The following is a 230,686-nucleotide window of genomic DNA, read 5'->3' as shown; positions in this document are numbered from 1 at the left end:
GTTCAATTTGAAAAAGCTTAGATGCTCTGTAAGGATCACCCTCTTTAATAGACGAAAATAAAACTTCTGGAATATCTGAACGCAGCATGATCACCCCTCTATGAATGGAAAAAAATGGAAACTGTTACGTCTAAGAGCCTGTTCATAATCTTTTGAGGAGCAAGGCAGTAAAAGCTAGAACGACCATTTGTAGTCTAGTATTGAGTTTACGCTCGCAATTTTTCCATAACCGTCTACACTTTTCCAGCCAAGCAAAAGAACGCTCTACAACCCACCTTTTTGGCAATACAACAAAGGTATGTAATTCACTTCGTTTTATTACTTCAACGGTTGCACCAATAGTCGTTTTTATTTGAGTTGCAAAATTTTCTCCTGTATAACCTGCATCAACTAGTATATTTTGAACTTCGGAAAGATTTTTTCTTGCGTTACAAATCATCTCTACAGCAGCAGTACGATCTCCGATATTAGCTGTAGTAATATAAATTGCATGTGGCAAACCTTGCGTATCTACTGCAATATGACGCTTTATTCCTGAAATTTTCTTGCCGGCATCATAACCTTTTTCTTCAGCAATATCGGTGTTTTTTACACTTTGAGCATCAATGATGCAGAAGCTTGTTTTTGTATTCCGACCACTGTTGAAACGAACCTCTCCAACTAATTTTTTTTAAGACAATTTCTAGAACACTTTCTCTATCTTCATTCGGTTTTTTACTCCATCTCTTGAAGTAATCGTAACAATTGCGCCATTTTGGAAACTCTTTTGGTAGCATTCGCCACTGACAGCCACTTTTTAGCACATAAAGTACACCGCAAAATAACTCATATAAATCCAGTTTTCTTGGTTTTGTTTTTTTTCTACAGGATTCTAGATCTGGTAATATAATCTCAAATCTTTCCCGACTTATATCACTTGGGTATACACTCCTCATATATCCTAACTTATATACATTATCTCTTAGTTTATTCCTTTCTTGAGATCATGTACAGGTTCTAAGGAAGTATGGGTCATGAAAAATGAATTCTGGTGCTAATACCAATTCCCGCTATACAAGCAACGAATAGACAATAATGGAAAAAAAGCCATACTGGAGTAAGTAAAATAGCGAGGTTTAGATGGCATTAAGATCAAAATTATTGGATGAAAAAGTGGTGGAATCAGCAAAAGAGATGCTGAAGAAAGTAAGAAATAATGCGTATGTTGCAAAAAAACTAAATGCTGTAATTGCAGCAAAAAAGCACAGTATAACAGCTGTAGCAAAAATATGTTGCATTTCGAGAAAGGCAATTACTACATGGATAAAGCACATAAAATTTGGAAGAGAAGAAAAATTATTTTCTCCACCTCAACGCCGTAGAAAAACTATATTGAACCAAAGTCAACTTGAACAAATTGAGGTGTGGATAGAGGAAAACCCCAATATTACTATTAGAGAAATGAGAATAAGAATCCAAGAAAGATTTGGTTTGAATATCAGCAAATCCACAATACATCGTAATATGCAAAGAATGAAATTCTCATATATCACACCAAGACCAGTTCATAGTGGACAGGATAAAAATAAGCAAGAGGAGTTTAAAAAAAAACCTCAATGAAACTATTGTCATGCATTCTGAAAAAGAGCTATTTTTCTTCGATGAATCACGGTTTGGTAATATTGGGGTTTTCCTCTATCCACACCTCAATTTGTTCAAGTTGACTTTGGTTCAATATAGTTTTTCTACGGCGTTGAGGTGGAGAAAATAATTTTTCTTCTCTTCCAAATTTTATGTGCTTTATCCATGTAGTAATTGCCTTTCTCGAAATGCAACATATTTTTGCTACAGCTGTTATACTGTGCTTTTTTGCTGCAATTACAGCATTTAGTTTTTTTGCAACATACGCATTATTTCTTACTTTCTTCAGCATCTCTTTTGCTGATTCCACCACTTTTTCATCCAATAATTTTGATCTTAATGCCATCTAAACCTCGCTATTTTACTTACTCCAGTATGGCTTTTTTTCCATTATTGTCTATTCGTTGCTTGTATAGCGGGAATTGGTATAAGAAAGGAATGAATTTAGTTTTATTGGTGGTGCTCACAGCATTGTGAATAACTCAGCAAAATGCATAAAATACTAATATATATAATTGAGAACAAAAAAAACTGCGGATATTTTTGTTAGTATTGAAAATTACATAATGTATATTATGGAAAATATGAAAAACACAAGCTTTCAGCAAGAGAAAATGCAATTTTTGCTCTTCTGAAACAGCATAAAAAAGTGCCTGTTGAACCTCCAGATTAATATCTAAAAATACTCAAGTATTACTTTAAAAGTTTTACCTTGAAGTATCTAAAGCATTACTTTAAGAATGTTTAAAATTTTAATTTAAATACCATTCCTTACCTTCTTATACCAATTCCCGCTATACAAGCAACGAATAGACAATAATGGAAAAAAAGCCATACTGGAGTAAGTAAAATAGCGAGGTTTAGATGGCATTAAGATCAAAATTATTGGATGAAAAAGTGGTGGAATCAGCAAAAGAGATGCTGAAGAAAGTAAGAAATAATGCGTATGTTGCAAAAAAACTAAATGCTGTAATTGCAGCAAAAAAGCACAGTATAACAGCTGTAGCAAAAATATGTTGCATTTCGAGAAAGGCAATTACTACATGGATAAAGCACATAAAATTTGGAAGAAAAGAAAAATTATTTTCTCCACCTCAACGCCGTAGAAAAACTATATTGAACCAAAGTCAACTTGAACAAATTGAGGTGTGGATAGAGGAAAACCCCAATATTACTATTAGAGAAATGAGAATAAGAATCCAAGAAAGATTTGGTTTGAATATCAGCAAATCCACAATACATCGTAATATGCAAAGAATGAAATTCTCATATATCACACCAAGACCAGTTCATAGTGGACAGGATAAAAATAAGCAAGAGGAGTTTAAAAAAAAACCTCAATGAAACTATTGTCATGCATTCTGAAAAAGAGCTATTTTTCTTCGATGAATCACGGTTTGGTACACATTCAAAAGTTGGACATGGGTGGTTTAAAAAAGGCAGTAGGACACAGGTTAAGGTAAAATTAGGTAGGGAAAATTTTTATCTCTATAGTGCAGTTAATCCCAGAAATGGAGAGAATTTTAGCTTATTTGCACCAAACGTCAACACTGCTTGTATAAATATATTCCTTGAACAGATGTCGCAATATTTAGGAATACGAAAGGCTTTTCTCGTGATGGATTGCGCTAGTTGGCATAAGTCAAAAAGTTTAAAGATACCTAAAAATATCGAAATTATATACCTACCACCATACTCACCTGACCTCAATCCTGTTGAGAGGTTTTGGTTATATATAAAACAGAACATTTTGCGCAATAAAATCTACGATACAATTGTTCTGCTTGAGAGCGCTTTGTGTAAATTTATTACCTCTCTTTCCCCTTCCACGGTTAAACAACTCTGCAATGCTTCTTATTTGGTTCATTAATAATGAGAGTTGGTATAACAAGCGCGATTTGGCTGAACACAGAAAAAATTAAAAGAGCCGCCGCCAAACTGAGTTTTTTACTCTAAAAATAAGTATAACAGTGCTATAACTAAGGGAAAGCTAGCAGAACATGATCAGTTGGGTTTAAAGTCTAGATAAAAATCGTTTACAATCGACGCTCAATGTGATAGGTTGAAGACGGTTTATTCCTCGGTAGCTCAGTGGTAGAGCAGTTGGCTGTTAACCAATTGGTCGCTGGTTCGAATCCGGCCCGGGGAGCATTGTTTTATACAATCTGTAAATTTCACTTTTAGCCCAGAATTCACTACCTTTTCTCTGTCCCTTAAACAGACAAAACGTGTGGAGTTATATAGCTTTAAAACCTTTACTTTCAAAATGCAAAGATGCCTGTACCTCACTTAGCTTACTACCTTGCTCTTCCCCTATTTTTCTTTTATTACACCTACTTCGTAGTGAAGGCAGGACATTTTTAGGCAACGTGCTATCAATACTGCAATAATTGTAAATAAGCGAAGTAAGACGCACCAAATTTTCATTAGCTAAAGTCTTTGCACCTTTATAATTAATGCTGTTATCATATACTTTAAGTGTAATAAGGTTTATAAGATTTCCACTCGCTAAAGCCTCTGTACCTTCGTCACCGATTTCATTCCATCCTAAACTAAGTGAACCAAGATTCTTAAGATTTCCACTCGCTAAAGCTTTCGCACCTCTATCGCCAATTTTATTATCATATAATTTAAGCTCAGTAAGACTTGTAAGATTTCCACTTGCTAAAGCCTCTGCACCCTCATCATCGATTCCATTCCCACCTAAATCAAGTGAAGTAAGATTTATAAGATTCCCGCTTGCTAAAATCTTCGCACCTTCTGTACCAACATAACTGCAACTTAGATCAAGTAAAGTAATACCAACTCTCATTATTAATGAACCAAATAAGAAGCATTGCAGAGTTGTTTAACCGTGGAAGGGGAAAGAGAGGTAATAAATTTACACAAAGCGCTCTCAAGCAGAACAATTGTATCGTAGATTTTATTGCGCAAAATGTTCTGTTTTATATATAACCAAAACCTCTCAACAGGATTGAGGTCAGGTGAGTATGGTGGTAGGTATATAATTTCGATATTTTTAGGTATCTTTAAACTTTTTGACTTATGCCAACTAGCGCAATCCATCACGAGAAAAGCCTTTCGTATTCCTAAATATTGCGACATCTGTTCAAGGAATATATTTATACAAGCAGTGTTGACGTTTGGTGCAAATAAGCTAAAATTCTCTCCATTTCTGGGATTAACTGCACTATAGAGATAAAAATTTTCCCTACCTAATTTTACCTTAACCTGTGTCCTACTGCCTTTTTTAAACCACCCATGTCCAACTTTTGAATGTGTACCAAACCGTGATTCATCGAAGAAAAATAGCTCTTTTTCAGAATGCATGACAATAGTTTCATTGAGGTTTTTTTTTAAACTCCTCTTGCTTATTTTTATCCTGTCCACTATGAACTGGTCTTGGTGTGATATATGAGAATTTCATTCTTTGCATATTACGATGTATTGTGGATTTGCTGATATTCAAACCAAATCTTTCTTGGATTCTTATTCTCATTTCTCTAATAGTAATATTGGGGTTTTCCTCTATCCACACCTCAATTTGTTCAAGTTGACTTTGGTTCAATATAGTTTTTCTACGGCGTTGAGGTGGAGAAAATAATTTTTCTTCTCTTCCAAATTTTATGTGCTTTATCCATGTAGTAATTGCCTTTCTCGAAATGCAACATATTTTTGCTACAGCTGTTATACTGTGCTTTTTTGCTGCAATTACAGCATTTAGTTTTTTTGCAACATACGCATTATTTCTTACTTTCTTCAGCATCTCTTTTGCTGATTCCACCACTTTTTCATCCAATAATTTTGATCTTAATGCCATCTAAACCTCGCTATTTTACTTACTCCAGTATGGCTTTTTTTCCATTATTGTCTATTCGTTGCTTGTATAGCGGGAATTGGTATAAGATGTGAAAGCTTAGCTAATTCTTTTACAACTTCACAATTAATGCTTGAACATCGTAAAATAAGCTTTGTAATTTGTGTATTATTTTTAAAAAAATTTACGAACTTGTTTGTATTAACTATAGCGCCTGATGTTGCTAAAGTATCACCTTTTATATATTGGCTACAACTCACTTGACCTCACTATTAAAGCTATGCAAGTGTTTTAGTAAACACTTCAGCAACTGTCAATCACTTTAATAAAATATTTTATGAAAAATCTCATACCTCTAAGGAGCTTTTTCTATCTCTTAATTTTAACACAAAAGTTGTGAGAAGAGTTTGTTTTTGGTATCATCGGAGGTTTTCGATGATACCTTTTATATGAACTTTAAATCAGTCGTTTTATGTATATTAGATGGCTGGGGTAATGGAATAGAAAATAGTAAATACAATGCTATTAGCAACGCAAACCCACTCTGTTGGCAATATATTCGCTCTCATTATCCAAAATGCAGTTTATCCGCCTGTGGAACTGATGTTGGATTACCAGAAGGCCAAATAGGCAATTCAGAAGTTGGCCATATGAATATTGGCAGTGGTAGAGTGGTAATGCAAAGCCTTCAGCGTATTAATCAAGAAATCGAAACGATAGAAAATAATGCAAATCTACAGAATTTTATTAATGATCTAAAAAGTAAGAATGGCATATGCCATATAATGGGATTGATATCAGATGGCGGTGTTCATTCGCATCAAAAGCACATTTCAGCTTTAGCAAACAAGATATCACAGCGCGGAATTAAAGTTGTAATACACGCATTTTTAGATGGCAGAGACACACTGCCAAATTCAGGGAAAAGATGCATTCAAGAATTTACAGAAAGCATAAAGGAAAATGATATAAGAATCTCCACTATCTCTGGGCGTTATTATGCTATGGACCGTGATAATAGGTGGGAAAGAACAATTGAAGCTTATGAAGCCATCGCATTTGCAAAGGCGCCTCGTTATGATGATGCAGTATCGCTCATTGATGAAAATTATCAAAATAATATAACCGATGAATTTATCAGGCCCGCAGTAATAGGTGATTATCAAGGTATAAAACCAGAAGATGGACTACTACTGGCTAACTTTCGTGCTGATCGAATGATACAATTGGCAAGTATTTTGCTAGGCAAAACAGATTACGCTAAGGTAGCAAAATTTTCTTCAATTCTAAGTATGATGCAATACAAAGCGGATTTAAAAATCCCTTATCTCTTTCCTCCTGAATCTTTTGCCAACACTTTGGGACAGATAATAGAAGACAATAAATTACGGCAACTGCGCATTGCTGAAACTGAGAAATACGCGCATGTGACTTTCTTTTTTAATTGCGGAAGAGAAGAACCTTTTTCCGGTGAAGAAAGAATACTAATTCCTTCACCAAAAGTTAAAACTTATGATTTGCAGCCTGAAATGTCAGCCTTTGAGCTCACAGAAGAGCTTGTAAAAAAAATTCATTCTCAAGAATTTGCGCTGATAGTTGTAAACTATGCTAACCCTGATATGGTAGGACACACAGGTAATATAAAAGCGGCTGAGCAAGCAGTACTCGCTGTAGATGATTGCCTTGCAAGAGTGCTGAGTACTGCTGAACAAGTTGGTAACACCGCACTCATTATTACAGCAGACCATGGCAATGTAGAATGTATGTTCGATGAAGAAAATAACACGCCTCACACAGCACACACTCTAAATAAAGTTCCATTCATTGTATCTTGTAATAATCTAAAACTAAGAGATGGAAAATTATCTGATATTGCCCCCACTATTTTACAGCTACTTGGACTCAAAAAGCCAAATGAAATGACAGGTAGTTCGTTGATTGTATAATTTTTCGTATTACTCTCTATTCACAACTGTTGTAGTTTGAGACACCGGAAGGGTGCTATTCAAACAGCCCCTTGTCGTTTAGGTAGCCCATTCGGTGTCATCTCAGTGCTTGACACTGGCTTCTTGATTCCTGGACTCCAGCGTCACGCGCTGATCATCTTTGTTCATCTAAAAAGTAGCAGATTTATGACGGCAGTGCCCAGAGGTGTAATTCAGTAGCACCTTGTCGTTCCAGTAGCTCTTTCGGTATTATCCAAGTAGCCTATTCGGTGTCATCCCAGTGCTTGACACTGGGATCCAGGAATTTTATTAAATTTACGAGTATAAAAGTAGCTGCTTTATGTTAAATACAACGTTTTGATGATTATGAAAAACCAGTGTCAAGCACTGGAATGACATCTTCCTACAGATAATGTTCGTACAGTTGTGCGTCAGCTATTTGAATGACATCAAATAGACGTGCTTGAATTTAACCCAACTTTTAAATTTTTCGCTGTTAGTACTAATGATTCATCAAAGAAGCTATTAATATCACTAATACTAACTATGCTTTTTGTACTGATGGATTTATCAATTCTTTTAACTAAATTGGATAGAACTTTATTAGGCCCAATTTCAACGAATTTATTAGTGCCACGGCTTGTCATATGTAAAATCATTTCTCTCCACCTCACTCTGCTTATGACTTGCTTAGCGAGCAAAGCTCTTATGATCTCTGGATCACTTTCTTCCTTAGCTGTAACATTTGATACAAAAGGAATCGAAGGGCGAGTTATGTTGATGCTTTTTAAAAATTCCAGAAGTTTTTCATCAGCGGGTTTCATAAAAGATGAATGAAAAGGCCCACTAACTTGTAATTTTATCATTTTCTTGACACTTGAGTTTTTGAATAAATCAGGTAAGACCTCAAGAGCCTCTGCAGTACCACTCACCACTACCTGTCCACCACCATTATCGTTTGCAATTTCACAATCAATTTGAGCTGATTTTAATATACCTTCTACTTCACTTATTTCTGCTCCAAGTAGAGCAAACATTCCACCTTTGCATTTTAGTGAAGCTTCATGCATTGCTTCGCTACGAACTTTTAGCAACTTGACTGCAGACTCAAGCGTCAATGCTCCTGCAGCACATAGCGCTGTATACTCGCCAACTGAATGCCCACAAACATACTGAACGCTGTAAAGAGATTCACCAAATACGTGCTTCATAACACTTAGCGTTGCAATTGACACTGCCATTATAGCTGGCTGAGCGTTTTCCGTGATGGTTAATTTCTCAATAGGGCCATTGAAAATCAAATGAGACAGCTTTCTACCCAATATGTCATCTACTTCATCAAATACGTTCCTTGCAACTGAAAATTCATCATATAAGCTCTTTCCCATTCCTACAAATTGGGAGCCCTGACCAGGAAAAGCAAAAATCATAAAAAATTTTTCATTCTTCATTGAGAATACTACTTTATTTATTTTTTGTCAATATTTCACAATAATGATTGACCAAATGAACCAGATTCACTAAAATCTTAGCTGGTAAGAAATTTGTAAGAACAATGGCAGAAATCAATTATCACAAAGTTACTATAGTTATGACAGATGGTCAAGAGTTTGAAACTTATTCTACTTATGGAAAAGAAGGTCAAAGAATAAAGCTTGATAGAGATCCTCTTACTCATCCTGCATGGACTGGAAGTTTGACAAGCGGTTCAGGGGAGAAGGATAGTAAAATAGCTAAGTTTAATGATAAATACGGGAGTCTTTTTTAGTTCCTTCCCTCTTTAATTTAACATGTATAAATATAAAAATGTAGGCTATATTGCTTCTTTGCTACCCAAGTCTCAGGAAGTATCTAAACTACTACAGAAACTCAATTTTATCAATATAACAGAAGAAAGTAAGTCTGAAGTTGATCTGCTGATAGTTGTTGGTGGCGATGGTTTTATGCTACGCACCCTACACAACTACGTCATAGGAAATAAAGATACACATGTGTATGGAATAAATACCGGTAATGTCGGGTTTTTAATGAATAAATGCTTTGAAGATCTAATTGATCATATAGAACATGCAGTTCCTACTCAGCTAACTTTACTAAAAATGGAAGCCACAGACATAAGTGGCAAAAAACACCGTTACATCGCAGTAAATGAAGTGTATGTCTTTAGAAATGCAAATCAAATAGTGGAGATGAATATTACCATTAATGATAAGCTAAAAGTAGAAAAATTCAGAGGAGATGGAATTATATTGTCTACCCCAACAGGTAGCACTGCATATAACTTCTCTGCCGGCGGGCCAATCTTACCACTTAATTCAAATTTATTTGCACTGACTTCCATTAATAGCTACTACCCAAGGCGTTGGAATGGAGCGCTAATCTCAAATGATACAATAGTGCAAATTGATATCAACGACGTGGAAAATCGTCCAGCACTTGTAGTATCAGATTACAAGGAATTTCCTGATATATCGCAGATAAAAATGCAGAAAGATCACGAAAACACAGTCACTCTGCTTTTTGATAAAGATTGCTCATTAGACGAGAGGATTTTTGATAAGCAATTTTTATACTAAATTCTTCATATTTATCTTTAAATTAGTATTTACCATATCTTAGTAAATACAGAGTAATTAATGTAACATTGTAATTAATTTTGGAGCAAATATGCCTGGGAATGAACAAAACGTCACACTGCTTTCTCATACAGCAGTGAATGAAAATGGTGCAGCAACTTCACCAATACCAACTCCCAGAACAAGTACTCCAAAACAAAATGGCAAAAATACATTACCACCTGAAAAAGTAGAGAAAATTATCTCAAATATACCTGCAAGCAATAGCGCACTATTAATATTTGATTTTAATCAAACAATTGTCGAGAGTCCCATTTGCAATCAATTTGCATCCAAAAATTATAGTGATTATGGTTCTGGCAAAGCAAATGCAGTAACTGACGAAAAAATAAAAGAATTTTTACAAAACTCAGGAATTAAAAATAAAGAAAAGTTAAAGTCTGTATTAAAATCTGCACTTTCAAGCGGAGTAGAAGTTGCCGTTGTATCAACTACATACCCCAAAGCAGTAGAGTATGTAGTAAAAAATCATTTAGATTTAACAGAAGAGCAGACACAAATTATCAAAGTATTTAAAGGAATAACTAAGCGTCAAACTTCGCGAATTGGAGATCAAAAAACAATTGATAAGCCTCAAGATCCACAAATTGGAAAACATCTATGTGTTTTATATCTTTTAAAAGCATATAAAAAAGACAAAGATATGTTACCGCAAAAAGTAATGTTAGTTGATGGTAATATTCGGAACACTAATCCTGCTGATGACTTTTGTAGAAACATACAGGAATTACTAGAAAAAGATATGAATAGCCTCTTAGAAAATATAGATCAAAAAATAGCGGAAGTTGATGTCAGTGAAAAAGAATTAAAAAATATCACATTAAAGGGGATTAATGTATCTGGTGAACAAACAACAGACAAAGCAGCGGGTGGTGATTATTTAGATGAAGTAGGAGTTTGGATGACAGATGATTCAACTGATGTTATCATGTCAACAACACCATCTTTAGAAAGATCGTCTAGTAGCGGATCAGCTGACAGTAAACCAGAAAAACCTACTTATGCAGTTACAGGTAAAAGTAAAAAGAGTCCTGATAATAAAATAGATAGTCAACATCCAACTCTAAGCAGATCAGTTTCACAAGAAACGGAATTTGATAGACTTTTCGATAGGAATGAAAGTAAAAAAAACTCTTTTAAAAATCTCAGTCAGCATAGCGATACACCCCCAAGTCTTCCACCATCATATAAGACAGACGGCTCTGAAAAGTCTTTGTCTACAGATAGGGAGTTTAAACTGCAAAAAAACAGATTCTGGCCCAAAGCGCAGTATGCCATGCAGCAGAAAGGCGTTGTAATTTTTGGTGCGGCCGCTATAGTGCTTGGCACATCTACAGCTTTAGCGTATTTACAAGATAAAGCAAAATTTATTGCGTTCTTTGCAAACAATCCGCTCTATACCATCGTACCGATCATTGCAGTTGCTTCATTGCTTGCAATGAGTCCAATATTTCTTGGAATAAAACAGTTTGTAAATACCAAAGAATATCAAACTCAAAGAAAAAATGCAGATGAAGTTTTAGACAATGTTTTTAGACACCAGCCAGAAGGTAAAGTTATAAAGTCTGTAAGGCTGAAGTATAGCAACGGCACTCATTCAAATTTTGTACTCAATGCTTGGGAATCTAAAAAAGGCTTCGTCAATATTGATGAGAAAGTAATCAGTAAAACTAATAAAATAGAGTCTGTAATTAATAATAGGCCACTATTTACTGCATTATTAACTGGTATAGTTGCTGCAAATATAGCGCTCCCTTTATTGCTTTATGCAGAAGGTGGTGTTAATAATATACAAAAATTTTACCAGAATCCTTTGACCAATCACATAAAATTATTACCACTTACAGGCTTAGGTATAGTTGCATTATTAGCTGTGTGTGTTGGCGTGCATTACTATAGAAAAACAAATTGCACTAATCTTGTATATTCTGAAGAAACGATTGATCCTAAAAATGTTAATGGGAAATTCATTGAGGAAATAAAACAAGAAAGAACAAACGTTCTTGGAGAAAATCATAGCAAAGACGCTAAACGCAGCAGTTTAACGCTTGAGCAGGTTGTAGTTCAATCTCACAATTATAAGGATGCTATCTATAGTATAGGTGGATGAAATAAATCTCCTACAATGTCCATTGATTGGAATTTTTATACTTGCTCAGGCCTCGCTATTTGAGTACCTTAAGCTAAAGGGGTTTGTTTATGAAAAAAGGTTTAATATTTATATCTTTAGTAGCGGCTATATTGATAGTCGTTAATTTTTTATATAAAAATAGCGGAATTGATGATTCACAAGTAGTAAACGTTTATTCATCACGTAAAGAAGAATTAGTACATAGTTTATTTGATGATTTTACAAAAACCACTGGCATCAAGGTACGTTATATCATTGACGATTATTCTCAATTGCTTTCACGCATGGAAAATGGTGGTGAAGCTGATTTGTTTTTAACTGCAGATGCGGTGAATTTGATTTTAGCCAAAAAAAGAGGGCTCTTATCTCGAGTGGATTCAGAGACTCTAAAAAATGCCATACCTGCAAAATTTAGAGATAATGAAGATTATTGGTTTGGTCTCACAAAAAGAGCTAGAATATTGGTTTATAATAAAGAATCAGTAGATCCTAAGGAATTAAGTACCTATGAAGATTTAGCGGATGAAAAATGGAAAGGGAAAATATTAGTACGCTCTTCCACAAGTCCATATAACCGATCATTGATCGCTTTTATGATTGCAAAAAATGGTTTTGAAAAAACAAAAGAATGGGTTAGTGGAATTGTAAGCAACATGGCAAGAAAACCAAGCGGTGGTGACACAGATCAAATTTATGCTGTAGCCGCTGGTGAAGGCAATGTTGCAATAGTAAACAGCTACTACTTTGCAAGAATCCTTTCATCAGAAAATAAAAAGAATATCAAAGAAAAGTTAGGAGCTTTCTTCCCGAGTGATGGTGTAATGGTGAATCTTAGTGGTGCAGCAGTAACAAAAAACGCAAAACACAGAGAAAATGCTATAGCTTTATTGGAATTTTTTATAAGTAAAAAAGCTCAAGAATTATATGCTAAAAAAAATCAAGAATATCCCATTGTTGAAGGTATTGAAACTTCTGATACATTAAAATCTTGGGGAAATTATCCACAAAGTGATCTACCTATAAGTGAGCTTGAAAAGCACCTCTTTGAGGCTGTTATGATAGCAGATGAGTATAAGTGGAAATAAAATTTTATAGCTTCCTTCTACTTTACTTTACAGTTGTGTAATTGAAATTAGGAAAGTAGAATAAGCTCAAAAAAGGAGCTATGGACAAGAGAAGGAATTTATTAAATATCTCAGACCTCACAATCGGTGATGTAGAAAATATAACTAAATTAGCCAACCAATACCTTGAAGAAAAAGTTGAAAATAGTCATGTTCTGAAAAATAAAATAGTCATAAACCTATTCTTTGAAGATTCAACACGTACGCTCGCATCTTTTGAAATAGCAGCAAAAAGCCTTGGAGCAAATGTTATAACTTTACCAATAAAATCTTCTTCTATTAACAAAGGGGAAGATCTAAAAGATATGATAAAAACACTAAATACAATGAATCCTGACTATATGATAATCAGGCATAAAAGTAGTGGTATTATTAATACATTGGCAAAGCATGTCAACTGCTCGCTAATCAACGCAGGCGATGGAAGCAGTGAACATCCAACTCAAGCTCTTGCAGATTATCTTGTAATTATCAATCATAAAAAGCAAATAAAAAACCTCAAAATTGTTATATGTGGAGATATTTTGCACAGTAGAGTTGCAAGATCAAATATAAGATTGCTAAAAATGTTTGGAGCAAAAATAAGCTTAGTTGCACCACCAGCTTTGATGTGTAAGCATTTTTCTGAAGTAGATTCACTTCATTATTCATTAATCGAAGGTATAAAGGATGCTGATGTAATTATGCTCTTGAGGTTGCAGAAAGAGCGTATGAATAATAATTCTTCAGAAAAAGAATATTTTCATTTGTATGGACTTGATGCACAAAAACTATCGCATGCAAAACCAGATGCAATTGTTATGCACCCAGGACCAATAAATAGAGGTATCGAAACTAGCAATGATATAGCAGATTGTGTTATTTTACAGCAAGTAAAGTTTGGATTAGCAACGCGTAAGGCAGTACTGCACTATTTAATTAATGTTTAACTTTAATTAATTTTAAGGAATTTTAGACATAATGATCCTCCTATAAAAAACGATTTAGAAAAATATAACACACCTCATGACAGAAATTAAGTATGCACTGAAGTAGACTGTGCTATATTTTTTTATTGAGAGATTAATTGAAAAGTCTGCGGACTTGAATAAGGTAAATTTCGAGCTCTAAAATACCCTCGTTCTACTGATAATAATCAACTTACCAAATGTGTCAAGTATTTTTCTGCATTTAATTTACAACTATGAACGTTTATTTGCAAAAAATACTATAAACATAAAATGATAGATGTCATAAAAGTAGCCAGCACTGGCATCCAGTTAAATTTGTGAGTTAAAAGTTATGCTAAAATATAACGTTTCTAATGATGATGGAAAATGGATCCCAGTATCAAGTACTGGGATGACAAGAGAAATGGAATAACATTATGAAGGTGTCATTCCAGCGCGTGACGCTGGAATCAAGAAAAAAACAGTGTCAGCTACTCCAATGACAATTTAAGGTAAAACCTAAATAAATGGGAAAAACTTTGATATTCAATCTTTGCAAAATTCTACTCGTATAGAAAAGGTAATACAAATGTTTTTTATAAATAAAACCCTAAGGCATTTTTTACTGTAGATTAATCATTTGATTATAGTATCATTTTAGTTAATCATAATATTTATGAAGAATACTTTATATTTCATACTATTAGTTGCTATATTTTTATCATCTAACCTGTTTGCTATAGAGCAACCTGAAGAAAATATAAATCAAGAAGACGTATCGAAAAGCAACACTGATGCTGAAAAAACTTCTCCGCTTCTGGGCGAACTCAAAGAAAGCACAGACCCAACAAATGTAATCAATGAAGAAGTACCTTCAAGTAATCAAACAAACCTACAGTCTGAAGAGGAGACTAATATAAAAGATACCGAATTTTCAATAAGTCCTTTATTGGAAGAAAAAAAAGAAGAACCTGAAGAGAAGAAAATCAGTCACAATAATCAAACAAACCTACAGCCTGAAGAGGAGATTAGCAAAAAAGACACCGAACTACTTTCAACAAGCCAATTCACAGAGAAAAAGAAAGAAGAACAGCCTGACAATATAACACCTGTGAACAAAGAAAATGAAGAAAGCGAAAAATGGACAAAGCTAAACAAAGAAATAAAAAAAGAATGGAACCATAAAAGCAAGTCTATATATAAAAGACAATATGATAGCCTAAACGAGCACCTTCCTAAAACTATATTTACTGATGATTACAGTAAGCAATTTTTTTACTGCATCAAGAAGGGCAACTTAATTTGTCTAAGAGGAGTAATAAATAAGCTAGAAAAAATTGGATTAACAATTCAAGAAATACTAAGATTTAGAAATAAATTGGGTGATACTCCTCTAATTTATGCAGTGAGGCAAAGTCAAATAGACACAGTTCGCTTTCTCCTATTACAAGGTGCTGATCCTAGAGCAGTTGATAATAATTTTAAATCTCCTATTGAAATGGCAATCGAAAGGAAGCAGATCAACATAATAAACGCAATTGCCGAAATGATGCCATACCTTCTGGAGGATAAAGAAATAAACAATGAAGAAAACTCAGATATGTATAACTTTGCTATAAAAACAAAAGAAAATACATGCGATGCAAAAGATAATTAGACTTTTGATATTAATTTTAGCTGGTCATTTATGCTATGGAAATGAAATAGATGATGAAAAAAATCCAATCAATGATTTTTTAAGCGCTCTACATGATGTAAAATACGTATCTTACAATACAAAAGATTTCGCTAAATTTTTAGTACAGTGCAACAAAGCAGGCATACCACAAGACTTTAAGAAAGGTTTTGGCCCTAATTTAAATGGAGCTAATTTTAGTCAATTATATTTACATAAATCTATTTTTGACGGAGTGAGTTTGATTGGTGCCGATTTTTCTAACACTGATTTATCAGATGTGTCTTTTATCGATGTTGATTTGCGTGGTGCTAATTTTTCCAATGCTAATTTACATGGCGTTAAAATAAAAGGCACAAATTTAAGTTTTTCAAAATTTGCTTCTACAAATTTAACAGATATCATATTTGATCAGTCTAATATCAGTTATGCTGATTTTATCAATTCTAGTCTCAACAAAGTAAGTATGTGTAATATAATTGGTTTGCATACCAAATTCTTGAATGTAAAAATGAATTTCTCCAATTTATCAAACTCAAGTGCCAGCTACATCAATTTTAGTGATAGTAAAATAAACGACACTGTTATGCAGAAAAATAATTTCGACAACGCAAGTTTCTTTGGAGTGGATGCACACAAGCTCAAGATACAATTTTCTTCACTAAAAAATGCTAATATATACGGTGCTGAAATAAAAAAATCGGATTTTACAGGTAGCAACCTTTCGAACGCCTATTTTAATGCTTCTATTATAGTCAACAGTAATTTTGAAAAAGCCAATTTAAGCAATTCACAAATTTCCTATGTGAAGGGGAGTAATTCAAACTTCATTAAATCTATACTAAATGGTTCGAAGATAAAACATGCATATGTTTTCGAAGCAGACCTTCAGGATGCTGACTTGTCTAATATTGATTTTAGTTTTAGTGAATTATATAAAGTTAACGCCTATGATGCTAACATTTGTCACGGAAAGTTTCATAATACTAAAGTTGTGAATTCTGACATGAATGGTTCGTTCTTTGACCATTCATTGTTTACCTCTGCAAAAATAGAAGACTCAGATCTTTCCACAACTTCAATGTATAAGACGAAAATTAAAGACTCTCAAATTTATAATAGTACTCTTTCCCACCATAATATGGATTCGAGTGAGATAGAAAATTCAATATTCTTCAAATTATTAGCTGATAATTCGAGCTGGTCTAAGTCAAAAGTCACTAATTCAAACTTTATTGAAAGTGATTTCAAATCCTCCGTGTTTTATGATAATACCTTTAGAAAGACTAGTTTTTTTCTTAGCAATTTGAGTAATTCGACAATAAGTGATATGTCTTTTCTCTCTTCAAGCATATATAAAAGTTCAATTGCTGATATTCATTTAACAGATTGTAAATTTGATAATTCAATTGTGATTGACAATCAAGGACAGACAGATCTAGAGGATGCTATAACTTCGATTGAAGGTTTGCAAGAGAAAATATCACAGGGTAAAAAATTTGATGTAAACTATTCTTACTTTGAGTTCAAGAATATGAATTTAGAAAACGCTGATTTTTCTAATTCAATATTAAGTAGAGCAAAGTTTGTAAACGTTAATTTGAATAAGGCAAATCTTGAAAAAACTGATTTACGTTATACTGTTTTTGATAATTCCTCTCTTGTTGGTACCAATTTATCAAATGCTAATTTAGAAGGCTCTAGCCCTTTAAACTTTGACTCAAAAAATACAAAGTCTTAAAAAACTCTATAATGTACTTGTTAAATAAAGAAAAATGACCGTAAAAAATGAGGGCATACTACTGATTCTATCCTCTCCTTCTGGAGCTGGAAAAACTACTATATCAGAAAAATTACTTGAGCAATCAACTGATTTAGTTATGTCTGTTTCTATGACTACACGCAAACCTCGTCCCGGTGAAGTAAATGGAAAAGACTATTTTTTCGTTACTGAAGAAAAGTTTCATGAACTATGTAAGGCTGGTCAAATGCTTGAATATGCTAAAGTTTTTGAGAATTTTTACGGTATACCAAAAGATTTTATAGAACAAAACCTGAGCAGTGGCATAAGTGTTTTACTGAATATAGATTGGCAAGGAGCATTCCACTTATTTGAAATCTTAAGAGAAAAAGTTGTAAGTGTTTTTATACTTCCTCCCTCAATGGAAGAGCTTAGACTGCGTCTACAAAGGCGTAATAGTGATGATGAAATTGAAATAGAGCGTAGATTAGCCGAAGCGCAAAAAGAGATAAGTAAAAGTAATAAATATGATTACGTAATAATTAATGATGATCTTGATAAAAGCGTAGAAGAGATAAAATCAATACTAAGTAAAGGAATGCTTAAAAAATTAGAAGAAAAACCAAGTTTGAAAGATCTATAAAAACATTGGTTTGTCTCTTTCAGAGCACTCATGCTTCACAGTTTAGTCACATTTATTATTTTTTAAGATAAAACAGTTAAAATAGTAGACAAGTGCTAAAGTGGGGATTTGACTATGACAATAGATTTTCTAATAGAAACTAGTTTTCTGCCTTTTCACCTATATTTCGATAACATCTAGCTCAATTTAAAAGTCTCCCGTTGTTAGTTTGAGGGCTAACGCTAAATAGCTTTAATATTGAGGTTTGAGTATGAATATGGATCTAAGTGCATTAGTTACTAATGCAAATAAATTATCTGAATACATAAATAAAAATGAAAAGCAAGAGTGGAAAGAAAAAGACAAACAATTGTACTGCATTATAGAGAGAAAGGTAAAAAAAGCAGAGCATAAGCATGAAAAACCAAGAAGTCGAGATGGAACACTCAAGCAATGTAAAAGGTTATTTAAGGAAGGCGCTAGTCCTGAAGTGTTAACTAAATTAGAAGAATCGCTTAGAGAACAGGAAAAATATCACAGATATTATGTCCAATGTTTCCTTCCAGTGCTAGGTAAAGTAGTAGAACAGTCAAAAAAAATATCAAATGAAACAAAAAACCAAGTAATTTCTGAAATCACTAAAAGTTGTTTGAGTAGGTACAATGAACAAGACAGTGGCTACAGTAGCGATTTTGAAGATGGAATAAACGGAATATCAGATTCTAATAGCGATTTTGAAGATGGAATAAACGGAATATCGGATTCTGATAATGACGTTCAATTACTAAATGCAATCCAAAATAGAAACAACAGGAAATTTAGAAAATACCTAAAAGACTGCACAAATGTCAGTGGCATAACAGATGAAAAAGGAAATAATATTTTACACCTTATTGCATCGCTCAAAAAGAAACAAAAATGCAAATTTCTAGTTACCCTAATAAAAACGATCACGAAAGAAGATCTAGCACAACTTGTTGATAGTGAAAATCAAGAAGGAAAGACTCCTTTTCAGGTAGCGCTAATTAACAAGATAATAAAAGGGAAACATGATTCTCACACAATTCAAGATAACGATAACACACTTAAGTTTCTTACAAAATTGCTAGAGTATGGAGCCAGCTCTGACAATTTAGGATTATCTACAAAAGAATTACAATACTTAAAAGAAGAGCAAAAGACATACTATTGTGATTTCTTAGAAAAATCAGCAAAGCCAGTAAAGAAACCTGAATTAAAATCAGAAATAAGAACAAAAATTAAAGAAATTATACCACATACCATAAATACTCCAGATAGTAATGATAATTATCAATTACATTTAGCAATCAAAGATAAAGATGAGAAACTTTTTGAAGAGTTACTGCAAAAAGGAGCAGATATTAGACTTAAAGACACAGACGGTAATAATGCTTTACACCTGATAGTTACAAAATTGGAGAAGGGAGAAAAGCTTAAATTTTTAAATATAATATTAAATGCAAGTGAGAAAGAGCAGCTTAAAGCACAGTTTAAAGAAACTATAAATGCTGAAAATACAGCAAAACAAACACCTCTACATCAGTTATTTCAGCATATAAAAGAAAAGAATAAGGATAGATCATGCACAGATAGAAAATTTGGAAAAACAAATAGATATAAAGCCTTAGAGTTACTTCTACAAAATGGTGCTGATATTACTGCTCAGGATAAAGAGGGTAACAATATTCTGCATGACATTGCTTTACTAAAAGGAGAACAAAAGATTTCTTGTTTGAAGTTGATTTCAAGTTTAGTGAAAGAAAAAAAAATATCTGAAGATCAGTTGAGTAAGTCCATAAATACCATTAATGGAGAAGGACGAACCCCTCTACAAGTAGCACTAATAAAAAAGGCAGAAAAAGGCAACCATCTTTCGCAAATGAAAACAATTTTTGATCCAGAAAAAAAGCACGACAATATAACAAAGTTTTGCGCAAAGCTGCTAGAGGTTGGTGCTGACTCTCGTTCTCTGAAGCTAAAAGATCAAGAATTTCATACTGAAAAATATTATTGCACTTTACGTCATTTAGAAAATTACTCAAAAACTCCACAAGAAGGAAAGGTAAAAGCTAAAAAACTAAGGAAAAAACTTGAAGAAAAATATAACGTTAGAACTTTTTCAAAAAAATGTCAGAGCTCTCTTCACAAAATAAGAGATGGCTTCAAAGCTTTATGGAAATGCATTGACCCGGGCAGAAGAGCTAGCATACTGTTAGCAATCACAGTAGCAACTACTATTATTACAATGGTAACACTTTCCTGCTTCCAAGGACAGATTGCAATTGGAGCAGCATTACCCATCATAGCTATAACAGGAGTGGTCTGTCTGATAGTCACTTTGGGACTTAGCGGCATTAGGAAGTCTGTAAAAGAATTAACCACCGATAAGCAAACCAGTAAAGATAATTTCCCAACTGCAACACAACCGGAAAATGTTACTGAACAACAAAATTTAGCTAACAACTCAACAGAGCAAGAAGTACAAAGATCGTCAGATCAGCCAGAGCATAAAGAAAGCCCATCTACTAAAATGAACGATATATCAATACTACGTCAATTTATGAATAAACTGGGAGTGTTAAATAAACCATACGCGTCAAGTTAAGGAAAAAAAGGTATGAAAGAGATAGAATAATAAGGTATAAGTTCTCCCAGAAATACTTTTAGTGAGAGAACGAATGAATAAAATAACTAGCTTATCAAAAAAGCTCAAAGAATTTTTTAATGAAAAAGTAGACAAAATCTCAATTACAACAAGGTTTATAAAAAGAAAGAGAAAGCTAAAAGGTTCATCGTTCGTAAAAGCCATGGTCTTGGGTAATATAGGGGTTGATAATTGTAGCGTAGAAACAATGTGTCAATTACTAAACGAGGACTCGATAGATATAACAAAACAAGGTTTGGATTTTAGATTTACTGAAGAAGCAGTGGAATTTATGAAAAGGATGTATAATGAATCTGTGGTTCTTTTTAAAAATATCTTGCAAGTTGATTGCAAAATCTTACAGCTATTTAATAGTGTTAAATTATTGGACAGTAGCTATATTCTCCCAGAAATACTTTTAGTGAGAGAACGAATGAATAAAATAACTAGCTTATCAAAAAAGCTCAAAGAATTTTTTAATGAAAAAGTAGACAAAATCTCAATTACAACAAGGTTTATAAAAAGAAAGAGAAAGCTAAAAGGTTCATCGTTCGTAAAAGCCATGGTCTTGGGTAATATAGGGGTTGATAATTGTAGCGTAGAAACAATGTGTCAATTACTAAACGAGGACTCGATAGATATAACAAAACAAGGTTTGGATTTTAGATTTACTGAAGAAGCAGTGGAATTTATGAAAAGGATGTATAATGAATCTGTGGTTCTTTTTAAAAATATCTTGCAAGTTGATTGCAAAATCTTACAGCTATTTAATAGTGTTAAATTATTGGACAGTAGCTATATTACTCTACCTAACAATATGGAAGAGATGTATAAAGGTTATGGTACTAGCTACAGTGGCTATGAAAGCAATACTAAGTCTGGAATAAAGTTACAATTAGTTTTCGACTACATGAATCAGATAATAGACCAACTTAATCAATCGACGTTGAGCCAATTAAAAGAGCACGTTTTATGATCTCTCTAACATAAACAGGAGTTTGATCTATTGTACCAAAGTTTTGTAGATCTTCTGCTATTAGACGATATCTTTTATTCATATAGATAACGCGAAAATTTTCTTTATTAAGGCTGCCTATACTTACTTTTAAATAATCAAGCAATTTTTTCCAATTATTAATTATGGGTAGGTCCTTTATTTCTTCTCGTGCAGAACGAACAAAAGCCTGTTTCATACAAAAGATAGCAGATATGGCTGCATTATTAACTCCTTTAATATTCTGCAGTGCTTCTAAATCGGCATTAAAAACCTTATTTAAACTGCCGAAAATTTCTATCAAACTCTTTGCTACTGGCTTTACATCAATTCTACTATATGCTGAATATAAAACGTGTTCTAAAATCTCACAATCAAGTAATGATTGTCCGTTATCTAAAATAATTCTCTCTCTTAGGCGCTTTCTATGACCTTTTTTGTAATCTTTCATTATTCATGAATTGCTTATCTCTTATAATAAGAAATTGAATTTTTAAGTAAAACATTTAATAAAACACATGAAGCATAATTGTAAATTTTTGAAGAAAGCAAATGGTGTCATGAAAGTAGCTCCTTTCTTGTCATCCCCTGCTCCCTCCTTCTTGTCCCTCTATCCCAGTGCTTGACATTGGGATCCAGCCTTTCTGCAATCTCACCGAAAACGTTGCAACCATCAACTATGTTTTTTAAAATTTTTTGAATTTAGTCTCATTTGTTGATAATTTTGTATTTTTATTCAATTGAAAAATGTATTTTGGCAACAAAAACCCTAGTTTATACAGAAAGAAATTTATATCAAACAGCAAGCACTGCTTAGATTTTATGGTTAACGAATATGTGCTTTAAATGTGTGTAGACGCACATATTCGTTAACCTATTTTCTATACAGATTTTTTTATTTCATATTAATTGCTTCTTTAAGTCTTGCATTGGCAATTACTATGATTTTTCGCATTAGAGCTGTTATAGCTACCATCTTCTTTTTACCTCTACCAATAAGATCAGAATAAAAAGCACCAAGTGCAGATTTAGATCTTGCAGCAGCCATAGCAGCTGTGAAAAGCTTTGCACGAACATTGCTTCTACCACCTGTTATCCTTCGGTAACCAATAGTTTTACCGCTTTCTTTTGGATGTGGAGCAACTCCAGCAAGACTTGCAACTTCTTTTTTGTTTAGGTGGCCAAGTTCTGGCATTAGACACACAAAAACTTGTGATAACTTGAGACCTATTCCTGGCACTGTTCTCAAGATCTTTTGACGCTTTTGTAACTCTGGATTTTTATCAATAATTCTTTGTATGGCATCGTTGAACTCATTTATCTGACTGGTAAAAAAGTCTATTGTTTTTTGGCAACTTTCCTTTATATAGTCGTTTTCAGGTGCTGCAAGCCTACATTTCTCTTGAGTTCTCATTTGTGTAATGTCATCACGACGTTGACAGAGTGCAACTAAGGCGGTTTGTTCTTTTGACATAGGCACAAATAGAGATAGAGCACTATAGCGTTCAAAACCATATTGAGCAAGGGCTCTTGCATCTGATTGATCTGTCTTTGCTAAAGTTCCATGTGATATGATAAAACTTTTTACTTTACGAGTATTAGCTCGATGTACAGCAACATTCTTATCAACAAGAAAATGTGCTAAGCCAAGCTCATATTTTCCAGTGTTTTCTAAAGTTACTAGAGAATTAGGTAGGATATCTGAAAATTTTTGAAACAACTGTTGCCAACCAGTAGCATCATTGTCAAACTTGATAGCGCTCCTTTGGTTATAAGCTGCAGCAACATTTTTAAATTTTCCGATATCAATGCCAATGAAATTTTGATAAGATGTAATCATAATAAATAACCTCGATAGTTTAATTAATTTAAGATTGTAAACGGGTGCATACATATGTCCCATGCAACTATTCAAACGTATCGAGAGATGGGGCTAGTTTACCTTGATGGCTACGGTTGTAATACCAACTTTCATTCGGTCGCACACGCCCGTGATAGCCCTATTCCTATAGTGAGTAGGGTTATCTTTCCCTCTTATCTCTTTTATATCACATTTTTAACTTACAACTTTCTATGCTAGTTTGCTTGCTCACAAGCTAAACTTTCCTGGATTCCAGTGTCAAGCACTGGAATGACACCTTTCTGCCCAGTTCATTTAGCTATAAACGTTAAGAAATTTACCAAGCGAAAAAAAGGCAAAAGAATCCACATGGTGCTAATTTTATTACTGTAATTGATAATGTGCTAACGCTTAAAATAAGCGCGTTTTGGCTGAATGTAGAAAAAATAAAAAAGACATGCAGCCGCTATAATTTTTATGTAATTTGCCAATAAACATCTGAGTTTTTCACTGAATTTTTGTTGTTGAACCCGCGCGGATCAAAAACAAGGATAAATACTCTTATTGTCATAATAAGGGAGCTGGCGCAGTTTGTCAAGGAAGTTTTATGCAAGAGATATATTGAAATGCTCGTGCAAAATCATACTATTAATTAGTACACTATAAATTTAAAATTATAAATATGTTAAGCAAATTAGTAACTTTGCTATTAATTTTTATACTCCCTTTTAATTCGTACTCATATCAGTTTAGAACTAAAGCAAAGCAAGCAGTTGTTTTAGATTTAGCTTCAGACTCTTTCATTTTTGACCATAATTCCAGTGAAAAAATGGCCCCATCTTCAATGAGCAAGTTAATGACTTTATATGTAGCTTTTGACTATCTAAAAGCTGGAATAATAAAAATGGAAGATAAATTTCGAGTAAGTAGAAAAGCATGGGAAAGGAAAGGCTCTTCTATGTTTTTGAAAGAAGGTCAATTTATTATGGTAAAAGAATTACTTGAAGGAGTTACAATCGCCTCAGGTAATGATGCATGCATAGTGCTAGCCGAGGGTATCGCAGGATCAGAAGAGAATTTTGTTGCTGAAATGAATGAAGTTGCACAAGATTTAAATCTTAATGATAGTCATTTTGTTAACTCAAGTGGATGGCCAGATGAAGACCATTTTATGAGTGCAAAAGACTTGGTGACACTGGCAAAAAGGATTTTCACCGATTTTCCTGAGTATTATGATTTATTTTCTGAGCAATATTTGACACACAACGATATTGTACAAAAAAACAAAAATCTTCTGCTTTTTCATGATATTGGAGTTGATGGTCTAAAGACAGGTCATACGAGTGCTGGTGGTTATGGTATTATAGCATCTGCAAAACGGAACGATAGGAGAATTTTTGCTGTTGTGAATGGTTTGGACACCGAGAAAGAGCGAATAGAGGAAGCAAAAAGACTAATACAATATTCCTTAAATCATTTTAATACCAAGAAAATATTTGCTAAGGATAGCGTAGTTGAAGAAATAAATATTGTTTATGGAAAAGATAAAAAAGTGCCCGTTACAGTTGCAAACGATGTTACCATAACTTATAACCGCAGATTACATGATAAAATTAAAGTGCGTATTGAGTATAAAGATATGGTACCCGCACCAATTAAAAAAGGTCAAGAAGTGGGCAAAATTTTTATAGAAATACCTGGTACTGAGCAACAAACTATACCTGTTTATGCAGCAAATGATGTGCAGGAATTGAGCTATATAAAAAAAATTTTTAGAAAGTTGTTTTAATCAGCAAATGTAAGTTAAGGAGACCTGAAATACTAATCTACTTTCAACCCCTCAGCATGTAAACTGCGTGGTAAAGATTCCAACTCTTTTGCAGCAGTTAGTTCTTTATTTTTTGCATGTATACCAAGCTTATTGAATTCTCGGGCAGCAGGAAACACTCTTGCCTCAAGCGAACCAGCAGTTTTATTGTAATGATCAACAGCACTTTTTAAGCTTCTGCGTAAATTATCAAAATTTTCACCCATTGTGCAGATTCGCTCATATAAAATATGGCCTAGTTCACTTATTTTCTTTGCATTTTCAGCTATCATCTCTTGCTTCCATCCATAGGCTACTGCCCTAAGTAGCGCGATTAAAGTGATTGGTGTTGCAATAATTACTTTTTTTTCTATTCCAATTTCTATCAAAGCTGGTTCACATTCTAGTGCTGCGCTGAAAACCCCTTCTCCTGTTAAAAAAAGCACCACAAGCTCTGGCGTATTTTCAAATTGGTTCCAATATTCCTTTCTGCCTAGATCATTTATATGTTTTTTTATTGCCAGAGAATGATTCTTCAATTTTTCCTTTTGTATCTGTAAATCATTTTGTGACATAGCATCCATGTAAGAATCAAGTGGTACTTTAGCATCTATTATTATTTGCTTTCCTGATGGCATTTTTACTATTAAATCAGGACGTAACAAATTGTCCTCATTTTTATCAATCACTGAAGCTTGAGTAAAAAAATCGCAATATTCAATCATTCCCGCCATCTCTATCACTCTTTTGAGCTGCATTTCACCCCACTTACCTCTAATGTGAGGTTTCCTCAGGGCGTTAGCAAGGCTAGAAGTTTGGTTCATTAATGCTCCAATTTGCTCCCTTAAACCTTCGTAGGCCCCTACCCTCTCTTTTTCTAGCTCACGTATTTCACTGTCGAATTTTTCTAATTTTTCTTTTATTGGAGTGACAACTTCGTTGATCGTTGCTTGCCTTTTTTTGAAGTCACTTTCTGTTTCTTTTAGTTTATTATCGATTACTTCCTTCGCTAAATTCAGAAAATTATTATTGTTTACCTGCAAAGCATCAAGAGAAAGCGCTTTAAAAGTGTTCGTAAGCCTCTCCTCTGCTTTTGTCAGTAACTCCATCTCTTTTCTCTTTTCCTCACGTTCTTTTTGCAAAATTACTTCAAGCTCTGCGTTCCTCACTTTCAAATCAACTATTTCCTCATCCTTATTCAGTAAAGTTCGCCTTGTCTCTTGAAACTCATGCTCTACTTTAAGTAAATTCTTCTCAAGATTTGCTGACTTTATATTTTCCTCACTTAGCTTCCTGTTCTTTCTTGCAATGATATAGAGAAATAGTAGTAAAAAAAGGACATTCAATACAAAAGCTATAGAATTGAAAAGCATCAGAACACAGAAAAAACCGCACTCACAATACTATCTAATTTTTTTATATATAAAAAAGAAAAAAGAGCACCTGAAGAGATGCGCTTATTGAAGGGTTTGGTTTGCTAATTAATAACTGTTTTCTCCTACACTTAGATTAGTAACAGAATGTCTTTTTATTGAAAATCTTATGTAATAGTTATTTTTATAATATTAAATATATTAACAACTCAATTTTACTCCCATTATTACAATACTTACATACCAGTTACTTCACTAAAAACTTAGCTTCAATCCGGCCAAAAGCACATACCCGGAGTTATTATCTTCCACTGCAGGCTCCTTAGTACTAAATCTTACAATATCAAAGTAATATGAAGTACCAACAGCCAATGGATATTCAAGACTGAAAGCCTGTGATGTTAATTCGTTTGTACCTTTGTCTGCAATATCCCTAACACTATTAAAATATGTTAAGCTCACTTTACGAGAATCAGAATGATAAGCAATACCTGCATTTACATAATGCATATTATTTGTCTCATGAGTACGCTTCTCACCAGATTTACCACCATTACCGTACGACAAAATGCAATCAAGTTCAAAAAGTTTTAGCTTCAAGCCAAAATTCCAGTGCAGTAATTGATTATGACACTGAAGATCACTAGAATTTTCGTTTGTACAGTCAGTTAAATTCTCTCTTGCAAATTCGCCAGTCAAAGCAGTAGTAAAATTTATTTCATCTGATAGGCCATTTTTATAGGAAAGACCGGCAGCTATTAGGTTGTTATATTGTAAATTATTCTTTCCTGGAACATAACTGAACCCAAGTTGAAAGTTATGAATTTCAGGAGAAATATAGTTTATCGTTGGTTGTTTTAACTTCAGCTCTAGTCCATTATAGTCGCTGTAAATATTGGGTTTTACCCAAAATACCTTGTCCTTATCATACCCAGGGTCATCATCTTTTTTTCCATTACCGCGCAAATTTGCATAGTTTGTCCAATGACCATTTATTCCTCCAGCAGCTGTATAAATTTTTGAAGTGTTAATTAACATACTCTGACTAACCAAACTTCCTTTACCATATTCAAATGATCCAAACTCCTGATTCTTTATGATAAAATACCACTTTTCCATTTCTAACTTTTCTATGTCTAGTGCCTTTAAGTTTGCAATACCAGAAACTCCTGCCTTAACATCAAAACCCATTTGAGTATTTGGATAAACTTGCTGCAAATAAAGAAAGCGCAGGTCTGAATAACTTGAGGTCTTGTCTTTGGTAGAGCTAAAAGAATCTCTGTTGAAAGCGTAGCCGAATCTTAAATCTATTTTTCCATCTAGTTCTGCATAAAATATTTCTTTATCCAGAATTACCCTAGCATCAGCACTTCCTCCTATGAAGAATAATAAAAATAGCGCAATTAGTAACCTCATAGGTAAGCTTAAATTTTTAATATAAGCTTAACAGAAATAAAAAACAACCTATATAGGCAACTTCTATAAGAATGTGCTAAAACTTAAATAAAATAAACATCAAAATTAAATAGTTATACCAACTCTCATTATTAATGAACCAAATAAGAAGCATTGCAGAGTTGTTTAACCGTGGAAGGGGAAAGAGAGGTAATAAATTTACACAAAGCGCTCTCAAGCAGAACAATTGTATCGTAGATTTTATTGCGCAAAATGTTCTGTTTTATATATAACCAAAACCTCTCAACAGGATTGAGGTCAGGTGAGTATGGTGGTAGGTATATAATTTCGATATTTTTATACCAATTCCCGCTATACAAGCAACGAATAGACAATAATGGAAAAAAAGCCATACTGGAGTAAGTAAAATAGCGAGGTTTAGATGGCATTAAGATCAAAATTATTGGATGAAAAAGTGGTGGAATCAGCAAAAGAGATGCTGAAGAAAGTAAGAAATAATGCGTATGTTGCAAAAAAACTAAATGCTGTAATTGCAGCAAAAAAGCACAGTATAACAGCTGTAGCAAAAATATGTTGCATTTCGAGAAAGGCAATTACTACATGGATAAAGCACATAAAATTTGGAAGAGAAGAAAAATTATTTTCTCCACCTCAACGCCGTAGAAAAACTATATTGAACCAAAGTCAACTTGAACAAATTGAGGTGTGGATGGAGGAAAACCCCAATATTACTATTAGAGAAATGAGAATAAGAATCCAAGAAAGATTTGGTTTGAATATCAGCAAATCCACAATACATCGTAATATGCAAAGAATGAAATTCTCATATATCACACCAAGACCAGTTCATAGTGGACAGGATAAAAATAAGCAAGAGGAGTTTAAAAAAAAACCTCAATGAAACTATTGTCATGCATTCTGAAAAAGAGCTATTTTTCTTCGATGAATCACGGTTTGGTACACATTCAAAAGTTGGACATGGGTGGTTTAAAAAAGGCAGTAGGACACAGGTTAAGGTAAAATTAGGTAGGGAAAATTTTTATCTCTATAGTGCAGTTAATCCCAGAAATGGAGAGAATTTTAGCTTATTTGCACCAAACGTCAACACTGCTTGTATAAATATATTCCTTGAACAGATGTCGCAATATTTAGGAATACGAAAGGCTTTTCTCGTGATGGATTGCGCTAGTTGGCATAAGTCAAAAAGTTTAAAGATACCTAAAAATATCGAAATTATATACCTACCACCATACTCACCTGACCTCAATCCTGTTGAGAGGTTTTGGTTATATATAAAACAGAACATTTTGCGCAATAAAATCTACGATACAATTGTTCTGCTTGAGAGCGCTTTGTGTAATTTTATTACCTCTCTTTCCCCTTCCACGGTTAAACAACTCTGCAATGCTTCTTATTTGGTTCATTAATAATGAGAGTTGGTATAAGTTTTTTTGCTACTGTGTAGTAGCCAAACTTCTCAAGCAATTGAAATTTGGTTTATAACAGCTCTCTTTCCTTAAAACTGCAATATCCTTTGTCTGTCATAATAATGTGATCCTCTAGCTCAATTCCCACTCCTTGACATGCTGACACTAATTCTCTAGTCATTACTTTATCATCTTCTGATGGTTCTAAACTCCCTCCCGGATGGTTATGAGCTAATATTATTGACGCTGCTTCCATTGATAACGCCTTTTTTACCACTTTCCTTTCAGATAGGTGTACTTCATCTATTGTACCAAAATACACTTCATCTCTTATCAGACGGTTCTGTTTATCCAAATATATTATCTGAACAGCTTCTTTTGCTGAAAAGCCTATATTTACCCTTACATACTCTATCAGCTTTTCTTGGCTATCCATTACTGGGCCTCTCTTTAATCCTTCTCTGAGTGCTCTCTTGTGAGCTTCTTTAACACATTCAATTGCTGCGGCTGCATATTCGGTCATTCCTTCTATCATTTTCAAATCATCGATTTCTCGTCCTAAAATTTCTCCTATTCCTGGGCAATTATCCATTAGAGTTTTAGTAACATCTTGTGCTTGCTTTCTGTCGTGAACTGCTCCTAGAAGCACTGCCATTATTTCACGATCAAACAGAGCACTTCCTCCTCCACTCTGTAATACTCTCTCTATTTCTTCTGTAAGTTTTTTACCATTATTCATAAAATATACTCCTCGTTAATAACAAATTGTTTTTAATTATTTACTGCTGTTTTTTATCAGCATTGGCATAAAGCCATAGATTTCGAGTGGAGTCAAATCAATTTCTCAATCTTTTTTACTTATTTTTTCATCAAGAAGTGAAGATATTAATATATGATGATTTTTTATTTTAAACTTGTTGAATTTCGTCTAAAGAGAGGCCTATCGTTTGCAAAATAATGTTGATTGGAATTCCTCCTTTCACTAAATCCTTTGCAATTTTCATTTTTTCTGCTCTTTTCACTTTCTCTTCGCAAATTTGTATGCTTTCAAACAGAGATTTTATTAGCGCATAGCGTAATTCTTTACTCCCAATTTTTTTGTATTCTTTTATTAAATCAGGTAGCTCATCTTCTACTATCTCATCTTCCTCTATGAGCAGATCTGTAATGCTAATTGATAATGTTTCTGCTATTGCATATAATTTTTCCAGTGGAATGGCCACACGTCCTTGCTCATAGTTGCTTATTTCGTCACGTGTTGTATCCATTTTCTCAGCCAAATCCTTTTGAGTATACTCTCTCACTAGTCTCCATTCTTTTATCTTCTTTCCTATTTGGCAGTAAATAGAACCTCCTTTTTCTTCAACACATTCATCAGCAGAGAGACCAATTGTTTTTGCAACAATATCAACAGAAACTCCTCCTTTAACCAGACCCTTTGCAATTTTTATTTTCTCTGCTTTTTTACTACTTTTCTCACTAATTTGAACAAACTTGGTTAGTAAACAAAATATCTTACGTAACTCTTGATCATTAATCTTTTTATATTCTCTTACTAAATTTAATATTTCTTCCCCCTCATCTTCAAGACAGATTTTTTCATTTGATACAGGAATAAGATCCTTAATATTAATTGATAATATCTCTGCCATAGCGTATAACTTCTCAATCGAAATTTTACGTGTTCCTTTTTCATATTGTAGTACTATTTGATACGTTACGCCGATTTTTCCCGCTAAATCTTTTTGAGTATAGCCTCGCTTTAACCTCCAGCTCCTTACTTTTTGTGCTATCTGATACCTTATAGAGATATTTGCCATAAATATTATACAGTTTAATACTACCAAATAAAGATATACAAAAGGGATGCTTCTTTCTATGTTTGAATTTTAGTTGAATATTTCTTCACAATTGTGTATAATTATCAATGCTTTTTAGGTTAATTCGTCATGGCTCTTTCGAAGTTTCTCGATCCCAAGAATGATATATCATTTAAGCGCATCTTTGGTACTGAAAAAAATAAAGATATTCTTATTCACTTCCTTAATGATATTCTCGGCTTTTCCGGAAAAAATGCAATACAGGATATAGAGTTTTTAAGTACTATTCAAGACCCTGATATTGCTTCTAAAAAACAAAGCATTGTTGATGTTCTTTGTAGAGATGAAAATGGGCTGCAAGTGATAGTTGAAATGCAGGTCGCTAAAACTAAAGGCTTTGAAAAACGTGCCCAATACTATGCCGCTAAAGCTTATTCAAGACAAGTTGATAAAGGCGATCAATACCATGACCTTAAGGAAATTATTTTTATTGCTATAGCAGATTGTATACTGTTTCCTGATAAATCCGAGTACAAATCAAAGCATACTATTCGAGATGAAGATACTAATGAACATGATCTAAAAGATTTTTACTTTATATTTATTGAGTTGCCTAAATTTCCAAAAACCAAAGAAGATCAGCTTTCAAGTATAGTTGAAAAATGGGTCTACTTCTTTAGATATGCAGACGAAACTAGTGAAGAAGAGCTAGAGAGAATAATAGGAAGTGATCTAATAATTAAAAGAGCATATGAAGAACTAAATAGATTCAACTGGTCAGAAAAAGAATTTATAGCCTATGAACAAGAGATCAAGCGTATTCGTGATGAACAGGCTGTCCTTGCTCAAAAACTCGATGATGCTACTCACAAAGGTAGACAAGAAGGCATACAAATCGGCCATGAACAAGGTAAAATTGAAGGTAAAATTGAAGGTAAAATTGAAGTTGCCAAAAACTCACTCAAGGCCGGTGTCTCTATAGATGTTATAACTCAAATTACCGGTCTCTCTCATTGGGAACGTTCAAAAAAGTGTGTCAAACCGAAAAAAAAAGTAATAAATTGATATAAAAAATGGAGGTTTGATATGAGTCAAGCAAATAGAACTACTGGTTTGGTAGATTATAAAGAATTAGAAACAAATATCCTGTCATCTATACGAGAAGGAAGACCATTGACAGGAAGAGATGGAGCATTAACACCGTTTATAAAAAGGTTGCTAGAGGCAAGTCTGGAAGGTGAAATAGAAAGCTACATGTCAGCTGAAAGTGAAGAAAATAACCGAAGAAATGGGAGAAACGCAAAAACTTTACGCACGAGTGCAGGCTCATTTGAGCTGCTAACACCAAGAGATAGGGAGGGAAGCTTTGAACCACAAATAGTCAAAAAAAGGCAAACAAGCCTACATCCAGAACTTGAAGCAAAGGTCTTAAGCACATATGCCAGTGGCATGGGATACAGAGATATAGCTTCACATGTTGAGGAAATATATGACCACAAAATATCAGCAGCAGAGATATCTAGTATTACCGATAAACTGCTACCAGTAATCAATGAATGGCGCAGCCGCCCACTGCAATCAGTGTATCCAATAGTATTTATGGATGGCATGTTTTTTAAGGTCAAGGAGGACGGACATTGCATAAGTAAATGTATGTATAATATATTGGGCATAAATCAAAATGGCAGAAAAGAAGTATTAGGTTTTTATTTGGCTGAAAGTGAAGGAGCTAACTTCTGGTTGGGAGTACTAAATGACCTCAAAGAAAGAGGAGTAGAAGATATTCTAATTGCCTGTATTGATGGGCTAAAAAGCTTTCCTACCGCTATAAATAGTGTATTTCCTAAAGCAGAAGTACAGCTATGCATAGTGCATCAGATAAGGAATTCACTGAAGTATGTATCTAGCAAAGATGTAAAAGTTTTCATAAATGATTTGAAAAAAATATATCGTGCTTCAAGTAAAGAGATTGCTGAGAATTATTTGCTTGAGCTGGAAGAAAAATGGAGTGAAAAATATCCCTTGGTTACAAAATCATGGCAAAACAATTGGGAAAATTTGTCTGGTTATTTTAAGTATTCTGGACCAGTTAGGAAGCTGATTTACACCACCAATCCAATTGAGGGATTGCATAGACAAATTAGGAAATTTACTAAAACTAAGGGCTCATTTACTAATACAAATGCCTTGTACAAAAGGTATATTGTGCTATAAAAAAGGTAGAGCAAAAGTGGACTACAGCTTTGCCTAATTGGTCATTAACTATGTCTCAGCTTGACATTTTCTTTCCCAACAGACTGAAAATTGAGTTGAACTAAAAATGCGGCTTGACACAGTTTATTTAACACTCCCCTCTCATTCTGAAATTTTGCAACTTAAGAAAAAAACATAATCCCTACTTATTCACTTAAACATTTATGAAAACCTTCTCTAAGTTAGAAATATCCCCTAATTAAGAATCTAGTGAACTGTCTAAAATGGCTATAAAGATTGCACATAGAATTATATAAACTACTATCATAACGTTACCCAAACTTCTATACCAAAGCTACGTGCTGTAAATTCAATATGGAAGACACATTAACCACTTAGCATTTAATGTCTACTTCATCCATTTTAGTATTAGAACCATCAAACTTGATACTGGGACCTACCACCCCCACTTTAAATTCTATTGTAAACTTTCCACTATTTGGCATATTATATCTTTCATATTCTCATTTACCTACTCAAATTATTTTCAAGCTTGGTTACTCTCACACCAGAAAGACAAGTTGATACTTTATCCTTTTGTAGGACATTTGTACAAAAGCGCTTCTTGGACTTTTCTAAAACTTTATCTAACCCAACATTACCACTAAATTCAACTCCTCTTTCCAAGCTTGCTATTATTTCTGGATACGCATCTTTAAGTTCAACACGTATTCTAGCTTGTTCTTTTGATTCTAGGTTTCTTATTTTATCTTCTACAAATGAATTAAATTTTTTAAGAGCAAATTCAACTGCAACTCTGCTGCTTGGCACAACTTCTACTCCTTTACTCATTAAACCTTGATAGCGTCTACTTGGAGTATTATCTAACGCATCGGCAACACAACTCGCAAGAGCAATATTTTCATTATTTAGGAATTTATTCCAACCAACAGATGCTGTACTTTGTGGTATGTTTTTATTATCACTTTTTACATTATTCTTGTCTGCAACGTTGTATTGAGAGGGTAATGCAGGAATTATAGAGAAAGTGCTGGCTGCTAATTTTTTCGCCCAAGAAATACAATTATTTATCCATGAAGATGGTCTTGTACCACTACTTGCTGCTACCTCAGGTTGATTACTTGAATCTATAGCAAGAGGTTTTCTTGACATATGATGACGAGCATGATCTCCATGGTGATGACGGCGTTTTCGTTGTACAGGTTTTTCTCTCTCTTTATTGAGTTCTTCCTCTAAATAATTTACAATATTGTTATATCCTTTATCTCTAGCAATACCTAGTGGTGTTTTACCATCCTTATCTTTAGCATTGATATCGGCTCCTTTACCTATAAGATACTTTACCATATCCAAATGTCCACCCCAAGAAGCCCAGTACAATGGTGTATGACCTTGTTTATCAGCATCATCAACGCTTACCCCCTTGCTCAGGAGAAAATCTATAATATTCTTATGATTGTCTTCAGCAGCACGATGTATAGGTTTTCTGCCAAAAACATTCTCAGCATTAATATTAGCACCTTTTTCTACTAAAAACTTTGTAACCTCTAAATTACCTCTTGATGCAGCCCAGTGTAGAGGTGTCCAACCATCTTTGTCAGCATCATTAATATCCGCTCCCTTACTGATAAAAAATTCTACAATATTTTTGCGATTGTTTATAGCAGCAACATGTATAGGCGTTCTACCAAGAATACTCCTAGCATTGATATTAGCTCCCTTTTCTAATAAAAACTTTACAATCTCTAAATGTCCTCCCCGTGCAGCCCAGTGTAGTAGTGTGCAGCCATATTTATCAGTAACATTAACACCACCCTCGTTCTCAACAATAAACTTGACTGTACCTAAGTTACCGATCCAAGCAAAATAGTATGCACCATGCTCATCCTTGCTCACCCCCTGAGCAATAAGACTTTTTATCCTCTCAAGATCACTACTTTGTACAGTTATTAATAATTCTTTATCTAAGTGTGCCTGCCTCAAAATCTTGATTATACTTGAGTCTGCAACATCTAGAGGAGTTCTATCATTACTATCTTCAGCATCGATATCAGCGCCTTTACTTATCAGATACTTCACTGCATTCAAGCGACCAAATCTTGAAACATAATGTAGACAAGTAGCACCATCATTATCCCTAACATTAATATCAACTCCTTCTTTTATAAGATACCCTGCTATATCTAAACGATTATTAATAAAAGCAAAATGTAACAGCGTCAAACCATCCTCACTTTGAATATCTAAACTAGCACCTTGATTTACAAGGTCTTGAACTTTACTAAGATCACCACTTTGTACTACAACCAATAGCTCCTTACATAATTCCAATTGTTTTTTACTTAAATATCCTATAACACTGATATGGTTCCTATCAATAGCAACGTCTAGTGGTGTTTTTCCATACTTATCCTTGATGTTTATATTTGCCTTTTTATCACGTACAAAATATTCTACTAAACCTAAGTAACCGTTCCAAGAGGCAAAATATAGAGGTGTTCTACCATTTTTATCAGCATCATTGATACTTGCCCCTTTTCTGAGAAGAACTTCTATGATATCTTTATTGTTTCTCTTTGCAGCACAATGTATAGGTTTCTCACCAAAAATGTTCTCAGCACTAATATTTGCACCTTTTTCTATCAAGAACCTTACAACCTCTAAATGACCTTTCAATGCAGATCCATGCATAGGTGTCCAACCATCTTCATTAGAAGCATTGACATCAACACCTTTCTCAACAAGATACTGAGCTATAGTCAAATACCCTTTCAATGCAGCGTTATGAAAAGGGGTATTACCATCTTTATCTTCAGCATCAACGCTAGCCCCTTGATTAACAAGATTTTTCACTTCACTAAGATTTCCAATCTTTGTAGCACTCAACAATTCTTTATCTAGTTCTGCTTTTCTTGAAGATCTTGTCGTATCTGAGTTGAGATCAGTATGTGAACTAGAGATATCCCTTCTTTTCACAGCATGCCCACAATCTTCAATATTCCATTTAAATTGATCACTCTTTGAATTCTTTGGAATCCAAGTAAATACTCTCCTCCTCTCGTCATCATAATTAAAATGATCAACAGCAGCATATAAATATTCGTTAAGTTCAACATTCATTATATAACAGCTGCTACCAATAGGTTCTATCTTCCATGTATCTCGTCCAACTCTGCCCCCCGGAATCCAAGTAAACACTTTCCTCCTCTCGTTATCATAATTAAAATAATCAACAGCACCGTATAAATATTCATTAAATTCAACATTCATTATAGAATAATCATCACCATCAAGTTTAATTTCCCATCTAAATTTATCATCCTTTTCATCTTTTGGAATCCAAGTAAATACTCTCCTTCTATCATCATCATAACTCAAATAATTACTAGCAGCATATAAATATTCATTATGATCAATATTTTTAATGCATACTTTTGACGCAAATACTATATTCTTTACTGACTCTGGTAATTTACTTTTTAGCCTTTTAAGATCAGATCTTTTTTCTGAATCGAGACTAGAATATTTATCAAAACTCGTTGCCTCTTTAATAGAGTAAGCTAACTTAAATATTGCACTATTATTTAAATCACCATTCCTTTGCATTGCATCAAACACAGCTACATAACCTGATATACTCTGATCAACATTATTATGACTGCGTACATAACTTAATATTTCTTTCGTATCTACTCTCCCATACACCTCATTTATAACTCCTTTAATTATATCATCAAACAGCTTTCCATCTGATTTATAAATTTCATTAGCAAGTTCATTAACTGAACTATACCTATTACGCAACATGCCATCCTTTAGCTTCTCTTTTGTTACACTTCTTATTGAATATCTTAACTCCTCTACAAAAAACTCTGCCCATCTTCTTATACCAATTCCCGCTATACAAGCAACGAATAGACAATAATGGAAAAAAAGCCATACTGGAGTAAGTAAAATAGCGAGGTTTAGATGGCATTAAGATCAAAATTATTGGATGAAAAAGTGGTGGAATCAGCAAAAGAGATGCTGAAGAAAGTAAGAAATAATGCGTATGTTGCAAAAAAACTAAATGCTGTAATTGCAGCAAAAAAGCACAGTATAACAGCTGTAGCAAAAATATGTTGCATTTCGAGAAAGGCAATTACTACATGGATAAAGCACATAAAATTTGGAAGAAAAGAAAAATTATTTTCTCCACCTCAACGCCGTAGAAAAACTATATTGAACCAAAGTCAACTTGAACAAATTGAGGTGTGGATAGAGGAAAACCCCAATATTACTATTAGAGAAATGAGAATAAGAATCCAAGAAAGATTTGGTTTGAATATCAGCAAATCCACAATACATCGTAATATGCAAAGAATGAAATTCTCATATATCACACCAAGACCAGTTCATAGTGGACAGGATAAAAATAAGCAAGAGGAGTTTAAAAAAAAACCTCAATGAAACTATTGTCATGCATTCTGAAAAAGAGCTATTTTTCTTCGATGAATCACGGTTTGGTACACATTCAAAAGTTGGACATGGGTGGTTTAAAAAAGGCAGTAGGACACAGGTTAAGGTAAAATTAGGTAGGGAAAATTTTTATCTCTATAGTGCAGTTAATCCCAGAAATGGAGAGAATTTTAGCTTATTTGCACCAAACGTCAACACTGCTTGTATAAATATATTCCTTGAACAGATGTCGCAATATTTAGGAATACGAAAGGCTTTTCTCGTGATGGATTGCGCTAGTTGGCATAAGTCAAAAAGTTTAAAGATACCTAAAAATATCGAAATTATATACCTACCACCATACTCACCTGACCTCAATCCTGTTGAGAGGTTTTGGTTATATATAAAACAGAACATTTTGCGCAATAAAATCTACGATACAATTGTTCTGCTTGAGAGCGCTTTGTGTAAATTTATTACCTCTCTTTCCCCTTCCACGGTTAAACAACTCTGCAATGCTTCTTATTTGGTTCATTAATAATGAGAGTTGGTATTAGTTGTCTATTATCAAAAAAGTGTTAAAATAGCAATTAATTATATTAGTTTTTATATAACTATATCAGCTTGGTTGCTTCATTGTTTGTTTCTTTTCTTTCAAAATATATCTAAATTGATCTAACCTTTCAAAATTATCCACAGTTTTTTTGTTCTCAATTATATATATATTAGTATTTGGAGATCATATTTATTATAAATCTCCAAAGTACTCATAATGCGTAAAATATGTATTTCTCTGGGTTATCAACTTAGTTATTAACAATTCTGTGAATAACTCAAACAAGAGAAAGGTACCTTTGCACAACCCAAGCAACTCCAATGAGTTAGTAGATTATTAATTATCTTATTGTATAGTTTTCTTTTTTCAAATAGAGGTCTATATGAGTAACATAAGTTTTTTGAGAGACATTGACTCCATTAGAAATGAAGTAGAACTATTGAATTCAGAATGTCTTGAACGAGCAAAAACGCGCCACCCAAACCATGACGAAGAATTATTAGAGCTGATGTGTATGGAACAATCTACACTCATGTCGTCTAAACTTGAATGTCTTCAATAGGAAGAAACAGAACTACAAAAGCTTGATTGCCTTAAGAATTTGGAAGAAGAATTTCAAACAACCTTGTCCGCACAAAAAGAAACACTTGGTGGTTCTGATCTCTTGTAAGTAAATACACATGAAGTATCTATTCAGTAAAGCTAAATAGATACTTCTAATCACAAATACTCAAACAAGAAAAAGGGGCTTTTACTCAAATAGATATTTTATAACGTCTTAATGCTAACTCCACCGACATATAAATTTGCGTGGCTTTTTCCAGTATTAAGCAATGCAAGACCGATATTATCTACACTAGAGCGCAGCTCCCCTACTTCCTCATTATTTTCATCGATTACTTTAGTGCCAATATTTGGAAGTGCATTATCCCCCTCAATAAGGTAAAGTTTTCTTCTAAATACTTCTTGTCTACTCATTCGATTTACAACTTCCTGACCTATATAGCACCCCTTACTAAAGCTTATACCATTTATCTTATCGATTAAGTATTGCAGCGGAAATGATAAATTCTGCACCATATCTTTTGCTCCATCTGGGACAAGGTTTTTAATTCTAACTTTTTCATACTGAATAAAATCTCCAACCGGTTCTTTTATTTCATCTTTATGTATGATCCTAATTCCCAAAGATTTGTGCCTTGGATCTTGAAAAATAACTTGCGACTCATTACTACTCTCTATTGACTTAGTGTTAAACAAAACTCCAACCTTATATAACGCGCTAACGTCTTTGATTTTCACTCTTAAATAAGTTTTTAGCAGATTTAATCTTTCAATTATCTCCCGTACATATACATTTTCACATTCCAAGAAAATATACTTACCATACTCAATAAGAAAAAAATCATATAGATATTTTCCCTGAGGACTAAGTAATAAAGAGTAAATGGCCTGCTGGCTACTTAGTTTATTAATATCATTTGTTATAACACCCTGAAGAAAATCTCTCGTATCTGGTCCGTATAAAGATATTACACTACGGTTTGCTAGCGGTATGTAACCCATAAAACTTCTATTCAAACCTTAAATTATACACTTTTTCTTATATCTTACTAACTCCAGCCCTTGAAATGTAACCTTTAGATGACTAAATAGAATTGTAGGTTAATCATATTTAATGAGGAAGCATAAATGTCAAGTATAAAATTAAATGTATTAGATGATAGTGTGCTAATAAAGCCTATCACTGAAGAAAAACAAGGTGGAATTGTACTACCATCAAGCGCTGAAAAGAAGCCTACTAAAGGTGAAATTATAGCAATTGGTGGTGGTTCACGCAACTCGAGCGGAGAGCGCATAGCTTTAACTGTAAAAACTGGTGATAAGGTTTTCTACAGGCAGTGGGCTGGAACAGAAGTAGAGCATGATAATGAAAAGTATGTCGTGATGAAGGAGTCAGACATACTTGCTGTTATCAAGTAGGTATTTTTATTTTACTAAACTAATGCGTTATATAGTGCATTATGTATTTTAATATTCTAAATTTTTTATTAATTTAAGGAGTGATAAAAATGGCTAACATAGTAGTATCAGGCGAACAGTTGCAAGAAGCCTTTCGTGAAGTTGCGGCAATGGTTGACTCAACGGTGGGAGCAACTGCAGGGCCTAGGGGAAATACAATAGGAATTAGCAAGCCATATGGTGGACCAGAGGTCACAAAGGATGGCTATAAGGTAATGAAAGGCATAAAGCCTGAAAAACCATTACACTCTGCGATAGTAAGCACCATTGCTCAAAGTGCTTCTCAGTGTAATGACAAAGTTGGTGATGGTACCACAACATGCTCAATACTGACTAGCAATATGATAATGGAAGCTTCAAAATCAATTGCAGCTGGAAATGATCGTGTTTGTATCAAAAATGGAATACAGAAGGCAAAAGACGTAATATTAAAGGAAGTTGCGTCAATGTCTCGTACAATTTCTTTAGAGAAAATGGATGAAGTTGCACAAGTTGCAATAATTTCTGCAAACGGTGATAAAGATATTGGTAATAACATTGCTGATGCTGTTAAAAAAGTTGGAAAAGAAGGTGTAATCACTGTTGAAGAGAGTAAGGGTTCAAAAGAACTAGAAGTAGAACTTACCACGGGTATGCAGTTTGACCGCGGTTACCTCTCTCCATACTTTGTTACAAATAATGAAAAGATGAGCGTGGAGCTTGATGATCCATATTTGCTGATTACAGAAAAAAAACTTAATATTATTCAACCTTTACTTCCTGTTCTTGAGGCTATTTTTAAGTCTGGTAAACCTTTGTTTATCATTGCAGAAGATGTTGAAGGTGAAGCATTAAGCACTTTAGTGATCAACAAATTACGTGGTCTAAAAGTTGCTGCAGTAAAAGCTCCAGGCTTTGGTGATAGGAGAAAGGAAATGCTCGAAGACATAGCAGCTTTAACAGGTGCTAAGTATGTCATAAAAGATGAGCTTGGAATCAAGATGGAGGATTTAACTCTCGAAGATCTTGGTACTGCCAAAAATGTTAAAATCACTAAAGACAATACTACAATTGTTAGTGAAGACAGTAACTGTGACAAACAAAATAAAGTAAATGCTAGAATTAACCAGATTAAATCTCAGATTGAAACTTCAACCTCTGATTATGATAAAGAAAAGCTGAGAGAGCGTTTAGCGAAATTATCAGGCGGCGTTGCTGTGCTCAAAGTTGGTGGAGCAACCGAAGTAGAAGTAAAAGAACGTAGAGATAGAGTAGAAGATGCACTTCATGCAACAAGAGCTGCAATTGAAGAAGGGATAGTTCCAGGTGGAGGAGTTGCACTTCTTTACGCTGCATCTGCTCTTGATAAGCTAAAAGCTGCAAGCGATGAAGAGCAAATAGGTATCAACATTGTTAAAAAAGTTCTCAGTGCTCCGATCAAAAGATTGGTTAAAAATGCTGGTCTTGAATCTGCTGTGATCATTGATCACCTAATGAAGCAGAATGATAAAGAGCTTATATATAATGTTGAAGTTATGAACTATGCTAACGCATCAACAGCTGGTGTAATTGATCCGGCAAAAGTAGTTCGTATTGCTTTTGAAACAGCAGTATCTGTAGCAAGTGCACTCATTACTACAGAATCTATGATAGTTGATCTACCAAACAAAGAAGAAAATGCTTCATCACCTATGGGTGCAGGAGCAATGGGCGGAATGGGTGGATTCTAAGTAAACAAGAGCCTTGGAGCAAGTTGCTCCAAGGTATCTTTCTAGTTCTAAAAAGTCTTACATTTATAAAGGAAATAAATTTGTGATTTTCTATGCAAAGCCGCTACTATTTATATTTGTTACGTCTCTTTATATTATAACTGCTTAGCAATAAAAAAATAACATATGATTGCTAATATAGCTATATTGGCATAATATTATATTAATAAATGATTTATATAATATTATTTATTATAATAGATAGAATTGAAGTTATTTTCTTCATAAATAAAGTAAGATTATTCTTATGAAAATACATATACACTCAATCCTACTTTTACTTTTTTCTTGCACTCAATTGTACGCTGATGAAGAAGTTGCAAAATTTGATCTGCTCATTGGTAAGGTAAATGAAGCAAACCTCACAATTGAAGGCGCAATAAAGGTTACAATAAAACCAGGTTGGCATATATATTACAAAGATCCTGGAGATTTCGGCCTTCCTACTTCCTTTGACTGTAAGGGTAACATATCAAATATAGATATTCATTGGCCTACTCCCAAGGAGCATGAAGATAAAGTAGGACAAGTTATATTTGTTAGTAACATATATGAAAACATGGTATTACTTCCTTTCAAAACTAATATATTTCCAAATCAGGAATACGTTGATATTAACTTTCATATCAAGTATGCAATATGTAAAGATAGGTGTATCCCTAAAAATGCTGAGATAAAAACCAGTCAACCACTAAAGGATTTTATAGATCCTGATATCAATAAACTCATAAATGAGTGGTACAAGAAGTAAGGTTAAAAAGCAAAAGCTTAACAACTATAATTGAGCAAGAGATTTAAAAGTTTTGTGTGTAATTAAAGTTATTAATTATTTACTATATTATGTTAATATAGTAATATTAATTTTTTAGTATACAATCATGACTCATCAATATGAACACATAATAAATACAAAAGAAGAAGGAATAGAAGGTGTGATTATTACTACAGCATACGCTTCAGATGACATGCACAACTGCATAAAACGTGCAAATTATTCTACTCTTACTAAGCACATTTGTCAACCTGGTTGGTCTATAAAGGACCTATTGGAGGAATTTTTTCCTGAATTAATACACAATGAAAATATCATGCATTATACTAACCCAAACCCTGTTAAGGAATACTATGCAGCAAATTTTGCTATAACATTTGAATGTAAGGAAGATGCAAAGTGTGGGAATGCAATAGATTATACAAACTTTTTACCTAGCGGTATATGGTGTAGTGGAAAAGGTAAAACAAATACTAGCGGTAAGGGTTATCCTTACAATGAGCTCTCTGCTGATAATAATAATAAAAGTGCATGTTATCACAGTAAAGATTTTAATAAAAATGCACTTCATAACAAAAATTTCTTCTGGAATACAACGTGTCCTAATCTAGTATTAGATCGTAGCATAGAAGAGCTAAAAGAATGTGCAGGTAAAACTATAGTTGCAAAATTGGTATCACCTTTAATAATTGTTGATAAGAGTAATATGATAATAGATAAAGATGGCAACAATACTAAAATACCCTATCTTCACTTAGAGCACTTCTTAACTTTTGACGGCAAGCTTAAAGACGATCCTAAAAACAACTGTGTAATTTACAAGAACCTCACTAAGAAACCCACTGAATTAATTGAATTAAAAGATAAAGTTTTATGGACTTCCGACAAAGAAGTAAAGTTGATAATTCCTGACACTGGTAATATAAGATGTTTAGGTTCTCCTAGTGAAAGTGAGAGCGTAATTCAAAAGAGTGATGAGATAACTACTGATAACGAAGAGCTCCCTAGCTATAACTACAGTAGTGATTACATGCTATAATTTTCTTGAATGTACGCTCAAGAAAAGGTTTATTGCTACAATTTTCATGATACAAAAATAAGCTTAGGTATTTTAACTTTTGTATAAGTTTGATACCTATTCTCTTTCCTTCCAGCTATAAACATCCAAATAGATATCCATTGGCCTACTCCCAAGGAGCATGAAGATAAAGTAGGACAAGTTATACTTGTTATACCAATTCCCGCTATACAAGCAACGAATAGACAATAATGGAAAAAAAGCCATACTGGAGTAAGTAATACCAATTCCCGCTATACAAGCAACGAATAGACAATAATGGAAAAAAAGCCATACTGGAGTAAGTAAAATAGCGAGGTTTAGATGGCATTAAGATCAAAATTATTGGATGAAAAAGTGGTGGAATCAGCAAAAGAGATGCTGAAGAAAGTAAGAAATAATGCGTATGTTGCAAAAAAACTAAATGCTGTAATTGCAGCAAAAAAGCACAGTATAACAGCTGTAGCAAAAATATGTTGCATTTCGAGAAAGGCAATTACTACATGGATAAAGCACATAAAATTTGGAAGAGAAGAAAAATTATTTTCTCCACCTCAACGCCGTAGAAAAACTATATTGAACCAAAGTCAACTTGAACAAATTGAGGTGTGGATAGAGGAAAACCCCAATATTACTATTAGAGAAATGAGAATAAGAATCCAAGAAAGATTTGGTTTGAATATCAGCAAATCCACAATACATCGTAATATGCAAAGAATGAAATTCTCATATATCACACCAAGACCAGTTCATAGTGGACAGGATAAAAATAAGCAAGAGGAGTTTAAAAAAAAACCTCAATGAAACTATTGTCATGCATTCTGAAAAAGAGCTATTTTTCTTCGATGAATCACGGTTTGGTACATATTCAAAAGTTGGACATGGGTGGTTTAAAAAAGGCAGCAGGACACAGGTTAAGGTAAAATTAGGTAGGGAAAATTTTTATCTCTATAGTGCAGTTAATCCCAGAAATGGAGAGAATTTTAGCTTATTTGCACCAAACGTCAACACTGCTTGTATAAATATATTCCTTGAACAGATGTCGCAATATTTAGGAATACGAAAGGCTTTTCTCGTGATGGATTGCGCTAGTTGGCATAAGTCAAAAAGTTTAAAGATACCTAAAAATATCGAAATTATATACCTACCACCATACTCACCTGACCTCAATCCTGTTGAGAGGTTTTGGTTATATATAAAACAGAACATTTTGCGCAATAAAATCTACGATACAATTGTTCTGCTTGAGAGCGCTTTGTATAAATTTATTACCTCTCTTTCCCCTTCCACGGTTAAACAACTCTGCAATGCTTCTTATTTGGTTCATTAATAATGAGAGTTGGTATTAGTAATATATATGAAAACATCGTATTATTTCCTTTTAAAACTAATATAGTTCCAAGCCAGGAATACATCGATACTAATTTTCATATAAAGTATGCGATATGTAAAGATAGGTGTATCCCTAAAAATGCTGAGATAAAAACCAGTCAACCACTAAAGGATTTTATAGATCCTGATATCAATAAACTTATAAATGAGTGGTATGAAAAATAGGGTTCTCATGGGGTAGGTGTCATTCCAGTGCGTGACACTGGAATCCAGTTTTCTTTACCAAAAGTGCTTCATTCTATAACGCAACTCACCCAACCCACTTGCAATCTGGATCCCAGTGTCAAGCACTGGGATGACATCGTCTTAACATTGTACCATATTACAATCAGTTGTGATTGGGATGACAAGACAAGAGGTGCTAGAATAATGGAACCAAAGTCATACATAGAAAATAGGTTAGGTATTTTCAACTTTTGCTATATACTCAAGTAAAAATCTCTCTTTCACAAATGGATACAGTAAAGTTTGTTTTATTACTGCCAACAATACTACTCATACTAGTTGCTGGTGTTTACCTATCGGTTAAACTAAAATGGTTACAAGTGTTTAGACTACCGTATGCCGTTTCACTTATTGGAGCTAAAAGAGGAGAAAATAAATTTTCTTCTATAGCCGCCTTGTTTACAATCTTAGGAGGAAATTTAGGAGTAGGAAACGTTTCAGGCACTGCTGTTGCTCTAAAAACCGGAGGACCGGGATCCATTTTATGGATGGCAATAATTATTGTTGTTACTTCTGTGATAAAATATGTTACTTGTTACCTAAGTATAAAAACCAGAAAGGAAAAAAATGGACGGTTTATAGGTGGACCTGTAGCCTACATGGCTGATGCATTTAACTCTAGGAAAGCTACAATTCTGTTTCTAGCTGTTATAATAATGGTTTCAATAACAGTTGGTAACCTTGTTCAGGTAAATTCTCTATCAATACCACTCAGCATGGTGGATATACCTGTAGTCATTGGCGGCATTGTAATGGCCATAATATTTTTTGTTGTTGCAGCTCTCAGCTTAAAAAAAATTAAAATTTTTATATCGGCTATGATACCGATAATGACGTTAAGTTACCTAACACTTTGCGGTATAATATTATTTAAGTTTAGTGAAAATATTCTTCCTTCTCTAAAACTAATAACAAGCAATTTTTTTACAACTAGTAGCTTTAACTCTGGCTTATCTTTAGGTTTAATTTTAGAAATGTTGACTATTATTCAAGTAGGAACTCTGCGAGGTATTTTTGCAACAGATATAGGACTTGGCCTCGAAGGGATTGTGCACTCTTCAATTGTTCCTAAGAAAAACAATAATAAATTTATCATTGAACAGAGCCTAATCACAATAATATCTCCTTTTATAGTTGCACTTATAGTGTTCATTACAACAATGGTACTGCTTGTCACGGATTCTTGGATTACTGATTTAGAGAGCACCAACATGTGCATTTTTGCTTTTAGAAAAGCTATGAATTGGCCCTATACTGACTATTTAATTATGGCCATAATGTTTTGTTTTGCCTTTACTACTATCTTTACTTGGTTTTTTTGTTCAAAACAAACAATACGCTATGTATCTATGGATAATAAATACACTAAAATCTGGACTGTAGTTTTTACCTTAATCATTCCACTTGGTGCAATCGGTGGAGTTAAGTTACTCTGGGATATCGCTGATATCTCAATTGCTGCTTTGCTGCTCATAAACATACTTGCTATACTCAAGCTCACTTCTCAAGATCCAGAAGTATTTACTGTGAGTAACAGGTATTTGAAGTTGCAAAAGCAGCACTAAAGCAATTTAGGTTGACCAAAATATGTTTATAGTTAATTATAAGCGATATTTTAAGTTGTCATTCCAGCGCGTGACGCTGGAATCCAGCTTTTTTAGACTGGATCCTATGGTCAAGCCATAGGATGACAGAAGTGGAGCTATAGCTCGTGTCATCACGTTAGCAATACAACTTCTTTTAATAAAAACTAAATCAATTCCCGTAATAATTGTACTAGCTAAGGCTAAAAGGCAGAGGGTTATTAGTGAGGGAAAATATGAATACTCAAAGCACACAACAGTATCATGAATTCATTCGAGGATTTTTTACTTTATTCGATGAAATAAAAAAGGAGGACGACCCAATTTATAATTCTAGGATTGGTTTTAATGCAGTGAAATTTTTAATAAAACACGCTGATTGGGATTGGAACAAAGATAAAGTGTATGAAGTTGTTTTTCAGGAATGCGACAACGCAAAGAAAGCCGAACAAAAGTTTGAAAGTGAAGTTAAAGCAAGGTTAAAAGAGTATGTTGATGATGTTGCAGGAGTTTCAATATATGGCGATCATGCAAGTATTACACTGGGAGATGACAAAAAAGAGTTTAAAATCAGCGAGTTTTTAAATAGTGACTTTTGTCAGAAGAAAGGAATTTCGGGATTTTCAACGCTGCATAGTGATGGAAAGAGCGGAATGCACGGTTTTGTTGCCGAAGAAGGAGAGAAAAGAATAAGGCATTATGTTGTAACCGATGGTTCATATGAAATGACTTTGAATTGGCATGACAAAAATGGAAAAAAATGTACTATCAAAATTAAGATTGATAAATATGGTGTAGACCTTATTGAACGTAATGGTGTTACTGCAGAGCAATTAGAAGCAAACAAAGATGTAAAAATAGGTGGTTTATTCTTGCATCAAATACAATTTAGGGAAAAAGGACAAGGAAAATCGAATGAGATGAAAGAATCATCTGAAATCGCAATAAAAAGTAACAGTAGAGATATTGAGCAAGAGGTCAAAAAACCTGTTCAAAAACACCAAGCTACTCATATGAATCGAGAAATTGGGTCTCAGACCCCTCCGCTGCCACCACTTAGAACTAGTTCACTTCCACCTAAAGAAAATGTTGCCAATGAGCAAGGGAGGAATGCCTCTGCCAAGCCTGTGAGCCAAGATGGTGGGCAAAGAGATAAACAGAATAATCCAACACCTAATAATCAGCAAAAAGGTGCAACTTCTGATCCTCCGGACAGTTCTACTTTCACCAAGTCTGTAAGCCACAATCAAGATAATAGGCAAGAAGATAAACGGTATGACAATCCTACATTTGGACATGCTATACCTGGAAGCCAAAAACCAGATAGAAGTGAGCAAACACCTAATAATCAGCAACAACCTAAAACCCAGCAACAAGAAGGAAATAGCAAAGGCGATCTATTACAAGACATCAGAAATTTCAAGAGAAACAGCTTACGGCGCACTGGTGTTGTTGATGGTAGCGGAGCATCAATGGAAGGAGGCAGGAAAAATGAATCAACGTCTTCTATATTAGAAACATTGAAGGACAAAGTTCCTTACTTGCCTTATTCAAATATACATGAACATGACAGTGATAACCGTGGTGCTAGTGATGCTGAGTGGGAAGAAAGTAAACAGCAATTTCCTGTTCTAATACCTAAGAGTACAAATAGCTCTAGCTATTCATCTCCAGAAGCACCAGAAGAACACGGAAAAAATAGTAAGAGTGAAACTCATAAAGTGCCAATTACTAATCCAGCTGATCAAGTGTGGCTAAAGGATAAAATTGAAGGTAAAGAAAACAATCAAATAATTAGCACTGAGGAAAATATAGATGTAGCTGGATTGCTAAAAGACAATGCAGCGGAGACAAAAATAAACGACTCAGGTTACTCATCTCCAACTTACACTAGCCACTATAATTTTCAGGTCAATCCTGAGCAATTAGAGAAGAGATTAGAAACCATTGAACAAAAAGAGACATTGGAAAATTTGAATAAAGGATTGAGAGAACCTTCGCGCCAGGCTACTAAAGATTTATTCTCAGAAAATATGTTGGAAAAGATAAAAGAAGGTGAAAAATATGACCCTGTACGTAAGTTGTTAGAAAGAAAAGTGGCAGAACAAGAAAATGATAATACTAATCTGACTATAGATAAAAATAGCGAACTATATAAATTGCTAGAAAAAGATGCAGCACAACTGAAAGCTGGAATAGTAGAAGAGGAAAGAAAAGATACTTTAACAGAACGCAATGATAGTCCTGATCGCAATAGAATTGCATTAGCAAACAAAAATAGAAAATTACTTTGGACTAAACGTATTGCTGATAAACAGGAAAAGAATGATGGTATTAGTATAGGTTAAAGTAATTACTTAGCAAGCAATGGGTTTCATGTAATGGTAACCCTATTACAGAAGAGTAAGAACCACGTAGAAATAATACAAACATTCCAGCAAGACCTTGTATGTTGCACCCCCCTGCCCTGTTTTTCCACTCTTCTGATGCTAAATAATATTTAATTTCTTGTTCACTGAGACGCTTAAATTTCACTATTGTAACTACAGTCCTAATATGCTGTTTAGATTGATCAGGAGTTAATAGACACACACTGGTATATACTCTATGTCTTCTGCCTGATAACAAGCGGATGCATTTTTCTGCTTGTTCAACGTTTTCAGCTTTAAGCAATATCCTTCTACCACAAGCAACAACTGTATCAACACCAAGCACAAAGTAATTTGGATTTGAACTTTGTATTTTCTCAGCTTTACTTTTTGCCATACGGATTGAGTAGTCCTTCGGAAGTTCCTTTCTTAAAGGGGCTTCATCTATGTCTGCTGGCAAAACTAAGCCTGGCTTAATATTGATTTGTTTTAGTAAAGCTATACGCCTTTTCGATGATGAAGCAAGAATAAGATTATTTAGAGATTGTTCTGTCACTTGTACTTTTAAGTCTTCTAATGATCCGACCTTTTTTTGCATTCCTATCGTAAATGCTCATCTCAACTAACACCCTATCCCCTATAATGATGCGTATTTTACTTCTTCTCACTTTCCCTGATACATGACAGATAATCTCATGTTCATTGTCCAGCTTCACTCTAAATTCTGCTGCAGGTAGTAAAGCAGTTACTGCCCCTTCCACTTCAAAAAGTGTTTTTGATTTGTCTTCTTTTATCATTGTCGTATTATAATTTAATAATCTTTTTCAGTCTACTATAGATTTTAAATTATTATCAATACAGGAGATTTTTATACTCTACTTGAGTATTGCTCTTGCAACTTAACTCCAATCATCTCCTTAACAATGCAAGAGGAAAGCGAGCTACCTACGCTTCTACTCTCTACTACCTTCTCAATAGAAGTTATGTTAGAAGATAAATCATTATCACAATTTTCCTCATCGCTATCAAGTCCACTATCAAAACTTGAAGATCTGGATAACTCTGTCTTCTTTTGTGAGGCACTATCAGGCTCACTAAAAACGTTTCCTGCTAGAGTATAAAATTGATGATTGAAGCTTCTTTGTTCAATAGAACTCATGTTAGAAGATAAACCATTATCACTACCATATCCGCCATCAGAGCTTGAAGATCTGAGTAACGTCATCTTTTCTTCCAGTGGAACACAAGACTCATTATTAGTCTCATTGAAAATATTTCTTGTTGGAGTATAAAATTGATCATTGAGGCTTCTTTGTTCATCAGCATGAATTTTTTCTCCCAGTCCATCAGCTATTTCTACAACTTTATCATCCCATTCATTCTCACACTCTAGCTTGCTTCTTAACTCTTCAACTTCCCATGCTAGTTTGCATATCCCTTGTTCATAAGATTCCAGTTGTGCTTTATGCTCATCTTTCAACTCTTGCACTTGAAGTTTTAAATTGCTTATATACTGCTCCTTTTCCTTCATTATGTGTGCTGCTTCTTTTAATTTGTCTTCTAACTCCTTCTTTTCTGTATTAACACCTTTTAGCTTATCCTCTAGCTTTCCTTTTGCTCTACATACATTTTTAAGTTCTTGTGCTTTCTCTTGTAACTCTGCTAACACACTTGCTAACTTTTCATCTTTTTGTGCCAGTTCAGTTTGCAATTCCGTGTTTTTTCGCTCTTCTTTTCCAAAACTGTTTTGTAAATCAGTTATTTGTTGTGAAGCAATTTCTGGTTGAGTTCCAGTGTGCTGTAAATTGACTTCCAATGCATTGCTATTAATAGAAGGAGAAGAAGGAAGGCTATTATCAGCATCAACTTTATGATCTAACTTCCCCTCTGGTTCCTTACCTTGATAAGCCACCATAGATTCATTGTAAAAATTAATAGGAGTAGCCCTATCCTCTTCTAGTGATTCCATTACAGCATCATATAAGGAGAGACCTTGAATATATAATTCATCGTTTTGCTTTATTAATTCTAGAATCTCCTTCGATGAAACAAAATCTTCACCATTAAATTTTAGTATTTCAGTTATGCCATCGCTACTCACATTCATAATCATGGCACACATTCCTGATCCATCTTTTGCAGGCCAAGTGCTTGTCATTTCATAATATGCACCTTCTTTAAATTCATAATATCTTTTCTTATCTTTTTTATGAGCGTGTATTTCATGTTTTTTATTGCAATAGATATTAAGTTCTTTAGTATCTTTCTCTTGCTGTAAAACGTCACTAATCTTTGTTGGCTCATTTTTATCGTAATGAATAAGGTTAACATTCAAAACTCTATGAGCGTTACCGGTTTCTGTGTAATAAGCTTGAAGCTCTACGTCTTTCCTCTCAAAATATTTACTTGCAGCTTTTTTTCCCTGTTCTGCCAATTCTATGCATTTATTTATATCTTCCTTAAAGCTCTCATTAGCAGACTCTGTTACTGCTTTGTCTATGTACGTTTGTTTAAAATCTCTATCGTTTATTAGGTCATAAAAACTCCACTCATCCCAAAAAGCCCTCTGCACGCAAGTGAAATTCTTTTTCTCCTTTAGTTTTCTTAAGAACTGCACCTTCTCCTTCAGATTTTTCAGTTGAAAGCTTATCCCTGCCTTTACACTAGAGTTTTTAGCAGGAATACTCATTTCTTCTAATTCTTTAAATAATTTATTATCTTTTATGATTGAGTAACAAAACTTTACGATAGCAAAATTTGCAAACGAAGGATCTTTTTTTATATCTTCATCAATAATTTCTTTAAAACGTTCAAATTGAGGTAGAACATAAAAATCGATTATTTCTTTTTCTGATCTCGTTTTATTAGCATGAGAGATATTATCTAATTGTGAATATAACTCTTTGAATGTATGGTAGATAAGTGTAGAGTAATAAACTTCCCTATTCAGTAAAGTTGGTCCTATACAAAAATGCTTTTCAAATTGATCACCTATTTTTCCTGCATCTACTTCTTTATCTTCCTTAGTCAAACCTGCAATCATAATATACCCCTTATAACTATATTTATATTATAACAATCAACATGTATTTAAGAAAAATCACACTGCTCACTGTACGTTTACACTGCTACTTTGCATAATAGATTGCTTAAAGTCACACAAGTATCGTTTTTTATTAGATAAAAGTTAACAAGACGTTTTCATAGATTTTTAAGCTTAATAACATCCTCTCTATTGGGACTAGTTGAAATTAGATGAATTGATACGCCTATTAATTCTTCTATTTTTCTCACATATTTCATCAAATTTGCAGGTAATTCCTTAACTGACCTTTTGCCTTGAGTTTTCTCTTTCCAACCAGGAAATTCTTCGTATATTGGCTCTAATTCTTTTTGTATTGAATGTGATGCGGGTAAATAATCATACATTTTTCCGCCATACTTATAACCAGTGCCTATTTTAATAGTATCAAAAGAATCAAGAATATCTAATTTGGTTAATACAATGCTTGAAACTCCAGAGAGTTGTACGGCCTGGCGCACTAAAACTGCGTCAAACCATCCGCAGCGCCTTCTTCTATTGCTTACTGTTCCAAGTTCCTTACCTATAGAAAATAAGCTGTCTCCAATCTCGTTATTTTGTTCAGTAGGAAATGGACCATTACCCACTCTTGTTGTATACGCTTTTGCTACACCAATAATGTGAGCATTGTAGGATAATCCTGAGCCTGTTATCGCTTGCGATGCTACGGTATTACTTGAAGTAACAAAAGGGTAAGTTCCATGGTCGATATCTAAAAATGCGCCTTGAGCGCCTTCAAATATTATTTTCTTACCTTCTTTCATAAAATCATTTAGTATCTTCCACACAGGTTTTTTATATAAAAGAATTTTTTCTGAAATCTCTTGAATTTCCTTTAATATTTCTTCTTTTTTAACTACCTGGTAGTTAAGTCCTTTTCTGATAGCATTATGGTAACTCAGGAGAGCATCCACTCTTTGATTGAGCTCATCTGCGTTTTCTAAGTCACAAAGGCGTATAGCTCTCCTGCCAACTTTATCTTCATAACATGGCCCTATCCCTTTGTTTGTTGTACCAATTTTGTTATTTCCGTTTAAATCTTCAAATAGCTTTTCCTTGTCCTTATGTACGCTAAGTATTAATGGACAGCTCTCGGATACCATCAAGTTGTTATAGTTTACGTCCACTCCTTCAACTTTCAATGACTCTATTTCTGAAACTAGAGCATGTGAATCAAGAGCAACACCGTTTCCTATAATAGATATTTTGTCCGCTCTCAAAACAGCAGAGGGCAGTAAATTTAATTTATAAACCTCATCATCTATTACTATAGTGTGCCCTGCATTATTTCCTCCCTGAAATCTTACAACTACATCTGCATTCTCAGAAAGATAATCTACTATTTTACCCTTGCCTTCGTCACCCCATTGCAGACCAACAATTACAATGTTATTCATCATTATTTTCTAGATTAATACGTAAATATTAATGCAACATGCTACAAATGAAAAGAGAAATCTACGCCTTTCCTGCACTTCTTAAATAAAGAAATATACTGTCGATTTTCTTAATATATTACCAAATTATTCATCATTATATGGTACAACTTACAGCATATTTATAGTAAGGTGTTGATTATGAAAGAGGCAAAGGAAAGTCCATTAGTTAGATTAAAGGCCACAGCTAAAGAATTCAATTTTAGTAAATTAAGAGCAAATCAAGATAATAAATTAGCGAATTCCGGTGAAACAATGTTCTTATACCAACTCTCATTATTAATGAACCAAATAAGAAGCATTGCAGAGTTGTTTAACCGTGGAAGGGGAAAGAGAGGTAATAAAATTACACAAAGCGCTCTCAAGCAGAACAATTGTATCGTAGATTTTATTGCGCAAAATGTTCTGTTTTATATATAACCAAAACCTCTCAACAGGATTGAGGTCAGGTGAGTATGGTGGTAGGTATATAATTTCGATATTTTTAGGTATCTTTAAACTTTTTGACTTATGCCAACTAGCGCAATCCATCACGAGAAAAGCCTTTCGTATTCCTAAATATTGCGACATCTGTTCAAGGAATATATTTATACAAGCAGTGTTGACGTTTGGTGCAAATAAGCTAAAATTCTCTCCATTTCTGGGATTAACTGCACTATAGAGATAAAAATTTTCCCTACCTAATTTTACCTTAACCTGTGTCCTACTGCCTTTTTTAAACCACCCATGTCCAACTTTTGAATGTGTACCAAACCGTGATTCATCGAAGAAAAATAGCTCTTTTTCAGAATGCATGACAATAGTTTCATTGAGGTTTTTTTTTAAACTCCTCTTGCTTATTTTTATCCTGTCCACTATGAACTGGTCTTGGTGTGATATATGAGAATTTCATTCTTTGCATATTACGATGTATTGTGGATTTGCTGATATTCAAACCAAATCTTTCTTGGATTCTTATTCTCATTTCTCTAATAGTAATATTGGGGTTTTCCTCTATCCACACCTCAATTTGTTCAAGTTGACTTTGGTTCAATATAGTTTTTCTACGGCGTTGAGGTGGAGAAAATAATTTTTCTTCTCTTCCAAATTTTATGTGCTTTATCCATGTAGTAATTGCCTTTCTCGAAATGCAACATATTTTTGCTACAGCTGTTATACTGTGCTTTTTTGCTGCAATTACAGCATTTAGTTTTTTTGCAACATACGCATTATTTCTTATACCAACTCTCATTATTAATGAACCAAATAAGAAGCATTGCAGAGTTGTTTAACCGTGGAAGGGGAAAGAGAGGTAATAAATTTACACAAAGCGCTCTCAAGCAGAACAATTGTATCGTAGATTTTATTGCGCAAAATGTTCTGTTTTATATATAACCAAAACCTCTCAACAGGATTGAGGTCAGGTGAGTATGGTGGTAGGTATATAATTTCGATATTTTTAGGTATCTTTAAACTTTTTGACTTATGCCAACTAGCGCAATCCATCACGAGAAAAGCCTTTCGTATTCCTAAATATTGCGACATCTGTTCAAGGAATATATTTATACAAGCAGTGTTGACGTTTGGTGCAAATAAGCTAAAATTCTCTCCATTTCTGGGATTAACTGCACTATAGAGATAAAAATTTTCCCTACCTAATTTTACCTTAACCTGTGTCCTACTGCCTTTTTTAAACCACCCATGTCCAACTTTTGAATGTGTACCAAACCGTGATTCATCGAAGAAAAATAGCTCTTTTTCAGAATGCATGACAATAGTTTCATTGAGGTTTTTTTTTAAACTCCTCTTGCTTATTTTTATCCTGTCCACTATGAACTGGTCTTGGTGTGATATATGAGAATTTCATTCTTTGCATATTACGATGTATTGTGGATTTGCTGATATTCAAACCAAATCTTTCTTGGATTCTTATTCTCATTTCTCTAATAGTAATATTGGGGTTTTCCTCTATCCACACCTCAATTTGTTCAAGTTGACTTTGGTTCAATATAGTTTTTCTACGGCGTTGAGGTGGAGAAAATAATTTTTCTTCTCTTCCAAATTTTATGTGCTTTATCCATGTAGTAATTGCCTTTCTCGAAATGCAACATATTTTTGCTACAGCTGTTATACTGTGCTTTTTTGCTGCAATTACAGCATTTAGTTTTTTTGCAACATACGCATTATTTCTTACTTTCTTCAGCATCTCTTTTGCTGATTCCACCACTTTTTCATCCAATAATTTTGATCTTAATGCCATCTAAACCTCGCTATTTTACTTACTCCAGTATGGCTTTTTTTCCATTATTGTCTATTCGTTGCTTGTATAGCGGGAATTGGTATTACTTTCTTCAGCATCTCTTTTGCTGATTCCACCACTTTTTCATCCAATAATTTTGATCTTAATGCCATCTAAACCTCGCTATTTTACTTACTCCAGTATGGCTTTTTTTCCATTATTGTCTATTCGTTGCTTGTATAGCGGGAATTGGTATTACTACTAAAGAAGGGAGAAAAAAATTATCGTCCATTTGCAAAGGAAACTTTTAAAGAAATGTTTAAATATGCTGAAGCAGAAGTTCCAAGTGATGCTATTTTAGAAGAGCTGGTCACCAATTGTAATCAAGCAGGATATGGAGCTGGTATATTTAATGAATCTCATGCAGCACTCAGTAGTTGTAGCTTAACTCCACATAGTCCTAAAAAAGCGCTAAACATTTACTGCACTGACCACAATCGAATAAAAGTGAAATCTGATATGGCAATACCTATAACCACGTTTGACAATCCGGAAGAGAAAATATGTGACCTATCCAGCTCATTAGAATTCACACTCGAATCTCAAGATGACAAAGATGATATAATATATAAAGAAGGTAAATTATCACTCACTATTCCTGAAGTGTTAAAAAATTATAAAGATAATGGCAAGAGCTTATTTGACATTATTAAAGAATATTTTCAGAAATTCTGTGCAAAATTAGGATTTAAACCTGAGACAAAAATACAAATAGAGCGTAACTTCGGTGCTCAAAGTAATTATTTAGATGGTACAATATCTACTATAGGATCGGATGCAAATGAAAGGTTTATCAATCTTTTAAGCGAAAATCTCAGAAACAGATTGTTGAGATCAGGTTCTGCTATAGAAGATGTTGATGATTTTATTGCAACCAAGGTGCCTACCGTTATGGATCTATTGAGTGATTATGCTAAACTGGAAGATAATAAAGAAAACAGAGAGTTATTAATAAGTGAAGTAGCAGATAATTTAGGGCTTTCCTTTCAAGGTAAAATAGCATCAGAAGTATTAGGATCTTTACCTTCTTTGATAAGAGGCCATATTAATCATAATCAAGTGCAGTCTGTTGTAAATATTTTTAGCAATTTAATTATCGAAGGAAAAAGCGAAATATACGAAAAAAAAGGTGCGATTAATTCAATTGATGCAGTTCATCAGAAGATAGATAAGGCAATTGTTGAGCAAGAAGAAAAAGCAACCAACAAACAAGATATAGAAAATGATAAATGGACAGATAGAATAAAAAAACAGAGATTATCTGTGGAATCACATGAACACTTACATTAAAGATACTGTGTACAGAGACGTAGTATGCTCAATTTTTGCCTTTCATTTAAAGCACTCAAATTGACCAAACGCATGCAATCCAAGACGTTTGTAGATTCGATGTCTTGAGTAACTTGACGCAAAGAGAATTGTATACCTTAATCAACTTTTCTAGCGGTATCCATAAGGTAAATCATTATTTGAGTGTTACACCCAAGCCCTCTTTATTTTCCTCTGTTATCAAGCTAAAAATAACATTTGGTTTCATTATGTATACGAAACTATTATGCTTGCAAGAAAAAAAACCTAAAAAACCGGAAAATAGAATAGGAATTTGACATAAGTTATTCCCAAATTTTCAACGTTCATATGATTATAAGCAGTACAGCTATTAATCATCCATTATTGATATACCTGAATTATTCTCAGTAAATAAATCAAGTATAATGTTAGCTACTCTACCATCAACTATGTGAACAACCCCTGCACATTCTTCTACCATTTTAGTATATGACATAAGCCTTTCAACAAATTTTTCTCCTTTAATTTTGCCGCAATCAATCGATTCTTTTAAATTTTTAATCAAAACTCTTCTATTGCCAATTTTGTTTATTTCTTCATCTGTATCACTCAAGATTATCATTTTAGACGCGTAAACTGCAAGTGCAATTGCACTTGCAGTGCTATCAGCATCAATATGATATGTTTCTCCATTTTTTCCATAACCGATAGGTGCAATAACTGGTATAGAATCTGATTCTTCAATAAAGAATAATATATCAGGATTGATTTCAGTTGGTCTACCGATAAATCCCATGTCTAGTATTTTTTCAATATTATTTAATCTGTTTTCCCTAAGCGTAGTGCTTATCTTTTCAGCTTTTATGAGGTTGCCATCTTTTCCACATAATCCAATAGCTGAACCACCAGCAGAATTTATATGCTGAACAATTTTTTTATTAATTGAACCACACAGTGCCATTTCAATGATTTTCATAGTGCTTTTGTCTGTAAGTCTGACACCATTTATAAACTTATCATTCATACCTAGCATTTTTAACACTGAGTTAATTTCATATTCTCCGTCATGAACTACCACCGGATTTATACCAAGCTGTTTCAACAGGACAACATTATGCGCAAAAGCACTAAGCAGCGTTTCATCTGAGATTATTACGCTGCTGCATTTGATGATAAAAGTTTCGCCTACAAATTTAGGTATGTTAGACAGCACTTCAAATAATATTTCTGCTTTTTCCTTCAATGGCATCTTACCATTTAAAGATTCATCACTTTTCATTTTTTTATCTTGTAAATTTGAAAAACTCATCTCTTACCTTGGTTATTTTATGCTTAACACGAATGCTTATTTGATGAATTGACACATGCTCATTATTAACCCACTTTTGAGTATTTTCTAGGACAGCATCTAGGCTTTCCTGACTCACTTTATCTATTTTTGTTAGCACAATGTTAAAGTTAATATTATTACATATTAACCAATAAACAAAGTCTTTGTCTATTTCTTTTAATCCTACCTTGCTATCTATAAGCACAAACACTCTTTTTAGATTTCTCCTGTGAATTAGATAGTACTCAATTAGGTTTAAGTATTGTACTGCTTCTTCCTTGCTTGCACAAGAATAGCCATAACCCGGTAGGTCGACAATCCTAAACTTATCATTGTACATAGAGTAAAAATTTATTTGTCTAGTACATCCAGGTTTAGAAGAAGCTCTTGCAGCTTTTTTGCTGTTTATCAGCAAGTTGATTAAACTCGATTTTCCTACGTTTGATCTACCAGCAAATGCAATCTCTGGAGCTGACTCATCTGGTAATGATTTTTTGTCTGAAGCTCCAAATATGAAGCTGCAGATTGATGTTATCTGTTTTGCCATTATACTTAGGTAGAAATATTCGAGACAATTATAGTGTTATTGCTTGATATAAGAAATTTTTTATTTCAGTATATATTACTTACTTAAACAGCTGAAAACTAGACCTGTACTATATGGATATAGAGAATAATTTACAAGACTTAAAAAAAAAGTTCTCTGATGTAGAGAGAAATCTGGAAAACCCTACCAATTTGAGTCAAAAAGAATTCGTTAGTTTTTCAAAGGAATACTCTGAACTCAGACCAATTATCGAGATAATCGATGAATATAATATATTAAAAGAGGAAATTTCAGATTTAGAAGAAATCATGAAAGATGAGAACAGCGAGGGTGATATAAAAGAGTTAGCAAAAGAAGAACTTCTTGAGAAGCAAAAGATACTATTACCGAAAGTAAAAGCAAAACTAAAGTTGGCATTATTACCCAAAGATGAAGATGACTCAAGAAATGCAATATTAGAAATTAGGGCAGGCACAGGCGGAGAAGAAGCAGCATTATTTGCAGCGATGTTATTTCGTATGTATCAAAAATATGCAGAAAGAAGAAATTGGAAGTTTGAGCCAATAAGTATTTCTAATACAGGTATAGGTGGCTATAAGGAAGCTTCTGCACTCATTAATGGAACAGAAGTTTTTGCAAGACTGAAATTTGAGTCAGGGGTGCACAGAGTACAAAGAGTGCCAGAAACTGAATCCTCAGGAAGATTGCACACTTCCGCAGCTACTGTTGCAATATTACCTGAAGTAGAAGAGGTTGACTTTGAAATAGAAGAAAAAGACTTACGCATAGATGTTTATAGATCCAGTGGTCCTGGAGGGCAATCAGTGAATACAACTGACAGCGCAGTAAGGGTCACCCACTTGCCAACAGGGATAGTTGTAATACAGCAAGATGAAAAATCGCAGCACAAAAATAAAGCTAAAGCGCTCAAAGTATTGAGAGCAAGGCTATACGAAATTGAAAGACAAAAAAAAGAAATGGAAAGGTCAACAATGAGGAAAAGCCAAATTGGCTCTGGGGATCGCTCTGAACGTATAAGAACTTATAACTTTCCACAATCAAGAATAACAGATCATAGAATTAATCTAACTTCACATCAATTAGAACAGATTATAAAAGAAGGTGAACTAGATGAATTTATTGAGGCATTGATTTCACGAAATGAAGCAGAAAGATTGACTGGAGGGGGTAATGTTACTTTTTGATGGAAATTTGAAAGAAAGCATAGGTGTTAAGTTAAAAAGATAAGTTATATTTGTTTGTTGCTTATAGAACATCAAAATTCAACTATAGACCTGCTAAAGTGTAGGACATCTTACTGTTATTGCTGTTATTGTGAAAATTCCATCAGTTGATAACTTTGATCATGCTATTCTGTGTGAAAAATAAGAAAGGAGAGGAAAAAGGGATTAGTTCCTTTTATGATTATCCAAGAAGTCTAGTCTAAATTCAAGTTTTATGAATAGGCTAGCGCTTAAATTTTTGATCAAAAAGGGACAAGTTTAGTAAAAAATAATGATATTATAAGTGGAACATAAAATAGTCCCACTGCAGTACTAATTAGGAGCAATAAAGTAGCTTTATCTGGTTGATAATTTAAAATATTAGCAAGTATTATACTGGATCCAGAAATCGGAATAATAGCCAGTAACATCAGTGCTTTATAGATGCTTTCATCATATATACCTGTAACATGCTTGTCTAGTAAGACAATTCCCAAAACAAATAACGGCCAGAATATGTACTTTGCTACAATAGTGGTCAAAGCAAGCTTCCAATCTACTTTAAAATTTGTAATTTGTGCAATACTTACTCCAAGCAGCACCATTCCTAATGTGATAAATGTACTTCTAATATTTATCATAACATCTGTCAAAAAAGTGGGTATTTGTATATCATATATACTTAAAAAGAAACCTAGAATCATCGCATATAATGAAGGAAGTTTGAGTAACTTTAATACGCATTCTTTTGCAGTATAGATACCATTTGCAGCTATATAAAATCCCAAGCTATTTTCAAATAGTGCCATTCCTATGTAACAGACAACATACACAGACACTGAATCTTCATCAAATAAAGCCATGGCAATCGGTAGACCAAAATAACCCATGCTTGTGCTGCCCGAGCTAAACGCTAATATGTTTCTCGTGTTGTCCTTAAATAAAAAAGAAGAAAGATAATACACTGATAAGGACATAGTACTACCTATAAACCATATCAAAATCGGCAGAGAAATTACTTTTAAATTAACTTCTGTATGAGATACTCCGTATAAAATCACTATTGGATTAGCTATATAAAAGAGTATTTGAGATATAGTATTTCTATCAATTTTAAGATATCTTCCTGCTAAGTAACCAATAAGTATTGTAATGTAAATAGGTAATATTTTGAGGAAAAGAGTAAAGAACATACTAGCCTATTGTGATATCTTTGCTGATAAAGTGATATTAGATTTTAAGGTATTGTAAAAGTAAGTAAAATTTATTTTCCAATTAATCAAGTTCATAGTTAGTTAAAAAAGATTCACTGAGTGCCAAAATTTGTTCTTATATAGGACTTAATAATGATATTTTTATGATAAAATTATGTTAAGTTTGTATAAAGCCTCTTGTATGTTTTTATAAACCACTTGTAATAATTTAATCAGAAATTCTTGCCTTAATCATTAAAATCGCACCATTACTCTCCATAATTTTTTTAAAGCCAACTTTTTCGTAAACATGGATTGCACGAACATTCGCTGTATCTGGGTCGACAAAGGCATTCTCATAAACTTTAAAGACAAATTCATTAAAAAAATACATCAAAGTTTGTGTACCAATGCCTCTGCCCACGTAATCGTGCTCTCCTATATACCAGTCTATAGCAGCACAACTTTCTGGAAGCTCTGAAGTATCGTAGCCCTGTTCAGGTGGGAAATCATGTTTGTTATAATATTGAATATAACCAATATCAACTCCATCATAACTAATAATGAATGAATGCATTGATTTTTCAATAATTTGTGTTTCAAACTTCAAGCGTTTGAATCCTTTAACATAATTGATATATTTTTTCTCAATTAACTCTGGTGTCCAATTTACATCCGCATCCCACCACTTCTTTATATGGGGTGCCTCTAGCCATCTTGATAATAGTGAAAAATGTTCTTCTTTCAACGCTTTAAATGTGATATTTTTATTCATTAATTAAAGATTTAAAGTGTTACTACCGTTCCTATTAATCCTATCTCTAATTGCTAAGTTCATTGAAATTGATATTTCTGTACCTAGTTTTCCTGATATAGTACGCTATTTTAACGTACCGGAAGGCACAATTCAATTAACTATTGCTTATAATTTTTTAGGCTTTTGCATAGGAGGGTTGTTTTTTGGTCCATTATCTGAATGTTATGGCAGAAGGAGAATGATGATCATAGGTAATACTTTTCTATTAATTGGTGCTGTTGGTTGTGTTGTTGCACCATCAGTTTTTTATCTTCTAATTTCCCGCTTTATTCAAGGCATTGGTGCAAGCACATCTGTGGTTGTGTTTGCAATTATTGCAGACATCTATAAAGGTGAAGAAGCGGTGAAGTTTATCGGGATCATGAATTCTGTTCTAACAATTATCATGGCAATTGCACCAGTGTTAGGCAGTTTCATTAACGAAATTGTTGGGTGGCGTGGAAATTACGCAAGTGTTGCAATACTGTGTTTTATCTCTTGGGCTTTGCTGCTTTTTCTGTTACCAGAAACAAAAAAGGACCGTGATATTTTTAGTCTAAAAAAATGATGAAAGATTACAAAAAATTATTATCGAGTTCAAAATTTATGCTGCTGTCTTTGCAGCAGAGCCTCTTCTCTGCTACTTATATGTCATTCATTACTTGCGGACCTTTTTTGTATATGGAAACTTTTGGTTTATCCAGCACTATTTATGCACTACATCAAGGTGCAATAGTTGGATCCTTCTCACTAATTAGCCTATTTTCCATTAAGATCCTAAAAAAATTTGGAGCAGTATGGTGTGTAATTTCTGGTACGAGCGTGGGTGCTATCGGATCTCTATTGCTTGTAATACTCAGTGTAATCATGCCCCATTCTTTTTACTTGGTAACACTATCTATGATTGTTTTTTCTATTGGTTGTGCAATATGCCAGCCAGTGGTTTTTAACGCATCAATAAATGTTTTTCCTGAAATTAAAGGTACGGCTTCTTCTTCACTCTCGTTCATTAGAGCTTTTGTTATGGCTATTTTTATCGGCTTAACAAGCTACGTTTACAATGGTCAAGCAATTAGCACAGCTATTCTTGTTTTTTCTGCAGTAGCTCTAATTTGCTGTCTACTTATTGTTTTCAAGGTCTGGAGAGATTACTATATAGATTCTTCTTATTTCTAGTTATTGTGGTCTTAAACTTTACTGGTTGCTCTATATGTATTTCCTCCAGATCACTTAGAGCGTGGTCCCTGTGATTAAAGCTATATTCTTAATCATCTAATCTAATGTAACAGAGCTTAAAAAGAAAATTGAATGAAAAAATAACTATTTCTTACTGTTTTTGTACCCTAAAAAATTTAGCTTACTTTTGCGCTAGCTCGTTCAAATAGACGATTTACTTTTTTTTGAATGTAGAGATTTTCTAGGGATTGTCCTCTTTAATTCTATAGTATTTTTCTTAACATTGAAATGAGAATCCAGTTTCAAGCATTGAAATGACGAATCAAGAGCTACTTTTGCCCCATTACTCTTAATTATTTGAGTAGTTGACAATGGAATACGATTACTTTCGTTTATACTAATCAGCACGTCAAATTCTATGCTATTATTGTGTTGTTTGATGTTGCTAGCTCTAATCTTACCATTTCCAAACCCAAACGTTATAGAATTACTTGAATCATGATTGATGTCTGCAGAATCAGGCAAAACAGCAAAATTCGCGTTGTTTACAAATCGAGAAAACGCATTTTTGATGTCGTTAAATGTACCGTAATGGTCTATATGGTCGTCATTAATACTTGTTACAACAGCAATATCTGCAGGAATTTTTAACATAGTTCCATCAGACTCATCAGCCTCGATTAAAAAAATGTTACTCTTGCCAAGTTTTGAATTACTCTGATAGGAATTTAATATTCCTCCAATAATTACAGTGACGTCAACACCAGAATGATCAAAAATGGAAGCAATCATAGCTGTCGTCGTCGTCTTGCCACTTGAACCTGAAACCGCTATCACATATTTACCTTTCATAATTTTAGCCAGCATGTCTGACCTATGCAAAACGGTTTTATTGTTATTTCTTGCTGCAACTAGCTCCACATTATCAGGTTTTATTGCGGAAGAATGTACAACTATTTGAGCTCGTCTAATACTACTTGCATCGTGACCAATATAGACCTCTATACCTAATTTTTGTAACCTATCTATATTGTCGTTTGATCGCGTATCACTGCCTTGAACTTTATAACTGGAATTATGAAGAATTTCAGCAATTGCGCTCATTCCAATTCCACCTATACCGATTATATGTATTACTTCTTTTTTAGTGCTGTGCATATTTGGCAGTAGACGTTTACTTATTACTAAATTTATTATAGTATAATTTAAAATCCTCATGGTATCGAACCATTTCACTAAATACAATGATAAAAAACCTAGCCTTTCTATGTCTAATATTCGTTTTGATGAGTAGTTGTAGTTTTAGCAATAGGTGTAATCACACTGCAGGTCATTATAAAATTGGCAATAGCTATACAATAAATGGTATAACTTATCATCCAAAATACTGTAGCTGTTACGAAGAAGTGGGAATAGCATCGTGGTATGGAATAGAAGATCATGGCACAATTACAGCAAACGGTGAAGTATTTAACCGTCACTTGATTTCTGCAGCACATAAGACTCTGCCCCTACCCTGCTTCGTTCGTGTTACTAACTTAGAAAATGGAAGAAAGCTTATTATACGAGTTAATGATAGGGGGCCGTTTGTTGAAGGCAGAATAATAGACTTATCAGAAAAGGCAGCACAAGTTTTAGGACTTCATAAGTCTGGGCTTGCGAAGGTAAAAGTCGAGTACTTAAGAAAGAGGTCAGAACAATTGATACAAAATACTCCTCATTACAAAAAGCAATATGAAAAAGAAATGCAGAAACGTCACCCAAAACAAAACAGTGCAGAAAGCAAGGGATACGTAGCATTTTTTGTAAACGCTCAAGCGGCTAAATCAGCTGCATCAAAGCTTCGTAATCAAGGAATAAAAAATGTTAGATTGCTTTTCAAGAATGATCAATATTGCGCAAAAGTAAGTTAAAACCTGCAGTACAGATTGTATGGTATGCCAGAAACTATTTGACAAACGAGAATGTTCAAAAAAGCATGTGCGTCAAGTTAAGAAACTATCGTGAAATATAGCAATATTTAAGATTAGTATTTTATTTGTTACATTTCAGGTAGTGACAGCTACCTCAGCTGTAGCTGTAAAAAATAATCTACCACTTAAGAAATTTCATTAAAAAAATAGCATAATCTTATTTCTCTAAAAAATACTATCTTCAACTTGAATATGTTTAAAAATATTTTGCGTATTATCCAAAAAGTCATCCTTTATAGCAGCTAGCTCTGATTGTTTTTGAGATAGATTATCTTCTATTGTTCTATTAAAACAATCAAGATCATTGCACTTTAATTGAGAGCTCATGTCTCCATTTTTATATAAAGCTCGTATAACATCATAATATGCTCGAGTTTCATCAGTTTCTGGTTGTTGCTTTTCTCTGAATATTGCCTTTAATTTCGAATCTATGTCTAAGAGCCTGTTCATAATCTTTTGAGGAGCAAGGCAGTAAAAGCTAGAACGACCATTTGTAGGCTAGTATTGAGTTTACGCTCGCAATTTTTCCATAACCGTCTACACTTTTCCAGCCAAGCAAAAGAACGCTCTACAACCCACCTTTTTGGCAATACAACAAAGGTATGTAATTCACTTCGTTTTATTACTTCAACGGTTGCACCAATAGTCGTTTTTATTTGAGTTGCAAAATTTTCTCCTGTATAACCTGCATCAACTAGTATATTTTGAACTTCGGAAAGATTTTTTCTTGCGTTACAAATCATCTCTACAGCAGCAGTACGATCTCCGATATTAGCTGTAGTAATATAAATTGCATGTGGCAAACCTTGCGTATCTACTGCAATATGACGCTTTATTCCTGAAATTTTCTTGCCGGCATCATAACCTTTTTCTTCAGCAATATCGGTGTTTTTTACACTTTGAGCATCAATGATGCAGAAGCTTGTTTTTGTATTCCGACCACTGTTGAAACGAACCTCTCCAACTAATTTTTTTTAAGACAATTTCTAGAACACTTTCTCTATCTTCATTCGGTTTTTTACTCCATCTCTTGAAGTAATCGTAACAATTGCGCCATTTTGGAAACTCTTTTGGTAGCATTCGCCACTGACAGCCACTTTTTAGCACATAAAGTACACCGCAAAATAACTCATATAAATCCAGTTTTCTTGGTTTTGTTTTTTTTCTACAGGATTCTAGATCTGGTAATATAATCTCAAATCTTTCCCGACTTATATCACTTGGGTATACACTCCTCATATATCCTAACTTATATACATTATCTCTTAGTTTATTCCTTTCTTGAGATCATGTACAGGTTCTAATTCTCTTTTTATATCTTCAGTAGCATTTTCATGATACTTTTTATAATCCTCAAAATTCTTTAATATTTTATCTTTTACTTCCTTTTGTAACATTTGTAGTAAATCTTTAGCATGAGGTTTTTCAATTTTTTCCTTCCACTCATCATACGTATATTCTTGTCGACTACCATATTTTGTATCTTGACACTCACCTTCTATGTTAAACAGCTCTTTTTCGCAGATTTTATCACCCTGATAAAAGTAATCGCTTATATTATTAATTTTATCGTGAGTTATAGCTTGTTTAATCCCTGCTTTGTTTTCTGCGAGTTCTCCTCTGTACCTAGAAATGCAATTTAATAATTCTTCTTTACAATTTGTAGTCATAAATTGTTTCCTTTAATAAAATTAGATCTACCTTAGTACAAAATAATTAATACTTTATTACTATCTTAGTTATCTTAAGATAGTAATAAGAAATCCAGTATCTACAAAGTTTGTTTAAATTATCTTCAAAATAAATAAAATGTAATTTTAGGTGAATAAAATGAATTACGATGTAATCATTTCAGGTGGTGGGCTAATTGGTCTTATTACTGCTATTGGCGTGAGTAATGACTCTGTATCTGTAGCCGTAATTGAGAAAAATAGTTTACCACGTGCAGTTGATGATAATCGAGCATTTGCCATTTCTCAAGGGTCAAAAAAAATACTAGAAAAATTAGGGATTTGGCGGATCTTAGAAGGCGAAGCTGAACCAATATTTGATATATGCATATTAGATGGAGATAGTCCATTTACTGTGCATTATGATCATAAAATGGTTGGTGAAGAGCCAATGGGCTATGTAATCAAGAGCGCTATTATATGGAATGCAATCAATAACAATTTTTTGCATAAACTCAATATATATTCTCCACGTTCCTATAAAACAATCGCTTGTGACGAAGGATGCGTGGAAGTTACTCTTGATAATGATCAAAAATTGATATCATCACTATTTATCTGTGCTGAAGGTAAAAACTCTAAGTTGCCAGAGTTGTTTTCTATACCAATGATAAAATTTGATTATAAACAAAATAGCATGGTATTTAATGTAAAACATGAATTACATCACCAAAACTTAGCTGTAGAGAGGTTTTTTCCTGGTGGTCCATTTGCAATTTTGCCAATGAAAGGTGGCTATACTTCTTCAATAGTTTGGACAGAAAAATGCGAAATTTCAAAAATGCTGATGAGCTTATTCGAAGAGGAATTTGTCATAGAACTCAAAAAAAGATTTGGTTCTTATTTGGGAGAAATTGAATTAGAGGGTGAAAGGAGATTCTATCCTTTGAGTTTTTCTTTTGCAAGAAAGCTGCATAAAAGCAGAATTTTGCTGATTGGCGATGCAGCACATTCAATCCACCCGGTTGCAGGTCAAGGACTTAACCTTGGAATGAGAGATGTAGAGAGTGTTATTAGACAAATAACTGCTGCAAAATCCTCTGGTATTGATGTTGGCAGTAATTATCTGTTGAAGAAAATTTCACGTGATAGATACTTTGACAATTTCACCATGGCACTTGCAACTGATGGACTAAATAGAATATTTTCCAACAGAATATTTTGTGCTAGAGCGTTTGGCTTAATGGTAGTTGAAAATTCAGATTTTCTTAAAAAACGCTTCATTCGGCACGCTATGGGGTTTATATAAATCATTAGATTTCTTTCATAATCAGGTGTCATGCAAGTAGCTGACACTGGCTCCTTTATGATGGTGTCATTAGAGTAGTTGACACTGGAGCCCAAATTCCATAATGTCATGCCAGTGCCCAGACACTGGCATCCAGAAAAATTTACAAGTAAACTTGAGCTTATGCTAAATTTGATGAAATGAAAAACTGGATTCCGGCGTCACGCGCTGGAATGACAAGAAAAAGGGTGCTGGCATGACATTAAATGATTTTCCTTATTTTAGCATTAAACGCGATGAAGAAAATCATTTATAATCGCTATAGCAACTAGTGTTGAAACCTGACATGCCTTTTGGCTTGACAAACAAGAGTTTTTATCTGATTTGATAACAAGGGCTTCTGGATGACTTTGAAAGTAAATATTACCATGCTTATCCTCGATAGCTTCTATTACTCCGTCATTGGCAAATGCTGCAATTTTATATCCAAGCAGCTCTAGTCTTCTTCTATTTTCTGTAGTATTACTTACTGTACCTGAATGAGCATTCGGAAAATAAGTTGAAAACCAGCCATTTTGATTAGGTAGTAAAAACTTAGCTACTACTTCCTCCAAACGACTGCCTGGAACAATCTTTATCTGCTGAAGAGGTATATTCCCTTTTTGTGCTGATTTTAAATGATTCTTCTCATCACCAACAACACTTGTTATTTCAATTTCTTTTGCATGCATAATGTCTTGTAAACCACCACATATGGCAAGCAAATGAATTGTAGGATTGTCATCTACTATTTTTACAATTTCTTCATTCACAAGCTGGCGGTAAGGGTTAAGAGGTGAATGAAAGTTATCTGAAATAAATATTCTGTTTATCTTTTGCTCTTTGATAAATTTTGCAACTTCAACTTTTATTCGATCTAGTATCAGCTTTTTTGCCAATATTTCATCTTGTTTTGCGAACTCTTCTTGGATTTCTTTTAGATTAATTATTTTGTCGTAGTCAATGAGTATAGTTTTAACCCCAAAGTTATTGAATATCTCATAGATATCTTGAGATTCATCTGTTTTCAATAAACCAACAATTATATTATAATTTACTGCATTCTCCGCTGTCAAAGTAGATGATTTTTTGTTGGCTTTTTCACTACAAGCGATATTACTTAATAGTAGAAATGTAATTAATAGTATATTAAATATTCTATTGTAACATTTATACATTATTTCCTAAATAATCACATTAATATTATAATATATTATAGAACATTAAGAAAAAAAATGTGGCCTGAGCAGGAATCGAACCAGCGACACAAGGATTTTCAGTCCTTTGCTCTACCAACTGAGCTATCAGGCCAACTACGTACTTTCATTTTTAGACAAAAACCGTTATCATGTCCATCAAAAGTTTTTGAAGTATAGAAACAAAAAATGAACATTAATAACAAAATAGGAATTTATCCTGGTACGTTTGATCCTATAACTTTTGGGCATCTTGACATAATAAAAAGAGCATGTAAGCTAGTCGATAAGTTGATAGTAGGTGTTGCAGAAAATGTTAATAAACATACTAACTTTAATATAAGCCTACGCGCAAGTATGGCTAAAAATGAATTGAAAGGACTAGGAATTGATGCAGATGTCATATCTTTCAATGGATTATTAATGGAGTTTGCCAAAAAGCAGAATGCCTCTTTTATTATCAGAGGACTGAGAGCAGTGTCAGACTTTGATTATGAATTTCAAATGAGTTGGATAAATTATAAACTCCTTCCTGAAATCGGAACTATATTTCTTCCTGCATCTGAGGACACTCAATTTATCTCATCAAGTTTTGTAAAGGAAATAGCGAGATTAGGAGGAGATGTTAGCAATTTTGTATCAAAAAGTGTAGAAAGCGAATTGATTAACCTAAATAGGGTAAAAAATGGAGAATAAATATTTGTTGTTTTCTCCACTTCGAAGCGGGTATGCTCGATGTACAAAATACTATAAACTAAAGGAGCAGTATGTCAGAAGCGAGAGATAATAATCTAATAGTTTGCTGCCGTGGTGATGAGAATGATGATGATTCTGGTCATCCAGTAGTATATTTACATAAAGAAGGAGAAATGTATTGTCCTTATTGCAGTAAGCCCATGAGTGAAATAGTAAACTCCGAAGAATTTCAATCTGTTGAGGTGAAAGCAATGAATAAGAAGAAAAGAACCAAAGGTTAATAGCGCTTCATTTTTTAGCTTATGTAAATAGCAATAAAGGGTGCAGTAAAGATGAAACCGTCCATACGGTCAAGTACTCCTCCATGGCCAGGTATTATACCTCCACTATCTTTAACATTGTAAACCCTTTTGATGAGTGACTCAGTAAAATCGCCAATTTGGCCTAGAATAGCAATTGTAAAGCCAATTATTGGAGAATAAAAAATTGGAAATAAACCTAAAAATATTGAGCCAAAAATTGTACACACTACTCCAGCTAAAACTGCACCAAAAAGTCCTAACCAAGTTTTACCTGGGCTAATGATTGGACAAATCCTAGTTTTACCAAAATTTTTGCCGAAAAAATAGGCAGCAATGTCGATACTCCAGATGGTTAAGATGAGCCATATTAATGTATATTTTCCCTGTGGTAAGTTATAGAGGTATATTAGCGAGGCATTTGGTAGTGCAATTAATAGTAATGCGAAAATATATAAGATTTTATTGCCCTTAGTTAGGTTATACCATTCAAAAGAAGACAGAACTGCAATTGAGAAAATTAGTAGATAAAATGATAAATTACTGAAATATGTAGCAAAAGAAAATATGAGTAATATTACTATTGAGGACAATATTCTAACCATAAAATTATTATCTACCATATTTCTTCTCTCTTTTTGTATAATCTTCTAATGCTCTGTTCAAATCTTGACAAGAAAAATCAGGCCACAAAGTATCACAAAAATACAGTTCAGCATAAGCTGCTTGCCATAATAAAAAGTTGCTTAACCTTTTTTCACCACCAGTGCGAATTAATAAATCCAATTTTGGTAAATCTTTAGTATACAGAAATTTTTCAAATTCGTCTTCCAATACGCAATCAATATTTCCTTTTATGATGTTGTTGATAGCATGTATAATTTCCTGCTTTGCTCCATAACTAACTGCAACAGTGAGTAATAGACCATCGTTCTTATGTGTCACTTCTTCTGCTTTTTTGATTTGATCAAATAGTTTACTGGGCAATAGACTTAAATTGCCAATAAAATTTAACTTAATGTTACAATTGCAAATGAAATTGATTTTATCTTCATTAGTTAAAGCGGAGTAAAATAAATCAAATAGGTAGTCTGTTTCGTTTTCAGGTCTGAGCCAATTTTCCATGGAAAATGCATACAAAGTTAAGTAAGATATGGCTAAGGTTGTGCAATGTTTAGCAATATCAAATGCAACTTCGCTGCCTTTTCTATAACCATCAATTCTTACTCTTCCTTGATTGTTTGCCCACCTACCATTACCGTCCATAATAATTGCTAGATGTTTTGGCAGAGATTCTAGATTCAACATTTGAATTCAACCTGTTCTAATTAGCTTATGTCTATATCTCTGTATGAAACGTTCACTATATCCACTTAAAACTATATTATTACTGAAAAATCATTGATAGTCTATATTATAAAAATTTTCTGAACCTCGGTGTCAGCTACCAGTGATTTGACCAAGAAAATATAGTAAAAATAGTCTGATATAGATGGTTTTACGATATAGTAAAATTATTATAAATAAATGAATTTAGTGTTATTAGGAATACCTAGCTCTTTTATGTGGATTGATATTCTCAATAACCTTCTCTAGAGATAAATTATATAATTTTGACACAGGTTCTTGGCATGTGATATTTTCCTCGAATATAGGGAATGGTATAAGTGACTTTTTGTCTATGTCCAGCTCTAGGGGAAAATCTTCAATGCCTACGCCCACCCCTGGGAAAGGATATTCAATATCTATGTTCACCTCTGGAGGAAAATATTTAATTATATTGTCGTAAACACTATCTTTGTTATTCAAATAATCGATATTAATATCTCTGACTTCACCAGCTCTATGCAGAGCTATAGCAAACCTCAAAGTTTACTTTACGCTAGGTGTAAAATTTTTAAATATACTGACAAATACCTTACCAGTAACATTATCCGTTATTGCTTTTAGTTCTTTAGTGTTAACAGAATTGATGCCCTTAACAGCATTTTGATCTTCTAGTACTTCTATAATATCTTGAAAACTAAACTTCTCAAATATGGGTTCTGATTTCTCAGGAGCAATATTTTCTAGTACTTTTATAATATCTAGAAGACTAAACTTCTTATTATATATGAATTCTAATTCCCTAGAAGTAATAGAGCCGATTCCCTTAACAATTTTCTGATTTTCTAGTAGTGTCTTAATATTGCTAGAACTAAACTTATTACATATGAGCCTTAATTTTTCAGGAGTAATATTTTCTAGTACTTTTATAATATTTTGAGGATTAAGCTCATAACTATCAAATACGAGTTGCAATTCTTCAGTTTTATAATCAGAAATGTTATAAAAAATTTTCTGATTTTCTAGTAGTGTCTGAATACTGCTAGGACTAAACTTATTACATATGAGCCTTAATTTTTCAGGAGTAATATTTTCTAGTACTTTTATAATATTTTGAGGACTAAGCTCATAACTATCAAATACGAGTTGCAATTCTTCAGTTTTATAATCAGAAATGTTATAAAAAATTTTCTGATTTTCTAGTAGTGTCTTAATATCGCTAGAACTAAACTTCTTATTATTACATATGAGTTCTAATTTCCAAAGAGTAAGAGAATCAATATTCTTAACAGCTTTCTGATTTTCTAGTAGTGTCCTAACATCGATAAAACTAAACTTATTACGTATGAGCCTTAATTTTTTAGGAGTAATACTTAGTACTTTTATAGTATTTTGAATAGCAAAAGAGCCACAAATATTAAACACGTGTTCCAATTCTTTATTATTATAATCAGTTATATTAACAATAACTACCTGATTTTCTAGTAGTGCCTTAATATCGCTAGAACTAAACTTCTCAAATATGAGCCTTAAATTTTTATGATTAATACTTAGCAATTTAGTAACATCTTCAATAAGAAAGTTGCAAATATCAAGCACGTATTTCAATTTCTCAATCTCATGAGTAATTATGTTATTAACAACTTCCTGATTTTCTAGTAATTCTATTATATCTATGCAGTTAAGCTCATCTCTATAAAATATGAGTCGAAATTTTTCAATGTTAAAAGAAATGATATTCTCAACAACCTCCTGATTTTTTAGTAGTCTTATAATATCACTAAGAAGAAACTTATTATGACAAAGTATGAATTGAAGTTTTTCATAATCAATAAAATTGATGTGCTTAACAATCTTTTGATTTTCTAGCAACCTTATAATCTTGTGACTACTACTAGCATGCTTGCTACTATTAAACTTATCACTATTATGAATGAGTTCAAATTTTTTATAATCAATAAAATTGAGGTACTCAACAACTTTTTGATTTCCTAGTAACTCCATAATATCTTCACCACTAAACTTATTACATATAAGCCTTAATTTTCCAGGAGTAATACTTAGTACTTTTATAATATTTTGAATAGCAAGAGAGCCACAAATATTAAACACGTGTTCCAATTCTTTATTATTATAATCAGTTATATTAACAACAACTGCCTGATTTTCTAGTAGTGCCTTAATATCGCTAGAACTAAACTTCTTACAAATGACTTTAAGTGTTTGGTCATCAATAAAACTAAGGTTTTTAGCAATTTCTGGGTCTTCTTGTAATTTTAGAATATCTTCTTTAACTTTATCCTCCTCACTATCACTTTGACTTTTCGATGACATTGCCATCTCTTCATCACTTTCCTCGCAATCAAAAGAATCGCTTAAATCTTTATCCTCCTCACTATCACTACTTTCAAATTCATTATTGGTATTGCAAACCTCCCCACCTTTTAGTATTTCTAGAATATTGTGCTCCGAAGGTGCATCATTTAGCATGGACCTAAATATTTCATCATCGTAATCTTTGATGTTATTAACAATGCTCTCATCTGAGAGTAATTCTTCAATACCTTTGTAACTAAACTTATTGTTATACTTGCATAAGATTTTAAGTTTACTATAATCCATTGAATTAATGCCATCAACAACTCTTTGACTTGATAGTAATCTTCTGTTATAAGCATTACATATCAGTTGAAGTTTTTTGTTATCTAAATCTTCTGCATTACCTGCTTTATCAAAATCCATAATCTTATTTCAATTTACTTAGTATTTTAATTTTAAATATATAAAAAGAAATAATCAAGCATCATGATAAAAGGCCTAATGAATTTATTAGTTTATTTATGTTTCTTTTCATGTATAAATTTATAGAAAGTTTTATAAAGAAGTTGTTTTATGAGCAAAATTATAGAAGTCAAAGCACCAAAAACTCTTGGTGGTGAATCGGTTACGGAAGGTATAATAAAAATAAAGAAAAATATCGGTGAAGCAATAAAAGTAGATGACTTAATCTTTGAAATTGAAACTGATAAAACGGCGCTAGAACTAACTGCAGAAGCTTCAGGACAAATAATCGAATTTTTTGTGAAAGAAGATGATGTAATTAGCCCTGATCAATTACTAGCAAAATTTGCTGCAGGAGAAGTAAAAGAAGAGGTGAAAAAAGAAGATAGAGGAGAAAGCGCTGCTAAAAAAGATGCTCCGTCAGCTCGTAAAATCATGGAAGAAAATGCGATCAGTGCAGAAAGTGTAAAAGGAACTGGTATGGGAAGTAGAGTAACAAAAGCAGATGTAATAGACCATATGAGTAAAGCTGAACAACCTGCGGTCGAGCAGCCAAAAAATTTAGTAAGTAGGGAGAAAAGAGAAGAGCGAGTAAAGATGAGCAAAATAAGGCAAGTAATAGCTGCTCGTTTGAAAGCATCGCAAAATACTGCTGCAATACTGACCACGTTCAATGAAATTGACATGAAAAACGTCATGGATCTGAGGGCAAAGTATAAAGAAACTTTTGAAAAGAAATATGGAATAAAACTGGGTTTCATGTCGTTTTTTATAAAGGCAGCAGTGCAAGCACTAAAAGAAATTCGTGAGATTAACGCTGAGATTTCAGGTGATGAAATTGTATATAAAAATTACTATGACATAGGTGTTGCTGTTGGCACTGACAAAGGTCTTGTTGTACCAGTTATTCGTGATGCTGATCAAATGTCATTTGCCGAGATTGAATTGACTTTAGTTGCTCTTGGCAAAAAAGCACGAGAAGGTAAGCTGCAAGTATCGGAAATGGAAGGTGCAACATTTACTATCTCAAACGGTGGTGTATACGGTTCACTTCTTTCTACTCCAATAATCAACCCTCCCCAATCTGGAATACTTGGCATGCACTCAATACAAAACAGGCCAGTTGCTGTAGGCAGCTCAATTGAAATCAGACCGATGATGTACATTGTCCTCTCTTACGACCACAGAATAGTTGACGGTAAAGGAGCAGTTACTTTCCTTGTTAAAATAAAAAATTACATAGAAGATCCAAATAGATTGGTTTTGGAGATTTAAACAAGTTAAAAGCGACAAGTAAGTTTTCCTGAAGTTTTCAAGATGGGTGTTACAGCTGTACAAACATTTGCAAAGGTAACTTACACGAAAAATGGTCAGTGCTTACTGTACGGACATTGTGATCTATGCCTAAAAAATTCGACTAGCCCCTTTTGTGTTATCCAAGTAGCTGACACTGGAACCCCAGCTTCTATAATGTCATGCCAGTGTCCAGACACTGGCATCCAGAAAAATTTACAAGCAAATTGAGCTTATGCTAAATTTAATGAGATTAAATGAAAAACTGGATTCCAGACTCTTGCGTCAATGAACCTCTTTCGAAACTAGAATAAAGTTAAAAAGAGAGTAAAATGGTGGGTTTTGAGTGAGGGAAAAGGTGAAAATAGCAGAAGAGTTAGATGATGAAAAATTTCGCAGGTTAGCAGGAGTAAAAAAGGTATAAAATGGTAGAGATTTTACGAGAAGCAAATAAGAAAAAAAGGCTAAAGGAGGTAGGAAAAATAAGTTAAGTGAAGAAGGCATGCTATTTATGGCACTGGAATATTTAAGAGAATATCGTACATATTTTCATATAAGTCAAAGCTATGGAAAGTACGGCATATAGGACGATAAAATGGATTGAGGATACTCTATCCAGATTTTGCATTACCAGGACAAAAAGAGCTCTTAAGAAGTGAAATGGAATACAAAGTTTTGGTAATAGATGTAAGAGCCTGTTCATAATCTTTTGAGGAGCAAGGCAGTAAAAGCTAGAACGACCATTTGTAGTCTAGTATTGAGTTTACGCTCGCAATTTTTCCATAACCGTCTACACTTTTCCAGCCAAGCAAAAGAACGCTCTACAACCCACCTTTTTGGCAATACAACAAAGGTATGTAATTCACTTCGTTTTATTACTTCAACGGTTGCACCAATAGTCGTTTTTATTTGAGTTGCAAAATTTTCTCCTGTATAACCTGCATCAACTAGTATATTTTGAACTTCGGAAAGATTTTTTCTTGCGTTACAAATCATCTCTACAGCAGCAGTACGATCTCCGATATTAGCTGTAGTAATATAAATTGCATGTGGCAAACCTTGCGTATCTACTGCAATATGACGCTTTATTCCTGAAATTTTCTTGCCGGCATCATAACCTTTTTCTTCAGCAATATCGGTGTTTTTTACACTTTGAGCATCAATGATGCAGAAGCTTGTTTTTGTATTCCGACCACTGTTGAAACGAACCTCTCCAACTAATTTTTTTTAAGACAATTTCTAGAACACTTTCTCTATCTTCATTCGGTTTTTTACTCCATCTCTTGAAGTAATCGTAACAATTGCGCCATTTTGGAAACTCTTTTGGTAGCATTCGCCACTGACAGCCACTTTTTAGCACATAAAGTACACCGCAAAATAACTCATATAAATCCAGTTTTCTTGGTTTTGTTTTTTTTCTACAGGATTCTAGATCTGGTAATATAATCTCAAATCTTTCCCGACTTATATCACTTGGGTATACACTCCTCATATATCCTAACTTATATACATTATCTCTTAGTTTATTCCTTTCTTGAGATCATGTACAGGTTCTAACAGAAACGCCGATAGAAAGGCCAAAAAAAAAGCAACGGTATTGTCTACTCTGGGAAGAAGAGAAAACATACACTAAAAACGCAAATAATTATGGAAAAAAAGAATAAGAAGATAATTTGCACGTCTTTTTCGAATGGCAGAAAACACGATTTTCGGGTATTTAAGGAGTCAAAAATTTATATACATGATGAAGTGAAAGTGCTAGCAGATGCTGGGTATAGAGGAATGCAAAAGATACATAAAGATGTGGAATTACCAAATAGAAAGACGAGAAAAGAACCATTAACCAAAGAAAAAAAAGAGGAAAATCGAAAGTTTATGAGCAAAAGGGCAGTAGTTGAAAATGTGATAGGATTACTGAAAAGGTTTAAAATTATTGCAGATCGTTATAGAAATCGGCGAAAACGTTTTGGTCTGAGGTTTAATTTGATAGTTGGCATTTACAATTTAGAGCTGGCAAAATGAGTTTCGAAAGAAGTCTTTTGATAATGGATTGTCTGATTTTGTTATCAGTCAACAAGAAGAGAAGGAGCTGCCAATTTATTTGAGAGTTATAACTGGTGTTGGTGCATTTATCATATCGATATGCTTTATTTGGTTTTTAAGCTCTGCTGGTATTATTAGCTACAATCATGAGAAAGGGCTGATTGTTTGGGAGATGGTCTTCGTCGCTGGAGCTGTAGGTTTACAAAAGATTGCTGATCAAAATGATATGATCAAACACAGTTTTTATATGCAGCTTTCATTTGCATTGATGGCAACCGGCAAGACCATTTTTGTGTGCGGTTTTGGGAAAATGCTGAATTCTTGTTGGAGTGACCTTACCTAGAAAAAGTAGACAGAAAGTTAAGACGTTTTTGAAGTAAAATAAAACCTTTTTTCAAGGAGGTGTAGTATGACAAAAAGAAAAGAATATACAGCAGAATTCAAAATTGAAGCTATAAGACTAGTAAAAGAAACAGGTCAATCATCAAAAAATAGCAAGAGATTTGGGTATTAGCGGTAAGCAGATGGGTAAAAACATACAATGATAGAATGTCTGGAGTAGATGTGTTTCCAGGAAAAGGAAAAGTAGCTCATTGTGACAAAGAAAAGTTTGATTTAAAGAAAGAGCTGGCAAGAGTAACAAGGGAAAGAGACATTTTAAAAAAAGCCCTGGGATATTTTGCAAACCAAAAAGAGTAAAATATTCTTTTATAAAAGAACATGAAAACTGCTATAAGATACGGTAATTATGCAGATTTTGAGCGTATCTGCTTGTGGTTATTATAAATGGATTACTAAGGAAAAAAACAATAAAAAATCAATAAGAGAAGAGCTCATACAAGATATTCATACCAATTCCCGCTATACAAGCAACGAATAGACAATAATGGAAAAAAAGCCATACTGGAGTAAGTAAAATAGCGAGGTTTAGATGGCATTAAGATCAAAATTATTGGATGAAAAAGTGGTGGAATCAGCAAAAGAGATGCTGAAGAAAGTAAGAAATAATGCGTATGTTGCAAAAAAACTAAATGCTGTAATTGCAGCAAAAAAGCACAGTATAACAGCTGTAGCAAAAATATGTTGCATTTCGAGAAAGGCAATTACTACATGGATAAAGCACATAAAATTTGGAAGAGAAGAAAAATTATTTTCTCCACCTCAACGCCGTAGAAAAACTATATTGAACCAAAGTCAACTTGAACAAATTGAGGTGTGGATAGAGGAAAACCCCAATATTACTATTAGAGAAATGAGAATAAGAATCCAAGAAAGATTTGGTTTGAATATCAGCAAATCCACAATACATCGTAATATGCAAAGAATGAAATTCTCATATATCACACCAAGACCAGTTCATAGTGGACAGGATAAAAATAAGCAAGAGGAGTTTAAAAAAAAACCTCAATGAAACTATTGTCATGCATTCTGAAAAAGAGCTATTTTTCTTCGATGAATCACGGTTTGGTACACATTCAAAAGTTGGACATGGGTGGTTTAAAAAAGGCAGTAGGACACAGGTTAAGGTAAAATTAGGTAGGGAAAATTTTTATCTCTATAGTGCAGTTAATCCCAGAAATGGAGAGAATTTTAGCTTATTTGCACCAAACGTCAACACTGCTTGTATAAATATATTCCTTGAACAGATGTCGCAATATTTAGGAATACGAAAGGCTTTTCTCGTGATGGATTGCGCTAGTTGGCATAAGTCAAAAAGTTTAAAGATACCTAAAAATATCGAAATTATATACCTACCACCATACTCACCTGACCTCAATCCTGTTGAGAGGTTTTGGTTATATATAAAACAGAACATTTTGCGCAATAAAATCTACGATACAATTGTTCTGCTTGAGAGCGCTTTGTGTAAATTTATTACCTCTCTTTCCCCTTCCACGGTTAAACAACTCTGCAATGCTTCTTATTTGGTTCATTAATAATGAGAGTTGGTATCAGAAGGTATATCGAGCATCACAATGCAGATACGGAGCTCCTAAAATTGATGCTGAATTAAAGGCTTTAGGTAAAAATTAAAACAGTGCAAAATGTTATGCAGAAAAATGGCATTCAAGCTAAGCTTAGACGAAAGTTTAAGAGTAAAAAACCACAAATGGACAATAGAGTTATAACTCCTAACATATTAAATCAGAATTTCATCACTGATCAACCAACAAGATATGGGTAACTGGTATTACGTACATAAAAACTAATGAAGGATGGTTATATTTGCAGCAATAATAGATTTATATTCACGCATGGTGATTGGGTGGTCAATGAGTAATGCAGTAAATAGGCAATTAGTGGGAGTGTTAAATAAACCATACGCGTCAAGTTAAGAGATTGTAAGTAAATTCATTCAGGGAAGTTAAGGTAGATACTCTAGTTTTTCTGTACTTGTCTTTTAATGAAAATCGAGACCAAGTTATGGTAAGCTTTTTAAGAAAAACTTTCAAACTATTAACTTTATTCTTTAGTGCTAAAAATAACTCTCTAACCCGCCTTTTTAGCTCAATAAATGCCTTTGTTAAGCCAAGTTCTGTATTCTTTTTCACTTCTGTGCAACCAACTATGCTGTGAAATATAAGAATTGCGCACAATTTAGCATATAGTTCACATAATACTCTGCATGGCTTTCCTTTTAGCTTATCAAGTCTGATATGGCTTTTATACAATTTAAATAATTTGCCACCTTACTCTGTAAATCGTTAATACTTGCTCAGCACTAATTTTATTTTCTGGAACATTAGTTTTGACCAGTTCAACAATTTTTGATTTCTTTTAGAGGATGTATATCCCTGCGATCTTGCTAATCTATTAGCTTTCCTTCTTCTGGCCATATTCAGTTAGTTTCTGACATATAATTCTTACTCTAATTTTTGCTTCTTTTCCTAACAATACCTCGTTTTCTAAAAATAACTTATCCTCTAAACATTCTAATAACTCCATTTTTTGATTTGTTTCTACATCATATATGTTGGTATCGGATTTATAACGACTTATGAAATAAGCTCCTATTTCATTGATTTGTTTAAAAGAACTTGGCACAAAATAACCGAGATCAGATATTAGCAAATCATTGCTTAATATATTACTTAAATGTTTCCTATATCCCTGGTCTGATCTTACTCCCTCCGTTAAATTAAGTTGGTCTATTATCTGATTCATGTAGTCGAAAACTAATTGTAACTTTATTCCAGACTTAGTATTGCTTTCATAGCCACTGTAGCTAGTACCATAACCTTTATACATCTCTTCCATATTGTTAGGTAGAGTAATATAGCTACTGTCCAATAATTTAACACTATTAAATAGCTGTAAGATTTTGCAATCAACTTGCAAGATATTTTTAAAAAGAACCACAGATTCATTATACATCCTTTTCATAAATTCCACTGCTTCTTCAGTAAATCTAAAATCCAAACCTTGTTTTGTTATATCTATCGAGTCCTCGTTTAGTAATTGACACATTGTTTCTACGCTACAATTATCAACCCCTATATTACCCAAGACCATGGCTTTTACGAACGATGAACCTTTTAGCTTTCTCTTTCTTTTTATAAACCTTGTTGTAATTGAGATTTTGTCTACTTTTTCATTAAAAAATTCTTTGAGCTTTTTTGATAAGCTAGTTATTTTATTCATTCGTTCTCTCACTAAAAGTATTTCTGGGAGAACTTATACCTTATTATTCTATCTCTTTCATACCTTTTTTTCCTTAACTTGACGCGTATGGTTTATTTAACACTCCCTTAAAATGTTGTCATTCGAGTAGCTGACACTGGACTCCAATGTCAATTACTCGGATAACAACAAAACACAGATTTCACATGCATCTGCAGTACTGTATTAGTCTGCTATCTTCATTCCCACAACATTACACCCTGAATCAACATGTAAAATTTCTCCAGTTGTACCACTACTCAGGTCGCTTAATAAGTATAGTGCTGCCTTGCCAACATCTTCTATTGTAACATTGCGTCTAAGTGGAGAATTACTTCTATTCCATTCCGATATGGAGTGAAAGTCACTTATTCCAGAAGATGCCAAAGTTCTGATTGGACCAGCAGAAATTGCATTTACTCTGATGTTCTGTGGTCCGAGATCACATGCTATATATTTTACACTTGCTTCAAGTGCTGCTTTACATAAACCCATCACATTATAATTTGGCATAACCTTTTCAGCACCATAGTAAGATAAAGTAAGTAAACTACCGCCATTTAACATCATTTTTTCGGCTCTTTGCGCTAAAGCAGTAAAAGAATAGCACGATATATGCATTGCATGAAGAAAGTTGTTTAGTGAAGTATTGACATATTTACCATTTAGCTCATTTTTATCGGAGAATGCTATTGCATGTACCAAAAAATCAACAGCACCCCACTTCTCCTTTATTTCCTTAAAAGCACTCTCTATGGTTTCCTCACTTGAAACATCACAGTGCAATATTAACTCTACATTTAATTCACTTGCTATTGGTAATAATTTCTCTTTTATTGTTTCATTTTGATAAGTGATTGCAAGCTCAGCTCCATGTTCTGAGAGAGTCTTTGCTATACCATATGCTATTGACCTCTTATTTATTATTCCGGTTATTAACCCTTTTTTGCCCTGCAATATCATAGAATTATTTGCCTTTTTTATAATTTGAAATATTAACTAGGCAAAGTCAATTATCTTTTAACTGTAGCTAGCGTATAAAAATTACTTCCGCATATTTTCAATCTAATTATAATTACAATTAGAGATATTTTAAGAGCTCAAAAATTTATCTTCATCTGCAAACTTTTTAATCAAACTCAATAAAAAATGTATTCTTCGGTGTATATCTGTCGTATATGCACTGCATTTTTTTTCTAACTCTTTTTATACAGGAGGATTTTATGTCCAGAATTCCAGATACTTGACCTTTACTTTATAGCTAATAAAAACCAACTGGCGTCTATGGTTTTTATAAAGAAAGTGTAGAGAGTAGATGAGTAACTAAAAACTGTTTCATATTCGTTCAGACAAGGTATCACAAATTTGCCATGCATACCTAAAAAGTAAGTGTAATTTTAATTAAGGAGTATATTATGATGGAAAGAAATTTATGGAATTTAAAAAGTGAGGAAAAGGAATCAGGTTTACAACAAGGGCCGGGTGATCTTAGAGCCTGTTCATAATCTTTTGAGGAGCAAGGCAGTAAAAGCTAGAACGACCATTTGTAGTCTAGTATTGAGTTTACGCTCGCAATTTTTCCATAACCGTCTACACTTTTCCAGCCAAGCAAAAGAACGCTCTACAACCCACCTTTTTGGCAATACAACAAAGGTATGTAATTCACTTCGTTTTATTACTTCAACGGTTGCACCAATAGTCGTTTTTATTTGAGTTGCAAAATTTTCTCCTGTATAACCTGCATCAACTAGTATATTTTGAACTTCGGAAAGATTTTTTCTTGCGTTACAAATCATCTCTACAGCAGCAGTACGATCTCCGATATTAGCTGTAGTAATATAAATTGCATGTGGCAAACCTTGCGTATCTACTGCAATATGACGCTTTATTCCTGAAATTTTCTTGCCGGCATCATAACCTTTTTCTTCAGCAATATCGGTGTTTTTTACACTTTGAGCATCAATGATGCAGAAGCTTGTTTTTGTATTCCGACCACTGTTGAAACGAACCTCTCCAACTAATTTTTTTTAAGACAATTTCTAGAACACTTTCTCTATCTTCATTCGGTTTTTTACTCCATCTCTTGAAGTAATCGTAACAATTGCGCCATTTTGGAAACTCTTTTGGTAGCATTCGCCACTGACAGCCACTTTTTAGCACATAAAGTACACCGCAAAATAACTCATATAAATCCAGTTTTCTTGGTTTTGTTTTTTTTCTACAGGATTCTAGATCTGGTAATATAATCTCAAATCTTTCCCGACTTATATCACTTGGGTATACACTCCTCATATATCCTAACTTATATACATTATCTCTTAGTTTATTCCTTTCTTGAGATCATGTACAGGTTCTAAGGTATTCTAATACCAACTCTCATTATTAATGAACCAAATAAGAAGCATTGCAGAGTTGTTTAACCGTGGAAGGGGAAAGAGAGGTAATAAATTTACACAAAGCGCTCTCAAGCAGAACAATTGTATCGTAGATTTTATTGCGCAAAATGTTCTGTTTTATATATAACCAAAACCTCTCAACAGGATTGAGGTCAGGTGAGTATGGTGGTAGGTATATAATTTCGATATTTTTAGGTATCTTTAAACTTTTTGACTTATGCCAACTAGCGCAATCCATCACGAGAAAAGCCTTTCGTATTCCTAAATATTGCGACATCTGTTCAAGGAATATATTTATACAAGCAGTGTTGACGTTTGGTGCAAATAAGCTAAAATTCTCTCCATTTCTGGGATTAACTGCACTATAGAGATAAAAATTTTCCCTACCTAATTTTACCTTAACCTGTGTCCTACTGCCTTTTTTAAACCACCCATGTCCAACTTTTGAATGTGTACCAAACCGTGATTCATCGAAGAAAAATAGCTCTTTTTCAGAATGCATGACAATAGTTTCATTGAGGTTTTTTTTTAAACTCCTCTTGCTTATTTTTATCCTGTCCACTATGAACTGGTCTTGGTGTGATATATGAGAATTTCATTCTTTGCATATTACGATGTATTGTGGATTTGCTGATATTCAAACCAAATCTTTCTTGGATTCTTATTCTCATTTCTCTAATAGTAATATTGGGGTTTTCCTCTATCCACACCTCAATTTGTTCAAGTTGACTTTGGTTCAATATAGTTTTTCTACGGCGTTGAGGTGGAGAAAATAATTTTTCTTCTCTTCCAAATTTTATGTGCTTTATCCATGTAGTAATTGCCTTTCTCGAAATGCAACATATTTTTGCTACAGCTGTTATACTGTGCTTTTTTGCTGCAATTACAGCATTTAGTTTTTTTGCAACATACGCATTATTTCTTACTTTCTTCAGCATCTCTTTTGCTGATTCCACCACTTTTTCATCCAATAATTTTGATCTTAATGCCATCTAAACCTCGCTATTTTACTTACTCCAGTATGGCTTTTTTTCCATTATTGTCTATTCGTTGCTTGTATAGCGGGAATTGGTATAACTCGAGGAGATTTGGAAAAATAGGCTGGATCAAACCTTTGTTAAATGTGATGTTTGCCTCTGGATTGGACTGCGTAAATTATCAGATGAATCAAGTAATAGGCAATAGATACGCAAGAATACAATCGCAATTGAAGCTAGCGTCGGCTGACATGGATAACATTACATCAAAAAATATCAAATTTCTTCAACAGGAGGCAAAGGCAATGATAGAGGACAATCAGAAAGTGATAGAAAAATTCTGTATAGAAATATTAAATATATAACTATCTTTACTTATATCTTAATATATTGTTTAACACAATTCAATTTTCACACTCATCAGCAGTTAGGCCACTTGCTCGCACAATAATATCAATAGCAACACCTTCCTTAACTAGATCTTTTGCAAGCTTGATTTTCTCTGCTTTTTTTACCTTTTCTTTACCAGTTTGCATTCCTTCAGATAAAGATCTGGCTACCGTATCCAGTAATTCTTGATCCTCAATTTTTTCGCATTTACCTACAAACCTCAAAACTGGCTCATTTTCATATTCTGTTAGTCCAAGAGCTTTAATGTTAACTGATAATGTCTTTGCTATCTTATATAATGTTTCAATTGGAATGTCTGTATATCCTCGTTCATAGTCGTGTATTTCTTTAGGTGTTGAACCTATTTTATTTGCCAAGTCCTCCTGAGTGTATTCCCGTATTAATCTCTGCTCTTTTATCCTTTTCCCCACTTTGTAGAGTATAGAATCAGTACAAATTTCTTTCTCTATATCATCATATTCGTAAGTAGATAAGCGAGTCACTTTTTATGTAATAGTTTAGACTTAATCTGACAGATTAATAAAGTAAGATAAAAATATAAATAAATTTTAAAGGAGTGTCAGATATGAGTAAAACACAAGAAAAAATACTAAAACCAAAGTTGGGGTTGCTAGAACTTGCAAAGCAATTAGGAAATGTATCACAGGCGTGTAAAGTAATGGGATATTCAAGGGATACATTTTACCGCTTCAAAGAGCTGTATGAAACGGGAGGGGAAAAAGCATTATATGAGATAAACAAAAGCAAACCATTACTTGCCAATAGAGTACCAAAGGATACAGAAGAAGCAGTAGTTAAAATAGCAGTAGAGTTTCCAGCATATGGACAAGAAAGAGCAGCTAATGAGTTAAAGAAAAAAGGAATTCTAATATCTGCTAGCGGGATAAGGTCAATATGGCAAAGAAACGACCTCGAAAATTTTAAAAAGAGATTGAAAGCACTGGAAGCGAAGGTGGTACAAGATGGTATCATTTTGACAGAGGAGCAAGTTGCTGCTTTAGAAAAAACTAAGGAACAAAAAGAAGCCAATGGCGAAATTGAGACACAACACCCTGGATATTTAGGTAGTCAAGATACCTATTATGTAGGCAATATCAAAGGTATTGGAAGAATTTATCAACAAACTTTTATTGCTACCTACTCTAGAGTGGCCTTTGCTAAACTTTATACGGAGAAAACTGCTATCACAGCTGCAGATCTTCTCAATGATAGAGTTATACCATTTTTTGACGAACAGAAAGTTCCATTGCTACGCATTTTAACTGATCGTGGTACAGAGTATTGTGGCAAGCCAGGAAATCATGCTTATACCAATTCCCGCTATACAAGCAACGAATAGACAATAATGGAAAAAAAGCCATACTGGAGTAAGTAAAATAGCGAGGTTTAGATGGCATTAAGATCAAAATTATTGGATGAAAAAGTGGTGGAATCAGCAAAAGAGATGCTGAAGAAAGTAAGAAATAATGCGTATGTTGCAAAAAAACTAAATGCTGTAATTGCAGCAAAAAAGCACAGTATAACAGCTGTAGCAAAAATATGTTGCATTTCGAGAAAGGCAATTACTACATGGATAAAGCACATAAAATTTGGAAGAGAAGAAAAATTATTTTCTCCACCTCAATGCCGTAGAAAAACTATATTGAACCAAAGTCAACTTGAACAAATTGAGGTGTGGATGGAGGAAAACCCCAATATTACTATTAGAGAAATGAGAATAAGAATCCAAGAAAGATTTGGTTTGAATATCAGCAAATCCACAATACATCGTAATATGCAAAGAATGAAATTCTCATATATCACACCAAGACCAGTTCATAGTGGACAGGATAAAAATAAGCAAGAGGAGTTTAAAAAAAAACCTCAATGAAACTATTGTCATGCATTCTGAAAAAGAGCTATTTTTCTTCGATGAATCACGGTTTGGTACACATTCAAAAGTTGGACATGGGTGGTTTAAAAAAGGCAGTAGGACACAGGTTAAGGTAAAATTAGGTAGGGAAAATTTTTATCTCTATAGTGCAGTTAATCCCAGAAATGGAGAGAATTTTAGCTTATTTGCACCAAACGTCAACACTGCTTGTATAAATATATTCCTTGAACAGATGTCGCAATATTTAGGAATACGAAAGGCTTTTCTCGTGATGGATTGCGCTAGTTGGCATAAGTCAAAAAGTTTAAAGATACCTAAAAATATCGAAATTATATACCTACCACCATACTCACCTGACCTCAATCCTGTTGAGAGGTTTTGGTTATATATAAAACAGAACATTTTGCGCAATAAAATCTACGATACAATTGTTCTGCTTGAGAGCGCTTTGTGTAATTTTATTACCTCTCTTTCCCCTTCCACGGTTAAACAACTCTGCAATGCTTCTTATTTGGTTCATTAATAATGAGAGTTGGTATTACCAGTTATATTTGGGAGTAGAAAATATTGATCATTCTAGAACCAAAGCTTACTCTCCACAGACTAATGGTATATGTGAAAGGTTTCATAGAACTATGCAAGATGAATGTTACAATATTATCTTCAGGAAAAAGATTTATAGTACTTTGGAGGAGCTTCAGTTAGATGTCGATCATTGGTTGCATTCTTACAACAGAACTAGACCTCATTCCGGTAAGTATTGCTATGGTAAGACTCCTATGCAGACCTTTTTTGATAGTATGCATATTGCTTACCAAAAAAATATTGATAACATTAAAACAGATTCTGATATCGGTTTTGACTTCGTCGATTCTTCTGTCAGATAATTCATGACTGTCAGATCAAGTCTAAACTATTACACTATCTCTTTCATACCTTTATTTCCTTAACTTGACGCGTATGGTTAAATACACTGTGTCACACCACATTTTCAGCTCAAATCAATTTTCAATCTAGAAAGAAAATGTCAAGCTGAGAGATAGTTAATGCCCAATCACGTAAGGGCACCGTCCACTTTTCTTCCACCTTTTATATAGCACAATATATCAGTTTGTACAAGGCATTTATGCTGGTCTTTGGTCTTGGCTAATTTGCCTGTGTAACCCCTCTATGGGATTAGTGGTGTAAATTACTCTCCTCACTGGATCAGAATACTTGAAATAACTAGACAAATTTTCTCAGTTATTCTGCCACGATTTTATAACCATAGGGTACTTTGCACCCCATTTTTCATCTAGTTCTAGTAGATAATTCTCAGCAATTTCCTTGCTTGGTGCTTGATATACCTTCTTTAAATCACTTAAAAAGCTCTTTGTATCTTTGCTAGCCACATACTTCAATGAATTGCGTATCTGATGCACTCTATATTAAAAAACTTATTAATCAGTAACTAATTAAGTATAGCAAAAATTTTTAAATTATGCAATAATTACGGCTTTAAGATAGCGAATATGAGCTTTAACTGTGGCATAGTTGGACTGCCGAATATAGGAAAATCAACCTTATTTAATGCGCTCACAGAGTCAAGTGCAGCTGAAGCTGCAAACTATCCTTTCTGCACAATTGAGCCAAATGTTGGCAAAGTGCCAATACGAGATCAGCGTTTGAAACAAATTGCAGCAATTGCCAACTCAGAGAAAACAATTTACAACCAATTAGAAATTGTAGATATTGCAGGCCTGGTTAAGGGTGCAAGCAAAGGTGAAGGACTCGGAAACAAATTTTTAAGTCATATCAGAGAAGTTGATGCTATTGTTCATCTGCTCAGATGCTTTACAGATGATGATATCAGTCACGTACACAGTACTGTAGATCCAATATCAGATGCTGAAATAGTGGAAATGGAATTAATCCTAGCTGATATTGACAGCATAGAAAAAAGGCTACCGCAACTTGAAAAAAAAGCAAAGCAAGGTGGTAAAGAGCTAAAGAAGCAGCTTGAGTTGATGCAAGAAGTTTTAGCTACTTTAAAACTTGGCAAGCCTGCAAGAAGTTTAGAGCATATTGATGAAGATGAAATGAAGTCACTTCAATTGCTAACAACAAAGCCTGTTATGTACGTCTGCAATGTTGAAGATACGCATATCATAACTGGTAATGAACTATCTAAAAGGGTAAAAAAAATGGCGGAAGAAAATAAAAGTAAATTTTATTGCATTTCAGCAAAACTTGAAGCAGATATTGCAAATCTTGATAGTGAAGAGGAAAAACAGAATTTTTTATTAGAATTTGGCTTGCAAGAATCAGGACTTGATGGAGTAGCGCGTATTATGTATGAAGTGCTGAGTATGATAACTTTCTTTACTGTGGGCCCCAAAGAAGCACGGGCATGGCCAGTAAAAATAGGATCAACAGCTGATAAGGCAGCAGGTGTAATCCACACTGATTTTGAGAAAGGCTTCATAAAAGCAGAAACCATAAGCTTTGCAGACTACATAAAGTATGGAAGTGAACCGGCTTGTAAAGACGCAGGAAAAATTCGCTTCGAAGGCAGAAACTATATAGTGCAAGATGGTGATATAATGCACTTTAGGTTTAATGTCTAATTAGTCTAACACCTTCCTGATGCAGCCCATGAATTTTCATATTCTCTTCTCTCTTCTTCCTCTATCTCCTCTTCAGATAAAGGAGAGAAAGAGAACTGCTCTATCTCCAGATTATCAAGTTTAGTTCCAGGAGTTTCATCACATCTCTTTATTATCTCTTCCTGTGATTGTACATCTTGCTGCAGATATCCTTCTAAAAATTCATGTAAAGCTTTATCTTCCATAATCACATCCTTATTTTGCCTAGCTAATTCTAAAATTTCCTCTACTTGAACATTTTCACCATTAATAGTTACCTGATCAATCTCAATGTCACTAGGATTTACATTTAAACTAATAAAGCAGTTAACAGAATTACCTTTCTCATCTTCTGCACTCCACCTAATTTTCATATTGCATGTTGCATCTTTTGCAAAGCGGTAATTTCTTTGTTGCTTGTCATTCTTTTCAATCGTTACAATTAGTTTACCATCGCTGTATATTTTTGCTCTTTTTACCCCATTTTTATTTCTTTCCATCCTTTCAATTTTGTTAGTGAAAAGATGGCTTGTTTCTAAACTCTTTTCAGGTTTAATAATATTTACACTAAGATTATCATAATGATTAAATTCTTGATTTTCGCCTGACCAATAACGTCCATCAAAAAAGCCTACTAGACCATCTTCTTTTAGAAATTCTTTTGCATCATTCATCCCTTCTTCAATTCGAATAAGATATCTACCTAACCTATTTTCAAAATTCTTTTTCTGATCTTCATTAGTAAACTTCTTATCTAATATATTCATTATTTCTTTTTGCTGACTCAATATCGCACAGTTAAAAAGAAAAATATCCCTTTTTTTTCGATAATAATTTGCTATTTTATCAAATGGATCTGCCGGCCGGCCACTATTATAATTTACATAATCATTAGGGTCTTCACATTTATTATCCTTAAAATCGAATCTCAAATTTTTAAAATCTGATAATACTTCTTCTGCCCTACCTTTAAGAAACTGAAGTGTACTTTGGAGCTTTTCTCCATAACTCATTCCATCTTTAATCCTAGAATAAATATACTCACCCAATCTTTTTCTAAACTCTTCTTGTCTTTTGAGATCAGGAAGCTTATTATCTAATATATTGATTATCTCCCTTCGCTTGCTTAACACTACATAGTCAAAAAGGCCTCTCTCTTTTTTATACTTCTCTGCTATTTTGTTAAAACACTTACTATCATTATAATCCAATTTTTTGAAGTCTTGGAGCACGTTTTTTACATCATCCTCACTAAATTGAAGATTTGTTTGAAGAGATGGGTCAGTTCTACTTTGATCATCAAGTTGAGGATTTTTTTTAGTAGATTGGACTAATAAACTTTCTGTGCTGTTAGAGAAAGAATGATTATTTTCTTCAGGCAATGAGTTTTTCTCCTCATTACTGGAAATATTTAAGAAATTAGGAATCCAACCAAACATTTCACACCTCTTATATATAAGTAAGCTTAATTATAACTTAATGCCAAATGCTGTAAAGCTAAAATTAATATATAAACTCATTTTTTATAGGACAACTATAGATAGCTTCTGCAAAATTATATAATTAGTATATAATAAATGTTCAAGATATTGATTTCGTTTGTATTTTTACTACTTTACCAGGTAATATTATTAATGAATGGATTAAGCAGGTATCTTGATCAAATTTTATTCCATCCACAAGTTCTCCATTTGTTACTCCAGTTGCAATAAACACTGATTCACTTCTTGCCATGTCTTTCACGGTGTAGACTTTTTCTGGGTCAGTGATATTCAAATTTTTTGCTCTTTCTTTTAATTGATCCGTGTCAAATATTAACCTTCCTTCTATCTGCCCACCGATTGAGCGTAGCGCTGCTGCTGCAAGAACTCCTTCTGGAGCTCCACCTATTCCAATATACATATCGTGATTGCCATTTATTAGCGAAACTACGGCTGCAACATCGCCATCATCTATTAATTTAATCTTTGCACCCAATTTCCTAATTTTTGCTATTAACTCATCATGTCTTTCACGTTTAAGTACAGTTACTATAAGATCACTTACTTTACATCCTTTTGCCTTAGCTAAATTGCCCAAATTCCCTTCAACACTATTTTTCAGTGAAACTACACCTTCTGGGAGATTTTTTCCCACTGCTATCTTTTCCATATAAACATCAGGTGCATGTAAAAAATTACCTTTTTTCGTTGCAGCAAGAACGGACATTGCTCCTGATTTGTAATGAGCACAAATCGTAGTGCCCTCAAGTGGATCAACAGCGATGTCAATCTCAAGGCCACTTCCTGTGCCAACTTTTTCTCCGATATATAGCATTGGTGCTTCATCTCTCTCCCCCTCGCCAATTACAATAGTACCATTTATTTCCATGGAGTTTAGCACCATACGCATTGCGTCAACTGCAACCTGATCGGCCTTTTTTTCATCACCTAAACCTACCAATTTATGTGCAGCAAGTGCTGCAGCTTCGGTTACTTTCACTAACTTATAGGCTAAATCTTCCATCATTTACTCGAGAGTCATAAATAAAGCATACAATATATATCATGCCATTTGAGACTGCAAGATTACTTGATTGATAATGAAAAAGTTGATATAATAAGCGTATAGCAATGAGGGTAAGATTTGAATATGATAGGTAATTTAACTTATGAAGATGTAAAGGAATTTGTAATTAATAACCCTGATATAACTGCTCAGGGATTTGGTGAGAAGCTAAAACAAAGTGGGCCAACAGATGCAAAGATTTGTGATTTGTTTATGGATGTTCTACGCTCAGGGAAAAGCAGTGTTTTAAATGATTATGATACATTTCTAAAAATTGTTGAATTGCTTGCAAAGTCAAATATTAAAATTGATATTGGAGATACTACTTCTAAAACTGTATTGGATTACGCTGTGTTAGGTGGACAACCTAACGTTATAAAGATATTTATGGATAGCGGTGAGTTTGATCAAGAAAGAAAATCGAATGCTTTGTTGACCACCATTAATGCAGGCAAAGTTCAAGAGTTTGAGATATTGTTAGATTACATAGATCATACGAAAATACTAGATGTTCTCAACACAGCTCCTCACAATGAAAGCACTGAAATTATGAAGATACTCTTGAACAACAAGAGATTTACTGAAGAAGAGAAAGTTCAGGCTCTGAGTGATGCCTCTATAGATGGTGATCCACCAAAAGTTAGTTTACTTTTAAAGCATATGCAGGGTATACCGCAAGCTAGTATAAGAAATCTTTTGATAATAATTAAAGAAAGTCAGTCATCACTTGGAAAAGAACTTAAAATAGATTCTGAATTTAAAGGAGATCCCAACAACTCTGATCATCGTAAATACTACTCAAATATTGCAATAATTAAATTGCTTGAATCATCAATAGAAAAGAAACAAGAAAAACAGAAAACGTCTAATGTAAAGGAAATTAGAATAGAACCTAGCAAAAGTAATGGGAACATTGATAATAGACCTGTAGCAACAGTGCCTCCAGTTAGTACTAGTGGTAATAATAATAAAAATGAAACGCCTATATCAACAAGGGTTGGCCCAACTGTCACACCAAATAATGATAAGAAAGCTAACGGCTTTGTAGATGCTCAATTTTCTCCACAACATAAAAAAGAAACTAAATACAAAGAAAGTAAGGGAAGTTTCTACACCTCATTAAGCATTGATGTTGTTGGAGTTGTTATTACAGGATTATTTATTGCTGCTGCTGTGATAGTTCCATCCGTAGCTGGTGCGTTAGTTTGCAGTGTCTTAGCTATTTTAGTTGTAATGGCAACTGGATTACATGTAAAAAATTTTACACTTCCAAGTTACAGGGAAATGAGAGAAAATAAGGTTGAGCCTGTAAACCCAATCACGCAAATGTTGTAGATTAAAACTCTAGCTTCTAGAGCAACGTTACAAATCTGTAGTATTTTCTTTCACTTGACTAAGGTTAAATGGGACTAGTGCGATTCGAACGCACGGCCTTCGGATTAGGAATCCAACGCTCTATCCTACTGAGCTATAGTCCCGCGTCTTCTGCTGTTTATGCAAAATTATAGCAAAAAGTCTCGCATTTTTCTAGGCACCCTGTACAATTAATTCACAATAATAAAAAATATTTCTGTATTTCTTGACTGTAATACTGTTATATTTAATAACACGGTTCCAATTGAAAGGTTAATGCTAGTTAACAATATTAGTTATTTTTATAATAATCAAGATGGCTTTGCTTTAAACGATATAAACATTAAGGTAAAGAAAGGAAGTATTGCCTGTTTACTAGGACATTCTGGCTGTGGCAAGTCAACAATTTTAAAATTAATCGCAGGAATAGAAAATCCAAAATCTGGAACCATTGTTATAAATGATAAATTAGTTGCAAGTAACAAAGTGTCAATTGCTATAGAGCGTAGAAATATCGGATTGATTTTTCAGCATTCTGCATTATTTCCTCATAAAACAGTAATAGAAAATATAACTTTTGCTATTTGCAGTACTTCTAAGAAAGAAAAATACCTTACTGCATTGGAAATCTTGAAGCTATTTAATATAGAAAAATATGAAAACATGTACCCTCATGCTTTATCAGGAGGACAGCAACAATTAGTTGCAATAGCAAGAGTAATGGCGCAAAATCCTGATGTTGTTTTGCTCGATGAACCATTTTCTAATTTAGATATACTGCTCAAATACCGAATAAGGCACCATATATTGTCACTTTTTAGAAGTAAAAATATTCCTGTACTCATGGTAACTCATGACCCACAAGAAGCGTTGAAAGTTGCAGACTTTATTTACGTGATGAAAAATGGTAAAATTATTCAATCAGGAGTTCCTAGCTACATATACAACAAACCTAAAGATGATACGTTAGCAAATTTTTTCAATGAGCTTCCTCTTACTCTACAGCTAAACGAAACCTAGTAGCACATCCTTTTCAAGCTAATCTGAAACTGTTATAAAATAGATCGAAAATTTTGACCTATAATTAAATAAAGGTGATATAATTCATGTGTTACTTGGCTTCAGTCAGGTTTAATATTTAAAAGTTCAATGGAGGTACAAATGAGTTTAGGACCATGGCAACTGTTTCTAGTTTTAATAATAATCTTAGTTCTGTTTGGTGCAGGTAGGTTACCACAAGTTATGGGTGATTTAGGAAAAGGCATTAAAAACCTTAAACAAGAACTTAAGGATTCAGAAAAACTATCATCTAACGAACCAGATCGTTAGCGTCCTTATGTTTCATGACACGCACTTTAGTGCGTGTCATTTGTTTAAAAAACCTGATGAATTAAAAAATTAAGCATAATCTCCATTTCGCTTGGTATCATAGATAAAGCAAGCTTGTAATAGAAGCACTCTCCCCTAAAAACTTTACACGTGTTTACAACACCTTAACACAAGGTTAATCTTTAATGTGAATGAATAATGAACATTGAAATATAGCACTAACTATGTTAGTTAGAAGGTATAGTGTTATCAAAGAGCAATTATGCAAAAAAGTGAGAATTTGACTGAAGATAAAAAATTGGCCTCTGATATTCTAAAAGAGATTGCAGATACTAACAACAATGGTAGTGATAAGGTAACATTGTTCGATATTAAGACAGCTTTACATGAGCGTGGTTTTGGTATTCTAATAATAATATTCTCCTTGCCGCTGTCAGTACCGATACCTGTTCCACCTGGCTATACAACTATTCTTTCTATACCTTTAATCTTATTTGCACTGCAGCTTCTATTTGGGTTTGATTCTCCTTGGATGCCTAATTGGCTAGAAAGAAAATCTTTTCAACGTTCAACATTAGCTCTTGTGGTAGAAAAAACTTCACCTATATTAAAAAAAATAGAAAAGTTCATGAAACCGAGAATGTCTTTCATTTTTTACGGGCCTGGTGAAAAAATTTTAGCTTTTATAATGCTACTTTGTGCGTTATCAATAGCTCTTCCATTACCTCTTACTAATTTCATTCCTGCAATTGGCACAACTCTCATCTCACTTGGTCTTATGAGTAGGGATGGGCTTCTCTCTATACTGGGAGTCTTATTATCTTTGTGTGGAATATTACTTACCATTGTTGTAATAGTTAAAGGACCACAACTTATACTTGGAGCATTTTCTTTTCTAAAAAGTTTTGTATATGGTTAGGCTTTACAACACTTTAACAAAAAAAAAAGAGTCCTTTACACCAATCGATAAAGATCATATAAAAATGTACGTTTGCGGACCAACGGTATACGATACGGCACATATAGGTAATGCACGTTCTATTGTTGTTTACGATGTGTTATTTCGACTGCTTAAATTTTGTTATGGCAAAGTTACTTATGTGCGTAATATAACTGACATTGATGATAAAATAGTCAATGCAGCAAATGAGAAGAGTGGTAATATAGAAAGCATCAGCACATATTACACCAAGGCTTTTCATGAAGACATGAGAAGCATAAATTGTGCAGAACCAACATATGAACCAAAAGCAACGAAAAACATAGATAATATTATCAAGTTAATTGAGTCTTTGCTGCAATCTGGTCATGCCTATGAATCCAATAAGCATGTATATTTTAGTATAGAGTCTTATCCTGAATACGGTGCATTATCAGGAAAAAAAATTGATGAATTGGATCACGGAAGTAGAGTTGAAGTTGATGAAAGTAAAAGACATCCAGGAGATTTTGTACTGTGGAAACCTGCAAACGAAACTGATTACAAACTTTCAAGTTACTGGAATAGTCCATGGGGAGAGGGAAGGCCAGGATGGCATATAGAGTGTTCAGCAATGTCGTATGCTTACCTCGGCAAAGATTTTGACATTCACGGTGGAGGTATAGATTTGCAATTTCCTCATCATGAGAATGAAATTGCGCAGAGTAAATCTGCATTTGCTGGGTCAACGTTTGCAAAATATTGGGTACACAACGGTTTTCTTACGGTAAATGAAGAGAAAATGAGCAAATCCTTATTTAATATAGTCAAAGTAAGGGATTTGCTAGATAGTGGAGTCAGGGGTGAAGTAATACGTTATGCACTGCTCAAAACTCACTATAGAAAACCACTTGATTGGACAGAAAATGTTATCTCTGAGTCGCAAGAAACTTTAAACAAGTTTTATCGGTTATTACGTAGTACATGTATTAAGGAAAGTGATGCAGAAGTCTCTAAAGATTTTATAGAGGCTTTGAAAAACGATTTAAACATTCCTGAAGCTTTAGCCATATTGCATGAAATGGCTACAAAAATCAACAAAACTAATAATGAAAATGAGAAGTTAAAATTAACTGAGAGTTTTATCAAGAGTGCACGATTTATTGGTCTTCTTGAGTCAAGTTATCAAGAGTGGTTTGTAAGTGGTGTGAGTCATCAAGAAATAGAAAGGTTGATAGACTTAAGAAAAGTAGCAAAACAAAATAAAGATTACGATACTGCAGACAAAATAAGAGAGCAACTAAAACAAATGGGGGTTACAATTTCTGATAATGAAGATGGTACAACAATTTGGTAAATTCATATGGAAAATTATCTTCTGTTGTTCACAGATAGCCTAGTATCATCGCTTATCTTACCCATACATCAAGGTTTTGTACTTTATACTATGTTATGCTTTAGGTCAAACTACGATCAACTACTTATATTACTTTTTGGAGTATTAGGATCCAGTCTTGGTGGAATAGCTAACTGGTATTTAGGTAGAATAACAATTTTTATCAGAAGATCACATCACAAATTAGAGAATGAAGACAAAACACCAAAAATTGTAAGGCACCTACTGATTTGTGCAGTTGCATTGCTTTCGTGGGTACCAGCACTTGGAAGTGTAATTCAGATTTTATCCGGTTACTTCAAGTTAAACCTTTATATTCTTGTTTCCTTAATTATTTTATCTAACTTCCTCTGCTTGTTGTATCTAATATTTGCCATCTAACTAAATATTAACAAACAAATTTCCCTCCGGTCATGTCGAGCTAAATTTTTTCTTCACACTATCCTTTAAAATGCTTTTATTAGTTTTTTTTGTCATAATACGATCAAATACTCCTAATAACCTCTTAAATAAGCTTGGAGTGAGAGAAGAGATAGGATTAACAGATACGTTGTTGTTTTTATCATCACCATTTGCTTTGTAGTCTATTGAAATAATCCCCCTACTCTTTCCACCAGTCAGAAGTTTTCCGATTATAGGGATTTTCAACAAAGATTTGTTAATTGAGTATGCCGGTATTACTTGTCCTTCAACCTGGAATTTATAATCCTTAATATCGATCCTACCACTAGTGCTAATTCCCAATTCTGCTCCTTCAAGCCAAGTCTCTTCAATTTCAACAGTGCCATCTTTATATGAAAAAGGTGCATTACACTTATAGAAATGCACACCTTCGTTCTTGATGGCATTTACAATGCCAGGCAGTGAGGACATTGATAATAAAGTAGTAAGTAGTGGAGCATCTTTGATATAGAAATTGCTGATAGATAACATGCCATAACGTTCTCCATTTTCTCTCTTAGAAGACAGATAAAGAGATAATTTGCCATTTTTAACTGATTTACCAATACCTAAAGAACGCAAAAGCATACCTGAATTATCCGAATATATTTCAAGCCCTATTTCACTATGTTCTACTAGTATATTACTGTTATCTTCTAAAAACTGTCCTGTGAATTGACTTCCACTACAATCACCTTTAGCACAAGTTACATTTAGCTTAGCATCTTTTATGATAATTCCTTCTTTCATAATTATATTATCAACATTCATAGTAACTTCTATTTTGTTATTTAATCGATTACTATCTTTGCCAAGTAAACCTAACACATCACTTAAGTTGATTTTCTCACCGTGAATAGTTATGGCATTTTTCTCCTTACCTGATTCAATTTCTATACTAAAATTATTATCAGGTAATTTAAAGTTGCTAGAATTTAAATATAGATTTCCATTTTCTACTCTTCCGCTAAATTTTATGTCTAGATCATTTCCTACAACATCTAGTTTGTCTATTAGTAACTTACCTGCTCCTTTTAGCCTTGTAGAAAATAAAACTTTATTGTGATCTTCAAAATGATTTTTCCACCCTAAGTAGCTTGAACGCAACTCAAGCTCTGATAAATCTATATTACCATTAACATATCCAGTCTTATCTTGATTTATCGCTGATTCTATATTTGCATTGATGTAACCATCACCGAAATTAAGTATTTGAGCAGGCAAGTCTCCAGTCAAATTCCAGGTAAAATTTCTATTTTTATTGCTACTTTTTAGGTCAAATAGCAGCTGTGTATTATTCACCATACCATTGCCGCTTAAATTAATAAAGTCTCCGCCAAAATTAAGTTTAATGTCATACTTACCAAGACTTGCTTCACAAGCAACTAAGTTGTCAACCTCAGAATGAAAATTTGCTGAGAAATCTACTTTTTTATCATCAGCATTTAAATTAAAAATGCGAAAACTGAATACGGATTTTGCTATTCCACCCATACTGTCCCTTGTAATCTTAATCATATCATCCAGCTTAAATTTTATAGGTTCATATAACCCATAAGCATCACTTACAGCTCGACCGTTAATGATGAGAACTGAATCTTCCTTATTGAGAGATTGCATCTCAATTTCGCCACCATCAATAGTGAAATTCTGGAACTTGGCACTATTTACAATAATTTTGAGATTGTTATTCTTGATGATTAAATCACCCTTTAATTCCTTTACTTGCTCAAAATCTTCATCAAACTTTACGCTACCGTTTTCTATATCAGCAACAATTACAATGTCTGACAGATCGTCATTAACCAAATTGTTAATTTTGCCATTGAAACTTACAATAGTATTTAAAATATCCCCATTAATATTATCACAATACCAGCTTTTAAATTTACTATTTACTACACCATCTGGTACATAAGTACATAAATCCTTTGCAGCAAACTTACTAATATTAATTCTAAGCAAAGCATGACTTGTACTAAAGTTCATCTTGCCTATTAAAGAGAGATACGTGTCATTTAACTTAAAATGGAAGTTTTTTACACTAACAATTCCATCACTATATGTTAAATTTATATTTACATTAGTTAAGGCCAAATTTTTGTTCAAATAATTTTCTGTATTCAATACGTATATATTTCCATCTACAATTTCATCCTTTTTATTAATTTTCACTGAGAAGCTTCCTTTGAATCCTATGTTTTTGTCCAAATTGTAGCTTTTAACTAATGTAGAAAACTCGCTCAATAGTCCCAATTTTAGATCATAAAATGTCCCGTACGCATTTAGCAAATTGTTGCGATTTTTTATCGTAATTGATAAATCATCCAAAAATCCTTTTCCATCTTTTGTATTCACATGAATATCTAAAACATTAAAATCTTCCCCCTTTCTTATATATAATTTATCAATAAAAGATTCATCTTCTGTGCCTTTATGAATAGTGATGTTAGTAAATTCAATTTTTGAATCCGCATTTAAGCCAAAAAAAAATTCCCTTATTGTTTTTAATGGATTTTTTGCACTACTTTCTGTCATCTTGAAATTCTTCCCTGTCATCCCAGTGCTTGACACTGGGATCCAGGTTTCTTTTTTTCTAGATTCCAGCGTCACGCGCTGGAATGAAACCGAAGGAAGGCGGTTACTATTTAAATAATGATTATCCAGAAGGTCTAATGAGTTTTGCGGATTAACATGAGTTTCTTCTCTCTTGATACATACATGCACATTATCAGCTAAAATCTGAGAGAACTTTTTGGAACTTAACTTAAAGTGTACGAAAAGCTCAGGAACTTCTATGGTAAAGTCAGGATTTATTATTTTTAAATCTGTAATGACTAGCTTGCCATCTTTCTGCCAAATAACCGAGGTACTCTCCATGCTGACATCCGAATTGGTAAATATCTTTAATATTTTTTTCTTTATATAAAAATTAATATAACTAATATTGATTTCTAAAGGACCTTCCCCTTTAAAAGGGATAAAGAAGCAGAATATAAATAATAAAATTATAGAAAATGATAGAGCTATTTTTTTAAGCATCGATTATTGCTTTTCTTGCTAAGCTGTCGGCTTCTTCATTGTATTTATCACCATTATGCGCTTTCACCCACTTCCAGTTAATCTCATGTTGCAAAGCAACATCGTCTAATTCTTTCCATAATTCTATATTTTTTACTGACTTCTTATTACTTGTCTTCCAGCCGTTCATTTTCCACTTATTTATCCATTCTGTTATACCGCATTTAATATAGAGGCTATCCGTATACAAACTGATATTACAAGGAAATTTTAATACCTTCAGTCCATTGATCACTGCTGTTAACTCCATTTTATTATTTGTAGTATTTTCTTCTCTACCACAGATGTTCTTTCTATGATTTTGAAATAATATGATTGCTGCCCACCCTCCTGTCCCTGGGTTACCAGAGCATGCTCCATCTGTGTATATTGTCACTTCCTTTTTCTTCATCTTTAACTGTAGTGAATTAATAAAGTATATCGTTGCTTCTATAAAATCACAATTTTTATAGATATAGAGGCAATTTAAGCCGCACCTTTAAATTTTATTATGGAAATAAAAAAAAGTGCTACAACGAGCATTATTAGAAGAGAAAGTAAAAGATAGTTTTTATGTTCTTTCATGGTTAAAACAAATCAATAGAGCAGTAAATAACGCTGGCAAACAGAGAAAATAGATAAGAAATCGAATAAGAAAACATTTTTTTCTGCGAGCTATGACTCTTAAGCCTTATAACGGATGCAGCAAACCAAATAAAAACACACCCTTCAATAATTGCCATACTGAGGTAAAATAGAGCCTTTTTCAAAAATAGTGCTGGAAGTAAGCTAGTTAATACGAGTAACACGCTATAGATTAATATATATTTCCTCGTTTTTTCTGGACCATAAACGATATTGAACATTGGAATCGATGCTTTTGTATAATCTTCAGATCTATTTAAGGATAGAGCCCAAAAATGTGGTGGAGTCCACATAAAAATTATTAAAAATAGAATACAACTTTCCCAGCTTACAGAGTCAGTTACAACCGCCCAGCCAATCATTGGAGGAAAAGCACCTGCTGCACCACCAATAACAATATTCTGCGGAGTACGCCTTTTGAGCCAAATTGTATACACAAAAACATAAAATAATATGCTAATTGCAAGCAAAGCAGCAGAAACATAGTTCACTGCTATTGCCATGATAAATACTGACAATATTCCAAGAGTTATACCAAACTCAAGCGCGCTTTCTGCAGAAACTCTACCCGAAGGTATAGGGCGGTTTTTTGTTCTCTCCATAAGCAAGTCTATATCTCTGTCATACCACATATTTATTGCACCTGCAGATCCTGAACCAAGAGCAATGCACATAAGAGATATTAGTGCAAGGAAAGGATGAATGCTACCTGGTGCAGCAACCATTCCAGCAATTGCAGTAAACACTACAAGGTACATTATCCTTGGCTTCAGCAAATGCCAAAAATCCAGTATTGTTGATTCAACATTTAGCAAAACACTTGTGTACATTCTATTTTATCACTGGTGGTTTTTCAAAAGTATGAAAAGGCGGTGGTGAAGATACCGTCCATTCTAAAGTGTCACCTTCCCAAGGATTATCTCCAGTTTTTTTGCCCCACTTAAAGAGATGTATAACTATAAATACAAAAAACATAACTGAAAGAAAGGACATATATGAGCCAATTGAGGATATATAATTCCAAGGGATAAACGCGTCGGGATAATCAGGTATGCGCCTTGGCATACCTGCTAATCCCAGGAAATGCTGGGGTAAGAAAGTGACATTGGTACTAATAAAAGTGAGCCAAAAGTGTATCTTTCCTAAACACTCGTTATATTGCTTACCTGACATTTTACCTATCCAATAATAAAAACCGGCGAAAGCTCCAAATAATGCAGCAAGCGACATGACATAGTGAAAGTGAGCAACGACATAATAGGTGTCGTGCAAGAGCTTATCTATTCCACCATGAGAAAGAATTATTCCCGTTATTCCACCGCCAACAAACATGAAAATAAAACCCAACGCAAATAGCATAGGGGTTTTAAACTCAATTGCTCCGCCCCACATAGTTGCAATCCAGCTAAAGACTTTTACACCAGTTATAACACCGATAAAAATTGTGGTAGTGCTAAAAAATGCAGCAGCGTCAGCACTAAGCCCAACAGTGAACATATGGTGAGCCCAAACCATAAAGCCAAATACTGCTATACCTATCATTGCATAAACCATTCCTATGTAACCAAATACAGGTCTGTGAGAAAAAGTTGATACAACCTGACTTATGATGCCAAATGCAGGAAAAATAATTACGTAAACCTCCGGATGACCAAAAAACCAAAATAAATGTTGAAATAACACAGGGTCACCACCACCGGCAGGATCAAAAAAGGAAGTACCAATATTGCGATCAGTAAGAAGCATAGTTATAGCACCGGCAAGCACTGGTAAGGCAACAATCAACATAAATGCTGTTAACAAGACAGACCAAACAAACAGTGGCATCTTAGTTAATGACATTCCTTTTGCGCGCATGTTAAATATAGTAACTATAAAGTTGATCGCCCCAACAATTGACGACATACCAGCAACATGAAGTGCAAGTATAGCAAGGTCAACTCCTGCACTTGGATGGGATATTACCTGTGATAAAGGTGGATATAAAGTCCAACCTGTACCTGGACCTTCACCAATAAACACTGAGAGAATGAGCAAAATAAAAGATGACACTAATAACCAAAAACTTAAATTATTCATACGAGGAAATGCCATATCTGGTGCACCAATCATGAGAGGTACAAACCAGTTACCAAATCCTCCCATGAGGGCTGGCATTATCATAAAAAACACCATTATCAACGCATGCCCTGTAACCATTACGTTATATAATTGATAATTATTGTTAAGTATATTAATGTGCATTAGCTGAGTACGAATAATCACCGATAATAATCCACCAATAATTCCAGCTAATATGGAAAAAATAATGTACAGTGTCCCTATGTCTTTATGATTAGTGGAAAACAACCAACGCTTTATGCCCTTTGGTACATCACTCATATCTATACTCCAAATTTAACTCACTAATTTTCTATTTTCGATCCACTTATTAAAATCTTCTTTGCTTACTGCTTCAACAACAATTGGCATAAATCCATGGCCTTGACCACACAATTCGTAGCACTGCCCGTAATAAACACCTGGCTTTTTGACATTAAACCACGCCTCATTCAGCCTTCCTGGTATCGCATCAATTTTTACACCAAAAGCCGGCACTCCCCAACTGTGTATCACATCTCCTGCTGTAACTTGTAAACGAACGTTAGTATTAACGGGTAAAATGATGTTGTTATCAACAGAGAATAGCTTCAAATCCCCTTCAATAAAGTCATCTTTTCCCTTGATATAACTATCAAATGACACACCTTGATATTCTGGATATTGGTAGCTCCAATACCATTGATGGCCAATAACTTTTAGTGTTATGTCAGCTTTCGGTATTTCTTCCTGTAGCTTCAGTAATTTAGCGTTTTCAAAGGCTAATATTCCAACAATGATAGTTGGTATAACAAACCAAATAATTTCTAAAGGAACACTATGGGTAGTTTTACTTATGTTTGTTACTTTGCTTTTACGAAAGCGAAACGCTATATAAGCAAGCAGCGCCCACACAAAAAGCATTATTGTAACCATCACAAGCATCACAAACGAATGTGACCTAACTACAGCCTCCATTACTTCAGTTGCAGGAGCAGGAAATCCAAATTGCCAGGAAGTAGGAGCAGAGGCAACAGATATATTTGAGTAAAATATTATCAACAGTGCAAATAACTTCACCATATTTTTTGCTGTAAAACTAACTATATAATAGTATATATAAACTTACTATGCAAACAGAGATTATAGGATATACACAAGTGTTTTGCTAAATATTGAATCAAAAGTAAATGATGATTAATCTTTTTTTAGCATTTAATAAATATAATAATACGATACTAACTTGAGGAAAAAGCATTTACATGAATCTATTTTAACTTAAAATATTATAATATTTTAAGTTAAGTATTTACTTTAAGGAAATTCTATAATAAGTTTAATAGTGTCTGTTATTGCTAATAACCCTCTAGCCTCACACCTAAAAGCAGTAACAGACACTATTAAACTTTAGGTAAGTTTGTCTATTTATAATTCATTAAGGTAAAAATCTTACTAATTCCTTTAATTCTATTATACAGCTGAGTTTACTAATTAACCTTTAATGTTTACGTTAGCATTTGCATCTTAAATCAAAGATTTACATATTATAGAAAATAATTATAAAATAATACACTACTTGTGTGTAAATTTTTTTGCATATCAAACTCTGTAAACAAATTTTTTAGAAAAGCCAAATAAATTATCTCTCTATGAAAGACCTGTCGAATGTTGCAAGTATAGGCGTAAACAAGAACGATAAAAGAGTACGGGATTGAGTAACTATGTACACTTCTGCTGGCATACCAGGATATAGGTATACGTTTTTAAATTGAGCAAGTTCTGATTTTGGTATCACTACTCGCACTGAATAATAACGCCCCATTCTTGGATCATCAAGAGCATCAGGAGAAATATGATTTACTATACCGTTAATTAAACTTAAGCGACGTGCACTATAAGCGCTCAGCCTTACTTTAACTTTCAGCCCTTCTAGTCCGTCGATAGAGACTATATTGCTATCTTTCTTTTTTGCTGACAGTATCTCTTCTATGTTTCTGGTTAGAACTTTAGCATCTATTATTAAATCATCATCTGATGGTACTATACTCATGATTGGAACTCCAGATTGTATAACACCACCTTCAGTGTGGTACCTTATATCTGTAACTATACCATCTTGAGGTGATTTAATTATTGTACGTGCTAATGAATCTTCGGCAACCATCAGCCTCTCTTTTAAGTCTGCAATAGATGTATTAACTTCCTTAAGTTCGGCATTTGCTCTTTCTTGAGCATCATTCTTCACATTTATAATCTCTAACTCATTTTCTCCAATTTTTTGCTGCACTTGAGATATTGCAGAACGATAATGCCCAACTCTGCCCTCAATTTCAGCAAACTGTTTTTCTAAAGCTAAGATGTGTGGTTTGCTTATATGTCCACTATTAAGTAATTGTCTTTTTGTTTCCAGCTCCTCAGTTATCAAGTCATATTGCTTATGAGCTGCATTTAGTTGAAAGTTTAGCCCCGCTAATTCATCATTTAACTGCTTTATACGTTGTTGCAGTATGTCTGTTTTTCCCAATATGCTCTTTCTCTGAGAGTTGAATAACTTTACTTGATTCTTTATCGCTTTACTTACAAGTTCATCGTCCGACAATTTTTTAACCTCGTCAGAAAATTCTAGCGTATCTAAGTCTCCCCTAATTGCAATAAGTCTTGCTTCAGTTGCCAAAAACGATAAGAGTTTTTCTTTAATTATACTCAAATTTGCCTTTTCGTTAACATCACTTAATAAAACTAAAGGCTCATCTTTCTTAACTGCTTGACCTTCTTTTACTAAAATTTTGCTTATTATTCCCCCACCCAAGTGTTGCACTATTTTTCTATTTGAAGAGACAATAACTTCTCCACTTGCATGCACTGCTCCGTCAATTGGAGCTATAGCTGACCAAATACCACCTATTCCAAAAAAGATGAATATCACCACTAAACCAAAAAATAGTGGTCCCCATGTGACTTTTAGGACTTCATTTACGTTATTACTCTCACGTTTAAAAATAAAATTTATCATCGCATCAATCCATGCGAACGTCTTATCCAAAAATTGATATTTCTTCTTTCTATTTCCTGCCCTTTGCATATCTATATCATCACTACCAATCAGGCCTGTCAAAGAAAGTCCAGCACTAAGCTTTTTTAACTTACTCATTATGATACTACTGCGAATTCTTGTTAACCAGGATAACACACAAAAACAAAGAATCTATACCTTAAGTACTTTACTTAGACTATAGAACATCAGAATAAACTATTTAGTAACAATTCTTATACTCCATTCAATGGTTCAGCATTAGGCTAGAAAATCAAAAAGGTTTTACAATAACCATAATAACTATAATTATTATTAACACTGTTACTGCTTCGTTTAAAACACGAAAATAAACGTGAGTTTTCTTATTCAAGCCCACTGCAAAATTTTTCCTATGTTTTGCAAGTAGGACATGAATAGCAAACATTAAGAATAATGCTAGCGCTTTTACATGAAACCACCCTTCGCGATATGCTTCCCTAATAATCATTAGCATAATTCCAAAACTAAGGGAGAAAAGCATTGCAGGGTTTATGATATATCTAAGGAGTCTCTTCTCCATTATTTGAAGTAAGCTGTCATTTTCTGACCCTGGTTTTACAGATGCATGGTAAACATAAAGCCTTGGCAAATAGAGCATACCTGCCACCCACATAATTACAGAGATAACGTGAAAAGCTTCAAGCCAGTGATAGTAGTCCATATAGATAGTATTATAAAATGTTAAAAATTTCTGGTATGATCTCAATTTAATAAAAGAAAGTCAATATGAAAGAAGAAAATTTCACTAAAGAACAGGTGATTGGATTCTACAGAAAAATGCTTCTCATACGCAGATTTGAGGAAAAAGCAGGACAATTATACGGAATGGGATTAATAGGCGGATTCTGTCACTTATCAATAGGGCAAGAAGCAGTTGCAGTTGGGACTCAAGCTGCATCAAAATCTGGTGATGCTTTTATCACAAGCTATAGAGACCATGGCTTAATGCTTGCATGTAATTCTGATCCGAATGTTGTGATGGCAGAACTAAACGGCAAAGAAACAGGGTGTTCAAAAGGTAAAGGTGGCTCCATGCACATATTTGATGTTGAAAAAAATTTCTTTGGTGGACATGGAATAGTAGGTGCACAAGTCCCAATTGGTACAGGAATAGCATTTGCTAATAAATACAAGAAAAAAGATAACGTTGTATTCACATATTTTGGTGACGGTGCTGCAAATCAAGGACAAGTATATGAATCATTTAATATGGCATCTTTGTGGAAGTTACCTGTGGTTTATATAATAGAAAATAACGAATACGCAATGGGAACTTCTGTGCAAAGATCAACTTTAGTAACTGAACTATATAAAAGAGGAGAGAGTTTTGGTATTCCTGGAAAACAAGTTGATGGAATGGATTTTTTCTCTGTCTATGAGATAACAAGTGAAATAGCTGAGCACGTACGTGGGGGAAAAGGACCTCTCTTGCTTGAAATGAAGACATATAGATATCGTGGCCATTCGATGTCAGATCCTGCTACTTATCGCTCAAAAGAAGAAGTTGAAGATATGAAGCAAAATCATGATCCTATAAGCACCTTAAAGCAGTATATAACAGACAATAAAATCGCTTCTGATGAAGAATGCAAAGCTATTGATAAGGAAATACGAGATTTAGTAAAAAAGTCAGAAGATTTTGCTAAAAATAGTAAAGAGCCAGGCGTTGATGAACTATATACTGATGTTTATAAATTTGTTAGCTAATCAGTTGCCATCAAAATTATGTTTTGGCCTACTATAGATATTTTTTGGCAGCACTTAACTTTATTATATAACAGCCTAGTCAATAGAAACTGTAGTAACTCTTATATTATTGATATACACCGCTCTTGGATCATAGGTTAAATGAGTTTTATTTGACTTTTTGTGCTAGTTTGCAGAATATAAAGTTATTAATTGAATAAAATACATGACAAAAGAAAACTGGGAGACAGTAATTGGACTTGAGGTACACGCTCAGGTTTCTTCTAAGACAAAGCTATTTTCTAGTTCACTAACGGAATTTGGCACTGAGCACAATACTCAAGTTTCTTTAGTTGATGCAGCAATGCCAGGTACACTACCAGTATTAAATTATATCTGCATAGAGCAAGCAATACGCACCGGTCTTGCACTTTCTGCAGAAATTAATAAGTGTTCTTACTTTGATCGGAAAAATTATTTTTATCCCGATTTACCACAAGGTTATCAAATAACCCAGTTCTTTGAGCCAATAGTTAAAAATGGTAGAGTATTTATCAATGACAATGAAAAGGAAATAAGAATTGCGAGAATTCATTTAGAGCAAGACGCAGGAAAGAGCGTTCATGAGGAAAGCAAAACTTATGTGGATTTAAATCGTGCAGGTGTTGCTTTAATGGAAATTGTTTCAGAGCCAGATCTTCGTTCATCTGCAGAAGCTGCAGAATTCATGAAAAAATTGAGGCAGATTTTGCGTTACATCGGTTCATGTGATGGTGATATGGAAAAGGGGTCACTTCGCTGTGATGCAAATGTTTCTGTTCGCCCAAAGGGTAGTAGCACATTTGGCACTCGTTGTGAAATAAAAAACTTAAATTCAATACGTTATATTGTACAAGCTATAGATTATGAAGCACAAAGGCAGATCAAAATTTTGGAAAGCGGACGAGAAATAAGTCAAGATACCTTATTGTTTGATGTCACTTTAGGAAAAACAAAAGTGATGAGAAGCAAAGAAGATTCAAGTGACTATAGATATTTCCCTGAACCTGATTTGCTACCTGTTGAAATAAGCCAAGACAAAATTGATTCTATTAAATCATCTTTACCCGAGTTGCCAGATCAAAAAAAACTTCGATACATAGAGGAACTAGGTATCAATAAATATGATGCAGACGTTATCACTTCTGATAAAGAAATTGCCGATTATTTTGAAAAATTAGCAAAAAAGCATGATTCAAAGCTCGCGGTCACCTGGTTGACTGTAGAGCTTTTCGGTCGTTTAAATAAAGCAAATATTGATATTGTGAGCTCCCCAATCAAAGCAAATGCTTTGTCCGAACTCTTAGATTTTATCGTTGATGGAACGATCTCTGCTAAACTTGGTAAACAAGTTTTTGATATTATGTTTGAAACTGGAAAGCCTGCATCCCTTATTATAAAAGAGCAAGATCTCAAACAAATAACTGACAAATGTCAAATCTCAGAGGTAATAGATAAAATCATCAATAACAACCAAGATAAAGTTCAAGAATACAAGAGTGGTAAAACAAGATTGTATGGTTTCTTTATTGGTGAAGCAATGAAATTCACCAAGGGAAAAGCCAGCCCTGATGTCGTGAACTTGGTTTTGAGTGAAAAATTAAAATTGAGTGCCTAGGTGTATGGTCCCAGATCTTTTGCTATTTGCTTGACTTATTTCTTTACATAGCTTCTAATTTAAATTCTGCTGTCTATTCTCTTTCATTCATAACCTTTTGCAAAACGTTTTTGCTTTCTTCTCTGCTGGTCACTATTGCTTATATAAAGCAAGTACAGTACTGAATGATGTTGCAAGCACTCAGTTCGGCAATATTATCGATTTAAGACGAAGTTAAGATTTCGATTTTTTATTCAAACTCTTCTGAAAGTTTTTATACATATTGAAGACATCTTGATAATCTAGGTGAGTGTAAACTTGAGTAGTTTCAAGGCTTGAGTGGCCAAGCAGCTGTTGTATTGATCTTATGTCAATATCTTCCTTAAGCAAATGAGTAGCAAAACTATGGCGAAATGCATGTGGAGATAAAATTTCTGGTAAGTTTAAAAATCTTCTTATTTTTTGCAAACGATTAGCAACATAAGTTCTTCCCAATTTTTTTCCTCTTACCCCCACAAAAAGATGTCCCGCTTCGTCAAAGTGGGGACAAGCTTTTATATATTTTTGTATACACTTTTTTACTACTGGAAGAATAAATACCTGCCTTTGTTTATCTCCCTTACCTGTTACTATTAAACTTTCATTGCTAATATCACTAACCTTAAGATTCAATGCTTCAGTGATTCTTAAGCCCGTACCATATAGCAGAACGATAATTGCAATTTCTCTTTTTACCACCCAAGGCTCGCCCAGGTCAGATAATTCCGTTTCTTTCACTAAAGTTTTTGCGTTGCCTCCTGTCATCTCAGTGCTTGACACTGGGATCCATTCTTCTTTTTTTCTGGATCCCAGTGTCAAGCACTGAGATGACAAAGAAGAGTGAGCCCCGTGTAAATAGTGGTTATGTAAGAAAAAGTCTACTAAAGTTTTTATATCAGGTATTGAAAGTGCTTTAGGTAGAGTTCTTCTCTGAATTGGCCTTGATAAAGAAAATACCGCTTCATTATTTATTTCATAATTGTTTTTTATATATTTGAAAAAATTTCTGATTACTGATAATGCGCGAGTGTTAGATCTCGCATTTACACCTCTTGCATAACGAGAGGTAAACCAACTCCTCAGTTCAGGTATGCTTAATTTTTCCAGAGAGCCAACATTTACTTCTTCACCAATGTGAGTATTTAGGAAACTTATAAGATCCTTGAGGTCCCTCATGTATGACTCCAAAGTGTTTGGTGAGTAAGACCTGTTGTACTTTAGCCAATCATACCATTTTTCAATGATTGAACCGAGGTCCACAGTTACTTTTTAAAGAAAGCATCGATGCATGCATCTCGAAAGGCTTCATTTATATCAGGATGAGAGTGACAAATTCTGTATATATCCTCTGCTGCTGCGCCATATGCCATTGCAACCGCTGCTTCGTTGATTAGCGTATCAGCATATGCTCCTATGATATGCACACCGAGTATTGTATCTGCTTTGCTACAAGTCAGAACTTTCACGAATCCTTCAGCATCATCAGTGATTTTTGCTCTGCCGTTTGCAGCAAATTGACATTTACCAACTTTGTACTTATAGCCAGCATTTTTGAGTTCCTCTTCGGCTTTACCGATCGAAGAAACCGCAGGGTGAGTGTAAATGACAGATGGTATAATTTCATAATCAACGTGAGGTGACTGTCCTGCTATTATCTCTGCAACTGCCACTCCTTCTTCCTCTGCTTTATGAGCAAGCATTGCTCCACCAATCACATCACCAATAGCAAATATTCCTTTCACATTAGTTTCATATCTGTTGTTAACTTGAACGAAACCGCGATTATCTTTTTCTATTTTTTCAAGACCCTCAGTGCATGGCTTACGCCCTACTGCAACTAGTACCTTATCCGCCTCTATAGTATTTGTTTGGTTATCTTTTACAGAACAAGTTTTCACATTTAAAGAGTTACTACTTTGTTTTATTTCTTCAACTTTAGTACCAAGTAAAAACTTTATTCCCTGCTTTTGTAGACTAGAAAGCAGAGACTTGCTTAATTCTCCGTCCATTGCTGCAACGATTCTATCAAAAAACTCTACTATAGTGACTTCAGACCCTAACCTGCTCCATACAGAAGACATTTCAAGCCCTATTGCCCCAGCTCCAATCACAACAAGCTTTTTTGGCACTTCAGTAAGAGATAATGCGCCAGTCGATGAAATAATATTTTTCTCATCAATGTCAATTTCTGGAAGAGAAATAACATCAGAACCCGTTGCAATGACTATATTTTTTGCCTTGAGTACCTTACCTTCAACTGAAACTTCAAGATTACCTTCGTCAAAAGAAGTAATTTTTCCAAGTCCATTGATTTTAGTGATTTTATAAAGGTTAAACAGATATTCTATGCCTTTTCCAAGTTCCTGAACTCTAGCGTCTTTATAGCCTAGCATTTCTTTTAGATCGAAACTTACATCCTTAATTTTTATGCCAAGCTTTGACAGATCGTTTTTCGTATGAGCATACTGATAAGAGGAATGGAGTAGTGCTTTTGATGGTATACATCCAACTCGCAAACAGGTACCACCAAAAATGCTATTTTTGTCTATACAAGCAACTTTGAGTTCAAGTTTTGCAGCAGCAATAGCGCATTTGTAACCACCTGGGCCACCACCTATAACAATCAAATCATAATCAGTCATAAAGAACAAACCTATTTTCTAAAGAATAAACACCATTTCCTTCAGTTGTTACATATATTTTATCATGGGTAAACACTGGAGTATGAAACACATTACCAGGTATTTTAATTACCCTTCCTGTACTTTCAGATCCAGGAAAAGCAAATATTGAACCTTTATTACTTGTTACCCAAAGCGTATGGGCATAAATAATTGGAGCAAATAATTGCACATTCTCTATAAAATCAGATGTCCAAACTGTTTTTCCACTTTGTATATCGATGCCGATTATTTTATCATCTTTAGTCACTATAAAAATTCTTCCACCTTCTTTTTGTTTCTCTACAGGAATAAGAGGACTATAATATGACTCAATGTCTGATACACTTTTTACTTGTAGTGGCTTTGACCATAAAATATTTCCTGATTTTACATCAATACCGTAAATATAAGAGTTACTTGTAGCTATTAAAATTTTATCGTGCACTCTAGGTGTAGTAGTTACATCTGTAAGCTGTGTATCCAAAAGGTTGGTAGCCAATTTTTGGCTCCACAATTTTTTACCTTCTTCATTAAAAGCTATTAATTCACCATTTGAAAATGGTGCTATTATTTTATCATTAGAGATAGCTGGTGATATGGAATACAAACCTCGAACCTCATTGATACCATTTTGATAAGCCCAAATGGGGCTGCCATCTTTTATACCAAACATATGCAGATAGTTATCAATAGTCAATACTACCAATTTATTGTTTATTACTACTGTTTTCCCTCTTACCGGAGATCTTAATTCTTTTTCCCATTGAATCTCCCCTGTCTTTGCGTCTATTGTGTGTAGAATGTTATCCACTACAAAGAAAACATTTTCTTTGTAGCTCGATAGACTCATATTACCAATTTTTTTTCTACTTGAGAGGTATAATTTCCAATTTATAACTCTTGGGTTATCGACATCAAAGGAATATAAGGTACCGTGCTTGTCTGGTAAAATAACGCTATTTTCTGTAAGTATTGGAGCTACATATCCTTGAGATAATTTTTTATCTACCAGACTTATTCGTCCGTTTGCCATTGTATAGTTACTATACAATAACATTATCATGACAATTATTATTTTCATTATTTAGTGAAAACAAGATTTATTAATATACATACTAGAAACCTAAATCACAACGAAAATGTTCCCATTGTACGTTGAAACACTGGTTTATGAATATGTATGCTCCCAGAGTATGGTAGTATGGATTAATTATAAAGAATTCGGAAGCACTGTTTACATATAGCTTAATACACAAAGGTAGAAGAGAAGAGGTATGAAAAATAAAAAGTGAGGAGAAAGATGATATCCTTATCTTTGTGGGCCACACAATTAATTTTTATGAGCGTAATAAATACTACTAAACAAAAATTTCTTATTGTTGTTCTTCAACACACTGAATACATTCACTTTTCTTTTTATCCGGCAAAAACCCGCCAACTTGTGCATCCCATAGAGTTTTATACATTCCATTTTCATCAAGAAGCTCTTGGTGAGTACCATCTTCCACAACTTTACCTTGATCAAATACTAAAATACGATCCATGTGCAAAAGTGTAGATAGGCGATGGGCTATCACTATTGTAGTTTTACCTTGCATCAACTCCCACAGAGATTTTTGAATATCGCTTTCAGTCACAGAATCAAGTTGTGAAGTTGCTTCATCAAGAATTAATATAGGAGCATTTTTTAAAATAGCTCTGGCAATTGCAATACGTTGTCTCTGTCCTCCCGAAAGTTTGATACCTCTTTCGCCAACGAGTGACTCATAACCTTGGAACAATTTTGAAATGAATTCATGAGCATGTGCACGTTTGGCAGCTTCTATTACTTCATCATCACTAGCATCTACTTTACCGTAGCGAATATTTTCCATTAGAGTCCTATGAAAAAGCGATGGATCTTGTGGGATCATTCCAATACTTTTGTGCAGAGAATCCTGAGTTACATTTCGAATATCTTGTCCGTCAATTGAAACTTTTCCAGATTTTATATCATAAAGCCGGAGGATTAGGTTTACAAATGTTGATTTACCACCACCTGAATAACCAACAAGTCCTACTCTTTGACCAGACTCAATTATCATGGATTTGTTTTCAAATATTGGCTCTTCATCTTTATAACGAAAATGAACTTTATCAAAACTAATTTCCCCTTTTTTAATGACTAGATCTACAGCATTTGGCTGATCTTGGATTTTGGGAATTGAGGTAATCGTCCTCAAAGCCTGAGTAATCCTTCCCCACGATTTAGAAAATTGTGAGAAGTTTTTGGCTATCATCCAAAAAAAATTAGCTATTGCTATATTAATAGTCATAACAAAAGCAAAATCTCCAGTAGTAATTAACTCTTGTTCTCTTCCTTTAACCAAGAGATATAAATTAAGTATTTGCATGATCGCAAATGAGAAGCCATAGAAAATGAAAATCCACATGTATAACCACTGAAGTTTTTGCTCTGCTTTAACAGCTTCACTATGAGTGGATCGCAAGGATAATTTTTCTTGGTCTTTGCTGGCAAATAACCTTACAGACATGATATTTGAGAATACATCTACCATTTTACCAGTAATGCTTGAACCGAGCTCTGACCACGCATCTGCAAGATACGCTATCTTTCCTGCAAGTAAGAGAGAAGACAAAACAAATAATGCTGACCAAGTTAACATTAACAAGGCAAAGTAAATATTCACTTGCCACAAAAAATAAATTCCGATACCAAGTGCTAATGCGCGAGCTACAAGTCTATCAAGCGCAATTTGCACGACATCAGGAATATAGTTTGTTAAATTATTGACTTTGTTAGCAAGGCTGCCAGAGAAGTTATTTTGGTAGTAGCTACTATCTTGATCTAATAATGTGTCAATACTTGATTTAACAATGTTTTTACGAAGATTAGGAATCATCTTAATTTCAAAAAAATAACCGTATAATCTAGTAAAGCACTCAAGTGAAAATAATATTAGTACATAGAATACGATAGGAGTTGCTATATTACGAAAAAGATCATTTGCATCTGATGTTGAAACACGATCTATAATGACTTTTATTAAGTATGGATTAAAGGAAATATCGATAGCCCAGACTAACGCTGTCAGTAATACTACCCCAATATGAAATGGAAATGGACGCAGCATTTTCAGGATAAAAGATATTGTTGAGATGTTATTCATTTGAGCTACGCATATCACTTTAAAAAATGTACACTGTCTTGTATTATAGCAATCAAAAGCAAGAAAGACCATGCTCAACATACAAAATAATGCTCCTCTTTGCAGGCAATGGATGTTATTGGCAGTACTTGCCCTTGCTTGCTCTGGTTTACTATCAATAATTGTTATTTTTTTACGATTGCCTTTCATTTCCTCTCTAATTCCCTCTGCACAATATATTTTTGATAATGCACTGGTGATACACGTGAATTTATCAATTTTGGTGTGGATGTGCTCCATAATATCTCTGTTCTTTATCATAAATCTAGAAAACACCAGTAAATGGCTCAACTTTTTATGGGCTCTATCGACCCTTTCCATGTTGCTGATGTTTATATCCGCATTTGTTCCAAATACTGAAGTTATCAAAAGTAACTATATTCCCGTATTACAAAACAAATTGTTCTTGTTTGGACTCAGTCTGTTTGCTGCCAGCATATTGATAAATGCAGCTCTTACCTACATATCGAATAAACAAGCCTCCGTTGGGCAAATTGGACTAGTTATTATACTTGTATCATCATTTCTGTGCTTTGTTTTAGCACATAAAAACATGCCTCTAGCTCTATATCACTTGGATAAGAATTTATTTTATGAATATCTCTTCTGGGGAGGCGGACACTTGCTGCAATTTGCCTTTGCTCAAGGAATGTTTTTAGTTTATTTGATAATTAGTGATATTAGCCTAAATAAAATTACCATTTTACCACTATTTATGAACACAATTTTGGCTGTAGGTGCACCGTTTATATACTTTATCTATCCAGTTGATAGTACTGAGTTAATACAGTTTTTTACCTGGCATATGAGAATTGCTGGAGCAGTTCTGCCGTGCTTTTTAACAATATTAGTGTATCGCAATATAAAAACTCTGCTCAGTAATTATTTGCTTCATTCGTTTGTATTGTTCATTTATGGAGGTGTGCTTGGAGTGCTAATACCAATTCCCGCTATACAAGCAACGAATAGACAATAATGGAAAAAAAGCCATACTGGAGTAAGTAAAATAGCGAGGTTTAGATGGCATTAAGATCAAAATTATTGGATGAAAAAGTGGTGGAATCAGCAAAAGAGATGCTGAAGAAAGTAAGAAATAATGCGTATGTTGCAAAAAAACTAAATGCTGTAATTGCAGCAAAAAAGCACAGTATAACAGCTGTAGCAAAAATATGTTGCATTTCGAGAAAGGCAATTACTACATGGATAAAGCACATAAAATTTGGAAGAGAAGAAAAATTATTTTCTCCACCTCAATGCCGTAGAAAAACTATATTGAACCAAAGTCAACTTGAACAAATTGAGGTGTGGATGGAGGAAAACCCCAATATTACTATTAGAGAAATGAGAATAAGAATCCAAGAAAGATTTGGTTTGAATATCAGCAAATCCACAATACATCGTAATATGCAAAGAATGAAATTCTCATATATCACACCAAGACCAGTTCATAGTGGACAGGATAAAAATAAGCAAGAGGAGTTTAAAAAAAAACCTCAATGAAACTATTGTCATGCATTCTGAAAAAGAGCTATTTTTCTTCGATGAATCACGGTTTGGTACACATTCAAAAGTTGGACATGGGTGGTTTAAAAAAGGCAGTAGGACACAGGTTAAGGTAAAATTAGGTAGGGAAAATTTTTATCTCTATAGTGCAGTTAATCCCAGAAATGGAGAGAATTTTAGCTTATTTGCACCAAACGTCAACACTGCTTGTATAAATATATTCCTTGAACAGATGTCGCAATATTTAGGAATACGAAAGGCTTTTCTCGTGATGGATTGCGCTAGTTGGCATAAGTCAAAAAGTTTAAAGATACCTAAAAATATCGAAATTATATACCTACCACCATACTCACCTGACCTCAATCCTGTTGAGAGGTTTTGGTTATATATAAAACAGAACATTTTGCGCAATAAAATCTACGATACAATTGTTCTGCTTGAGAGCGCTTTGTGTAAATTTATTACCTCTCTTTCCCCTTCCACGGTTAAACAACTCTGCAATGCTTCTTATTTGGTTCATTAATAATGAGAGTTGGTATTACTATGGAGCTTTTTATTTCTTTACAGCCCAATTTTGGTAACAGCCAGTAGACAAAATTCATAAAAGCTATAGTAATACCAACTACAGAACCATGATAATGCGCAGGGATAGTGACATTTCCTTCAATAGTTATACCAACTCTCATTATTAATGAACCAAATAAGAAGCATTGCAGAGTTGTTTAACCGTGGAAGGGGAAAGAGAGGTAATAAATTTACACAAAGCGCTCTCAAGCAGAACAATTGTATCGTAGATTTTATTGCGCAAAATGTTCTGTTTTATATATAACCAAAACCTCTCAACAGGATTGAGGTCAGGTGAGTATGGTGGTAGGTATATAATTTCGATATTTTTAGGTATCTTTAAACTTTTTGACTTATGCCAACTAGCGCAATCCATCACGAGAAAAGCCTTTCGTATTCCTAAATATTGCGACATCTGTTCAAGGAATATATTTATACAAGCAGTGTTGACGTTTGGTGCAAATAAGCTAAAATTCTCTCCATTTCTGGGATTAACTGCACTATAGAGATAAAAATTTTCCCTACCTAATTTTACCTTAACCTGTGTCCTACTGCCTTTTTTAAACCACCCATGTCCAACTTTTGAATGTGTACCAAACCGTGATTCATCGAAGAAAAATAGCTCTTTTTCAGAATGCATGACAATAGTTTCATTGAGGTTTTTTTTTAAACTCCTCTTGCTTATTTTTATCCTGTCCACTATGAACTGGTCTTGGTGTGATATATGAGAATTTCATTCTTTGCATATTACGATGTATTGTGGATTTGCTGATATTCAAACCAAATCTTTCTTGGATTCTTATTCTCATTTCTCTAATAGTAATATTGGGGTTTTCCTCCATCCACACCTCAATTTGTTCAAGTTGACTTTGGTTCAATATAGTTTTTCTACGACGTTGAGGTGGAGAAAATAATTTTTCTTCTCTTCCAAATTTTATGTGCTTTATCCATGTAGTAATTGCCTTTCTCGAAATGCAACATATTTTTGCTACAGCTGTTATACTGTGCTTTTTTGCTGCAATTACAGCATTTAGTTTTTTTGCAACATACGCATTATTTCTTACTTTCTTCAGCATCTCTTTTGCTGATTCCACCACTTTTTCATCCAATAATTTTGATCTTAATGCCATCTAAACCTCGCTATTTTACTTACTCCAGTATGGCTTTTTTTCCATTATTGTCTATTCGTTGCTTGTATAGCGGGAATTGGTATAAGATTACAGATTTATGCATATAGCTCGGGACATTTTCTCCACATTACTGGACTTGTTTGGCTTGGTGGATATGGTGCCTTAAGAAAAGTTGCAGATCTGCCAAGTGTTTCATCAATGTTGGCACGTGCTTGTTTTATTACGGGTGGAGCTATATCAGTTATTGGTGGAATGTTATTCGTAATAATTGTGATTTTACATCTTCTTAAAGGCAAGGCTCGTACCAACTAACCCACAGAAATAAAACTAAAAATTTTAGTGTAAAATTACCATACTTACTTTGTATTATGGTTTAAATAACTTGCTTCAAGTATGAGAAGATAGATGTCAAGTTATTGAACTCTCATTTGCTACTCCTTGTGGTTCTTGTGTTCCATTTACTTGAAAGCTAGGTTTCATTATTAAACTACCAGCTAAGAATGCAGATACTGTTGCTATAACAACGATTAACCACATGTCCAATTTAGTTGTATGTTCAAGTGTAATATACACTACTAACCCAACAGCAAGACCAGTACTAGCAGTAGCGATGTATGTTGTTTTTTCTTTTAGTTGTTTATTTGCTTCATTTTTGACTTCTAATATTTTCTTTTCTTGCTGTGAATGCTGGATTTGAGTATTTAGTTTATTTTTTTCAGCTTTTAATTCTATATTTTCGTTCTGACCTGTCTTCCTTGCATATTCTAAGGATCTATTTAACCGTTCAGCCTTATCCTTTTTAGTTTGTAAGTCTTTATTTTCCGCCTCTAGCTGCTCAAGCTTACCTATCTTTTGTTTCATTTCATTTGATACTTTATTTTCTAGTTCATTTCTTATTTTGCTTTTTAATGTAGCTATTGCCTCTTCCGGGCTTTTTTTACCTTTTAGTTCCAACACGTCTTCAAGCAATTCTGCTAGTTTTATTTTTCCATTGGAGGGTAAATAGTATGAATCGTATAGAGCATTAACAAGATCTTGTAAATCAGAAAATTCAAAATCAGGCATAACAAACCTCAATACTAAAAATTTATTATGTAATACATTTAAAATTATAAAATCAAGAAAATTTTGTATCATAAACTAAAAGAGCAGACATTAAAATTGCTGCATTTACTCAATTGTGCTAACTTAGAGCTTAAAACTTAAGAAGTATTTATGTTAGAAGAAAAATATAGCTTTAGAGAAATTGAAAATAAATACAACATATTATGGGAAGGAAGTAAAATTTATAAATGGAATGGTGAAAAGGATAACATTTTCACTATAGATACGCCCCCACCAACAATATCAGGAAAGTTGCACATTGGTCATATATTCAGCTATTGCCACGCAGATTTTATTGCAAGGTTTCAGCGTATGCTGGGAAAAGATGTATTCTATCCAATTGGGTTTGATGATAATGGGCTTCCCACTGAAAGGTTAGTTGAGCAAATCTATAAAACCCGCGCAAAAGAAGTTGGCAGAGAAAAATTTATAGAGATGTGCCATGAAGTTATTGAAAAGTCAAAACAAGAATTCAAGGAATTGTTTAAATCGGTCGGCATTAGTTATGATTGGAGTTTGGAATACCACACGATCAGCAAGGAAGCTGTAGCACTTTCTCAAATGTCGTTTGTTGATCTATATAATAAAGGGTATGTATGCAGGAAAATGCAACCTATTCTTTGGGATCCAGTTGATAAAACCGCAATTGCGCAAGCGGAAATAGAAGATAAAGTCTTTGAGTCATCTTTGAACACGATAGTTTTTTCCACTGAAAAAAATGAGCAGATTCACATCGCAACTACACGACCTGAGTTGCTTCCAGCATGCGTTGCGGTTTTTTGTCATCCAAAGGATGAACGCTATACTCAGCTGATTGGGAAGACAGCCATAGTGGCAATCACAGGGGCAAACGTTCCAATAATAGCTGATGATAAGGTCAAAATAGATAAAGGCACTGGACTTGTTATGTGCTGTACATTTGGTGATGAGCTCGACGTATATTGGCAGCAAAAGCATAATCTGCCGGTGACAATTATCATTGATCAGGATGGGAGGATGAACCTCCGTGACGGTGTCATTCCAGTGCTTGACACTGGAATCCAGGAAAAAAAGCAAGCTTCAGCTACTTGGGTGACAGAAGAAGCTGGTAATAGTGCTATTCCAACATGTAACAAAAGGACAGAAGGATGGATCCCAGTGTCTGGGCACTGGGATGACACTATAGGGGCTAATGAGATGATAGAGGAGACACACCCCCCAGTGCTTGACACTGGGATCCATGGACTAAAGGTTAAAGAAGCAAGAAAGAAAATAATTGAAATCTTGAGTGAAAAGGGCCTTTTGATAGAAAGTACTAACATTTCTCATTCCGTAAAGTGTGCAGAAAGATCTGGTGCGCCACTCGAGATATTACCTACTTATCAGTGGTTTATCAAGATTTTAGAACAAAAAGCTCAAATGTTAGATAAAGTAAGAGAATGTAATTGGCATCCAGAATCTATGCGTAAGCGCATGGAAGTGTGGATAGAAGGGCTAAGTTGGGATTGGTGCATCTCAAGACAGCGTTATTTTGGTGTGCCATTTCCAGTGTGGTACTCAAAACGTAAGGGAGAAGAAGGCAAAATCATTCTAGCTGAAGCAAAGGATTTACCTATAGATCCACTAAAAGGCTTGCCAAAAGGCTATAGCAAAGAGGAAATTACTCCAGATCAAGATGTGATGGATACTTGGGCTACAAGCGCAATCACTCCTCAGCTAAATGCACTGGCAGTAACAAGCGAGCTCGGTTTACCAAGCCATCGGTATGATAAGATATTTCCTGCAGATCTGCGCAGCCAAAGCCATGAGATAATAAGAACTTGGGCTTTTTATACGATTTTGAAGGCACATTATCATGCAGATTCACTGCCGTGGAAAAATATCATGATTAGTGGTTGGTGTTTGGCTGATGATAAAAAAAAGATGAGTAAATCAAAAGGTAATATCATCACTCCTCATGTAATGCTTGAAACCTATGGAGCTGACGTAGTACGCTATTGGGCAGCAAACTCAAGACTTGGAGTTGACACAGTCTACTCTGAAAATATCTTCAAAATTGGCAAACGACTTGTTACGAAACTTTGGAATGCTAGCAAATTTGTTTCCATGTTTATGGAAAAACATCAAGCATTGAGCATAAATTCCATCAGTGAGACGATGGATAAGTGGATATTGTCTAAGTTATACAAAGTTATAGAAAGAGCAACAAATAACCTATTACAGTTTGAATACTGCGAAGCTTTGAGCGCAATAGAAGAATTTTTTTGGAAAGATTTTTGTGATAATTACTTAGAGTTAGTTAAAAAACGTGCATATGGAGATGCATTGGACAGCGAGGCAAACATGAGTGCGAAACAGAGTTTGGCATATGTACTCAATATTATTTTGCGGTTATTTGCACCCTTTTTGCCATACATTACAGAAGAAATATATCATCAGTTGTATAGTTATAACTCCGTTCACAATAAAAGTAATTGGCCAAGCAAAGAAGAGCTTATCTACGATAAATATTCAGAGGAAATGGGAGATAATTTCGTGCAGATATTAAACCTCGTAAGAAAAATAAAAGCAGATAATAACGTATCAGTTAAGCACTTGATAAAAAAATTGACGATAAAAGCAAATGCAGAAGAGAGTAAGTTAAATCAGTCTGCGCAGGATGATTTGCAGGCAGTTTGCAATGTGGAAACGATAGAGTGGATGCAGTCTAAAACTGAAGAAGGGAAATACGTAGTGGATATAGATTTACATTGATTGTATATGTTTTGAATACGAGTATCAATAGTACTAGTTTATCACCTTTAGAAAAATATTGCTATGCCTTATGGATATAGTAGATAAGCTATAGGTAAGACAATTTTAATCAATATATACAAGACTGCTGAAGCTTTGTATATGGGTGATGAGCAATTTACTTAATAAAGATAATAAATTTTATTTTATAGCTAGTTCTCTGGCTACTCTTATGCTACTTACATCTTTAGTACTTATACCAATTCCCGCTATACAAGCAACGAATAGACAATAATGGAAAAAAAGCCATACTGGAGTAAGTAAAATAGCGAGGTTTAGATGGCATTAAGATCAAAATTATTGGATGAAAAAGTGGTGGAATCAGCAAAAGAGATGCTGAAGAAAGTAAGAAATAATGCGTATGTTGCAAAAAAACTAAATGCTGTAATTGCAGCAAAAAAGCACAGTATAACAGCTGTAGCAAAAATATGTTGCATTTCGAGAAAGGCAATTACTACATGGATAAAGCACATAAAATTTGGAAGAGAAGAAAAATTATTTTCTCCACCTCAACGCCGTAGAAAAACTATATTGAACCAAAGTCAACTTGAACAAATTGAGGTGTGGATAGAGGAAAACCCCAATATTACTATTAGAGAAATGAGAATAAGAATCCAAGAAAGATTTGGTTTGAATATCAGCAAATCCACAATACATCGTAATATGCAAAGAATGAAATTCTCATATATCACACCAAGACCAGTTCATAGTGGACAGGATAAAAATAAGCAAGAGGAGTTTAAAAAAAAACCTCAATGAAACTATTGTCATGCATTCTGAAAAAGAGCTATTTTTCTTCGATGAATCACGGTTTGGTACACATTCAAAAGTTGGACATGGGTGGTTTAAAAAAGGCAGTAGGACACAGGTTAAGGTAAAATTAGGTAGGGAAAATTTTTATCTCTATAGTGCAGTTAATCCCAGAAATGGAGAGAATTTTAGCTTATTTGCACCAAACGTCAACACTGCTTGTATAAATATATTCCTTGAACAGATGTCGCAATATTTAGGAATACGAAAGGCTTTTCTCGTGATGGATTGCGCTAGTTGGCATAAGTCAAAAAGTTTAAAGATACCTAAAAATATCGAAATTATATACCTACCACCATACTCACCTGACCTCAATCCTGTTGAGAGGTTTTGGTTATATATAAAACAGAACATTTTGCGCAATAAAATCTACGATACAATTGTTCTGCTTGAGAGCGCTTTGTGTAAATTTATTACCTCTCTTTCCCCTTCCACGGTTAAACAACTCTGCAATGCTTCTTATTTGGTTCATTAATAATGAGAGTTGGTATTAGCAGCTCAAATGAGCCTGCACTCGTGCGTAAAGTTTTTGCGTTTCTCCCATTTCTTCGGTTATTTTCTTCACTTTCAGCTGACATGTAGCTTTCTATTTCACCTTCCAGACTTGCCTCTAGCAACCTTTTTATAAACGGTGTTAATGCTCCATCTCTTCCTGTCAATGGTCTTCCTTCTCGTATAGATGACAGGATATTTGTTTCTAATTCTTTATAATCTACCAAACCAGTAGTTCTATTTGCTTGACTCATATCAAACCTCCATTTTTTATATCAATTTATTACTTTTTTTTCGGTTTGACACACTTTTTTGAACGTTCCCCAAGCAGTGTTGACGTTTGGTGCAAATAAGCTAAAATTCTCTCCATTTCTGGGATTAACTGCACTATAGAGATAAAAATTTTCCCTACCTAATTTTACCTTAACCTGTGTCCTACTGCCTTTTTTAAACCACCCATGTCCAACTTTTGAATGTGTACCAAACCGTGATTCATCGAAGAAAAATAGCTCTTTTTCAGAATGCATGACAATAGTTTCATTGAGGTTTTTTTTTAAACTCCTCTTGCTTATTTTTATCCTGTCCACTATGAACTGGTCTTGGTGTGATATATGAGAATTTCATTCTTTGCATATTACGATGTATTGTGGATTTGCTGATATTCAAACCAAATCTTTCTTGGATTCTTATTCTCATTTCTCTAATAGTAATATTGGGGTTTTCCTCCATCCACACCTCAATTTGTTCAAGTTGACTTTGGTTCAATATAGTTTTTCTACGGCATTGAGGTGGAGAAAATAATTTTTCTTCTCTTCCAAATTTTATGTGCTTTATCCATGTAGTAATTGCCTTTCTCGAAATGCAACATATTTTTGCTACAGCTGTTATACTGTGCTTTTTTGCTGCAATTACAGCATTTAGTTTTTTTGCAACATACGCATTATTTCTTACTTTCTTCAGCATCTCTTTTGCTGATTCCACCACTTTTTCATCCAATAATTTTGATCTTAATGCCATCTAAACCTCGCTATTTTACTTACTCCAGTATGGCTTTTTTTCCATTATTGTCTATTCGTTGCTTGTATAGCGGGAATTGGTATTAGAAATACATCATAAGGACCAAAATAAGCAAAATAATACAATCACAAACTTATCTATGCTACATGGACATTGTCACGATAATTTACACAGAAGTATGCATGAAAAGCACCAAGCTAGAGAGAAGCCGTATGAAGCGAAAGTTTCACGTACGGTTTTGAAGTCGAGTGAGGAGGGGCAACCTTCTTCACTTAGATAACAGTAAATTAACTATAGAACGACCAGTTCATCCTGGTTTAGGAATGGTTTACTAAGGGTTATCAATCCTCAAAAAAATTGGCGTAGGTTTGGGCAGTGTAATGTCTAAGCCTACGCACGCATTACACAGAGATTTTAAATCACGTTGTTCTTTTGGAATTTGCAATTGATCAAGCATCATTTCTGCTGACTTTGGAACAATTGGCTGCAATAAAATACCAATTATCCTGATGTATTCGAGTAGTTTGTAAATTACTAAATTCATACGCTCTCTGTCAGTTTTGCTTAATGTCCAGGGTGCACTTTTATCTATGTAAGCATTGGCCTTGGAAGAAATATTGATAATCAGGAGTATAATCTGGTTAAATTCATACTTTGATAGATGATTCATCACTTGATCAATTACGGCTTTGCAATTTGGTAAACTCTCATCATCTTTAAGCAAGTTGCGATCAACTACTGGTACAACTCCAGAACATTGCTTGTGCAAAAATGAAATTGTTCTTTGTACTAAATTGCCTATATTGTTTGCCAGTTCTGAATTTATTCGGCTAATCATATTTTTCTTACTGAAATTACCATCTTGACCAAAATTTGCTTCCCGAAGGAGAAAATAGCGTAATTGATCAACGCCAAACTCTTCTGCAAGACCAATTGGATCTATAACGTTACCAAGGGATTTGGATATTTTTTCTCCCTCGTTTAGCCACCAACCATGAACTGCTATTTGCTTTGGCAGTGATAAATCTGCTGCAAGAAGGATCGCTGGCCAGTATATAGCGTGAAAACGCAATATGTCTTTACCGATCACATGGACGTTAAAAGAGTTTGTCCAAAACTTCTTATATTCCTCATCTTCTATATTAGGAAAGCCTATTGATGTGAGATAGTTAGTGAGCGCATCTATCCAAACATAAATTACGTGCTTGTCATTCCCTGGTACTTTTATTCCCCAATTAAAACTAGTACGAGAAATCGAAAGGTCAGTTAGTCCTGATTTTACAAACGATACCACTTCATTTTTTCTGCTCTCAGGGAAGATAAAATTTGGCTGATTTTCATATAACTCTAGTAATTTATTTTGCCAACTTGACAAACGAAAAAAGTAGCTCTCTTCTTTTATCCACTGAACTTCAGCACCTGTTGGTGCTCTGCCATCTATCAACTCCGATTCTTGGTAAAACGCTTCGTCACGAACTGAATACCAACCTGAGTAAGAATCCAGATATATTTGTCCTCTCTCTTCAAGCCTATTCCATAAAGCTATAACTGCTTTTTCATGACGTTCTTCTGTGGTGCGAATAAAATCATCATAATCAAAGTTCATTAGCTCAGCCAATTTTCTGAACGTAACACTTATTTCATCTGTAAATTCTTTTGGCTCTATTCTCTTCGCTTTAGCTGCCTTTTCAATTTTTTGCCCATGTTCGTCTGTACCAGTAGTAAATTTGACGTTCTCTCCAGCTAATTTCATAAATCTAGCTGTAACATCACAGATAAGAGAAGTATATGCGTGGCCGATGTGTGGCTTGTCGTTTACGTAATATATTGGCGTAGTGATGTAAAAGCTCTCAAATTGCTCCATCTTGTAGTGCTTAAAGCTTTATCGTATCTGCACTAGTAATAAAAATCAATACATATCCTATCAGACAAGCAATCTGAAAATCCATTATACCGCTGCGTGTTGCAGCGGTATCCTGTAAGTGATTTACGCTTTAGAGTAAGCAGTTTGCTGTCCATAACCTCCAAAATGTTGTTCTGGATAAGAATTATCAAATACACCTTGAGGAGGAGCAGTTGGAGCAGTATTAGGATCTTGAGAAGAGTAACGAGGTGGTGGTTCAAGATTAGAAGAATCTCTAGAGCTGTACCCAGGTTCTCGTTTACGATAATAATCTACCGCTTCTTCAGCTTTCTTAATATTTTCTGACTCTTTCTCATGCTTCATATGAAAAGCCACACCACCAGCAAGACATACAAGAGAATTAATGCCAAGAATGACTAAACCCCAAACTGGTAAGACTGGGTTAATAGCGCAACCTATCAAAGCTGCTAAAGAAATTGCACCAACTGCAAATTCTATATTTCTGAACATTTTAAGTTTATTATCCAAGTAATCTACCTTTTCTGATTTTCTAGCCATTTTTTCGCTGCTGTTGTACCAAACACACATTAAAGCATGGAAAGCAACACATGCAACTACAGCTACTATCCCTAAAGCTAATAATTTCCTGTTGTCTTCTGCGTCTTTTTTCTTATCTTCTCTGCTTGGCTGGTTACTGCTACCGGAACCAAGGTTATTACCACTAAACAGGCTACGAAGTAGAAAATAATCCCAAAAATCTAAACCTCTATTATTGTGTACATGTACGTGTGTAACCTGAGGGCTTGTAGGTTGTTGCCTACTATCACATCGATCACTTCCTATATTGTGTTCATTAGTTGGGTTATAGCTCTTATACGCATTTTCAAAATTTTTATCACTCCAGTTCTCAATATTTTGCATACCATGAGAACGTAAAAATTCTTGAACATTCTTGTCACTGCCATTTTCTCTTATATAGGCAAGTGCATACCTTTTTAAAACACTATCGCGCATAGATATTCTCCTCAAATTAAGATTAAATTAATAAACAGTTATTACCATAAATTATATAGAATAATGTCTTCTTGTCAAGTTAGTCATAAACCTGTCAATATTCTTTCCACCAGCTCCTTTACTGTTGGTACGTTGCCATTCTCATAAAATGGGTCTTGCTTAAATTTGTACACATTGTGTCCAGAAAACATAAGTTCATTTTCAATATCACCGTTATGTATAATGTTTTGCAGTGTCTTTTGTATACAGAAGCTTCGTGGATCTGGTTTTTGCCCTGTTGAATGGTCACCATGATCTTTCCAATTGCTAAATAAGCAGTGACTCAAACATCCCATGCAATTAATTTGATCTTGTCTTATCTCCGCAAATTTGCCTGGTGTCACAAAAATAACAGTTGTATCTGGAGTTTTCATTACCTCTGTATACCCTACTTTAATCCATGCATTTGCTAGCTCTTTGTCTTTTGCAGTGAGGTAAATCTTTCTACCTCTGCTACCCATTGCAAATTCATTATTAAACTCTCCACTCACACTTTCTGAAAATTTTATTTGACGTGAATTTCGTTCCTGTAGCTCACGTATGAAGCTGTTTCTTACTGCAGATGAGTAGAACCCTGTTGGACTAAATTTATTTAAAAATACATCACCTTCTTCTAAAGTAAGTAATTTCTTTTTCCACTCCGTAGAAATCGGACTTTCTTTTGTTAAAAGTGGACGAGTGCCAAACTGAAAAGCTATTGGTCCGATTTGTAAATTGTCAAACCAATGTTCCCAATCCTTCAAATGCCACACTCCCCCTGCCATAACAATTGGCGTTTCAGCAAGACCAACCTCGTTCATGAAAGATCTAAGCTCTGCAACTCTTTCAAATGGAGCCTGCGGTAATTCTGGGTCTTCACTATTACTCAAGCCATTGTGACCACCAGCAAGCCACGGATCCTCATATATTACTCCACCAAGTAAAAAAGAAGATATTTTTTGGTAAGCACGTTTCCATAACGCTTTAAAAGCGCGCGCCGATGAGATAATAGGGTAGTAATAAACTTGATATTTAGCTGCAATTTCTCCAAGCCTGTAAGGCATACCAGCACCGCAAGTGATGCCATGAACTAAGCCTTTTGCTTTTTCTAATATGCCATGAAGGACTTGTTCTGCTGCCCCCATTTCCCAAAGCACGTTCATATGTATTCTTCCACGGCCCTTTGATGTTTCATTCGCTATTTTTGCTTGACTAACTCCAGCCTCAATACTATACTTAATTAACTCTTCGTGCTTTTCATTTCTTGTTTTACCTTTATAAATTAGTGGTACCAGCTTGCCATTGTCATCGATAAGTTTAGCATTTGCACCAGAAAACGTACCAACAGCATCTGCTGCAGCGAATGCCCCACTTGATCTTCCATCACTGATTGCAATGCCTTTGCCGCCCTCGATGATCGGCCAGACTTTTTTCCCTGAAATCACTATCTTTTTTATCTTATTTTTCAACATTTCCTCTTAATCTTTCACTCTATTTTACTCAATTACTAAAAAAATAATAGCTTTTCTTTTTTATATATGCATTCAGTTTTAAATAGGCATAGGAGATGCTATAAATATAGTTTTATAAGAAATTTGCTATATGATCATAGGTTTAACAGGTGGAATTGCAGCTGGAAAGAGCTTTGTAGCCAATTGCTTTAAAGAATTTGGTGCCGTTGTGTTTGATGCCGACTCTGTCGTGCACCAGCTTTATAAAGTAAACAAAAACATAATAAGTTACGCAGAAGAAAAATTTCCTGGGGTGATAGTAAATGGAAAAATAGATAGAACAGTATTATCTAAATATTTTTTAGCTTATGATGAAAATTGGAAGCAATTTCAGTCTTTAGTGCATTCCGCTGTGCGAAATGAATTAGAAATTTTTATTGCTCAGGAGAAAGAAAACGACGGAAAGTTTCTAGTTCTAGACATTCCACTCCTGCTGGAAACTAGATTCCGTTTATATTGCGATTTTATTGTCTTTATCCATGCAGATAGGGCTGTACAAGCTCAAAGGATCAGTGAGCGTAATATGGATAAAAAAAAGCTGGATCTAATGTCTAGTATTCAGCTACCTATTGAAGAAAAAAAGCAAATGAGCGACTTTATCATCGATACCAGCGCAAATGTTTTTTCTCAAGTGAAAGATATAATAGACTCGTTAGACCTCAGCACGTGATACGGTTATTCTCTACTATATTACTCCGAATTTTAGCTATACTATCAGCAGATTTTACCATTAAAATTTCAAACCTTGAGCCTGCATTCAAAAACGATTCTACTGATCTGCCGAAAAAATCATATCTCCATCCCTTGAATAGTTTATCTATCTGCCCAGATATTGAGCCAGCCAACTCATCTTTTGATGAAATTAACTTTCTTGATATGTTATTTTCCTTACATTTGCTCTCCAAAATAATCGAGAGTATATCAAATACAGATTTATCATAATTATCTGACAGAGTATAATTTTGCTGCACAAATTCCTTCTCATTCTCATTGAAAATATCTATAAATTCTAATAAATCTTCCTCTTTTATATTTTTTGTATTTCTCTTAAGGTCATCTAAAATGTCATCAATATGTTCCACGTTTTTTTCAATTAAACCAGTTATTACGGCATTATTGACTACCTTATTACGATTTATATTGTAACGCTGTGCTAAGGTCTCTTGCCACTCACTAACTGCTTTAACAGTTAACATCAACCTTGGATTTGCTTCATAGTTAAATTTGATCCTCCTCCATGCATCTTTTGGACTATGTAAATACTTATTTATATCAGCTACTGACCCCATCTCTTCTTGAAACCAACCCATCCTATTGTTTTCTTCAAGCTTATTGCACAATATTTGGTATAGGTCATATAGGTATACCACGTCGTTTACTGCATAATCTAATTGATTCTCGGATAACGGCCTTCTTAACCAGTCTGAATTTTTAGCTTTAATTTTATCCAGTGCTATTCCTTGATATTGCTCTACTACTTTTGAATAACCAATAAAGTCATGATAATAATGGCAAAACATAGCAGCAACTTGGGTATCAAAAATGGGAGTAGGAACATATTTAAACACAGTGAGTAAGGATTCTATATCCTGCCGGCAGCTATGAAACACTTTGATTATCCCCTGATTTAGCATTATTTTCTTAATGAATGATAAATCAATTTCTGGCACTAATGCGTCTACAATAAAACTCTTCTCTCCGTAAGAAATTTGAATTAACGATAATTTTGGGTAGTAGGTTAAATTGTTTCTAATGAACTCCGTGTCAACTGATATAAATTTTAGATCTTTTTCCATCAGTCCTTCACATGCATTTTCCAGTTCCGACGTCGTACTAATTAGCATATATTTTTTATTCAGTGGCCATATTTTACTACTTATATTAAATCTTTGCAATTGATTGCAATTCAGAGCGCAACTGTATGATAACTAACTCTTCTGTAAATATACAATTTTGCCAGATACAACGGTACGTATTACGCGCCCTTTCACTTTGCGTCCATCGAAAGGGGAATTCTTTGATTTACTAGCAAAGTTGTCAATTTTAATTTCCCATTCATGATCCAAATCAACTAAAATTAAGTCGGCTGCAAGGTTTTTCTGTATGCGGCCACGTGGTACATGTATGATATCTGCAGGCTTATATGTCAATTTTGCAAGCACATCAAGTAGACCCATTTGTCCACTGTGATATAGTTCAAGTGAAATGGGCAGCATTGTTTCAAGGCCAATAATACCAAATAAAGCATTTTCAAGTGGCAAATCTTTAGAACTAAGATCATGCGGAGCATGATCGGTTGCAATACAATCAATCACACCTGTCTTTAAACCTTCAACCATAGCTAAACGATCTTCCTCAGTACGTAGTGGCGGATTCATTTTTGCGATTGCCCCATGTTGCTTTACTATATCTTCAGTAAAAGTAAAGTGATGAGGAGTTACTTCACATGTAACATTTAATCCCAAACCTTTTGCACGTTTAATAGCATCAAGTGAATCTTTTGAAGAAACATGTAAAATATGATAGTGTACATTTTCTATGTCCTTCATTAGCAGTATATCACGAGTTACCATAACCGACTCTGACGCACTCAAGATTCCCTTTACTCCCAATTCTTCAGAAATCTTACCCTCGTTAATCGCGCCACCAGCAGATAAATTTAAATCTTCTGCATGTTGAGCAATAGGAACACCAAGCATACTTGAATAAAGCAGTGCCTGTCTCATAATCATTGGATTCATAACTGGCATACCATCATCGGTGAACCCAACTGCACCTGCTTCCTTTAAAAGCGCCATTTCAGTTAATTTTTCTTCCGAAGTAGTAATTTTGGCGTAAAATTCAACATTCACATGCGAAGTTTCAAATGCTCTATATTTCAAATACTTAGCTAAGACAACACTATCAATTGCTGGAACAGTGTTTGGCTGGCAAACTACAGTTGTAACGCCCCCCGAAGCTGCAGATTTACTGCCTGTATGTATAGTTTCTTTATGCTCTTGACCTGGTTCACGAAAATGTACGTGAATGTCAATAAGGCCTGGCATTAGAACAAACCCTTTACAGTCTATTGTTTCATCAACCCCATTTGGAACTCCATTTGAAAATAATGATTCACCAAAGTCAACAATTTTATCCCCTTCAGTCAATAATGAACCTTTTATATCAAGCTTAGTTTCGGGATCGATAACACGAGCATTAATATATGCAATTTTATAGCCTTCCTTTTGGCCTTTCTGCAATAAATTCCAATATTGTGTCATTATATTTAAGTATCGATTACAAAATAAATCTAAAGTTTTTTTAGTAAAACACAACCAAATTAAAGTGATGGTATAATAACTAGCAATAAAGAATATTTAAATTAATACTCAAGCAGCTATTCTATAACTATCATTTTCGATTTTAACATTATTAAGTGCGGTATTTGCCTTATAAGAACAGTAGCATCCTACTGCAAGAAAGGTTAATGCAGTTACAGCAAGTGAAATACATATTGCTAAATGAAAAATTGTTAGACTTGCGCTAACAGCAAGTGCTGTAGATGATGCAAAAGAAACAGCGGGGGAACGTTCAAAAAAGTGTGTCAAACCGAAAAAAAAAGTAATAAATTGATATAAAAAATGGAGGTTTGATATGAGTCAAGCAAATAGAACTACTGGTTTGGTAGATTATAAAGAATTAGAAACAAATATCCTGTCATCTATACGAGAAGGAAGACCATTGACAGGAAGAGATGGAGCATTAACACCGTTTATAAAAAGGTTGCTAGAGGCAAGTCTGGAAGGTGAAATAGAAAGCTACATGTCAGCTGAAAGTGAAGAAAATAACCGAAGAAATGGGAGAAACGCAAAAACTTTACGCACGAGTGCAGGCTCATTTGAGCTGCTAACACCAAGAGATAGGGAGGGAAGCTTTGAACCACAAATAGTCAAAAAAAGGCAAACAAGCCTACATCCAGAACTTGAAGCAAAGGTCTTAAGCACATATGCCAGTGGCATGGGATACAGAGATATAGCTTCACATGTTGAGGAAATATATGACCACAAAATATCAGCAGCAGAGATATCTAGTATTACCGATAAACTGCTACCAGTAATCAATGAATGGCGCAGCCGCCCACTGCAATCAGTGTATCCAATAGTATTTATGGATGGCATGTTTTTTAAGGTCAAGGAGGACGGACATTGCATAAGTAAATGTATGTATAATATATTGGGCATAAATCAAAATGGCAGAAAAGAAGTATTAGGTTTTTATTTGGCTGAAAGTGAAGGAGCTAACTTCTGGTTGGGAGTACTAAATGACCTCAAAGAAAGAGGAGTAGAAGATATTCTAATTGCCTGTATTGATGGGCTAATACCAATTCCCGCTATACAAGCAACGAATAGACAATAATGGAAAAAAAGCCATACTGGAGTAAGTAAAATAGCGAGGTTTAGATGGCATTAAGATCAAAATTATTGGATGAAAAAGTGGTGGAATCAGCAAAAGAGATGCTGAAGAAAGTAAGAAATAATGCGTATGTTGCAAAAAAACTAAATGCTGTAATTGCAGCAAAAAAGCACAGTATAACAGCTGTAGCAAAAATATGTTGCATTTCGAGAAAGGCAATTACTACATGGATAAAGCACATAAAATTTGGAAGAAAAGAAAAATTATTTTCTCCACCTCAACGCCGTAGAAAAACTATATTGAACCAAAGTCAACTTGAACAAATTGAGGTGTGGATAGAGGAAAACCCCAATATTACTATCAGAGAAATGAGAATAAGAATCCAAGAAAGATTTGGTTTGAATATCAGCAAATCCACAATACATCGTAATATGCAAAGAATGAAATTCTCATATATCACACCAAGACCAGTTCATAGTGGACAGGATAAAAATAAGCAAGAGGAGTTTAAAAAAAAACCTCAATGAAACTATTGTCATGCATTCTGAAAAAGAGCTATTTTTCTTCGATGAATCACGGTTTGGTACACATTCAAAAGTTGGACATGGGTGGTTTAAAAAAGGCAGTAGGACACAGGTTAAGGTAAAATTAGGTAGGGAAAATTTTTATCTCTATAGTGCAGTTAATCCCAGAAATGGAGAGAATTTTAGCTTATTTGCACCAAACGTCAACACTGCTTGTATAAATATATTCCTTGAACAGATGTCGCAATATTTAGGAATACGAAAGGCTTTTCTCGTGATGGATTGCGCTAGTTGGCATAAGTCAAAAAGTTTAAAGATACCTAAAAATATCGAAATTATATACCTACCACCATACTCACCTGACCTCAATCCTGTTGAGAGGTTTTGGTTATATATAAAACAGAACATTTTGCGCAATAAAATCTACGATACAATTGTTCTGCTTGAGAGCGCTTTGTGTAAATTTATTACCTCTCTTTCCCCTTCCACGGTTAAACAACTCTGCAATGCTTCTTATTTGGTTCATTAATAATGAGAGTTGGTATTAGCTAAAGATGCACGAAGATCTTCCTTTACATCATTTAAATCACGAGTACCATGATAAGCTATAGTTACTTCATTACCTTTAATAAAAATATAACCAGCATCTCGATTGTATGAGTTGTTACCCTTCAAAGCATAGCCAACATCTTGTGATTTTAATTTATAACCATCATCTGAGCAATATTGATCTTGAATGAGGTCATTGTCATAAAATTTTATAATTTTATAACCTTCTTTTTCAAGCTGCCTTCTAGTTTTGTATCCATCTTTCTCTAGTTTTTCGTCCACATTACCATAGGAAATCTTGCTGAAGGTACACATTTCTCGTAATTTTTCTTCATCAAATCCTGCAATTTTTCCTGTTATCAGATCAGTAAAGTCAGAAGCATCCTTTAACTCATACCAACTCTCATTATTAATGAACCAAATAAGAAGCATTGCAGAGTTGTTTAACCGTGGAAGGGGAAAGAGAGGTAATAAATTTACACAAAGCGCTCTCAAGCAGAACAATTGTATCGTAGATTTTATTGCGCAAAATGTTCTGTTTTATATATAACCAAAACCTCTCAACAGGATTGAGGTCAGGTGAGTATGGTGGTAGGTATATAATTTCGATATTTTTAGGTATCTTTAAACTTTTTGACTTATGCCAACTAGCGCAATCCATCACGAGAAAAGCCTTTCGTATTCCTAAATATTGCGACATCTGTTCAAGGAATATATTTATACAAGCAGTGTTGACGTTTGGTGCAAATAAGCTAAAATTCTCTCCATTTCTGGGATTAACTGCACTATAGAGATAAAAATTTTCCCTACCTAATTTTACCTTAACCTGTGTCCTACTGCCTTTTTTAAACCACCCATGTCCAACTTTTGAATGTGTACCAAACCGTGATTCATCGAAGAAAAATAGCTCTTTTTCAGAATGCATGACAATAGTTTCATTGAGGTTTTTTTTTAAACTCCTCTTGCTTATTTTTATCCTGTCCACTATGAACTGGTCTTGGTGTGATATATGAGAATTTCATTCTTTGCATATTACGATGTATTGTGGATTTGCTGATATTCAAACCAAATCTTTCTTGGATTCTTATTCTCATTTCTCTAATAGTAATATTGGGGTTTTCCTCCATCCACACCTCAATTTGTTCAAGTTGACTTTGGTTCAATATAGTTTTTCTACGGCATTGAGGTGGAGAAAATAATTTTTCTTCTCTTCCAAATTTTATGTGCTTTATCCATGTAGTAATTGCCTTTCTCGAAATGCAACATATTTTTGCTACAGCTGTTATACTGTGCTTTTTTGCTGCAATTACAGCATTTAGTTTTTTTGCAACATACGCATTATTTCTTACTTTCTTCAGCATCTCTTTTGCTGATTCCACCACTTTTTCATCCAATAATTTTGATCTTAATGCCATCTAAACCTCGCTATTTTACTTACTCCAGTATGGCTTTTTTTCCATTATTGTCTATTCGTTGCTTGTATAGCGGGAATTGGTATCAGTATCGTTATTTAACTTAGTGTCTTTAAAACGCTCTATATTACTCCACGTTTTAATTAGCTCAGAAGTTCCTAGCTCATTAAGGTTAAAACCTTGATCTTCTAATTCGTTCTTAAATGGTTCTAGCGCCTCAATTGCGCACCCTTTTATTTCATTATGATCAATATATACAATACTATCGCTAGTAGAATCCATACTTTGATCATGAGTAATACTTGGCATATTTTTACCTACTATTTTAGTATATCATTAATTAAGCATTTGATCAAATTTATCAATAAAACTATTAAAATTTTCTTATTTTTAACGAATTTAATTCACTTTATCACGCTTAAGACTTTTATTTGTGACAACCACTGTGTCTGCGATCTTATCATGCCAAGTTTGGTAGCGTTTGTCGAAACTTGCCCATATAAAACCCAAGAATAATGGTGCAGTTGACAATATAAAGGAAAAAAACCTTTTTGTCGCTTGTCTTAGGGTCGGTTTTTCAAAAGTTTGTGCATTCACAACTCTGAGTCCAAGTAGTAATTTTCCAGGCGTGGCAGCAAACCTTATCCACATATATGCTACATAACTAAAAAGCATAATGAATTGGACTATTTGATTTAGGATCAGTAGCTTAACGAGTCTACTCTGCATTGCTATTTCTTCTGCAGATAATGGCACTTGCATCTGATATTTTGCTGCAATTTGACTTAATATTTTACTACTCTCTGAGCTCATGAAGAGTTGATTTAAGGCTTGACCGCAAAATTGCAAAAATAAAACGATAATAATTAAATCAAGCAATACCGAGATATAGCGTCTAAGTCCCGTTACGTAACATATTCCATTATCATCCTTTTTCACCTTTTGAATAGCATTTATAGAAGAAAAAATGGAAAATAAACGATTAAAAAACTTCTGTAACATAAAGCACTTTCCAATGTTTGAGTGCCCCTGGCCGGACTTGAACCAGCATACTTTTGCAAGCAACAGATTTTGAGTCTGCCGTGTCTACCATTCCACCACAGGGGCCTACTTTAATGCTATAAGCAACACAAGATTAGTCAAATTTTTTATCTTTTAAGTAAGGACTGAATATTCTACAATAATCAATCATTACTCTGAAAACTTAAAATGAATGAATTAGTTAACCTCATTGATTCAAGAGAAGAAATATGTAAATTGCCACATAATTTAGAAGCAGAGCAAATGCTCATTGGTGCAATGATTCGTGATAATAGAATTTGTGATGCAGTTGAAGATATAATTGCAGCAGATAATTTCTATGATCCACTACATCAAAGCATTTTTACCCAGATATCTAAAACCAGAAAACACGGCATAGTTGCCAATGAACTGAGCCTCAAGATGTTTTTTGAAAATGATAAAGCATTTGCCGAATGTGGTGGAGTTGAGTACCTAGCAAAGCTTGCAGCAAAGGCAAGTATTGCACTTGATATCTATAGCTTGACTAGAATAATCCGTGATACTTATTTAAGAAGGTGCTTAATCAAGCTCGGTCAGGAGATAGTTGACGATAGTTATAACTACGATATTGAAAATCCTGCACAGGTACAAATTGAGCAAGCAATGACAAAATTGTTCAACTTAGCAGTAAAAAAGCAAGGTGAGAAAACATACATAAAGCTTGCAAGTTCAATTAAAGATGTGGTTGAGAAGATCAGCAAGCTGAAGAATAACCCAGAGTCGCTAGGTATTACAACCGGACTTCAAGATCTAAACCAGCTTCTTGGTGGTTTGCAGAAATCTGATCTGTTAATTATAGCTGCAAGACCTTCAATGGGGAAGACAGCATTGGCGCTGAACATCGCACTTAATGCTTGTAAGATTTTGCAAAAAAGAACAGATAAACAACACTATGTAGCGTTTTTCTCACTTGAAATGTCAGCAGAGCAATTGACCGCAAGATTGATTACTATAGATTCAGGCATTGGTTATTATAAGGCAATGACTGGAAGAATTAGTGATTTTGAATTACATGAATTCATTAATGCTAGTACAGATCTATCCGAATTACCTTTCATCATAGATGACACTCCTGCTCTATCAATTAGTGCCCTTCGTACCAGAATACGATTGCTATATCAACTATACAATGTAGAGGTGGTATTTATCGATTATCTGCAATTAATTCGAGGAACAACAAAAAGGAGTAGTGAAAATAGAGTGCAAGAAATCTCAGAAGTGACGCAGGGTTTAAAAGCAATTGCAAAGGAACTAAACATTCCCATTGTTGCACTATCACAGCTCTCTCGTTCTGTTGAGCAAAGGGATGATAAAAAACCACAACTTTCTGATTTACGTGATTCAGGAAGCATAGAGCAGGATGCGGATATAGTAATGTTCCTCTATAGAGAAGAATATTATGAATTAAGAAAGCAACCAAATGAAGGAAGTAATAAACATCGAGAGTGGCAAGAGAAAATGGAGAAAATTAGAAATATTGCAGAGCTGATCATTGCAAAACAAAGAAACGGGCCAATTGGCAGTGTGAAGCTACATTTTGACTCCAATAGAGGTGCATTTAAAAATTATACAGAAAGATATAGTCTGTAGTGGTCTTTAGGAATGCTGGAAGTGTTCAACAAACCATACGCGTTTAAGGAGCTATCGTGAAATATAGCAATATTTAAGATTGGCATTTTATTTGTTACATTTATTTTTTTAGGAAATTCTTATCTAGGATAAGATAATTTTTTAAAAAAATCTATAAATTACTAACTTTATTACTTAATATATAAAATAGTTTTTTCTTATTTCCTTTCTTCCTTATGCCACTTTTTCTTAACTTGATACGTATGGTTTATTTAACACTTCCGATATACAACTAAAAAATAGCAAATTCTCTATAACTTGAATATAATTTTAGCTTTACCTAAACAGAAAGATGAATTACTTAATGGATTTTGTTTTAACATCTCTTTCCTTGCCACTTTTTATTACTGAGAATTATTTGTTAATTACTGCGTTGATCCCACTTTTAAGTGCATTAGCTATTTTTTTTACTAGTAAATGGCCCAGAGTGAACAATAGCGTTACTGTTGCTTCTTCTATGCTTCTATTTGCGTATACATCTCTATGCACTTTATATTGGGTATATGGTGATCATTCTCAATTTATTCTCATGGATTTTGGTAATAATTTGCACATTAGTTTAAAGCTAGAGTCTACCGGAGTAATATTCAGTTTATTAATATCGTTTTTATGGATACTAACCAGTATATATGCAATATGTTATATGCAGAATAACTATGCTGATAGCAATCGCTCAAGTTTTCTATGCTTTTTTTCAATATCGATTAGCTGTGCAATGTTTATTGCTTTTTCTAGAGATTTGCTCACTACATTTGTTTTTTATGAGCTTCTAACTATTAGTACATACCCTCTGGTTACTTACAACTCAACAAATGAATCAATGATTGCAGGGCGCTATTACTTTGGCGTGCTATTTTTCTCCTCTTTGGTATTATTTTTTCCTGCAATAGGCCTTTTATATAATGAATTTCATACTTTAGACTTTGTAAGTGGTGGAATATTCAAATTTGATACTTCACTCATCACTTTCATTGCAGTGTGTTTTGCTATGCTGATTTATGGAATAGGAAAAGCTGCATTAATGCCAATGCATTTTTGGTTACCAAAAGCAATGGTTGCACCAACTCCTGTGAGTGCACTATTACATGCTGTTGCTGTTGTGAAATCCGGAGTTTTCATCATCATAAAAGTTATATTATACACTTTCGGCGTCGATAACATGCAACGTTTTGTGCAGCAAAATTGGTTTGCTGGAGGGTGGCTTCCGTACGCTGCTGGATTTACTATTATTACTGCATCATTGATTGCATTAAAGCAAAAAGAATTAAAGAAATTGCTTGCTTACTCTACCATCTCTCAATTGTCGTATATTATATTATTTGCTTCAATTTTTAGTGAGTTCAGCATGAGGGTTGCAATTTTTCAATTAGTTTGCCACGCATTTGCAAAAATCACTTTGTTTTTCATTGCCGGAGCAATAATAACAAAAACAGGTGAGAAATATATAGATAAGATTTATGGTATAGGATGCAGTATGCCAATTAGCATGACAGCATTTGCTATAGGTGCATTGTCTATGATAGGGGTGCCGCCTGCTCCGACTTTTTGGGGTAAATTTCTCATTTTTCAAGCTGTTTTCAACTCTGGCAATGTAATACTTTCTGTGTTTGTAACTCTAGTGTTAATTGTTAGTACTATACTCAACGCTCTATACTTCTTACCAATAATTTACAATGCCTTTTTCTTAAAATCTTCTAGAAATTATTTTGTTAAAAAGACACCAATGCTTCTAATTTTACCTCCAATTGTTACTGCTGTATGCACTTTAGTTATTTTTTTTAGCTACCAAGTAATATTTTAAATGTAATCACCTGTATTTATAACCGCTAACAATAAATTTAAATGGTATTATACCAGCTAGAGTTGCTTTCATATTTGACAAAGTAAAGCTAACCTCCACAGCATAGTCTTTCATCTTCTTATTTTGCTCAGCTGTAAAAACTACAGTGGCATTTCCAGCGAATGTAACTAAGTCCTTGGTCGATCGGTCAATAGATAGTGTTGTTACGTTTGTATTGGTAATTTTTCTTTTGGATGAAATAGCTTCATTGTTTACTTTTTCCTGAAAGTCTTGATAGATTTTATATACAGAATTGTTTTTTATAAAATTTTCTTGATACTTTTGCTCAACAGTCTGAAAGGACTCATATGCTTCAATGTATTGACTTACCAAGTACCTTGCTATGGAAGTGTATTCATCTTCTTTTTCACTAAAACTAAGTTTATGTATTGTAGAAAACTCATCTTCTGTGTGGTTCGTGTACTTCACAAAATTTAAATCTTTTTTAACAGGAAGTAATAGGTATATGTTTAGTAATGATAAAAATAAACATACTAAGAGAAGTAACGCTATTAACGCCATCCAAGATCTTTCTACAACGCAGAACAGGTATCTGTGGCAATACCATTCTACTGCTTTCCTGAAATAACTTTTGTTTTTTACTGATTCAACTTCCATAACCTAATTATAATAACTCTAAAAAAACTTTAAAATATGTCTAAATTTTCCAAAATAGGATGAATGATTATATCACCTTGTTCTGCAATAAGATGAAATTTATCAATTTTCTTCACATCTAAATTTATCATTTTTAAACTGAAGCTTTCAGGATCATAAGTATTACTTTCTGCACTTTTGTGATAATTATAGTAGTGTAATTTATTTTGATCATCAAAATAACCAAATTCATCAGCAAGTGTTCCCACTTCTTTGCCTTTAGCGTCTCTGATACCAACTCTCATTATTAATGAACCAAATAAGAAGCATTGCAGAGTTGTTTAACCGTGGAAGGGGAAAGAGAGGTAATAAATTTACACAAAGCGCTCTCAAGCAGAACAATTGTATCGTAGATTTTATTGCGCAAAATGTTCTGTTTTATATATAACCAAAACCTCTCAACAGGATTGAGGTCAGGTGAGTATGGTGGTAGGTATATAATTTCGATATTTTTAGGTATCTTTAAACTTTTTGACTTATGCCAACTAGCGCAATCCATCACGAGAAAAGCCTTTCGTATTCCTAAATATTGCGACATCTGTTCAAGGAATATATTTATACAAGCAGTGTTGACGTTTGGTGCAAATAAGCTAAAATTCTCTCCATTTCTGGGATTAACTGCACTATAGAGATAAAAATTTTCCCTACCTAATTTTACCTTAACCTGTGTCCTACTGCCTTTTTTAAACCACCCATGTCCAACTTTTGAATGTGTACCAAACCGTGATTCATCGAAGAAAAATAGCTCTTTTTCAGAATGCATGACAATAGTTTCATTGAGGTTTTTTTTTAAACTCCTCTTGCTTATTTTTATCCTGTCCACTATGAACTGGTCTTGGTGTGATATATGAGAATTTCATTCTTTGCATATTACGATGTATTGTGGATTTGCTGATATTCAAACCAAATCTTTCTTGGATTCTTATTCTCATTTCTCTGATAGTAATATTGGGGTTTTCCTCTATCCACACCTCAATTTGTTCAAGTTGACTTTGGTTCAATATAGTTTTTCTACGGCGTTGAGGTGGAGAAAATAATTTTTCTTCTCTTCCAAATTTTATGTGCTTTATCCATGTAGTAATTGCCTTTCTCGAAATGCAACATATTTTTGCTACAGCTGTTATACTGTGCTTTTTTGCTGCAATTACAGCATTTAGTTTTTTTGCAACATACGCATTATTTCTTACTTTCTTCAACATCTCTTTTGCTGATTCCACCACTTTTTCATCCAATAATTTTGATCTTAATGCCATCTAAACCTCGCTATTTTACTTACTCCAGTATGGCTTTTTTTCCATTATTGTCTATTCGTTGCTTGTATAGCGGGAATTGGTATGACTAGCTCAAATAGATCAATTACATGGTTTTCAGATCCAGACTCAATAGGACCTTCTGTAGCAAAAAACTTAGGTACATGATCAACATACTCCTTAAGTCTTAGATTATGAGTCTTTTTTACACTACTAAAATCCACGAATTTATATTCATCTGAAAGACCAGAATATTGTGGATCATACTTTTTATATTCAAAAAACTCATTACCTAAAAAATTACAAAACGTTAGTTTATAGTCATCATGATTGAGTTTAATAACTTTAAGATAATGAAAATCTCTAGGAATCTTTACTTCTTCTTTCGTAATATGATTAAGTATGACTAACTCGCCACTGAGCATGCGATAGCCAATTTTTGGCAAAGTAGCTATATTGATTGCCTTATTGAGCTTAAAATTTGCTTCATAGATACCACTTGACAGCTCCTTCCCTTTTTCTAAGAACCTGTACATGATCTCAAGAAAGGAATAAACTAAGAGATAATGTATATAAGTTAGGATATATGAGGAGTGTATACCCAAGTGATATAAGTCGGGAAAGATTTGAGATTATATTACCAGATCTAGAATCCTGTAGAAAAAAAACAAAACCAAGAAAACTGGATTTATATGAGTTATTTTGCGGTGTACTTTATGTGCTAAAAAGTGGCTGTCAGTGGCGAATGCTACCAAAAGAGTTTCCAAAATGGCGCAATTGTTACGATTACTTCAAGAGATGGAGTAAAAAACCGAATGAAGATAGAGAAAGTGTTCTAGAAATTGTCTTAAAAAAAATTAGTTGGAGAGGTTCGTTTCAACAGTGGTCGGAATACAAAAACAAGCTTCTGCATCATTGATGCTCAAAGTGTAAAAAACACCGATATTGCTGAAGAAAAAGGTTATGATGCCGGCAAGAAAATTTCAGGAATAAAGCGTCATATTGCAGTAGATACGCAAGGTTTGCCACATGCAATTTATATTACTACAGCTAATATCGGAGATCGTACTGCTGCTGTAGAGATGATTTGTAACGCAAGAAAAAATCTTTCCGAAGTTCAAAATATACTAGTTGATGCAGGTTATACAGGAGAAAATTTTGCAACTCAAATAAAAACGACTATTGGTGCAACCGTTGAAGTAATAAAACGAAGTGAATTACATACCTTTGTTGTATTGCCAAAAAGGTGGGTTGTAGAGCGTTCTTTTGCTTGGCTGGAAAAGTGTAGACGGTTATGGAAAAATTGCGAGCGTAAACTCAATACTAGACTACAAATGGTCGTTCTAGCTTTTACTGCCTTGCTCCTCAAAAGATTATGAACAGGCTCTAAAGTGACGTCTTGATCTGAAGCTATATTCTTGATTAAACTCAATTCTTTCTGCATGTTCAATATGGTTTTTGTTAAAACTTCTATTGATTGCCATACGGTTAATTTATTATCAGTCAAGTTATATACTTTAAGTATTAAATTATCAGGATTTTATCATGAATTTATGTTAAAAGTATTATATTTTTGTGTCATGATGTTAACTACATTAGCTAAAACGTGTTTTTTATCTAAGCGAAATTGCTTTGCAGTAACGAAAAGTTCATCTATTTCTTTCCACTGACTTAGCAAAATTTCAACATTATTTACTTCTTTCTTTATACTTTCTAAAATGGAGGTTTGAATGATATGTGATGCTAGTTCTAGCTCAATTTCACTATTAATTATTTTGTTAATTATATCGGAATTATTTAGATTACGGAAAAATGTATAAAAATATTTATATGACTCATAAACACCACTGTTTATTACATCAATTATCACCCCTGGCGTTCCAGGAAATAAAGTAATGACTTCATCAAATATTTTATCGTCAAATTTACATTGAGATGAAACAACTTGCTTTGTTTCATCGTAAGTTAATGGAAGTAAATTTAGCTGAAAACACCTACACCTAATAGTAGTTTGTATATCATATGGCTTATGGCTAATTATAAGTATTTTGGAATTTTTTGGCGGCTCCTCTAATATTTTCAATATTGCATTTTTAGCATTATTAGTCATTGCCTCTAAGCTATCTATTATAGCTATTTTATATTCTGATTGAATAGGACTTAAGTGAAGAAAGTCTTTCATTTCTCTCACCTTTTCTACTCCTATTGTATCACCTTCAACAATTCGTAAGTCTAATGCTACTTCATCATAATTTTTGACAAGAAACCAATTAGAAAAGGATTTTGCGAATGTCGCTTTTCCTATACCTTTTTTACCACAGATCAGCCAAGATTGAACAGATAAATTGTTCATTATCTTTTTTTTTGCTTGGTTGTGGCCTATCACCTTTTTCATTCTTTCTCCTATAGATCTTGGTTTAAAAATGCGTTATTTATTGTTTGTAATGAAATTTTGCCTTTCCTTAAAACCTTAATCTTATCTCCAGTTAAGTCAATAATAGTAGATTCTATACCAGAAACTAGTTCATCATCTTCAACAACTGCAGATAAGTGTTGCTTAATAGACTGAGGTATATCGCTTGCTTTGCATATACTTTTTTTTCCTGAAATATTAATACTAGTTGCAACTATTGGAGTTTTCAGTTCATTTAATATCGAAATCGCAATAGGATGATCAGGAATTCTTATGCCTATACTACCTTTAAAGAATTCATTTGGTAATATGTTATTATTTTTAAGTGGTAAAATATAGGTCATTGGTCCAGGAGAAAAGTAGTTTATTAAATTGATATATTCTTCTTTTACCTTTGCTATATTTGTCAAATTATCAACATCACTAACAAATATAGAGAGTGGCTTGTTTTGAGAACGCTTCTTTATCCGGTATATTTTTTCTATAGATTCGTGATCTAGCGCATTACAAGCAAGAGCATATACTGTTTCTGTTGGAAAGCACGCTAACAAATTATTTTGTATTGCGTTTATTACTTCAAATATCATATAGCTAAGCTTATGTTTACAATATCCCTGATTATCTCGCTATATGATAGCAATTAAGATACCGAAATGGCTAGTGTTGCATGCTTACAGTAAATTTTATCAGCAACTGCTCGTTTTTACAACAAATCCGCTACAACCCAAACTCCTCATTAACTTTATCAACTATCGTTTGTGGCGGATCGTCTCCCCATCCTGAACATAAAATCTCTCCATAATCTGCAACATCTATAGAGCCAGTTCTGCTTTTCGCTAGAAACATTTCTCTTTTTTCTTTATCAACTAATACATAGTGCCAAGCTGACCTTCCACGATCTTTACCACGAACTAAGTATATGAGATCTGATCTACTTCTTCTTGTTGCATCGGCAAAGGATCTTTCATTGATAGTTCTGCTTTTACTCTTTATGCCGCCACTTTCAGAAAAAGCTTCCTTGGCTTCAGCTTTTTTGTTTGCCAATTCAGAAATTTTTCCTTTTGCTCCTAGTGCATGTTCTTTGGTGTTTTGAGATGAATACTTACTAGAAAAACCTCCCTTTGTCTCATTAGAAGTTCTGTTTGTAAAACGCTTAGTAAATGAGTTATCATTATCATTTTCTGCCATAAAAATCTCCAAATTTTAGATTGTAGAATCCAAATTTTTACTACACCCTATCATAGATTAATTAAATTAATATAAATGAAAGATAATATAGTAATTATTACAGGAATTACGGCTTCAGGTAAATCAAAATTATGTGATAATCTGGTCAAAAAGCATAAAAACATTAGCATAATAAACTGTGACTCAAAGCAGGTATACAAAGAGATTCCCATAATTACTGCTCAGCCGCCAAGACAAGAAAAATTTTATAAGCTATACGGTTATGTTTCAGCAAGAGAAAATTATTCCGTAGGTTTATGGCTAGAGGATTTAAAGAGGGAAGTTAACAACGCGCTGAAAAATTCACGAATACCCATCATCACTGGAGGAAGTGGGCTTTACATTAACAGCTTAATCAAGGGATTATCATCGATTCCACAAATAAGCCAGGAAGTAAGAGAAAACGTAAATGAACTTAGAAAAAATTTAAGTAAAGAGGAATTCTACAAATTAGTGCTAAGCAAAGATCCAAGGATTCAAGGTAAAATATTTATTAATGACTCACATCGCCTCTCAAGAGCACTTGAAGTTATCACTGAAACTGGCAAGACAATCTTTGTATGGCAAGAAAATAGACAGCCTCCTTTGTTCAGTAATTTTAAGGTATATACAATTCTACCTAAACGTGAGGATATATACCGAAAAATAAATTCCCGTTTTATTGAAATGGTTGAAAATGGAGCAATTGATGAAGTAAAAAACCTACTTAGCATGAACCCATCTCCACATTTGCCAGCTATGAAAGCACATGGAGTGCCAGAAATTATAAAATACTTACAATGTAAGATTACTTTAGACGAAGCAGTACAGATTGCTCAAACAAACACAAGGCATTACGCAAAGCGTCAGTACACTTGGTTTAAAAATCAATTTCCAAGTTCTGAAATTCTTGATTGTGCAAGTAAATTGACAGAATTCTAGATATTTTGATTATTATGTATTATATTGCTATGTCTATGCAAACTTTTCTTGATAGTATTAAACTTTTTTCTTAAAGAACTTTCATCATTGCCTAAATTGTGATTATTAAATTCTTTGTAAAAATATTCTTATACCAATTCCCGCTATACAAGCAACGAATAGACAATAATGGAAAAAAAGCCATACTGGAGTAAGTAAAATAGCGAGGTTTAGATGGCATTAAGATCAAAATTATTGGATGAAAAAGTGGTGGAATCAGCAAAAGAGATGCTGAAGAAAGTAAGAAATAATGCGTATGTTGCAAAAAAACTAAATGCTGTAATTGCAGCAAAAAAGCACAGTATAACAGCTGTAGCAAAAATATGTTGCATTTCGAGAAAGGCAATTACTACATGGATAAAGCACATAAAATTTGGAAGAGAAGAAAAATTATTTTCTCCACCTCAATGCCGTAGAAAAACTATATTGAACCAAAGTCAACTTGAACAAATTGAGGTGTGGATGGAGGAAAACCCCAATATTACTATTAGAGAAATGAGAATAAGAATCCAAGAAAGATTTGGTTTGAATATCAGCAAATCCACAATACATCGTAATATGCAAAGAATGAAATTCTCATATATCACACCAAGACCAGTTCATAGTGGACAGGATAAAAATAAGCAAGAGGAGTTTAAAAAAAAACCTCAATGAAACTATTGTCATGCATTCTGAAAAAGAGCTATTTTTCTTCGATGAATCACGGTTTGGTACACATTCAAAAGTTGGACATGGGTGGTTTAAAAAAGGCAGTAGGACACAGGTTAAGGTAAAATTAGGTAGGGAAAATTTTTATCTCTATAGTGCAGTTAATCCCAGAAATGGAGAGAATTTTAGCTTATTTGCACCAAACGTCAACACTGCTTGTATAAATATATTCCTTGAACAGATGTCGCAATATTTAGGAATACGAAAGGCTTTTCTCGTGATGGATTGCGCTAGTTGGCATAAGTCAAAAAGTTTAAAGATACCTAAAAATATCGAAATTATATACCTACCACCATACTCACCTGACCTCAATCCTGTTGAGAGGTTTTGGTTATATATAAAACAGAACATTTTGCGCAATAAAATCTACGATACAATTGTTCTGCTTGAGAGCGCTTTGTGTAAATTTATTACCTCTCTTTCCCCTTCCACGGTTAAACAACTCTGCAATGCTTCTTATTTGGTTCATTAATAATGAGAGTTGGTATTACTTATGAAGCGCTACTATACCTGTAAGAGCCTTTATCACTAAATGAACTATATCACGCAAAGTTTCATCCTTAATTTTTCTATATTCTCTTACTAATCTTGTAACCACAATCTCCACTTTCATATCCTTGTATAGCTCTTCTCATAATAGTAGGAACGAGATAAGATAGTGATTTAGTGTAACAAGAAAGTAAAAATGCCAGCAGCGTACAGTTATGACTTAAGGAAAAAAGCCATTCAGGCGTTGGATGAAGGAGAGAGTAAAACAGCAGTAGCAAGTTTTTGGCTCTTTCTAATAACTTCAACATCACTAAATTCAAGGGCTTGGTTTTCTATTATTTGGAATCTTTCATGTCCCTTTCCTGCAACTAGCAGAATCATATTTTCATCATGAGCTATGTTTACACCTCTCTCTATAGCTTCTTTTCTATCTCCTATCTCCAGTGAATTAGGGCAATGTAGCAAAATATCATGGCGAATTTCCCCCGAATCTTCATCACGAGAATTGTCATCTGTGACTATCACTTTGTCTGCATACATTTGTGCCACCTTACCCATTTCTGCGCGTTTTGCCTGATCACGATTTCCACCACAACCAAAAACTAGAATTATTTTTTTATTGAAGTGCCATTTTAAAGACAACAGAGCTTGTTTGAGTGCACTTGGAGTATGAGCGTAATCGACAAATGCAAAAGTGTTCACTTTTTCCATTCTTCCCGGTGGAGAAATAAGTTTATCTATACACATTCTTTGACAGTCCACACCAGATGAAATAACTATACCTATTGCACACAACAAATTATATGCTTGAAATCGCCCAAGAATCGGAAAAAATGAGTTATAAATTTCATCACCGATTTTAATTGTCAGGTGTTGACCACTGGCAGTGGGTATCTGCTTTAATAAAGTAATGTCAGAGCTTTTTTTTCCATAGGTTATAACTTTGTTGCCACGCTTTTCAGATATGTTAAGCAACTCTCCGTATTCGCCTATATCTGCATTTAAAATCGCTGTTTTTTCTTTTGGCAATACCTCATAAAACAACCTTTTCTTAGCCTCAAAATACTCATCGATACTTTTGTGATAGTCCAAATGATCTTGAGAGAAATTAGTAAAAGCTGCAGCATTGAACCTGAGTCCATGGATTCTGTATTGATCGATTCCATGGCTTGAAGCTTCTAATGCTAAGTGTTCTACGTTCTTATTATTTATGTCACGCAATGTGGAATAAAGATCATCTGCACTTGGCGTTGTAAGGCTATTATCTTTTCTATTATTATTGACACATGTTCCCAGTGTTCCTATAGACGCTGCATTATCTTGCCAAATCTGGCGACAAAATTCCACCACTGAAGTTTTACCATTCGTACCAGTTACAGCAGCAACATATTTAGGTTGTTTGAATTGATAAAACCTGCTGACTATTTCACTGTATATTCCTTGAGGGTCCGAGTGGTAAAGCACTGCAAAACTTGGAGTACCTGTCATTTGAGTAGCAGACACTGGAATCCAGTTTTCATTATACAATTGTCTAGTATGCTTGTTTACAATTAAATTTTCTGGATCCCAGTGTTTGAGCACTGGGATGACATCTTTCTTGGCCCCTTGTATTACAACGTCTACACAGTTGTGTACACATCCATTAGGAAGACATGTTGCGTGTTCTTTACTCCTTTCTGACACACAAACAAAAAGATAACCTTCTTTAACTCTCTTAGGATTACATGTGACGCCTTTGATTTCAATATCAAAGTCAGCATTTACAATGTTATGCAGTAGCTCTTTCAGTCTCACAATCATCTTTAACACTTGAACATGGCAGTCTTATTAATGCAGTATTCAAGTCAAAAATCAAATCTTCAGGATCTTCTAGTCCGCAAAATATTCGCACAAAACTTCCACCATAATCTGAATTCATTACAGATCTTGACATAGATCTACGGTCTATTGGTAATATCAAACTGTCACATCCTCCCCAAGAAGCACCGATGCCGAAAACTTTCATATGATCAACCATGCAGCCTAGTTCTTCACATGAATATTCTCTATCAAGTACTATACTAAATGTGCTACTTGCCCCTTTGAAGTAACTTTTCCATAGTTCATGTTGAGGATGGGAGGAAAGTGCAGGATACAAGACTTTTTTGATTTTTGGATGTTCTTCCAGCCACCTTGCCACCTCCATTGCTGTGCTCTGATGCTTCTTCATGCGTATGTGTAATGTTCTAAATCCTCTATGCGCAAGATAACAGTCATGTGATTGAACAGTAACTCCATAATTTTTATAGCTCTCATAAAGCAATTTAAAAGTTTCACCTTCAGCAACCATAGCTCCCATCACTAGATCTGAGTGACCGGCTAGATACTTTGTCACTGCATATAGTGCAACATCAACTCCATAATCGAGCGGCTTAAATAATAAAGGAGTGGCCCATGAATTGTCACAAACGGTTACGATTCTGTGTTCCTTAGCAATTTTTACTATATGCTCTATATTTGAAATCTCAAACGTTACAGAACCAGGAGTCTCAATCATGATGAGTGAAGTGTTATTCTGAATTAAACTAGTTATATCCTGTGTCGGATCATAAAAAGTTACTTCTACTCCTCTTTTTGGTAGTTCATTTTCGGCAAATCTCTTTAGCCTATAATAACTATTATCTTGTATCAGAACATGCGAACCTGCTTTAGTGAAAGTCAAAATAGCAAAAGTAAGTGCAAATAATCCAGAAGGATAGATGAGTGCTTGTCCCCTACCCTCAATTTCAGCCAGTGCATTTGAAAAATAATGAACAGTAGGCGTACCAACATTACTATAGCTGTAATCCCTTGCAACACCATCATTGATCACATCATATATACTCTCCCCATTCGCTGCACTTAAGTAATCCTTGTAAGTAGGAAATAATATGGTAGAAGAATGATAAACTGGTGGGTTCATCGATCCTTTATAATCATTAAATTTTCTTCCTGCTTTAACTAATAAAGACTCTTCTCTCACGTTTCTACTATTTATTTTTTAAATTATATTCACTTTGCGTATATAAGTTAAGAGAAATCGCATGTACTCGTTCTATTTCACTCTTTAATAATTCATAGATCAATTTATGCCTCTTTAAAGAGCTCATTCCAGAAAAGTCGTTAGATATTAATACTAATTTGATATGTGAAGGTAGTGTCGAAGAAGAAGCAAAATAATGATCTACATGCTTTGCTGATTCATCGATAATATTAATATCAATTACACCTATTGAACCGCGTAATTTTTCTTCTATTGTCTTAATAATATCCACAATAGTTCCTTTAAGCAACAATACGCTCCTCTTGTCATCCCACAGTATCTGGGCACTGGGATGACAATCGAATTACTTATTCTCTTCTTTATTATCCATGTCTTGATAATCAGAATCTACTACTTTTTCTTCCTCATTATTTGTTGTGGATGAGCTTTCTCCACCTTGTTGTTGTTGAGATTCCTTATACATAGCTTCTCCAAGTTTCATAGATAACTGAGAGAGGTTAGTAACTTTCTGTTGTATTGAATCAGCATCATCAATGTTGTCAGATTTACTCACTTCCTTTAACTCATTAACTGCATTTTCAATAGCAGATTTATCTTCTGGAGAAATTTTATTACCATATTCTGTCAGAGATTTTTCTGTAGAATGAACTAAACTATCCGCTTGATTCTTCACTTCAATAAATTTCTTACGCTTTTCATCTTCTTGTGCTTTTTCCTCAGCTTCTCTCACCATCCGATTTATTTCATCCTCCGATAAACCACCTGAAGACTGAATACGTATTTTTTGCTCTTTTCCAGTAGCTTTATCCTTTGCAGAAACATGCGCTATTCCATTTGCATCTATATCAAATGTCACCTCAATTTGAGGAACCCCGCGAGGAGCAGGTGGTATTCCTTCTAAACTAAACTGACCAAGCAGTTTATTATCAATCGCCAATTTTCTTTCACCTTGATGCACCTTAATTGTAACAGCTGTTTGGTTATCATCTGCAGTTGAAAATACCTGAGATTTTTTAGTAGGAATAGTAGTATTACGTTCAATAAGTGGAGTGAACACTCCCCCTAGAGTTTCAATACCAAGAGAAAGTGGAGTTACGTCAAGTAGTAACACATCTCTTACATCACCTTGAATGATTCCCGCCTGTATTGCAGCTCCAATTGCTACAACTTCATCAGGGTTAACCCCTCTGTGTGGATCTTTGCCAAAGAATTCTTTAACTTTCTCTATGACTTTTGGCATACGAGTCATGCCACCAACAAGAACTACTTCACCAATTTGACTAGCAGATAAACCAGCATCCTCAAGAGCTTTTTTGCAAGGAATTATAGTCCTTTCAATTAAATCATTCACTAAGCTTTCAAGCTTTGCTCTTGTTAGCTTCATATTTAAGTGTTTTGGGCCACTTGCATCAGCTGTAACAAACGGTAGATTTACTTCTGTTTCCATTGCACTTGACAATTCTACCTTTGCTTTTTCTGCAGCTTCTTTGATTCTTTGCATAGCCATTGGATCGTTTTTCAAATCAATGCCATTACTTTTCTTGAATTCACCCAGTAAATAATTTACTACTGCATTATCGAAGTCTTCCCCTCCAAGGTGAGTATCACCATTTGTAGCCTTTACTTCAAAAACTCCGTCACCTATTTCAAGAACTGAAATATCAAATGTACCACCACCAAGATCATACACTACTATTGTGTGTCCGTGCTTTTTATCAAGACCATAAGCAAGTGCTGCAGCAGTTGGTTCGTTAATTATTCTGAGGACATTTAATCCAGCAATTTTTCCTGCATCTTTTGTTGCTTGACGTTGAGAGTCATTGAAGTACGCCGGCACTGTTATCACAGCATCCTTTACTTCCTCCCCAAGATAAGCCTCAGCTGCTTCTTTCAGGTTTTGTAGTATAAATGCACCAATCTGACTAGGAGAGTATTCTTTACTATCAGTTGTTTTAATCCATGCATCGCCATTTTTTGCTGCAAATACCTTATATGGTACACCTAGATTCTTCATTTCAGGATCGCTATATTGGCGACCTATCAATCTCTTAGTTGCAAAAAAAGTATTACTTGCATTAGTAGTTGCTTGCCTTTTTGCTGGAGCACCAATCAATTTTTCTCCTGATGAAGTAAATGCAACTATAGATGAAGTAGTTCTTGCTCCTTCTTTATTTTCTATTACTTTTGTATCCTTACCCTGCCTTACCGCAACACAAGAATTGGTTGTTCCGAGGTCTATACCTATTGCTCTTCCCATAATGAATACTCCCTTTTAAATATTATCTGATGTAAAATATATAAGTATAAAACTCGTTAATTACAAGTCCCGTTTAGTTGTTAGAGCTCAAAAGGCGCGAAAGCCATTTAGTTAACCAAAAATTGCCTTGTAGATTATCAGCAGCTTCTTTATTACTGTTATTCACAATTTTATATCCAGAATTCTGCAATGGCTTATAATCATTAAAATTAACATGATCTCCTTGCTTTAAAATAAATGTATCTACATCTAAATTATTATCAATACTAACATTCAATGTAATATTGAACTCTTTTTCGATTGTAGAAACTATATCACGCTTATTATTAAAAATGTGCGCTATAACTGCACTGCGTGCTATTAAATCAAAGGACTTATTTTGATTTTTATTAGCAATATGTTGCAAATCCCTTAGTATCGATGCAACAATCACTTCGTTTGATTTCACTCTTCCAATGCCTTTACAGCGTAAGCACTCTGTAGTATTAATTTCCTGTATATTTGGTTTAATTCTTTGTCTTGAAAAGACCATTAAACCAAAGTCATTGATAAAGCTAAATTGAACTTTAGCTTTATCATCTTTAAACGCCTGCTTGATAGCAAATTCAACATTTTTACAATACTCAAGTTTCAACATGTCAATAAAATCAACAACTATTAACCCTGATAAGCCCCTGAGATTCGCTTGCCTTGATATTTCAGATACTGCCTCCATATTAGTTCTATAAGCTGTTTCTTCTATGTTATCTTCTCCTGTCATTTTCCCTGAATTTACGTCTATTGAAACAAATGCCTCAGTTAAGGTTATTACCAAAGATCCACCAGATGGCAATTCTACTCTATTGCTATATAACTCAGAAATTTGATCTTCGACTCTATAGTAAGTAAAGATTGGAACAGAGCCTCTATATAATCTAGGACGCAATTTTCCTTGTAACATATTTTTAGTGTATTTTCTTACCGCTTCACAAACTTCTCTATCAGATACTATAATTTCTGTATCATTACTACAAAAGTCACGCACAGATCTCATAATCACATCTACTTCGTTGTAAATTAATGACGAATCATTTACAGAAAAGGCATTCTTTTGGATATTTTGCCATAATGAGGTCAAATTATTGTAATCTTGCTCAATTTCTTTCTTACTTTTTCCTGCACCAACAGTTCTTACTATTAAACCTGAGCTTTTTGGTAAATTTATTGAATTTAATATATCCTTTAACTGTTTTCTAACGTTGGTATCTTCAATTCTGCGAGATACTCCACCCCTACTCATGGAATTGGGCATGAAAACACAGTATCTACCAACTAAAGTTACGTATGTTGTAAATGAAGCTCCTTTATTTCCTCGTTCTTCTTTAGTTAGTTGAACCAGTATCTTTTGATTTACTGAAATCACATCTTGTAACTTATATTTTCTATGTAAAGGTACCTCCCTCACAAAACCACTGCTGGACTCACTACTAGCTGTAGAATTTAGGCCTTCTTCTGTGCAATTACCACTTGAATAGCCTTCAAGGAGAGCTTCTTTTTCTTTTTCTGGAATATTAAAGTAGTCTAGAGATATCTCAGAAAAAGACAAAAAACCTTGCTTATTTTTTCCATACTCAATGAACACGGCCTGCAAAGCAGGTTCTATACGCTTTATATAAGCAACGTACACATTACCTCTTAATTGTCTTTTTTCCTTGAATTCTTGTTCAAACTCTACAACCTTACCATTAACTAGTAAGGCAACCCTTACCTCGTTAGAACAGGTAGTACTTTCTATCAACAATAACCTTTTGCCATTACTCGCCACTTATTTACCGTCTGCTTTTCATTCTGAAATGTTTTTATACTACTTAATATATTATTGATTGTCAAGAATTTTGCGATCTGCATTATTGGGTTGACTTTCAGTGTTTTGCGTAATAAACTTGCATAGAATTTATTATATCACTACAATTATGGCGAAAAAAAATGCTTCTTTGCTTGTCAAGCTAGTTAGCACTGCAACTAAAACAACAAAAACTGGAGAAGAGAAACTAACAGGCTATTTTTGTGTAAAAAAACGTAATCCTAAGAACCTTCCCAAGAAGCTCGAGTTTAGGAAGTATGACCCAGTCGTCAGAAGACACGTATTATTCAAAGAAGAAAAATTAAAGTAAGTTTATTGTTATATACAATTTATAACCAAGTTACACTATAACGATAGAGCTAAGCAATATTAAGGCAAGAGAAACTGAAATTAATAAAGGTTGTTGAATAATCAATAACATAAAGTACAAAACACAGAAAACGCTCTGAAGCCTACATTATCACATATTAGTAGATAAAAATCAAGCAGACGGTGTTATCCCGGTGCTCGGCACTGGGATCTAGGAAAAAATATAGATCCAGTAGAGCAAGGATTAGTGTCATTCAAATAGCTGACACTGGCTTGCCGTAATCTCATCAAGAACGTTGCGCTCTAACATAATATTTTTATGCTTACCAACTTAACTGAATCCCAGACTGGGATGATATACTTCTGGTAGATAATGTCGGTATAGTTGTGATTGGAATAGAAAGCACTAAGTTTGCAATGCTATCTGAATAGATAAAAGAACTCATTACTCAGTGAAACAAGACTTGAAATTTTGTGCAATGCTGCTGATTATATCTAGATATGCATCCTTTCCAGGCTCTACATCTGATCCAATAGGATCAAGAATCACCATTTTTACGTCACTAGAAAAGACATTAGGCTTTATGCTATCCTCTCGTGAATGAGAAACAATACATTTAACGTTTTCCTCTTTCATTACCTTTTTTAATTTCATTAAACTCTTCATACCTATGTAAGAATCTTCTTCTATAGAAAGAATGGCGCTTGGGTAACTTAAATCAAAATATTTTTCGAAATATTGATAAGCATCGTGAGTAACTATGTATTTTTGATTTTTTAACTCATCCAATTCTTTCGTAATTTTTTCTACTTCTTGGTCTATCTTTCTTATAGCCTCCTCTGCGTTAGTATTGTATCGATAGGCATTTTCTTTATCTATATTAGATAATGTTGCACTGATAGAAAGTATCATACTTTTTGCATTTTCAGGACTCAGCCAAATATGCAAATCTTTTTCATCTTGAATGTGACTAGAAAATGAATGTGGTCGAGCAGGAAGTAGATCGATTGCACTTGATAGCGGTATTAACTTCTTATTTTCTTTAGCAAAAGTTTTAATGAATGTTTCCAAAGAATCATCGATATAAAATATAATATTACTAGATTCTAATTTACTTGCGTCTGAAGGCCTGAGCATGTAGTTATGTTCAGACACTACTTCGTACATTAGTAGTTCTGGCTTTGAAATTCCATCTGTAACAGAAGCTACAAGTGAGTGTATAGGTTTGATTGTAGCTACAATTTTTAAATTGGATGAAAAGGCACTATTGTAGTATAATGTAAATGAAAGTAATAGAAAAAAAAACAGTAAATGTCTCATATAAATGTTGAGAAGAAGTCAATTTTTGCCAAAAAATTAAGTAGTGTCAATAACTGCATTCTAAAAATAGAAAACCTTACTCTTTCATACGGTAATAAAAAAGTTCTTGATAATATCAACATATCAGTACAAAGAGGAGATATAGTTACAATACTTGGTCCAAATGGCGGAGGTAAAACCTCTTTAGTGAAAGCAGTTGCTGGTATAAATAAAGGTTTTATTGGCAGTATTGTATTCGCTGACAATATAAAAATTAGCTATATGCCACAAAATTTTAGTATTGGTAATTTGATGCCAATAACAGTTGAGTCTTTCCTTTTCAATAGCTCCTCGAAGAAATTGAAGAAAAATCAACCCATTGTTACAGAAGCAATAGAATTGGTTGGTATCGGTAACATTCTAAAAAATCAAGTATTAGAAATCTCTGCAGGACAAACACAATTACTGCTGCTTGCACGCTGTTTAATTTCAGAATCTGATTTGATCATTTTAGATGAGCCAGTCAGTGCAATGGATATTAACGCACGAGCTAAATTTTATGATATTATAAATAAAATCGCAGAAGAACGATCAGTGTCGATTCTCATGACTTCTCATGACCTTAACTCTGCTCTACCATCCTCAGATTACATAATTTGCATAAATAATACTATCTATTATCAAGGTAAACCTGATGAAATTATGGAGATAAATGAAATATTTGGCAGTTACGCAGCGAAATGATTCAAAATATTCTACGTCTTCTGCAAATAACTACAGTGCTAACACGCTACAATGTGTTACCTTATTTACTTCCACCATCAAAAAAATCAATAAATAAAATACAAGGTCATAAACTAAAGCGTGCTCTTGAAAGATTAGGTCCGGTGTTCATTAAATTTGGGCAATCCATTTCATCACGCACTGATATTTTAAATGAGGACATAACAAATAACTTGCTATTGATATGTGATAGATTGCCATCATTTTCATATAAAATAGCAGTTAAAACTATAGAAAGTGAGTTTAATTGTAAATTAAGTGACATTTTTTCAAGCTTTTCTGAAAAGCCAATTGCAGCAGCATCAATTTCTCAGGTGCATAAAGCGGTTACAACTGAAGGTAAGGAAGTTGCTGTAAAGGTTTTAAGGCCAAATATTGAAAAAATATTCTTAAGAGATATAAAGATGCTTTCTTGGCTGGCAGAAATTGCAGAAAAATTTAGTGAACAATCAAAAAGATTGAAGCCAGTTGAGTTAGTCAAAACTTTTGCTGAAATTTGTCGACTAGAGTTAGATCTACGTTTTGAAGCTGCCCACTCTTCGGAACTGAAGAAAAATACCAAACATGACAGAGGTTTTTACGTACCTGAAGTAGATTGGAATAGAACTTCAAAAAAGGTTTTAACACTAGAATGGATGGAAGCTATACCAATATACGAAGTTGAAAAGCTAAATAATCGTAAGCAAATAGCTATCAATCTTATAGAATCGTTTTGTAATCAGGTGTATAGGGATTGTTTTTTTCATGCTGATATGCATCCTGGAAATTTAATGATCGATAGTAATAACAATATTATTGCCCTGGATTGTGGAATCATGGGTAGAATAGATCGTGAGACATGCTATTACGTTATAGAGATACTCAAAGGCTTTTTAAATAGGGATTATGATCACGTTGCAAAAATGCACTTTAGAGCCGGTTATGTTCCATCACAGCATAGAAATTTTGTTACAGCTTGCAGAGCAATAGGTGAACCCATTGTTGGACAGCCTATACAGAAGATTTCATTTGCTCGATTACTTACTCAGCTACTAAAAATAACTGGTGATTTTGATATGAAAGTTCAAACACAATTGTTATTGCTGCAGAAAACTATGATTTTATTAGAAGGAACATGTAGGAAAGTCTATCCAGAAATCAATATGTGGAAAGTAGTTGAAACATGGATAAACAATCAACATGAAAGTAAAATAGGGTATAGGGAAAAAATTAAAAGCTCTTATCCCATAAAAGCAATTCAGGGAATATTTAGCCTTATAGAAAAATTAAACCTAATAGCTGATAAAAAATTACAAGTTAAAAATAGATCAAATGGAAAAGTCTATTTTTTATTGTGGTCTGTAATTATAACTCTAATCGTTAAATTTTTAATTTCTTAAACTAAAAGATAATAAAAGCAAGTTTACAACAACTATTTAAGTCTTGAAACCACTCAGGTTCACATTCACTCGAATTATCAAGGTATTTTCAGGATGTATAAAACTTTCAGTAGAGTTTAGAGAAGAAGTAAAAACCTTAACTCTATCTTAAACTGATAACATTACCAAATTCAGTGCTTGTCACATCACTCAGTATTGAACTTGCTTTATATGAACAGTAGCACCCAATTGCAATGCAAACAGATGCAGCTACAGCAAGTGAAATACATATTTCTAAATTCGATACTGTTAAACATGAACCAACAGCAAACGCTCCAGATAACACAAAAGAGGCAGAGGAATAGTTACTTTGCCTTCTATTATAAATGTTTGCTTCTGAAAGTTTTCTGTTTTTGTTCTTTAAGTCTTGATTTTGAGCTTGAAGTTCTGATCTCTCTTGCCTAAAATTCCTTTCTAACTGTGAAATTTTGTTAGTGTTTCTTTCACTTACAACCCTACCCAACTCTTGCTCTTTTTTTCTAAGTTGAGTTTTTGTTCTTTCAAGCTCATCTCTAAGAGCCTGTTCATAATCTTTTGAGGAGCAAGGCAGTAAAAGCTAGAACGACCATTTGTAGGCTAGTATTGAGTTTACGCTCGCAATTTTTCCATAACCGTCTACACTTTTCCAGCCAAGCAAAAGAACGCTCTACAACCCACCTTTTTGGCAATACAACAAAGGTATGTAATTCACTTCGTTTTATTACTTCAACGGTTGCACCAATAGTCGTTTTTATTTGAGTTGCAAAATTTTCTCCTGTATAACCTGCATCAACTAGTATATTTTGAACTTCGGAAAGATTTTTTCTTGCGTTACAAATCATCTCTACAGCAGCAGTACGATCTCCGATATTAGCTGTAGTAATATAAATTGCATGTGGCAAACCTTGCGTATCTACTGCAATATGACGCTTTATTCCTGAAATTTTCTTGCCGGCATCATAACCTTTTTCTTCAGCAATATCGGTGCTTTTTACACTTTGAGCATCAATGATGCAGAAGCTTGTTTTTGTATTCCGACCACTGTTGAAACGAACCTCTCCAACTAATTTTTTTTAAGACAATTTCTAGAACACTTTCTCTATCTTCATTCGGTTTTTTACTCCATCTCTTGAAGTAATCGTAACAATTGCGCCATTTTGGAAACTCTTTTGGTAGCATTCGCCACTGACAGCCACTTTTTAGCACATAAAGTACACCGCAAAATAACTCATATAAATCCAGTTTTCTTGGTTTTGTTTTTTTTCTACAGGATTCTAGATCTGGTAATATAATCTCAAATCTTTCCCGACTTATATCACTTGGGTATACACTCCTCATATATCCTAACTTATATACATTATCTCTTAGTTTATTCCTTTCTTGAGATCATGTACAGGTTCTAATACCAATTCCCGCTATACAAGCAACGAATAGACAATAATGGAAAAAAAGCCATACTGGAGTAAGTAAAATAGCGAGGTTTAGATGGCATTAAGATCAAAATTATTGGATGAAAAAGTGGTGGAATCAGCAAAAGAGATGCTGAAGAAAGTAAGAAATAATGCGTATGTTGCAAAAAAACTAAATGCTGTAATTGCAGCAAAAAAGCACAGTATAACAGCTGTAGCAAAAATATGTTGCATTTCGAGAAAGGCAATTACTACATGGATAAAGCACATAAAATTTGGAAGAGAAGAAAAATTATTTTCTCCACCTCAATGCCGTAGAAAAACTATATTGAACCAAAGTCAACTTGAACAAATTGAGGTGTGGATGGAGGAAAACCCCAATATTACTATTAGAGAAATGAGAATAAGAATCCAAGAAAGATTTGGTTTGAATATCAGCAAATCCACAATACATCGTAATATGCAAAGAATGAAATTCTCATATATCACACCAAGACCAGTTCATAGTGGACAGGATAAAAATAAGCAAGAGGAGTTTAAAAAAAAACCTCAATGAAACTATTGTCATGCATTCTGAAAAAGAGCTATTTTTCTTCGATGAATCACGGTTTGGTACACATTCAAAAGTTGGACATGGGTGGTTTAAAAAAGGCAGTAGGACACAGGTTAAGGTAAAATTAGGTAGGGAAAATTTTTATCTCTATAGTGCAGTTAATCCCAGAAATGGAGAGAATTTTAGCTTATTTGCACCAAACGTCAACACTGCTTGTATAAATATATTCCTTGAACAGATGTCGCAATATTTAGGAATACGAAAGGCTTTTCTCGTGATGGATTGCGCTAGTTGGCATAAGTCAAAAAGTTTAAAGATACCTAAAAATATCGAAATTATATACCTACCACCATACTCACCTGACCTCAATCCTGTTGAGAGGTTTTGGTTATATATAAAACAGAACATTTTGCGCAATAAAATCTACGATACAATTGTTCTGCTTGAGAGCGCTTTGTGTAAATTTATTACCTCTCTTTCCCCTTCCACGGTTAAACAACTCTGCAATGCTTCTTATTTGGTTCATTAATAATGAGAGTTGGTATAAGGTAAAAGGTTGATAAAAGGGCACAGAAAAGGATTGAATATTTCTTCACAATTGTGTATAATTATTAATGCTTTTCTTGTTAATTTCTTATGGCTTTATCTAAATTTCTTGATGCGCGCAATGATTATTGCCTTTAAAAGAATATTTGGTACTGAAAAGAATAAAGATATCCTCATTCATTTCTTGAACGATATTTTAGGCTTTACTGGTTTAGCTGCTATTCACGATGTTGAATTCTTATCTACCATTTTAGACCCTGAAATTGCCGCTAAAAAGCAGAGTATTGTCGATGTTCTTTGTAAAGACTCTCAAGGTTCAAGATATATTATAGAAGTGCAGTTCACTAAGACCAAAGGCTTCGAAAAGCGTGCTCAATATTATGCTGCCAAAGCCTACTCAAGTCAAGCAGATCAAGGTGATAATTATCATAATCTCAAGGAAATTATCTTCATAGCCGTTGCTGATTGTATTATTTTTCCAGATAAAGCTGAGTATAAATCTAATCATGTCATTTTAGATCAAAATAGCTTTAAACACGACTTAAAGGATTTTTACTTCGTATTCATAGAACTGCCAAAATTTACAAAGACAAAAGAAGACCAACTAGAAAATATAGTAGAAAAATGGTGTTACTTTTTTCGCTATGCAGGAGAAACAAGGGAAGAGGATCTAGATAAGATAGTTGGTAGTGACGTAATAATAAAACGAGCTTATGAAGAGATGAATAAGTTTAATTGGTCAGAAGAAGAATTACTAGCATATGAGCAAAGGAAAAAACGTATAATGGATGAGATTGCTGCTTTTGCTGAAAAATTTGATGAGGGTCTTAGATTAGGTCATGAAAGAGGCATCCTCATCGGCCATGAAAAAGGCAGAAAAGAAAGAGAAATTGAAGTGGCTAAAAACCTACTTAAGGCTGGTATTTCTATTGACATCATATCACAAACTACAGGTCTTCCTCCTGATGAAATCAAGCAGTTACAGGCAGAAAGGACCTCATAGTTTCCTCGATTCATAACTCTAACACATGTAACCGTTCACGGATCTCTTAATATTAAGCAGGAGTAGCAACTAAATTCTGTAATTTTTGAAAGGGGTTCTGGCCATTCAGACGTGATGTCAAAAATATCGACAACATTCTTTCCACGAACCTTTCTCCACGCTCTGACCAGGTGAAAAAGCTGTTTTTACGATAGATTACGTAGCGTCTAATTTGCCGTTCTGCAAGGTTGTTTGTTGTGTCTATCACTTCAGGTTTTCTCAAAAACTTCCACATCATATCCTCAGACCGTAACATCTTAGCGGCCATTCTTGAAGCTTGAGTGCTATTTACAACCCTCGTCATTTTACGCAAAAAATGTTTTACCCTTTTCCGGATTTTTCTCATCAGTCGATAAAATCTCAAATTATCTATCAAATTTTGTTTTTTTGCCTTATCTACAACAAACACCTTATTGCTGAGCGATTTTAGTGCATGGCCAATTTTGCTCACTTCAACATTTTTACTATGGACAAATCTCTCAAAATCTCTTGCCAAATGTGCCCAACATATTTGTCTATTTTCACGATTGAAGTAATTGTATACAGCGTATCTATCGCTTACAACTATGCCATCATATTCTGGCAATAACCCTTTTAATACCTTCTTACCACGAGACTCTGTTAGAACCTGTACATGATCTCAAGAAAGGAATAAACTAAGAGATAATGTATATAAGTTAGGATATATGAGGAGTGTATACCCAAGTGATATAAGTCGGGAAAGATTTGAGATTATATTACCAGATCTAGAATCCTGTAGAAAAAAAACAAAACCAAGAAAACTGGATTTATATGAGTTACTTTGCGGTGTACTTTATGTGCTAAAAAGTGGCTGTCAGGGGAACGTTCAAAAAAGTGTGTCAAACCGCATTTTCAATTCAACTCAATTTTTAACCTGCCAGGAAAAAAGATATCAAGTTGAGACATAGTTAAAGCCCAGTTAGGCAAAGCAGTAATCCACTTTTGCTCTACCTTTTTTATAGCACAATATACCTGTTTGTACAAGGCATTTGTACTGGTAAATGAACCTTTAGTTTTAGTAAATTTTCTGATCTGTCTATGCAACCCCTCAATTGGATTGGTGGTGTAAATCATCTTCCTAACTGGCCCAGAATACTTAAAATAACTAGATAAATTTTCCCAATTGTTTTGCCACGATTTTGTAACTAAGGGATATTTTTCACTCCATTTTTCTTCCAGCTCAAGCAAATAATTCTCAGCGATTTCTTTACTTGAAGCACGATATATTTTTTTCAAATCATTCATGAAAACTTTTACATCTTTGCTAGATACATATTTCAGTGAATTCCTTATCTGATGCACTATACATAGCTGTACTTCTGCTTTAGGAAATACACTATTTATAGCTGTAGGAAAGCTTTTTAGTCCATCAATGCAGGCAATTAAAATATCTTCTACTCCTCTTTCTTTGAGGTCATTTAGAACTCCCAACCAGAAGTTAGCTCCCTCACTTTCAGCCAAATAAAAACCTAATACTTCTTTTCTGCCATTTTGATTTATACCCAATATATTATACATGCATTTACTTACGCAATGTCCGTCCTCCTTGACCTTAAAAAACATGCCATCCATGAACACTATTGGATACACTGATTGCAGTGGACGGCTGCGCCATTCATTGATTATTGGTAGCAATTTATCAGTAATACTGGATATCTCTGCTGCTGATATTTTATGGTCATATATTTCCTCAACGTGTGAAGCTATGTCTCTGTATCCCATGCCACTGGCGTATGTACTTAAGACCTTTGCTTCAAGTTCTGGATGTAGGCTCGTTTGCCTTTTTTTGACTATTTGCGGTTCAAAGTTTCCCTCCCTATCTCTTGGTGTTAGCAGCTCAAATGAACCTGCACTCGTGCGTAAAGTTTTTGCATTTCTCCCATTTCTTCGGTTATTTTCTTCACTTTTAGCTGACATGTGGCTTTCTATTTCACCTTCCAGACTTGCCTCTAGCAACCTTTTTATAAACGGTGTTAATGCTCCATCTCTTCCTGTCAATGGTCTTCCTTCTCGTATAGATGACAGGATATTTGTTTCTAATTCTTTATAATCTACCAACCCATTAGTTCTATTTGCTTGACTCATATCAAACCTCCATTTTTTATATCAATTTATTACTTTTTTTTCGGTTTGACACACTTTTTTGAACGTTCCCTCTATTAACCTTGATAGCTCTGCTTCACTATTCTCATTTTCTCTTGTTTCTGGAAGCAGATCTGTAATATTAATTAATAGTACCTTTGCTATTTCATCTAACATTTCAAGTGAAACACCAGCTCGTCCTTGTTCATATTCATATATTCTTTGATTTATTATACCCACTTTACTTGCTAAATCTTCTTGAGTGTATCCTCTTCTCAACCTCCATTCTTTTATTCTTTGACCTACTTTATACGGAATGGAAATTTTTTTCTCATCATTATCATATTCATCAATAGATAAACTGGTCGTTTGAGAGATAACATGAGCAGAAACTCCTTCCTTAACTAAACCCTTTGCCACCTCTACTTTTACTGCCTTTCCACTTTCTTCCTCACTAATACGGATGAATTTAGTTAATAAATAAAACGTTTCTCGTAATTCTTGGTCCTTAATCTCTTTATGTCTTCTTACTAGATTTAATACCTCTTCTCCCTCGTACTTTTCCTCATTTGATACTTCTTGTCCGCAAGCTAGATCTCTAGCAGTTGTTGATAATGCTTCTGCTAATTCATATAACTTCTTAATTGAAATTCTGCGTGTTCCTTTTTCATATTGCAGTATTACCTGATATGTTGTTCCGATTTTTTTTGCTAAATCTTTTTGAGTATACCCCTTCGCTATCCTACAACTTCTTACTTTCTGTCCTACTACTTTATAATATAAAAAATTAGAGTAATTATTCTCTTTTTTCACATTTTATACTCCATAACCAGAAGAGCTGTTACGTATGCTTAATTGAGAACCTTTTTGACAAACTGAACTCATCTCCTTTCAAACAATTTTTCTATATCACTTAGTTTCATTTCTATATACGTTGGTCTTCCGTGATTGCATTGCCCAGCATAAGGTGTTTCCTCCATTTGTCTCATCAACTCATTCATCTCCTCCAACTTCATTTCCCTTCCAGCTCTAATTGACCCATGACACGCGATGGTAGCTAATATCTTGTTCACTTTTTCTTCTATAGGTAGCGTATCTCCTATCTCCACTAATCTATCAACTATATTCATCACCATCTCTTTCACACTTATTGTTCCTAAAATTGCAGGTATTTCTTTTACCCTTACTTTATCTTCTGATTCTATTTCAATACCAAAACCCATTTCGAAAAGCTTATCTTTATACATTTCAACCATCTCCATTCCTGCTTGGTTTTTAATCTCGACTATTTCAGGAAGAAGAAGCTTTTGCCTTTTTATGCTTGATTTTTGTTTTAAGCACTCATAGATCAACCTCTCATGAGCTGCGTGCTGGTCTACTATAATTAATTTGCCTTTAGCCTCAGCAATAATGTAAGTATTGTAGACCTGACAGCGTGCATATCCCAGAGGATAATCCTCTATTAAATCAATTTGCTTCCTTTCTAAAACCATCGTTCCCTTTTGGGGTGGAGATTCTCCATATTTAAACGTTTCTGGTAAGCTTTGCCTTCTTTCATCTGGTGCATTGAATTCTTTCATTAGACGATTTTCTAAAAGACTTGGTCTCTTTTCATAAAACTCTTTTTGATCTTTTTTCTCTTGACTATCAACCTGCTCTTGGCTTTTACTATCATTAAAAATTAGCTCCTCTTCAATACCTTGATCACCCGCTGCAAATCTCGTTGATAGTGTTTTTATTATCCCTCTTCTCACTATTTCATATATTAGCCTTTTATTCTGAAATCTTACTTCCGATTTATTTGGATGCACATTTACATCTACTTGGTCATATGGTACTTCTAAATGCAACACTGCAAAAGGATACCTCCCAACTGGAATCAAATCTTGATATGCGTATCGAATTGCACCAACAAGTAGATTGTCTTTTATTGGCCTTCTATTAACAAACGTATAGATCTGAGTTGAATTGCCTCGATTGACATTAGGTTTACAGATGTGTCCCTTAAGTTTGATGCCTTCTTCTTCCTCTTTAACTTCCAACGAATTGCTTTGAAATTCTTCTTCTGTTTCACATAATCTGTTAAATAATGAAGTTTGCTTAACATATTTTAAGAGCTTTTTATTACCGGAAGTGAGAGTAAACCCAATACTATAATTAATCATCGCTAAGTTATTCACAATATCAACAATACTTTGTGTTTCTGCCCTTTCGGTTTTTAGAAACTTTAGTCTATTTGGTGTGGCAAAAAATAAGTCACGAATTTCAATATATGTACCTTGCAACAAAGAACAAGGGGTAATCTCTCTTATTTTTTCTCCTCCCTCATATCTTATAGACCATGCTTCCTTTGCCCCACTTGCCTTGGATGATAATTTCATTCTGCTTACTGCTGCAATTGAAGGCAGAGCCTCTCCTCTAAAGCCAAGATGTCTGATCTCTATTAACTCACTATCACTTAATTTTGAAGTGGCATGCCTCATAAGTGCTAGTTCTAAGTCGTCCTTTTCTATTCCATTTCCATCATCTGTCACAGTTATAAGGTTACGTCCACCACTTTCTATTTTGATCTCTATCTCTGAACTTCCAGCATCTATTGCATTTTCTACTAATTCCTTTACTACACTCGCTGGCCTTTCTATTACCTCTCCCGCTGCTATACGATTTATAGTTTTTGTGTCTAAAAGAATTATTGCCATATTTCCAACTCTCAGTCTGATGAAGATATAGCTTTAATGTTAATAAAAATCAATCTCTATTAGGCATCTTCACTAATTTCAAAACAGAAATAATTGTAAAAAACCCAGGACGAAATTTTATGGCAAGCCCTCCTGTAGTTTAATTTTAGTTGAATATTTCTTCACAATTGTGTATAATTATCAATGCTTTTTATCTTACTTTCTCATGGCTCTTTCGAAGTTTCTCGATCCAAAGAATGATATATCGTTCAAGCGCATCTTTGGCACTGAAAAAAATAAAGATATCCTTATTCACTTTCTTAATGATATTCTTGGCTTCACCGGCAAAAGTGCAATAAAGGATATAGAGTTTTTAAGTACTATTCAAGACCCTGATATTGCCTCTAAAAAACAAAGCATTGTCGATGTTCTTTGTAGAGATGAAAATGGGCTGCAAGTCATAGTCGAAATGCAGGTCGCTAAAACCAAAGGCTTTGAAAAACGTGCCCAATATTACGCAGCTAAAGCTTACTCAAGACAAGCTAGTAAGGGTGATCAATATCATGACCTTAAGGAAATTATCTTTATTGCTATAGCAGATTGTATTTTATTTCCTGATAAGTCTGAGTACAAATCAAAGCATACTATTCGCGATGAAGATACTAATGAACATGATCTAAAAGATTTTTACTTTATATTTATTGAGTTGCCTAAATTTCCAAAAACCAAAGAAGATCAGCTTTCAAGTATAGTTGAAAAATGGGTATACTTTTTCAGATATGCAGACGAAACTAGTGAAGAAGAGCTAGAGAGAATAATAGGAAGTGATCTAATAATTAAAAGAGCATATGAAGAACTAAATAGGTTCAACTGGTCAGAAAAAGAATTTATTGCTTATGAACAAGAGATAAAGCGTATTCGTGATGAACAGGCTGTTCTTGCTCAAAAACTCGATGATGCTAAACATGAAGGCATACAAATCGGCCATGAACAAGGTAAAATTGAAGGTAAAATTGAAGGTAAAATTGAAGGTAAAATTGAAGTTGCCAAAAACTCACTCAAGGCCGGTGTCTCTATAGATGTTATAACTCAAATTACCGGTCTCTCTCATTCTGAAATTTTGCAACTTAAGAAAAAAACATAATCCCTACTTATTCACTTAAACATTTATGAAAACCTTCTCTAAGTTAGAAATATCCCCTAATTAAGAATCTAGTGAACTGTCTAAAATGGCTATAAAGATTGCACATAGAATTATATAAACTACTATCATAACGTTACCCAAACTTCTATACCAAAGCTACGTGCTGTAAATTCAATATGGAAGACACATTAACCACTTAGCATTTAATGTCTACTTCATCCATTTTAGTATTAGAACCATCAAACTTGATACTGGGACCTACCACCCCCACTTTAAATTCTATTGTAAACTTTCCACTATTTGGCATATTATATCTTTCATATTCTCATTTACCTACTCAAATTATTTTCAAGCTTGGTTACTCTCACACCAGAAAGACAAGTTGATACTTTATCCTTTTGTAGGACATTTGTACAAAAGCGCTTCTTGGACTTTTCTAAAACTTTATCTAACCCAACATTACCACTAAATTCAACTCCTCTTTCCAAGCTTGCTATTATTTCTGGATACGCATCTTTAAGTTCAACACGTATTCTAGCTTGTTCTTTTGATTCTAGGTTTCTTATTTTATCTTCTACAAATGAATTAAATTTTTTAAGAGCAAATTCAACTGCAACTCTGCTGCTTGGCACAACTTCTACTCCTTTACTCATTAAACCTTGATAGCGTCTACTTGGAGTATTATCTAACGCATCGGCAACACAACTCGCAAGAGCAATATTTTCATTATTTAGGAATTTATTCCAACCAACAGATGCTGTACTTTGTGGTATGTTTTTATTATCACTTTTTACATTATTCTTGTCTGCAACGTTGTATTGAGAGGGTAATGCAGGAATTATAGAGAAAGTGCTGGCTGCTAATTTTTTCGCCCAAGAAATACAATTATTTATCCATGAAGATGGTCTTGTACCACTACTTGCTGCTACCTCAGGTTGATTATTTGAATTTATAGCAAGAGGTTTACGTGATAAGTAACCATGATGATGACGGCGTCTGCGTTGTAAAGGTTTTTCCTTATTACCTTTAGTATTAGCTACTTGATTCACAAACTCCCCAACTCCAGTTTGATTAGAGCCATCTAGCAAGTGATCACCTAACCTTCCTGGTAACACTAAGAACCTGTACATGATCTCAAGAAAGGAATAAACTAAGAGATAATGTATATAAGTTAGGATATATGAGGAGTGTATACCCAAGTGATATAAGTCGGGAAAGATTTGAGATTATATTACCAGATCTAGAATCCTGTAGAAAAAAAACAAAACCAAGAAAACTGGATTTATATGAGTTATTTTGCGGTGTACTTTATGTGCTAAAAAGTGGCTGTCAGTGGCGAATGCTACCAAAAGAGTTTCCAAAATGGCGCAATTGTTACGATTACTTCAAGAGATGGAGTAAAAAACCGAATGAAGATAGAGAAAGTGTTCTAGAAATTGTCTTAAAAAAAATTAGTTGGAGAGGTTCGTTTCAACAGTGGTCGGAATACAAAAACAAGCTTCTGCATCATTGATGCTCAAAGTGTAAAAAACACCGATATTGCTGAAGAAAAAGGTTATGATGCCGGCAAGAAAATTTCAGGAATAAAGCGTCATATTGCAGTAGATACGCAAGGTTTGCCACATGCAATTTATATTACTACAGCTAATATCGGAGATCGTACTGCTGCTGTAGAGATGATTTGTAACGCAAGAAAAAATCTTTCCGAAGTTCAAAATATACTAGTTGATGCAGGTTATACAGGAGAAAATTTTGCAACTCAAATAAAAACGACTATTGGTGCAACCGTGGGAACGTTCAAAAAAGTGTGTCAAACCGAAAAAAAAGTAATAAATTGATATAAAAAATGGAGGTTTGATATGAGTCAAGCAAATAGAACTAATGGGTTGGTAGATTATAAAGAATTAGAAACAAATATCCTGTCATCTATACGAGAAGGAAGACCATTGACAGGAAGAGATGGAGCATTAACACCGTTTATAAAAAGGTTGCTAGAGGCAAGTCTGGAAGGTGAAATAGAAAGCCACATGTCAGCTAAAAGTGAAGAAAATAACCGAAGAAATGGGAGAAATGCAAAAACTTTACGCACGAGTGCAGGTTCATTTGAGCTGCTAACACCAAGAGATAGGGAGGGAAACTTTGAACCGCAAATAGTCAAAAAAAGGCAAACGAGCCTACATCCAGAACTTGAAGCAAAGGTCTTAAGTACATACGCCAGTGGCATGGGATACAGAGACATAGCTTCACACGTTGAGGAAATATATGACCATAAAATATCAGCAGCAGAGATATCCAGTATTACTGATAAATTGCTACCAATAATCAATGAATGGCGCAGCCGTCCACTGCAATCAGTGTATCCAATAGTGTTCATGGATGGCATGTTTTTTAAGGTCAAGGAGGACGGACATTGCGTAAGTAAATGCATGTATAATATATTGGGTATAAATCAAAATGGCAGAAAAGAAGTATTAGGTTTTTATTTGGCTGAAAGTGAGGGAGCTAACTTCTGGTTGGGAGTTCTAAATGACCTCAAAGAAAGAGGAGTAGAAGATATTTTAATTGCCTGCATTGATGGACTAAAAAGCTTTCCTACAGCTATAAATAGTGTATTTCCTAAAGCAGAAGTACAGCTATGTATAGTGCATCAGATAAGGAATTCACTGAAATATGTATCTAGCAAAGATGTAAAAGTTTTCATGAATGATTTGAAAAAAATATATCGTGCTTCAAGTAAAGAAATCGCTGAGAATTATTTGCTTGAGCTGGAAGAAAAATGGAGTGAAAAATATCCCTTAGTTACAAAATCGTGGCAAAACAATTGGGAAAATTTATCTAGTTATTTTAAGTATTCTGGGCCAGTTAGGAAGATGATTTACACCACCAATCCAATTGAGGGGTTGCATAGACAGATCAGAAAATTTACTAAAACTAAAGGTTCATTTACCAGTACAAATGCCTTGTACAAACAGGTATATTGTGCTATAAAAAAGGTAGAGCAAAAGTGGATTACTGCTTTGCCTAACTGGGCTTTAACTATGTCTCAACTTGATATCTTTTTTCCTGGCAGGTTAAAAATTGAGTTGAATTGAAAATGCGGTTTGACACACTTTTTTGAACGTTCCCGCAACCGTTGAAGTAATAAAACGAAGTGAATTACATACCTTTGTTGTATTGCCAAAAAGGTGGGTTGTAGAGCGTTCTTTTGCTTGGCTGGAAAAGTGTAGACGGTTATGGAAAAATTGCGAGCGTAAACTCAATACTAGCCTACAAATGGTCGTTCTAGCTTTTACTGCCTTGCTCCTCAAAAGATTATGAACAGGCTCTAAGAGCTGAGAGTCTGACTTGTTTCTAGCCCTTATAGCTTCTAGGGAATCAGAACCTGCTTTACCATCTAATTCTTGTATATCACGTTTCTTGTGAATAGACCCACAATTTTCAATCTTCCAAGTACCTTGTCTAATATACTCTCCTGGAATCCAAGTAAATACTCTTCGCCTATTATCATCATATTTAGCATAATCAGCAGCATACAAATACTCTTTAGATTTCACATTCATTATATAAATATCATCACCATAAGGTTCAACTCTCCACAGACTTTGTTCATCTTTTCCTCCTGGAACCCAAGTAAATACCCTTCGCCTATCTTTATCATAATTTAAATCATCACTAGCAGCATATAAATATTCATTAAATTCAACATTCATTATAGAATAACTATCACCATAAGGCTCTATCTTCCATTTTAATTCGCCATCCTTTTTATCCCCTGGAATCCAAGTAAACACTCTTCTTCTCTTGTCATCATAATTAAAATCACTACTAGCAGCATATAAATACTCATTTTGATAAAGATTTTTAATACATACTTTTGATGAAAACACTGCATTTTTTATTGATTCCGGTAATTTATTTTTTAATTCTTCAAAGTGAGATATTTGTTCTTTATTATTTATCTTCTCCATAACTTCCTTTATACAATAGGCTAACTTCAGTATTGGACCATCATTAAAGTCACTTGCTTCAATAGTAGCACCTCTATTTAGTAGAAAGTCAATTATATCCGACTTATTATATTGAGCAGCTACGCACAGAGGTACTTGACCATTTTTGTCTTTCGCTTTAGTATCAGCTCCTTTCTCAATGAGAAACTCAGTAGCTCCTAAACATCCTCTCCGTGCAGCATAGTGTAGTGATGTCCAACCATCTTTATCAGCATTATCAACGCTTACTCCTTTGCTTAGGAAAAGCTCTATAATATTTTTATTATTGTTCTCACTAGCAACATGAATAGGTTTTTTACCAGAGTTGTCTGCAGTATTAATATTGGCTCCTTTCTCAATGAGAAACGTAGCACTATCTAATTCACTAAACTCAGCAGCATAGTGTAAAGGGGTCGAACCATTTTTATCAGTTTCATCAACGCTTACTCCCTGGTTCAGAAGAAACTCTGTAATATTCACGTGATTATTCATAACAGCAAAGTGAATAGGAGTCCTGCCAAGTATATCTTTAGCATTGATATTAGCTCCCTTTTCTAATAAAAACTTTACAATCTCTAAATGTCCTCCCCGTGCAGCCCAGTGTAGTAGTGTGCAGCCATATTTATCAGTAACATTAACACCACCCTCGTTCTCAACAATAAACTTGACTGTACCTAAGTTACCGATCCAAGCAAAATAGTATGCACCATGCTCATCCTTGCTCACCCCCTGAGCAATAAGACTTTTTATCCTCTCAAGATCACTACTTTGTACAGTTATTAATAATTCTTTATCTAAGTGTGCCTGCCTCAAAATCTTGATTATACTTGAGTCTGCAACATCTAGAGGAGTTCTATCATTACTATCTTCAGCATCGATATCAGCGCCTTTACTTATCAGATACTTCACTGCATTCAAGCGACCAAATCTTGAAACATAATGTAGACAAGTAGCACCATCATTATCCCTAACATTAATATCAACTCCTTCTTTTATAAGATACCCTGCTATATCTAAACGATTATTAATAAAAGCAAAATGTAACAGCGTCAAACCATCCTCACTTTGAATATCTAAACTAGCACCTTGATTTACAAGGTCTTGAACTTTACTAAGATCACCACTTTGTACTACAACCAATAGCTCCTTACATAATTCCAATTGTTTTTTACTTAAATATCCTATAACACTGATATGGTTCCTATCAATAGCAACGTCTAGTGGTGTTTTTCCATACTTATCCTTGATGTTTATATTTGCCTTTTTATCACGTACAAAATATTCTACTAAACCTAAGTAACCGTTCCAAGAGGCAAAATATAGAGGTGTTCTACCATTTTTATCAGCATCATTGATACTTGCCCCTTTTCTGAGAAGAACTTCTATGATATCTTTATTGTTTCTCTTTGCAGCACAATGTATAGGTTTCTCACCAAAAATGTTCTCAGCACTAATATTTGCACCTTTTTCTATCAAGAACCTTACAACCTCTAAATGACCTTTCAATGCAGATCCATGCATAGGTGTCCAACCATCTTCATTAGAAGCATTGACATCAACACCTTTCTCAACAAGATACTGAGCTATAGTCAAATACCCTTTCAATGCAGCGTTATGAAAAGGGGTATTACCATCTTTATCTTCAGCATCAACGCTAGCCCCTTGATTAACAAGATTTTTCACTTCACTAAGATTTCCAATCTTTGTAGCACTCAACAATTCTTTATCTAGTTCTGCTTTTCTTGAAGATCTTGTCGTATCTGAGTTGAGATCAGTATGTGAACTAGAGATATCCCTTCTTTTCACAGCATGCCCACAATCTTCAATATTCCATTTAAATTGATCACTCTTTGAATTCTTTGGAATCCAAGTAAATACTCTCCTCCTCTCGTCATCATAATTAAAATGATCAACAGCAGCATATAAATATTCGTTAAGTTCAACATTCATTATATAACAGCTGCTACCAATAGGTTCTATCTTCCATGTATCTCGTCCAACTCTGCCCCCCGGAATCCAAGTAAACACTTTCCTCCTCTCGTTATCATAATTAAAATAATCAACAGCACCGTATAAATATTCATTAAATTCAACATTCATTATAGAATAATCATCACCATCAAGTTTAATTTCCCATCTAAATTTATCATCCTTTTCATCTTTTGGAATCCAAGTAAATACTCTCCTTCTATCATCATCATAACTCAAATAATTACTAGCAGCATATAAATATTCATTATGATCAATATTTTTAATGCATACTTTTGACGCAAATACTATATTCTTTACTGACTCTGGTAATTTACTTTTTAGCCTTTTAAGATCAGATCTTTTTTCTGAATCGAGACTAGAATATTTATCAAAACTCGTTGCCTCTTTAATAGAGTAAGCTAACTTAAATATTGCACTATTATTTAAATCACCATTCCTTTGCATTGCATCAAACACAGCTACATAACCTGATATACTCTGATCAACATTATTATGACTGCGTACATAACTTAATATTTCTTTCGTATCTACTCTCCCATACACCTCATTTATAACTCCTTTAATTATATCATCAAACAGCTTTCCATCTGATTTATAAATTTCATTAGCAAGTTCATTAACTGAACTATACCTATTACGCAACATGCCATCCTTTAGCTTCTCTTTTGTTACACTTCTTATTGAATATCTTAACTCCTCTACAAAAAACTCTGCCCATCTTCTTACGTTAGATGAAGTATCTGCTTGATTTATAATTTCCTTTTTTGCACTTTTAACTATCCCCATCATCTTATATGGGTCGTTACTTTTAGCTTCAATACTAGCATTCTTATCAAGGAAGAATTTGACAATATCTAAGCTACCATTGCAAGCAGCTATACGAAGAGATGTTCTACCATTTTTATCTTTAGCTCCAATGTCAGCACCTCTCTCAACAAGAAACTTAGCTATATTCAAATTGCCTTGCTGAGCAGCCCAGTGCAGAGGGTTACAACCATAGATGTCTTTATCTTTAACACTAAAGTGCTTTCTCTCAAAAAGAATTTCTACTATGTCTAATCTACCTTCTTGAATAGCCACATATAAAGGTGTTAATTCATGCTTACTTTCAGTATTAATACTTTCAATTTTTCTAATTAAACCTTTAGCTTCATTAATATTGTTTTGCACTATAGCATCAAACATGTGCTCCTTTAATAAAGTTACTTTCTCCTTATTAAAGTCCTCTATAACATCTTTCGAATTACAAGCAGAAAATATGCATTTCGCATTAGCAACTGTTGTATCATTAAAAGCAAACATCATCTCCCTTCCTGGTTGATAGGTATTCCAATTTTCTACTTTTACAAGAGTATTATTTTTATGTGATAGTAATAGATTATCATTGATAACTTTCATATTGAAATCTAATATAGACTTATCTTTTAAATCAACTAAACCAACATCATGGTTATTAACAGGTTGATTATGATAAATCTGTAACCCTTGTTCTTCTGGACGATAGTATCTGAAAGAGTTAGGGTTCATTTCTACATGATCAAGCCTTAAGTTTGTACTATCAATTTTATAAAGCTCATTGTTTATTTGTAATACAATTTATTGATGTTCTGGGCTTTGAAAATAATCAACTAAACCAATAGACAAAGACCATTTGTTACCTTTGCTATCAAGTATTGTAATATCTTTTATCTCTAAGCTATCCTCTGTAAGGTCAGAGATTGATTTGCTGTAACATGCATTTATATAACTCCTTTTACCTTCTTGTATGCTTATACTATCAACATCCATTACATTTAATTCAGCAAAATCAACAATATTATAAGGTATACTTTGATAAGGTACTGCTTTGTTTTTTATTTTTAGATTGAGCCTTATTGGTAACGATGAAATTTTGCTATTTAATGTATCTGGTAGTTTGATAATATAATGGTGTTGCCGTTTCTCTCCTTCTATTGTAATATCCTGGTAGTAATTACATAGCATCACGTAGTCATCATAACCATAACCCCGTCCGTTATTAAGGTATTTCTGATAACTATTTGTAACGTCAGAATTATTATAGCTAAAATCAACAATTACCTGATCTGAGTACATACCAGCAATTATCACTTTTTCATTAGGTACTCCCATGTGATTTTTAATGACTTCTACTTGAGATACTGGTATGTCAAAATTACTGTTATTGGCAATATCTTTTGCAACTTGATAAGTATTAGTCAATTCTTGATCTAGAATACTTGCTTGTATAAATGCTTTTAACTTTTTTTCACTATTTTGTATAATTTCTCTACTAATACCAACTCTCATTATTAATGAACCAAATAAGAAGCATTGCAGAGTTGTTTAACCGTGGAAGGGGAAATAGAGGTAATAAATTTACACAAAGCGCTCTCAAGCAGAACAATTGTATCGTAGATTTTATTGCGCAAAATGTTCTGTTTTATATATAACCAAAACCTCTCAACAGGATTGAGGTCAGGTGAGTATGGTGGTAGGTATATAATTTCGATATTTTTAGGTATCTTTAAACTTTTTGACTTATGCCAACTAGCGCAATCCATCACGAGAAAAGCCTTTCGTATTCCTAAATATTGCGACATCTGTTCAAGGAATATATTTATACAAGCAGTGTTGACGTTTGGTGCAAATAAGCTAAAATTCTCTCCATTTCTGGGATTAACTGCACTATAGAGATAAAAATTTCCCTACCTAATTTTACCTTAACCTGTGTCCTACTGCCTTTTTTAAACCACCCATGTCCAACTTTTGAATGTGTACCAAACCGTGATTCATCGAAGAAAAATAGCTCTTTTTCAGAATGCATGACAATAGTTTCATTGAGGTTTTTTTTTAAACTCCTCTTGCTTATTTTTATCCTGTCCACTATGAACTGGTCTTGGTGTGATATATGAGAATTTCATTCTTTGCATATTACGATGTATTGTGGATTTGCTGATATTCAAACCAAATCTTTCTTGGATTCTTATTCTCATTTCTCTAATAGTAATATTGGGATTTTCCTCTATCCACACCTCAATTTGTTCAAGTTGACTTTGGTTCAATATAGTTTTTCTACGGCGTTGAGGTGGAGAAAATAATTTTTCTTCTCTTCCAAATTTTATGTGCTTTATCCATGTAGTAATTGCCTTTCTCGAAATGCAACATATTTTTGCTACAGCTGTTATACTGTGCTTTTTTGCTGCAATTACAGCATTTAGTTTTTTTGCAACATACGCATTATTTCTTAGAACCTGTACATGATCTCAAGAAAGGAATAAACTAAGAGATAATGTATATAAGTTAGGATATATGAGGAGTGTATACCCAAGTGATATAAGTCGGGAAAGATTTGAGATTATATTACCAGATCTAGAATCCTGTAGAAAAAAAACAAAACCAAGAAAACTGGATTTATATGAGTTATTTTGCGGTGTACTTTATGTGCTAAAAAGTGGCTGTCAGTGGCGAATGCTACCAAAAGAGTTTCCAAAATGGCGCAATTGTTACGATTACTTCAAGAGATGGAGTAAAAAACCGAATGAAGATAGAGAAAGTGTTCTAGAAATTGTCTTAAAAAAAATTAGTTGGAGAGGTTCGTTTCAACAGTGGTCGGAATACAAAAACAAGCTTCTGCATCATTGATGCTCAAAGTGTAAAAAACACCGATATTGCTGAAGAAAAAGGTTATGATGCCGGCAAGAAAATTTCAGGAATAAAGCGTCATATTGCAGTAGATACGCAAGGTTTGCCACATGCAATTTATATTACTACAGCTAATATCGGAGATCGTACTGCTGCTGTAGAGATGATTTGTAACGCAAGAAAAAATCTTTCCGAAGTTCAAAATATACTAGTTGATGCAGGTTATACAGGAGAAAATTTTGCAACTCAAATAAAAACGACTATTGGTGCAACCGTTGAAGTAATAAAACGAAGTGAATTACATACCTTTGTTGTATTGCCAAAAAGGTGGGTTGTAGAGCGTTCTTTTGCTTGGCTGGAAAAGTGTAGACGGTTATGGAAAAATTGCGAGCGTAAACTCAATACTAGACTACAAATGGTCGTTCTAGCTTTTACTGCCTTGCTCCTCAAAAGATTATGAACAGGCTCTAGGAGAAATACTTGCACTCGTCCTAACATCATCCATAGCATCTAGTATACCATTGATACCAAATACTTGCTTTAAAGCATTATTATCATGTCGTCCAAGTGTTGCTGTATCACCTATACTATCAAGCAAGTCATATATGGCCATCATGGAAAAAAACTTTCCACCTTTTGCTCCTTTTATTTTCGCTGAATCAAATTTATCACGATCAAATGCAATTCCTTTTTCATTAAGATTTTTTTCTACATCACTAATATAATCTGCAAAAACTTTTTCACCAAGATCATCAAAATGACTTTTAAACCTGTCGAAAGTATCTTCCCTAACTCCTTTTGCTAACAAGTTTTGTTTAATTTCCTCTACAATATTGTTGTAATCTTGATTAGTTTGAACATCACCTATATCTTCAATGTATTTTTTATTCTCTAATAACTGCTTATCAGTTGATAGTTGATGTAATTTATCAAAGATTACTTCTTTTCCATTCTGAAATATACTGTCTAACTTTATTCTATAATCATCAATTTTTAAATAATATTCGCTACCTTGCTCTTTAATTTCTTCTATTATAGCATACTCTTTATCGCTGCTTACTTTTAACTTTATCTCAAGATTTTTCTCATCCAGTATATAATTTTCTATACTCTTAATACTTGCAGTATCATCTATTATTAATTCTTTATCATTACCGTCATTGTCTTTGAATTTTACACTCATTTTACCACCATCAATCCTCACTTGAGGAGAATCTATAGTTATAATTTTTGTGTCATAAGCTTCAATACCAAACAACTCTTTAATAAATCTTTCTTTTTCTTCCTTTGTAATCTCTTCTTCATCACGTGAATCTATACAGGCCATACCTGTACTGCGCTGTTTCCTTCCTTTAGAACATTGTTGCTGACTAAAACTAAAGATAGAGCTATGAATTACTTTAACAGAAGCAAACTCATCTTTGCTCATTAAAATAAGAGAATCTGCACTATTTGCACCTTTATCAAACACAACACCCATAAAGGCCACTTCTTTTCCATCTGTAAGTGTTTTGTAAGTTACACCTTTTACATACTCTGTATTTATCTGATCATTTGCCTCCTTTACCAATGCATCAGCTGTCTTACCCTCCCTTGGTCCTTTAAGTTCTAATCCTACTGGATCGTATTCTGTAGCACTGCTAGCTTGATCTGCAAACTTAATACCATGCACGACCATATCAATACGTTTTCCCCTACCAGTTTGAAACTCTGTTAATACTAATGCTCTGTTTTCTTGTGATTCTCCTAACTTTATATCACTATAGTGGCTAAATGCTCCATGTAGCACTGCCTGAAAGTGTGCTTCCTTTTCAATCAGAGGTTTTAAAGGAAACGTTCCTTTTCCAATTGTTTTTAATAATTTATTGTACTTATCTATCGAGAGAGTCTGATCTGGCGTAGAAGGACGTTGAGAGCCTAGAGCTTCATCAAATGTTCTTTTTAACTCATCGGGATAAGGAACATTCTCAAAATTACCTTTAAACTTATCAGTCTTTTTATTACTGTACTGTTCTAGAGAGATAGGCTCACCAACTTCCATACTAAAATATTCTTTAAAATCTGACTTTTGTTTTTTAATATTAAAATTAAGATTTAGTTCAACTATTTTTCTGTTTCCTATTTCTTGCTTAAGTTTGTCAAGAGGAATTCCTTTACTTACCACCTCAGCTCTTCCATCAGCTTCAACAATATTCATTACATAAACTGATTTTTTATCATTTTCTGGAATAAAGACCATTGTCGTAACTCCGTGGCTTTGGTCTAACTTAGATGGCTGTCCAGCACCTTGTCCTTTACTTTTCTGATCTTTAAGACGTTGAGATTTAGGTTCAGGTTGAGCTTCGGTAGGTATATTTTCACCGTAAATAAAAACTTGTTTTTCAAAATCACTGTTTAAACCCTTAACTTCATTTAACAATAATGATTGTCCCAGCAAAAACCTGCTAAAATAATGATTATCTCCCTTTTCTCCTGTACCAGGAAATGTATGATAGATACGTTCTATATTCTCTTGAATCTGTGTTTTTAATTGTTCTTGTGTAATCTCACCATTATTTCGCTCATCAATAGATTCCAACATACCACTAAAAAGAGGAGTGATTTTTTGATTACGTGACTTATCCATAATATCTGAAATAGGAGATGGATGGTCAAGATTTACACCAACACACAGAATATCATCTGCAGTAGTTAAACTCTCATTACATTTGGTTGAAAACCTTTTGTATAATCCTCAGCTTGCTTTAAAGCAGCGGTTGGTGTAGTTCTACTCTTTTCTCCTATTTTACCTTCTTTTAACTCTTCTTTAGTGGCAGCTTTCAGTTCTATAATAATAGGAATAGCATTCAATGATCTGTCCTTACCACGAGGTACTAGAACAATATCAGCATAACCTCTTCCTGCAAATTGCTCTAAGTAAACCCTAAGATTATGTCTATAGCGGAAATTCACTAAAGCACCTGCCATAAACCCATGATGTGCTGCTTCTCTTGCTTTATCAGCATAGATAAGCGAACCCTTATATTCAGAGTGGATTTTACTAACTTTTTTAAGAACTTTGTCCAAAGATTTTTCCACCTCTTTTTTATCAGAATTAGTAAGCTTAGCTATGTCATTCTCTGGTTTATTCCATTTTTCTTTTTTTATCTCTGTAAATTGAAGGCGTTTGTCATTCTTATCCAACTTTTTATTTTTTATTTCGACAGTCATTTCGTTATCAGCATTTTTAGAAATTTCTACCAGCTTAACCTCAAGCTCACTCTTAGCATTACTGACATACTGAGTCTTTCCTGGAGCGTTCATTTGACTTAATATTTCTTCTAGCTCACCATGACTAAACTCCTTATTTTTACTACCAGATTCTGCAATAACAAAGAGCTTTACTTTATCAGCAGCATCTTCTGGGCTTTTGATTTCTCCCTTTTTAATAACAGCTACTTTTAGAGTCCTTGCACCATCAAAACTAAAATATATTTTCTCAATATTCAGCTTTGTTGCAATTTCTGTGTCTATCAAAGTAGAAAAGCTTCCCAAAAAGAAATGAGGGAAAAATCCTTCTTTACCTACTGAATGTAAATACGATGGAATCTGGTCTATATATGATTGAAACCTTGCTTGGAAAGATTCAAAATCACTCCCTTTTGGAGCTGAAGTACTTGGGCCAGGTTGACTAACTCCCGCTGTCTCTCGAATTAACAGCTCTATTAATTCAAAATCTTGCACTCCTTGATTATCAACTTCTCCTTGTTTTCTTTTAGGCATATAACCCTCCTTTTAGACATATAATATTTTTAATGATCACTTAACCCCACATAAGATTGTTTACTAATCTCTACCTCAGCTAAATCACCACTTGGGCCAGGTATGTTTTTTTGATCTAGTTTTTCATCAGCAGACTTACCATAGGCTAAGAATCTATTTAACAAATTCTGATCTCCTTGCTCTAATATAGAACGTATGTAATCTGCTTGTTTGCAACTCATGAATTCTTTTATTTGATTAGAGTCCAGCTTATCTAGCACCGCCCATACCGGTTCCATAGTACTCTTCTTCACCCAACGTACTAATAGATTTGTATGAGAAAAAGATGAATCCATTACTTCTTCATTTATCACAAGTGCACGATGGCTATCAAACCCTTCCTTTATCCATATGTGCATGAAAAGCTTTTTAGCTGCATCTACATAATATCCTGAATAGTCTTGTATTCTTATAGAGTACAAACGGGTATGATAACTATTTTCTGAAATACTACCTGGTTGCAAATAATCAAATAACTTCTGAAATTTATCAAAGCTAAGCATATCTATCATTCTATTTAAAGAACCATAATGACCATTTTTCTCTAAATCTCTTTTTAAAAGCTCTGGATATTTGTCAGGATTTATCTGATTAAAGAGAAACTCAAACATATCTGGACAAACTCCACAGCCAGGTCCTGCTGCATATATTGCATTTTTCATCAAGATCTCATCTTTTTTTTGCGCACTCATTTCGTTTTCAGGTAATGATTTTATCTTATTCCAAAAGAATTCCACTGCCTCTGCCCGTTTCCAATCTATAGCACAGTAAAGCCCATACTCATATGGATGACGGCCTCTTAAATCCAACTTATCGAGATATCCGCTAATGAAATGTGACCAAAACTGCGCTAAAGGACCTTCTCCACAGCACTTAACTAAGTGTTTATACTCTAGTAAGCTACTTCTACCTTGAGCTAATAATTCCTCTTTTCTTTCCTCAAATATAGCTCGTATATCTTCTTCTAGGCAACAATCACATGCAATCTTGTACCTTGCAGTGCCAAATGGATTGGGGTTACTATCTGAACTCGGCGCAATTAATTTTTTACCTACCATTTGTCCATTGAGCTTAACTCCATGTAAATTATTAACTTTCTCCCAGCAATCTTCACTAGATAACACTCGTGCAAGAAAATTATTTCTTATTTCACCATACCCTGCATGTATCTTCCAACTTGCATAGCACCAACGTTCAATTTGAATAAGCTTAGATGCCCTGTAGGGATCATCTTCCTTAATAGATGAAAACAAAACTTCTGCAATGTCTCTACGATCCATAATTAACCCCTCTTTGATAAATAAATGAAAAAATATTGCACCTTATCAAGTATCATAATGAATTAGCCTCCATTACACTTTAGACATATTACTCCACCTTTAAAACCTGTCAATCACTATTTTAGAAAATTTTCTAACTCAAAGTGATTTTCGTTAAAAGGCTCTTAACAGGCTCAATACAGGATCTTTTGTTTGCTTTCAAATTTTGTTTTTATCATAAGTTTGCCTAATTCTTCCATAAGTAAACTAATATTAATTTAGCAAAATATATTATTAAGATCTCAGGTAAGATAACCGTTTTCAGCACTCAAAATCAAGGGTGGTGAGAAGTGTTTTTCTTGGGATGGCATGGTCTACCAAGTGATCCATACGAACTTTTTTTATAATGATTTTGCTATACGCTAAAGCTAGCCACACTAGCCTATTTCATCCACATCCACATACGAACTATTTTGCATAACTTTGTTGCAAAGATTTCAAGCTTCTATTTTTATAACCTTATTTTACGTGGCTTGTCCTCGCAAACGTATGACCTTTTTTGAAGGAGTAAATAATTGAAATCCTTATGACACTAAGTTGAATGTTTTCTATCCAATTTGAAATAAAAGATATTTTTCTACACCTATATACAACAAATTTGCTGTTCTAAAAAATACATAAAACTCTTGCTAATTATATCAAGTGTATAATAATCAAAACATGGATTTTTAGAGTGAGGTGAATTATGTATCCTAATGTACACGAAAGTAATGGTAATACTGAGTTACATTGTGCTGCTAAAGATGACAACTTAGAAGCAGTTCAAGCTTTACTAAACAAAGGTGCTGATGTTGAGGCACAAAACGATAATGGCGATACTGCTTTACATATAGCTGCTCAAGAAGGCCACTTAGAAATAGTTCAAGCTCTGTTAGATAAAGGAGCTAGTGTTGGAGAACAAAATAGCGAAGGCTGCACTGCTCTTCATTGTGCTACTGAAAATGGTTGCTTAGCAGTAGTTAAGTACTTTATAAATGAAAAAAGAATCAATATTAACCAAAAGAACGATGATAATGACACTCCTTTGCATATAGCTGCTGAAGATGGCCACTTAGAAGTAGTTCAATTTCTGTTAGAAAAAGGGGCTAGTGTTGAGGAACCAGGCAGCGAAGGATGTACTGCTTTGCATTATGCTGCTAGAGGAGGTCACTTAGAAATAGTTCAAGCTCTATTAAATAAAGGAGCTAGTGTTGAAAAACGAAATAGCGAAGGCTGTACTTCTCTCCATTGTGCTACTGAAAAGGGTTGCTTAGCAGTAGTTGAGTACTTTATAAATGAAAAAGGAATCAATGTTAACCAAAAGAACGATGATGATGATACTCCTTTACATATAGCTGCTAAAGATTGCCACTTAGAAGTAGTTCAATTTCTGTTAGAAAAAGGAGCTAGTGTTGAGGAACTAGGTAGCGGAGGATGTACTGCTTTGCATTATGCTGCTAGAGGGGGTCACTTAGACATAGTTCAAGTTCTATTAGAAAAAGGGGTTGATGTTGAGGCACAAAATGAGGAAGGTTCCACTGCTTTGCATATTGCTGCTGAAACTGGCCACTTAGAAGTAGCTCAGTATTTTATAGATGAAAAAGAAATCGATGTCAACCAAAAGGATTATGATGATGGAACTCCTTTGCATTATGCTGCTAGCGGTGGCAATTTAGAAGTAGTTCAACTTCTATTAGAAAAAGGGGCTAACGTTACCGCGTTAATGATAAACCTTGATACTACTTTGCATTGTGCTGCTAAAGGTGGCAACTTAGAAGTAGTTCAAGCTTTATTAGGCAAAGTGGCTAATATTAATGCACAAAACAGTTACAGTTATAGAGATACTGCTTTGCATATTGCTGCTGGATTTGGTCATTTGGAAGTAGTTCAATTTCTGTTAGAAAAGGGTGCTAGTTTTGACACACGAAACAACGAAGGATGTACTGCTTTGCATATTGCTGCTGAAACTGGTCACTTAGAAGTAGTTCAAGCTCTGTTAAAAAAAGGGGCTAACATTGAAGCAAAAAGCAAAAATGGCAGTACTGCGTTGCATGAAGCTGCTAGAATGGGTCGCTCAGACATAGTTCAATATCTTGTAGAGGAAAAAAAGGCTACTATTGACGTAAAGGACGTTGATTGTAATACCCCCCTGGATTTAGCTGATAGAAACGGCCACAAAAATATAGTTGAGTATCTTAATTTTCAAGAAAAGAAGCATTCTGAAACTTCAAAAGCAATAAAGACTAGTTTCTCTGTAGGTGTAATAGCCATGTTGACAGTAACTATGGGATGTATTGTTACTCATGTTAGTTTATCAATATTAGTTATTGCTGCATTGATAGTTGGAGCCATTGCTGGTGGCATGACATATGCAGTATTAAAGCCTAGTACTAAGCTAAGTGAATATGAAGTAGAGGGACAAAGTTTACCAGAAATCGATAACATCTTAAGAGCAAATGTTACATAGCTCTTGTTTTTTTATGTCAAGTATATAACAATAAAACATGAGGTTTTAAATCGAGGTAGAGTTATGAATTTTGACAATTTGGAAGAAATACTAGCTTTTATTGATGCTAACGTTGGTTTAAATGATAGTAATGTAGTTGGGGAAATAGAAGAGAAGTTAAAACAAGTAGATACATCTGGCCTATTACAGCTTGCTGTTTTGAAAAACAATAAACGAATAGTGGAGGCTCTTATACAAAAAGGGGCTGATGTTAATGGAATGGATATATACAATCGTGATCCATTATATTATGCTATCTTACATGGAAATACACGAATGGTAGAGGTCCTGATAAAAAATGGGGCAAGTGTTAGGAAGAAGTATAATGATGGAAGTACTCCTTTGCATCATGCTATCTTGGGTAACAAAACAAAAATAGTAGAGCACCTAATAAACAATGGGCCTGATCTTAATGCAGTAGATGAGAAAGGTAGGACTCCATTATACTTAGCTGGTCGAAATACAAAAATGATCTCGATTCTTATGAAGAATGGAGCATGTCCCTTACTGGAAAATAGAAATGTTGAATTTTTGAAGTATTTAATTGCACTCATTAAAGATGGTGATATAGAGAATTTGGAGAAGAGAGAAGCGAAACAGAAAGAAGAGCAAGTGGATGATGGATATGAATCACTTAAATACTCATTGCTGCTTAGTGATAACAGCTCTTTGATCTCTATTATAAAAAGGGAAGAATTCAATAATTTAATATCTGAGTGGTCTTCAGGTGCACCTGACTTAAAAGAGGGCCAAAAAAATTTGAATAAGGCGTTGTTAAGTCTCCTAAAAGACTTTCCATTTTCTAACATTACAAAGTTTGAGAATTTTTTACAAGATAACAAAAGTAATGATGATCTAAGGGTCGTTCTCAATCTTCAAAGAGGAAAGTCCAAGTTGACAATACTGCATGCAATACAAAGTATGGAGCATTTGGCAGTAGAAAAAGATATGGCCTGGGCAGTTGGAGCATTTATAACTTTACTTTTAAAAGCTGGAGCTGACCCTAACATAGTTAACAGTGAAGGACAAACACCTTTGCACTATGCTGCTTATTATAATACTTTAAATATACCTTTACTTCTGAACAAAGGAGCACGTAATCAACCTGACAAACAAGGAAAAACTCCTCTAGATATTGTAGTTATTAACAAAAAACCTTTTGAAGTGAATATTTTAGAACAAATCTTTTTAACTCAGGAGCAAATGAGAGCAAAAAGCCATTTAGAAAATATTTGCGGTCATAGCCTTGGCACTAACCAACTAAGAGAGTTTTTAAATCAGCATAGAGGAAATGAAGGTCTTAAAGAGATTTTAAATCTTCGTGATTGTAAAGGAAAGTCTCGTATTTTTCAAAAGATTAGAGATGTTTGTTATGGTGATAAGATTCGTTTTAAAGAAGCAGAAAGGTTGCTGTTAGAAGCAGGAGCAATTGATTACAAAGGATGGAAGGACAAAGAACATTTACCTAAAGATTCCGCTTTATGGAACATTTTAATATTAAACCAACGGGAGGAATTGAAAGCTTTTTTAGATATGGCCAATGCAACCGAAAACATGAACGAGTTAGAGCAAGTTGTAAAAAGAGCTATAGAAGCAGGAGTAATGCTGAACTTTGCTGTGTCAGGAAGTTTATATGACAAGAAATATGAGAGTAAATATGGCTTTGCAGATTGTGTAATAAGAAAAATTAGTGAATTAAAAAAGAACTCTAGAATTGCAAGTGATGTAGAGGTTGCTAGTCGTATAGTATGTAACTTAGTATCAAAAGGAGTAGTACTACATACCATAAGCAGCATCCTTGTCATTGATGAACTAGAAGAGTTTAAAAGCCACAAAGCTAATATGGTAAAAGCCTATGAAAGTTATGCAAAGCGTAGTTTGAAATTTATGGAAATTGTTAAAAGTGCAACTACTGGCAAGGTGAAAAATGTAAAAGTGGATAACTCTATTCTCTATTTGGAATATTCAGAAAATAGTGTAGTTGAGGTTGCGAAAATCATAAATGAAGCAAATTTAACTCATGGAAGTATAGAATCTAGAAGAGATGTAATAGCAATCGGTGAAAGTGAGGTAGAAATTATAACGGAAGATGGGATAAGAAATTATACTAATCTTACGGGCAATATAGTACTGACTTTCTATACTAGTTTGGGAAAGATAGACGTTAAACTGTATCCTGACGTACAAGATAAAAGCAAAATTATAGTAGAAGTGAGTAATAAAGAAGAAGTATTGGAAAAATTCAAAGGTCATGAAGAAGAATTAGGCGAGGATTGTGCACTTGGTGATTATGATGTCTACTATGCTATTGAACAGGGATATTTTGAAAGGTCTGGAAAATTAATGCATCCTGAAGTAATAAGCGAGTCTAACAACAAATGGACAGAACGTGAAGAGTTAAGAAGGGATTCTATGGAGGAAATTGCTAGAAGGCATAAGTTATTACAAGATTTACGCAATATTGAGTCTAATATTGTAAAAAAGGAGAAGAATTTTGACGTAAAAACTTACCTGATAGATATCTTTAAAATTTTATCTAGGTTCTATGAAGAAAAAGGGGATATTTCTAAAACAGACTTAGCTAAAGCAGCAGAAAAGGAAAGTAAAAAATTGGGGTTAGAAGGTAAATACAACTGGAGTAAAATTTTTGGTTTAGAGGAAGAAATTATTGAAAAGGCAGAAAAACAAGGTGATAAAGAGCAAAAATCAAACATACCTGATGACTTCTATTTAGGGCACGCAATCAATAATGGAAGCTGTTTTTTTGATTCATTCAGGCAAAGTCTGGAACAACAGAAGGGAATCAAAGTTACTGTAAAGCAGTTAAGGAATGAGTGTAAGAGATTTGCACAAGACAATCCTCCAGAGTGGTTTATAAGTAAAATTGGCAATGACTTTGATGAGGTTGAAGGTGAGTTCGTAAATCGTGGAATTACGTGTAACCAGTATATCAGTAGCATTGGAAAGAATGAATTTTGGGGACGTTCCGATATCGAGGGCAGAATACTTTGTGATAAGTATGGTGTGAAATTGCATGTTGCAGAAAGTAACCCATTGCACACTATTGATAAGCAACAAGATCCGTTCTTGCATCAGTTAATAGATAGCTCAGGATCAAAAGCAGGTAAGATAGATTATAGTCACAATAGTGTCTTACATATGGTAAATGGAGGCCATGATCATTTTCAACCCCTACTTTATAGAAATAAGGCCTTGGCAAAACAAACGCAAGAACAAAAAGATTCCTTATGCTATTCAAGCTTGCCAAGCTGTAGTATGGATGAGTTAAAGATAGAAAAAGCATCTCATCAACAGAAGGCACTGCTTGTAAGTAGACCATAGCTTTGTATATGATTTGTTACACAGCAATGATGGGAGAAGTTTATTTAGTAAGTTGAAAAAGAAACTATTTTATTTAAATAAGTTTACTTAATGTTTATGGATTTTCAAGTACACTCTCAGATTCAAAAGGGGCTATAGATTGCTCGACATGTACTATTTCCTGGAGTTGTGTGCTGAAGTTTAGAGTATTGCCTTTTTTGATGTTTAAAGAATTTTCCTCCAGATCTACCATTAAAATATGCAGCTAAAATTGGATACATTTTCTATCACTGTTGTATCCAATATGCTAAAATCTTCATCACTTATATTGATTTTTTTACATAATTGATTTTGTAACATTTATTTGCTCTTCTATATCAATTTCAACATCTTTTTGTGTGGCCCTTTGTAGTAGCTCCTTTTGCAATAACCTTTTTTAATTTTCTGGCACATATTCGATGTTTTTTTCATATTGTTGTTTTTATAAACGTTACGATGCTAATCCATAAAATTTCTCCACTTGCTCACTCCACAGCATCGGTATTTCTCTTAAATCAACTAACTTCAAATCTCTTGGCTGCCTCCCATGTACTATATCTTCTTTAATTTTTGGTGCTAAATAATTTAATCTTAAAATTTGTTGTATACGTCTTGTACCTATATTAATTTTGGCACTCAGCTCTTTCACACTTCTATATTTTCCCTCTTCTAGTTGCCGTTTCCAGGAATGGGCTCTTACCACTGCTTTCAGTAATGCATTGTTTGTTTTACCTTCTGGTTCTACTACCGTGCATTTATTTCCTTTCTTCTTTATTGGTATAAATTTTTCCTCTGATTCAGAACTCACCTCTATTCCATCCTCTCTCACCATTACTCCTTTTATTAACTTTTTCACTACTTCTTTCTGCTTTCCAAAACTTAAATTTTTCCATTTTTCTTCGGTCTTTTCTTTCCCATTTTCATATAGCTGCTCTGTCTTTCTCATTACTTCTTTTTCGACTTCTCCGGCTATTACATTTCGTTTTTCTGATTCACAACCTTTTCCCCTTAAATGGTTATTGCACACGTAATATCGGTACCTTTTATTCTCTTTTTTTGCGTATGTCAGTGTCATATTTACACCACAGCTTTTGCACTTGATTATTCCCTTTAGCAGTGCTTCCTCATATTTTGCTTTTCTATATGGCTGATTCTTTATCAATTCCTGCGCTTTTTGCCATTTTTCTTCTTCTATTATTGCTTCATGCTTTCCCTCATACTCTTTCTCATAATGCCGTATTTTTCCCATATATATTGGATTTGTTATTATTCTTCTCACCGTAGCCTTTTTAAAGATATCTGATTTTGTTCTGTAACCTTGACTATTTAGCTCCCTTGCCAACTCTGCCATTGACTTCAGCTCCAAATATCTTTCAAATATGTGCTCTACTATCTTCGCTTCTTTCTCATTTATTATTAATTCTTTATCTTTTACATCATATCCCAGCGGCAAAGTTCCACCCATCCATAAACCTTGTTCTTTTGATGTTGCTATTTTATTTTTTACTCTCTCCACTATCATTTCTCTTTCTAGTTGTGCTGCACCTGATAATACCGTTTGTACGAATTTTCCCATTGGCGTATTATTGTCAAATATCTGCGTTACTGCTACAAAATTTACTCTATGTCTTCTAAAAAATGACGTTACTTCGATGCTGTCTTTTGTTTCCCTTGATAACCTGTCTAACGTATATACTACCACACAGTCCACTTCTCCTGCCTTTACATCTTCAAATAACTCCTTTATTGCTGGTCTTTCTAAGTTTTTTCCTGAATAGCCGCCATCATCGTACCTTTTGGCCAATGCTACCCAGCCTTCTCTGCTCTTTATGTATTTTTCACATGCTACTCGTTGCGCGTCCAAGCTGTTGAATTTCTGCTCTAGACCATCTTCATTTGACTTCCTAGTATATATCGCACACCTTATTTCTTTTAGCATTTTCTCCTCTTCAGCTCCCATTTTTATCACGCATTCCAAACAATAACGGTCCGTTGTAACTCATTCCCATTATTTTTCCGGCTACTGCTGATAATGACGTATAAAATTCTTCTCTGTAGATTAAACCCTTATCTGTTACCATTACCGCATGTGTCTCTTCCCCTCTTTCTAATATTAGCTCTGTTCCTTCTACTGGCAGTTTGTCACTACTTATTCTCTTTCCCTTCTCTAGCCGATCTGCCAGATACTCTAGTCTTTTTGTCCCCTTTCTTGACATTTCTCCATACGCTTTTTCCTGCATTCTATAAGCTAATCTCGGTATCAGATATTTCTTTGAGTATCTAGGCGCTTCTTCCCCATATACCTTCTTCCATATTTTTCTCAGTTCTGCCAACGCTTTTTTCTCTAAATTCATTACTTTCTTTTCTGTTTCTTCCTCCATATTTTTAGCCTCTCATAAATAGCTTTTCAATCCTGTCTGTTTCTTTCTTTAATACCTCGGTTATCTCTTTACTATTTTTCGCATAATCCATTGCTATCATTCCGAACTTATCTTCTTGCTCTATTTCTGCTCCTGCTTCCACTAACTCTTTTACTATTTCTACTTTCCCCACCATACATGCAAAGTGCAATGGAGTGCATTTATTTTCATATTCTTTCGCATTTACATTCCCTCCTGATTTTATTAATTCTCTCACGGTTTCTAGATATTTCTCCGTTACCGCTAAGTGCAGTGCTGTGTATCCTTCTACATCTGCTGCATTCACATTCGCTCCTTTTTCGATTAATAACCTCACTGTTTTTGCGTCTACTGCATAATGTAGAACTGTTCTTCCATTCTCGTCTCTTTCATAAATATTTTTACTTGAGTTCTCTAATAGTGACTCCTCTTTTTCTTTTTTACTCATAATCTACCTCACCTTTTCTTTAAATTTTAACCCCTCTTTTAGGCCTTCTTTCTCACCACCTCATCTATCATTTCGTTCACTTGGCTCATTATCTTGCTTGCTAAATTTTGACATTCTTTCTTTATTAGCGATTTGTCTCTCTTCCTTATTTCTCCTATCTCTATTATTTTTAGCTCCGGCATGTAGCTCCCATTCAACATGTCTGCTATTTCTCCCACTAGCCCCTCTATTCCATAGCACGTCAGTTCTCTACTTTTTGTTATTCCTCCTTGTTCTCTCAGAAACTTACTCGCCTTTTCATTCTCTTCGCTATTCCATGAACAATACTTTTCACTTTCCCAGATGTAATACATTGGTGTTGCGCCATATTTATTCAGTTGATTAACCTCAGCCCCTGCCTTTACCAGCTCTTTTATTATTTCAACTCCTGCTCCTCCCATTTTACACGCAGAGTGCAATGGCGTACATCCGGTGATGTATTGAGTGGCATTTACTTCTGCTCCTTCCCTTAGCAGCACTTTTACATTTTCTAAGCTTTTTGCAAATACTGCACAGTGTAGTGGTGTATAACCATTTTTATCTCTTGCATTTACCTCTGCCCCTTTTTTTATTAATAATCTCACTGTTTTGTAATCAGAGATTTCTACTGCTTGGTGTAATATCGTCTCTCCTTCTTCATTTCTTTTATTAATGTTTTTAAACCCGTTACTTGATACTTCTTTAAAAAACTTACTCTTGCTAAAACTCATTTCATACCTCACAAAATTAGCTTTTCTAGCGCCAGATAAATTTCTTATATTTACCTGCTGCTATTCAAGTCATGTCCTTTTTAGCATGAGAAAGCAAGTCTTTTTCTTTTTATTTCATACACTTTTACCTATTATTAATATAATATATGAGGATCTAAATATAAGTATTTAACTTATTAGAGATATTACTTGACTATTTTTCCAACTTCTGTGCAAATGTCGATGTTCGTGCCACTTCAGTACTCCCGGGTAAAATACTAAAATGTGCTTTTCTAACTCGTGTATTGAGTCTTTTTGCTCTGAATCTGAGTCATTTTTATAGTAAACGTTGTGTTCTGCTAAAACATATTTTCTGACCTTCTGATCTGTATAATTTTCTACTTTGTAACGATGGATAATACTGAATCTTTCTAAAATTGGTTTGTGTTTTAAATTCCAACGTTGCCCTGAAAGTGTATCGCTTCCCAATACAAATTTATTTCCTCTTTCCTCTACACTACCAACTGGAAAACATGCGTTTATTTCTCCTAAATTCCAACTGTCTGATAAGACTATCTGTGCTTTTGCAAACTTTATTTCTGGCAATAAGCTCTGTGGTAATGGATGTAGTGCTTTTAAGTTATACCACTGATGATTTCTTTCATAGATGCCTTTGTAATCCTTCGTATGAGGCTCTGTTTCTCCAAGTACTGCTACATCTAATCGATATATGTCATTACTAAATGTTTGTTCATAATGGTTGCGTAGATAACTCTCTATAACCTTAATTGACGTAACACTAAACCTGAAGAAATTTACTCTTCCAAACGATAACACCGGTCCATCTTTTTCTATTTTTACCCCTGAATAGTCAGAAAGAAGATCTCCAAATAAACTCTCATCCAATATAAATCTCTGCGCATTATAATAATCGTTAAAAATCCTCATTAGCCGCGATCTTGCTGGTAATGATAGTTTTGCAAGTTCTACAACCGCATCTACAAAAAAGTTATTTGGAACATCTTTTATTCCTATCTGCAGCTCAAAGAAGTGCTTATACCAATTCCCGCTATACAAGCAACGAATAGACAATAATGGAAAAAAAGCCATACTGGAGTAAGTAAAATAGCGAGGTTTAGATGGCATTAAGATCAAAATTATTGGATGAAAAAGTGGTGGAATCAGCAAAAGAGATGCTGAAGAAAGTAAGAAATAATGCGTATGTTGCAAAAAAACTAAATGCTGTAATTGCAGCAAAAAAGCACAGTATAACAGCTGTAGCAAAAATATGTTGCATTTCGAGAAAGGCAATTACTACATGGATAAAGCACATAAAATTTGGAAGAGAAGAAAAATTATTTTCTCCACCTCAACGCCGTAGAAAAACTATATTGAACCAAAGTCAACTTGAACAAATTGAGGTGTGGATAGAGGAAAATCCCAATATTACTATTAGAGAAATGAGAATAAGAATCCAAGAAAGATTTGGTTTGAATATCAGCAAATCCACAATACATCGTAATATGCAAAGAATGAAATTCTCATATATCACACCAAGACCAGTTCATAGTGGACAGGATAAAAATAAGCAAGAGGAGTTTAAAAAAAAACCTCAATGAAACTATTGTCATGCATTCTGAAAAAGAGCTATTTTTCTTCGATGAATCACGGTTTGGTACACATTCAAAAGTTGGACATGGGTGGTTTAAAAAAGGCAGTAGGACACAGGTTAAGGTAAAATTAGGTAGGGAAAATTTTTATCTCTATAGTGCAGTTAATCCCAGAAATGGAGAGAATTTTAGCTTATTTGCACCAAACGTCAACACTGCTTGTATAAATATATTCCTTGAACAGATGTCGCAATATTTAGGAATACGAAAGGCTTTTCTCGTGATGGATTGCGCTAGTTGGCATAAGTCAAAAAGTTTAAAGATACCTAAAAATATCGAAATTATATACCTACCACCATACTCACCTGACCTCAATCCTGTTGAGAGGTTTTGGTTATATATAAAACAGAACATTTTGCGCAATAAAATCTACGATACAATTGTTCTGCTTGAGAGCGCTTTGTGTAAATTTATTACCTCTCTTTCCCCTTCCACGGTTAAACAACTCTGCAATGCTTCTTATTTGGTTCATTAATAATGAGAGTTGGTATTACCAGGTGGCTCCTCGATAATCGTAATGTCTTCTATATTCGCCCATTTTAGTGCTATTTTAAGTGATGCAGGTGTTCCTCTCAGCCTTTGAAATTTTACTCCTTCTACTACAGCTTTTCTTCTATCTTTTACCCAACGCAGTATCTCTTCTAAACCATATTCTTCTATTATCCACGGCAATGTTTCTTCTTTAAGACTAAACTTAAACCCTCTGATGCAACTTGGATCAACTTTGTAATCTATCGCATCTACTAGCGCTTTCTCCTGTTTTGTTGCATTTGGTGGCAATAACATTACTCAATCTTTAAATTTCTCAAATTTGCACATTCATTTCCCAGAACCACAACATCCTCTTTTGGCTCGATTAATTCTACGTTTTCTACACCATCTACAAATAAATTCGCTATTATCCAAGATCTTGTTACACTCCACCCTAATCTTTTTGCTAATTCAAACTTCTTAATAAACTGCTTCTTGATTTCTTCCTCTGATATTACAGGACTTATGCTCATTCTGCTGTGAATATCTATTTCCGTAATATTGCAACCAATTACTGTTATTGTATCTGTTAAAACCCTTATATCATCTCTAGTAACCTGCTTTTTTACAATTTTAAGTAGCTCTTCTAACGCTATGCCAGTTGTGGATAATTGTGTTGATAAGATTGAAATTTGTACTTTCCCTGGTATAGTTGATTCCACTAGTGCATCTTTTACTCTACTATCTGCTGACAGTGCATGATATTTATAATATTCCTTACTTCCTCCTGTTGACCAACCTGCTATCTTTGCTTTAATTCTTTTTCTAAATCGTTCATCATCTTCTTCTTTCTGCCTCTCTACTCCATAAAACTCAGCCAAATTATCAAGATCTTCTCCCGTTGCAAATTTCAGTAAATTACCCTTTACAGCTTCGTTTATCCTTTGTCTGAGCAAAAGTTCTCGCCATGCTGCTATCTCCAGAATCTTTATCGCTGGGTCACTTTCTACTAATGCTGTAAAACTTTCATCTCTACGCACTAACTCTTCCTTCATTCTCGAAAAGATTTCCTCAAAGTTCAGTGGTTCGATAATATTTGGCTGCTGCATATTTACACTACAATTCCATCAAAATGAATGTTTTTCCCGTTTGCCAGATAAATTCCTTCAAGTGAAATAGTTATTTTTCCTTCTTTTACTCCTTCAACTTTTACTTTTTCTAACTTAAATCTCTTTTCCCATTTTTCCAAAGCTTCTGCAGTTGCTGCGTAAATTTCTAGTGTTAAATCACGATTAACTGGCTTATCCACTAATTCAAATAATCTTGAGCCATAATCTCTCCTCATTATTCTACTGTTAATAGGAGTGGTCAGTATATCAATTATCGACTGCTTTAAGTGCTCTATTCCTTCTAACGTCTTTCCTGTTTTAGCATCCATTCCTCTCATATATTTTTCATGGCTCTGACTTAATACTTGCATGTTTTTCACGTGCTATAGCAATAGCCTTTCTCAACTTCTTTTCAAGAATTTCTTTAGAAGGAAGCTGTGTTAAATACTGTGCAACATGAATATTAGAGCCTTCGAGTTCAAGATATTCTATATCCTCTTGATCCTTATCAGCACATAAAATAATCCCTAACGGTTTTTCTTCACCTGCTTTTCGTTCATTTTTATCTAACCAATTTAAATACCATTCCATCTGTCCTTTATAAGCTGGTTCAAAGCGACCTATTTTTAGTTCTATTGCTATAAGGCGTTTTAATCCTCTGTGAAAAAATAGCAGGTCCAAATACCTTTCAGTTGTTTTAGTACTCATCCTTTTTTGACGTGTTACAAAACAAAAATCATTTCCAAACTCTTGTAAAAACTTTGTCAATTCATCCAAGATTGTATTTTCTAGATCAGTCTCACTATAACTTGATGGCAATTCCATGAAGCTAAGAGCCTGTTCATAATCTTTTGAGGAGCAAGGCAGTAAAAGCTAGAACGACCATTTGTAGTCTAGTATTGAGTTTACGCTCGCAATTTTTCCATAACCGTCTACACTTTTCCAGCCAAGCAAAAGAACGCTCTACAACCCACCTTTTTGGCAATACAACAAAGGTATGTAATTCACTTCGTTTTATTACTTCAACGGTTGCACCAATAGTCGTTTTTATTTGAGTTGCAAAATTTTCTCCTGTATAACCTGCATCAACTAGTATATTTTGAACTTCGGAAAGATTTTTTCTTGCGTTACAAATCATCTCTACAGCAGCAGTACGATCTCCGATATTAGCTGTAGTAATATAAATTGCATGTGGCAAACCTTGCGTATCTACTGCAATATGACGCTTTATTCCTGAAATTTTCTTGCCGGCATCATAACCTTTTTCTTCAGCAATATCGGTGTTTTTTACACTTTGAGCATCAATGATGCAGAAGCTTGTTTTTGTATTCCGACCACTGTTGAAACGAACCTCTCCAACTAATTTTTTTTAAGACAATTTCTAGAACACTTTCTCTATCTTCATTCGGTTTTTTACTCCATCTCTTGAAGTAATCGTAACAATTGCGCCATTTTGGAAACTCTTTTGGTAGCATTCGCCACTGACAGCCACTTTTTAGCACATAAAGTACACCGCAAAATAACTCATATAAATCCAGTTTTCTTGGTTTTGTTTTTTTTCTACAGGATTCTAGATCTGGTAATATAATCTCAAATCTTTCCCGACTTATATCACTTGGGTATACACTCCTCATATATCCTAACTTATATACATTATCTCTTAGTTTATTCCTTTCTTGAGATCATGTACAGGTTCTAAGGAAGTATGGGTCATGAAAAATGAATTCTGGTGCTAACATATTTTCTTCACGTAAATTTTTTATACTCCTTCTTATGAAATCTTCAGGTTTTTTTGCTAGTGCTGTACGTTCATACAACATAGTATCGATTTTACTACGTAGTGCCCTAACACTCCACCTTTCAATACGACACATTTCTATATAATAATTACGCTTCAGCTCATCAGAAATTGCAATAATTTCTACAAAATGTGACCAACTCAATTGTTGTGACAGTGTCGCGACAATTTCTTGATCAGAAAAGAATTTAGAAAATTGCACCATACGAAATAATGACGCTCTATCAAAACCACGTCCATATTTAATCTGAAGTTCTTTTGCAAGTTGGGAGATGATTTGCTTCCCATAATCTGCACGTTTGTGCTTTAGAATATCTTGATCAATTCTAGAGCCAATTTCCCAGTTTAACAATACTAGAGTAGAATTGAATTGAACAGAAAGATGATTTTTTGCTCTATCTATTAAATTACTAATGTCTCCTAATAGGCTAGTAGTTATATCCATATTCATAACTTTATTTTTGATAAGTATAGCATATTTTATCCTGAAAAAATGTTACTGCTACCACTGATCACCTTGGAACCACAAGAAACCATATCACCAACTCTTCCCACTCCAAACCCATTTGCAAACACTGTTTTTGATCCTTCAGTTTAATACGGGAACGTTCAAAAAAGTGTGTCAAACCGAAAAAAAAGTAATAAATTGATATAAAAAATGGAGGTTTGATATGAGTCAAGCAAATAGAACTAATGGGTTGGTAGATTATAAAGAATTAGAAACAAATATCCTGTCATCTATACGAGAAGGAAGACCATTGACAGGAAGAGATGGAGCATTAACACCGTTTATAAAAAGGTTGCTAGAGGCAAGTCTGGAAGGTGAAATAGAAAGCCACATGTCAGCTAAAAGTGAAGAAAATAACCGAAGAAATGGGAGAAATGCAAAAACTTTACGCACGAGTGCAGGTTCATTTGAGCTGCTAACACCAAGAGATAGGGAGGGAAACTTTGAACCGCAAATAGTCAAAAAAAGGCAAACGAGCCTACATCCAGAACTTGAAGCAAAGGTCTTAAGTACATACGCCAGTGGCATGGGATACAGAGACATAGCTTCACACGTTGAGGAAATATATGACCATAAAATATCAGCAGCAGAGATATCCAGTATTACTGATAAATTGCTACCAATAATCAATGAATGGCGCAGCCGTCCACTGCAATCAGTGTATCCAATAGTGTTCATGGATGGCATGTTTTTTAAGGTCAAGGAGGACGGACATTGCGTAAGTAAATGCATGTATAATATATTGGGTATAAATCAAAATGGCAGAAAAGAAGTATTAGGTTTTTATTTGGCTGAAAGTGAGGGAGCTAACTTCTGGTTGGGAGTTCTAAATGACCTCAAAGAAAGAGGAGTAGAAGATATTTTAATTGCCTGCATTGATGGACTAAAAAGCTTTCCTACAGCTATAAATAGTGTATTTCCTAAAGCAGAAGTACAGCTATGTATAGTGCATCAGATAAGGAATTCACTGAAATATGTATCTAGCAAAGATGTAAAAGTTTTCATGAATGATTTGAAAAAAATATATCGTGCTTCAAGTAAAGAAATCGCTGAGAATTATTTGCTTGAGCTGGAAGAAAAATGGAGTGAAAAATATCCCTTAGTTACAAAATCGTGGCAAAACAATTGGGAAAATTTATCTAGTTATTTTAAGTATTCTGGGCCAGTTAGGAAGATGATTTACACCACCAATCCAATTGAGGGGTTGCATAGACAGATCAGAAAATTTACTAAAACTAAAGGTTCATTTACCAGTACAAATGCCTTGTACAAACAGGTATATTGTGCTATAAAAAAGGTAGAGCAAAAGTGGATTACTGCTTTGCCTAACTGGGCTTTAACTATGTCTCAACTTGATATCTTTTTTCCTGGCAGATTAAAAATTGAGTTGAATTGAAAATGCGGTTTGACACACTTTTTTGAACGTTCCCTCAAAAACAGAAGAAATGCCATGGAAGAACGTCAAGATTGCCTGTATTGGAAGACAAAATACTCTGTAGTTATCTAAGTGAAGAAGGTTGCCCCTCCTCACTCGACTTCAAAACCGTACGTGAAACTTTCGCTTCATACGGCTTCTCTCTAGCTTGGTGCTTTTCATGCATACTTCTGTGTAAATTATCGTGACAATGTCCATGTAGCATAGATAAGTTTGTGATTGTATTATTTTGCTTATTTTGGTCCTTATGATGTATTTCTAAGAACCTGTACATGATCTCAAGAAAGGAATAAACTAAGAGATAATGTATATAAGTTAGGATATATGAGGAGTGTATACCCAAGTGATATAAGTCGGGAAAGATTTGAGATTATATTACCAGATCTAGAATCCTGTAGAAAAAAAACAAAACCAAGAAAACTGGATTTATATGAGTTATTTTGCGGTGTACTTTATGTGCTAAAAAGTGGCTGTCAGTGGCGAATGCTACCAAAAGAGTTTCCAAAATGGCGCAATTGTTACGATTACTTCAAGAGATGGAGTAAAAAACCGAATGAAGATAGAGAAAGTGTTCTAGAAATTGTCTTAAAAAAAATTAGTTGGAGAGGTTCGTTTCAACAGTGGTCGGAATACAAAAACAAGCTTCTGCATCATTGATGCTCAAAGTGTAAAAAACACCGATATTGCTGAAGAAAAAGGTTATGATGCCGGCAAGAAAATTTCAGGAATAAAGCGTCATATTGCAGTAGATACGCAAGGTTTGCCACATGCAATTTATATTACTACAGCTAATATCGGAGATCGTACTGCTGCTGTAGAGATGATTTGTAACGCAAGAAAAAATCTTTCCGAAGTTCAAAATATACTAGTTGATGCAGGTTATACAGGAGAAAATTTTGCAACTCAAATAAAAACGACTATTGGTGCAACCGTTGAAGTAATAAAACGAAGTGAATTACATACCTTTGTTGTATTGCCAAAAAGGTGGGTTGTAGAGCGTTCTTTTGCTTGGCTGGAAAAGTGTAGACGGTTATGGAAAAATTGCGAGCGTAAACTCAATACTAGACTACAAATGGTCGTTCTAGCTTTTACTGCCTTGCTCCTCAAAAGATTATGAACAGGCTCTAAGATATCACCATTCTTAAACCAAAGTTGACAACAATCACACTTACCTTGTTGCATCTTCAGAAGTTTTATTGTTTGTGGTGATTTATCAAGTATTTTACTCATACGCTTTCCCCAATAAGTCCAGTCTCCATCATATGGAGATTTGGCTCCAATCACTTTGACATGTCGTTTAATGTCATGATCTCCGTGTTTAATAAGACGCATTCCGTTACTTGTCATATATCGCCATTTATCGTTACCATACTTCTTGAAGTATTTTCTTTTGATCCAACATCTTCCTTTGTTTTGGTGTTTAAACATTGCCCATTTCCAAAGTTTTCTAAACATTGTATTATCCATTGCACCAAAGGCTTTAGATGATACCACCGAAGCGTAGTATTGACACCATCCTCGAATAATTGGATTAAGGTGACTTATTACTGCTTCTTGTGATTCACCACGCATTTTCTTTAGCTTACTTTTAATGACCAATGAGTGTTGTTCTATAGAGTTACGACTTGGTTTGATGATAGACTTGTATGACATCTTATTGTGTTTTGTTGGATATTGCCGTATTGTAAAACCAAGAAAATTGAAACCTGGTTTTATTCCTTTCAGGAATTTTTGAGTATGAGAAATTCTTGTTTTTGAAGGGTTCAACTCCAATCCAATAGTTTTTAACCATTCTTCAATCAGAGTTTTTGCTTTCAAAACAATTTCCTCACTTTCATGAAGTACTACAAAATCGTCTGCATAAGTGATTACGCTGAGTGATCTTTTCGCATTTTCCCTACATGTTCTGCCAGGTTTCGTTTTCCTGTAGCTAATTAGCTCCTCTGCCATTATTTCTTTCAGATAATTTTCTAACCCATGTAGAGCAATACATGCCAGTAATGGAGAAATTGTCCCTCCTTGGATTGTACCGCTTCTAGATGGTTGAAATATCCTATTTTCCATCACACCTGCTTTCAACCATCCTTTTACTATCCTCCTTAAAGTTGGTGTGGTATTGAGTTTTTCTAACAGTATATGATGATTTATATTATCAAAACACCCAGAAATATCAGCATCTAAAACAAATACTGTTTTCTTGATGAGTGCTTGAAATATAGCTTCAATGGCATCATGACATGATCTACCAGGTCTAAAACCATAAATGTTGGGCTCAAACTTTGCTTCCCATTCTGGTTCTAGCATCATCTTAACAAGTGTTTGTTTTGCTCGATCTGTTATTGTTGGTATCCCTAATGGACGTTTTTCACTTTTTCCAAGCTTTGGAATCCAAATGCGCCTTGATGGCTTTGCCCTCTCCCTTATATCTAAGGATTTTGCCAATTGCAATCTTTCTTTTTGATTAAGGTTAGCTTTTCCATCAATACCTGCAGTTCTTTTTCCTCTATTGTCCTGAGTTACCTTTCTCACAGCGATCATCCTAGCACTTGTCGATTTTTGTAATAATCTCTGAAGCTCATGCATCTTTTTGATATCATTACATTTAGAAGCTCGGTAAATTCGTTTTTGTAGCTTAAATGAAGACTTTTCTAGCTTGCGCCAAGGAACTTCATTCCATTCATACCTAACTTTTTGTTGGCTCATAACATATTCACTACTATTCATAACTTTACCTTCCAAGTTACAGTGTCCACGTCTGCGTATCCTAAGCATTACTTTAGGCATTAGCTTTTTAGACAATCCTTCCAACATAGAAGCTTGCAGTTGGCTACTTGCTTATTACAAAGTATAATAAGAGCTTCTATGTGGTTACTCCGTTCCATGAAACCGTTTCGCGTCAGATTTAGGTTCTTATTTTTTGCCGGGAGATCGGAAACATCTTGATTAAACGAACCAATTCTAATCATCCTTATTCTCCATACCTTTTGGTCTATGTGTACCAACCTTATTTCACATATTCACAGTAACGACAATTCAAACATAAGTTTCTTTCGTAACCTTACCTGACTCTTCTTGGGAGAATTTATTATAAGGTTTAACATTACTCCCTTTTAGCCCATGCTCGCACCTTAGGTGTTTGCCAATTTCCTAAAATGTGGATTACAATTTCAGCCAGATGTTATGGCGGATGGAATTTAACCATCACAATTTCATGACTTCCGGGTCACACTGTCTCTACCGTATCAAATAAAACATCACGTGACTTTTCTCTTATCCTTTTTATTACTTCATCTGCAAGACTACGAACATCTTGGTTAGGTTCTGCTTTAATGCTGATAGTGTAATTATTAGTGATGTTCTGAGTTTTATTTTGTTCTTTATTTTCAAACTTACTCCTTGCAAAATCTGCAAATATCTTATCGCTCTCTGTCTCCTCAATAAGGCTTTTGACTCTGAAGCTATTTTTATTTCTCTTTGAAAATTCTTTAATTATACTGTTACCTGGCACAGGATTTCCACTGTTGAGAATATTACTCTTTATGGGAGTATGGACTGCTTTTATTTCAGTTTTTCTTTTTTCAAATTCTTTCAGTGGGCTATTTTCCAATACTTTTCCAAATACACTTTCCCCTATCCATGAAAAAGCTTTTCCTATAGGTTCAATGAGTGATTTCCACAAGCTAGAGAAAAAGTCTTTCACCTTTTGCCAGTTAGCTATAACAAGAGCTGCACCAGTAACAAGTCCAGCAACTAAAAGTCCTATAGGGTTAGCGAGTGTTATTGCTCTTAGTCCTGTTACTACTGCAGGAAAAACTATAGCTGATAAAAATGAAAATACTCCAAGTAGGTTTGCTTTCAGACTAAAAATCGTACTTCCTAGCAATGTAAATCCGTATCCTAGTCCTACTGCTACAATTTTTAAACTTATCAAGGATGCTACAGTACCCATGATTGCCGTGGTTAAAGTTGGATATTTTTCTGCAAACTCTGCTATATATCTAGTTTTTTCTTGTAAAAATTCAGCTATAGATTTTAAAGTAGGCAACATCACTGAGCCCAGGTTCATACCAACTTCAGCTATTGCATTTCGAAGAAGTCGTAATTTATTAGCTGTAGTGTCTGCACGATTTTTGAATTCTTCTTGTAGAGAGCTCTTGTACTTTTCTGTATTAGCCAATAACTTTATTGCATCCTCATACTTATTAAAACTTCCAGCTAATAATGCAATATCATCTTGATATTCCTGACCGAAAAGTTTCATAAGGATTGTAGAACGTTCCTGGTTATCCATTTTCTTTAGAGTTTGAAAAAAATAGAGTAATACTTCTTCGCCGTTTTCGCTTATTCTTTGTACTATTTCTTCTGCAGTTATTCCCATTTGCTCTAATGCTGCTTTAAAATCCCCTCCTTGTTCTTCAGCAGTCTGAAGTTTACTAAGTAGAGCATTTATAGCAGTTGCAGCTTTTGCTGGTTGTTTACCTAAACTAACGAAGGCATTTACTAAACTACTTGTTTCCTTGATGTCAAGACCAAATTGTTTTGCAGTACCACCAACTATTGCTAGAGCTTCAACCATATCTTTTGCTTTGGCAGCAGTGTTATCTGATAAGTGATTGATTACATTACCAACGTATTCCATTTTACTAACATCAATTCCATAAACGTTAGAGAGTTTAGCTATAGAATCACCTGCTTGCTCTGCAGACATATCAAATGCTGTAGACATTTTTGCCACTGTTTCTGTAAACATAAAAAGATCTTCTTTCTTGATACCAAGTTGACCACCACTTGCAGCTATTTGTGCCAGTTCTGCGGCTGATAATGGTATAGTACGTGACATCTCTTTTAACTTCTTTGCAAATTTAGTTGCTTCATCCGTTCCTTTTTTAAAATCTACCACTTTTGTAACATCAGCCATAGCACTTTCAAAGTCAATTGCAACTTTAACTGGAGCTGCAAGCGTTAGCCCTAGCCCAATAGTCTCTATAATTTGTGACTTAAAATGTGCTTTGCTTGCTAAAAAACTTTGGTGACTACGTATTGCAGATCCAAGCTTACCATACTTACCTTTTAATACTTCAATAGAAGAGCCAAGTTTATGTTGGTCACTTACTAATACCAACTCTCATTATTAATGAACCAAATAAGAAGCATTGCAGAGTTGTTTAACCGTGGAAGGGGAAAGAGAGGTAATAAAATTACACAAAGCGCTCTCAAGCAGAACAATTGTATCGTAGATTTTATTGCGCAAAATGTTCTGTTTTATATATAACCAAAACCTCTCAACAGGATTGAGGTCAGGTGAGTATGGTGGTAGGTATATAATTTCGATATTTTTAGGTATCTTTAAACTTTTTGACTTATGCCAACTAGCGCAATCCATCACGAGAAAAGCCTTTCGTATTCCTAAATATTGCGACATCTGTTCAAGGAATATATTTATACAAGCAGTGTTGACGTTTGGTGCAAATAAGCTAAAATTCTCTCCATTTCTGGGATTAACTGCACTATAGAGATAAAAATTTTCCCTACCTAATTTTACCTTAACCTGTGTCCTACTGCCTTTTTTAAACCACCCATGTCCAACTTTTGAATGTGTACCAAACCGTGATTCATCGAAGAAAAATAGCTCTTTTTCAGAATGCATGACAATAGTTTCATTGAGGTTTTTTTTTAAACTCCTCTTGCTTATTTTTATCCTGTCCACTATGAACTGGTCTTGGTGTGATATATGAGAATTTCATTCTTTGCATATTACGATGTATTGTGGATTTGCTGATATTCAAACCAAATCTTTCTTGGATTCTTATTCTCATTTCTCTAATAGTAATATTGGGATTTTCCTCTATCCACACCTCAATTTGTTCAAGTTGACTTTGGTTCAATATAGTTTTTCTACGGCGTTGAGGTGGAGAAAATAATTTTTCTTCTCTTCCAAATTTTATGTGCTTTATCCATGTAGTAATTGCCTTTCTCGAAATGCAACATATTTTTGCTACAGCTGTTATACTGTGCTTTTTTGCTGCAATTACAGCATTTAGTTTTTTTGCAACATACGCATTATTTCTTACTTTCTTCAGCATCTCTTTTGCTGATTCCACCACTTTTTCATCCAATAATTTTGATCTTAATGCCATCTAAACCTCGCTATTTTACTTACTCCAGTATGGCTTTTTTTCCATTATTGTCTATTCGTTGCTTGTATAGCGGGAATTGGTATAAGTACTTAATATTTCTTCCACTTTTTCTTACTTCTTCATTAAATGAATGCAAAGCATCTCTCTTTTTCAAATATGCTTCTTTTGCTTTTATTGCGGAGGTTTTGGCCTTGTCAAATTCTGCTTTTAAAGTTTTGCTCGGTTTCTCTATTGCCTTCATTTGTTTAGCTAAAGATTTTACTTGATCTTCAAAGCCTTTCCATGACCTCTTGCTAGTCAAAACATCATGACCTAACTGCTTAAACTTTGATACTGATTTTAAAGATGAGTCAAGCTTTCTTATATTCTCACCAAGATGAGTAAGTTGACTGCTACTTCCTTTTATTACAGTACTGAAACTGCCATCTAGGACTGCTCCAATTTTTATAGATAACGTTGACATTGTACCTTCCTCGCTGCTTTATGCCATAAGATAAATTCATTAATCTCCATATCAAGTATTTGTTCAACCCCGCCTCCTACAATAGAGCTGAACATTAATACTTCTAATCTCAAGTTTTTTGGATAATCGGTGAAAAAAAATCCTTTAATACCTCTTGAATTTTCACATAATCAGCAATATCTAACTCTTCAATTGCTTCTTTTGCAACTGATGTCAAATTGGCAGTCAAAGTTACTTCTTTACTAAGGTCACTACCATTTAAGCGTTCAATTGCAAGATAGTCTCTAACTTTTGGACGTCTAACAGTAAGTTCTGAGACAGAAATTCCATCAACTGTTATTGGGTTATTAAGTGTTATAGCTTGCATGTTCCTCCTTAAAAAGCTAATTAATAAAAATCTATATCGGCTTTTACATAACTAATTTCTTTGTTATAACTATGGTGCTATAAATAGGATTAGCTTTGATAAGAATCTTTCCTATGTTCAATTGAAGTAATAACTACTGTATGCTCTGGCGCATCTATGTAATAAAGTATACGGTAGGTACTTACACGTAGACTACGTTGCCCGCTTAAGTTGTGCTTTAATGGCTTTCCAAGTCCAATTGGATCAGCTGTTAGACGCTCCATTATTGCCTTCTTAATCATTAACTTTACTTTTGCTGGAAGAGCCGGAATGTCTTTCTTTATAACAGATTCTGAATAGTCTATATTGTAAGGCTTAATCCCAGAAGGCATCTTGATGTTTAACCCTCTTTTCTTTATAGCGTTCGTCAGCAATCTTAGATAATTCCATATCTTCAATTTCTTCTTCCATTAATTCAGTTAATAACTTTAAAACGGACTTGTCTTGAGATTGTGCTACACTAACAAGTAAACCAGTTAGCTGCTCTATGGAATTTGTATGAGCTTTAGAATCCATATTAACTATATACCTACAATTTCTTATATTTTAACATTTTTATGTAATTTTGTCAACCATATTAGATCCCTAGAATCGTTTGTAGCAAGGCCATTTGATCAACACCATTTATCTTTCTTATCATATTTTCAGCATCGATTTCTATCAGCTCATTACCGCCTATAGTAAGTTTATAGTAATGGGCAGCTACAGTACATTTCAGCGTTGCTTTCTCAGCAGGTTTCCAGTTACCAAAATCAAATTCTTTAAAAATGCCTCTTAAATTGATTATTACTGCTCCAATATCATTACTTCCACTACCTTGCATTCCACCTCTGAGCGTCAAAGATACCGAATTTCCATTTATCAACCCAAATAGCCGAAAGAGCTCTGTATCGTATTCAGCAAAAGTGAAATCTGCTTCAAGCTTTTCCATGCCCATGTCAATATTTATTGGAATATCCATACCACCAGCACGGTACTCCTCTGTTTTTATGGTAAGCTTTGGTAGCGTTATTTCATCAATTTTTCCTGCATAACCACGACCATCTACAAATACGTTAAAATTTCTCAGTATTTTGGGTAACACTTCGCTTTCTCCTAACTTATTACACTATTATTTACAAGATGGGATCTGAATATTATTTGCTCAGCTGGATATGGCGGTGTAAACTCAAAATCAAAAGACACTTTTCCGCTTGCAATATTTGCCGGTGTATTGAGTTCGGGAGTTGCATAACATTTTCCACTGATAATTGCTCCTTGCGCTTTTAAACTTGCAAGGTAAGAATTCACCCCCTCAATCACATCATCTATATAAGTTTTTGTGATATTGCGATCAACTGCCCAGAGATGAGCTCGAAGTAAACTATCGTTAATTAAATCTGCAGTGCGCCTTACTGATAGAAAAGCCCATTTCGAATCGTTTGAACATGTTCTATTTCCCCAAAGCCTATAGCTATTTTGATGAATTATCGTTGTTACTTCATTTTCATTTAAATGGTTTGCTCTACAATTTGTATTACCGAGCGTAAAATCAATAGGCCTGCTTGTTCCAACAATACTATTTATCTCTTTATTTGAAGGCGAATGCCAAAATCCTTGCTCGCTGTCTATCTTAGCTATTAACCCAGCTACAAATGGACTCGATGGCAAGATTTCTTCTTTTCCTTCAATAAATACCTTAACCCAAGGATCAACTACGTAAACTCTTGAGCTGCCTACACTTTTTCTCCATTTAATTGCTTCTTCATCATTAGTATTTGGTCCATCTGCTACTATTATAGCTCTTAATTTTTCTGCTATAGAAATTAATGCTGCAACCACTGGATTTTTGCCATCTTCTGGTAATTGATGAGTAAATTGAGATGCAATTAATATTCTTGGAGCAACATGAACTATACTTTCACTGCTGAGAAATGCCTCTATCCCTTGATATTCTCCAGTCTCTTTATCAACTCCACCGATTATACTTTGAATAGTTTCACTTTCTTTGAGCTTTGGATCGCTGTTTTCACTTTCTTTAACTCGAATAACTACTACTGTTGCACCAATCTGGGAAAATATTCCATTTATTGCAGAAGGTAAACTGCCACTCTTTCCGAGCTTTGCTGCTTCCTTTAAGCTTCCTGCAACTAACACTGGTTTATTTAGCGGAAATTTTTGCTCATCTGCTTCAGGTGCAGTACCAATTACACCTATCACTGATGATTTAGCTGTACGTACTGTCTTTGCTCCTGAGGTTACCTCAATAACATTTACGCCATGTAAAAATTCTTCAGCCATTTCTTTGTATTTTTTTCCTGAAATCATCTAGCAAAGTCTGTAGCTCATTTTTACTTTTGGCTTCTGCAATTTTCTTCTTGGTAATGTCTTCCAACTCTTCACATTTAATTATTTCTTTTACTGCTTTTTTTGCTTTTTCTTCAATTATTCTTGCCATTTCAATAACTGTAATACCACGGACTTTTGCTAATGGTTCTATAATTTCTGTATCCTTTTTACTTATAGACTCTGGTGCTGCTAGAATGCTTTTTGCGGCTTTTTCTTGTATTTGATACGATTTAGCTTTTTGGTGAGAATTTCCAGCGTATTCGTTAGTATAGTTATTAAAATAAAAACGAAGTGCAGAAAGTTTCGCATTTTCCAATAACTCCAGCTCAATATCTTCCTTATTCCTTTCAACAATTTTCTCTCCTTCTGTTAAACAATAACTTTTTTGCCAGTCAAAATTCTTTGGTGCTTCATACCAATCATTTCCAGTTGGCTTGTTTTCAAGTGTTGTTGTTTCAATCTGCTTGTGGTTTTCAAAACGTATATAAATAGTCACAAATTCCTCCTCATTGCCATATTTGATCAGTTCGTTCTAACCCTGGACATTGCCAAGCCCTGAGCGTCCTTTCCACATCTACCTCAAGCCCTGTGGTGAGAAAATTGCTACGTATGTTATAAATCCCCCACTGAATAAATTGACCATAGTTGTGTACATAATTTGATGCAAGCATACCTTGACTAACTTGTGTTCTGGAATACAGATAAGATGATGTGTAAAGTAATATTGCAACTGTTTTTCCTGCTGGAATCTCCACATTACCAAATCCGGCTAACTTGCTATCAGAACTCATGTATTGGTAAACATTTTTCCATACTATTTTTGAAATACTTGATTTATTAGAATTAGTGTTATCAGGAGTTCCCACAAATAATCCTGCTCCCCCATACTCCGTACTCGAATACGATGATCCAACAAATTCCATTGTCTTATTTATGTTCACATTGGGAACGTTCAAAAAAGTGTGTCAAACCGAAAAAAAAGTAATAAATTGATATAAAAAATGGAGGTTTGATATGAGTCAAGCAAATAGAACTAATGGGTTGGTAGATTATAAAGAATTAGAAACAAATATCCTGTCATCTATACGAGAAGGAAGACCATTGACAGGAAGAGATGGAGCATTAACACCGTTTATAAAAAGGTTGCTAGAGGCAAGTCTGGAAGGTGAAATAGAAAGCCACATGTCAGCTAAAAGTGAAGAAAATAACCGAAGAAATGGGAGAAATGCAAAAACTTTACGCACGAGTGCAGGTTCATTTGAGCTGCTAACACCAAGAGATAGGGAGGGAAACTTTGAACCGCAAATAGTCAAAAAAAGGCAAACGAGCCTACATCCAGAACTTGAAGCAAAGGTCTTAAGTACATACGCCAGTGGCATGGGATACAGAGACATAGCTTCACACGTTGAGGAAATATATGACCATAAAATATCAGCAGCAGAGATATCCAGTATTACTGATAAATTGCTACCAATAATCAATGAATGGCGCAGCCGTCCACTGCAATCAGTGTATCCAATAGTGTTCATGGATGGCATGTTTTTTAAGGTCAAGGAGGACGGACATTGCGTAAGTAAATGCATGTATAATATATTGGGTATAAATCAAAATGGCAGAAAAGAAGTATTAGGTTTTTATTTGGCTGAAAGTGAGGGAGCTAACTTCTGGTTGGGAGTTCTAAATGACCTCAAAGAAAGAGGAGTAGAAGATATTTTAATTGCCTGCATTGATGGACTAAAAAGCTTTCCTACAGCTATAAATAGTGTATTTCCTAAAGCAGAAGTACAGCTATGTATAGTGCATCAGATAAGGAATTCACTGAAATATGTATCTAGCAAAGATGTAAAAGTTTTCATGAATGATTTGAAAAAAATATATCGTGCTTCAAGTAAAGAAATCGCTGAGAATTATTTGCTTGAGCTGGAAGAAAAATGGAGTGAAAAATATCCCTTAGTTACAAAATCGTGGCAAAACAATTGGGAAAATTTATCTAGTTATTTTAAGTATTCTGGGCCAGTTAGGAAGATGATTTACACCACCAATCCAATTGAGGGGTTGCATAGACAGATCAGAAAATTTACTAAAACTAAAGGTTCATTTACCAGTACAAATGCCTTGTACAAACAGGTATATTGTGCTATAAAAAAGGTAGAGCAAAAGTGGATTACTGCTTTGCCTAACTGGGCTTTAACTATGTCTCAACTTGATATCTTTTTTCCTGGCAGGTTAAAAATTGAGTTGAATTGAAAATGCGGTTTGACACACTTTTTTGAACGTTCCCTTCATAAATGATTTGAAAAAAATATATCGTGCTTCAAGTAAAGAGATTGCTGAGAATTATTTGCTTGAGCTGGAAGAAAAATGGAGTGAAAAATATCCCTTGGTTACAAAATCATGGCAAAACAATTGGGAAAATTTGTCTGGTTATTTTAAGTATTCTGGACCAGTTAGGAAGCTGATTTACACCACCAATCCAATTGAGGGATTGCATAGACAAATTAGGAAATTTACTAAAACTAAGGGCTCATTTACTAATACAAATGCCTTGTACAAACAGGTATATTGTGCTATAAAAAAGGTAGAGCAAAAGTGGACTACAGCTTTGCCTAATTGGGCATTAACTATGTCTCAGCTTGACATTTTCTTTCCCAACAGACTGAAAATTGAGTTGAACTAAAAATGCGGCTTGACACAGTTTATTTAACACTCCCAATTCCAGTCATATATTCACCACTTAGGTTATCTTCTATATGCCGCAATACTTCCAGACACTTACGTTTTACATCAGTTGTTGCTGTTCCAAGGGCAAAATTTACTACTTTTGGTGTTATTTCAAATTCGTTGTACAGATTTAATAATTCTGACCCATCAGCATCTAAAATTATTCCCTTCAGCGCTCCCATTCGCAAATGCTCTAATGTTATTGCATGTTTGTTTCTCATTAGCTGTAAATGGTCAGTTATTACGTCTGCTAGCGCTTTAAGTTCACTTTCTGATCCAAATGCCCTTATTCCCTGTACTTCCTCTGGTAACACTACATCATCATGCGGAATATGTGGAATCGTAAATGTTCTTACCTTTCTTTTTCCTCTTTTTCCTACTGTTGCTGGCGCCCCTGGTACTTGCGTTGGTAATAAACTTATACCAATTCCCGCTATACAAGCAACGAATAGACAATAATGGAAAAAAAGCCATACTGGAGTAAGTAAAATAGCGAGGTTTAGATGGCATTAAGATCAAAATTATTGGATGAAAAAGTGGTGGAATCAGCAAAAGAGATGCTGAAGAAAGTAAGAAATAATGCGTATGTTGCAAAAAAACTAAATGCTGTAATTGCAGCAAAAAAGCACAGTATAACAGCTGTAGCAAAAATATGTTGCATTTCGAGAAAGGCAATTACTACATGGATAAAGCACATAAAATTTGGAAGAGAAGAAAAATTATTTTCTCCACCTCAACGCCGTAGAAAAACTATATTGAACCAAAGTCAACTTGAACAAATTGAGGTGTGGATAGAGGAAAACCCCAATATTACTATTAGAGAAATGAGAATAAGAATCCAAGAAAGATTTGGTTTGAATATCAGCAAATCCACAATACATCGTAATATGCAAAGAATGAAATTCTCATATATCACACCAAGACCAGTTCATAGTGGACAGGATAAAAATAAGCAAGAGGAGTTTAAAAAAAAACCTCAATGAAACTATTGTCATGCATTCTGAAAAAGAGCTATTTTTCTTCGATGAATCACGGTTTGGTACACATTCAAAAGTTGGACATGGGTGGTTTAAAAAAGGCAGTAGGACACAGGTTAAGGTAAAATTAGGTAGGGAAAATTTTTATCTCTATAGTGCAGTTAATCCCAGAAATGGAGAGAATTTTAGCTTATTTGCACCAAACGTCAACACTGCTTGTATAAATATATTCCTTGAACAGATGTCGCAATATTTAGGAATACGAAAGGCTTTTCTCGTGATGGATTGCGCTAGTTGGCATAAGTCAAAAAGTTTAAAGATACCTAAAAATATCGAAATTATATACCTACCACCATACTCACCTGACCTCAATCCTGTTGAGAGGTTTTGGTTATATATAAAACAGAACATTTTGCGCAATAAAATCTACGATACAATTGTTCTGCTTGAGAGCGCTTTGTGTAAATTTATTACCTCTCTTTCCCCTTCCACGGTTAAACAACTCTGCAATGCTTCTTATTTGGTTCATTAATAATGAGAGTTGGTATTAATACTCCGTTGTGTTCTTCTATGGTAATATGTCTAAATCTTACTGACCTACTTGGAAACAAATTTAGATTTTCAACTCGTCCATAATTTATCGGCAATATATTTATCGCATTTGTTAGTGCCGTCATGCTAAATGCTGTATTTGTAAATGGATTTTGCATTTTTTCTCTCCTTTTTTTCCTATTAATTTTAGTTAAATTCCCTTGCGGACAATGATCCCTCGTGCTTCAAGTTGCTTTATTGCTGCAGCTTTCTGCTCTTCAGTGATATTTGCTGGCCACACAACCGCATGATCTGCTAGTATTGCACAACGAGTAATAATTACTGCTTTAGCATTTTCTGTCGCATTTACATCACTTACTACTGCACCTATCGCTGTTTGTGTACCATCTGTGGCAGTTGGATTTATTATCTTAACCATGCTATCTTTATCGAGAGCCACTACTGTACCAAGCTTTAGGTTCTGCCCTTTTGCTACTGTTATCTGATCTCTTGAATATAGACTTGATGCCTCATACTTTAATAAGTCACCCAGATTATTTTGTTCGCTTATACAACTCATAAATTTCTCTCCTTAACTGCTTACCGCCGCTTTTATCAATGCTATATACGGCGGTTATAAAAATACTTTAACTCCTACGACTTTTCGCTACCTGCATCATCAATTCTTCTCCTGAATTCTGTGGTATTGCACTCAGTATCTCTGTCTTTTTTGTTCTCTCTGCAAGTAATTCCATTAAAACTTCCCTAGCTTGCTCAACACTTACACTTTGCTCAATAAATTCTCCTATCTTTTCTGGCATCTTCGATAAATTACATAAACGTATTAATTCAAGAACTTCAGTACGATACTTGGTTAAATTATCAGTTTCTAGGTCATTTGTAGTTTGTTCATTCATAGCAATACTCCTGTTTTTATTAATAGATGAAAGAATTGTCATTCCGTCTGCAAGGCCTATTTCTACTGCTTTCTCCCCAAAATATAGCCCTGCCTCTGTTGATCGAATCTTTTCAATTGAAAGACCTCTGTTCCTTGCTATTAGCTGCAAAAACATTTCATATAGTCGGTCTACTTCTTTTTGTAAGCTTCCCAGACTTTCAGACGTCATTGGCTCATGTGGGTTTAAATCATTCTTTCGACTACCAGCAAAGATTGTGGTGTACTTAATACCTTGCTTTTCATCAAATCTACTTTGATCTATATGACTTGCTATTACTCCAATACTGCCAACACCAGAAGTTCTGCTCACAAATACCTTCTCAGCGCTTGAAGCTATAGCATATGCAGCAGAGTATGCATCATCATTTGCTATCGCTATTATCCTCTTTTTTGCTCTTGATTCATAAATAAAGTCAGCTAGGTCAAATATACCGTTTACCTCTCCTCCGGGGCTATCTATTTCCAGCATAATTGTCTCTATGCTACTATCTGCTAATGCTTGTTTGATTTGTTCTTCTATTTGCTCATATGATGTCATCCCGAGCATTTCATCAAACGCACCTGGTTTTTTAGTCAAGATTCCATGTATTGCTATAATTGCAGTTCTTTCTACGTTACTTTTGATGGAGTACTTTATGTTTTTAAACGTGGGATGTTTTTGATTGTTTAATGACAATAGCTCAAAACTCCTTGGTTCAAGCATTAATGGTTTTCCTAAGAGCATCATAATCCTTTACAATCAGAGTCAAACATTAAGTTGAGACTATTTGCACGTTTTTGATCTTCTGCTATTTCTTGATCTATTTCTTCAACATCGTAACCCATTTCTGATACTACTTCCGATCGACTCTTAAATCCATTCCTTACTGCCATTTGCTGCGATTGCTGGTCTTTCAGTGGATCCACCCAATCAAATCCCTGTGGTATCCATTTTACTTCTTCTTTCGCTGCTTTTACTACTTTTTCATCTATACTCAGTTCTCCACAAAGCACTGCTAATTCTAGCCATCTATTCCAAATAGGTCTACAAAACTGGAACACTATCACGTTATGCTGTAACATTGCGCACCTTCTGCGAAACTCTATCAACCCTGCCCGAATCGATGAATAATTAACGCTTGTTAAATCTCCTGTTAGCTGCTCATATGTTATTCCTGTACCTATTGCTATTGCCCTCAGTTGCTGTCTCATAAACGCTTCATAACTTCCTCCAACATCTGATGGCTCTGAAAATTTTATGTCCTCTCCTGGGTCTAAAAGCTGCATTGTTCCAGGTTCCAGGCCAGATAGTGCTACTCCTTGCTCACTTGCTTCACCTTCTCCCATGATATTTGCTTCTGGATCAAGTCTCGTAATAAATCCCGCAAACATTGCTGCAGTCTTTTTTCGTACTAATTCTGCATCATCATATTGATCAAGTTCATAGAGCTTTAGCAGTATACTCGAAAGCCATGGCTCTCCTCTAATTTGCTCAGGTCTTAGTGGTCTATAAATATGTAAAACATCATTTGCTGGTACTCTTACTGATTCTCCAAATGAGCCTTCGCCTGGATGTTCTCTAAATAAGTAATATGCTTCTCTTTGCCCAAGCTTGTTAAACTCAATCCCGTTTCTTATTACATTACCATTTGCTAAAGTTTGATTTGTTTTATTGTCTAAATGTTCAGACTCAAGTACTTGCAGTTGTAGTGGTACAGAAAATCTATCTTCCAGCTTTCTCGTTCTTAAACGTACAAAACATTCTCCTCCCTCTATCATACTTCTGCATACTAGAGCTTGTAATCCATAAAAATCACTTACTCCACTACTGTCTGCTTCATCTGTCCATCTTAGCCATAATTCTTGCACCTTCTTTCGAAATTCTCCATCTCTTGCTTTTGATTGTGGTTTTATTCCTGTTCCAATAGAGTTACTTACTATCGTATCAATTATATTTGCAGCGTAAGGATTTTTTCTCACCATATCACGTGATCTACTACGTAAAGTTTCAAGGCTTTGAGACAGCAAATTGTTTATACTTCCTAACTCTGGTTGAAAGTGAAAAAATCTTCTTCCTGAGCCTGCTGCATCCCAGGCTGAACTTTTGATTTTTGGCTTGTTGAATAATTGTTTGAAGGTTTTTAGTAGCATTTATAAAATTCCTTTACTCGTTAAAAAAATAATTTTCCTCTTTGGCTCCACTCCAGCAATCTTTAGCTCAGCTTTAATTCGTTGTCTTAAGTTTAGTAAATCATTTATATCTACTTCTGCATATCTTATACCAACTCTCATTATTAATGAACCAAATAAGAAGCATTGCAGAGTTGTTTAACCGTGGAAGGGGAAAGAGAGGTAATAAATTTACACAAAGCGCTCTCAAGCAGAACAATTGTATCGTAGATTTTATTGCGCAAAATGTTCTGTTTTATATATAACCAAAACCTCTCAACAGGATTGAGGTCAGGTGAGTATGGTGGTAGGTATATAATTTCGATATTTTTAGGTATCTTTAAACTTTTTGACTTATGCCAACTAGCGCAATCCATCACGAGAAAAGCCTTTCGTATTCCTAAATATTGCGACATCTGTTCAAGGAATATATTTATACAAGCAGTGTTGACGTTTGGTGCAAATAAGCTAAAATTCTCTCCATTTCTGGGATTAACTGCACTATAGAGATAAAAATTTTCCCTACCTAATTTTACCTTAACCTGTGTCCTACTGCCTTTTTTAAACCACCCATGTCCAACTTTTGAATGTGTACCAAACCGTGATTCATCGAAGAAAAATAGCTCTTTTTCAGAATGCATGACAATAGTTTCATTGAGGTTTTTTTTTAAACTCCTCTTGCTTATTTTTATCCTGTCCACTATGAACTGGTCTTGGTGTGATATATGAGAATTTCATTCTTTGCATATTACGATGTATTGTGGATTTGCTGATATTCAAACCAAATCTTTCTTGGATTCTTATTCTCATTTCTCTAATAGTAATATTGGGGTTTTCCTCTATCCACACCTCAATTTGTTCAAGTTGACTTTGGTTCAATATAGTTTTTCTACGGCGTTGAGGTGGAGAAAATAATTTTTCTTCTCTTCCAAATTTTATGTGCTTTATCCATGTAGTAATTGCCTTTCTCGAAATGCAACATATTTTTGCTACAGCTGTTATACTGTGCTTTTTTGCTGCAATTACAGCATTTAGTTTTTTTGCAACATACGCATTATTTCTTACTTTCTTCAGCATCTCTTTTGCTGATTCCACCACTTTTTCATCCAATAATTTTGATCTTAATGCCATCTAAACCTCGCTATTTTACTTACTCCAGTATGGCTTTTTTTCCATTATTGTCTATTCGTTGCTTGTATAGCGGGAATTGGTATTACCACATGATCACCATATGCAATTGATACTACTCGCTCTCCGTTTTGCAGCTTCTTTATCGCTTCTTCGACTTGAATTAAATAATCTTCGTTATACATTTATTACTTGCTGATCCATTTGCTTTTGACTATTTTCTTTGATTTTTTACTTTCCGGTTTTTCACTTAAACTATTCCATTTACTCTCTGGCCATCTGTCTATTCCCAGTGCTATCGATGCTGCTCTTGCATAAATTCGGCAATCTAGTACTTCATTTCTTTCTCTTACCTTTTGCCACTCTTGTTTGGTATATCCTTTTACTACTTTGCTGACTAATTGCTCTGCCGTTAGCTGCTTAAAATACTCAGGTGCATACTCGGGAAAATGACAATACCCTGGCGGTGTTTCTTCACCTTCTTTTAAAATATTAAGTAATTGAAAAAGCTCTGACTTTAATATCGATACTCCGACTGGCCAGAGCTTTATTCCTCTTTTCAGCTTTTGCCCTCCAACTGTTATATCTACTCTACTTGGGCTGCTCAGCGGCACTAGTGCTTTATTTACACCTTTCACTGCCATTACTCTTCCAGACCCTTGATGACTTCTCACCCAGTTGTAAACTTCCTGCGTTGCATACCCTGCATCAACCGCCATCATACTTATCATATATTCAAGCCCATTTTCACCAATAAAATGATGATTGAGGAGCTCCGAAAGCTTTTTCCATACTTCTCTACTTCCTGTATCTCCTTCAAATACTCGGTAGTCTATTGACCAACTTTCACGACTTTTTCCCCATGCTACAACTTCCACCTCTAGACGATCTTTTTGGACATCTACTCCTGCAGTAATACCAATTCCCGCTATACAAGCAACGAATAGACAATAATGGAAAAAAAGCCATACTGGAGTAAGTAAAATAGCGAGGTTTAGATGGCATTAAGATCAAAATTATTGGATGAAAAAGTGGTGGAATCAGCAAAAGAGATGCTGAAGAAAGTAAGAAATAATGCGTATGTTGCAAAAAAACTAAATGCTGTAATTGCAGCAAAAAAGCACAGTATAACAGCTGTAGCAAAAATATGTTGCATTTCGAGAAAGGCAATTACTACATGGATAAAGCACATAAAATTTGGAAGAGAAGAAAAATTATTTTCTCCACCTCAACGCCGTAGAAAAACTATATTGAACCAAAGTCAACTTGAACAAATTGAGGTGTGGATAGAGGAAAACCCCAATATTACTATTAGAGAAATGAGAATAAGAATCCAAGAAAGATTTGGTTTGAATATCAGCAAATCCACAATACATCGTAATATGCAAAGAATGAAATTCTCATATATCACACCAAGACCAGTTCATAGTGGACAGGATAAAAATAAGCAAGAGGAGTTTAAAAAAAAACCTCAATGAAACTATTGTCATGCATTCTGAAAAAGAGCTATTTTTCTTCGATGAATCACGGTTTGGTACACATTCAAAAGTTGGACATGGGTGGTTTAAAAAAGGCAGTAGGACACAGGTTAAGGTAAAATTAGGTAGGGAAAATTTTTATCTCTATAGTGCAGTTAATCCCAGAAATGGAGAGAATTTTAGCTTATTTGCACCAAACGTCAACACTGCTTGTATAAATATATTCCTTGAACAGATGTCGCAATATTTAGGAATACGAAAGGCTTTTCTCGTGATGGATTGCGCTAGTTGGCATAAGTCAAAAAGTTTAAAGATACCTAAAAATATCGAAATTATATACCTACCACCATACTCACCTGACCTCAATCCTGTTGAGAGGTTTTGGTTATATATAAAACAGAACATTTTGCGCAATAAAATCTACGATACAATTGTTCTGCTTGAGAGCGCTTTGTGTAAATTTATTACCTCTCTTTCCCCTTCCACGGTTAAACAACTCTGCAATGCTTCTTATTTGGTTCATTAATAATGAGAGTTGGTATTATATATAAAACAGAACATTTTGCGCAATAAAATCTACGATACAATTGTTCTGCTTGAGAGCGCTTTGTGTAAATTTATTACCTCTCTTTCCCCTTCCACGGTTAAACAACTCTGCAATGCTTCTTATTTGGTTCATTAATAATGAGAGTTGGTATTAGCAGCTCAAATGAGCCTGCACTCGTGCGTAAAGTTTTTGCGTTTCTCCCATTTCTTCGGTTATTTTCTTCACTTTCAGCTGACATGTAGCTTTCTATTTCACCTTCCAGACTTGCCTCTAGCAACCTTTTTAGAGCCTGTTCATAATCTTTTGAGGAGCAAGGCAGTAAAAGCTAGAACGACCATTTGTAGGCTAGTATTGAGTTTACGCTCGCAATTTTTCCATAACCGTCTACACTTTTCCAGCCAAGCAAAAGAACGCTCTACAACCCACCTTTTTGGCAATACAACAAAGGTATGTAATTCACTTCGTTTTATTACTTCAACGGTTGCACCAATAGTCGTTTTTATTTGAGTTGCAAAATTTTCTCCTGTATAACCTGCATCAACTAGTATATTTTGAACTTCGGAAAGATTTTTTCTTGCGTTACAAATCATCTCTACAGCAGCAGTACGATCTCCGATATTAGCTGTAGTAATATAAATTGCATGTGGCAAACCTTGCGTATCTACTGCAATATGACGCTTTATTCCTGAAATTTTCTTGCCGGCATCATAACCTTTTTCTTCAGCAATATCGGTGTTTTTTACACTTTGAGCATCAATGATGCAGAAGCTTGTTTTTGTATTCCGACCACTGTTGAAACGAACCTCTCCAACTAATTTTTTTTAAGACAATTTCTAGAACACTTTCTCTATCTTCATTCGGTTTTTTACTCCATCTCTTGAAGTAATCGTAACAATTGCGCCATTTTGGAAACTCTTTTGGTAGCATTCGCCACTGACAGCCACTTTTTAGCACATAAAGTACACCGCAAAATAACTCATATAAATCCAGTTTTCTTGGTTTTGTTTTTTTTCTACAGGATTCTAGATCTGGTAATATAATCTCAAATCTTTCCCGACTTATATCACTTGGGTATACACTCCTCATATATCCTAACTTATATACATTATCTCTTAGTTTATTCCTTTCTTGAGATCATGTACAGGTTCTTAGGAGATTCTTTTAATTTTAAATCACTATAATAACTAAACGCCCCATGTAACACTCCTTGAAAATGAGCCTCTTCACCAATAAAATCCTTAAAAGAAAACATCCCTTCTCCAACTTTCTTTGTTAGTGAATCATATTTATCTACTGATAGAACCTTACCTACTGCAGGAGTAATTTGAGACTTGAACGCTTCATCAAATGCTTCTCTCAATCCATTAAGATAGGGAACTTCTTTTAATTTTCCTTTGAAAAAATCTTTTCCTTTTTTATATTCACTCAAGGAGTCATACCTATTAACTTCCTCTATGTTAAAAAAATCTGACTTCTTTTGCTCACTTAAACTTATATACACCTCTGTGATTTTGCTTTGTTCTGTTAAGCGATCAGGCATAAGTATCTTTTTACTGCTACGATCCCCTCTTCCTCCTTCTCTAATATGAAAAATAAATACCTCTTCATTACGACCTCCTCTAACCAACGTAAAAGTTGTTACAGGCTTTCCGGATTTTGTGGTAGAATCGAGTGAGTATTCATCGTATAAAAATATAAATCTCTTTAGATCTACTCTTTTGAACTCATTAGCAAGAAGAAGTTGCCCTAACATGAATCTACTGAAGTAATTACCTCCTTTCTCTGGCGTACCAGGAAATGTGTGATAAATACGTTCTAGTGGCTGCTTTATTTCCTTTTTAAGATCAGCGATCGCACTTTCTTCACCACTCCAACTTGAAGTTACTTCTAGAAGTTTCTGTATCGTAGGTCGTGCAGGCTTCCTGTCAGCAGGTGGAGATATATGCATTGAAAACTTTTCACCTTCAGCTGAATCCAAATTTAACCCTACACATAACACATTATCTGAAACGGTTAAAACACGCATTGTGTTTGGCTGAAAACCTTTTGCATAATCTTTTGCTTGCTCTAATGCATCATCTGGTGTTGTACGAGTACCTGTTCCTGCTTTTAATTCAATAATAATGGGAACAGCGTTTAATGACCTATCCTTACCACGAGGCACTAGAACAATATCAGCATAACCTCTTCCTGCAAATTGCTCTAAGTAAACCCTAAGATTATGTCTATAGCGAAAATTTACTAAAGCTCCTGCTACAAACCCATGATGTGCTGCTTCTCTTGCTTGATCAGCATAAACAAACGAGCCCTTGTGTTTTGAGTGAACTTTACTGATTCTATCAATGACTTTCTTGGAAAATTCTTCAACTTTACTTGCATCAGAATCAGTTAACTCAGCTATATAATCTTCAGGCTTGCTTTTTGTATTATCATTTAGATCTTTCCATATTCCTTCCTCTTTTTTTATTTCATGAAATCTGTGACTAGCAGCAGAGTCAACTATTTCTTTGTCTTGTGTTTCAACAGAAATACTCTTTTCACTTTTATTGATTTGCACTAACTTAGATTTTACCGTACCTTTAACTCTATCTTTAATACCTCGAACCTTACCGATCTTGTTTTCTCTTTCGATATCGGGATGTGAATTTTCTCTTAATATATATTCCAATTCACCAGAAGTAAATTGATGGCGAGAATTAACATCCTCTGAAATAGAAAATAGCCCTATACCTTGAATAGCATCCGCATCACTTCTAATTTGGCTATTTTTAACAACTACTACTTTTAATGTTTTTGCAGTGTCAAAACGAAAGTAAACTTTTTTAACACCTAATTTTTCTGCAATTTGTGTATCCGGCAAGATAGAAAAGCTTCCTAAGAAAAAATGAGGGAAAAAACCTTCTTTGCTTACTGAATGTAAATATGATGGAATTTGGTCAATATATGATTGAAACCTTGCCTCAAAAGACTCAAACTTGCCCCTTTGCGCAACACTTGCACTAGCCCCCTTACCAGAATATACCTCTTGAATAAGTAGCTGTATTAACTCAAAATCCTGTACTCCTCCATCTTGTGTTTCTCCTTGCTTTCTTTTAGGCATATAACCCTCCTTTTAGACATATAATGTTTTAATGATCACCTAACCCCACATCAGATTGATCATGTACTTTACTTAACTTAACTTCAGCCAAATCAGCACTTACACTATCCTGATCAAGATTTTTCTCTATAGACTCACCATAGGCTAAAAATTTATTTAATAAATTATCATCTCTTTGTTCTAAAAGAGAACGTATATAATCTGCTTTTCTAGAAAACATAAATTCCTTGATTTGATTAGAATTAGCTTTATCTAATATTGTCCATAATGATTGCATACAGCCTTTTTCAACTAAGGGTAATAACAACTTCCCTTGAAAGGTAGAATTGTTCATCATTTCTTCATTTAATGCTGAGGTACGATGACTATCAAGCCCATCTTTCATCAACATATGCATCAAAAGCTTCACACCTGCATTTAAGTATTGTCCTGAATAACCTCCAATTTTTATATTTCTTAACCAGGTACAATAATAACGATCTACGACCACATCACTTGGCTTTAAGCAGTCGAATAATCTTTGAAATTGATCAAAGTTAGACATTTCTAACATTCTACCTAAAGAACCATAATAACGATTTTTCTCCAAATCTCTTTTCAAAAGCTCTGGATATTTATCAGGACTTATCTTACTTAAACAAAATTCAAACACATCAGGATATCCATTATCGTGTGCTGCATGCACTGCAATTTTCATGAAAACTTCATCTTTTTCCTGAGCACTTAACTCACTTTCAGGTAATGATTTTATCTTATCCCAAAAGAACTCTACTGCTTCTACACGTCTTCTATCTGAGCTCATCGCTGCACGGTTTAAACCAAACACATACGGATGCTGATCTTTTAGATCTAACTCTGAAATATATCCACTAACGAAATGTGACCAAAATTGCATCATTGTGTCCGTATACCAACTCCCACTTACTGATTTGACTAACTTTTTTAATGCATCTGAATCTCCCTCATTTATTTCATCTTCCCGTTTAAAATGTTCAAATAGAGAGATTATGTCTTCTTCTAAGCAACACCAACATGCAACCTGGTAACGATCAAAGTCATCTAGTGGATTACTTATACCCTTAGAACTTTTTGGTTCTATCATCTTTTTAGCCACTACTCTTCTATTGAGTTTGATACCATGTATTGTATCAGTTTTTTCCCAACATTCTTCATTTGATAATATATCCAAAAAGAACGGAAGTTTTTTTTCACCCCAACTGTCAAATATTTCCAAAAATGCACCGCACCAATTTTTCAATTGAAGTTGTTTAGATTCTTTATAAGGATCATCATCTTTAATAATAGAGAAAACAGCTTTTCTGAGTTCATCACAGTCCATAATTCTTACCTCACAAACAAAACCATATTAAGATATAGAGCTATAATAATTTATAAACTCTATACTAATTTCAACATCATACTCCACCTTTGTAACCTGTCAATCACTATTTTAGAAAAATTTTCTAACCTAAAGTGGTTTTCAGTAAAAGGCTCTTAATAGGCTTATATAAGGTCTTTTATTAGCTATACACATTTTTGGAATTTGGTTTAAATTTTTTCAAACTATAGGTTCAACGCATATCAGTAAATAGAGTAGAAGAGAATTAAAGTAACCTGTATGATTAGAAAGAGATTTTTCTTTAACTTTAGTTTTGCAGATGTATAGTATTTCTTTATTTAGAATTTTGATCTTCGTTCTTTTTTTTTATTTGCAGCTTCTTGCACAGGAAAAAACAGATATGTTTTACGATCAAGACAGTGGTTTGCAGCTACCACTACCTAGTAATATGATTATAGATGATGACAATACTGCCCTGATAGCTCATTACAAAAATGACTCTCTCATAAAAGACTCAAGAAAAGTTGTCTCATTCGAAATTGATAAGTCTGATATCTACCACTACTGTATAAGAGGGGATGTGCTAATTAGCAAGGGTGATGTTTTAGAAGAAACATGTTATAGTAGTTACCCAACATTCATGAGTTTTAACAGTAAGGAAAAAGTTTTACCAGATAAAATATTGATAGATGGGTATCACTTTATATATCTTTATGCAGGTGAAGGTGCAGCAGGTACTGCTTATGATACATATATATACAGAGGTATGATTGATGGCAAGTGCGTTTTCTTTGACATTCATTCACGTATGACAAATCCTTATAACTACTTCGTTGATGGTAAAACTTCAGTAGAAAATGCATATTGCTCTTTTAATGATGATATTGAAACTGTGAATAATATTATAAGAAATGCAAAATTTAATATTAATAAATAAGTCCACTAAAAGGTACAAAAGGATTACTTGCTGTGATCCCTATAAAAGTTTTTGTTACTTGTTGGTTAAATTAAAGGGCCAGTAATATTGTAGAAAATTCTTCCAATAACTTTCAATAAGAGCCTCTTAAATATGCTCGATACATGATGTTTTATTTGTTTTAAATTCTGTTTTTATAAGTTTATCTTAATACTTATTGTTGAATGAATTAATATTAATTTAATATTATATATCGCTAATAAATTAAGTAATATAACCATTTCCAGTGGTCAAAACCAAGAAAAGTGAGAAGTGTTTTTCTTGGGATGCATTGGTCTACCAAGTGATACATATGAACTTTTTTATATGGCGATTCTACCATACGCTAAAATCAGCTATATTGCCTTACTTTCGCTAAATCTACATACGAACTGTTTTGTGTAACTTTTTTCCAAGGATTTCAAAATTCTATTTTTATAACCTTATTTTTACGCAGCTTGTTCTCACAAATATACGATCTTTTTTATGTTTTTTGGAAAAGTAAATAATTAAAACTTTTGTGATACTAATTGACTTACGTTTTTGTTGAAAATATTTTGTGAAAAAGTGGATTGATTTATAGATGCGACAGAACCTGTGCAGGCGCAAATGAGCTCTAGAAGGCGAATAAAGGCACGAGAGAAGTCAATTGAGCGCAAGCTTCCGTTGAAACGATAAAAAAGGGTGAAGTTACTGCTCTTCACTTTTTGTATCGTTTTTAGCAAAAGCTTCCTCCCAAGTGCCTTGAGTTGCTGCACGGCTATACTCTGTTACTCTATTTTCAAAGAAATTTGTATGTTCCACGCCATTTAGTATTTCATCAAGCCACGGAATAGGGTTATCTTTAACATTATATATAGATTTAAGACCTAATTGCGTTAACCTTCTGTTTGCTATGTAACGTATATAATTGCGCACTTCCTCTGCAGATAGCCCTTCAACATCTCCTAAATCAAAAGCAAGACTTATAAATTCATCTTCAAGTTCAACAATAGTGCGACATACAGAATATAATTCTTCTTTGAACTCATCATTCCAAATTTCATTATTCTCTTTAATAAACGTATTGAACAAATTGATAATTGAATTGGTGTGCAAGGTTTCGTCACGTGCTGACCAAGCAATTATTTGCCCCATACCTTTCATTTTTCCAAAACGTTGAAAATTGAGCAAAATTGCAAATGATGCAAATAACTGCAACCCTTCAGTGAAGGCACCAAATACTGCTAAAGTTTTAGCAACATGTTTTTTATCGTGCTTTTTACTTTCCTCAAATTCTAACATGTATTCATACTTCTTTCTCATAGCATCATATTTTAAGAATGCTTGATATTCACTTTCTGGCATGCCAATCGTATCTAGAAGGTATGAATAGGCTGCAATGTGTATAGTCTCCATATTGGAAAAGCTTGCAAGCATCATACATATTTCTGTTGGCTTAAATATATTTGAATAATGCCTCATATAGCAGTTATTTACTTCAATATCTGCTTGAGTAAAAAACCTAAAAATCTGGGTCAATAAATTTTTCTCTACATTCGAAAGTTTAGTTTTCCAATCTTTCACATCATCAGCAAGCGGAACTTCTTCAGGTATCCAGTGTATCCTTTGTTGCTGCAACCACGCATCATATGCCCAAGGATAATTAAAAGGCTTGTATATTGGATCTGCTTCTAGCAATGACATAAGATACCTAATTATTTTGAAGTAAATATTATATTAAATGATATTGAGAATCAGTCAATTTAACTTTTTTGAAATTTGACGACAGATAGTTTATCAGTGTATCATGATTTCAAATAATTAATTGACAAAATGCGAGTATTAATATTTTCAGTTTTACTGTTTTCAGTAGGCTGCATGCACACTATCTATAATCACGGAGTTCCTGGTATTAATGTTGAACTGTGGAGCAAAATAAAAGTAGGTGATGATAGAGAAAAAGTGGTTCATACTTTAGGATCGCCAACATTAGTATCAAAGTTCGACGAAAATATTTGGTACTATGTCTCATATAAAATTAAACAAGCTAACTTCTTGGGAAAAAGGAAGTACAGTAGTAAGTCTCTGCAAATTTCGTTTAATCAGAATGATGAAGTTACAGATATAAGAGAAATCAACGTTGCAAAAAGGTCTTTAGCTGTTGTTGATTGAAAATTTGCTGATCCATTTTTCATCACAAGTAACTAATTTAGGTAACGTAAATTCACCTATTTAGAATAAAATCTAACGTGACTTCACGCCAAATGTGATGCTGCTCAGCAGGTAAGCCAATTAGCGGGCTACATTTATACACTGCACGCATTGCATTATCTGCTGCTGATCTAAAAAGAGGATTATTTTGATAAGAACTACTATCTGCTACGTTGGCTACAACGATCTCGCCTTTACTGGATAATAATAAGTTAATTTTTATACTAAAATTTTCTTTATAAACTATGCCCTCAGGAATGCTCCAACACTCTGTCAGTTTATCCCTTATAGAATTAATAATTTCTGTTACAACCAATTCATCATCTTTGTTCTCAATGTTTTTCTTATCTCTTATTTCATTTTTCACCTCTTTGATGTCTTCTCTTAGCTTTCTTTCTACACCCTTTTTTCTTTTGGGAATTGGAATACCCTCATCAATTTCCTGTATTTCAATAATTTGCCTCGGTTGTACTACCTCAACTAATTCTTTTTTTCTTTGTGGTATAGGAATAACTGACGAATCATCCGTTTGGGCTTTCATTGAAAAAAGCAAAAAATAACATAGAGACAAAAGAAGAATATAATTAAAATAGAGAGGGCGCATATGTTGAGCAGCTTGTTTTACTGGTTTAAAGCTAATATTGCACATAAAGTCAATATATTTCAGTTGACTTAAACTCAAATTTGCTACACTAATTTTACTATCTCTATAATATCATACGGTCAATATACCCTAAATGAGATGGAAAGATGAAGGTGTTATTATAGCTGCTAAAAAATACGGTGATAAAAATTTAATTCTTTCTCTATTCACAAAAAATCATGGAAAGTGCAGAGGATTAACTAGGTTAACAAACAATAGCAATTATAAGTTTCAAATAAGTAATCTATTACATGCAGAATGGAGTGCTAAGCTACCTGAAAATCTAGGTTTTTTAAAGTGCGAATTGATTGAATCTCCATTTCATCATTTCTTTCAAGATAGGTTAAAAAGCATTGCTATTGTTTCTTTCTCGTCTATATTAGAAAAAGTGCTTCCAGAAAGTGAAGCCTGTATCAAGTTGTATGATAATTTTAGACACTTCATCGATGTAATAAAACACAATAGCCAATCTTGGCAAAGTCATTACCTTAACTTAGAGCTTCTCCTTCTTGCGCAACTTGGATTTAAGTTAGACCTATCAAAATGTGCTGTAACAGGTGTGAAAGAAAATCTACAATTTATTTCTCCAAAAACTGGTAGAGCAGTGTCAAAAAAAGTAGGTGACTGTTATGCAGATAAACTACTACCTTTTCCACAGATGTTGCATGATGTATACAATAACAACCTACAAAACAGCTACTCATATCAAGAATTCAGACTAGGACTAAAAATTACAGGGTATTTTTTAAATAAATATCTATTTCTGCAGTTAAATGCAAAATTTCCAGAGTTGAGAAATTTTATGCTATCATTTGAATCTTAGTTACTACCTATTTGAAAGAACTTCAACCAGTAACCACTCTATTTCTACCACTGTTTTTTGCTTTATATAAATATTTGTCAGCACGTACTATAAATTTTTTAACATCATCAAGGTCAGATCTTTGCATTGCTGAAATTCCAATGCTCACAGTTACATTATGGGTTGTATTTTTACCCACAAGTATAAAAGGTTCTTTGGCAATAATTTTTCTTATTCTCTCTGCAATAGTACACGCACCTGATACATTGGTATCTGGCATTACAACAACAAATTCCTCACCACCAAACCTAGCTAGTAAATCTGTCACTCTGATATTTTCAGAAATTCTTTTCTGTATTTCCTTTAAAAGTTCATCTCCAGCATTATGCCCAAAGTTATCATTCACCATCTTAAAATAATCTATATCAAGTATCATAAGAGATAAACTTCTA

186 protein-coding genes, 4 tRNA genes and 43 pseudogenes (2 of these 233 running past the window's edge) are annotated in these 230,686 nt (G+C 34.1%); 94 read left to right on the top strand and 139 right to left on the bottom strand.

The annotated features are described in order from the left end of the window. Together ABWU62_RS05580 and ABWU62_RS05575 are read right to left on the bottom strand one after the other, a co-directional pair. Positions 1-88, bottom strand: the 5' end (the start) of a protein-coding gene (locus tag ABWU62_RS05580; RefSeq protein WP_353287785.1) for a hypothetical protein. It extends 1,166 nt beyond the left edge of the window; 88 of the gene's 1,254 nt are visible here — the first part of the coding sequence; it begins with the start codon at positions 86-88; its stop codon lies beyond the left edge, outside the window. Between the two features lie 54 nt (positions 89-142). Then, positions 143-935, bottom strand: a protein-coding gene (locus tag ABWU62_RS05575; protein WP_353287093.1) for an IS5 family transposase whose coding sequence is annotated in 2 segments (ribosomal slippage) — positions 143-670 and positions 672-935 — 792 coding nt in all. Because the reading frame shifts where the segments join, the coding sequence is not laid out codon by codon here. A 184-nt stretch (positions 936-1,119) separates the two neighbouring features. Here ABWU62_RS05575 and ABWU62_RS05570 point away from each other — a divergent pair. Next, positions 1,120-1,657, top strand: a pseudogene (locus tag ABWU62_RS05570) (IS630 family transposase); the annotation flags it as partial. On the opposite strand, the pseudogene ABWU62_RS05565 reads toward ABWU62_RS05570, so the two are convergent. After that, positions 1,655-1,966 (bottom strand): annotated as a pseudogene (locus ABWU62_RS05565) (IS630 family transposase); the annotation flags it as partial. The pseudogenes ABWU62_RS05570 and ABWU62_RS05565 sit on opposite strands and share 3 nt — an antisense overlap. Between ABWU62_RS05565 and ABWU62_RS05560 the strand changes: the two are divergent. The 3 genes from ABWU62_RS05560 (at position 1,960) to ABWU62_RS05550 (ending at position 3,769) form a co-directional block, all read left to right on the top strand. Next, on the top strand, positions 1,960-2,097 hold the full coding sequence (locus ABWU62_RS05560) for a hypothetical protein (protein ID WP_353287784.1): 138 nt from the start codon (positions 1,960-1,962) through the stop codon (positions 2,095-2,097). The pseudogene ABWU62_RS05565 and the gene ABWU62_RS05560 overlap by 7 nt on opposite strands. Before the next feature lie 387 nt (positions 2,098-2,484). Continuing rightward, a protein-coding gene (locus ABWU62_RS05555) for an IS630 family transposase (RefSeq protein WP_353287112.1) occupies positions 2,485-3,490 on the top strand; the annotation gives its coding sequence in 2 pieces (ribosomal slippage) (positions 2,485-2,946 and positions 2,948-3,490; 1,005 coding nt in all). A 207-nt stretch (positions 3,491-3,697) separates the two neighbouring features. Continuing rightward, positions 3,698-3,769: transfer RNA gene (locus ABWU62_RS05550), tRNA-Asn, on the top strand. 87 nt (positions 3,770-3,856) lie between these two features. On the opposite strand, the gene ABWU62_RS05545 is transcribed toward ABWU62_RS05550, so the two are convergent. Together ABWU62_RS05545 and ABWU62_RS05540 are read right to left on the bottom strand one after the other, a co-directional pair. Beyond that, entirely contained in the window at positions 3,857-4,432 is a 576-nt protein-coding gene (locus tag ABWU62_RS05545; protein ID WP_353287783.1) for a hypothetical protein, read from the bottom strand. A gap of 2 nt (positions 4,433-4,434) precedes the next feature. Beyond that, positions 4,435-5,440, bottom strand: a protein-coding gene (locus ABWU62_RS05540; RefSeq protein WP_353287090.1) for an IS630 family transposase whose coding sequence is annotated in 2 segments (ribosomal slippage) — positions 4,435-4,977 and positions 4,979-5,440 — 1,005 coding nt in all. Because the reading frame shifts where the segments join, the coding sequence is not laid out codon by codon here. A gap of 446 nt (positions 5,441-5,886) precedes the next feature. Here ABWU62_RS05540 and gpmI point away from each other — a divergent pair. Continuing rightward, positions 5,887-7,383 carry a 2,3-bisphosphoglycerate-independent phosphoglycerate mutase gene (gene gpmI / locus ABWU62_RS05535; protein WP_353287782.1) on the top strand — a complete coding sequence of 499 codons (1,497 nt, stop codon included), beginning with the start codon at positions 5,887-5,889 and terminating at the stop codon, positions 7,381-7,383. A gap of 449 nt (positions 7,384-7,832) precedes the next feature. Here gpmI and fabD read toward each other — a convergent pair whose 3' ends face one another. Then, positions 7,833-8,813: an ACP S-malonyltransferase gene (gene fabD / locus ABWU62_RS05530; RefSeq protein WP_353288180.1), complete on the bottom strand. Its 981-nt coding sequence runs from the start codon at positions 8,811-8,813 to the stop codon at positions 7,833-7,835. A 125-nt stretch (positions 8,814-8,938) separates the two neighbouring features. Between fabD and rpmE the strand changes: the two genes are divergently transcribed. From rpmE to ABWU62_RS05475, 11 genes and pseudogenes are all read left to right on the top strand, one after another. Continuing rightward, positions 8,939-9,151, top strand: coding sequence for a 50S ribosomal protein L31 (gene rpmE / locus ABWU62_RS05525; RefSeq protein WP_353287781.1), 213 nt, complete (start codon positions 8,939-8,941; stop codon positions 9,149-9,151). Positions 9,152-9,173: 22 nt separating this feature from the next. Next, positions 9,174-9,959 (top strand): NAD kinase, encoded by a 786-nt coding sequence (locus tag ABWU62_RS05520; protein WP_353287780.1) that lies wholly within the window; start codon positions 9,174-9,176, stop codon positions 9,957-9,959. 136 nt (positions 9,960-10,095) lie between these two features. Then, complete coding sequence (locus tag ABWU62_RS05515; RefSeq protein WP_353287779.1) at positions 10,096-12,129, top strand: hypothetical protein; 2,034 nt, start codon at positions 10,096-10,098, stop codon at positions 12,127-12,129. Between the two features lie 89 nt (positions 12,130-12,218). Further along, entirely contained in the window at positions 12,219-13,235 is a 1,017-nt protein-coding gene (locus ABWU62_RS05510; protein WP_353287778.1) for an extracellular solute-binding protein, read from the top strand. 80 nt (positions 13,236-13,315) lie between these two features. After that, entirely contained in the window at positions 13,316-14,203 is an 888-nt protein-coding gene (locus tag ABWU62_RS05505; RefSeq protein ID WP_353287777.1) for an aspartate carbamoyltransferase catalytic subunit, read from the top strand. 676 nt (positions 14,204-14,879) lie between these two features. Beyond that, complete coding sequence (locus ABWU62_RS05500; RefSeq protein ID WP_353287776.1) at positions 14,880-15,860, top strand: ankyrin repeat domain-containing protein; 981 nt, start codon at positions 14,880-14,882, stop codon at positions 15,858-15,860. Beyond that, complete coding sequence (locus tag ABWU62_RS05495) at positions 15,844-17,619, top strand: pentapeptide repeat-containing protein (protein ID WP_353287775.1); 1,776 nt, start codon at positions 15,844-15,846, stop codon at positions 17,617-17,619. Before ABWU62_RS05500 ends, ABWU62_RS05495 begins: the two co-directional genes overlap by 17 nt. A 34-nt stretch (positions 17,620-17,653) precedes the next feature. After that, entirely contained in the window at positions 17,654-18,262 is a 609-nt protein-coding gene (gmk, locus tag ABWU62_RS05490) for a guanylate kinase (protein WP_211908465.1), read from the top strand. Positions 18,263-18,512: 250 nt separating this feature from the next. Then, positions 18,513-20,867 (top strand): ankyrin repeat domain-containing protein, encoded by a 2,355-nt coding sequence (locus tag ABWU62_RS05485; RefSeq protein ID WP_353287774.1) that lies wholly within the window; start codon positions 18,513-18,515, stop codon positions 20,865-20,867. Positions 20,868-20,940: 73 nt separating this feature from the next. Further along, positions 20,941-21,309, top strand: a pseudogene (locus tag ABWU62_RS05480) (IS4 family transposase); the annotation flags it as partial. A gap of 18 nt (positions 21,310-21,327) precedes the next feature. After that, positions 21,328-21,843, top strand: a pseudogene (locus ABWU62_RS05475) (IS4 family transposase); the annotation flags it as partial. On the opposite strand, the gene ABWU62_RS05470 reads toward ABWU62_RS05475, so the two are convergent. Together ABWU62_RS05470 and ABWU62_RS05465 are read right to left on the bottom strand one after the other, a co-directional pair. Then, a complete protein-coding gene (locus ABWU62_RS05470; protein ID WP_353288179.1) occupies positions 21,839-22,099 on the bottom strand; it encodes a JAB domain-containing protein in 261 nt (86 codons plus the stop codon). The pseudogene ABWU62_RS05475 and the gene ABWU62_RS05470 sit on opposite strands and share 5 nt — an antisense overlap. Before the next feature lie 696 nt (positions 22,100-22,795). After that, entirely contained in the window at positions 22,796-23,740 is a 945-nt protein-coding gene (locus ABWU62_RS05465; RefSeq protein WP_265022222.1) for an IS110 family transposase, read from the bottom strand. Between the two features lie 682 nt (positions 23,741-24,422). Here ABWU62_RS05465 and ABWU62_RS05460 point away from each other — a divergent pair. Further along, positions 24,423-25,529, top strand: coding sequence for a D-alanyl-D-alanine carboxypeptidase family protein (locus tag ABWU62_RS05460; protein WP_353287773.1), 1,107 nt, complete (start codon positions 24,423-24,425; stop codon positions 25,527-25,529). Between the two features lie 32 nt (positions 25,530-25,561). On the opposite strand, the gene ABWU62_RS05455 is transcribed toward ABWU62_RS05460, so the two are convergent. From ABWU62_RS05455 to ABWU62_RS05445, 3 genes and pseudogenes are all read right to left on the bottom strand, one after another. Further along, on the bottom strand, positions 25,562-26,920 hold the full coding sequence (locus ABWU62_RS05455; RefSeq protein ID WP_353287772.1) for a DNA recombination protein RmuC: 1,359 nt from the start codon (positions 26,918-26,920) through the stop codon (positions 25,562-25,564). A 255-nt stretch (positions 26,921-27,175) separates the two neighbouring features. Then, on the bottom strand, positions 27,176-28,336 hold the full coding sequence (locus ABWU62_RS05450; RefSeq protein ID WP_353287771.1) for a porin: 1,161 nt from the start codon (positions 28,334-28,336) through the stop codon (positions 27,176-27,178). Positions 28,337-28,467: 131 nt separating this feature from the next. Next, positions 28,468-28,674, bottom strand: a pseudogene (locus tag ABWU62_RS05445) (transposase); the annotation flags it as partial. Positions 28,675-28,757: 83 nt separating this feature from the next. On the opposite strand from ABWU62_RS05445, the gene ABWU62_RS05440 reads away from it, so the two are divergent. Beyond that, positions 28,758-29,763 (top strand): IS630 family transposase gene (locus tag ABWU62_RS05440; protein WP_353287619.1). Its coding sequence is split into 2 segments (ribosomal slippage): positions 28,758-29,219 and positions 29,221-29,763, totalling 1,005 coding nucleotides; the frame shifts between segments, so codons are not numbered across the junction. A 70-nt stretch (positions 29,764-29,833) separates the two neighbouring features. Here ABWU62_RS05440 and ABWU62_RS05435 read toward each other — a convergent pair. Both ABWU62_RS05435 and ABWU62_RS05430 read right to left on the bottom strand, forming a co-directional pair. Then, positions 29,834-30,502, bottom strand: coding sequence for a RadC family protein (locus ABWU62_RS05435; protein ID WP_353287770.1), 669 nt, complete (start codon positions 30,500-30,502; stop codon positions 29,834-29,836). 169 nt (positions 30,503-30,671) lie between these two features. After that, positions 30,672-31,583 carry a helix-turn-helix domain-containing protein gene (locus ABWU62_RS05430; protein WP_353288178.1) on the bottom strand — a complete coding sequence of 304 codons (912 nt, stop codon included), beginning with the start codon at positions 31,581-31,583 and terminating at the stop codon, positions 30,672-30,674. A 129-nt stretch (positions 31,584-31,712) separates the two neighbouring features. Here ABWU62_RS05430 and ABWU62_RS05425 point away from each other — a divergent pair, with 129 nt between their 5' ends. Then, complete coding sequence (locus ABWU62_RS05425) at positions 31,713-32,648, top strand: Rpn family recombination-promoting nuclease/putative transposase (RefSeq protein ID WP_353287769.1); 936 nt, start codon at positions 31,713-31,715, stop codon at positions 32,646-32,648. Positions 32,649-32,669: 21 nt separating this feature from the next. Then, a pseudogene (locus ABWU62_RS05420) lies at positions 32,670-33,901 on the top strand (IS256 family transposase). Positions 33,902-34,304: 403 nt separating this feature from the next. Here ABWU62_RS05420 and ABWU62_RS05415 read toward each other — a convergent pair. Together ABWU62_RS05415 and ABWU62_RS05410 are read right to left on the bottom strand one after the other, a co-directional pair. Next, positions 34,305-37,604 (bottom strand): ankyrin repeat domain-containing protein, encoded by a 3,300-nt coding sequence (locus ABWU62_RS05415; protein WP_353287768.1) that lies wholly within the window; start codon positions 37,602-37,604, stop codon positions 34,305-34,307. Then, positions 37,594-37,773 (bottom strand): hypothetical protein, encoded by a 180-nt coding sequence (locus ABWU62_RS05410; RefSeq protein WP_353287767.1) that lies wholly within the window; start codon positions 37,771-37,773, stop codon positions 37,594-37,596. Before ABWU62_RS05410 ends, ABWU62_RS05415 begins: the two co-directional genes overlap by 11 nt. On the opposite strand from ABWU62_RS05410, the gene ABWU62_RS05405 reads away from it, so the two are divergent. After that, positions 37,767-38,772, top strand: a protein-coding gene (locus tag ABWU62_RS05405; protein WP_353287112.1) for an IS630 family transposase whose coding sequence is annotated in 2 segments (ribosomal slippage) — positions 37,767-38,228 and positions 38,230-38,772 — 1,005 coding nt in all. Because the reading frame shifts where the segments join, the coding sequence is not laid out codon by codon here. The two genes, ABWU62_RS05410 and ABWU62_RS05405, sit on opposite strands and share 7 nt — an antisense overlap. Before the next feature lie 786 nt (positions 38,773-39,558). On the opposite strand, the gene ABWU62_RS05400 is transcribed toward ABWU62_RS05405, so the two are convergent. Continuing rightward, complete coding sequence (locus ABWU62_RS05400) at positions 39,559-40,356, bottom strand: YgfZ/GcvT domain-containing protein (RefSeq protein ID WP_353288177.1); 798 nt, start codon at positions 40,354-40,356, stop codon at positions 39,559-39,561. A 135-nt stretch (positions 40,357-40,491) separates the two neighbouring features. Here ABWU62_RS05400 and ABWU62_RS05395 point away from each other — a divergent pair, with 135 nt between their 5' ends. The 4 genes from ABWU62_RS05395 (at position 40,492) to ABWU62_RS05380 (ending at position 44,371) form a co-directional block, all read left to right on the top strand. Continuing rightward, on the top strand, positions 40,492-40,773 hold the full coding sequence (locus tag ABWU62_RS05395; RefSeq protein WP_353288176.1) for a co-chaperone GroES: 282 nt from the start codon (positions 40,492-40,494) through the stop codon (positions 40,771-40,773). Between the two features lie 89 nt (positions 40,774-40,862). Further along, on the top strand, positions 40,863-42,521 hold the full coding sequence (groL, locus tag ABWU62_RS05390) for a chaperonin GroEL (RefSeq protein WP_353287766.1): 1,659 nt from the start codon (positions 40,863-40,865) through the stop codon (positions 42,519-42,521). 286 nt (positions 42,522-42,807) lie between these two features. Further along, entirely contained in the window at positions 42,808-43,311 is a 504-nt protein-coding gene (locus ABWU62_RS05385; RefSeq protein ID WP_353287765.1) for a protein-disulfide reductase DsbD domain-containing protein, read from the top strand. A 295-nt stretch (positions 43,312-43,606) separates the two neighbouring features. Next, positions 43,607-44,371 carry a hypothetical protein gene (locus ABWU62_RS05380; protein ID WP_353287764.1) on the top strand — a complete coding sequence of 255 codons (765 nt, stop codon included), beginning with the start codon at positions 43,607-43,609 and terminating at the stop codon, positions 44,369-44,371. Positions 44,372-44,467: 96 nt separating this feature from the next. Here the strand turns inward: ABWU62_RS05380 and ABWU62_RS05375 are convergent, their stop codons facing one another. After that, the gene (locus ABWU62_RS05375; RefSeq protein WP_353287763.1) at positions 44,468-44,617 is read right to left on the bottom strand and encodes a hypothetical protein; all 150 of its coding nucleotides are present in this window, start codon (positions 44,615-44,617) and stop codon (positions 44,468-44,470) included. Next, positions 44,577-44,720: a hypothetical protein gene (locus ABWU62_RS05370; RefSeq protein WP_353287762.1), complete on the bottom strand. Its 144-nt coding sequence runs from the start codon at positions 44,718-44,720 to the stop codon at positions 44,577-44,579. Before ABWU62_RS05370 ends, ABWU62_RS05375 begins: the two co-directional genes overlap by 41 nt. Here ABWU62_RS05370 and ABWU62_RS05365 point away from each other — a divergent pair. The 4 genes from ABWU62_RS05365 to ABWU62_RS05345 all read left to right on the top strand — a co-directional run bounded on the left by ABWU62_RS05365 (position 44,714) and on the right by ABWU62_RS05345 (position 49,937). Then, positions 44,714-45,719 (top strand): IS630 family transposase gene (locus tag ABWU62_RS05365; RefSeq protein WP_353287606.1). Its coding sequence is split into 2 segments (ribosomal slippage): positions 44,714-45,175 and positions 45,177-45,719, totalling 1,005 coding nucleotides; the frame shifts between segments, so codons are not numbered across the junction. The two genes, ABWU62_RS05370 and ABWU62_RS05365, sit on opposite strands and share 7 nt — an antisense overlap. Positions 45,720-45,721: 2 nt before the next feature. Further along, positions 45,722-45,946: a hypothetical protein gene (locus tag ABWU62_RS05360; RefSeq protein ID WP_353287761.1), complete on the top strand. Its 225-nt coding sequence runs from the start codon at positions 45,722-45,724 to the stop codon at positions 45,944-45,946. A 287-nt stretch (positions 45,947-46,233) separates the two neighbouring features. After that, positions 46,234-47,571: an alanine:cation symporter family protein gene (locus ABWU62_RS05350; protein ID WP_353287760.1), complete on the top strand. Its 1,338-nt coding sequence runs from the start codon at positions 46,234-46,236 to the stop codon at positions 47,569-47,571. A 254-nt stretch (positions 47,572-47,825) separates the two neighbouring features. Continuing rightward, positions 47,826-49,937 carry a hypothetical protein gene (locus ABWU62_RS05345; RefSeq protein WP_353287759.1) on the top strand — a complete coding sequence of 704 codons (2,112 nt, stop codon included), beginning with the start codon at positions 47,826-47,828 and terminating at the stop codon, positions 49,935-49,937. Here ABWU62_RS05345 and ABWU62_RS05340 read toward each other — a convergent pair. The 6 genes and pseudogenes from ABWU62_RS05340 to ABWU62_RS05315 all read right to left on the bottom strand — a co-directional run bounded on the left by ABWU62_RS05340 (position 49,924) and on the right by ABWU62_RS05315 (position 56,715). Further along, positions 49,924-50,514, bottom strand: coding sequence for a Maf family nucleotide pyrophosphatase (locus ABWU62_RS05340; RefSeq protein ID WP_353288175.1), 591 nt, complete (start codon positions 50,512-50,514; stop codon positions 49,924-49,926). The two genes, ABWU62_RS05345 and ABWU62_RS05340, sit on opposite strands and share 14 nt — an antisense overlap. Further along, positions 50,492-50,755 (bottom strand): translation initiation factor IF-1, encoded by a 264-nt coding sequence (infA, locus tag ABWU62_RS05335; RefSeq protein ID WP_353287758.1) that lies wholly within the window; start codon positions 50,753-50,755, stop codon positions 50,492-50,494. The genes ABWU62_RS05340 and infA overlap by 23 nt, the downstream gene beginning before the upstream one ends. Before the next feature lie 71 nt (positions 50,756-50,826). After that, a complete protein-coding gene (locus ABWU62_RS05330) occupies positions 50,827-53,001 on the bottom strand; it encodes a hypothetical protein (protein WP_353287757.1) in 2,175 nt (724 codons plus the stop codon). A gap of 158 nt (positions 53,002-53,159) precedes the next feature. Continuing rightward, a complete protein-coding gene (locus ABWU62_RS05325; RefSeq protein WP_353288174.1) occupies positions 53,160-54,437 on the bottom strand; it encodes an adenylosuccinate synthase in 1,278 nt (425 codons plus the stop codon). 318 nt (positions 54,438-54,755) lie between these two features. After that, positions 54,756-55,695 (bottom strand): annotated as a pseudogene (locus tag ABWU62_RS05320) (IS630 family transposase); the annotation flags it as partial. Positions 55,696-55,709: 14 nt separating this feature from the next. Next, positions 55,710-56,715 (bottom strand): IS630 family transposase gene (locus tag ABWU62_RS05315; protein ID WP_353287090.1). Its coding sequence is split into 2 segments (ribosomal slippage): positions 55,710-56,252 and positions 56,254-56,715, totalling 1,005 coding nucleotides; the frame shifts between segments, so codons are not numbered across the junction. 252 nt (positions 56,716-56,967) lie between these two features. Here ABWU62_RS05315 and ABWU62_RS05310 point away from each other — a divergent pair. Then, positions 56,968-58,044, top strand: a pseudogene (locus ABWU62_RS05310) (hypothetical protein); the annotation flags it as partial. Positions 58,045-58,414: 370 nt separating this feature from the next. On the opposite strand, the gene argB reads toward ABWU62_RS05310, so the two are convergent. Both argB and yihA read right to left on the bottom strand, forming a co-directional pair. Continuing rightward, on the bottom strand, positions 58,415-59,353 hold the full coding sequence (gene argB / locus ABWU62_RS05305; RefSeq protein ID WP_353287756.1) for an acetylglutamate kinase: 939 nt from the start codon (positions 59,351-59,353) through the stop codon (positions 58,415-58,417). Beyond that, entirely contained in the window at positions 59,328-59,924 is a 597-nt protein-coding gene (yihA, locus tag ABWU62_RS05300) for a ribosome biogenesis GTP-binding protein YihA/YsxC (protein ID WP_353288173.1), read from the bottom strand. Before yihA ends, argB begins: the two co-directional genes overlap by 26 nt. 110 nt (positions 59,925-60,034) lie before the next feature. Between yihA and prfA the strand changes: the two genes are divergently transcribed. Further along, complete coding sequence (prfA, locus tag ABWU62_RS05295) at positions 60,035-61,126, top strand: peptide chain release factor 1 (protein WP_353287755.1); 1,092 nt, start codon at positions 60,035-60,037, stop codon at positions 61,124-61,126. A 281-nt stretch (positions 61,127-61,407) separates the two neighbouring features. Here prfA and ABWU62_RS05290 read toward each other — a convergent pair whose 3' ends face one another. Both ABWU62_RS05290 and ABWU62_RS05285 read right to left on the bottom strand, forming a co-directional pair. After that, positions 61,408-62,337: an AEC family transporter gene (locus ABWU62_RS05290; protein ID WP_015588425.1), complete on the bottom strand. Its 930-nt coding sequence runs from the start codon at positions 62,335-62,337 to the stop codon at positions 61,408-61,410. A gap of 229 nt (positions 62,338-62,566) precedes the next feature. Beyond that, positions 62,567-63,112, bottom strand: coding sequence for a GNAT family N-acetyltransferase (locus tag ABWU62_RS05285; protein ID WP_353287754.1), 546 nt, complete (start codon positions 63,110-63,112; stop codon positions 62,567-62,569). Between the two features lie 16 nt (positions 63,113-63,128). Between ABWU62_RS05285 and ABWU62_RS05280 the strand changes: the two are divergent. Continuing rightward, a pseudogene (locus tag ABWU62_RS05280) lies at positions 63,129-64,309 on the top strand (multidrug effflux MFS transporter). Between the two features lie 389 nt (positions 64,310-64,698). Here the strand turns inward: ABWU62_RS05280 and ABWU62_RS05275 are convergent. Beyond that, positions 64,699-65,527 (bottom strand): annotated as a pseudogene (locus tag ABWU62_RS05275) (Mur ligase domain-containing protein); the annotation flags it as partial. A gap of 26 nt (positions 65,528-65,553) precedes the next feature. Here ABWU62_RS05275 and ABWU62_RS05270 point away from each other — a divergent pair. Then, positions 65,554-66,222, top strand: a complete 669-nt coding sequence (locus tag ABWU62_RS05270; RefSeq protein ID WP_353287752.1) for a septal ring lytic transglycosylase RlpA family protein — start codon at positions 65,554-65,556, stop codon at positions 66,220-66,222. A gap of 225 nt (positions 66,223-66,447) precedes the next feature. Here the strand turns inward: ABWU62_RS05270 and ABWU62_RS05265 are convergent, their stop codons facing one another. From ABWU62_RS05265 to ABWU62_RS05255, 3 genes are all read right to left on the bottom strand, one after another. After that, positions 66,448-66,732 carry a hypothetical protein gene (locus ABWU62_RS05265; protein ID WP_353287751.1) on the bottom strand — a complete coding sequence of 95 codons (285 nt, stop codon included), beginning with the start codon at positions 66,730-66,732 and terminating at the stop codon, positions 66,448-66,450. Next, positions 66,729-67,521, bottom strand: a protein-coding gene (locus ABWU62_RS05260; protein WP_087740684.1) for an IS5 family transposase whose coding sequence is annotated in 2 segments (ribosomal slippage) — positions 66,729-67,256 and positions 67,258-67,521 — 792 coding nt in all. Because the reading frame shifts where the segments join, the coding sequence is not laid out codon by codon here. Before ABWU62_RS05260 ends, ABWU62_RS05265 begins: the two co-directional genes overlap by 4 nt. A gap of 26 nt (positions 67,522-67,547) precedes the next feature. After that, a complete protein-coding gene (locus ABWU62_RS05255; RefSeq protein WP_353287750.1) occupies positions 67,548-67,952 on the bottom strand; it encodes a hypothetical protein in 405 nt (134 codons plus the stop codon). Between the two features lie 160 nt (positions 67,953-68,112). On the opposite strand from ABWU62_RS05255, the gene ubiH reads away from it, so the two are divergent. Next, the gene (ubiH, locus tag ABWU62_RS05250; protein ID WP_353287749.1) at positions 68,113-69,261 is read left to right on the top strand and encodes a 2-octaprenyl-6-methoxyphenyl hydroxylase; all 1,149 of its coding nucleotides are present in this window, start codon (positions 68,113-68,115) and stop codon (positions 69,259-69,261) included. Between the two features lie 266 nt (positions 69,262-69,527). On the opposite strand, the gene ABWU62_RS05245 is transcribed toward ubiH, so the two are convergent. Together ABWU62_RS05245 and ABWU62_RS05240 are read right to left on the bottom strand one after the other, a co-directional pair. Then, on the bottom strand, positions 69,528-70,457 hold the full coding sequence (locus tag ABWU62_RS05245; protein ID WP_353287748.1) for a gamma-glutamyl-gamma-aminobutyrate hydrolase family protein: 930 nt from the start codon (positions 70,455-70,457) through the stop codon (positions 69,528-69,530). 60 nt (positions 70,458-70,517) lie between these two features. Next, a tRNA-Phe gene (locus ABWU62_RS05240) sits at positions 70,518-70,590 on the bottom strand. A 74-nt stretch (positions 70,591-70,664) separates the two neighbouring features. Here ABWU62_RS05240 and coaD point away from each other — a divergent pair. Beyond that, a complete protein-coding gene (gene coaD / locus ABWU62_RS05235; RefSeq protein ID WP_353287747.1) occupies positions 70,665-71,171 on the top strand; it encodes a pantetheine-phosphate adenylyltransferase in 507 nt (168 codons plus the stop codon). A 71-nt stretch (positions 71,172-71,242) separates the two neighbouring features. Further along, positions 71,243-71,452: a zinc-finger domain-containing protein gene (locus tag ABWU62_RS05230; protein WP_353287746.1), complete on the top strand. Its 210-nt coding sequence runs from the start codon at positions 71,243-71,245 to the stop codon at positions 71,450-71,452. A gap of 14 nt (positions 71,453-71,466) precedes the next feature. On the opposite strand, the gene ABWU62_RS05225 is transcribed toward ABWU62_RS05230, so the two are convergent. The 4 genes from ABWU62_RS05225 to ABWU62_RS05210 form a co-directional block, all read right to left on the bottom strand. Further along, positions 71,467-72,093: a phosphatidate cytidylyltransferase gene (locus ABWU62_RS05225; protein WP_353287745.1), complete on the bottom strand. Its 627-nt coding sequence runs from the start codon at positions 72,091-72,093 to the stop codon at positions 71,467-71,469. Beyond that, positions 72,083-72,778 carry a polyprenyl diphosphate synthase gene (gene uppS, locus ABWU62_RS05220; RefSeq protein WP_353287744.1) on the bottom strand — a complete coding sequence of 232 codons (696 nt, stop codon included), beginning with the start codon at positions 72,776-72,778 and terminating at the stop codon, positions 72,083-72,085. Before uppS ends, ABWU62_RS05225 begins: the two co-directional genes overlap by 11 nt. Positions 72,779-73,012: 234 nt before the next feature. Continuing rightward, positions 73,013-73,339: a hypothetical protein gene (locus ABWU62_RS05215; protein ID WP_353287743.1), complete on the bottom strand. Its 327-nt coding sequence runs from the start codon at positions 73,337-73,339 to the stop codon at positions 73,013-73,015. A gap of 3 nt (positions 73,340-73,342) precedes the next feature. Next, complete coding sequence (locus ABWU62_RS05210; protein WP_353287742.1) at positions 73,343-75,538, bottom strand: hypothetical protein; 2,196 nt, start codon at positions 75,536-75,538, stop codon at positions 73,343-73,345. Between the two features lie 150 nt (positions 75,539-75,688). Between ABWU62_RS05210 and odhB the strand changes: the two genes are divergently transcribed. Together odhB and ABWU62_RS05200 are read left to right on the top strand one after the other, a co-directional pair. After that, complete coding sequence (odhB, locus tag ABWU62_RS05205) at positions 75,689-76,852, top strand: 2-oxoglutarate dehydrogenase complex dihydrolipoyllysine-residue succinyltransferase (RefSeq protein WP_353287741.1); 1,164 nt, start codon at positions 75,689-75,691, stop codon at positions 76,850-76,852. 376 nt (positions 76,853-77,228) lie between these two features. Next, a pseudogene (locus tag ABWU62_RS05200) lies at positions 77,229-77,557 on the top strand (helix-turn-helix domain-containing protein); the annotation flags it as partial. 12 nt (positions 77,558-77,569) lie between these two features. On the opposite strand, the gene ABWU62_RS05195 reads toward ABWU62_RS05200, so the two are convergent. Continuing rightward, a protein-coding gene (locus ABWU62_RS05195) for an IS5 family transposase (protein WP_353287093.1) occupies positions 77,570-78,362 on the bottom strand; the annotation gives its coding sequence in 2 pieces (ribosomal slippage) (positions 77,570-78,097 and positions 78,099-78,362; 792 coding nt in all). 64 nt (positions 78,363-78,426) lie between these two features. Here ABWU62_RS05195 and ABWU62_RS05190 point away from each other — a divergent pair. The 4 genes and pseudogenes from ABWU62_RS05190 to ABWU62_RS05175 all read left to right on the top strand — a co-directional run. Continuing rightward, positions 78,427-78,892 (top strand): annotated as a pseudogene (locus ABWU62_RS05190) (transposase family protein); the annotation flags it as partial. 28 nt (positions 78,893-78,920) lie between these two features. Beyond that, positions 78,921-79,256, top strand: a complete 336-nt coding sequence (locus ABWU62_RS05185; RefSeq protein ID WP_353287740.1) for a hypothetical protein — start codon at positions 78,921-78,923, stop codon at positions 79,254-79,256. 206 nt (positions 79,257-79,462) lie between these two features. Beyond that, the gene (locus ABWU62_RS05180; protein ID WP_353287739.1) at positions 79,463-79,612 is read left to right on the top strand and encodes a hypothetical protein; all 150 of its coding nucleotides are present in this window, start codon (positions 79,463-79,465) and stop codon (positions 79,610-79,612) included. A 232-nt stretch (positions 79,613-79,844) separates the two neighbouring features. Next, positions 79,845-80,850 (top strand): IS630 family transposase gene (locus ABWU62_RS05175; RefSeq protein ID WP_353287090.1). Its coding sequence is split into 2 segments (ribosomal slippage): positions 79,845-80,306 and positions 80,308-80,850, totalling 1,005 coding nucleotides; the frame shifts between segments, so codons are not numbered across the junction. A gap of 390 nt (positions 80,851-81,240) precedes the next feature. Here the strand turns inward: ABWU62_RS05175 and ABWU62_RS05165 are convergent. From ABWU62_RS05165 to ABWU62_RS05150, 4 genes and pseudogenes are all read right to left on the bottom strand, one after another. Beyond that, positions 81,241-82,567, bottom strand: a pseudogene (locus ABWU62_RS05165) (IS4 family transposase). A gap of 192 nt (positions 82,568-82,759) precedes the next feature. Next, positions 82,760-83,536 carry an enoyl-ACP reductase gene (locus ABWU62_RS05160; protein WP_353287738.1) on the bottom strand — a complete coding sequence of 259 codons (777 nt, stop codon included), beginning with the start codon at positions 83,534-83,536 and terminating at the stop codon, positions 82,760-82,762. Positions 83,537-84,072: 536 nt separating this feature from the next. Continuing rightward, positions 84,073-84,865 (bottom strand): IS5 family transposase gene (locus ABWU62_RS05155; protein WP_353287093.1). Its coding sequence is split into 2 segments (ribosomal slippage): positions 84,073-84,600 and positions 84,602-84,865, totalling 792 coding nucleotides; the frame shifts between segments, so codons are not numbered across the junction. A gap of 90 nt (positions 84,866-84,955) precedes the next feature. Next, positions 84,956-85,961, bottom strand: a protein-coding gene (locus tag ABWU62_RS05150) for an IS630 family transposase (protein ID WP_353287090.1) whose coding sequence is annotated in 2 segments (ribosomal slippage) — positions 84,956-85,498 and positions 85,500-85,961 — 1,005 coding nt in all. Because the reading frame shifts where the segments join, the coding sequence is not laid out codon by codon here. An 83-nt stretch (positions 85,962-86,044) separates the two neighbouring features. Between ABWU62_RS05150 and ABWU62_RS05145 the strand changes: the two are divergent. Next, positions 86,045-86,311, top strand: a pseudogene (locus tag ABWU62_RS05145) (patatin); the annotation flags it as partial. A 39-nt stretch (positions 86,312-86,350) separates the two neighbouring features. Here the strand turns inward: ABWU62_RS05145 and ABWU62_RS05140 are convergent. Further along, positions 86,351-86,842: pseudogene (locus ABWU62_RS05140) on the bottom strand (helix-turn-helix domain-containing protein); the annotation flags it as partial. An 80-nt stretch (positions 86,843-86,922) separates the two neighbouring features. On the opposite strand from ABWU62_RS05140, the pseudogene ABWU62_RS05135 reads away from it, so the two are divergent. The 3 genes and pseudogenes from ABWU62_RS05135 to ABWU62_RS05125 form a co-directional block, all read left to right on the top strand. Continuing rightward, positions 86,923-87,666 (top strand): annotated as a pseudogene (locus ABWU62_RS05135) (helix-turn-helix domain-containing protein); the annotation flags it as partial. Between the two features lie 81 nt (positions 87,667-87,747). After that, positions 87,748-88,753, top strand: a protein-coding gene (locus ABWU62_RS05130; RefSeq protein ID WP_353287736.1) for an IS630 family transposase whose coding sequence is annotated in 2 segments (ribosomal slippage) — positions 87,748-88,209 and positions 88,211-88,753 — 1,005 coding nt in all. Because the reading frame shifts where the segments join, the coding sequence is not laid out codon by codon here. Positions 88,754-88,757: 4 nt separating this feature from the next. Beyond that, a pseudogene (locus ABWU62_RS05125) lies at positions 88,758-89,117 on the top strand (integrase core domain-containing protein); the annotation flags it as partial. Positions 89,118-89,238: 121 nt separating this feature from the next. Here the strand turns inward: ABWU62_RS05125 and ABWU62_RS05120 are convergent. Beyond that, positions 89,239-89,651: pseudogene (locus ABWU62_RS05120) on the bottom strand (transposase); the annotation flags it as partial. Positions 89,652-89,741: 90 nt separating this feature from the next. Here ABWU62_RS05120 and ychF point away from each other — a divergent pair. Then, entirely contained in the window at positions 89,742-90,836 is a 1,095-nt protein-coding gene (gene ychF / locus ABWU62_RS05115) for a redox-regulated ATPase YchF (protein WP_353287735.1), read from the top strand. A gap of 5 nt (positions 90,837-90,841) precedes the next feature. Here ychF and ABWU62_RS05110 read toward each other — a convergent pair whose 3' ends face one another. Together ABWU62_RS05110 and glpX are read right to left on the bottom strand one after the other, a co-directional pair. Further along, positions 90,842-92,293: a hypothetical protein gene (locus ABWU62_RS05110; protein ID WP_353287734.1), complete on the bottom strand. Its 1,452-nt coding sequence runs from the start codon at positions 92,291-92,293 to the stop codon at positions 90,842-90,844. Between the two features lie 142 nt (positions 92,294-92,435). After that, on the bottom strand, positions 92,436-93,359 hold the full coding sequence (gene glpX, locus ABWU62_RS05105) for a class II fructose-bisphosphatase (RefSeq protein ID WP_353288172.1): 924 nt from the start codon (positions 93,357-93,359) through the stop codon (positions 92,436-92,438). Between the two features lie 126 nt (positions 93,360-93,485). Here glpX and ABWU62_RS05100 point away from each other — a divergent pair, with 126 nt between their 5' ends. After that, entirely contained in the window at positions 93,486-94,736 is a 1,251-nt protein-coding gene (locus ABWU62_RS05100; protein ID WP_353288171.1) for an ankyrin repeat domain-containing protein, read from the top strand. 69 nt (positions 94,737-94,805) lie between these two features. On the opposite strand, the gene ABWU62_RS05095 is transcribed toward ABWU62_RS05100, so the two are convergent. After that, a tRNA-Arg gene (locus tag ABWU62_RS05095) sits at positions 94,806-94,879 on the bottom strand. Between the two features lie 151 nt (positions 94,880-95,030). On the opposite strand from ABWU62_RS05095, the gene ABWU62_RS05090 reads away from it, so the two are divergent. The 5 genes from ABWU62_RS05090 (at position 95,031) to ABWU62_RS05070 (ending at position 98,779) form a co-directional block, all read left to right on the top strand. After that, on the top strand, positions 95,031-95,774 hold the full coding sequence (locus ABWU62_RS05090) for an ABC transporter ATP-binding protein (protein WP_353287733.1): 744 nt from the start codon (positions 95,031-95,033) through the stop codon (positions 95,772-95,774). A gap of 141 nt (positions 95,775-95,915) precedes the next feature. Next, a complete protein-coding gene (locus ABWU62_RS05085; RefSeq protein ID WP_006013840.1) occupies positions 95,916-96,083 on the top strand; it encodes a twin-arginine translocase TatA/TatE family subunit in 168 nt (55 codons plus the stop codon). A gap of 262 nt (positions 96,084-96,345) precedes the next feature. After that, complete coding sequence (locus ABWU62_RS05080; protein ID WP_353287732.1) at positions 96,346-97,002, top strand: exopolysaccharide biosynthesis protein; 657 nt, start codon at positions 96,346-96,348, stop codon at positions 97,000-97,002. Beyond that, on the top strand, positions 96,995-98,359 hold the full coding sequence (gene cysS, locus ABWU62_RS05075; RefSeq protein WP_353287731.1) for a cysteine--tRNA ligase: 1,365 nt from the start codon (positions 96,995-96,997) through the stop codon (positions 98,357-98,359). The genes ABWU62_RS05080 and cysS overlap by 8 nt, the downstream gene beginning before the upstream one ends. 6 nt (positions 98,360-98,365) lie before the next feature. After that, positions 98,366-98,779, top strand: coding sequence for a YqaA family protein (locus ABWU62_RS05070; protein ID WP_353287730.1), 414 nt, complete (start codon positions 98,366-98,368; stop codon positions 98,777-98,779). A 30-nt stretch (positions 98,780-98,809) separates the two neighbouring features. On the opposite strand, the gene ABWU62_RS05065 is transcribed toward ABWU62_RS05070, so the two are convergent. The 7 genes from ABWU62_RS05065 to hemJ all read right to left on the bottom strand — a co-directional run bounded on the left by ABWU62_RS05065 (position 98,810) and on the right by hemJ (position 108,357). Beyond that, a complete protein-coding gene (locus ABWU62_RS05065) occupies positions 98,810-101,881 on the bottom strand; it encodes an AsmA-like C-terminal domain-containing protein (RefSeq protein WP_353287729.1) in 3,072 nt (1,023 codons plus the stop codon). Then, positions 101,874-102,311, bottom strand: a complete 438-nt coding sequence (gene rnhA / locus ABWU62_RS05060) for a ribonuclease HI (RefSeq protein ID WP_353287728.1) — start codon at positions 102,309-102,311, stop codon at positions 101,874-101,876. Before rnhA ends, ABWU62_RS05065 begins: the two co-directional genes overlap by 8 nt. Positions 102,312-102,486: 175 nt before the next feature. Then, entirely contained in the window at positions 102,487-103,374 is an 888-nt protein-coding gene (locus ABWU62_RS05055; protein WP_010401351.1) for a heme o synthase, read from the bottom strand. Position 103,375: 1 nt separating this feature from the next. Continuing rightward, positions 103,376-104,926: a cytochrome c oxidase subunit I gene (ctaD, locus tag ABWU62_RS05050; protein ID WP_353287727.1), complete on the bottom strand. Its 1,551-nt coding sequence runs from the start codon at positions 104,924-104,926 to the stop codon at positions 103,376-103,378. 15 nt (positions 104,927-104,941) lie between these two features. Beyond that, positions 104,942-105,706 (bottom strand): cytochrome c oxidase subunit II, encoded by a 765-nt coding sequence (gene coxB / locus ABWU62_RS05045; protein ID WP_264331190.1) that lies wholly within the window; start codon positions 105,704-105,706, stop codon positions 104,942-104,944. A gap of 556 nt (positions 105,707-106,262) precedes the next feature. Then, positions 106,263-107,774, bottom strand: coding sequence for an HlyD family type I secretion periplasmic adaptor subunit (locus tag ABWU62_RS05040; protein WP_353287726.1), 1,512 nt, complete (start codon positions 107,772-107,774; stop codon positions 106,263-106,265). Between the two features lie 154 nt (positions 107,775-107,928). After that, positions 107,929-108,357: a protoporphyrinogen oxidase HemJ gene (gene hemJ / locus ABWU62_RS05035; RefSeq protein WP_012481732.1), complete on the bottom strand. Its 429-nt coding sequence runs from the start codon at positions 108,355-108,357 to the stop codon at positions 107,929-107,931. A 65-nt stretch (positions 108,358-108,422) separates the two neighbouring features. Here hemJ and pdhA point away from each other — a divergent pair, with 65 nt between their 5' ends. Together pdhA and gatB are read left to right on the top strand one after the other, a co-directional pair. Next, a complete protein-coding gene (gene pdhA, locus ABWU62_RS05030) occupies positions 108,423-109,403 on the top strand; it encodes a pyruvate dehydrogenase (acetyl-transferring) E1 component subunit alpha (RefSeq protein ID WP_353287725.1) in 981 nt (326 codons plus the stop codon). A gap of 205 nt (positions 109,404-109,608) precedes the next feature. After that, positions 109,609-111,039 (top strand): Asp-tRNA(Asn)/Glu-tRNA(Gln) amidotransferase subunit GatB, encoded by a 1,431-nt coding sequence (gene gatB / locus ABWU62_RS05025; protein WP_353287724.1) that lies wholly within the window; start codon positions 109,609-109,611, stop codon positions 111,037-111,039. A 213-nt stretch (positions 111,040-111,252) separates the two neighbouring features. On the opposite strand, the gene ABWU62_RS05020 is transcribed toward gatB, so the two are convergent. From ABWU62_RS05020 to ABWU62_RS05005, 4 genes are all read right to left on the bottom strand, one after another. Next, the gene (locus ABWU62_RS05020; protein WP_353287723.1) at positions 111,253-112,317 is read right to left on the bottom strand and encodes a tyrosine-type recombinase/integrase; all 1,065 of its coding nucleotides are present in this window, start codon (positions 112,315-112,317) and stop codon (positions 111,253-111,255) included. Positions 112,318-112,319: 2 nt separating this feature from the next. Continuing rightward, positions 112,320-113,699, bottom strand: a complete 1,380-nt coding sequence (gene lpdA / locus ABWU62_RS05015; protein ID WP_353287722.1) for a dihydrolipoyl dehydrogenase — start codon at positions 113,697-113,699, stop codon at positions 112,320-112,322. Continuing rightward, on the bottom strand, positions 113,692-114,801 hold the full coding sequence (locus ABWU62_RS05010) for a PQQ-binding-like beta-propeller repeat protein (RefSeq protein WP_353287721.1): 1,110 nt from the start codon (positions 114,799-114,801) through the stop codon (positions 113,692-113,694). The genes lpdA and ABWU62_RS05010 overlap by 8 nt, the downstream gene beginning before the upstream one ends. Positions 114,802-115,093: 292 nt before the next feature. After that, entirely contained in the window at positions 115,094-116,854 is a 1,761-nt protein-coding gene (locus ABWU62_RS05005) for an ABC transporter ATP-binding protein (protein WP_353288170.1), read from the bottom strand. A 106-nt stretch (positions 116,855-116,960) separates the two neighbouring features. Here ABWU62_RS05005 and ABWU62_RS05000 point away from each other — a divergent pair. Both ABWU62_RS05000 and ABWU62_RS04995 read left to right on the top strand, forming a co-directional pair. After that, a pseudogene (locus tag ABWU62_RS05000) lies at positions 116,961-117,881 on the top strand (hypothetical protein); the annotation flags it as partial. A 68-nt stretch (positions 117,882-117,949) separates the two neighbouring features. Further along, a protein-coding gene (locus ABWU62_RS04995; protein ID WP_353287261.1) for an IS630 family transposase occupies positions 117,950-118,955 on the top strand; the annotation gives its coding sequence in 2 pieces (ribosomal slippage) (positions 117,950-118,411 and positions 118,413-118,955; 1,005 coding nt in all). 165 nt (positions 118,956-119,120) lie between these two features. Here ABWU62_RS04995 and ABWU62_RS04990 read toward each other — a convergent pair. Next, a protein-coding gene (locus ABWU62_RS04990) for an IS630 family transposase (RefSeq protein ID WP_353287646.1) occupies positions 119,121-120,126 on the bottom strand; the annotation gives its coding sequence in 2 pieces (ribosomal slippage) (positions 119,121-119,663 and positions 119,665-120,126; 1,005 coding nt in all). Between the two features lie 81 nt (positions 120,127-120,207). Here ABWU62_RS04990 and ABWU62_RS04985 point away from each other — a divergent pair. Then, positions 120,208-120,438 (top strand): annotated as a pseudogene (locus tag ABWU62_RS04985) (hypothetical protein); the annotation flags it as partial. Between the two features lie 96 nt (positions 120,439-120,534). On the opposite strand, the gene ABWU62_RS04980 reads toward ABWU62_RS04985, so the two are convergent. Then, positions 120,535-121,191, bottom strand: a complete 657-nt coding sequence (locus ABWU62_RS04980; RefSeq protein ID WP_353287720.1) for a hypothetical protein — start codon at positions 121,189-121,191, stop codon at positions 120,535-120,537. Between the two features lie 150 nt (positions 121,192-121,341). Between ABWU62_RS04980 and ABWU62_RS04975 the strand changes: the two genes are divergently transcribed. Both ABWU62_RS04975 and ABWU62_RS04970 read left to right on the top strand, forming a co-directional pair. Next, positions 121,342-123,963 (top strand): valine--tRNA ligase, encoded by a 2,622-nt coding sequence (locus tag ABWU62_RS04975; RefSeq protein WP_353287719.1) that lies wholly within the window; start codon positions 121,342-121,344, stop codon positions 123,961-123,963. A 318-nt stretch (positions 123,964-124,281) separates the two neighbouring features. Further along, a protein-coding gene (locus ABWU62_RS04970) for an IS630 family transposase (RefSeq protein ID WP_353287090.1) occupies positions 124,282-125,287 on the top strand; the annotation gives its coding sequence in 2 pieces (ribosomal slippage) (positions 124,282-124,743 and positions 124,745-125,287; 1,005 coding nt in all). Between the two features lie 10 nt (positions 125,288-125,297). Here the strand turns inward: ABWU62_RS04970 and ABWU62_RS04965 are convergent. The 5 genes and pseudogenes from ABWU62_RS04965 to ABWU62_RS04945 all read right to left on the bottom strand — a co-directional run. After that, positions 125,298-125,558, bottom strand: a pseudogene (locus ABWU62_RS04965) (transposase); the annotation flags it as partial. A 75-nt stretch (positions 125,559-125,633) separates the two neighbouring features. Then, a pseudogene (locus tag ABWU62_RS04960) lies at positions 125,634-126,321 on the bottom strand (IS630 family transposase); the annotation flags it as partial. A gap of 331 nt (positions 126,322-126,652) precedes the next feature. Beyond that, positions 126,653-128,185, bottom strand: coding sequence for a methionine--tRNA ligase (gene metG / locus ABWU62_RS04955; RefSeq protein WP_353287718.1), 1,533 nt, complete (start codon positions 128,183-128,185; stop codon positions 126,653-126,655). Between the two features lie 123 nt (positions 128,186-128,308). After that, the gene (locus tag ABWU62_RS04950; RefSeq protein ID WP_353287717.1) at positions 128,309-129,199 is read right to left on the bottom strand and encodes a hypothetical protein; all 891 of its coding nucleotides are present in this window, start codon (positions 129,197-129,199) and stop codon (positions 128,309-128,311) included. An 83-nt stretch (positions 129,200-129,282) separates the two neighbouring features. Continuing rightward, a complete protein-coding gene (locus ABWU62_RS04945) occupies positions 129,283-130,686 on the bottom strand; it encodes an NAD(P)H-dependent flavin oxidoreductase (protein ID WP_353287716.1) in 1,404 nt (467 codons plus the stop codon). A gap of 133 nt (positions 130,687-130,819) precedes the next feature. On the opposite strand from ABWU62_RS04945, the gene coaE reads away from it, so the two are divergent. After that, positions 130,820-131,398 (top strand): dephospho-CoA kinase, encoded by a 579-nt coding sequence (coaE, locus tag ABWU62_RS04940; RefSeq protein WP_353287715.1) that lies wholly within the window; start codon positions 130,820-130,822, stop codon positions 131,396-131,398. Here coaE and ABWU62_RS04935 read toward each other — a convergent pair. The 3 genes and pseudogenes from ABWU62_RS04935 to ABWU62_RS08370 form a co-directional block, all read right to left on the bottom strand. After that, positions 131,388-132,572, bottom strand: a complete 1,185-nt coding sequence (locus tag ABWU62_RS04935; RefSeq protein WP_353288169.1) for a ribonuclease D — start codon at positions 132,570-132,572, stop codon at positions 131,388-131,390. The genes coaE and ABWU62_RS04935 overlap by 11 nt on opposite strands. A gap of 84 nt (positions 132,573-132,656) precedes the next feature. Next, complete coding sequence (locus ABWU62_RS04930) at positions 132,657-133,991, bottom strand: dihydroorotase (protein WP_353287714.1); 1,335 nt, start codon at positions 133,989-133,991, stop codon at positions 132,657-132,659. A 108-nt stretch (positions 133,992-134,099) separates the two neighbouring features. After that, a pseudogene (locus tag ABWU62_RS08370) lies at positions 134,100-134,291 on the bottom strand (hypothetical protein); the annotation flags it as partial. Between the two features lie 73 nt (positions 134,292-134,364). On the opposite strand from ABWU62_RS08370, the pseudogene ABWU62_RS04925 reads away from it, so the two are divergent. Both ABWU62_RS04925 and ABWU62_RS04920 read left to right on the top strand, forming a co-directional pair. Then, a pseudogene (locus tag ABWU62_RS04925) lies at positions 134,365-135,102 on the top strand (IS256 family transposase); the annotation flags it as partial. Between the two features lie 68 nt (positions 135,103-135,170). Continuing rightward, positions 135,171-136,176 (top strand): IS630 family transposase gene (locus ABWU62_RS04920; RefSeq protein WP_353287112.1). Its coding sequence is split into 2 segments (ribosomal slippage): positions 135,171-135,632 and positions 135,634-136,176, totalling 1,005 coding nucleotides; the frame shifts between segments, so codons are not numbered across the junction. Here the strand turns inward: ABWU62_RS04920 and ABWU62_RS04915 are convergent. The 4 genes from ABWU62_RS04915 to ABWU62_RS04900 all read right to left on the bottom strand — a co-directional run bounded on the left by ABWU62_RS04915 (position 136,173) and on the right by ABWU62_RS04900 (position 138,715). Then, positions 136,173-136,628, bottom strand: coding sequence for a hypothetical protein (locus ABWU62_RS04915; RefSeq protein WP_353287713.1), 456 nt, complete (start codon positions 136,626-136,628; stop codon positions 136,173-136,175). The genes ABWU62_RS04920 and ABWU62_RS04915 overlap by 4 nt on opposite strands. After that, positions 136,606-137,611 (bottom strand): IS630 family transposase gene (locus ABWU62_RS04910; RefSeq protein WP_353287261.1). Its coding sequence is split into 2 segments (ribosomal slippage): positions 136,606-137,148 and positions 137,150-137,611, totalling 1,005 coding nucleotides; the frame shifts between segments, so codons are not numbered across the junction. The genes ABWU62_RS04915 and ABWU62_RS04910 overlap by 23 nt, the downstream gene beginning before the upstream one ends. Positions 137,612-138,007: 396 nt before the next feature. Further along, positions 138,008-138,610, bottom strand: a complete 603-nt coding sequence (locus tag ABWU62_RS04905) for an RDD family protein (protein ID WP_353287712.1) — start codon at positions 138,608-138,610, stop codon at positions 138,008-138,010. A gap of 22 nt (positions 138,611-138,632) precedes the next feature. Then, positions 138,633-138,715 (bottom strand) — tRNA-Leu (locus ABWU62_RS04900). Positions 138,716-138,817: 102 nt separating this feature from the next. Here ABWU62_RS04900 and ABWU62_RS04895 point away from each other — a divergent pair. Further along, on the top strand, positions 138,818-140,260 hold the full coding sequence (locus tag ABWU62_RS04895) for a replicative DNA helicase (protein WP_353287711.1): 1,443 nt from the start codon (positions 138,818-138,820) through the stop codon (positions 140,258-140,260). Positions 140,261-140,603: 343 nt separating this feature from the next. Continuing rightward, complete coding sequence (locus ABWU62_RS04890) at positions 140,604-142,100, top strand: proton-conducting transporter membrane subunit (RefSeq protein WP_353287710.1); 1,497 nt, start codon at positions 140,604-140,606, stop codon at positions 142,098-142,100. A 6-nt stretch (positions 142,101-142,106) separates the two neighbouring features. Here the strand turns inward: ABWU62_RS04890 and ABWU62_RS04885 are convergent, their stop codons facing one another. The 4 genes and pseudogenes from ABWU62_RS04885 to ABWU62_RS04870 all read right to left on the bottom strand — a co-directional run bounded on the left by ABWU62_RS04885 (position 142,107) and on the right by ABWU62_RS04870 (position 144,582). Next, positions 142,107-142,757 (bottom strand): VirB8/TrbF family protein, encoded by a 651-nt coding sequence (locus tag ABWU62_RS04885; RefSeq protein ID WP_353287709.1) that lies wholly within the window; start codon positions 142,755-142,757, stop codon positions 142,107-142,109. Between the two features lie 29 nt (positions 142,758-142,786). Then, positions 142,787-143,029: pseudogene (locus ABWU62_RS04880) on the bottom strand (hypothetical protein); the annotation flags it as partial. 14 nt (positions 143,030-143,043) lie between these two features. Continuing rightward, positions 143,044-144,049 (bottom strand): IS630 family transposase gene (locus ABWU62_RS04875; protein WP_353287090.1). Its coding sequence is split into 2 segments (ribosomal slippage): positions 143,044-143,586 and positions 143,588-144,049, totalling 1,005 coding nucleotides; the frame shifts between segments, so codons are not numbered across the junction. Between the two features lie 44 nt (positions 144,050-144,093). Further along, entirely contained in the window at positions 144,094-144,582 is a 489-nt protein-coding gene (locus tag ABWU62_RS04870) for a hypothetical protein (RefSeq protein ID WP_353287708.1), read from the bottom strand. 50 nt (positions 144,583-144,632) lie between these two features. Between ABWU62_RS04870 and ABWU62_RS04865 the strand changes: the two genes are divergently transcribed. Beyond that, positions 144,633-145,425, top strand: a protein-coding gene (locus tag ABWU62_RS04865; protein WP_353287093.1) for an IS5 family transposase whose coding sequence is annotated in 2 segments (ribosomal slippage) — positions 144,633-144,896 and positions 144,898-145,425 — 792 coding nt in all. Because the reading frame shifts where the segments join, the coding sequence is not laid out codon by codon here. Positions 145,426-145,589: 164 nt separating this feature from the next. Here the strand turns inward: ABWU62_RS04865 and ABWU62_RS04860 are convergent. From ABWU62_RS04860 to ABWU62_RS04850, 3 genes are all read right to left on the bottom strand, one after another. After that, positions 145,590-146,441, bottom strand: a complete 852-nt coding sequence (locus tag ABWU62_RS04860) for a DNA polymerase III subunit delta' (RefSeq protein WP_353287707.1) — start codon at positions 146,439-146,441, stop codon at positions 145,590-145,592. An 8-nt stretch (positions 146,442-146,449) separates the two neighbouring features. Then, positions 146,450-147,046 (bottom strand): L-threonylcarbamoyladenylate synthase, encoded by a 597-nt coding sequence (locus ABWU62_RS04855; protein WP_353287706.1) that lies wholly within the window; start codon positions 147,044-147,046, stop codon positions 146,450-146,452. Positions 147,047-147,176: 130 nt separating this feature from the next. Beyond that, entirely contained in the window at positions 147,177-147,647 is a 471-nt protein-coding gene (locus ABWU62_RS04850) for a hypothetical protein (RefSeq protein WP_353287705.1), read from the bottom strand. Between the two features lie 75 nt (positions 147,648-147,722). Here ABWU62_RS04850 and miaA point away from each other — a divergent pair, with 75 nt between their 5' ends. Then, positions 147,723-148,607 carry a tRNA (adenosine(37)-N6)-dimethylallyltransferase MiaA gene (miaA, locus tag ABWU62_RS04845; RefSeq protein ID WP_353287704.1) on the top strand — a complete coding sequence of 295 codons (885 nt, stop codon included), beginning with the start codon at positions 147,723-147,725 and terminating at the stop codon, positions 148,605-148,607. Between the two features lie 91 nt (positions 148,608-148,698). On the opposite strand, the gene ABWU62_RS04840 is transcribed toward miaA, so the two are convergent. Further along, the gene (locus tag ABWU62_RS04840) at positions 148,699-148,827 is read right to left on the bottom strand and encodes a hypothetical protein (RefSeq protein ID WP_353287703.1); all 129 of its coding nucleotides are present in this window, start codon (positions 148,825-148,827) and stop codon (positions 148,699-148,701) included. On the opposite strand from ABWU62_RS04840, the gene ABWU62_RS04835 reads away from it, so the two are divergent. Then, positions 148,821-149,826 (top strand): IS630 family transposase gene (locus ABWU62_RS04835; protein ID WP_353287261.1). Its coding sequence is split into 2 segments (ribosomal slippage): positions 148,821-149,282 and positions 149,284-149,826, totalling 1,005 coding nucleotides; the frame shifts between segments, so codons are not numbered across the junction. The two genes, ABWU62_RS04840 and ABWU62_RS04835, sit on opposite strands and share 7 nt — an antisense overlap. Before the next feature lie 15 nt (positions 149,827-149,841). Here ABWU62_RS04835 and ABWU62_RS04830 read toward each other — a convergent pair. After that, positions 149,842-149,967 carry a hypothetical protein gene (locus tag ABWU62_RS04830; RefSeq protein ID WP_353287702.1) on the bottom strand — a complete coding sequence of 42 codons (126 nt, stop codon included), beginning with the start codon at positions 149,965-149,967 and terminating at the stop codon, positions 149,842-149,844. 72 nt (positions 149,968-150,039) lie between these two features. Here ABWU62_RS04830 and ABWU62_RS08365 point away from each other — a divergent pair. Then, a pseudogene (locus ABWU62_RS08365) lies at positions 150,040-150,156 on the top strand (IS630 family transposase); the annotation flags it as partial. A 35-nt stretch (positions 150,157-150,191) separates the two neighbouring features. Here ABWU62_RS08365 and ABWU62_RS04825 read toward each other — a convergent pair. From ABWU62_RS04825 to ABWU62_RS04805, 5 genes and pseudogenes are all read right to left on the bottom strand, one after another. Beyond that, positions 150,192-151,331 (bottom strand): annotated as a pseudogene (locus ABWU62_RS04825) (Mur ligase family protein); the annotation flags it as partial. Between the two features lie 280 nt (positions 151,332-151,611). Beyond that, entirely contained in the window at positions 151,612-152,844 is a 1,233-nt protein-coding gene (gene metC, locus ABWU62_RS04820) for a cystathionine beta-lyase (RefSeq protein WP_353287701.1), read from the bottom strand. A 7-nt stretch (positions 152,845-152,851) separates the two neighbouring features. Beyond that, entirely contained in the window at positions 152,852-153,136 is a 285-nt protein-coding gene (locus tag ABWU62_RS04815; RefSeq protein WP_353288167.1) for a BolA family protein, read from the bottom strand. Between the two features lie 72 nt (positions 153,137-153,208). Continuing rightward, entirely contained in the window at positions 153,209-155,122 is a 1,914-nt protein-coding gene (gene dnaK, locus ABWU62_RS04810) for a molecular chaperone DnaK (RefSeq protein WP_353287700.1), read from the bottom strand. 73 nt (positions 155,123-155,195) lie between these two features. After that, positions 155,196-156,926, bottom strand: a complete 1,731-nt coding sequence (locus ABWU62_RS04805) for an Rne/Rng family ribonuclease (protein ID WP_353287699.1) — start codon at positions 156,924-156,926, stop codon at positions 155,196-155,198. A gap of 148 nt (positions 156,927-157,074) precedes the next feature. Here ABWU62_RS04805 and rpmG point away from each other — a divergent pair, with 148 nt between their 5' ends. Then, positions 157,075-157,275 (top strand): 50S ribosomal protein L33, encoded by a 201-nt coding sequence (rpmG, locus tag ABWU62_RS04800; RefSeq protein WP_012481745.1) that lies wholly within the window; start codon positions 157,075-157,077, stop codon positions 157,273-157,275. A gap of 444 nt (positions 157,276-157,719) precedes the next feature. On the opposite strand, the gene ABWU62_RS04795 is transcribed toward rpmG, so the two are convergent. Beyond that, positions 157,720-158,595 carry a zinc ABC transporter substrate-binding protein gene (locus ABWU62_RS04795; protein ID WP_039950476.1) on the bottom strand — a complete coding sequence of 292 codons (876 nt, stop codon included), beginning with the start codon at positions 158,593-158,595 and terminating at the stop codon, positions 157,720-157,722. Between ABWU62_RS04795 and ABWU62_RS04790 the strand changes: the two genes are divergently transcribed. After that, a complete protein-coding gene (locus tag ABWU62_RS04790) occupies positions 158,587-159,318 on the top strand; it encodes a metal ABC transporter ATP-binding protein (RefSeq protein WP_353287698.1) in 732 nt (243 codons plus the stop codon). The genes ABWU62_RS04795 and ABWU62_RS04790 overlap by 9 nt on opposite strands. Next, positions 159,315-160,736: a 2-polyprenylphenol 6-hydroxylase gene (gene ubiB, locus ABWU62_RS04785; RefSeq protein WP_353287697.1), complete on the top strand. Its 1,422-nt coding sequence runs from the start codon at positions 159,315-159,317 to the stop codon at positions 160,734-160,736. Before ABWU62_RS04790 ends, ubiB begins: the two co-directional genes overlap by 4 nt. 142 nt (positions 160,737-160,878) lie before the next feature. On the opposite strand, the gene ABWU62_RS04780 is transcribed toward ubiB, so the two are convergent. Together ABWU62_RS04780 and ABWU62_RS04775 are read right to left on the bottom strand one after the other, a co-directional pair. Further along, complete coding sequence (locus ABWU62_RS04780; RefSeq protein WP_353287696.1) at positions 160,879-161,238, bottom strand: hypothetical protein; 360 nt, start codon at positions 161,236-161,238, stop codon at positions 160,879-160,881. Positions 161,239-161,299: 61 nt separating this feature from the next. Beyond that, positions 161,300-162,092, bottom strand: a protein-coding gene (locus ABWU62_RS04775; protein WP_353287695.1) for an IS5 family transposase whose coding sequence is annotated in 2 segments (ribosomal slippage) — positions 161,300-161,827 and positions 161,829-162,092 — 792 coding nt in all. Because the reading frame shifts where the segments join, the coding sequence is not laid out codon by codon here. Positions 162,093-162,239: 147 nt separating this feature from the next. Between ABWU62_RS04775 and ABWU62_RS04770 the strand changes: the two genes are divergently transcribed. Both ABWU62_RS04770 and ABWU62_RS04765 read left to right on the top strand, forming a co-directional pair. Beyond that, a protein-coding gene (locus tag ABWU62_RS04770; RefSeq protein ID WP_353287261.1) for an IS630 family transposase occupies positions 162,240-163,245 on the top strand; the annotation gives its coding sequence in 2 pieces (ribosomal slippage) (positions 162,240-162,701 and positions 162,703-163,245; 1,005 coding nt in all). A 107-nt stretch (positions 163,246-163,352) separates the two neighbouring features. After that, positions 163,353-164,265: pseudogene (locus tag ABWU62_RS04765) on the top strand (Rpn family recombination-promoting nuclease/putative transposase). A gap of 52 nt (positions 164,266-164,317) precedes the next feature. Here the strand turns inward: ABWU62_RS04765 and ABWU62_RS04760 are convergent. Beyond that, positions 164,318-164,914: pseudogene (locus ABWU62_RS04760) on the bottom strand (IS66 family transposase); the annotation flags it as partial. A 76-nt stretch (positions 164,915-164,990) separates the two neighbouring features. On the opposite strand from ABWU62_RS04760, the pseudogene ABWU62_RS04755 reads away from it, so the two are divergent. After that, positions 164,991-165,143 (top strand): annotated as a pseudogene (locus ABWU62_RS04755) (IS5/IS1182 family transposase); the annotation flags it as partial. Between the two features lie 34 nt (positions 165,144-165,177). Here the strand turns inward: ABWU62_RS04755 and ABWU62_RS04750 are convergent. The 3 genes from ABWU62_RS04750 to mutL all read right to left on the bottom strand — a co-directional run bounded on the left by ABWU62_RS04750 (position 165,178) and on the right by mutL (position 169,106). Continuing rightward, positions 165,178-166,410, bottom strand: a complete 1,233-nt coding sequence (locus tag ABWU62_RS04750; protein ID WP_353287494.1) for an IS256 family transposase — start codon at positions 166,408-166,410, stop codon at positions 165,178-165,180. A 21-nt stretch (positions 166,411-166,431) separates the two neighbouring features. After that, positions 166,432-167,220, bottom strand: a complete 789-nt coding sequence (locus tag ABWU62_RS04745; RefSeq protein WP_353287694.1) for a helix-turn-helix domain-containing protein — start codon at positions 167,218-167,220, stop codon at positions 166,432-166,434. Positions 167,221-167,288: 68 nt separating this feature from the next. After that, positions 167,289-169,106, bottom strand: coding sequence for a DNA mismatch repair endonuclease MutL (gene mutL / locus ABWU62_RS04740; protein WP_353287693.1), 1,818 nt, complete (start codon positions 169,104-169,106; stop codon positions 167,289-167,291). Positions 169,107-169,311: 205 nt separating this feature from the next. Here mutL and ABWU62_RS04735 point away from each other — a divergent pair, with 205 nt between their 5' ends. Beyond that, positions 169,312-170,229, top strand: coding sequence for an Rpn family recombination-promoting nuclease/putative transposase (locus tag ABWU62_RS04735; protein WP_353287692.1), 918 nt, complete (start codon positions 169,312-169,314; stop codon positions 170,227-170,229). Positions 170,230-170,558: 329 nt separating this feature from the next. Here ABWU62_RS04735 and ABWU62_RS04730 read toward each other — a convergent pair whose 3' ends face one another. Beyond that, the gene (locus ABWU62_RS04730; RefSeq protein ID WP_353287691.1) at positions 170,559-171,344 is read right to left on the bottom strand and encodes a hypothetical protein; all 786 of its coding nucleotides are present in this window, start codon (positions 171,342-171,344) and stop codon (positions 170,559-170,561) included. A gap of 65 nt (positions 171,345-171,409) precedes the next feature. On the opposite strand from ABWU62_RS04730, the pseudogene ABWU62_RS04725 reads away from it, so the two are divergent. From ABWU62_RS04725 to ABWU62_RS04715, 3 genes and pseudogenes are all read left to right on the top strand, one after another. Then, positions 171,410-172,025, top strand: a pseudogene (locus ABWU62_RS04725) (IS5 family transposase); the annotation flags it as partial. A gap of 63 nt (positions 172,026-172,088) precedes the next feature. After that, positions 172,089-173,321, top strand: a complete 1,233-nt coding sequence (locus tag ABWU62_RS04720; RefSeq protein ID WP_353287494.1) for an IS256 family transposase — start codon at positions 172,089-172,091, stop codon at positions 173,319-173,321. Positions 173,322-173,358: 37 nt separating this feature from the next. Beyond that, positions 173,359-173,547: pseudogene (locus ABWU62_RS04715) on the top strand (transposase); the annotation flags it as partial. A gap of 710 nt (positions 173,548-174,257) precedes the next feature. Here the strand turns inward: ABWU62_RS04715 and ABWU62_RS04710 are convergent. The 3 genes and pseudogenes from ABWU62_RS04710 to ABWU62_RS04700 all read right to left on the bottom strand — a co-directional run. Then, positions 174,258-177,392 (bottom strand): annotated as a pseudogene (locus tag ABWU62_RS04710) (ankyrin repeat domain-containing protein); the annotation flags it as partial. Between the two features lie 411 nt (positions 177,393-177,803). Beyond that, the gene (locus ABWU62_RS04705) at positions 177,804-178,514 is read right to left on the bottom strand and encodes a hypothetical protein (RefSeq protein WP_353287690.1); all 711 of its coding nucleotides are present in this window, start codon (positions 178,512-178,514) and stop codon (positions 177,804-177,806) included. Positions 178,515-178,516: 2 nt separating this feature from the next. After that, positions 178,517-179,455: pseudogene (locus ABWU62_RS04700) on the bottom strand (IS630 family transposase); the annotation flags it as partial. A gap of 61 nt (positions 179,456-179,516) precedes the next feature. On the opposite strand from ABWU62_RS04700, the gene ABWU62_RS04695 reads away from it, so the two are divergent. Continuing rightward, positions 179,517-180,309 (top strand): IS5 family transposase gene (locus tag ABWU62_RS04695; RefSeq protein ID WP_353287093.1). Its coding sequence is split into 2 segments (ribosomal slippage): positions 179,517-179,780 and positions 179,782-180,309, totalling 792 coding nucleotides; the frame shifts between segments, so codons are not numbered across the junction. Here ABWU62_RS04695 and ABWU62_RS04690 read toward each other — a convergent pair. The 3 genes from ABWU62_RS04690 to ABWU62_RS04680 form a co-directional block, all read right to left on the bottom strand. Next, positions 180,304-182,475, bottom strand: a complete 2,172-nt coding sequence (locus ABWU62_RS04690; protein WP_353287689.1) for a hypothetical protein — start codon at positions 182,473-182,475, stop codon at positions 180,304-180,306. The two genes, ABWU62_RS04695 and ABWU62_RS04690, sit on opposite strands and share 6 nt — an antisense overlap. 65 nt (positions 182,476-182,540) lie before the next feature. Then, complete coding sequence (locus tag ABWU62_RS04685; protein ID WP_353287688.1) at positions 182,541-183,611, bottom strand: hypothetical protein; 1,071 nt, start codon at positions 183,609-183,611, stop codon at positions 182,541-182,543. A 29-nt stretch (positions 183,612-183,640) separates the two neighbouring features. Continuing rightward, positions 183,641-184,930, bottom strand: coding sequence for a hypothetical protein (locus tag ABWU62_RS04680; protein ID WP_353287687.1), 1,290 nt, complete (start codon positions 184,928-184,930; stop codon positions 183,641-183,643). Between the two features lie 724 nt (positions 184,931-185,654). Here ABWU62_RS04680 and ABWU62_RS04675 point away from each other — a divergent pair. After that, positions 185,655-187,415 carry an ankyrin repeat domain-containing protein gene (locus ABWU62_RS04675; protein ID WP_353287686.1) on the top strand — a complete coding sequence of 587 codons (1,761 nt, stop codon included), beginning with the start codon at positions 185,655-185,657 and terminating at the stop codon, positions 187,413-187,415. A 63-nt stretch (positions 187,416-187,478) separates the two neighbouring features. Further along, positions 187,479-190,796, top strand: a complete 3,318-nt coding sequence (locus ABWU62_RS04670; protein WP_353287685.1) for an ankyrin repeat domain-containing protein — start codon at positions 187,479-187,481, stop codon at positions 190,794-190,796. Between the two features lie 469 nt (positions 190,797-191,265). Here ABWU62_RS04670 and ABWU62_RS04665 read toward each other — a convergent pair whose 3' ends face one another. The 5 genes from ABWU62_RS04665 to ABWU62_RS04645 all read right to left on the bottom strand — a co-directional run bounded on the left by ABWU62_RS04665 (position 191,266) and on the right by ABWU62_RS04645 (position 195,499). Then, positions 191,266-192,753, bottom strand: a complete 1,488-nt coding sequence (locus ABWU62_RS04665) for a recombinase family protein (RefSeq protein ID WP_353288166.1) — start codon at positions 192,751-192,753, stop codon at positions 191,266-191,268. A 10-nt stretch (positions 192,754-192,763) separates the two neighbouring features. Then, positions 192,764-193,195 carry a DUF2924 domain-containing protein gene (locus ABWU62_RS04660; RefSeq protein ID WP_353287684.1) on the bottom strand — a complete coding sequence of 144 codons (432 nt, stop codon included), beginning with the start codon at positions 193,193-193,195 and terminating at the stop codon, positions 192,764-192,766. A 4-nt stretch (positions 193,196-193,199) separates the two neighbouring features. Then, the gene (locus ABWU62_RS04655) at positions 193,200-193,661 is read right to left on the bottom strand and encodes an ankyrin repeat domain-containing protein (protein ID WP_353287683.1); all 462 of its coding nucleotides are present in this window, start codon (positions 193,659-193,661) and stop codon (positions 193,200-193,202) included. A 38-nt stretch (positions 193,662-193,699) separates the two neighbouring features. Beyond that, positions 193,700-194,410 carry an ankyrin repeat domain-containing protein gene (locus ABWU62_RS04650; RefSeq protein WP_353287682.1) on the bottom strand — a complete coding sequence of 237 codons (711 nt, stop codon included), beginning with the start codon at positions 194,408-194,410 and terminating at the stop codon, positions 193,700-193,702. 168 nt (positions 194,411-194,578) lie between these two features. Beyond that, positions 194,579-195,499 (bottom strand): phage tail protein, encoded by a 921-nt coding sequence (locus ABWU62_RS04645; protein ID WP_353288165.1) that lies wholly within the window; start codon positions 195,497-195,499, stop codon positions 194,579-194,581. 29 nt (positions 195,500-195,528) lie between these two features. On the opposite strand from ABWU62_RS04645, the gene ABWU62_RS04640 reads away from it, so the two are divergent. Continuing rightward, a protein-coding gene (locus tag ABWU62_RS04640; protein WP_353287090.1) for an IS630 family transposase occupies positions 195,529-196,534 on the top strand; the annotation gives its coding sequence in 2 pieces (ribosomal slippage) (positions 195,529-195,990 and positions 195,992-196,534; 1,005 coding nt in all). Between the two features lie 17 nt (positions 196,535-196,551). On the opposite strand, the pseudogene ABWU62_RS04635 reads toward ABWU62_RS04640, so the two are convergent. The 7 genes and pseudogenes from ABWU62_RS04635 to ABWU62_RS04605 form a co-directional block, all read right to left on the bottom strand. Continuing rightward, positions 196,552-196,845: pseudogene (locus tag ABWU62_RS04635) on the bottom strand (phage tail protein); the annotation flags it as partial. Further along, complete coding sequence (locus tag ABWU62_RS04630) at positions 196,845-197,639, bottom strand: baseplate J/gp47 family protein (RefSeq protein WP_353287681.1); 795 nt, start codon at positions 197,637-197,639, stop codon at positions 196,845-196,847. The gene ABWU62_RS04630 and the pseudogene ABWU62_RS04635, both read right to left, overlap by 1 nt. Before the next feature lie 2 nt (positions 197,640-197,641). After that, positions 197,642-197,977 (bottom strand): GPW/gp25 family protein, encoded by a 336-nt coding sequence (locus ABWU62_RS04625; protein ID WP_353287680.1) that lies wholly within the window; start codon positions 197,975-197,977, stop codon positions 197,642-197,644. 7 nt (positions 197,978-197,984) lie between these two features. Next, entirely contained in the window at positions 197,985-198,464 is a 480-nt protein-coding gene (locus ABWU62_RS04620; RefSeq protein ID WP_353287679.1) for a PDDEXK nuclease domain-containing protein, read from the bottom strand. Between the two features lie 16 nt (positions 198,465-198,480). Next, positions 198,481-199,273, bottom strand: a protein-coding gene (locus ABWU62_RS04615) for an IS5 family transposase (protein WP_353287093.1) whose coding sequence is annotated in 2 segments (ribosomal slippage) — positions 198,481-199,008 and positions 199,010-199,273 — 792 coding nt in all. Because the reading frame shifts where the segments join, the coding sequence is not laid out codon by codon here. A gap of 48 nt (positions 199,274-199,321) precedes the next feature. Continuing rightward, positions 199,322-199,888, bottom strand: a complete 567-nt coding sequence (locus ABWU62_RS04610) for a DUF1016 N-terminal domain-containing protein (RefSeq protein ID WP_353287678.1) — start codon at positions 199,886-199,888, stop codon at positions 199,322-199,324. A gap of 29 nt (positions 199,889-199,917) precedes the next feature. Then, positions 199,918-200,031: pseudogene (locus ABWU62_RS04605) on the bottom strand (PAAR domain-containing protein); the annotation flags it as partial. 77 nt (positions 200,032-200,108) lie between these two features. Here ABWU62_RS04605 and ABWU62_RS04600 point away from each other — a divergent pair. Both ABWU62_RS04600 and ABWU62_RS04595 read left to right on the top strand, forming a co-directional pair. Then, on the top strand, positions 200,109-201,341 hold the full coding sequence (locus tag ABWU62_RS04600) for an IS256 family transposase (RefSeq protein ID WP_353287494.1): 1,233 nt from the start codon (positions 200,109-200,111) through the stop codon (positions 201,339-201,341). Positions 201,342-201,704: 363 nt separating this feature from the next. Beyond that, positions 201,705-202,497, top strand: a protein-coding gene (locus tag ABWU62_RS04595; RefSeq protein WP_353287093.1) for an IS5 family transposase whose coding sequence is annotated in 2 segments (ribosomal slippage) — positions 201,705-201,968 and positions 201,970-202,497 — 792 coding nt in all. Because the reading frame shifts where the segments join, the coding sequence is not laid out codon by codon here. Between the two features lie 272 nt (positions 202,498-202,769). Here ABWU62_RS04595 and ltrA read toward each other — a convergent pair. From ltrA to ABWU62_RS04580, 3 genes and pseudogenes are all read right to left on the bottom strand, one after another. After that, a pseudogene (gene ltrA / locus ABWU62_RS04590) lies at positions 202,770-204,083 on the bottom strand (group II intron reverse transcriptase/maturase); the annotation flags it as partial. Between the two features lie 520 nt (positions 204,084-204,603). Then, complete coding sequence (locus tag ABWU62_RS04585; RefSeq protein ID WP_353287677.1) at positions 204,604-206,502, bottom strand: phage tail tape measure protein; 1,899 nt, start codon at positions 206,500-206,502, stop codon at positions 204,604-204,606. A gap of 9 nt (positions 206,503-206,511) precedes the next feature. Further along, positions 206,512-207,517, bottom strand: a protein-coding gene (locus tag ABWU62_RS04580) for an IS630 family transposase (RefSeq protein WP_353287306.1) whose coding sequence is annotated in 2 segments (ribosomal slippage) — positions 206,512-207,054 and positions 207,056-207,517 — 1,005 coding nt in all. Because the reading frame shifts where the segments join, the coding sequence is not laid out codon by codon here. On the opposite strand from ABWU62_RS04580, the gene ABWU62_RS04575 reads away from it, so the two are divergent. Then, entirely contained in the window at positions 207,511-207,783 is a 273-nt protein-coding gene (locus ABWU62_RS04575) for a hypothetical protein (protein ID WP_353287676.1), read from the top strand. The two genes, ABWU62_RS04580 and ABWU62_RS04575, sit on opposite strands and share 7 nt — an antisense overlap. A gap of 306 nt (positions 207,784-208,089) precedes the next feature. On the opposite strand, the gene ABWU62_RS04570 is transcribed toward ABWU62_RS04575, so the two are convergent. The 7 genes and pseudogenes from ABWU62_RS04570 to ABWU62_RS04540 form a co-directional block, all read right to left on the bottom strand. Next, entirely contained in the window at positions 208,090-208,347 is a 258-nt protein-coding gene (locus ABWU62_RS04570) for a phage tail assembly protein (protein WP_010405430.1), read from the bottom strand. Between the two features lie 89 nt (positions 208,348-208,436). After that, on the bottom strand, positions 208,437-208,718 hold the full coding sequence (locus tag ABWU62_RS04565; protein ID WP_143688798.1) for a type II toxin-antitoxin system RelE family toxin: 282 nt from the start codon (positions 208,716-208,718) through the stop codon (positions 208,437-208,439). Continuing rightward, entirely contained in the window at positions 208,702-208,902 is a 201-nt protein-coding gene (locus ABWU62_RS04560) for a hypothetical protein (protein ID WP_007303020.1), read from the bottom strand. Before ABWU62_RS04560 ends, ABWU62_RS04565 begins: the two co-directional genes overlap by 17 nt. 61 nt (positions 208,903-208,963) lie before the next feature. Beyond that, entirely contained in the window at positions 208,964-209,470 is a 507-nt protein-coding gene (locus tag ABWU62_RS04555) for a phage major tail tube protein (RefSeq protein WP_253303050.1), read from the bottom strand. 11 nt (positions 209,471-209,481) lie between these two features. Continuing rightward, the gene (locus ABWU62_RS04550; RefSeq protein WP_353288164.1) at positions 209,482-210,666 is read right to left on the bottom strand and encodes a phage tail sheath subtilisin-like domain-containing protein; all 1,185 of its coding nucleotides are present in this window, start codon (positions 210,664-210,666) and stop codon (positions 209,482-209,484) included. Next, the gene (locus tag ABWU62_RS04545; protein WP_264707917.1) at positions 210,659-211,210 is read right to left on the bottom strand and encodes a hypothetical protein; all 552 of its coding nucleotides are present in this window, start codon (positions 211,208-211,210) and stop codon (positions 210,659-210,661) included. Before ABWU62_RS04545 ends, ABWU62_RS04550 begins: the two co-directional genes overlap by 8 nt. 10 nt (positions 211,211-211,220) lie before the next feature. Next, a pseudogene (locus ABWU62_RS04540) lies at positions 211,221-211,667 on the bottom strand (hypothetical protein); the annotation flags it as partial. A gap of 61 nt (positions 211,668-211,728) precedes the next feature. Here ABWU62_RS04540 and ABWU62_RS04535 point away from each other — a divergent pair. Together ABWU62_RS04535 and ABWU62_RS04530 are read left to right on the top strand one after the other, a co-directional pair. After that, positions 211,729-212,961 (top strand): IS256 family transposase, encoded by a 1,233-nt coding sequence (locus ABWU62_RS04535; RefSeq protein ID WP_353287494.1) that lies wholly within the window; start codon positions 211,729-211,731, stop codon positions 212,959-212,961. Between the two features lie 34 nt (positions 212,962-212,995). Continuing rightward, a pseudogene (locus ABWU62_RS04530) lies at positions 212,996-213,391 on the top strand (transposase); the annotation flags it as partial. Between the two features lie 34 nt (positions 213,392-213,425). On the opposite strand, the pseudogene ABWU62_RS04525 reads toward ABWU62_RS04530, so the two are convergent. Then, positions 213,426-213,857: pseudogene (locus ABWU62_RS04525) on the bottom strand (major capsid protein); the annotation flags it as partial. Positions 213,858-213,938: 81 nt separating this feature from the next. Here ABWU62_RS04525 and ABWU62_RS04520 point away from each other — a divergent pair. Then, a protein-coding gene (locus ABWU62_RS04520) for an IS630 family transposase (protein ID WP_353287090.1) occupies positions 213,939-214,944 on the top strand; the annotation gives its coding sequence in 2 pieces (ribosomal slippage) (positions 213,939-214,400 and positions 214,402-214,944; 1,005 coding nt in all). On the opposite strand, the pseudogene ABWU62_RS04515 reads toward ABWU62_RS04520, so the two are convergent. The 8 genes and pseudogenes from ABWU62_RS04515 to ABWU62_RS04480 form a co-directional block, all read right to left on the bottom strand. Then, a pseudogene (locus tag ABWU62_RS04515) lies at positions 214,934-215,122 on the bottom strand (major capsid protein); the annotation flags it as partial. The gene ABWU62_RS04520 and the pseudogene ABWU62_RS04515 sit on opposite strands and share 11 nt — an antisense overlap. Positions 215,123-215,154: 32 nt before the next feature. Beyond that, positions 215,155-215,523, bottom strand: a complete 369-nt coding sequence (locus ABWU62_RS04510; protein WP_047759659.1) for a head decoration protein — start codon at positions 215,521-215,523, stop codon at positions 215,155-215,157. Positions 215,524-215,590: 67 nt separating this feature from the next. Then, complete coding sequence (locus ABWU62_RS04505) at positions 215,591-216,625, bottom strand: S49 family peptidase (protein WP_353288163.1); 1,035 nt, start codon at positions 216,623-216,625, stop codon at positions 215,591-215,593. Further along, a complete protein-coding gene (locus ABWU62_RS04500; protein WP_353287675.1) occupies positions 216,625-218,031 on the bottom strand; it encodes a phage portal protein in 1,407 nt (468 codons plus the stop codon). Before ABWU62_RS04500 ends, ABWU62_RS04505 begins: the two co-directional genes overlap by 1 nt. Further along, positions 218,032-218,172, bottom strand: a complete 141-nt coding sequence (locus ABWU62_RS04495; RefSeq protein ID WP_353288206.1) for a hypothetical protein — start codon at positions 218,170-218,172, stop codon at positions 218,032-218,034. A gap of 2 nt (positions 218,173-218,174) precedes the next feature. After that, positions 218,175-219,180 (bottom strand): IS630 family transposase gene (locus ABWU62_RS04490; protein ID WP_353287090.1). Its coding sequence is split into 2 segments (ribosomal slippage): positions 218,175-218,717 and positions 218,719-219,180, totalling 1,005 coding nucleotides; the frame shifts between segments, so codons are not numbered across the junction. A gap of 185 nt (positions 219,181-219,365) precedes the next feature. Beyond that, a pseudogene (locus ABWU62_RS04485) lies at positions 219,366-220,094 on the bottom strand (terminase gpA endonuclease subunit); the annotation flags it as partial. Continuing rightward, complete coding sequence (locus ABWU62_RS04480; RefSeq protein ID WP_353287674.1) at positions 220,024-220,182, bottom strand: hypothetical protein; 159 nt, start codon at positions 220,180-220,182, stop codon at positions 220,024-220,026. The pseudogene ABWU62_RS04485 and the gene ABWU62_RS04480, both read right to left, overlap by 71 nt. On the opposite strand from ABWU62_RS04480, the gene ABWU62_RS04475 reads away from it, so the two are divergent. Further along, positions 220,176-221,181, top strand: a protein-coding gene (locus tag ABWU62_RS04475; protein WP_353287090.1) for an IS630 family transposase whose coding sequence is annotated in 2 segments (ribosomal slippage) — positions 220,176-220,637 and positions 220,639-221,181 — 1,005 coding nt in all. Because the reading frame shifts where the segments join, the coding sequence is not laid out codon by codon here. The genes ABWU62_RS04480 and ABWU62_RS04475 overlap by 7 nt on opposite strands. A 9-nt stretch (positions 221,182-221,190) precedes the next feature. Next, positions 221,191-221,337, top strand: a complete 147-nt coding sequence (locus ABWU62_RS04470; RefSeq protein ID WP_410542183.1) for a hypothetical protein — start codon at positions 221,191-221,193, stop codon at positions 221,335-221,337. 10 nt (positions 221,338-221,347) lie between these two features. On the opposite strand, the pseudogene ABWU62_RS04465 reads toward ABWU62_RS04470, so the two are convergent. The 4 genes and pseudogenes from ABWU62_RS04465 to ABWU62_RS04450 all read right to left on the bottom strand — a co-directional run. Continuing rightward, positions 221,348-221,488: pseudogene (locus ABWU62_RS04465) on the bottom strand (IS256 family transposase); the annotation flags it as partial. 7 nt (positions 221,489-221,495) lie between these two features. Continuing rightward, a protein-coding gene (locus tag ABWU62_RS04460) for an IS5 family transposase (protein WP_087740684.1) occupies positions 221,496-222,288 on the bottom strand; the annotation gives its coding sequence in 2 pieces (ribosomal slippage) (positions 221,496-222,023 and positions 222,025-222,288; 792 coding nt in all). A gap of 31 nt (positions 222,289-222,319) precedes the next feature. Further along, a complete protein-coding gene (locus ABWU62_RS04455) occupies positions 222,320-224,302 on the bottom strand; it encodes a hypothetical protein (protein ID WP_353287673.1) in 1,983 nt (660 codons plus the stop codon). Positions 224,303-224,330: 28 nt separating this feature from the next. Continuing rightward, positions 224,331-225,641: a hypothetical protein gene (locus tag ABWU62_RS04450; protein ID WP_353287672.1), complete on the bottom strand. Its 1,311-nt coding sequence runs from the start codon at positions 225,639-225,641 to the stop codon at positions 224,331-224,333. Between the two features lie 400 nt (positions 225,642-226,041). On the opposite strand from ABWU62_RS04450, the gene ABWU62_RS04445 reads away from it, so the two are divergent. Then, entirely contained in the window at positions 226,042-226,578 is a 537-nt protein-coding gene (locus tag ABWU62_RS04445; protein ID WP_353287671.1) for a hypothetical protein, read from the top strand. Positions 226,579-227,286: 708 nt separating this feature from the next. Here the strand turns inward: ABWU62_RS04445 and ABWU62_RS04440 are convergent. Then, positions 227,287-228,282, bottom strand: a complete 996-nt coding sequence (locus ABWU62_RS04440) for a ribonucleotide-diphosphate reductase subunit beta (protein ID WP_353287670.1) — start codon at positions 228,280-228,282, stop codon at positions 227,287-227,289. A 129-nt stretch (positions 228,283-228,411) separates the two neighbouring features. On the opposite strand from ABWU62_RS04440, the gene ABWU62_RS04435 reads away from it, so the two are divergent. Then, a complete protein-coding gene (locus tag ABWU62_RS04435) occupies positions 228,412-228,750 on the top strand; it encodes an outer membrane protein assembly factor BamE (protein WP_353287669.1) in 339 nt (112 codons plus the stop codon). Between the two features lie 52 nt (positions 228,751-228,802). Here the strand turns inward: ABWU62_RS04435 and ABWU62_RS04430 are convergent, their stop codons facing one another. Then, the gene (locus tag ABWU62_RS04430; protein ID WP_353288162.1) at positions 228,803-229,393 is read right to left on the bottom strand and encodes a hypothetical protein; all 591 of its coding nucleotides are present in this window, start codon (positions 229,391-229,393) and stop codon (positions 228,803-228,805) included. Between the two features lie 133 nt (positions 229,394-229,526). Here ABWU62_RS04430 and recO point away from each other — a divergent pair, with 133 nt between their 5' ends. Continuing rightward, entirely contained in the window at positions 229,527-230,255 is a 729-nt protein-coding gene (gene recO / locus ABWU62_RS04425; protein WP_353287668.1) for a DNA repair protein RecO, read from the top strand. 22 nt (positions 230,256-230,277) lie between these two features. Here the strand turns inward: recO and ABWU62_RS04420 are convergent, their stop codons facing one another. Further along, a protein-coding gene (locus tag ABWU62_RS04420) for a PleD family two-component system response regulator (protein ID WP_353287667.1) crosses the window boundary here: on the bottom strand, positions 230,278-230,686 show its 3' portion. The gene runs 968 nt beyond the window's last position; only the last 409 of its 1,377 coding nucleotides appear in the window; its start codon lies beyond the right edge, outside the window — the gene reads right to left on this strand; the stop codon is at positions 230,278-230,280.

This window comes from Wolbachia endosymbiont (group B) of Gerris lacustris (assembly GCF_964028355.1).
Classification (GTDB): domain Bacteria; phylum Pseudomonadota; class Alphaproteobacteria; order Rickettsiales; family Anaplasmataceae; genus Wolbachia.
Note: the sequence above shows the minus strand (reverse complement) of the source record. Positions and strands in the feature narration are given on the sequence as shown.

Bases quoted from the DNA above. Each gene is read 5' to 3' on its own strand.
- ABWU62_RS05560 (WP_353287784.1), top strand. From the start codon at position 1,960: ATGCCATCTAAACCTCGCTATTTTACTTACTCCAGTATGGCTTTTTTT.
- rnhA (WP_353287728.1), bottom strand. From the start codon at position 102,311: ATGAAGAAAAAGGAAGTGACAATATACACAGATGGAGCATGCTCTGGT.
- ABWU62_RS04550 (WP_353288164.1), bottom strand. From the start codon at position 210,666: ATGGCTGAAGAATTTTTACATGGCGTAAATGTTATTGAGGTAACCTCA.
- ychF (WP_353287735.1), top strand. From the start codon at position 89,742: ATGAGCTTTAACTGTGGCATAGTTGGACTGCCGAATATAGGAAAATCA.
- ABWU62_RS04735 (WP_353287692.1), top strand. From the start codon at position 169,312: ATGGCTCTTTCGAAGTTTCTCGATCCAAAGAATGATATATCGTTCAAG.
- ABWU62_RS04445 (WP_353287671.1), top strand. From the start codon at position 226,042: ATGTTTTACGATCAAGACAGTGGTTTGCAGCTACCACTACCTAGTAAT.
- ABWU62_RS04690 (WP_353287689.1), bottom strand. From the start codon at position 182,475: ATGGATAAGTCACGTAATCAAAAAATCACTCCTCTTTTTAGTGGTATG.
- ABWU62_RS04645 (WP_353288165.1), bottom strand. From the start codon at position 195,499: ATGGCTTTTTTTCCATTATTGTCTATTCGTTGCTTGTATAGCGGGAAT.
- gpmI (WP_353287782.1), top strand. From the start codon at position 5,887: ATGAACTTTAAATCAGTCGTTTTATGTATATTAGATGGCTGGGGTAAT.
- ABWU62_RS05495 (WP_353287775.1), top strand. From the start codon at position 15,844: ATGCAAAAGATAATTAGACTTTTGATATTAATTTTAGCTGGTCATTTA.
- ABWU62_RS05180 (WP_353287739.1), top strand. From the start codon at position 79,463: ATGTCTGGAGTAGATGTGTTTCCAGGAAAAGGAAAAGTAGCTCATTGT.
- ABWU62_RS04560 (WP_007303020.1), bottom strand. From the start codon at position 208,902: ATGGATTCTAAAGCTCATACAAATTCCATAGAGCAGCTAACTGGTTTA.
- pdhA (WP_353287725.1), top strand. From the start codon at position 108,423: ATGAAAGAAGAAAATTTCACTAAAGAACAGGTGATTGGATTCTACAGA.
- ABWU62_RS04670 (WP_353287685.1), top strand. From the start codon at position 187,479: ATGAATTTTGACAATTTGGAAGAAATACTAGCTTTTATTGATGCTAAC.
- glpX (WP_353288172.1), bottom strand. From the start codon at position 93,359: ATGGAAGATTTAGCCTATAAGTTAGTGAAAGTAACCGAAGCTGCAGCA.
- coaD (WP_353287747.1), top strand. From the start codon at position 70,665: ATGAACATTAATAACAAAATAGGAATTTATCCTGGTACGTTTGATCCT.
- ABWU62_RS05110 (WP_353287734.1), bottom strand. From the start codon at position 92,293: ATGTTTGGTTGGATTCCTAATTTCTTAAATATTTCCAGTAATGAGGAG.
- ubiH (WP_353287749.1), top strand. From the start codon at position 68,113: ATGAATTACGATGTAATCATTTCAGGTGGTGGGCTAATTGGTCTTATT.
- ABWU62_RS05425 (WP_353287769.1), top strand. From the start codon at position 31,713: ATGGCTCTTTCGAAGTTTCTCGATCCCAAGAATGATATATCATTTAAG.
- ABWU62_RS04450 (WP_353287672.1), bottom strand. From the start codon at position 225,641: ATGGACTGTGATGAACTCAGAAAAGCTGTTTTCTCTATTATTAAAGAT.
- ABWU62_RS05160 (WP_353287738.1), bottom strand. From the start codon at position 83,536: ATGATATTGCAGGGCAAAAAAGGGTTAATAACCGGAATAATAAATAAG.
- ABWU62_RS04620 (WP_353287679.1), bottom strand. From the start codon at position 198,464: ATGGAATTGCCATCAAGTTATAGTGAGACTGATCTAGAAAATACAATC.
- fabD (WP_353288180.1), bottom strand. From the start codon at position 8,813: ATGATTTTTGCTTTTCCTGGTCAGGGCTCCCAATTTGTAGGAATGGGA.
- ABWU62_RS04430 (WP_353288162.1), bottom strand. From the start codon at position 229,393: ATGCGCCCTCTCTATTTTAATTATATTCTTCTTTTGTCTCTATGTTAT.
- ABWU62_RS04505 (WP_353288163.1), bottom strand. From the start codon at position 216,625: ATGCTCTTAGGAAAACCATTAATGCTTGAACCAAGGAGTTTTGAGCTA.
- ABWU62_RS05325 (WP_353288174.1), bottom strand. From the start codon at position 54,437: ATGAATAACATTGTAATTGTTGGTCTGCAATGGGGTGACGAAGGCAAG.
- uppS (WP_353287744.1), bottom strand. From the start codon at position 72,778: ATGTTGAATCTAGAATCTCTGCCAAAACATCTAGCAATTATTATGGAC.
- odhB (WP_353287741.1), top strand. From the start codon at position 75,689: ATGAGCAAAATTATAGAAGTCAAAGCACCAAAAACTCTTGGTGGTGAA.
- ABWU62_RS05455 (WP_353287772.1), bottom strand. From the start codon at position 26,920: ATGCTTTTCAATTCTATAGCTTTTGTATTGAATGTCCTTTTTTTACTA.
- ABWU62_RS04435 (WP_353287669.1), top strand. From the start codon at position 228,412: ATGCGAGTATTAATATTTTCAGTTTTACTGTTTTCAGTAGGCTGCATG.
- ABWU62_RS05400 (WP_353288177.1), bottom strand. From the start codon at position 40,356: ATGGGTTACATACCGCTAGCAAACCGTAGTGTAATATCTTTATACGGA.
- ABWU62_RS05005 (WP_353288170.1), bottom strand. From the start codon at position 116,854: ATGCTGCGTCCATTTCCATTTCATATTGGGGTAGTATTACTGACAGCG.
- ABWU62_RS04675 (WP_353287686.1), top strand. From the start codon at position 185,655: ATGTATCCTAATGTACACGAAAGTAATGGTAATACTGAGTTACATTGT.
- infA (WP_353287758.1), bottom strand. From the start codon at position 50,755: ATGATAAAAGAAGACAAATCAAAAACACTTTTTGAAGTGGAAGGGGCA.
- rpmG (WP_012481745.1), top strand. From the start codon at position 157,075: ATGGCGAAAAAAAATGCTTCTTTGCTTGTCAAGCTAGTTAGCACTGCA.
- ABWU62_RS04895 (WP_353287711.1), top strand. From the start codon at position 138,818: ATGAATGAATTAGTTAACCTCATTGATTCAAGAGAAGAAATATGTAAA.
- ABWU62_RS05450 (WP_353287771.1), bottom strand. From the start codon at position 28,336: ATGAGGTTACTAATTGCGCTATTTTTATTATTCTTCATAGGAGGAAGT.
- ABWU62_RS05350 (WP_353287760.1), top strand. From the start codon at position 46,234: ATGGATACAGTAAAGTTTGTTTTATTACTGCCAACAATACTACTCATA.
- ABWU62_RS05410 (WP_353287767.1), bottom strand. From the start codon at position 37,773: ATGCCATCTAAACCTCGCTATTTTACTTACTCCAGTATGGCTTTTTTT.
- argB (WP_353287756.1), bottom strand. From the start codon at position 59,353: ATGAGTTTTTCAAATTTACAAGATAAAAAAATGAAAAGTGATGAATCT.
- miaA (WP_353287704.1), top strand. From the start codon at position 147,723: ATGAAAGATAATATAGTAATTATTACAGGAATTACGGCTTCAGGTAAA.
- rpmE (WP_353287781.1), top strand. From the start codon at position 8,939: ATGGCAGAAATCAATTATCACAAAGTTACTATAGTTATGACAGATGGT.
- prfA (WP_353287755.1), top strand. From the start codon at position 60,035: ATGGATATAGAGAATAATTTACAAGACTTAAAAAAAAAGTTCTCTGAT.
- ABWU62_RS05290 (WP_015588425.1), bottom strand. From the start codon at position 62,337: ATGTTCTTTACTCTTTTCCTCAAAATATTACCTATTTACATTACAATA.
- ABWU62_RS04650 (WP_353287682.1), bottom strand. From the start codon at position 194,410: ATGAGTTTTAGCAAGAGTAAGTTTTTTAAAGAAGTATCAAGTAACGGG.
- ABWU62_RS04510 (WP_047759659.1), bottom strand. From the start codon at position 215,523: ATGAGTTGTATAAGCGAACAAAATAATCTGGGTGACTTATTAAAGTAT.
- ABWU62_RS04570 (WP_010405430.1), bottom strand. From the start codon at position 208,347: ATGCAAGCTATAACACTTAATAACCCAATAACAGTTGATGGAATTTCT.
- coaE (WP_353287715.1), top strand. From the start codon at position 130,820: ATGATCATAGGTTTAACAGGTGGAATTGCAGCTGGAAAGAGCTTTGTA.
- ABWU62_RS04950 (WP_353287717.1), bottom strand. From the start codon at position 129,199: ATGCGCGATAGTGTTTTAAAAAGGTATGCACTTGCCTATATAAGAGAA.
- ABWU62_RS04440 (WP_353287670.1), bottom strand. From the start codon at position 228,282: ATGTCATTGCTAGAAGCAGATCCAATATACAAGCCTTTTAATTATCCT.
- lpdA (WP_353287722.1), bottom strand. From the start codon at position 113,699: ATGACTGATTATGATTTGATTGTTATAGGTGGTGGCCCAGGTGGTTAC.
- gmk (WP_211908465.1), top strand. From the start codon at position 17,654: ATGACCGTAAAAAATGAGGGCATACTACTGATTCTATCCTCTCCTTCT.
- ABWU62_RS05255 (WP_353287750.1), bottom strand. From the start codon at position 67,952: ATGACTACAAATTGTAAAGAAGAATTATTAAATTGCATTTCTAGGTAC.
- ABWU62_RS05245 (WP_353287748.1), bottom strand. From the start codon at position 70,457: ATGTATAAATGTTACAATAGAATATTTAATATACTATTAATTACATTT.
- ctaD (WP_353287727.1), bottom strand. From the start codon at position 104,926: ATGAGTGATGTACCAAAGGGCATAAAGCGTTGGTTGTTTTCCACTAAT.
- ABWU62_RS04915 (WP_353287713.1), bottom strand. From the start codon at position 136,628: ATGCTTCTTATTTGGTTCATTAATAATGAGAGTTGGTATGAGTTAAAG.
- ABWU62_RS04790 (WP_353287698.1), top strand. From the start codon at position 158,587: ATGTCTCATATAAATGTTGAGAAGAAGTCAATTTTTGCCAAAAAATTA.
- ubiB (WP_353287697.1), top strand. From the start codon at position 159,315: ATGATTCAAAATATTCTACGTCTTCTGCAAATAACTACAGTGCTAACA.
- ABWU62_RS04535 (WP_353287494.1), top strand. From the start codon at position 211,729: ATGAGTCAAGCAAATAGAACTAATGGGTTGGTAGATTATAAAGAATTA.
- ABWU62_RS04600 (WP_353287494.1), top strand. From the start codon at position 200,109: ATGAGTCAAGCAAATAGAACTAATGGGTTGGTAGATTATAAAGAATTA.
- ABWU62_RS05080 (WP_353287732.1), top strand. From the start codon at position 96,346: ATGCAAAAAAGTGAGAATTTGACTGAAGATAAAAAATTGGCCTCTGAT.
- ABWU62_RS04840 (WP_353287703.1), bottom strand. From the start codon at position 148,827: ATGCCATCTAAACCTCGCTATTTTACTTACTCCAGTATGGCTTTTTTT.
- ABWU62_RS04705 (WP_353287690.1), bottom strand. From the start codon at position 178,514: ATGAGAGTTGGTATTAGTAGAGAAATTATACAAAATAGTGAAAAAAAG.
- ABWU62_RS05430 (WP_353288178.1), bottom strand. From the start codon at position 31,583: ATGGCAAATATCTCTATAAGGTATCAGATAGCACAAAAAGTAAGGAGC.
- ABWU62_RS04480 (WP_353287674.1), bottom strand. From the start codon at position 220,182: ATGCCATCTAAACCTCGCTATTTTACTTACTCCAGTATGGCTTTTTTT.
- ABWU62_RS05435 (WP_353287770.1), bottom strand. From the start codon at position 30,502: ATGAATAATGGTAAAAAACTTACAGAAGAAATAGAGAGAGTATTACAG.
- coxB (WP_264331190.1), bottom strand. From the start codon at position 105,706: ATGGTGAAGTTATTTGCACTGTTGATAATATTTTACTCAAATATATCT.
- gatB (WP_353287724.1), top strand. From the start codon at position 109,609: ATGACAAAAGAAAACTGGGAGACAGTAATTGGACTTGAGGTACACGCT.
- ABWU62_RS05415 (WP_353287768.1), bottom strand. From the start codon at position 37,604: ATGTTGCGTAATAGGTATAGTTCAGTTAATGAACTTGCTAATGAAATT.
- ABWU62_RS05505 (WP_353287777.1), top strand. From the start codon at position 13,316: ATGGACAAGAGAAGGAATTTATTAAATATCTCAGACCTCACAATCGGT.
- ABWU62_RS05230 (WP_353287746.1), top strand. From the start codon at position 71,243: ATGTCAGAAGCGAGAGATAATAATCTAATAGTTTGCTGCCGTGGTGAT.
- ABWU62_RS04980 (WP_353287720.1), bottom strand. From the start codon at position 121,191: ATGCCTGATTTTGAATTTTCTGATTTACAAGATCTTGTTAATGCTCTA.
- ABWU62_RS04455 (WP_353287673.1), bottom strand. From the start codon at position 224,302: ATGCCTAAAAGAAAGCAAGGAGAAACACAAGATGGAGGAGTACAGGAT.
- ABWU62_RS05485 (WP_353287774.1), top strand. From the start codon at position 18,513: ATGAATATGGATCTAAGTGCATTAGTTACTAATGCAAATAAATTATCT.
- ABWU62_RS05285 (WP_353287754.1), bottom strand. From the start codon at position 63,112: ATGAATAAAAATATCACATTTAAAGCGTTGAAAGAAGAACATTTTTCA.
- ABWU62_RS04565 (WP_143688798.1), bottom strand. From the start codon at position 208,718: ATGCCTTCTGGGATTAAGCCTTACAATATAGACTATTCAGAATCTGTT.
- ABWU62_RS05210 (WP_353287742.1), bottom strand. From the start codon at position 75,538: ATGGATTTTGATAAAGCAGGTAATGCAGAAGATTTAGATAACAAAAAA.
- ABWU62_RS05345 (WP_353287759.1), top strand. From the start codon at position 47,826: ATGAATACTCAAAGCACACAACAGTATCATGAATTCATTCGAGGATTT.
- ABWU62_RS05500 (WP_353287776.1), top strand. From the start codon at position 14,880: ATGAAGAATACTTTATATTTCATACTATTAGTTGCTATATTTTTATCA.
- ABWU62_RS05465 (WP_265022222.1), bottom strand. From the start codon at position 23,740: ATGATTACATCTTATCAAAATTTCATTGGCATTGATATCGGAAAATTT.
- metG (WP_353287718.1), bottom strand. From the start codon at position 128,185: ATGGAGCAATTTGAGAGCTTTTACATCACTACGCCAATATATTACGTA.
- ABWU62_RS04860 (WP_353287707.1), bottom strand. From the start codon at position 146,441: ATGAAAAAGGTGATAGGCCACAACCAAGCAAAAAAAAAGATAATGAAC.
- ABWU62_RS05270 (WP_353287752.1), top strand. From the start codon at position 65,554: ATGATAAAAAACCTAGCCTTTCTATGTCTAATATTCGTTTTGATGAGT.
- ABWU62_RS05370 (WP_353287762.1), bottom strand. From the start codon at position 44,720: ATGCCATCTAAACCTCGCTATTTTACTTACTCCAGTATGGCTTTTTTT.
- ABWU62_RS05545 (WP_353287783.1), bottom strand. From the start codon at position 4,432: ATGAGAGTTGGTATTACTTTACTTGATCTAAGTTGCAGTTATGTTGGT.
- ABWU62_RS04665 (WP_353288166.1), bottom strand. From the start codon at position 192,753: ATGCTAAAAGAAATAAGGTGTGCGATATATACTAGGAAGTCAAATGAA.
- dnaK (WP_353287700.1), bottom strand. From the start codon at position 155,122: ATGGGAAGAGCAATAGGTATAGACCTCGGAACAACCAATTCTTGTGTT.
- ABWU62_RS04750 (WP_353287494.1), bottom strand. From the start codon at position 166,410: ATGAGTCAAGCAAATAGAACTAATGGGTTGGTAGATTATAAAGAATTA.
- ABWU62_RS04500 (WP_353287675.1), bottom strand. From the start codon at position 218,031: ATGCTACTAAAAACCTTCAAACAATTATTCAACAAGCCAAAAATCAAA.
- ABWU62_RS04905 (WP_353287712.1), bottom strand. From the start codon at position 138,610: ATGTTACAGAAGTTTTTTAATCGTTTATTTTCCATTTTTTCTTCTATA.
- ABWU62_RS05470 (WP_353288179.1), bottom strand. From the start codon at position 22,099: ATGAAACAGGCTTTTGTTCGTTCTGCACGAGAAGAAATAAAGGACCTA.
- ABWU62_RS05090 (WP_353287733.1), top strand. From the start codon at position 95,031: ATGCTAGTTAACAATATTAGTTATTTTTATAATAATCAAGATGGCTTT.
- ABWU62_RS05085 (WP_006013840.1), top strand. From the start codon at position 95,916: ATGAGTTTAGGACCATGGCAACTGTTTCTAGTTTTAATAATAATCTTA.
- ABWU62_RS04935 (WP_353288169.1), bottom strand. From the start codon at position 132,572: ATGCTAATTAGTACGACGTCGGAACTGGAAAATGCATGTGAAGGACTG.
- ABWU62_RS05460 (WP_353287773.1), top strand. From the start codon at position 24,423: ATGTTAAGCAAATTAGTAACTTTGCTATTAATTTTTATACTCCCTTTT.
- ABWU62_RS04660 (WP_353287684.1), bottom strand. From the start codon at position 193,195: ATGGAGGAAGAAACAGAAAAGAAAGTAATGAATTTAGAGAAAAAAGCG.
- ABWU62_RS05065 (WP_353287729.1), bottom strand. From the start codon at position 101,881: ATGCTTAAAAAAATAGCTCTATCATTTTCTATAATTTTATTATTTATA.
- ABWU62_RS04720 (WP_353287494.1), top strand. From the start codon at position 172,089: ATGAGTCAAGCAAATAGAACTAATGGGTTGGTAGATTATAAAGAATTA.
- ABWU62_RS05070 (WP_353287730.1), top strand. From the start codon at position 98,366: ATGGAAAATTATCTTCTGTTGTTCACAGATAGCCTAGTATCATCGCTT.
- ABWU62_RS04870 (WP_353287708.1), bottom strand. From the start codon at position 144,582: ATGTACAGGTTCTTAGAAAAAGGGAAGGAGCTGTCAAGTGGTATCTAT.
- ABWU62_RS04495 (WP_353288206.1), bottom strand. From the start codon at position 218,172: ATGAGAGTTGGTATAAGATATGCAGAAGTAGATATAAATGATTTACTA.
- ABWU62_RS04575 (WP_353287676.1), top strand. From the start codon at position 207,511: ATGCCATCTAAACCTCGCTATTTTACTTACTCCAGTATGGCTTTTTTT.
- ABWU62_RS04975 (WP_353287719.1), top strand. From the start codon at position 121,342: ATGTTAGAAGAAAAATATAGCTTTAGAGAAATTGAAAATAAATACAAC.
- ABWU62_RS04830 (WP_353287702.1), bottom strand. From the start codon at position 149,967: ATGAAAGTGGAGATTGTGGTTACAAGATTAGTAAGAGAATATAGAAAA.
- recO (WP_353287668.1), top strand. From the start codon at position 229,527: ATGAGATGGAAAGATGAAGGTGTTATTATAGCTGCTAAAAAATACGGT.
- ABWU62_RS05040 (WP_353287726.1), bottom strand. From the start codon at position 107,774: ATGAGTAAGTTAAAAAAGCTTAGTGCTGGACTTTCTTTGACAGGCCTG.
- ABWU62_RS04655 (WP_353287683.1), bottom strand. From the start codon at position 193,661: ATGAGTAAAAAAGAAAAAGAGGAGTCACTATTAGAGAACTCAAGTAAA.
- ABWU62_RS05520 (WP_353287780.1), top strand. From the start codon at position 9,174: ATGTATAAATATAAAAATGTAGGCTATATTGCTTCTTTGCTACCCAAG.
- ABWU62_RS04930 (WP_353287714.1), bottom strand. From the start codon at position 133,991: ATGACACAATATTGGAATTTATTGCAGAAAGGCCAAAAGGAAGGCTAT.
- ABWU62_RS04685 (WP_353287688.1), bottom strand. From the start codon at position 183,611: ATGCCTAAAAGAAAACAAGGAGAAGTTGATAATCAAGGAGTGCAAGAT.
- ABWU62_RS04855 (WP_353287706.1), bottom strand. From the start codon at position 147,046: ATGATATTTGAAGTAATAAACGCAATACAAAATAATTTGTTAGCGTGC.
- hemJ (WP_012481732.1), bottom strand. From the start codon at position 108,357: ATGGACTACTATCACTGGCTTGAAGCTTTTCACGTTATCTCTGTAATT.
- ABWU62_RS05510 (WP_353287778.1), top strand. From the start codon at position 12,219: ATGAAAAAAGGTTTAATATTTATATCTTTAGTAGCGGCTATATTGATA.
- ABWU62_RS04850 (WP_353287705.1), bottom strand. From the start codon at position 147,647: ATGGCAGAAAATGATAATGATAACTCATTTACTAAGCGTTTTACAAAC.
- ABWU62_RS04625 (WP_353287680.1), bottom strand. From the start codon at position 197,977: ATGAGAGGAATGGATGCTAAAACAGGAAAGACGTTAGAAGGAATAGAG.
- groL (WP_353287766.1), top strand. From the start codon at position 40,863: ATGGCTAACATAGTAGTATCAGGCGAACAGTTGCAAGAAGCCTTTCGT.
- ABWU62_RS04885 (WP_353287709.1), bottom strand. From the start codon at position 142,757: ATGGAAGTTGAATCAGTAAAAAACAAAAGTTATTTCAGGAAAGCAGTA.
- ABWU62_RS04890 (WP_353287710.1), top strand. From the start codon at position 140,604: ATGGATTTTGTTTTAACATCTCTTTCCTTGCCACTTTTTATTACTGAG.
- ABWU62_RS05375 (WP_353287763.1), bottom strand. From the start codon at position 44,617: ATGGCTTTTTTTCCATTATTGTCTATTCGTTGCTTGTATAGCGGGAAT.
- ABWU62_RS04795 (WP_039950476.1), bottom strand. From the start codon at position 158,595: ATGAGACATTTACTGTTTTTTTTTCTATTACTTTCATTTACATTATAC.
- ABWU62_RS04610 (WP_353287678.1), bottom strand. From the start codon at position 199,888: ATGAATATGGATATAACTACTAGCCTATTAGGAGACATTAGTAATTTA.
- ABWU62_RS05055 (WP_010401351.1), bottom strand. From the start codon at position 103,374: ATGTACACAAGTGTTTTGCTAAATGTTGAATCAACAATACTGGATTTT.
- ABWU62_RS05010 (WP_353287721.1), bottom strand. From the start codon at position 114,801: ATGAAAATAATAATTGTCATGATAATGTTATTGTATAGTAACTATACA.
- mutL (WP_353287693.1), bottom strand. From the start codon at position 169,106: ATGGCAATAATTCTTTTAGACACAAAAACTATAAATCGTATAGCAGCG.
- cysS (WP_353287731.1), top strand. From the start codon at position 96,995: ATGGTTAGGCTTTACAACACTTTAACAAAAAAAAAAGAGTCCTTTACA.
- ABWU62_RS05330 (WP_353287757.1), bottom strand. From the start codon at position 53,001: ATGATTGCAGGTTTGACTAAGGAAGATAAAGAAGTAGATGCAGGAAAA.
- ABWU62_RS05265 (WP_353287751.1), bottom strand. From the start codon at position 66,732: ATGAACAGGCTCTTAGACATAGATTCGAAATTAAAGGCAATATTCAGA.
- ABWU62_RS05100 (WP_353288171.1), top strand. From the start codon at position 93,486: ATGATAGGTAATTTAACTTATGAAGATGTAAAGGAATTTGTAATTAAT.
- ABWU62_RS05225 (WP_353287745.1), bottom strand. From the start codon at position 72,093: ATGGTAGATAATAATTTTATGGTTAGAATATTGTCCTCAATAGTAATA.
- ABWU62_RS04630 (WP_353287681.1), bottom strand. From the start codon at position 197,639: ATGCAGCAGCCAAATATTATCGAACCACTGAACTTTGAGGAAATCTTT.
- ABWU62_RS04680 (WP_353287687.1), bottom strand. From the start codon at position 184,930: ATGGATCGTAGAGACATTGCAGAAGTTTTGTTTTCATCTATTAAGGAA.
- ABWU62_RS05360 (WP_353287761.1), top strand. From the start codon at position 45,722: ATGAGAGTTGGTATTAGTAATATATATGAAAACATCGTATTATTTCCT.
- ABWU62_RS05385 (WP_353287765.1), top strand. From the start codon at position 42,808: ATGAAAATACATATACACTCAATCCTACTTTTACTTTTTTCTTGCACT.